The sequence below is a fragment of the Actinomadura chokoriensis genome (assembly GCF_041463665.1).
Classification (GTDB): Bacteria; Actinomycetota; Actinomycetes; order Streptosporangiales; family Streptosporangiaceae; genus Spirillospora; species Spirillospora chokoriensis_A.
In genome coordinates this window covers 1-216,228 of sequence record NZ_JAXCEJ010000012.1, presented here as the reverse complement: position 1 = coordinate 216,228, position 216,228 = coordinate 1, and the positions used below count along the sequence as shown (strand labels likewise).

The 216,228-nt window shown below is 71.7% G+C and carries 186 protein-coding genes, 1 other RNA gene and 2 pseudogenes; 110 read left to right on the top strand and 79 right to left on the bottom strand.

Going from position 1 to position 216,228, the window contains the following annotated elements; translation table 11 throughout:
• On the bottom strand, positions 1–147 hold a 147-nt coding region (locus SM418_RS20260; protein ID WP_371940494.1), incomplete at its 3' end, for a helix-turn-helix domain-containing protein.
• Between the two features lie 97 nt (positions 148–244).
• Positions 245–598, bottom strand: coding sequence for a MerR family transcriptional regulator (locus tag SM418_RS20255; RefSeq protein ID WP_371942473.1), 354 nt, complete (start codon positions 596–598; stop codon positions 245–247).
• Positions 599–766: 168 nt separating this feature from the next.
• Here SM418_RS20255 and ahcY (SM418_RS20250) point away from each other — a divergent pair, with 168 nt between their 5' ends.
• The 3 genes from ahcY (SM418_RS20250) to SM418_RS20240 all read left to right on the top strand — a co-directional run bounded on the left by ahcY (SM418_RS20250) (position 767) and on the right by SM418_RS20240 (position 4,235).
• Positions 767–2,197, top strand: coding sequence for an adenosylhomocysteinase (gene ahcY / locus SM418_RS20250; protein WP_371942474.1), 1,431 nt, complete (start codon positions 767–769; stop codon positions 2,195–2,197).
• A gap of 203 nt (positions 2,198–2,400) precedes the next feature.
• On the top strand, positions 2,401–3,657 hold the full coding sequence (gene ahcY / locus SM418_RS20245; protein ID WP_371942475.1) for an adenosylhomocysteinase: 1,257 nt from the start codon (positions 2,401–2,403) through the stop codon (positions 3,655–3,657).
• Positions 3,657–4,235 (top strand): hypothetical protein, encoded by a 579-nt coding sequence (locus tag SM418_RS20240; protein WP_371942476.1) that lies wholly within the window; start codon positions 3,657–3,659, stop codon positions 4,233–4,235. Before ahcY (SM418_RS20245) ends, SM418_RS20240 begins: the two co-directional genes overlap by 1 nt.
• Positions 4,236–4,247: 12 nt before the next feature.
• Here the strand turns inward: SM418_RS20240 and SM418_RS20235 are convergent, their stop codons facing one another.
• On the bottom strand, positions 4,248–4,727 hold the full coding sequence (locus SM418_RS20235) for a hypothetical protein (protein ID WP_371942477.1): 480 nt from the start codon (positions 4,725–4,727) through the stop codon (positions 4,248–4,250).
• Positions 4,724–5,860, bottom strand: coding sequence for a serine/threonine-protein kinase (locus tag SM418_RS20230; RefSeq protein ID WP_371942478.1), 1,137 nt, complete (start codon positions 5,858–5,860; stop codon positions 4,724–4,726). Before SM418_RS20230 ends, SM418_RS20235 begins: the two co-directional genes overlap by 4 nt.
• Positions 5,861–6,216: 356 nt before the next feature.
• Between SM418_RS20230 and SM418_RS20225 the strand changes: the two genes are divergently transcribed.
• On the top strand, positions 6,217–6,363 hold the full coding sequence (locus tag SM418_RS20225; RefSeq protein WP_371942479.1) for a hypothetical protein: 147 nt from the start codon (positions 6,217–6,219) through the stop codon (positions 6,361–6,363).
• Between the two features lie 44 nt (positions 6,364–6,407).
• Positions 6,408–7,331, top strand: a complete 924-nt coding sequence (locus SM418_RS20220; protein ID WP_371942480.1) for an LppU/SCO3897 family protein — start codon at positions 6,408–6,410, stop codon at positions 7,329–7,331.
• On the opposite strand, the gene SM418_RS20215 is transcribed toward SM418_RS20220, so the two are convergent.
• The 3 genes from SM418_RS20215 to SM418_RS20205 form a co-directional block, all read right to left on the bottom strand.
• Positions 7,328–8,260, bottom strand: a complete 933-nt coding sequence (locus tag SM418_RS20215) for a cellulase family glycosylhydrolase (protein WP_371942481.1) — start codon at positions 8,258–8,260, stop codon at positions 7,328–7,330. The two genes, SM418_RS20220 and SM418_RS20215, sit on opposite strands and share 4 nt — an antisense overlap.
• Positions 8,220–8,738, bottom strand: coding sequence for a cellulase family glycosylhydrolase (locus tag SM418_RS20210; protein ID WP_371942482.1), 519 nt, complete (start codon positions 8,736–8,738; stop codon positions 8,220–8,222). The genes SM418_RS20215 and SM418_RS20210 overlap by 41 nt, the downstream gene beginning before the upstream one ends.
• A 119-nt stretch (positions 8,739–8,857) precedes the next feature.
• The gene (locus tag SM418_RS20205) at positions 8,858–9,916 is read right to left on the bottom strand and encodes an RDD family protein (protein WP_371942483.1); all 1,059 of its coding nucleotides are present in this window, start codon (positions 9,914–9,916) and stop codon (positions 8,858–8,860) included.
• Between the two features lie 71 nt (positions 9,917–9,987).
• On the opposite strand from SM418_RS20205, the gene SM418_RS20200 reads away from it, so the two are divergent.
• Entirely contained in the window at positions 9,988–10,983 is a 996-nt protein-coding gene (locus SM418_RS20200; RefSeq protein WP_371942484.1) for a stage II sporulation protein M, read from the top strand.
• Positions 10,984–10,991: 8 nt separating this feature from the next.
• Here SM418_RS20200 and SM418_RS20195 read toward each other — a convergent pair whose 3' ends face one another.
• Entirely contained in the window at positions 10,992–11,201 is a 210-nt protein-coding gene (locus SM418_RS20195; RefSeq protein WP_371942485.1) for a DUF397 domain-containing protein, read from the bottom strand.
• The gene (locus tag SM418_RS20190) at positions 11,198–12,010 is read right to left on the bottom strand and encodes a helix-turn-helix domain-containing protein (protein WP_371942486.1); all 813 of its coding nucleotides are present in this window, start codon (positions 12,008–12,010) and stop codon (positions 11,198–11,200) included. Before SM418_RS20190 ends, SM418_RS20195 begins: the two co-directional genes overlap by 4 nt.
• Positions 12,011–12,140: 130 nt before the next feature.
• Here SM418_RS20190 and SM418_RS20185 point away from each other — a divergent pair, with 130 nt between their 5' ends.
• The 4 genes from SM418_RS20185 to SM418_RS20170 are packed head-to-tail and all read left to right on the top strand — an operon-like array spanning position 12,141 to position 13,393.
• Positions 12,141–12,503, top strand: a complete 363-nt coding sequence (locus SM418_RS20185; protein ID WP_371942487.1) for an ATP-binding protein — start codon at positions 12,141–12,143, stop codon at positions 12,501–12,503.
• Entirely contained in the window at positions 12,500–12,724 is a 225-nt protein-coding gene (locus SM418_RS20180) for a hypothetical protein (RefSeq protein WP_371942488.1), read from the top strand. The genes SM418_RS20185 and SM418_RS20180 overlap by 4 nt, the downstream gene beginning before the upstream one ends.
• Entirely contained in the window at positions 12,717–12,947 is a 231-nt protein-coding gene (locus tag SM418_RS20175) for a BldC family transcriptional regulator (RefSeq protein WP_371942489.1), read from the top strand. The genes SM418_RS20180 and SM418_RS20175 overlap by 8 nt, the downstream gene beginning before the upstream one ends.
• Positions 12,948–12,997: 50 nt before the next feature.
• Positions 12,998–13,393 carry a hypothetical protein gene (locus tag SM418_RS20170; protein ID WP_371942490.1) on the top strand — a complete coding sequence of 132 codons (396 nt, stop codon included), beginning with the start codon at positions 12,998–13,000 and terminating at the stop codon, positions 13,391–13,393.
• Positions 13,394–13,551: 158 nt separating this feature from the next.
• Here SM418_RS20170 and SM418_RS20165 read toward each other — a convergent pair whose 3' ends face one another.
• From SM418_RS20165 to SM418_RS20140, 6 genes are all read right to left on the bottom strand, one after another.
• Positions 13,552–14,202, bottom strand: a complete 651-nt coding sequence (locus SM418_RS20165) for a 3'-5' exonuclease (RefSeq protein ID WP_371942491.1) — start codon at positions 14,200–14,202, stop codon at positions 13,552–13,554.
• A 283-nt stretch (positions 14,203–14,485) separates the two neighbouring features.
• Positions 14,486–15,778, bottom strand: coding sequence for a DUF58 domain-containing protein (locus SM418_RS20160; protein WP_371942492.1), 1,293 nt, complete (start codon positions 15,776–15,778; stop codon positions 14,486–14,488).
• Positions 15,778–16,746, bottom strand: a complete 969-nt coding sequence (locus SM418_RS20155; RefSeq protein WP_371942649.1) for an AAA family ATPase — start codon at positions 16,744–16,746, stop codon at positions 15,778–15,780. The genes SM418_RS20160 and SM418_RS20155 overlap by 1 nt, the downstream gene beginning before the upstream one ends.
• A 53-nt stretch (positions 16,747–16,799) precedes the next feature.
• Positions 16,800–17,993, bottom strand: coding sequence for a DUF4350 domain-containing protein (locus SM418_RS20150; RefSeq protein WP_371942493.1), 1,194 nt, complete (start codon positions 17,991–17,993; stop codon positions 16,800–16,802).
• Entirely contained in the window at positions 17,987–18,664 is a 678-nt protein-coding gene (locus tag SM418_RS20145) for a DUF4129 domain-containing protein (protein WP_371942494.1), read from the bottom strand. Before SM418_RS20145 ends, SM418_RS20150 begins: the two co-directional genes overlap by 7 nt.
• Entirely contained in the window at positions 18,661–19,758 is a 1,098-nt protein-coding gene (locus tag SM418_RS20140) for a hypothetical protein (RefSeq protein WP_371942495.1), read from the bottom strand. Before SM418_RS20140 ends, SM418_RS20145 begins: the two co-directional genes overlap by 4 nt.
• A gap of 258 nt (positions 19,759–20,016) precedes the next feature.
• Between SM418_RS20140 and mtrA the strand changes: the two genes are divergently transcribed.
• The 7 genes from mtrA to SM418_RS20105 all read left to right on the top strand — a co-directional run bounded on the left by mtrA (position 20,017) and on the right by SM418_RS20105 (position 28,942).
• The gene (mtrA, locus tag SM418_RS20135) at positions 20,017–20,694 is read left to right on the top strand and encodes an MtrAB system response regulator MtrA (protein WP_021598338.1); all 678 of its coding nucleotides are present in this window, start codon (positions 20,017–20,019) and stop codon (positions 20,692–20,694) included.
• 125 nt (positions 20,695–20,819) lie between these two features.
• Positions 20,820–22,457 carry an MtrAB system histidine kinase MtrB gene (mtrB, locus tag SM418_RS20130; RefSeq protein ID WP_371942496.1) on the top strand — a complete coding sequence of 546 codons (1,638 nt, stop codon included), beginning with the start codon at positions 20,820–20,822 and terminating at the stop codon, positions 22,455–22,457.
• On the top strand, positions 22,454–24,250 hold the full coding sequence (locus SM418_RS20125; RefSeq protein ID WP_371942497.1) for an LpqB family beta-propeller domain-containing protein: 1,797 nt from the start codon (positions 22,454–22,456) through the stop codon (positions 24,248–24,250). The genes mtrB and SM418_RS20125 overlap by 4 nt, the downstream gene beginning before the upstream one ends.
• Before the next feature lie 64 nt (positions 24,251–24,314).
• Positions 24,315–24,989 (top strand): ComF family protein, encoded by a 675-nt coding sequence (locus tag SM418_RS20120; protein ID WP_371942498.1) that lies wholly within the window; start codon positions 24,315–24,317, stop codon positions 24,987–24,989.
• A gap of 718 nt (positions 24,990–25,707) precedes the next feature.
• On the top strand, positions 25,708–26,394 hold the full coding sequence (gene hpf, locus SM418_RS20115) for a ribosome hibernation-promoting factor, HPF/YfiA family (RefSeq protein WP_371942499.1): 687 nt from the start codon (positions 25,708–25,710) through the stop codon (positions 26,392–26,394).
• 390 nt (positions 26,395–26,784) lie between these two features.
• Positions 26,785–27,468, top strand: a complete 684-nt coding sequence (locus SM418_RS20110; protein WP_443098382.1) for a response regulator — start codon at positions 26,785–26,787, stop codon at positions 27,466–27,468.
• A gap of 115 nt (positions 27,469–27,583) precedes the next feature.
• Positions 27,584–28,942, top strand: a complete 1,359-nt coding sequence (locus SM418_RS20105; protein WP_371942500.1) for a winged helix-turn-helix domain-containing protein — start codon at positions 27,584–27,586, stop codon at positions 28,940–28,942.
• A 149-nt stretch (positions 28,943–29,091) separates the two neighbouring features.
• On the opposite strand, the gene SM418_RS20100 is transcribed toward SM418_RS20105, so the two are convergent.
• Entirely contained in the window at positions 29,092–29,433 is a 342-nt protein-coding gene (locus SM418_RS20100; protein WP_371942501.1) for an HGxxPAAW family protein, read from the bottom strand.
• 184 nt (positions 29,434–29,617) lie between these two features.
• Between SM418_RS20100 and secA the strand changes: the two genes are divergently transcribed.
• Positions 29,618–32,500: a preprotein translocase subunit SecA gene (gene secA / locus SM418_RS20095; protein ID WP_371942502.1), complete on the top strand. Its 2,883-nt coding sequence runs from the start codon at positions 29,618–29,620 to the stop codon at positions 32,498–32,500.
• A 50-nt stretch (positions 32,501–32,550) separates the two neighbouring features.
• On the opposite strand, the gene SM418_RS20090 is transcribed toward secA, so the two are convergent.
• From SM418_RS20090 to SM418_RS20080, 3 genes are all read right to left on the bottom strand, one after another.
• Positions 32,551–33,018 (bottom strand): Rv3235 family protein, encoded by a 468-nt coding sequence (locus SM418_RS20090; protein ID WP_371942503.1) that lies wholly within the window; start codon positions 33,016–33,018, stop codon positions 32,551–32,553.
• Between the two features lie 191 nt (positions 33,019–33,209).
• A complete protein-coding gene (locus SM418_RS20085; protein ID WP_371942504.1) occupies positions 33,210–34,583 on the bottom strand; it encodes a PTS transporter subunit EIIC in 1,374 nt (457 codons plus the stop codon).
• Between the two features lie 21 nt (positions 34,584–34,604).
• A complete protein-coding gene (locus tag SM418_RS20080; protein WP_371942505.1) occupies positions 34,605–35,345 on the bottom strand; it encodes a GntR family transcriptional regulator in 741 nt (246 codons plus the stop codon).
• Between the two features lie 278 nt (positions 35,346–35,623).
• Here SM418_RS20080 and nagA point away from each other — a divergent pair, with 278 nt between their 5' ends.
• The 7 genes and pseudogenes from nagA (at position 35,624) to ptsP (ending at position 41,281) form a co-directional block, all read left to right on the top strand.
• Positions 35,624–36,784 carry an N-acetylglucosamine-6-phosphate deacetylase gene (gene nagA, locus SM418_RS20075; RefSeq protein ID WP_371942506.1) on the top strand — a complete coding sequence of 387 codons (1,161 nt, stop codon included), beginning with the start codon at positions 35,624–35,626 and terminating at the stop codon, positions 36,782–36,784.
• On the top strand, positions 36,781–37,821 hold the full coding sequence (locus SM418_RS20070; protein ID WP_371942507.1) for an SIS domain-containing protein: 1,041 nt from the start codon (positions 36,781–36,783) through the stop codon (positions 37,819–37,821). The genes nagA and SM418_RS20070 overlap by 4 nt, the downstream gene beginning before the upstream one ends.
• Positions 37,822–37,849: 28 nt before the next feature.
• Positions 37,850–38,083 (top strand): PTS sugar transporter subunit IIB, encoded by a 234-nt coding sequence (locus tag SM418_RS20065; protein ID WP_371942508.1) that lies wholly within the window; start codon positions 37,850–37,852, stop codon positions 38,081–38,083.
• A gap of 68 nt (positions 38,084–38,151) precedes the next feature.
• Positions 38,152–38,601 (top strand): PTS sugar transporter subunit IIA, encoded by a 450-nt coding sequence (locus SM418_RS20060; RefSeq protein ID WP_371942509.1) that lies wholly within the window; start codon positions 38,152–38,154, stop codon positions 38,599–38,601.
• Positions 38,602–38,632: 31 nt separating this feature from the next.
• Positions 38,633–39,181 (top strand): annotated as a pseudogene (locus SM418_RS20055) (HAD family hydrolase); the annotation flags it as partial.
• 141 nt (positions 39,182–39,322) lie between these two features.
• The gene (locus SM418_RS20050) at positions 39,323–39,595 is read left to right on the top strand and encodes an HPr family phosphocarrier protein (protein WP_371942651.1); all 273 of its coding nucleotides are present in this window, start codon (positions 39,323–39,325) and stop codon (positions 39,593–39,595) included.
• A 3-nt stretch (positions 39,596–39,598) separates the two neighbouring features.
• A complete protein-coding gene (gene ptsP / locus SM418_RS20045) occupies positions 39,599–41,281 on the top strand; it encodes a phosphoenolpyruvate--protein phosphotransferase (protein WP_371942510.1) in 1,683 nt (560 codons plus the stop codon).
• Positions 41,282–41,284: 3 nt separating this feature from the next.
• On the opposite strand, the gene SM418_RS20040 is transcribed toward ptsP, so the two are convergent.
• The 3 genes from SM418_RS20040 to SM418_RS20030 all read right to left on the bottom strand — a co-directional run bounded on the left by SM418_RS20040 (position 41,285) and on the right by SM418_RS20030 (position 45,065).
• A complete protein-coding gene (locus SM418_RS20040) occupies positions 41,285–41,782 on the bottom strand; it encodes a hypothetical protein (RefSeq protein ID WP_371942511.1) in 498 nt (165 codons plus the stop codon).
• 129 nt (positions 41,783–41,911) lie between these two features.
• Complete coding sequence (locus tag SM418_RS20035; RefSeq protein WP_371942512.1) at positions 41,912–43,561, bottom strand: glycoside hydrolase family 3 protein; 1,650 nt, start codon at positions 43,559–43,561, stop codon at positions 41,912–41,914.
• 289 nt (positions 43,562–43,850) lie between these two features.
• Positions 43,851–45,065, bottom strand: coding sequence for an N-acetylglucosamine kinase (locus SM418_RS20030; RefSeq protein ID WP_371942652.1), 1,215 nt, complete (start codon positions 45,063–45,065; stop codon positions 43,851–43,853).
• Positions 45,066–45,153: 88 nt separating this feature from the next.
• On the opposite strand from SM418_RS20030, the gene SM418_RS20025 reads away from it, so the two are divergent.
• Both SM418_RS20025 and SM418_RS20020 read left to right on the top strand, forming a co-directional pair.
• Positions 45,154–46,131 (top strand): MurR/RpiR family transcriptional regulator, encoded by a 978-nt coding sequence (locus SM418_RS20025; RefSeq protein WP_371942513.1) that lies wholly within the window; start codon positions 45,154–45,156, stop codon positions 46,129–46,131.
• Positions 46,128–47,024 (top strand): N-acetylmuramic acid 6-phosphate etherase, encoded by an 897-nt coding sequence (locus tag SM418_RS20020; protein WP_371942514.1) that lies wholly within the window; start codon positions 46,128–46,130, stop codon positions 47,022–47,024. The genes SM418_RS20025 and SM418_RS20020 overlap by 4 nt, the downstream gene beginning before the upstream one ends.
• A gap of 248 nt (positions 47,025–47,272) precedes the next feature.
• Here SM418_RS20020 and SM418_RS20015 read toward each other — a convergent pair whose 3' ends face one another.
• A complete protein-coding gene (locus tag SM418_RS20015) occupies positions 47,273–48,469 on the bottom strand; it encodes an acyl-CoA dehydrogenase family protein (RefSeq protein ID WP_371942515.1) in 1,197 nt (398 codons plus the stop codon).
• Positions 48,470–48,529: 60 nt separating this feature from the next.
• Here SM418_RS20015 and SM418_RS20010 point away from each other — a divergent pair, with 60 nt between their 5' ends.
• The 5 genes from SM418_RS20010 to SM418_RS19990 all read left to right on the top strand — a co-directional run bounded on the left by SM418_RS20010 (position 48,530) and on the right by SM418_RS19990 (position 54,491).
• Complete coding sequence (locus SM418_RS20010; protein ID WP_371942516.1) at positions 48,530–49,177, top strand: HAD family hydrolase; 648 nt, start codon at positions 48,530–48,532, stop codon at positions 49,175–49,177.
• 24 nt (positions 49,178–49,201) lie between these two features.
• Positions 49,202–49,768: a DUF6912 family protein gene (locus tag SM418_RS20005; RefSeq protein ID WP_371942517.1), complete on the top strand. Its 567-nt coding sequence runs from the start codon at positions 49,202–49,204 to the stop codon at positions 49,766–49,768.
• Positions 49,769–49,846: 78 nt separating this feature from the next.
• Positions 49,847–51,478, top strand: a complete 1,632-nt coding sequence (gene pruA, locus SM418_RS20000; protein WP_371942518.1) for an L-glutamate gamma-semialdehyde dehydrogenase — start codon at positions 49,847–49,849, stop codon at positions 51,476–51,478.
• Positions 51,479–51,590: 112 nt separating this feature from the next.
• Positions 51,591–52,301 carry an HAD family hydrolase gene (locus SM418_RS19995; protein WP_371942519.1) on the top strand — a complete coding sequence of 237 codons (711 nt, stop codon included), beginning with the start codon at positions 51,591–51,593 and terminating at the stop codon, positions 52,299–52,301.
• Between the two features lie 234 nt (positions 52,302–52,535).
• Complete coding sequence (locus SM418_RS19990) at positions 52,536–54,491, top strand: acetoacetate--CoA ligase (protein ID WP_371942520.1); 1,956 nt, start codon at positions 52,536–52,538, stop codon at positions 54,489–54,491.
• A 3-nt stretch (positions 54,492–54,494) separates the two neighbouring features.
• Here SM418_RS19990 and SM418_RS19985 read toward each other — a convergent pair whose 3' ends face one another.
• Positions 54,495–55,151, bottom strand: a complete 657-nt coding sequence (locus SM418_RS19985) for a Uma2 family endonuclease (protein WP_371942521.1) — start codon at positions 55,149–55,151, stop codon at positions 54,495–54,497.
• 301 nt (positions 55,152–55,452) lie between these two features.
• Between SM418_RS19985 and SM418_RS19980 the strand changes: the two genes are divergently transcribed.
• Both SM418_RS19980 and SM418_RS19975 read left to right on the top strand, forming a co-directional pair.
• Positions 55,453–57,045 carry a serine/threonine-protein kinase gene (locus SM418_RS19980; protein ID WP_371942522.1) on the top strand — a complete coding sequence of 531 codons (1,593 nt, stop codon included), beginning with the start codon at positions 55,453–55,455 and terminating at the stop codon, positions 57,043–57,045.
• 246 nt (positions 57,046–57,291) lie between these two features.
• The gene (locus tag SM418_RS19975; protein ID WP_371942523.1) at positions 57,292–62,133 is read left to right on the top strand and encodes an NAD-glutamate dehydrogenase; all 4,842 of its coding nucleotides are present in this window, start codon (positions 57,292–57,294) and stop codon (positions 62,131–62,133) included.
• 36 nt (positions 62,134–62,169) lie between these two features.
• On the opposite strand, the gene SM418_RS19970 is transcribed toward SM418_RS19975, so the two are convergent.
• From SM418_RS19970 to prfB, 3 genes are all read right to left on the bottom strand, one after another.
• Positions 62,170–63,078: a DUF8094 domain-containing protein gene (locus tag SM418_RS19970; RefSeq protein ID WP_371942524.1), complete on the bottom strand. Its 909-nt coding sequence runs from the start codon at positions 63,076–63,078 to the stop codon at positions 62,170–62,172.
• Between the two features lie 429 nt (positions 63,079–63,507).
• The gene (locus SM418_RS19965) at positions 63,508–64,491 is read right to left on the bottom strand and encodes a DUF8094 domain-containing protein (protein ID WP_371942525.1); all 984 of its coding nucleotides are present in this window, start codon (positions 64,489–64,491) and stop codon (positions 63,508–63,510) included.
• A 107-nt stretch (positions 64,492–64,598) separates the two neighbouring features.
• Positions 64,599–65,711 carry a peptide chain release factor 2 gene (gene prfB / locus SM418_RS19960; protein WP_371942526.1) on the bottom strand — a complete coding sequence of 371 codons (1,113 nt, stop codon included), beginning with the start codon at positions 65,709–65,711 and terminating at the stop codon, positions 64,599–64,601.
• Between the two features lie 167 nt (positions 65,712–65,878).
• Between prfB and SM418_RS19955 the strand changes: the two genes are divergently transcribed.
• Positions 65,879–66,937: a DUF8094 domain-containing protein gene (locus tag SM418_RS19955; RefSeq protein WP_371942527.1), complete on the top strand. Its 1,059-nt coding sequence runs from the start codon at positions 65,879–65,881 to the stop codon at positions 66,935–66,937.
• Between the two features lie 131 nt (positions 66,938–67,068).
• Here the strand turns inward: SM418_RS19955 and SM418_RS19950 are convergent, their stop codons facing one another.
• Complete coding sequence (locus tag SM418_RS19950) at positions 67,069–67,254, bottom strand: hypothetical protein (protein WP_371942528.1); 186 nt, start codon at positions 67,252–67,254, stop codon at positions 67,069–67,071.
• Positions 67,255–67,663: 409 nt separating this feature from the next.
• Between SM418_RS19950 and ftsE the strand changes: the two genes are divergently transcribed.
• The 6 genes from ftsE to ssrA all read left to right on the top strand — a co-directional run bounded on the left by ftsE (position 67,664) and on the right by ssrA (position 73,785).
• The gene (ftsE, locus tag SM418_RS19945) at positions 67,664–68,353 is read left to right on the top strand and encodes a cell division ATP-binding protein FtsE (protein WP_067453578.1); all 690 of its coding nucleotides are present in this window, start codon (positions 67,664–67,666) and stop codon (positions 68,351–68,353) included.
• Between the two features lie 128 nt (positions 68,354–68,481).
• Positions 68,482–69,387 (top strand): permease-like cell division protein FtsX, encoded by a 906-nt coding sequence (gene ftsX, locus SM418_RS19940; RefSeq protein ID WP_371942529.1) that lies wholly within the window; start codon positions 68,482–68,484, stop codon positions 69,385–69,387.
• Positions 69,388–69,479: 92 nt separating this feature from the next.
• Positions 69,480–70,661, top strand: coding sequence for a S41 family peptidase (locus SM418_RS19935; RefSeq protein WP_371942530.1), 1,182 nt, complete (start codon positions 69,480–69,482; stop codon positions 70,659–70,661).
• A 4-nt stretch (positions 70,662–70,665) separates the two neighbouring features.
• Entirely contained in the window at positions 70,666–71,166 is a 501-nt protein-coding gene (gene smpB / locus SM418_RS19930; protein WP_371942531.1) for an SsrA-binding protein SmpB, read from the top strand.
• Positions 71,167–71,175: 9 nt separating this feature from the next.
• Positions 71,176–73,101, top strand: coding sequence for a penicillin-binding transpeptidase domain-containing protein (locus SM418_RS19925; RefSeq protein ID WP_371942532.1), 1,926 nt, complete (start codon positions 71,176–71,178; stop codon positions 73,099–73,101).
• Positions 73,102–73,412: 311 nt separating this feature from the next.
• Positions 73,413–73,785: a transfer-messenger RNA gene (gene ssrA / locus SM418_RS19920) on the top strand.
• Positions 73,786–73,932: 147 nt separating this feature from the next.
• On the opposite strand, the gene SM418_RS19915 is transcribed toward ssrA, so the two are convergent.
• Complete coding sequence (locus SM418_RS19915; RefSeq protein WP_371942533.1) at positions 73,933–74,259, bottom strand: winged helix-turn-helix transcriptional regulator; 327 nt, start codon at positions 74,257–74,259, stop codon at positions 73,933–73,935.
• A 72-nt stretch (positions 74,260–74,331) separates the two neighbouring features.
• On the opposite strand from SM418_RS19915, the gene SM418_RS19910 reads away from it, so the two are divergent.
• The 3 genes from SM418_RS19910 (at position 74,332) to SM418_RS19900 (ending at position 77,874) form a co-directional block, all read left to right on the top strand.
• Positions 74,332–75,183, top strand: coding sequence for an MBL fold metallo-hydrolase (locus SM418_RS19910; protein ID WP_371942534.1), 852 nt, complete (start codon positions 74,332–74,334; stop codon positions 75,181–75,183).
• The gene (locus tag SM418_RS19905) at positions 75,180–76,061 is read left to right on the top strand and encodes an alpha/beta hydrolase (RefSeq protein WP_371942535.1); all 882 of its coding nucleotides are present in this window, start codon (positions 75,180–75,182) and stop codon (positions 76,059–76,061) included. The genes SM418_RS19910 and SM418_RS19905 overlap by 4 nt, the downstream gene beginning before the upstream one ends.
• A 184-nt stretch (positions 76,062–76,245) precedes the next feature.
• On the top strand, positions 76,246–77,874 hold the full coding sequence (locus tag SM418_RS19900; RefSeq protein WP_371942536.1) for a flavin monoamine oxidase family protein: 1,629 nt from the start codon (positions 76,246–76,248) through the stop codon (positions 77,872–77,874).
• Positions 77,875–78,012: 138 nt separating this feature from the next.
• Here SM418_RS19900 and SM418_RS19895 read toward each other — a convergent pair whose 3' ends face one another.
• Positions 78,013–78,609, bottom strand: coding sequence for a TetR/AcrR family transcriptional regulator (locus tag SM418_RS19895; protein WP_371942537.1), 597 nt, complete (start codon positions 78,607–78,609; stop codon positions 78,013–78,015).
• A 183-nt stretch (positions 78,610–78,792) separates the two neighbouring features.
• Between SM418_RS19895 and SM418_RS19890 the strand changes: the two genes are divergently transcribed.
• Positions 78,793–79,590 (top strand): ABC transporter ATP-binding protein, encoded by a 798-nt coding sequence (locus SM418_RS19890; RefSeq protein WP_371942538.1) that lies wholly within the window; start codon positions 78,793–78,795, stop codon positions 79,588–79,590.
• A 5-nt stretch (positions 79,591–79,595) separates the two neighbouring features.
• Positions 79,596–80,945 carry an ABC transporter permease gene (locus SM418_RS19885; RefSeq protein ID WP_371942539.1) on the top strand — a complete coding sequence of 450 codons (1,350 nt, stop codon included), beginning with the start codon at positions 79,596–79,598 and terminating at the stop codon, positions 80,943–80,945.
• Positions 80,946–80,975: 30 nt separating this feature from the next.
• On the opposite strand, the gene SM418_RS19880 is transcribed toward SM418_RS19885, so the two are convergent.
• Entirely contained in the window at positions 80,976–81,464 is a 489-nt protein-coding gene (locus SM418_RS19880; RefSeq protein WP_371966085.1) for a hypothetical protein, read from the bottom strand.
• 385 nt (positions 81,465–81,849) lie between these two features.
• On the opposite strand from SM418_RS19880, the gene SM418_RS19875 reads away from it, so the two are divergent.
• The 3 genes from SM418_RS19875 to SM418_RS19865 all read left to right on the top strand — a co-directional run bounded on the left by SM418_RS19875 (position 81,850) and on the right by SM418_RS19865 (position 84,106).
• On the top strand, positions 81,850–82,278 hold the full coding sequence (locus SM418_RS19875) for a hypothetical protein (RefSeq protein WP_371942541.1): 429 nt from the start codon (positions 81,850–81,852) through the stop codon (positions 82,276–82,278).
• Positions 82,275–82,805 carry a GNAT family N-acetyltransferase gene (locus tag SM418_RS19870; RefSeq protein ID WP_371942542.1) on the top strand — a complete coding sequence of 177 codons (531 nt, stop codon included), beginning with the start codon at positions 82,275–82,277 and terminating at the stop codon, positions 82,803–82,805. The genes SM418_RS19875 and SM418_RS19870 overlap by 4 nt, the downstream gene beginning before the upstream one ends.
• Before the next feature lie 74 nt (positions 82,806–82,879).
• A complete protein-coding gene (locus tag SM418_RS19865) occupies positions 82,880–84,106 on the top strand; it encodes an FxsB family cyclophane-forming radical SAM/SPASM peptide maturase (RefSeq protein WP_371942543.1) in 1,227 nt (408 codons plus the stop codon).
• A 32-nt stretch (positions 84,107–84,138) separates the two neighbouring features.
• Here the strand turns inward: SM418_RS19865 and fxsT (SM418_RS19860) are convergent, their stop codons facing one another.
• Positions 84,139–86,670 (bottom strand): FxSxx-COOH system tetratricopeptide repeat protein, encoded by a 2,532-nt coding sequence (gene fxsT, locus SM418_RS19860; RefSeq protein WP_371942544.1) that lies wholly within the window; start codon positions 86,668–86,670, stop codon positions 84,139–84,141.
• 700 nt (positions 86,671–87,370) lie between these two features.
• Between fxsT (SM418_RS19860) and SM418_RS19855 the strand changes: the two genes are divergently transcribed.
• The 5 genes from SM418_RS19855 to fxsT (SM418_RS19835) all read left to right on the top strand — a co-directional run bounded on the left by SM418_RS19855 (position 87,371) and on the right by fxsT (SM418_RS19835) (position 97,662).
• Entirely contained in the window at positions 87,371–89,026 is a 1,656-nt protein-coding gene (locus tag SM418_RS19855; RefSeq protein WP_371942545.1) for a tetratricopeptide repeat protein, read from the top strand.
• Between the two features lie 378 nt (positions 89,027–89,404).
• A complete protein-coding gene (locus SM418_RS19850) occupies positions 89,405–90,775 on the top strand; it encodes an MFS transporter (protein ID WP_371942546.1) in 1,371 nt (456 codons plus the stop codon).
• Positions 90,776–90,970: 195 nt separating this feature from the next.
• Complete coding sequence (locus SM418_RS19845) at positions 90,971–92,449, top strand: VMAP-C domain-containing protein (protein ID WP_371942547.1); 1,479 nt, start codon at positions 90,971–90,973, stop codon at positions 92,447–92,449.
• Positions 92,450–92,473: 24 nt separating this feature from the next.
• The gene (locus tag SM418_RS19840) at positions 92,474–93,496 is read left to right on the top strand and encodes an AAA family ATPase (protein WP_371942548.1); all 1,023 of its coding nucleotides are present in this window, start codon (positions 92,474–92,476) and stop codon (positions 93,494–93,496) included.
• Entirely contained in the window at positions 93,493–97,662 is a 4,170-nt protein-coding gene (gene fxsT, locus SM418_RS19835) for an FxSxx-COOH system tetratricopeptide repeat protein (protein WP_371942549.1), read from the top strand. The genes SM418_RS19840 and fxsT (SM418_RS19835) overlap by 4 nt, the downstream gene beginning before the upstream one ends.
• 19 nt (positions 97,663–97,681) lie before the next feature.
• Here the strand turns inward: fxsT (SM418_RS19835) and SM418_RS19830 are convergent, their stop codons facing one another.
• Positions 97,682–98,902: an FxsB family cyclophane-forming radical SAM/SPASM peptide maturase gene (locus tag SM418_RS19830; RefSeq protein WP_371942550.1), complete on the bottom strand. Its 1,221-nt coding sequence runs from the start codon at positions 98,900–98,902 to the stop codon at positions 97,682–97,684.
• Positions 98,903–99,464: 562 nt separating this feature from the next.
• Between SM418_RS19830 and SM418_RS19825 the strand changes: the two genes are divergently transcribed.
• On the top strand, positions 99,465–100,466 hold the full coding sequence (locus SM418_RS19825; RefSeq protein ID WP_371942551.1) for an effector-associated domain 2-containing protein: 1,002 nt from the start codon (positions 99,465–99,467) through the stop codon (positions 100,464–100,466).
• Between the two features lie 111 nt (positions 100,467–100,577).
• Here the strand turns inward: SM418_RS19825 and SM418_RS19820 are convergent, their stop codons facing one another.
• The 6 genes from SM418_RS19820 to SM418_RS19795 all read right to left on the bottom strand — a co-directional run bounded on the left by SM418_RS19820 (position 100,578) and on the right by SM418_RS19795 (position 106,594).
• Entirely contained in the window at positions 100,578–100,958 is a 381-nt protein-coding gene (locus tag SM418_RS19820; RefSeq protein WP_371942552.1) for an ankyrin repeat domain-containing protein, read from the bottom strand.
• A gap of 33 nt (positions 100,959–100,991) precedes the next feature.
• A complete protein-coding gene (locus tag SM418_RS19815; protein WP_371942553.1) occupies positions 100,992–102,476 on the bottom strand; it encodes a catalase in 1,485 nt (494 codons plus the stop codon).
• Positions 102,473–102,898, bottom strand: a complete 426-nt coding sequence (locus SM418_RS19810; RefSeq protein WP_371942554.1) for a Fur family transcriptional regulator — start codon at positions 102,896–102,898, stop codon at positions 102,473–102,475. The genes SM418_RS19815 and SM418_RS19810 overlap by 4 nt, the downstream gene beginning before the upstream one ends.
• A gap of 74 nt (positions 102,899–102,972) precedes the next feature.
• Positions 102,973–103,428, bottom strand: coding sequence for a nuclear transport factor 2 family protein (locus SM418_RS19805; RefSeq protein ID WP_371942555.1), 456 nt, complete (start codon positions 103,426–103,428; stop codon positions 102,973–102,975).
• Positions 103,425–104,291: a TIGR03619 family F420-dependent LLM class oxidoreductase gene (locus tag SM418_RS19800; RefSeq protein ID WP_371942556.1), complete on the bottom strand. Its 867-nt coding sequence runs from the start codon at positions 104,289–104,291 to the stop codon at positions 103,425–103,427. Before SM418_RS19800 ends, SM418_RS19805 begins: the two co-directional genes overlap by 4 nt.
• 38 nt (positions 104,292–104,329) lie before the next feature.
• Positions 104,330–106,594, bottom strand: a complete 2,265-nt coding sequence (locus SM418_RS19795) for an LLM class flavin-dependent oxidoreductase (protein ID WP_371942557.1) — start codon at positions 106,592–106,594, stop codon at positions 104,330–104,332.
• Positions 106,595–106,686: 92 nt separating this feature from the next.
• Here SM418_RS19795 and SM418_RS19790 point away from each other — a divergent pair, with 92 nt between their 5' ends.
• The 10 genes and pseudogenes from SM418_RS19790 to SM418_RS19745 form a co-directional block, all read left to right on the top strand.
• Positions 106,687–107,199 carry a MarR family winged helix-turn-helix transcriptional regulator gene (locus SM418_RS19790; protein ID WP_371942558.1) on the top strand — a complete coding sequence of 171 codons (513 nt, stop codon included), beginning with the start codon at positions 106,687–106,689 and terminating at the stop codon, positions 107,197–107,199.
• A gap of 81 nt (positions 107,200–107,280) precedes the next feature.
• Positions 107,281–108,147, top strand: coding sequence for an SDR family NAD(P)-dependent oxidoreductase (locus SM418_RS19785; RefSeq protein ID WP_371942559.1), 867 nt, complete (start codon positions 107,281–107,283; stop codon positions 108,145–108,147).
• Positions 108,148–108,158: 11 nt separating this feature from the next.
• Positions 108,159–109,034 carry an EI24 domain-containing protein gene (locus SM418_RS19780; RefSeq protein ID WP_371942560.1) on the top strand — a complete coding sequence of 292 codons (876 nt, stop codon included), beginning with the start codon at positions 108,159–108,161 and terminating at the stop codon, positions 109,032–109,034.
• Positions 109,035–109,109: 75 nt separating this feature from the next.
• Entirely contained in the window at positions 109,110–110,384 is a 1,275-nt protein-coding gene (locus SM418_RS19775) for a flagellar basal body-associated FliL family protein (RefSeq protein ID WP_371942561.1), read from the top strand.
• 69 nt (positions 110,385–110,453) lie between these two features.
• Positions 110,454–112,580: an acyl-CoA dehydrogenase family protein gene (locus SM418_RS19770; RefSeq protein WP_371942562.1), complete on the top strand. Its 2,127-nt coding sequence runs from the start codon at positions 110,454–110,456 to the stop codon at positions 112,578–112,580.
• Positions 112,581–112,615: 35 nt separating this feature from the next.
• Entirely contained in the window at positions 112,616–114,322 is a 1,707-nt protein-coding gene (locus tag SM418_RS19765; protein WP_371942563.1) for an MmpA family trehalose lipid delivery protein, read from the top strand.
• Positions 114,322–114,453, top strand: coding sequence for a hypothetical protein (locus SM418_RS19760; RefSeq protein WP_281181612.1), 132 nt, complete (start codon positions 114,322–114,324; stop codon positions 114,451–114,453). Before SM418_RS19765 ends, SM418_RS19760 begins: the two co-directional genes overlap by 1 nt.
• Positions 114,454–114,466: 13 nt before the next feature.
• On the top strand, positions 114,467–115,330 hold the full coding sequence (locus tag SM418_RS19755) for a glycosyltransferase (protein WP_371942564.1): 864 nt from the start codon (positions 114,467–114,469) through the stop codon (positions 115,328–115,330).
• The gene (locus SM418_RS19750) at positions 115,327–116,487 is read left to right on the top strand and encodes a glycosyltransferase family 4 protein (protein WP_371942565.1); all 1,161 of its coding nucleotides are present in this window, start codon (positions 115,327–115,329) and stop codon (positions 116,485–116,487) included. The genes SM418_RS19755 and SM418_RS19750 overlap by 4 nt, the downstream gene beginning before the upstream one ends.
• A gap of 199 nt (positions 116,488–116,686) precedes the next feature.
• Positions 116,687–119,887 (top strand): annotated as a pseudogene (locus SM418_RS19745) (alpha-(1->3)-arabinofuranosyltransferase domain-containing protein); the annotation flags it as partial.
• A gap of 1,105 nt (positions 119,888–120,992) precedes the next feature.
• Here the strand turns inward: SM418_RS19745 and SM418_RS19740 are convergent.
• Together SM418_RS19740 and SM418_RS19735 are read right to left on the bottom strand one after the other, a co-directional pair.
• A complete protein-coding gene (locus SM418_RS19740) occupies positions 120,993–122,213 on the bottom strand; it encodes an acyltransferase family protein (RefSeq protein WP_371966084.1) in 1,221 nt (406 codons plus the stop codon).
• Positions 122,210–122,992 carry a class I SAM-dependent methyltransferase gene (locus SM418_RS19735; RefSeq protein WP_371942567.1) on the bottom strand — a complete coding sequence of 261 codons (783 nt, stop codon included), beginning with the start codon at positions 122,990–122,992 and terminating at the stop codon, positions 122,210–122,212. The genes SM418_RS19740 and SM418_RS19735 overlap by 4 nt, the downstream gene beginning before the upstream one ends.
• A 204-nt stretch (positions 122,993–123,196) precedes the next feature.
• Here SM418_RS19735 and pgfA point away from each other — a divergent pair, with 204 nt between their 5' ends.
• On the top strand, positions 123,197–124,363 hold the full coding sequence (gene pgfA, locus SM418_RS19730; RefSeq protein ID WP_371942568.1) for a cell envelope lipid trafficking protein PgfA: 1,167 nt from the start codon (positions 123,197–123,199) through the stop codon (positions 124,361–124,363).
• 265 nt (positions 124,364–124,628) lie between these two features.
• Positions 124,629–125,738 (top strand): NAD(P)H-dependent flavin oxidoreductase, encoded by a 1,110-nt coding sequence (locus SM418_RS19725; RefSeq protein ID WP_371942569.1) that lies wholly within the window; start codon positions 124,629–124,631, stop codon positions 125,736–125,738.
• 92 nt (positions 125,739–125,830) lie between these two features.
• Here SM418_RS19725 and SM418_RS19720 read toward each other — a convergent pair whose 3' ends face one another.
• On the bottom strand, positions 125,831–126,244 hold the full coding sequence (locus tag SM418_RS19720) for a hypothetical protein (protein WP_371942570.1): 414 nt from the start codon (positions 126,242–126,244) through the stop codon (positions 125,831–125,833).
• A gap of 141 nt (positions 126,245–126,385) precedes the next feature.
• The gene (locus tag SM418_RS19715; protein ID WP_371942571.1) at positions 126,386–127,198 is read right to left on the bottom strand and encodes a crotonase/enoyl-CoA hydratase family protein; all 813 of its coding nucleotides are present in this window, start codon (positions 127,196–127,198) and stop codon (positions 126,386–126,388) included.
• A gap of 154 nt (positions 127,199–127,352) precedes the next feature.
• On the opposite strand from SM418_RS19715, the gene SM418_RS19710 reads away from it, so the two are divergent.
• The 7 genes from SM418_RS19710 to SM418_RS19680 all read left to right on the top strand — a co-directional run bounded on the left by SM418_RS19710 (position 127,353) and on the right by SM418_RS19680 (position 135,158).
• Positions 127,353–128,912, top strand: coding sequence for an acyl-CoA synthetase (locus tag SM418_RS19710; protein ID WP_371942572.1), 1,560 nt, complete (start codon positions 127,353–127,355; stop codon positions 128,910–128,912).
• Positions 128,902–129,867 (top strand): Zn-ribbon domain-containing OB-fold protein, encoded by a 966-nt coding sequence (locus SM418_RS19705; RefSeq protein ID WP_371942573.1) that lies wholly within the window; start codon positions 128,902–128,904, stop codon positions 129,865–129,867. Before SM418_RS19710 ends, SM418_RS19705 begins: the two co-directional genes overlap by 11 nt.
• Entirely contained in the window at positions 129,867–130,904 is a 1,038-nt protein-coding gene (locus tag SM418_RS19700) for a thiolase family protein (protein ID WP_371942574.1), read from the top strand. Before SM418_RS19705 ends, SM418_RS19700 begins: the two co-directional genes overlap by 1 nt.
• On the top strand, positions 130,897–132,054 hold the full coding sequence (locus tag SM418_RS19695) for a thiolase family protein (protein WP_371942575.1): 1,158 nt from the start codon (positions 130,897–130,899) through the stop codon (positions 132,052–132,054). Before SM418_RS19700 ends, SM418_RS19695 begins: the two co-directional genes overlap by 8 nt.
• 42 nt (positions 132,055–132,096) lie before the next feature.
• Positions 132,097–133,668 carry an acyl-CoA synthetase gene (locus SM418_RS19690; RefSeq protein ID WP_371942576.1) on the top strand — a complete coding sequence of 524 codons (1,572 nt, stop codon included), beginning with the start codon at positions 132,097–132,099 and terminating at the stop codon, positions 133,666–133,668.
• Positions 133,669–133,905: 237 nt separating this feature from the next.
• Positions 133,906–134,373, top strand: coding sequence for a MarR family winged helix-turn-helix transcriptional regulator (locus SM418_RS19685; protein ID WP_371942577.1), 468 nt, complete (start codon positions 133,906–133,908; stop codon positions 134,371–134,373).
• A gap of 395 nt (positions 134,374–134,768) precedes the next feature.
• The gene (locus SM418_RS19680) at positions 134,769–135,158 is read left to right on the top strand and encodes a DoxX family protein (RefSeq protein WP_371942578.1); all 390 of its coding nucleotides are present in this window, start codon (positions 134,769–134,771) and stop codon (positions 135,156–135,158) included.
• Here SM418_RS19680 and SM418_RS19675 read toward each other — a convergent pair.
• Positions 135,151–136,341 (bottom strand): lipid-transfer protein, encoded by a 1,191-nt coding sequence (locus SM418_RS19675; RefSeq protein ID WP_371942579.1) that lies wholly within the window; start codon positions 136,339–136,341, stop codon positions 135,151–135,153. The genes SM418_RS19680 and SM418_RS19675 overlap by 8 nt on opposite strands.
• Positions 136,338–136,787: a Zn-ribbon domain-containing OB-fold protein gene (locus SM418_RS19670; protein WP_371942580.1), complete on the bottom strand. Its 450-nt coding sequence runs from the start codon at positions 136,785–136,787 to the stop codon at positions 136,338–136,340. Before SM418_RS19670 ends, SM418_RS19675 begins: the two co-directional genes overlap by 4 nt.
• 184 nt (positions 136,788–136,971) lie before the next feature.
• On the opposite strand from SM418_RS19670, the gene SM418_RS19665 reads away from it, so the two are divergent.
• The 3 genes from SM418_RS19665 (at position 136,972) to SM418_RS19655 (ending at position 139,103) form a co-directional block, all read left to right on the top strand.
• On the top strand, positions 136,972–137,739 hold the full coding sequence (locus tag SM418_RS19665) for an SDR family oxidoreductase (RefSeq protein ID WP_371942581.1): 768 nt from the start codon (positions 136,972–136,974) through the stop codon (positions 137,737–137,739).
• Between the two features lie 9 nt (positions 137,740–137,748).
• On the top strand, positions 137,749–138,708 hold the full coding sequence (locus SM418_RS19660; protein WP_371942582.1) for an LLM class F420-dependent oxidoreductase: 960 nt from the start codon (positions 137,749–137,751) through the stop codon (positions 138,706–138,708).
• A gap of 95 nt (positions 138,709–138,803) precedes the next feature.
• Complete coding sequence (locus tag SM418_RS19655; RefSeq protein WP_138641067.1) at positions 138,804–139,103, top strand: Fe-S cluster assembly protein HesB; 300 nt, start codon at positions 138,804–138,806, stop codon at positions 139,101–139,103.
• Between the two features lie 51 nt (positions 139,104–139,154).
• Here SM418_RS19655 and SM418_RS19650 read toward each other — a convergent pair whose 3' ends face one another.
• Together SM418_RS19650 and SM418_RS19645 are read right to left on the bottom strand one after the other, a co-directional pair.
• Entirely contained in the window at positions 139,155–139,355 is a 201-nt protein-coding gene (locus SM418_RS19650; RefSeq protein WP_371942583.1) for a hypothetical protein, read from the bottom strand.
• 51 nt (positions 139,356–139,406) lie between these two features.
• The gene (locus SM418_RS19645; protein WP_371942584.1) at positions 139,407–140,471 is read right to left on the bottom strand and encodes a phosphotransferase family protein; all 1,065 of its coding nucleotides are present in this window, start codon (positions 140,469–140,471) and stop codon (positions 139,407–139,409) included.
• Positions 140,472–140,657: 186 nt separating this feature from the next.
• Here SM418_RS19645 and SM418_RS19640 point away from each other — a divergent pair, with 186 nt between their 5' ends.
• The 6 genes from SM418_RS19640 (at position 140,658) to SM418_RS19615 (ending at position 147,699) form a co-directional block, all read left to right on the top strand.
• On the top strand, positions 140,658–141,308 hold the full coding sequence (locus SM418_RS19640; RefSeq protein WP_371942585.1) for an MBL fold metallo-hydrolase: 651 nt from the start codon (positions 140,658–140,660) through the stop codon (positions 141,306–141,308).
• Positions 141,305–141,979, top strand: coding sequence for an HAD family hydrolase (locus SM418_RS19635; RefSeq protein ID WP_371942586.1), 675 nt, complete (start codon positions 141,305–141,307; stop codon positions 141,977–141,979). Before SM418_RS19640 ends, SM418_RS19635 begins: the two co-directional genes overlap by 4 nt.
• Positions 141,980–142,145: 166 nt before the next feature.
• Positions 142,146–142,349: a PspC domain-containing protein gene (locus tag SM418_RS19630; RefSeq protein ID WP_371942587.1), complete on the top strand. Its 204-nt coding sequence runs from the start codon at positions 142,146–142,148 to the stop codon at positions 142,347–142,349.
• Positions 142,350–142,498: 149 nt separating this feature from the next.
• Positions 142,499–146,161 (top strand): hypothetical protein, encoded by a 3,663-nt coding sequence (locus tag SM418_RS19625; RefSeq protein ID WP_371942588.1) that lies wholly within the window; start codon positions 142,499–142,501, stop codon positions 146,159–146,161.
• 114 nt (positions 146,162–146,275) lie between these two features.
• The gene (locus SM418_RS19620; protein WP_371942589.1) at positions 146,276–147,031 is read left to right on the top strand and encodes a GNAT family N-acetyltransferase; all 756 of its coding nucleotides are present in this window, start codon (positions 146,276–146,278) and stop codon (positions 147,029–147,031) included.
• 116 nt (positions 147,032–147,147) lie between these two features.
• Positions 147,148–147,699, top strand: coding sequence for a hypothetical protein (locus SM418_RS19615; RefSeq protein ID WP_371942590.1), 552 nt, complete (start codon positions 147,148–147,150; stop codon positions 147,697–147,699).
• Here SM418_RS19615 and lysX read toward each other — a convergent pair.
• Positions 147,696–151,001, bottom strand: a complete 3,306-nt coding sequence (gene lysX, locus SM418_RS19610) for a bifunctional lysylphosphatidylglycerol synthetase/lysine--tRNA ligase LysX (RefSeq protein ID WP_371942653.1) — start codon at positions 150,999–151,001, stop codon at positions 147,696–147,698. The genes SM418_RS19615 and lysX overlap by 4 nt on opposite strands.
• Before the next feature lie 185 nt (positions 151,002–151,186).
• Here lysX and SM418_RS19605 point away from each other — a divergent pair, with 185 nt between their 5' ends.
• The 3 genes from SM418_RS19605 to SM418_RS19595 are packed head-to-tail and all read left to right on the top strand — an operon-like array spanning position 151,187 to position 156,405.
• A complete protein-coding gene (locus SM418_RS19605) occupies positions 151,187–153,193 on the top strand; it encodes a serine/threonine-protein kinase (protein WP_371942591.1) in 2,007 nt (668 codons plus the stop codon).
• Positions 153,193–154,908, top strand: a complete 1,716-nt coding sequence (locus SM418_RS19600; RefSeq protein WP_371942592.1) for a serine/threonine-protein kinase — start codon at positions 153,193–153,195, stop codon at positions 154,906–154,908. The genes SM418_RS19605 and SM418_RS19600 overlap by 1 nt, the downstream gene beginning before the upstream one ends.
• A gap of 21 nt (positions 154,909–154,929) precedes the next feature.
• The gene (locus tag SM418_RS19595; RefSeq protein ID WP_371942593.1) at positions 154,930–156,405 is read left to right on the top strand and encodes a serine/threonine-protein kinase; all 1,476 of its coding nucleotides are present in this window, start codon (positions 154,930–154,932) and stop codon (positions 156,403–156,405) included.
• Here the strand turns inward: SM418_RS19595 and SM418_RS19590 are convergent.
• The 8 genes from SM418_RS19590 to SM418_RS19555 form a co-directional block, all read right to left on the bottom strand.
• Positions 156,312–157,436 carry a DUF6114 domain-containing protein gene (locus SM418_RS19590; RefSeq protein ID WP_371942594.1) on the bottom strand — a complete coding sequence of 375 codons (1,125 nt, stop codon included), beginning with the start codon at positions 157,434–157,436 and terminating at the stop codon, positions 156,312–156,314. The genes SM418_RS19595 and SM418_RS19590 overlap by 94 nt on opposite strands.
• 4 nt (positions 157,437–157,440) lie before the next feature.
• Positions 157,441–158,034 carry a DUF6230 family protein gene (locus SM418_RS19585; RefSeq protein WP_371942595.1) on the bottom strand — a complete coding sequence of 198 codons (594 nt, stop codon included), beginning with the start codon at positions 158,032–158,034 and terminating at the stop codon, positions 157,441–157,443.
• A 351-nt stretch (positions 158,035–158,385) separates the two neighbouring features.
• Positions 158,386–158,997, bottom strand: coding sequence for a response regulator (locus SM418_RS19580; protein WP_371942596.1), 612 nt, complete (start codon positions 158,995–158,997; stop codon positions 158,386–158,388).
• 89 nt (positions 158,998–159,086) lie between these two features.
• Complete coding sequence (locus SM418_RS19575) at positions 159,087–159,752, bottom strand: response regulator transcription factor (RefSeq protein WP_371942597.1); 666 nt, start codon at positions 159,750–159,752, stop codon at positions 159,087–159,089.
• A complete protein-coding gene (locus tag SM418_RS19570; protein ID WP_371942598.1) occupies positions 159,749–161,068 on the bottom strand; it encodes a sensor histidine kinase in 1,320 nt (439 codons plus the stop codon). Before SM418_RS19570 ends, SM418_RS19575 begins: the two co-directional genes overlap by 4 nt.
• 92 nt (positions 161,069–161,160) lie before the next feature.
• Positions 161,161–162,054 (bottom strand): cytochrome P450, encoded by an 894-nt coding sequence (locus SM418_RS19565; RefSeq protein WP_371942599.1) that lies wholly within the window; start codon positions 162,052–162,054, stop codon positions 161,161–161,163.
• Between the two features lie 84 nt (positions 162,055–162,138).
• Positions 162,139–162,786 (bottom strand): response regulator, encoded by a 648-nt coding sequence (locus tag SM418_RS19560; protein WP_371942600.1) that lies wholly within the window; start codon positions 162,784–162,786, stop codon positions 162,139–162,141.
• Entirely contained in the window at positions 162,783–163,607 is an 825-nt protein-coding gene (locus SM418_RS19555; RefSeq protein WP_371942601.1) for a sensor histidine kinase, read from the bottom strand. Before SM418_RS19555 ends, SM418_RS19560 begins: the two co-directional genes overlap by 4 nt.
• 258 nt (positions 163,608–163,865) lie before the next feature.
• On the opposite strand from SM418_RS19555, the gene SM418_RS19550 reads away from it, so the two are divergent.
• Entirely contained in the window at positions 163,866–165,431 is a 1,566-nt protein-coding gene (locus SM418_RS19550; RefSeq protein ID WP_371942602.1) for a Rieske 2Fe-2S domain-containing protein, read from the top strand.
• A 123-nt stretch (positions 165,432–165,554) separates the two neighbouring features.
• Entirely contained in the window at positions 165,555–165,707 is a 153-nt protein-coding gene (locus SM418_RS19545) for a hypothetical protein (RefSeq protein ID WP_371942603.1), read from the top strand.
• Here the strand turns inward: SM418_RS19545 and SM418_RS19540 are convergent.
• From SM418_RS19540 to SM418_RS19500, 9 genes are all read right to left on the bottom strand, one after another.
• Positions 165,704–166,624 carry a hypothetical protein gene (locus SM418_RS19540; RefSeq protein WP_371942604.1) on the bottom strand — a complete coding sequence of 307 codons (921 nt, stop codon included), beginning with the start codon at positions 166,622–166,624 and terminating at the stop codon, positions 165,704–165,706. The two genes, SM418_RS19545 and SM418_RS19540, sit on opposite strands and share 4 nt — an antisense overlap.
• A gap of 26 nt (positions 166,625–166,650) precedes the next feature.
• Positions 166,651–167,370, bottom strand: coding sequence for a sugar transferase (locus SM418_RS19535; RefSeq protein WP_371942605.1), 720 nt, complete (start codon positions 167,368–167,370; stop codon positions 166,651–166,653).
• A 2-nt stretch (positions 167,371–167,372) separates the two neighbouring features.
• On the bottom strand, positions 167,373–168,707 hold the full coding sequence (locus SM418_RS19530; RefSeq protein ID WP_371942606.1) for a lipopolysaccharide biosynthesis protein: 1,335 nt from the start codon (positions 168,705–168,707) through the stop codon (positions 167,373–167,375).
• Complete coding sequence (locus SM418_RS19525; protein WP_371942607.1) at positions 168,704–169,984, bottom strand: O-antigen ligase family protein; 1,281 nt, start codon at positions 169,982–169,984, stop codon at positions 168,704–168,706. The genes SM418_RS19530 and SM418_RS19525 overlap by 4 nt, the downstream gene beginning before the upstream one ends.
• Positions 169,981–171,201: a glycosyltransferase gene (locus tag SM418_RS19520; protein WP_371942608.1), complete on the bottom strand. Its 1,221-nt coding sequence runs from the start codon at positions 171,199–171,201 to the stop codon at positions 169,981–169,983. Before SM418_RS19520 ends, SM418_RS19525 begins: the two co-directional genes overlap by 4 nt.
• Before the next feature lie 6 nt (positions 171,202–171,207).
• Positions 171,208–172,374 (bottom strand): SDR family NAD(P)-dependent oxidoreductase, encoded by a 1,167-nt coding sequence (locus SM418_RS19515; protein WP_371942609.1) that lies wholly within the window; start codon positions 172,372–172,374, stop codon positions 171,208–171,210.
• Positions 172,375–172,376: 2 nt separating this feature from the next.
• The gene (locus SM418_RS19510) at positions 172,377–173,522 is read right to left on the bottom strand and encodes a DegT/DnrJ/EryC1/StrS family aminotransferase (RefSeq protein ID WP_371942610.1); all 1,146 of its coding nucleotides are present in this window, start codon (positions 173,520–173,522) and stop codon (positions 172,377–172,379) included.
• A 19-nt stretch (positions 173,523–173,541) separates the two neighbouring features.
• Positions 173,542–174,948, bottom strand: coding sequence for a YveK family protein (locus SM418_RS19505; RefSeq protein WP_371942611.1), 1,407 nt, complete (start codon positions 174,946–174,948; stop codon positions 173,542–173,544).
• A 111-nt stretch (positions 174,949–175,059) separates the two neighbouring features.
• Positions 175,060–175,713 carry a response regulator gene (locus SM418_RS19500; RefSeq protein WP_371942612.1) on the bottom strand — a complete coding sequence of 218 codons (654 nt, stop codon included), beginning with the start codon at positions 175,711–175,713 and terminating at the stop codon, positions 175,060–175,062.
• A gap of 224 nt (positions 175,714–175,937) precedes the next feature.
• Between SM418_RS19500 and galE the strand changes: the two genes are divergently transcribed.
• Positions 175,938–176,942: a UDP-glucose 4-epimerase GalE gene (gene galE / locus SM418_RS19495; RefSeq protein WP_371942613.1), complete on the top strand. Its 1,005-nt coding sequence runs from the start codon at positions 175,938–175,940 to the stop codon at positions 176,940–176,942.
• Positions 176,943–177,067: 125 nt separating this feature from the next.
• On the opposite strand, the gene SM418_RS19490 is transcribed toward galE, so the two are convergent.
• Positions 177,068–177,445 (bottom strand): hypothetical protein, encoded by a 378-nt coding sequence (locus SM418_RS19490; protein ID WP_371942614.1) that lies wholly within the window; start codon positions 177,443–177,445, stop codon positions 177,068–177,070.
• Positions 177,424–177,822 carry an ATP-binding protein gene (locus tag SM418_RS19485; protein ID WP_371942615.1) on the bottom strand — a complete coding sequence of 133 codons (399 nt, stop codon included), beginning with the start codon at positions 177,820–177,822 and terminating at the stop codon, positions 177,424–177,426. Before SM418_RS19485 ends, SM418_RS19490 begins: the two co-directional genes overlap by 22 nt.
• 207 nt (positions 177,823–178,029) lie before the next feature.
• Here SM418_RS19485 and SM418_RS19480 point away from each other — a divergent pair, with 207 nt between their 5' ends.
• Positions 178,030–178,833: a helix-turn-helix domain-containing protein gene (locus tag SM418_RS19480; RefSeq protein WP_371942616.1), complete on the top strand. Its 804-nt coding sequence runs from the start codon at positions 178,030–178,032 to the stop codon at positions 178,831–178,833.
• Positions 178,824–179,009: a DUF397 domain-containing protein gene (locus SM418_RS19475; protein ID WP_371942617.1), complete on the top strand. Its 186-nt coding sequence runs from the start codon at positions 178,824–178,826 to the stop codon at positions 179,007–179,009. Before SM418_RS19480 ends, SM418_RS19475 begins: the two co-directional genes overlap by 10 nt.
• Positions 179,010–179,115: 106 nt before the next feature.
• On the opposite strand, the gene SM418_RS19470 is transcribed toward SM418_RS19475, so the two are convergent.
• Positions 179,116–180,048 carry an NAD-dependent epimerase/dehydratase family protein gene (locus SM418_RS19470; RefSeq protein ID WP_371942618.1) on the bottom strand — a complete coding sequence of 311 codons (933 nt, stop codon included), beginning with the start codon at positions 180,046–180,048 and terminating at the stop codon, positions 179,116–179,118.
• Between the two features lie 192 nt (positions 180,049–180,240).
• Here SM418_RS19470 and SM418_RS19465 point away from each other — a divergent pair, with 192 nt between their 5' ends.
• The 3 genes from SM418_RS19465 to SM418_RS19455 all read left to right on the top strand — a co-directional run bounded on the left by SM418_RS19465 (position 180,241) and on the right by SM418_RS19455 (position 183,634).
• On the top strand, positions 180,241–180,714 hold the full coding sequence (locus tag SM418_RS19465) for a carboxymuconolactone decarboxylase family protein (protein WP_371942619.1): 474 nt from the start codon (positions 180,241–180,243) through the stop codon (positions 180,712–180,714).
• 218 nt (positions 180,715–180,932) lie between these two features.
• Positions 180,933–181,997, top strand: coding sequence for a hypothetical protein (locus tag SM418_RS19460; RefSeq protein ID WP_371942620.1), 1,065 nt, complete (start codon positions 180,933–180,935; stop codon positions 181,995–181,997).
• 116 nt (positions 181,998–182,113) lie between these two features.
• On the top strand, positions 182,114–183,634 hold the full coding sequence (locus SM418_RS19455) for a HEAT repeat domain-containing protein (RefSeq protein WP_371942621.1): 1,521 nt from the start codon (positions 182,114–182,116) through the stop codon (positions 183,632–183,634).
• Between the two features lie 23 nt (positions 183,635–183,657).
• On the opposite strand, the gene SM418_RS19450 is transcribed toward SM418_RS19455, so the two are convergent.
• A complete protein-coding gene (locus tag SM418_RS19450; RefSeq protein WP_371942622.1) occupies positions 183,658–184,821 on the bottom strand; it encodes a cytochrome P450 in 1,164 nt (387 codons plus the stop codon).
• Between the two features lie 221 nt (positions 184,822–185,042).
• Between SM418_RS19450 and SM418_RS19445 the strand changes: the two genes are divergently transcribed.
• The 5 genes from SM418_RS19445 to SM418_RS19425 all read left to right on the top strand — a co-directional run bounded on the left by SM418_RS19445 (position 185,043) and on the right by SM418_RS19425 (position 190,421).
• The gene (locus tag SM418_RS19445; protein ID WP_371942623.1) at positions 185,043–185,654 is read left to right on the top strand and encodes a TetR/AcrR family transcriptional regulator; all 612 of its coding nucleotides are present in this window, start codon (positions 185,043–185,045) and stop codon (positions 185,652–185,654) included.
• Positions 185,655–185,812: 158 nt separating this feature from the next.
• Positions 185,813–187,030: a PucR family transcriptional regulator gene (locus tag SM418_RS19440; protein ID WP_371942624.1), complete on the top strand. Its 1,218-nt coding sequence runs from the start codon at positions 185,813–185,815 to the stop codon at positions 187,028–187,030.
• Between the two features lie 31 nt (positions 187,031–187,061).
• Positions 187,062–187,670, top strand: a complete 609-nt coding sequence (locus SM418_RS19435) for a TetR/AcrR family transcriptional regulator (protein ID WP_371942625.1) — start codon at positions 187,062–187,064, stop codon at positions 187,668–187,670.
• Positions 187,667–189,007: an MFS transporter gene (locus SM418_RS19430; RefSeq protein WP_371942626.1), complete on the top strand. Its 1,341-nt coding sequence runs from the start codon at positions 187,667–187,669 to the stop codon at positions 189,005–189,007. The genes SM418_RS19435 and SM418_RS19430 overlap by 4 nt, the downstream gene beginning before the upstream one ends.
• Positions 188,997–190,421 carry a pyridoxal phosphate-dependent decarboxylase family protein gene (locus SM418_RS19425; protein ID WP_371942627.1) on the top strand — a complete coding sequence of 475 codons (1,425 nt, stop codon included), beginning with the start codon at positions 188,997–188,999 and terminating at the stop codon, positions 190,419–190,421. The genes SM418_RS19430 and SM418_RS19425 overlap by 11 nt, the downstream gene beginning before the upstream one ends.
• Positions 190,422–190,448: 27 nt before the next feature.
• Here the strand turns inward: SM418_RS19425 and SM418_RS19420 are convergent, their stop codons facing one another.
• Positions 190,449–192,869, bottom strand: a complete 2,421-nt coding sequence (locus SM418_RS19420) for a D-alanyl-D-alanine carboxypeptidase family protein (protein WP_371942628.1) — start codon at positions 192,867–192,869, stop codon at positions 190,449–190,451.
• A gap of 539 nt (positions 192,870–193,408) precedes the next feature.
• Here SM418_RS19420 and SM418_RS19415 point away from each other — a divergent pair.
• Positions 193,409–193,828: a CBS domain-containing protein gene (locus SM418_RS19415; protein ID WP_371942629.1), complete on the top strand. Its 420-nt coding sequence runs from the start codon at positions 193,409–193,411 to the stop codon at positions 193,826–193,828.
• Between the two features lie 101 nt (positions 193,829–193,929).
• Here SM418_RS19415 and SM418_RS19410 read toward each other — a convergent pair whose 3' ends face one another.
• Positions 193,930–195,093 carry an aminotransferase class V-fold PLP-dependent enzyme gene (locus SM418_RS19410; protein ID WP_371942630.1) on the bottom strand — a complete coding sequence of 388 codons (1,164 nt, stop codon included), beginning with the start codon at positions 195,091–195,093 and terminating at the stop codon, positions 193,930–193,932.
• A 125-nt stretch (positions 195,094–195,218) separates the two neighbouring features.
• Between SM418_RS19410 and SM418_RS19405 the strand changes: the two genes are divergently transcribed.
• Complete coding sequence (locus SM418_RS19405) at positions 195,219–197,096, top strand: ABC transporter ATP-binding protein (RefSeq protein ID WP_371942631.1); 1,878 nt, start codon at positions 195,219–195,221, stop codon at positions 197,094–197,096.
• 168 nt (positions 197,097–197,264) lie between these two features.
• On the top strand, positions 197,265–197,723 hold the full coding sequence (locus tag SM418_RS19400; protein WP_371942632.1) for a VOC family protein: 459 nt from the start codon (positions 197,265–197,267) through the stop codon (positions 197,721–197,723).
• A gap of 66 nt (positions 197,724–197,789) precedes the next feature.
• On the opposite strand, the gene SM418_RS19395 is transcribed toward SM418_RS19400, so the two are convergent.
• Complete coding sequence (locus SM418_RS19395) at positions 197,790–198,224, bottom strand: SRPBCC family protein (RefSeq protein WP_371942633.1); 435 nt, start codon at positions 198,222–198,224, stop codon at positions 197,790–197,792.
• A complete protein-coding gene (locus tag SM418_RS19390; RefSeq protein WP_371942634.1) occupies positions 198,221–198,532 on the bottom strand; it encodes an ArsR/SmtB family transcription factor in 312 nt (103 codons plus the stop codon). Before SM418_RS19390 ends, SM418_RS19395 begins: the two co-directional genes overlap by 4 nt.
• Before the next feature lie 201 nt (positions 198,533–198,733).
• Between SM418_RS19390 and SM418_RS19385 the strand changes: the two genes are divergently transcribed.
• The 3 genes from SM418_RS19385 to SM418_RS19375 all read left to right on the top strand — a co-directional run bounded on the left by SM418_RS19385 (position 198,734) and on the right by SM418_RS19375 (position 200,540).
• Positions 198,734–199,654: an NADP-dependent oxidoreductase gene (locus SM418_RS19385; protein ID WP_371942635.1), complete on the top strand. Its 921-nt coding sequence runs from the start codon at positions 198,734–198,736 to the stop codon at positions 199,652–199,654.
• A 137-nt stretch (positions 199,655–199,791) separates the two neighbouring features.
• Positions 199,792–199,998 (top strand): hypothetical protein, encoded by a 207-nt coding sequence (locus SM418_RS19380; RefSeq protein ID WP_371966083.1) that lies wholly within the window; start codon positions 199,792–199,794, stop codon positions 199,996–199,998.
• A 56-nt stretch (positions 199,999–200,054) separates the two neighbouring features.
• Positions 200,055–200,540, top strand: a complete 486-nt coding sequence (locus SM418_RS19375; protein WP_371942637.1) for an SRPBCC family protein — start codon at positions 200,055–200,057, stop codon at positions 200,538–200,540.
• Here the strand turns inward: SM418_RS19375 and SM418_RS19370 are convergent.
• The 4 genes from SM418_RS19370 to SM418_RS19355 are packed head-to-tail and all read right to left on the bottom strand — an operon-like array spanning position 200,506 to position 204,391.
• Complete coding sequence (locus SM418_RS19370; RefSeq protein WP_371942638.1) at positions 200,506–201,390, bottom strand: ROK family protein; 885 nt, start codon at positions 201,388–201,390, stop codon at positions 200,506–200,508. The genes SM418_RS19375 and SM418_RS19370 overlap by 35 nt on opposite strands.
• On the bottom strand, positions 201,387–202,202 hold the full coding sequence (locus SM418_RS19365; protein ID WP_371942639.1) for a carbohydrate ABC transporter permease: 816 nt from the start codon (positions 202,200–202,202) through the stop codon (positions 201,387–201,389). Before SM418_RS19365 ends, SM418_RS19370 begins: the two co-directional genes overlap by 4 nt.
• Positions 202,199–203,143: a carbohydrate ABC transporter permease gene (locus SM418_RS19360; protein WP_371942640.1), complete on the bottom strand. Its 945-nt coding sequence runs from the start codon at positions 203,141–203,143 to the stop codon at positions 202,199–202,201. The genes SM418_RS19365 and SM418_RS19360 overlap by 4 nt, the downstream gene beginning before the upstream one ends.
• Positions 203,144–204,391 (bottom strand): extracellular solute-binding protein, encoded by a 1,248-nt coding sequence (locus SM418_RS19355; RefSeq protein ID WP_371942641.1) that lies wholly within the window; start codon positions 204,389–204,391, stop codon positions 203,144–203,146. It lies immediately after the preceding gene.
• Between the two features lie 363 nt (positions 204,392–204,754).
• On the opposite strand from SM418_RS19355, the gene SM418_RS19350 reads away from it, so the two are divergent.
• Both SM418_RS19350 and SM418_RS19345 read left to right on the top strand, forming a co-directional pair.
• Positions 204,755–205,558 (top strand): SRPBCC family protein, encoded by an 804-nt coding sequence (locus SM418_RS19350; protein WP_371942642.1) that lies wholly within the window; start codon positions 204,755–204,757, stop codon positions 205,556–205,558.
• A 12-nt stretch (positions 205,559–205,570) separates the two neighbouring features.
• Positions 205,571–206,761, top strand: coding sequence for an SRPBCC family protein (locus tag SM418_RS19345; protein WP_371942643.1), 1,191 nt, complete (start codon positions 205,571–205,573; stop codon positions 206,759–206,761).
• Positions 206,762–206,779: 18 nt separating this feature from the next.
• On the opposite strand, the gene SM418_RS19340 is transcribed toward SM418_RS19345, so the two are convergent.
• Positions 206,780–209,653, bottom strand: coding sequence for a helix-turn-helix transcriptional regulator (locus SM418_RS19340; RefSeq protein ID WP_371942644.1), 2,874 nt, complete (start codon positions 209,651–209,653; stop codon positions 206,780–206,782).
• 261 nt (positions 209,654–209,914) lie between these two features.
• On the opposite strand from SM418_RS19340, the gene SM418_RS19335 reads away from it, so the two are divergent.
• On the top strand, positions 209,915–211,177 hold the full coding sequence (locus tag SM418_RS19335) for a PucR family transcriptional regulator (RefSeq protein ID WP_371942645.1): 1,263 nt from the start codon (positions 209,915–209,917) through the stop codon (positions 211,175–211,177).
• 5 nt (positions 211,178–211,182) lie between these two features.
• Here the strand turns inward: SM418_RS19335 and bdeA are convergent, their stop codons facing one another.
• A complete protein-coding gene (gene bdeA / locus SM418_RS19330; protein WP_443098383.1) occupies positions 211,183–212,052 on the bottom strand; it encodes a bis(hydroxyethyl) terephthalate hydrolase in 870 nt (289 codons plus the stop codon).
• A gap of 257 nt (positions 212,053–212,309) precedes the next feature.
• Here bdeA and SM418_RS19325 point away from each other — a divergent pair, with 257 nt between their 5' ends.
• Together SM418_RS19325 and SM418_RS19320 are read left to right on the top strand one after the other, a co-directional pair.
• Entirely contained in the window at positions 212,310–213,992 is a 1,683-nt protein-coding gene (locus tag SM418_RS19325; RefSeq protein WP_371942647.1) for a bis-aminopropyl spermidine synthase family protein, read from the top strand.
• A gap of 6 nt (positions 213,993–213,998) precedes the next feature.
• Positions 213,999–216,110, top strand: a complete 2,112-nt coding sequence (locus SM418_RS19320) for a sensor histidine kinase (protein WP_371966082.1) — start codon at positions 213,999–214,001, stop codon at positions 216,108–216,110.
• Positions 216,111–216,228: the final 118 nt, after the last annotated feature.

Sequence of the window (216,228 nt, the reverse complement as noted above, 5' to 3'; positions counted from 1 at the left end):
CCGGTAGGAGTTGTTGCGCCGCACCTCCCGCCACACCGTCGACCGGTGCCGGCCGATCACCTCCGCGATCTGCGGAATCAACCGGCCCTCACCGAACAACACCTCAATCTGCGCACGCTCACCGAGCGTAAGACGACGTCCTGGCACAACAAGATCCTTCCAGAAGGACCTCGTTGCAACAGACACTAGAAACCGCCCGCGCTCATACCAACAACACGCCGCAGGTCAACGCACCCGGTGAACCTCACCGCCGCCGCAAGAGGCGCATTGCCTTCTCTTTCTCGAAATCGAGCGCGCGGGCCGGCGGCGCGGACAGCCGCCCTATGCGTTCGCCCAGTTCCCGCACGTGCGCCTGCACCTGGGGTTCGGCCAGGACGCGCAGCCCGAACGCGAGCTCGGCCGGGCCGATGTCGTAGCGCTTCTCCAGCGCGAGGGCGAGCGCGACGGCCCGGAGTTCGGCCTCGCCGAACCGCCGGTGGCCGTTCCCGCGCCTGTTCAGGGCCGCCTCGCGGGTGACGGGCAGCAGCCCGAGAGCCTCGCGGTAGCGGAGCATGCGGGGCGAGGTGCCGAGCCGCCGGGCGGCCTCCGTGATGCGCATGGGACGATTCTGACAAATTCGTGGTAGAAAGTCGCGCTCGGGCGTGCCTTCCCCCGGTGCCCGCCCGTAGACTCGCGGCGTTGACGCGGCCCCCAGGCCCCCGTCAAGTCCTCGCGTACCGGACCGCACACGCCGACCGCGCGCCATTGACCAAGGGAGCACGAAAGCATGGACTACAAGGTCGCCGACCTGTCGCTGGCCGACTTCGGGCGCCGGGAGATCCGGCTCGCCGAGCACGAGATGCCGGGCCTGATGGCGGTGCGCGAGGAGTACTCCGCCGCCAAGCCGCTGCGCGGCGCCAAGATCATGGGCTCGCTGCACATGACGATCCAGACGGCCGTGCTGATCGAGACGCTGGTCGAGCTCGGCGCCGACGTCCGCTGGGTCTCCTGCAACATCTTCTCCACCCAGGACCACGCCGCCGCCGCGGTCGTCGTCGGCAAGGACGGCGCCGCCGACGACCCGAAGGGCGTCCCGGTGTTCGCCTGGAAGGGCGAGACCCTCGAAGAGTACTGGTGGTGCACCGACCAGGCCCTGCAGTGGCCGGACGGCACCGGCCCGAACATGATCCTGGACGACGGCGGCGACGCGACCCTGCTCGTCCACAAGGGCGCCGAGTACGAGAAGGCCGGCGCCGTGCCGACCGCGGCCGAGGACGACCCGGAGGAGTGGGGCATCATCCTCGACACCCTCCGCCGCACGATCGCCGACAAGCCCGGCCGCTGGACCGAGACCGCCGCCGCGATCAAGGGCGTCACCGAGGAGACCACCACCGGCGTCCACCGCCTCTACGAGATGGCGAAGGCCGGCACGCTCGCGTTCCCGGCGATCAACGTCAACGACTCGGTCACCAAGTCGAAGTTCGACAACAAGTACGGCTGCCGGCACTCGGTGATCGACGGCCTGAACCGCGCCACCGACGTGCTGATCGGCGGCAAGGTGGCCGTCGTCTGCGGCTACGGCGACGTCGGCAAGGGCTGCGCGGACGCGCTGAAGGGCCAGGGCGCCCGCGTCATCATCACCGAGATCGACCCGATCTGCGCCCTCCAGGCCGCGATGGACGGCTTCCAGGTCACCACCCTGGAGGACGTGGTCGACAAGGCCGACATCTTCGTGACGACGACCGGCAACTTCAACATCATCACGGCCGACCACATGGCCCGGATGAAGCACCAGGCGATCGTCTCCAACATCGGCCACTTCGACAACGAGATCGACATGGCCGGTCTCGCGAAGATCGACGGCATCGAGAAGATCGAGATCAAGCCGCAGGTGCACGAGTGGCGCTTCGCCGACGGTCACTCGATCATCGTCCTCGCCGAGGGCCGGCTGATGAACCTCGGCTGCGCCACCGGCCACCCGTCGTTCGTGATGTCCAACTCGTTCACGAACCAGGTCATCGCGCAGATCGAGCTGTTCACCAAGCCCGACGAGTACCCGGTCGGCGTCTACGTCCTGCCCAAGCACCTGGACGAGAAGGTCGCCCGCCTCCACCTCGACGCCCTCGGCGTCAAGCTCACCGAGCTCACCAAGGAGCAGGCCGCCTACATCGGCGTCCACGTGGAAGGCCCCTACAAGCCCGACCACTACCGCTACTAGTCTTATTCGTTTCGGCTGGGCGGCGGGGCGCTGGGGCGCCCCGCCGCCCAGCCAAAACGTGCGATTGCCGCATCGCTCCGTCTCGCCTGGCGGCTCGCTGCGCGATCAGGATCTCGCAGGCTCGATCCTGCCTTCGGGCGCAATCGCGGTGAGGTCGGCGGGGGCTGGGCAGGTGGCTGATGTAGGTGCGCATGAGGGAGCAGATGAGCGATATCGCGGATGGTTCGCTGGCATACGAGGGCGTCAAGCGGATCGAGTGGGCCGACCGGAGCATGCCCGTGCTGCGGCAGATCCGGGAGCGGTTCACCGCGGAGCGTCCGCTGGACGGGCTCAAGGTCGCGGCGTGCATGCACATCACGACCGAGACCGCCGGTCTCATCCGCACGCTCCAGGCAGGCGGGGCGAGCGTCGCCCTGGCGGCGTCCAACCCGCTCTCCACGCAGGACGACACGGCCGCCGCGCTCGTCCACGAGTACGGGGCGGAGGTCTTCGCGCGGGCGGGGACCGACCGCGAGGGGTATTACGCCCACATCCACCAGGCGCTGGAGACCGGCCCCGATCTGGTGCTGGACGATGGCTGCGATCTGGTGAACACGCTCCATATCGACCGCACGGATCTGCTCGGCACCGTCAAGGCGGGGTGCGAGCAGACGACGACCGGTGTCATCCGGCTGCACCAGATGGCGCGTGAGGGCGCGCTGAAGTTCCCCATGGTCGCGGTCAACGACACCGACACGAAGCACATGTTCGACAACCGCTACGGGACCGGCCAATCGACGCTGGACGGAATCGTCCGCGCGACCAATACTCTGCTGGCCGGCAAGACCATCGTCATCGCGGGCTTCGGCTATTGCGGGCGCGGTCTGGCCGAGCGCGCCCGTGGCCTGGGTGCCCGTGTGGTCATCACTGAGATCGATCCCGTGAAGGCGCTGGACGCGGCGTTGCAGGGTTTCGCCGTCCGGCCCATGTCCGCCGCCGCATGGGAAGGCGACGTGTTCATCACCGTCACCGGGAACCGCGACGTCGTGAACGGAGAGCACCTCGCGGTCATGAAGGACGGGGCCATCCTCGCGAATTCCGGGCACTTCGACGTCGAGATCGACGTGCGGGCGCTGAGCGAGATGGCGGTCGAGGTGCATCGGGGAATCCGGCCCCAGACGGACGAGTACGTGATGGCCGACGGCCGGCGCCTCGTCCTGCTCGCCGAGGGCCGGCTGGTCAACCTGGCCGCCGCGGAGGGCCATCCGGCCGCCGTCATGGACATGTCGTTCGCCGACCAGGCCCTCACCTGCGCGTGGCTCGCGCGGTCGCACACGACGCTGTCCCCGGCCGTCCACGAGGTGCCCCAGGAGATCGACACGGAGGTGGCCCGCCTCAAACTGGCGTCGATGTCCATCTCGATCGACCTGCTGACCCCCGAGCAGGAGGACTACCTGCACTCCTGGCGCATCGGCTCCTGATGCCCGCCGGGACGTACCTGCATCTCGGCGAGGGGCTCGCGGAACGCTTCCAGTGCGCGCCCGGCCCCGGCGGATGGCGCTACACGTCCCGGCGGGACGACGGCGTCCGCGTCGATCTGGTCGTGGACGCGCGGTGGCGGCAGATCCGCGTCGAGATCGTCACGCCCGGCTGGCGGCTGCGCGGCGGGGTGACCGGCCCCGAAGTGGCGTGGGTGCGCGCGGGAGGGGAGACCGGCACCGAGCACGGCGAGCGCGCGGCGGGCTTCGTGACCGATTCGCCGGGCTTTCTCGTCGCGATCGCGCATTCGCTGGCGCTGGAGGACGGCGCCCAGACCGAGGTGCGTCTCGTCCAGGTGAGCGGGACGTCCCTTTCCGCGCTGACGACGATGTGGCGCTGGCGTCACGCCGGAACGTCCATCTACGAGACCGAGACCGAACCGCTGCCCGTCTCGGAGTACGAGATCACCGACCTGGCCACGGGCGAGGTGGAGATGCTCCACCTGACGGGTGACGTCGTCCTGGCCGCCCCTGGGATCGAGTTGACCGACCTGGAGTCTCCGCCCAACCTTCTCGGGTGACCGCCGGAGCGGTCAGTCGGCCGGCCCCTGCCAGACCTTCAGGTCGAAGGTAATGTACTGATCGCTGACGGCCTTGATCGTGACGATGCCGAGGAGGCCGGATTCGGTGTAGACGCACCAGACCGTGCCTCTGTCCGGGAGAAAAACGCCCTCCTCTTCGTACTTGGTGTTCTTGTGGCAGGTCGCGTAATCGGCCGATTGCCTACGTTCGATCTCGCCGAACTTGCTGTCGCCTTCGAGGTTGCCGTCACTAAACAGCAGATCACCACCCGCGCCGTCCTCGGCCTTCTGGGGGCGTTCCGGGTTGTCGGTGAAATCGATGAAGTACCCGGTGGTGATGTCGATCCCCTTGTAGCCGGCGATGAATGTGCCGGGTGGCTTCGAGCCGGCATTCCCGCTGGGGGTTGCCGAGACGGACGCCTCGGGGCTCGACGCCGGGGAGGCGGTGTTCGGGGCCTGTGTCTCTGCTGGGGCGGACGACGGCGGCGTCAAGGTCCCGCCGGTGCTTCCCGCCGCATTGCCGCCGTCACCGCCGCCGACCAGCCGGGAGAGACGACGAGGATCGCGAACACCAGGAGAAGCGCCATGACACCGCCCCCCACGAGCAGGAGGGTCCTGTTGTCGCCGCCGCCGGCGCCGCCCGGCCGGGGTGGTGGGTACGGGCCCGCCGCGACGCCGGTGGCCGGTCCGGTGGCGATGGGGCCGGTGCCGAAACCGGTCGAGCCGGGGCCGTTCGGGCCGGGCACCGCTGCGTACGCGCGCAGCGATTCGGTGACCGGTTCGGGCGGCCAGGCGGCGGGTTCCGCCGAGCGCATGCCGGTGAGCTCGTCCAGCAGTTCGCCGTCGCCGGGACGGTTCGCGGGATCCTTGTCGAGGCAGCGCTCGATCAGCGGCCGGAGCGACTCCGGGCAGCCGTCCAGCCGTGGCTCCTCCTGGACGATCCGGAACATGACGGCCTGCGGATCGCCGTCCCCGAAGGGGCTGCGTCCTGTCGCGGCGAAGTAGAGCAGGGACCCGAACGCGAAAATATCGAGGGCGGCGGTGGAGTCGGTGCCGCGCACCTGCTCCGGGGCCATGAACTGGGGCGAACCGATGACGCCGCCCGTCCGGGTGAGCGGGGTGGCGTCCGCGGCGCGGGCGATTCCGAAGTCGATGACGCGGGGGCCGTCGGAGGCCAGCAGCACGTTGGACGGCTTCAGGTCCCGGTGCACGACCCCGGCCCGGTGGACGGCCTGCAGCGCCTCGTCGATGCCCGCGCCGAGGGTGGGCAGCGCCGACAGCGGCAGCGGGCCCGATTCGGCGACGGCTGCCGCGAGGGACGGCCCGGGGATGTGAGCGGTCGCGAGCCAGGGCACGGGGCCGTTCAGGTCGGCGTCGATGACCGGGGCGGTGTAGAGGTTCTGCACGCGCTGGGCGGCCGTGACCTCCTGGGCGAACCGGCGGCGGAACTCCGGGTCGTCCGCGAACTCGGGTCGGACGACCTTGATGGCGAGGTGCCGCCCGCTCTGCGTGCTGCCGAGGAAGACCTGGCCCATCCCCCCGGCGCCGAGCCGGGCGATGATGCGGTAGCCGCCGATCTCGCGGGGATCGCCCTGAGCCGGCGGGTCGTACACCGGGTGTCGCATGCCTGCCTCCGTCGAGATCGGTGATCTTGCAAGGCGTGCAGCAATTGTGTCACTCGATATGTCTTTTCTGCGATTGGCAGATCCCTTTCTGAGAGACTTCCGAATTGTGGTGTGTCCGATATCAGATATTCGGCTTTATATCGGAAAGTGCTTCGAGGGAGGGTCCGAATTCTCCTAGCATCTCGGCGTCCGCCGCGCCGGGCATGTCTTCCTTCCGACTCGCCGCACCTTCGCGTGCCGCTGCTCCAGTTGAGCGAGCCCCTCCCCGTGCCGACGCGCCGCATCGGGCACGACGGGCTCGTCCGCATCGGCGACACGGTCCACCGTCCAGCCCCGACTCCCTCGTGGCCGGGGCGGTGGACGCCTTTGAGCCGTCCCCCGAGCAGAACCTGACCCTCTCCCGGGTGCGGCTGTGCGTCCCACCCGGCGACAGCGGCGGCCCGCTGCTCAACGAGCACGGGGAGGTCGCCGCGAGATCGCCGACTCAGGCGCGGCAGAGGTGAGTATCTCGGTATCTTTGTCCCTCTTCGTGATCAAGGAGGCGGACATGCAGGGGCAGGGACGGGCACCGGACGGGCCGGATCAGCAGGGGGCGCCCGCCCCGCCGCCCGCCCCGCCGCCCGCCAAGAAGCCCTCGCCGCTCGTGTGGGTGGTGGTCGGTCTTGCGGTCGTCTTCTTCGTGGGTGCCACGGGATTCATGCTGATCAAGGGGGGCGGCGGGCTGGACGGGCCGGTGAAGGCCGGCCAGTGCGTCGACACCGGGTTCGGAACGGACGGAGGGAGCCGCGTCCCCGCGAGCATCCGGGTGAGCTGCGACGACTCCTCCGCCAAGGCCAAGGTGCTCAAGATCACCGATGAGCGCGAGGCGTCCGGCTTCACCATCACGTCCCGTTCCGAGCCGGACTGCCCCAGCGGGACGGACGGGGTCGCCAACGTCCGCGGCAAGAAGACCGACGAGAAGTACTACGAGGCGTGCGTCCGCAACCTCAAGAGCCCGCACCCGGGCGACCCCGGCGCGGGCGGCGCGTTCCTGTCCGTCGGCGACTGCGTGAGCAGCGGCTCGATCGGCTTCGGCAAGGAGCAGGCGTGTTCCAAGCCGAACTGGTATGGCAAGATCATCGCGCGTGTCGACACGGAGAAGTCGTGCCCGGCGCAGACGCTGGAGGTCATGAAGCTGCGGTCGTTCAGCGGCAAGGTCGCCCGTCCGGTGCTGTGCCTCGGCCCCGGCGGCGGCGTGCTGGCGGCCGGTGACTGCATCGAGGACCCCTCGTTCAACGTCGGCGACCTGGACAAGGCCGACTGCGGCTCCAGCCAGGCCATCGCCAAGGTGGTGGGCCGGGCCGAGACCCCGCAGAAGTGCCCTGCCGGGGCCACGAACTACATGACCAGCGAGGGCGCCTACCTTCCGGTGCTGTGCCTGAAGAAGCTGCGCCCGACCCTCAACGAGAAGCTCCGCTCCCTTCCCGGTTAAGGCTTGACCGTGACGGTGTGGGACGCCGTGCCGGGGTCGGCCCACACCGAGAGGACGTGGCGGGCGGCGTCCCAGTGCGTCCGCCACGTTCCGCCGGGATCGGTCGAGGTGACCTCGGGGGCGACCGGGAACCAGATCTCCGTGGGGCCGGTCACCCCGGGCTTGTTGCGCCAGGTGACGGTGAGAGCGTCCGAGGCGTAGGAGACCTTGACCAGGGTGCCTGCGATCGCGCGCGGGTAGGGGCGGGCGAGGAGCCCGGCGAAGAGGGTCGGTTGCCCGTTCCCGTCGGTGATGCCGGAGGAGCCCGGGTCATTCGACCAGTACGCCCAGCCGATGCCGAGTTCGTCCGCCATGGAGAGCCAGTCGCCGGTGAACCCGGCCGCGCCGGGGGCGTCCTGCCCCATGCCTCCGACCTCGCCGAGCCACATCGGGGTGTCGAGGCGGCGCGCGGCGGCGGGCATGTTCCTCTTCCAGAGCGCGAACTGCGCCTGGACGAGCATCTTCGTCACACCGTCGTAGGAACCGCCAAGGTCGACCCCACCCGGATAGAAGTGCGGCGCCAGGACGATGCGCGGCCCGCCTGGCCGCGGGTCGTTGATCGTGCCGAGGGACGTTTCCGCTCCCTCGTTGGGGCCGAGGGCCTGCGGTTCGACGAACACCCAGTTGTCGCCGTCCACCTCACGGATCGCGTTGACGATTCCTTGGTAGACCGGCGTCAGGACGGGGCCTTCGAAGAATCCGAACTGCTTCGTCCCGCCGAACGGCTCGTTCATGAGGTCATAACCCAGGACGGCGGGGTCGTCAGCAAAGCGCCGTGCGACGTGCTTCCACATCGCCGTGTAGTGCTGCACCAGCTCCGGATGCTTGCCGGTGTTGTTCCAGAAGTTGTCATAGGCGCGCAGGACGGCGGGTTGCAGATATGTCAGCACCCAGGGGTCCTGCGGGGGTGCAGGCCAGGCCGTCGGTGAAGGTGGCCCAAGCGGGCGCGCCGTTTCCAGAGCCCTTGCAAGCGGCGGGTCCGTAGATGTCCTGGTGCATGTCGAGGATGACGTGCATGCCCTGCTCGCGATACCAGGCCACGCGTTCCGCCACGTCGTCCAGATAGCCGTCGTCGTACTGGCCGGGCTCGGGTTCGACGTTCTTCCACTGGATCAGGTAGCGGACGGAGTTCGTGCCAAGGTCGCGGGCTTCGCGGACGATGTCGTCCCGGCTCACCCAGGGCAACCCGTCCGGGCCCTTCGCGCTGCCGGCCGTGTTGAGCCCGTGCAGGATCAGCGTCCTGCCCTGGTCGTCGGTGATGGTAGGGAGCGGCGCGGCGCCGGCGTGCGCGGGGGACGCCGCGAGGAAGGCGGGGGCCAGCGTGATCGCCGCGAGGGCGATCCGGCCGAGGGCAGTACGGACGCGCATGCCGCCTCCTGAAACCCGAAACTTATTCGGATATTAGAAGGTGCGCGGAGCCCGGGGAAGCCACAGAACTGCACAACGAACGCGCCGAACCACGTCCGCGATTGCCAAACCGCCGCCCGTCAGCGACCCGGCGGGTACGGGCCCTGCTGCGGATATGGACCCTGTTGCGGGTACTGCCCCTGCTGCGGGTACGGGCCCGCAGGCGGAGCGGGTGCGTTCAGGACGTTCTGGTACGGCCCGGCGCCGTAGTCGGCGGGCGGCAGGAACCGCGGCTGCCCCGGCGCGGGGGCGCTGAACGGCGGCGGCGCCGGCGGCCCCGGCCGGACGGGCCCGGTCATCGGCGGCCCGGCCATCGCCGTCGCGGGCGCCGGAACGGGAGCGGGCTGCCCGAAGGCGGGCAGGCCGAGGCGGCGCATCCGCCGTGCCCAGCGCTCGGCGAGCCGCTTCTCCTCGCGGTGCCGGCGTTCGGCGAGCACCGCCGACAGCAGGATCTCCGGCCGCACCCCCGGCGGCGGAGGCGGGCTGATCACCTCGACGACCTGCGCGGCGATGCGCTGGCCCAGCGAGTCCCGCACCTGCGGCAGCAGTTCCCAGAAGCGTGACAGGTACTGCCGGGCCGTCATCGCCAGCTCGTCCGACAGCAGCGAGATCTCCAGCGTCCGGGCCCACCAGGCGAGCTGCGGCGGCATCACCGCGACCGGGCCGAACAGCACCGACGCCGGGGCGCGCTCCTGAATGACGATCGTCCCGGCGAACAGGTCGCCGAGCCGCTTGCCGCGCCGGTTGCAGAACGAGGTGATCAGCGCGGGTGAGCCGTAGAACGTCCAGAACTCGATGAACCCGGCCAGCGCCCGCACGAGGGCCTGCCGGAACCGGATCGGCCCGCCGTCGTCGCCGACGACGCGGAGCCCGACGGCCATCTTGCCGAGCGTCCGGCCCCGCAGCAGCGTTTCGGACAGGCACGGGTAGCCGACCAGGACGGCCACGGTGCTGAGCAGCGTCAGCCCGACCGTCCACGCGTCGTCCGCGACGAGCGACGTCATCGCCGTGACGTAGACGACCAGGTAGAGCGCCACCCCCTGGAAGAGCAGGTCGAGCAGGAAGGCGCAGCCACGGCTGGCCAGCCGCGCGACGCGGATGTCGAGCGCGACGGCCTCGCCGGTGACGAGTTCGGCCATGTCCTGCTCCTCCAATGTCGGGGGTTGGTCCATTTTGCCGGTTCGGTAAGCCGACACGTTAGTCTCGCCGGGTGGACGTCGACGCCTACGTGGCCGCACACAACGCCGAGTGGCTGCGCCTGGAGCAACTCATCAACCGCGGTCGCCGGCTGACCGGCGCGGAAGCGGACGAGCTGGTCGAGCTGTACCAGCGGACGGCGACGCACCTGTCCGTCGTCCGGTCCAGCTCGCCCGACCCGCAGCTGGTGGGCCGGCTGTCGTCGCTCGTGGCGCGCGGCAGGGCGACGGTGGCGGGCGCCCAGGCCCCGCTCTGGCGCGACGTCACCCGCTTCGCGACGGTGTCGTTCCCGGCGGCGGCGTACCGGATGAAGTGGTGGTGGCTCGGCAACGCCGTCCTCGGCAACCTGCTCGCCCTCGCCCTCGCGATCTGGATCGTGCACAGCCCGGAGGCGCAGGCGAGCATCGGCACGCCGGAGGAGATCCGCGAACTGGTCGACCACGACTTCGCGAACTACTACACCGAGCATTCGGCGTCGTCGTTCGCGTTCCAGGTCTGGGTGAACAACGCCTGGGTGTCGGCGGTCGCGCTCATCTTCGGGATCCTGCTCGGCATCCCGACCGTGTTCGTCCTGCTGATGAACCAGCTCAACCTCGGGGTGATCGGCGGCCTGATGTTCGCCAACGGCAAGGGCGACATCTTCTTCGGGCTGATCCTCCCGCACGGCCTGCTGGAGCTCACCGCCGTGTACCTGGCCGTCGCCGGCGGCCTGAAACTCGGCTGGACGATCGTGGACCCGGGCCCGCGCCGCCGCGGCCAGGCCCTCGCCGAGGAGGGACGCGCCGCCGTCAGCATCGCCATCGGGCTCATCGCGGTGCTGCTCGTGTCCGGCCTGATCGAGGGCTTCGTGACCGGCTGGGTGCACATCACCTGGCTGCGCATCGGGATCGGCGTCGCCGCGGAGGTCGCGTTCCTCAGCTACGTGATCGTCCTCGGCCGCCGCGCCACCCGCCAGGGCGAGACCGGCGACGCCGACCTCCGCCCCGACCTGGCCCCCGTGGCGGGCTGACCCATCACTCAAAGGCGTCCTGCGGTGTTGGACGGCGCGTCCAGGTCCCCCGCCTTGACGTTGCGCACGAGGCTCCGGAAGGTCTCCCTCGAGAGCGCGAACACCGGCCCGTACGGGTCCTTGCTGTCCCGCACTCCGATGTTTCCTGGACGCTGTGCAACCTCCACGCATTGGCCGCCGGACGTGTTGCTACGCGACGCCTTGCGCCAAACGATCATCGGTAGGTCTCCATAGCTCTTTCGAGGATGGCCCGGGTTGAGCCGATTCCTTCCGCCGTGTCGCTGATGCGGTCGTACCTTACTGCGTACTTCTGGACGTCCCCCGGGTCGGTGACGAGTCGTCCGCGTTCCGGCGCGTCTGCGAAAGCGACATCCCTATCATCCACCGTCATCACGCAGAACGAGCCGTCAAGACCGACATGAGCGCCCGAACCTCGCTCCAGAACGCGCAGGTTGACGTGGGGCAGGTCCGCGACCGTGAGTAGGTGACTGATCTGCTCACGCATCACGTTGGCGCTTCCCACGGGCTGAGCGAGCACGGCCCAACTCAAGATGACGGTCAGACGCGGCGGGTTGGGCTGCCCGAACACGGCTTCCTGCCGAGCAAGCCTCGTCTTCACGGCCCGTTCCACGTCGTCGACCATTCCCGAAGAAAGCGCCGCCCGCGCGTAGTCCTCGGTCTGGAAGAGCCCCGGGACCAGGAGCGCTTCCCACATGCGGTGACGTGTCGCCCGTGCCTCGTGCCACGTCAGCCCGGTGAACCAGTCGCCGTCATCGGACGCTTCGGCCCAGCGTACGAGCCGCGCGAACGGGATCAGGGGTTTCCAAAGCTCGTCCAGCCGCTCCGCGTACTTGATCGACAGATGAATGGATGCGTTCTCGACTCGGGAAACATAGGAACGGTGGCATCCGAGGTTGGTGGCGAGCGCTTGACCGGTCGATCCGGACAATTTACGGAGTCGCAGCACCTCAAGGGCTATGAAGTGCCAGATAGAACGGTCCGGGTCTAGTTCGTTACGCAGTGACACGGAAACCTCCGGGGGTTACTGAGGTTCGCGAACGTAGAAAAGATATCTCGCGGCGGCTCATCCTGTGTGGCGTACGGCACAGATGTTCAGCCGAGGCGCCGGGGATGCCGCCCCGGGAGCGGAGTATCAGATGATCGCGTTCAAACCGGATATCGAGAAGATCAAAGTGGCGCGGGATCACGTCGCCGCCATCGCCGCCGACTGGCCGGTGGACGAGTACCTGGTGCGGGTCGTGGCCTCGGAGTTGATCACCAACGCGGTCCGGCACGCGGTGACGGACGAGGTTCGGGTGGACGCCCGTTCGGACGGCCGCGTCTGCGTGGTGGAGGTCTGGGACGGCGACGGCACGCTTCCGGTGGTGTGCCGTCCCGGCCCGGACGCGGTGGGCGGCCGGGGGCTGGTGATCGTCGGGGAGCTCGTCACGCGGTGGGGCGCGGTTCGCGATGACCGGGAGGGCGGCAAGACCGTCTTCGCGGAGTGGACCGTCCCGTGAACTCGTCCGAACAGATCGCCGCCGATTCGCTGTACCAACGCGCTGTCCTGCGGGTGTACGGCCCGTGGCTCTCCTCGGACGTGCCGCCCGACCCGGAACGCCGCCGGGCACTGGCGCGGGTCCGGCACGCGCGGCTGGTCCTGGCCATGCGCGGCACGCCTCTTCCTCCGGACCCGCCCGCCGAAGTCAGGTTCAACCAGACGGGAACCCCCGATGAATAGAGGCAAGCGGTCGGCCGACAGGCTGACGATCATCCACGGCTGGGACTTCGGACCCGGTCAACTCCTGAGCCCCGGTGACGTGGCCACGATGTTCCGTGTCGACCCCAAGACCGTCACACGCTGGGCCGGCGACGGCAGGCTCGTCTGCATCCGGACCCTCGGAGGCGTCCGGCGCTTCAGCCGCCAGCAGATCGAGCACCTCATGTACGGCGGTGGCGCATGATGACGTCCGGCACCCCGGCCCGCGGTGCCAGGACGAAGGGGGCGTTCGAGATGGCACTGGCCGTGGGCCGCGAGGCCGGACGCAGCCGGTTCGTGCTGGACTTGCGGACTCGTATGGGCCATCGCACGGCGATGCGGAGACTGGAACTGCTGCGGGTCGCGCTGGGGCCGAAAGGCTGGCGGTGCGTGGGGCTCTATGACAGGCCGGAGTTCCGGTGGTTCCCCGTGCCGCTTTTGTGGGTGTACGCCAGTGGGCCGGTCCGCGACGTGGGGGCCGTGGTGCGGGCGAGGGCGCTGCCCGGCGGGACCTGGGGGTACTTCGAGGCCGGCGACGAACGCGGGGGCTTCGTGTGGCCCTGCGAGGACACCAAGGCGGCAGCCGACGCACTGGACCTGCTGCTCAAACACCGCCTGTTCCCCGGCAACGAGCGGTGCGGGCTGCGGTGACCGGCACCGCCTCGGTCACGGGCTCGGTTTGTGATCGTTTCGACCATGGCCACTCACTCCTTCGCCGAAGCGAAGAAGGTCATCATGTTCCGGGTTGTCGCGCGGCCCAATGGCCAGGGCCGGTGAGCTGCATGGAGCCGAAGCCGATGCGGTTCAAGCTAGAAGAGAGTTGGAGCTTCATCCTTGCCCCCTCCCGAGTTCTGGCCTCGCAGCTTTTCGAGCGCCACGGCCTTCGTGGCGAGCAGTACGAACAGCCGTGCGGCGACCAGCGCGTCATACGTCGCACGGTGAGGGCTGAGACCTTCCGGCAGGCCCTCGGCCAGCTTGAACGCCTCAACCAAGGACCCGAGCTTGTAGCTCATCTGGTTGGGCACCAGCCGCTTCGCCAGCTTCAGCGTGTCGAAAACCTCGGGGCACTCCCACTCGCCGAGGTGGCGCTGAAGCACGCCGACATCCACATGCGCGTTGTGGGCGACGAGAGCCGGGGAGTTCAGGGAATGGAGCACCTGACCGCTGATCGCCGCGAACGACGGAGCGTCGTCCACGTCGTTGTTCGTGAGGCCATGGATGCGGGTAGCGAAGTACTCGATCGGACGGGGCGGCTTGACCAGCCAACTCATCGGCTCCCTGATGACGCCGCCGACGATCGGCACAGCGGCCAACTCCACCAGGTCGGGCGGCTGTTGGCCGTTGCCCTCCACGTCCACCACCACGTACCTGAGGTTCGTCCAGTCAGCCATCTTGCCTGCCGTCCTTCCATCCGATGTCCGCCCGACCATGCCGCCGGTCGTGGTGGGGATGACGAACATCGTGTACCTGGAACCCGAGTGCATGTTGGAGGTAGTAGCGCGGCTGCTCCTCGGCGAGTCCGGACACGACAGCCGCCCGCTCCGTGATGTTCACGACAACCAGGCCGCGTGCCTCCGTCGGCCCCTGGGGCGGAGTTACCTCCCGGGCGCATTCTCGCGGGTCAGGCGCTCGTGGACACCTCTCCAGCGAGATCGTTTAGCGTGCTCCGCTACGAGCTGCCGATGGGGCGAACGGATCCTGCGCTCCTGCAGCATCGACGTGGTCCACCAGATGGTCTGCGAATCAAAGGCGTCCGGCGGCCTTGAGGGCGAGGTAGGCGTCGGCGAGGGCGGGGGCGATCTCGTCCGGCGGGGCGTCCACGACCTCGACGCCGTGGCCGCGCAGCTCGGCGGTGAGGCGGCGGCGCTCGGCGCGGGCGCGCTCGGCGGCGGCCGCGTCGTACACGGCCGCGAGGTCGCCGCGCCCGGCCGCCATCTCGCCGACGCGCGGATCCGACACCGCCGCGATCATCACCAGGTGGCGGGCGGTGAGCTGCGGCAGCAGCGGCAGCAGCCCCTCCTCCAGCGCGGCCGTGTTCAGGTCGGTCAGCAGGACGACCAGGCACCGCTGGCGCACGCGCGCCATCAGCGTCGACACCATCCCGGCGGCGTCGCATTCGAGCAGCTCGGGCTCCAGCGGCGCCATGGCGTGCACCATCGCGGGCAGCAGGTCCGTCCGGGACGCGCCCTCCACGCGGGCGCGGACGCGCCGGTCGTAGGCGAGCAGGTCGACGCGGTCGCCGGCGCGGGACGCGAGCGCGCCGAGGAGCAGCGCCGCGTCCATCGAGCAGTCCAGCCGTGGGATGTCGCCGACGCGGCCGGCGGACGTGCGGCCGGTGTCGAGCACCAGGTAGATGCGGCGGTCGCGTTCGGGCCGCCACGTCCGCACCACCACGTCGCCGCGCCGGGCGGTGGCGCGCCAGTCGATGGACCGGACGTCGTCGCCGTCGACGTACTCGCGCAGCGAGTCGAACTCGGTGCCCTGCCCGCGGATCAGCGCCACGTGCGCGCCGGTCAGCTCCCGCAGCCGCGCCAGCTTCGCCGGAAGGTGGCGGCGGGACGGGAACGCCGGCAGGGCCCGCACCGTCCAGGGCGCGGCGCGCGACAGCTGCCGCGCGGCCAGCCCGAGCGGCCCCACCGACCGGACGGCGACCGTGACGGCCTTCCGGTCGCCGCGCCGCGTCGGCGTCAGCGTCATCTCGACGCGGCGGCGCTCACCGGCGGGCACGTCGACCTGGACCGTGCGGGGCGCGGCGCCCGCGCTGGGCGGCCACACGTCCCGCAGGCGGGCCTTGAGGCGCCGCCGGCCCTGGTTCTCCACGATCAGCGACACCCGCGCCGTCTCGCCGAGGCGCACGTTGGTGTCGCCCGCGCGGTGGAAGCGCAGCGCCCGCACGTTGCCGGCGAGGACGAGGTCGGCGACGACGCCGAGCAGCAGGACGCCCCACACCGCGAGCAGCGCCCACCAGCTCGGCGCGAACAGCGGGACGAGCGCGCCGAGCAGGGCCAGCAGCCCCAGGCGCCCGGTCAGCGCCATCAGCGCGGGGCGGGGACGTGGGCGAGGATGCCCTCCAGCACGCCGTCCGCGGTGGCGCCCTCCAGCTCCGCCTCGGGACGCAGCTGGACGCGGTGCCGCAGCGTCGGCCTGGCCAGCGCCTTCACGTCGTCCGGCGTGACGTAGTCGCGGCCCGACAGCCACGCCCACGCGCGGGACGTCGCCAGCAGCGCCGTCGCACCGCGCGGGGACACGCCGAGCTGGAGCGACGGGGACTGCCGGGTCGCCCGGCACAGGTCCACGACGTAGGCGGCGACCTTGGGATCGAGGTGGACGGTCCTGACGGCGGCCTGGCCGGCGGCGAGTTCGCGCGCGCCGGCGACCGCCTTCACCTCCGACAGGTCACGCGGGTCGAACCCGGCCGCGTGCCGCTGGATCATGGCGATCTCCTCGTCCCGCGTGGGGACGGGCACCGTCAGCTTGACGAGGAACCGGTCGAGCTGGGCTTCGGGCAGGGGATAGGTGCCCTCGTACTCGATCGGGTTCTGGGTCGCGCACACCACGAACGGGTCGGGCAGAGCGCGCGCGGAGCCCTCCACCGAAACCTGGCGCTCCTCCATGGCCTCCAGAAGGGACGCCTGCGTCTTCGGTGGCGTCCGGTTGATCTCGTCCGCCAGCAGGAGGTTGGTGAAGACGGGACCTTCGCGGAAGTCGAACTCCGCCGTCCGGTTGTCGTACACCAGCGACCCGGTCACGTCACCGGGCATCAGGTCGGGGGTGAACTGGACGCGCTTGAAATCGAGGTCGAGGGCCCTCGACAGCGTCTTGATGAGCAGCGTCTTGGCCGTACCGGGGACGCCCTCAAGCAGCACATGACCGCGGCACAGCAGCGCGATGACGAGGCCGGTCACCACGGAGTCCTGACCGACGACCGTCTTGGCGACCTCACCGCGCAGCGCCGTGAGCGCCGCGCGAGCCGTCTCGGCCTGCCGCCGGGCCTCCTCCGACAGGGCCCCGGACCCCGCGTCGTCGGGTACGTCGTCCTCGAGCTCTACAGGGGTGTTCAAGACTGCCGTACCTGCCTTTCCAGGTCATCAAGGACGCCCGTCAGGGCGATGAGCCCGGCGTCGTCCAAGGGTTCAGGACCGTACAGAGCCGCCCCGACGTACGTCTCGTCGTAGGGCGTGCGGCGGGCGACCGCGGTGACGATCTCCTGCACGGCGGAGGGATCCTGCGCGCTGCCGCGGGGCAGCCCGAGGAGCGGGACGAGCCGTTCGCGGGCGCCGGAGCGCAGCGCGTCGGAGGCGCGGTCGCGGGCGCGCCCGGCCCGGTAGAGGCGGGCGCGGCCCTCGACCGTCTCGGCGGACCGGACGACGACGGGCAGCGCCTCCGCCACGACGGGGCCGAGGCGGCGGGCCCGCCACAGCGCCACCAGCAGCACCGCGACGAGGAGTTCGAGGAAGAACAGCTTCACGCCGAGCGGCAGGAGATCGCCGAGCGAGGTCTGCCCGGCGCCCTCGCCCGACGCCGGCAGGTCCGGGACGAGCCACACCGTCGCGCCGCCGGGGCCCGCCAGGTTCATGGCCAGCGCCGCGTTGCCCTCCTCGGTGAGCCGCCCGTTCGTCAGCGGCGCGGCCGACCCCAGCACGGTGACCGTGCTCGAACCCTTCTGCACCTGGACGACCCTGGCGCCGCCGGACTCGGTCTGGTAGCACGCGACCCCCTGGCCGGTGATCTCGTAGGTCTCCGACTCGTGGAACGCGACCGTCCCGGCGAGGGACGCGGCCGGGAGGGCGCAGCCCGGCGCGGCGGTCTCCTCGAAGCTCGGGCCGCTGCGGCGCACCTGCGGGGCCAGAACGTTCAGCGCGTACGCCGTCGGCCGGACGAGGAGCATGTCGACCTGCGTGCCGCTCAGCATCCGCAGGTCGTCCTCGCTGAGCCGCTCGGTGCGCGTCACCACGAGGACGTTGTTGGACCGGCTCGCGATGAGGGCGTCCTGCATCCTCCGCGTGACGATCACCCCGGTGCCGTGCTGCCGCAGGATCTCCGCGAGCGCCCGGGAGCCGTCCTGCTTCGGCGACTCCGGGTCCAGCGCCTCCGGCGGCGTCGACGGGCGCAGCGCCGCCAGGATCACCGCGATGACGGCCATCGCGAGGAGCACCGCGACCACGCCGCGCGCCGACCGCCAGCGGCGGCCCGCGACCTGCCGCGCGGACGGCTCCGCCGGCCCGCTCTCGGGCGGGGCCTGGGTCACCACCGCGGGCCCCCTTCCTCGCCGGCCCCGGCCAGGCTGAGGTCGTCGCTCTCCAGCGGCTTCGGCTTCGTGGCCCGCAGCCGCTCGTCCAGTTCCCTCATCCGCGCGTACCCCTCGGCGGTGCCCGGGCGGTCGCCGTACCAGACGTCGTCGAAGATCGCGACGCCCGCCGCCAGCTCGCCGGCCAGTTCCGGCACGGCCCCGCCCGCCTCCGCCGCCAGTTCGTCCGCGGTGCGTCCCGGACGCGCCGCCAGCACCGCCCGCTCCTCCAGGTCGCGGGCTATCGCGCGGAGCCGCTCGCGGATCGCGTCGGCCCACTGCCCGGCCGCCGCGTGCCGCTCCGCCGCGTCCCGGTGGTCGAGCGCGGTGGACGGCCGGTCGTCCAGCAGCGGGTCTGTGCGGGAGCGCGGGTTGCGTCGGCCCCACATCAGCCACACCACCAGCCCGACCGCGACGAGCGCGACCACGACGATGATCGCGATGGACGTCCAGCCGCCGCCGCTGCCCTGCGACTGCGGGTTCGGCGCCTGGTTGAACAGCTGCTGCAGCCACTCGGTGAACTCGTTCCACCAGCGCTCCAGCCAGGACGGCTCGTCGCGCCGGTAGATCTGCTTCTCCAGCTCGCGGCGGGCCAGCTCGCGGGCCTCGTCGCGGCCGATCGGATCGAGGATCACGGGTTCGCTCCCGTCCGCGGATGCGCCGGCACCGGATCGGTCCGCCACAGGTCGATGAACCCGTCGCCGCGGGCGGCCCCTGCGCCGGCGTCTCCGGCGCGGGCGTCTCCGGCGTCCTCGCCGCCCGTGATCGCCGCGGCGGACCGTCCCCTGATGCGCAGATCCAGGTCGAAGCCCTCGCGGCGCATCCGCCGGTCCATGTAGAGGAGGGCGATCACGCCCGCGTCGAACGGCAGCACCACCGACCAGCTCACGATGCGGCCGGCCGTGTCCACCGCGAGCGCGCCCATCGTCGCCCCGCTGCCGGACGAGTCGCCGAAGAAGATCAGCTGGACGAGCATGAACGGGATGCGGAGCGCGAAGAAGCCCATGAACACGGTCACGACCAGGGCCAGCAGGAGCGCCCCGCAGGTCCGGAACCACCGGCCCTTCGAGAGCGTGACGGCCCGGCGCAGCGCGCCCGTCACCGTCTGCCGCTCCAGGACGACCGCCGGGACGGCCTGGACGAACAGGATGTACAGCCACACCATCAGGGCGATGCCGAGCGGGAAACCGATGATCCCGGCGAGCACCCCGAGCGCCGGGTGCGCGTCGACGGCGATCAGCGCGAAGAACGGGAGGACCGGCAGCAGCAGCGCGCCCAGCGAGATCCCCATGACGGCGGCGGCGGTCCCGGCCAGCCGTCCGAGCCTCGGCCGCGCGTCGCGCCACGCCTGCCGCGGCGCCATCGGCATCCCCACCAGCTCACGGCCCAGGATCGGCGCCACCAGCCCCGACATGAGCAGGATCCCGTAGGCCGACAGCACCAGCCCCAGCACCGTCAGCGTGAGCTGCGCGCCGAGCGACTCCATCAGGACGTCCGGGGTGACCTCGTCGCGGGCCTCGTCGCCGATGAAGAAGTACGCGGTGACCGAGCTCGTCACCTGGATCACCGTGCTGATGGCCACCGCGAGGCCCAGCGTGGTGCGCGGCCGGCGCCGGATCCCGGCGATCGCGCCGTCCAGCATCTCCGAGATGGACATGGGACGGAACGGGACGCCCCGCACCACATCGGTGGCGTCGGCGTCGTCGTCCCAGCCGTCCGGTCCCGGCATTCTCGGCTCCCTGCGGTCCCTGCGGATTCCTGCGGTCTTGAGCGGGGGTCAGGTCATCCTGTCACGGGTGGGATGTCAACCTTGCGCTGGTTTCGGGAGTCACCACTACGAATCCGAGCCGCCCACCGGATGCGGGGGAGCCATGTACGACGCAAACGCGGGTAACCTTGCACGCCAAGGTATATCTCTCCCTGGCAAGGTGGCGCCGGAGCATCGCACCCCACTCCACCGAACCCCGACTTTGTGACGATGAGGGCCATGAGAGGACGTGTACTGGTCGTCGACGACGATCTCGCGCTCGCCGAGATGCTCGGCATCGTGCTGAGGGGCGAGGGCTTCGAGCCCTCGTTCGTGCACGACGGCGACAAGGCGCTCGAGGCGTTCCGGGAGACCCGGCCCGACCTCGTGCTGCTCGACCTGATGCTGCCGGGGGCCGACGGCATCGACGTGTGCCGCCAGATCCGCGCCGAGTCCGGCGTGCCGATCGTGATGCTGACCGCCAAGAGCGACACCGTGGACGTCGTCCTCGGCCTGGAGTCGGGCGCCGACGACTACATCGTCAAGCCCTTCAAGCCCAAGGAACTGGTGGCCCGCGTGCGGGCCCGGCTGCGCCGCACCGACGAGCCCGCCCCCGAGACCCTGCAGATCGGCGACATCACCATCGACGTCGCCGGGCACTCGGTCAAGCGCGGCGACCGGCACATCCCGCTGACCCCGCTGGAGTTCGACCTGCTCGTCGCACTCGCCCGCAAGCCCCGGCAGGTGTTCACCCGCGAGGTGCTGCTGGAGCAGGTGTGGGGCTACCGGCACGCCGCCGACACCCGGCTGGTCAACGTGCACGTCCAGCGGCTCCGCGCCAAGATCGAAAAGGACCCTGAACGTCCCGAGATCGTCGTCACCGTGCGCGGTGTCGGCTACAAGGCGGGGCCCGCCTGAGCCCCGCCGCTCCCTCCCTCGACCCGGCACCGCGCCCTCCCCGGCACAGCGCCCAGTTCCCCGTGTGACACGCCGATGAACGTCCAGTACCCGTGCGGACCCGCCCACCGCGTCGCGATCTCCTCATGAAGGCTGACCTGAGGAGGGCGAAGCGGTTCGTCCGGCGCGGCCTGGGAGCGGCGCGGCGCTCCGTCGCCGGCGCCGTCGGCGCCGCCTACCTGCGCTGGCGCCGGTCGATCCAGGTGCGCGTCGTCACGTCCACGCTGTTCATCTCCGCGATCGTGGTGGCGATCCTGGGCGCGTTCCTGATGCAGCAGGTGTCGTCGGCGCTCATGGACGGCAAGGTCAAGGCGGCACGCCTCCAACTGGACGACGGCCTGGCGCAGGTCCAGCGCGACCTGGGCAACTCCGCCGGGGACGGCAGCAGGCTCAACTCGACCATCGACCGCCTGAAGTCGCGTAGCGGCCCGTCCGGGCTCTACGAGGTCTACATCCGCGACACCAACGAGCAGTACTTCGACGGCTACACGACCAACGAGCTGCGGCCGGAGAGCGTCCCCAAGCGGCTCCGCGAGGAACTGAAGACCGCGCCCGCGGGTTCGCGCGCCTACACCTACGGCAGGCTCTCCTACCTCGGGGGCGCGCCGGACGAACGCGGCCTCATCGTCGGCGGCCGGACAGGTCAGTTCGAGCTGTACTACCTGTTCCCGCTGACGCAGGAACAGCAGACCCTCACCAACGTGAGCCGCTCCCTAGCCGGAGTGGGCATCGTCCTGGTGCTGCTCTTGGCCGCGATCGCCTCCCTCGTCACGCGGCAGGTCGTCATACCGGTACGGCTCGCCGCCCAAGGCGCGCAGAGACTCGCCGCAGGGCGCCTGGAAGAGCGCATGAGGGTCCGCGGCGAGGACGACCTGGCGCGCCTCGCCCGCTCCTTCAACGACATGGCCGCGAACCTCCAGGAGAAGATCGGCGAGCTGGAGGACCTCTCGCAGGTCCAGCGGCAGTTCGTCTCCGACGTCTCGCACGAGCTGCGCACGCCCCTGACCACCATCAGGATCGCCGCCGACATGCTCTACGAGTACCGCGAGACCTTCGACGACCCCGCCGTCGGACGGTCCGCCGAGCTGCTGCAGAGCCAGTTGGAGCGGTTCGAGTCGCTGCTCGCCGACCTGCTGGAGATCAGCCGGCACGACGCGGGCGCGGCGACGCTGGACGCCGAGTCCCTCGACATGCGCGACCTCGTGCTGCGCGTCGTCGGCGACATCCAGGGCCTCGCCGAACGCAAGGGCAGCAAGGTCGTCCTGCAGTTGCCCGGCGAACCGTGCATGGCCGAGGTCGACCGGCGCCGCGTCGAACGCATCCTGCGCAACCTCCTCGTCAACGCCGTCGAGCACGGCGAGGGCGAGGACATCGTCATCTCCGTCGCCGCCGACCGCGACGCCGTCGCCGTCGCCGTGCGCGACCACGGGGTCGGCCTCAAACCGGGGGAGGGGCAGATGGTCTTCGACCGCTTCTGGCGCGCCGACCCGGCCCGCGCCCGCACCACCGGCGGCACCGGGCTCGGCCTGTCGATCTCCCGCGAGGACGCCCAGCTCCACGGCGGCTGGCTGCAGGCGTGGGGCGAGCCCGCCGCGGGCTCCCAGTTCCGCCTGTCGCTGCCCCGCGTCGCCGGAGCCGAGCTCCGGGGATCGCCGCTGCCGCTCGTCCCGCCGGGGGCCGGAGACGCGCGCCCGCTCTTCGCGGAACTGGAGGCCGGCGAATGAGCGCCTGCACCGGGACCCGGCGCATCGCCGGCCTGCTGACGCTGGCCGTCCTCGTCTTCGGCGGCGCCGGATGCGCGAGCGTGCCGAGCGGCGGGCAGGTCATCAGCGGCAAACCCGCCGAACGCGCCGAACGCGTCGACGACCCCTACGTCCGGCTGATCCCGGTCAAACCGCGGCCCGACTGGGGGCCCGCCGAGATCGTCTCCGGGTTCCTCGCCGCGTCCGGCAGCTTCGACGACGGCCACAAGGTCGCCAAGATGTACCTGAACGGGCAGACCTCCTGGAACCCCGGGCTGCGCCCGTCGGTGACCGTCCTCGCGAGCCGCGTCACCGACCCGCACGTGATCAAGTCGTCCGGGAACCAGGCGACCGTCCGGATCACCGGCGAGGAAGTCGGCACCATCACCGCCGACGGCCAGTACACCGCGTCCCCGAAGAGCCTCGACACCACCTTCCAGCTCGCCAAGACCCCGCAGGGCGTCTGGCGCATCACCGGCCTGCCCGGCGACGAGAAGTCCGGCCTCCTGCTCACCAAGGACGACGTCGAGCGCGCCATGCGCACCGTCAACCTGTTCTTCTTCGCGCCCGACCGGCAGACCCTCGTCCCGAACGGGGTCTTCCTGCCGGTCGCCAACCGGCGGTCGCTGCCGACGCAGCTCGTCCAGGCGCTGCTCGCCGGGCCGACGTCCTGGCTCGCGGGCGCCGTCGACAGCGCGTTCCCCGAGGGCACCCGGCTGCGCCGCACCGTCCAGATCGACAAGGAGGTCGCGACCGTCGACCTCACCAAGGAGGCCGCCGGCGGCGACATCGAACGGATGTCGGCCCAGCTCAGCTGGACGATGCGGCAGCTGTCGGAGATCAAGCAGTGGCGGCTGCGGATCGACGGGGAGACCGTCGTCCCCGACGGCATGGACGCAACCCAGCCCATGAACGGGTGGGAGGAGAACTCGCCCGACGGCCAGCTTCCGCACGACGGCGCCCACCAGAACGCCTACGTGACCGGCCCGTCGGGCTTCCTCGGCAGCCTGGAGGGCGACCGCGCCCAGCCCGTCGTGACCGGCCCGGCGGGGCGCCTGTCCCGTCCCGCCGTCGCCCCCGGCTACCAGGAGTTCGCCGGCCTCAGCAGCGACGGGACCCAGATGCTCGTCGCCGCGCCGGTCACCGGCTCGCCCGCCTCCCGGGTCCTGCTCACCGCGCACGAGGGGGCCCGTTTCACGGCCCCGTACTGGAGCCACGACGGCACCCTGTGGGTCGTGGAGAGCAAGAAGGACGAGTCGTGGCTGTGGGTGCGCCGCCCCGGCAAGGCGCCCGCCCGCGCCGCCCACTGGGGCCTCGGCGGCCGCGAGGTGCTCGCCTTCCGCGTCGCCCGCGACGGCGTCCGCGCCGCCGTGATCGCCCGCATCGACGGCCGCCCGCAGGTGCAGCTCGGCCGCATCGCCCACGACCCCGACGGCTCCCTCGACGTCGGCTCCTTCCTCCCGGTGAGCTCCGAGCTCCAGGACGCCGTCGACCTCGCCTGGCGCGACTACGGCACCTTCGCCGTTCTCGGCCGCGCCAAGCGCGACTCGCAGACCCTCCCGTTCCTGATGCCGATCAGCGGCAGCGCCATCACGTCCCTGGGCGTCGGCTCCCTGGGCGAGCCCCGCACGATCGCGGCCGCGCCCGGCGCCCCGATCCTCATCGGCACCCGGTCGTCCGGCAAGGACCAGATCTGCCGCCAGCGCGCCCCGAGCAACTCCTACAGCCCCTGGATCTGCCCCACCCCCGCCAAGGACCCCAGCTACCCCCGCTGACGGAGTTGTCCACAGGTTGGGGAGTGCGGGACGGGGACGGGCGCGGGGCGGCATCGTCGGGCGCGTGGGATTCTTCGATGACTTGATCGATCTGCTGCTGCCCGAGCGGTGCGCGGGGTGCGGGCGGGAGCCGGTGCTGCTCTGCTCCGCCTGCCTGAAACCCCTGCGCGAGTCCGCACGGCCCGTCAGGCTCGCGCCGGCCGGTCTCCCTTCCCCTTGGACGGTCGCCGCCTACGAGGGGCCCCTCCGCGCGATCCTGGCCGCCTACAAGGAACGTGGCCGGACGGCCCTGGCCGTTCCCTTAGGCGAAGCCCTGGCAACGGCCGTCCAAGCCGCCCTCACGCCCGGCCCCGACCCGCCGGCGGCGGTGGTGGCGGTGTGGGTGCCTTCGGGGCGGAAGGCCGTGCGGCGGCGCGGGCATGATCCGTTGCGGGGCCTGGCCGAGGTCGCGGTGCGGCGGCTGCGGGCGGACGGCGTGCCGGTGACCATGGCGGACGCCCTGCGGCAGCGGGGCGGTGTGGCCGACCAGGCCGGGCTCACGGCCGTTCAGCGCGCCGCCAACCTGCACGGCGCCGTCGAGGTGCGGGCCCACGTCGCCGGGAGCCGGGTCGTGCTGGTGGACGACGTGGTCACGACGGGCGCCTCGCTGGCCGAGGCCGCACGAGCCCTGCACGCCGCCGGTGCGGACGTCACCGGCGCGGCCGCCATCGCGGCGACTCCGCGCCGCCGCCCCCGGTGACCGGTCGAGAAAGTCGGGCAATGGTGACTTTCTTCACTTTTCATCGGGCGGGCGGCAGTTAGCTACGTTGCGTAGCTGGACGGTGTCCGGCTTGTCGGACTTGAGGGGGTGTCTGGGGTTATTCAGGTCACACCGAGTCATGCGAGGGGGAGAGATTTCCCAAACTCACCTCACGGTCAGTACCAGCTGACCTGCGCGGGTGCCAGGCGGCGGGAACGCCGGGCACGGCGGCGTTCACGGCAGGTGACGAGGGTCCGGGAGATGCCGGGGAAGCCGGCTGCGGCGGGCGCCGATGACGGTCCGTGAGTTTTTCCTCAGCCCACCCTCCTGACATTCGACGCGTAAGGGGTTAGCGTTCCTGACATGGCACCCGCCCGGGTCCGTGGTTGCGCTGGATCGCAGTGCTCGTCAGGAGCACGGCAGACGATCCGGCTAGCCGATGCCAGGCGCAGGCGAAACGGCCCACGTAAGGCGACTTCTCGTCGACCGATCACGGTGCGCCTTAGAGGTAAGTCCTGCCCCATCGAGGGATCCGACATCCCCCGAACCGGGAGAAGGGCAGTAGTGGCGAGAGCGCCGCGAGCCCCTCAGCAGGCGGATGTGGGGACGAAGACCAGGTCGGCCGGGCGGGTGCGACCCACCGTCCTGTGGTGCCCGTCCGGGACCGGCAGGGTCCCGGGAAGGGCGACAAGCGCAACCGGGAGAAGGGGGGTCCCGCGTGAACATCACCGTGAGGGGCCGGCACACCGAGATCAACGACAGGTTCCGTCGGCACGTCGACGGCAAACTGGCCAAGATCGAACGGCTTGACCAGAAGGTCATCCGCGTGGATGTGGAGGTGTCCGAGGAACGAAACCCGCGCCTTGCCGACCAGCGCGAACGAGTGGAGCTGACGATCCGCTCCCGCGGCCCGGTGGTCCGGGCCGAGGCGGCCGCCGACGACCGGTACGGCGCCCTCGACCTCGCGCTCGACAAGCTGGAGTCGCGGTTGCGCCGCGACTCCGAACGGCGCAAGGGCCACGGCCTCAAGAGCCACGGCAAGGGCCGCGCCAAGCTCGCGACGATGGAGACGCTCCCCGAGGCGCTCCCCGAACCCGTCCCCGAACAACCCGCGGAGGCCGCCGCCGAGCCTGCCGAACCGGCCGAGGCGGAGGTCGGCGCCGAGACCGAACCCATCTCCCAGGACGAGAACCTCGTGCCGATCCCCATGGACGGCGACGGCCCCCTCATCGTCCGCGAGAAGTTCCACCAGGCCGAGCCGATGGGCATCGAGCAGGCTCTGTTCGAGATGGAACTCGTCGGCCACGACTTTTTCCTGTACCGGGACAAGGCCACCGGGCACCCCTCGGTCGTATACCGGAGAAGAGGCTGGGACTACGGCGTCATCAGGCTTGTCGAAGAGTGAACCCGCCCGCCCGGCGCCGGCCGCCGGAACCGGGCCCGGTGATGCGGCGGACGCGTCACGTCACCTCCCGAACCATGTCATGATCTGAAAAGGCGCATCAGCCGATCCACGGACGCGGCGCGTCCCGGGAACCTTCCCGGGGCGCGCGGCGGTTGATCGGGAGACACCCCGGTCCGAAATCCCCCGGGCGCGTCCCCGGACCCCGTAAGTTCCCGAGGACGACCCGATGGACGACAACCTTCCGGTAGTTCCAGATCGCTGAATAGTGAAGGGGGGAAGCGGCGTCTCCTCCACGCCGCGACTCTGGTGAGCGAGAACCCCGAGACTCGCGACGCCGCGGCGGTGCCCCGTCAGGCCGGCGCCGGCGCCGCCCCCGCCGGCCGGGAGGCGGTGCCGCAGGGCGGGGCGGCCGACCCCATCCGCGTGCTCATCGTCGACGACCATGCCCTGTTCCGCAGGGGCCTGGAGATGGTCCTCCAAGGCGAGGACGACATCGAGGTCATCGGCGAGGGCGGCGACGGGCACGAGGCCGTCGAGATGGCCGGCGACCTGCTGCCCGACGTCGTCCTGATGGACATCCGGATGCCGCGCCGCAGCGGCATCGAGGCGTGCACCGCCATCAAGGACGCCGCGCCCAGCGCCAAGATCGTCATGCTGACCATCAGCGACGAGGAGGAGGACCTCTTCGAGGCGATCAAGGCGGGGGCCAGCGGCTACCTGCTCAAGGAGATCTCCATCGACGAGGTCCCGCAGGCCGTCCGTGCGGTGTACGGCGGCCAGTCGCTGATCAGCCCGTCGATGGCGTCCAAGCTCATCACCGAGTTCGCCGCGCTGGCCAAGAGCAGCGAGGAGCGGACGCAGCAGGTCCCCGCGCCGCGCCTCACCGACCGCGAGATGGAGGTGCTGCGGCTCGTCGCCCGCGGCCTCGGCAACCGGGAGATCGCCCGCGAGCTGTTCATCTCCGAGAACACGGTGAAGAACCACGTCCGCAACATCCTGGAGAAGCTCCAGCTCCACTCCCGCATGGAGGCCGTGGTCTACGCCGTCCGCGAGAAGCTCCTGGAGATCACCTGACCGCCGGCTTCCGGCCCGTCCCTCCCGGACGCCTCCGCGCATGCCCGCCCGGCCCGCGGGGCGCGGTGAGACCGGTAATCCGGTTTTGTCGGTGTCGTGTCGTAGCATCGCGGGCGTGGTAGAGGCAGCAGGACCCGGCACGGGCACATCGGGTACGGGCACATCGGGTACAGGCACATCCGGCACGGGCGTATCCGGCACAGGTGTATCCGGCGGGGTCGAGCTCGGCGCGGACGAGGCGCGGCGGCTCCAGCTTCGCGCCCAGGGCTTCCTGGGCGCACGTCCGAAGGGCGGGGTCCCGGCGATGCTGGAGCGGCTCGGCGCCGTCCAGCTCGACACGATCTCGGTCCTGGCGCGGTCCCACGAGCTGGTTCCCTACGCCCGCCTCGGCCCGGTGAGGCGAGGCGACATCGAGACCGCCTACTGGGGCGACGGTTCGCGAACCAGGGGCGCCCCCGGCGAAGGCGGCGGGCAGAGTCCTAACGGGCATGCTCCGGGTTCGCGGGGCGCGGCCCAGTATCCGGCGTTCGAGTACTGGGCGCACGCCGCGTCCGTGATTCCCATGGCCGACTGGCCGCTCTTCGCGTTCCGCCGGCGCGCGTACCTGCGGCGCGGGTGGCGCTGGCACAAGGTGCCGGAGGGCGTCTGCGACCAGGTCCGGGCCCGCCTGAAGGCGGACGGCCCGCTGACCACCAAGGAGCTCGGCGGCGCCAAGGCGAGCGCCGAATGGTGGGACTGGAGCGACCACAAGATCGGCATCGAGTGGCTGCTGGACGTCGGCGAGGTCGTCTGCGTCGAGCGGGTCGGCTGGCGCCGCGTCTACGACCTCGCGGAGCGTGCCGTCCCGTCCGAACTGCTCGCGCAGGACCCGGACGACGACGCCTGCCTGACCGCGCTGATCGCCCGGGCCGGACGCGCGCTGGGCGTGGCCACCCGCGGTGACCTCGCCGACTACTACCGGGTCAAGAAGGACCAGGTCGACCGGGTGATCGAGGCGACCGGGCTCGTCCCCGCCCGGGTCGCCGGCTGGTCCCAGCCCGCCTGGGCCGACCCCGCGGCGCTGTCCGCCCCGCCGAGGGGCCGGCACGCCACCACCCTGCTCTCGCCGTTCGACTCCCTCGTCTGGGATCGCGCCCGCTCGTCCCGCGTCTTCGGCTTCGACCACCGCCTGGAGGCGTACGTCCCGAAGGACAAGCGCGTCCACGGATACTTCGCGATGCCGCTGCTCGCCGGCGGCCGCCTCGTCGGACGGGTCGACCCGGCCCGCGAGGGCCGCACCCTCATCGCCCGCCAGGCGTCCCTGGAACCCTGGGCGACCCGCACCGCCGCCCGCACCGAAACCTCGGCGGCGGCCCTCGCCACCGCGCTCTGGCGCGCCGCAGCCTGGGTCGGCTGCGACGACGTCCGTGTGGAACGCACCCCGCTGCCACGGGCCCTGATCGACTCCGCCCTGGACGCCGCCACCCCGGTCTGACCGATCTTGGACGGGCCGTAGCGGCGTCGCTCGCGGGCGTCCACCGACCGGAATGGGTGCAGGCGGTGGGGCGTTGAGAAGGGAGAGGATCCGTACATATGCGAAGTGGCCGGCCCCGTGAGGAGACCGGCCACCATCGGGGGAACGGGTCAGCCGTGGGGGGTTTCCTGGGTGTCGGTCGCGACCGGCGTACGGAGGACCTCGCCCTGGTCGCCGCCGCGGCGCTTGGACGTGCGCGAGCCGAACAGGGAGTAGTCGACGATCTCGGGGATCACGCGGGGTGCGTCCACCACGACGTCCGAGAAGAGGTGGACCATCCAGCTGACGAGGAAACCGGCCACGATGACGCCGGCGCCGATCCAGAACATGATCCAGGACGGACCGAGGCAGAGCGCGACGCCGCCGATGACGAAGCCGATGAAGATGACGGTGACGGCGATCCACGAACTCGGCCGTCCGGCGTGCGAACCCTCTGCGGACCCTTTGGACATTGCGCCTCCCCTCCTGTGAGGTGTGAGGGATCCTCTCCGGGAGTCGGAAAATCAAACGGAAGCCGCTGTGGATTGCGCTGCGGAGTGACCTAGACCATTCTGGGTCTCGCCTACGATGGCATCGTACGTGTGGTGTGCGTGCCGCCCGGAGCGGTGAACCACGATCTGCAAGGAGCCTTCGAGAGTGCCGCCAGTCATCGACAAGATCCTTCGTGCGGGCGAGGGACGAACCCTGCGCAAGCTCAAGAAGCTCGCGGATCAGGTCAACTCGATCGAGGAGGACTTCCTCGAGATGAGCGACGCCGAGTTGCGCGAGCTGACCGACAAGTACCGGGAGCGCATCGCCGACGGCGAGTCCCTGGAGGACCTGCTGCCCGAGGCGTTCGCGACCGCGCGCGAGGCCGCCAAGCGCGTCCTCGGCCAGCGCCACTACGACGTCCAGGTGATGGGCGGCGCGGCGCTGCACCTGGGGAACATCGCCGAGATGAAGACGGGTGAGGGCAAGACCCTGACCTGCGTGCTCCCCGCCTACCTGAACGCGCTGTCCGGCGACGGCGTCCACGTGGTCACCGTCAACGACTACCTGGCCAAGCGCGACGCCGAGTGGATGGGCCGCGTCCACCAGTTCCTCGGTCTCGAGGTCGGCGTCATCCTCCCGCAGATGACCCCGGACGAGCGCCGCGCGGCCTACAACTGCGACATCACCTACGGGACGAACAACGAGTTCGGGTTCGACTACCTGCGCGACAACATGGCGTGGAGCCTGGAGGAGTGCGTCCAGCGCGGCCACAACTTCGCGATCGTGGACGAGGTCGACTCGATCCTCATCGACGAGGCCCGCACGCCCCTGATCATCTCGGGTCCGGCGGAGCAGAACTCCAAGTGGTACTCGGAGTTCGCCAAGATCGTCCCGCGGCTGAAGCGCGCCGAGCTGGTCAGCACCGCCGGTCAGGTCGACGAGTACGGCCCCGGCGACTACGAGGTGAACGAGAAGAAGCGCACCGTCGGCATCACCGAGTCCGGCGTCGAGAAGGTCGAGGACTGGCTCGGCATCGACAACCTGTACGACTCGGTGAACACGCCGCTGGTGAGCTTCCTCAACAACGCGCTGAAGGCCAAGGAGCTGTACAAGCGCGACAAGGACTACGTCGTCATGAACGGCGAGGTCCTGATCGTGGACGAGTTCACCGGACGCATCCTGCACGGCCGCCGCTACAACGAGGGCATGCACCAGGCCATCGAGGCCAAAGAGGGCGTGGCGATCAAGGACGAGAACCAGACGCTCGCCACGATCACCCTGCAGAACTACTTCCGCCTCTACGGCAAGCTGTCCGGCATGACCGGCACCGCCGAGACCGAGGCGGCGGAGTTCAACAAGACCTACAAGATCGGTGTCGTGCCGATCCCGACGAACAAGCCGATGATCCGCGACGACGTCGCGGACGTGGTCTACAAGACCGAGCAGGCCAAGTTCGAGGCCGTCGTCGACGACATCGCCGAGCGGCACGAGAAGGGCCAGCCGGTCCTGGTCGGCACGACGTCGGTGGAGAAGTCCGAGAAGCTGAGCAAGATGCTCAAGCGGCGCGGCATCCCGCACCAGGTGCTGAACGCCAAGCACCACGAGCAGGAGTCGGCGATCGTCGCGGAGGCGGGCCGCAAGGGCGGCGTCACCGTCGCGACGAACATGGCGGGCCGCGGCACCGACATCATGCTCGGCGGCAACCCCGACTTCCGCGCCGACCTCGAGCTGCACCAGCGCGGCCTGAACCCGCTGGAGACGCCCGAGGAGTACGAGGAGGCCTGGCCGGAGGCGCTGGAGAAGGCCAAGGAGGCCGTGAAGGGCGAGCACGAGGAGGTCGTCGACGTCGGCGGCCTGTACGTCCTCGCCACCGAGCGGCACGAGTCGCGGCGCATCGACAACCAGCTGCGCGGACGGTCCGGCCGGCAGGGCGACCCGGGCGAGTCCCGGTTCTACCTGTCGCTGGAGGACGACCTGATGCGGCTGTTCAACTCGGCCCGCGTCGAGTCGATCATGACCCGGCTGAACATCCCGGACGACGTGCCGATCGAGTCCAAGATCGTCAGCAATGCGATCAAGTCGGCGCAGAGCCAGGTCGAGCAGCAGAACTTCGAGATGCGCAAGAACGTCTTGAAGTACGACGAGGTCCTGAACCGGCAGCGCAAAGTCATCTACGCCGAGCGCCGCAAGGTGCTGGAAGGCCAGGACCTGCACGAGCAGATCCGCGGCATGATCGACGAGGTCGTCGCGGGCTATGTCGCGGGCGCCACCGGCGAGGGCTTCGCCGAGGAGTGGGACCTCGACAAGCTGTGGAAGGCGTTCAAGCAGCTCTACCCGGTCTCGATCACGGTGGACGAGCTGGTCGAGGAGGTCGACGGCGACATCTCCGGGCTGGACGCCGAGACCCTCGCCGAGAAGCTCCGCGACGACGCCCAGGCGGCCTACGACAAGCGCGAGGAGGAGCTCGGCTCGGAGGTCATGCGCGAGCTGGAGCGCCGCGTCATCCTCTCGGTGCTCGACCGCAAGTGGCGCGAGCACCTCTACGAGATGGACTACCTCCAGGAGGGCATCGGCCTGCGGGCCATGGCGCAGCGCGACCCGCTGGTGGAGTACCAGCGCGAGGGCTACGACATGTTCAACGCCATGCTCGACGGCATCAAGGAGGAGTCGGTCGGCTACCTGTTCAACCTCGAGGTCGAGGTCGAGGAGCAGCCGGAGGCCCCCACCGTCGGCGCCGCGCCCGTCTCGGTCGCCAAGTCCGCCCCCGCGGTGGAGGCGGGCGCCGAGGAGGACGAGGGCGCCGTCGCCGGCGACGTGGAGGAGGCCGACGAGGTCCCCGCCATCAAGGCGAAGGGGCTGGAGAAGCCGTCCCGTCCGAAGAAGCTGGAGTACTCGGCCCCGACCGTCGACGGTGAGGGCGGCGTCGAGCTGCACAGCGAGGAGACCGAGGACGAGTACGCGGGCGTGAACCGCAACGACCCGTGCCCCTGCGGCTCGGGCAAGAAGTTCAAGCGCTGCCACGGCGACCCGCGCAACAAGAGCAAGTAGGACGCGCGCGAAGCGGCCTCCCGGTGGGCCCGGGAGGCCGTTTCCGCATGTCAGGGGGCGGTCGTCTCCAGGGCGGTGCAGCGCCACCGCCCCCGCGCGTGCTCGAGCCGAAGGGCCAGCGCGTGGACGCGTCCGGCCACGACCACCACGGCGACGGCCTCCGCCACCGCGGGCGACGGCCGCTGCACCCTGCTGGACAGCACCTTCGGCGGGACGACCCGTCTCCCGCGCGTTCCCACGCCCCCGTGCGAGGCGACCACCCGGCATACCGCGGGGACGGCCACGAGCGAGAGCTGATGCGCCGGTCGCGTCCCCGCCAGCACCTCGACGACGAGCCGCACGGCCGCCCCGGCGACCGCCCGCACCTCGGCCTCCACCCCGTCCCCGGGCCGCACGACCCGCAGCCCCGGCCCCCGCACCGGTACCGCGACGGGCCGGAGCGCCAGCGCCCCCTGAGTGGCGGGCGGACGGTACCGAACGATCCGGACCGCCTCGCGCGTGCTCGTACGTCGGCGCATGAAAACCTCCTGAGTCGTTTAGAGACAGGAGTCGCGCGGCTCGCAGGAAATACATTCTGACCACATACGGCCGCCGCCGTAACAGCCCCGTCAAGCCACCCCTCTTCGGAAGCGCGGCCGGTAGGTCGGCGGACCCCGTGGAGGGAGCGCCGCGACAGGGTGCGGGACGTCGCGGCGCTCCGGGAGGAGCGTCAGCCGCCCGCGGGGGAGTCCTGTGGTTCGGCGGTGCCCTTGCGGTCGCGCCTCCTCTTCTCGCCGCCGGCGAGTTCGGGGCTGGCGGCCGGGTCGGCGGCGGTCGACTCCTCGCCCTCGGGCTCCCGGCCCGGGGTCGCGAAGTTGAACCTCGTGATCAGGAATCTGAAGATGAAGTAGTAGAGGAAGAAGTACAGGACGCCCATGCCGAGGATCAGCAGGAGCCCCGACGTGTTCTCCTTGCGGGCGTTCAGCAGCAGGTCGATGAGCCCGGCGGAGAAGCCGAAGCCGAGCTTGGCGCCGGCGGCCTCCAGGACGGCCATCGAGATGCCGGTGAGGACGACGTGCACCCCGTACAGGACGGGCGCGACGAACATGAACGCGAACTCGATCGGCTCGGTGACGCCGGTGACGAACGCGGTGAGCGCGGCGGAGATCATGATGCCGCCGACCGCGGGCCGCCGGTGCTTGGGCGCGGCGTGCCAGATGGCCAGCGCGGCGCCGGGCAGGCCGAACATCAGCACGGGGAAGAACCCGGCGAGGAAGCCGCCCGCGCTGGGGTCGCCGGCCAGGTAGCGGTTGATCTCGCCGTGGACGGCGCCGTCCGGGCCGTCGTAGGTGCCGAACACGAACCAGATCAGCGAGTTCGGGATGTGGTGCAGGCCGAAGGGCAGCAGCAGCCGGTTGACGACGCCGTAGACGCCGGCGCCGGCCGCGCCCGCCCCGGTGATCCACTCGCCGAAGTCGGTGAGCCAGCTGCCGAGGAACGGCCAGACGAAGCCGATCGCGATGCCGAGCGCGAGCCCGGCGAGGGCGGTGACGATCGGCACGAACCGGCGGCCGCCGAAGAACGCCAGCCACGTCGGCAGCTTGATCCGGTAGTACCGCTGGTAGAGCAGCGCGGCGATGACGCCCATCAGGATGCCGCCGAGGACGTCCGTCGGGTTCTTGGCCCCCCAGTCGATGACCTGCGCCTGCGCCCCGTCCGCCACCTTGGTGATCAGGACGTTGCCCTTGAGCTCCTCGGTGTGCGAGAACATGATCTTGGAGACCCGGTCGAAGACCAGGTAGCCGACCACGGCGGCGAGCGCGGTGGAGCCGTCGGACTTCTTGGCGAAGCCGATCGCCACGCCGACGGCGAACAGCAGCGGCAGGGCGGCGAACAGCGCGTTGCCGGCCTCGCCGACGATCTCGGCGACGCGGTCCCAGCCGAGGCCGTCGGCGCCGAGCATGTCGGCCTGGCCGAAGCGCAGCAGCAGGGCGGCGGCGGGCAGCACCGCGATCGGCAGCATGAGGCTGCGGCCGATCCGCTGCAGCACCGCGAGGGTGCTGGACCCTCGGCGCGGTGCGGAGTCCACTGTTGTCGCGGTCATCGCGAGGCTCCTCCTAGGGGTTCAGGAACGCGGCGGGGGGTTCCCTAGCGCCGTGTGGATCTGGTATCGGTCCGCCCTGTAGGTCGACACGCCCAGCTCGGCGCACACTCCCGCGGTGTACGAGCGGCGTTGCAGCAGCAGCACGGCACTGCCCCGGGCGATCTGCAGGTGCCTGGCGTCCGTGGCGTCGGCCAGGCTGGCGTCGATGGTCTGGTCGCCCGCGTCGAAGACCAGCCCGTACACCGCTTCGAGGACGCCGTAGAGGGAGCGGTCCGCGAGCCGGCGGTCGAGCAGGTCGGGTGCGAGGGAGGCCAGGATGTGCGCGCGCTCCAGGGCCATGGGCTCCCCGTCGGCGGTGCGCAGGCGTTCGATGACGTGGATCCCGGTGCCGGTTTCGACCCCGAAGATCCGGGCGAGCCGCGCGTCGGCCGGGACGGTCCGGCGGTCGAGGTCGATCGCGCCCGGCCGCAACCCGCGGGCCAGCATGTCCTCGGTGAAGGAGACGAGCCGCAGCGGCATCTCGATCTTCGGACGGGCGACGAACGTGCCCTTCCCGGGGACGCGGTAGAGCCGCCCCTCGGAGACGAGCTGGTCGACGCCCTGCCGGACGGTCATGCGGGACAGCTCGTACCGGACGCACAGCTCGCGCTCCGACGGGATCGGGGCGTCGACGGGCAGTTCCGCGCTCTCGATGAGGTCGAGGAGGATGGCGCGGAGCTGGAAGTACTTCGGTACCGGACTGCGCGGATCGATGCTGGTCACGGGGGTCCTCGATGGCCGGGGGGCCGGATCGACGGGGGCCGGGGTTTCGGCGGGGTGGACTGGCGGGCGAGGTGGAAGCTGTTCGATTCGGTTCGTACTGGTCTAGGCCGGACTAGACCACAGGATCGAAAGGCATGTCAATGACGACCGGGTTCCGCCTCGCATCTTCATCTCTCTCCGATTCGTGGAGTATGGTGCGTACCGGTCTAGTCCGGACTAGACCAGTTGGAGCCCGGAGGAAACGACCGCGATCGATCGCGTCACAGAGAGCGCGCACCATGGCATCACCACTGATCTCGGCCGACCGCATGATCATCACCCCCGCGGGCAGTCCTACCCGCGTCGTCTCCCCTGGATACGTCCGGGTGGTGGACGGAGTCATCGCCGAGGCCGGCGAGGGACGTCCGGCAGGGAAGCCCGACGTCGTCCTCACCGGTGGCCTGCTCGCTCCCGGCCTGATCGATCTTCAGGTCAACGGTTTCTTCGGCCACGACATGGTGGACGCCGGCGAGCCCGCCTGGCACACCGTCGTCTCCCGCCTCCCCGAGACCGGAGTGACCGCGTTCCTCCCCACGTTCATCACCGCGCCGGTCGCGACCCAGGCCGCGGCCCTCCGGCGCACCCGCGACCTCCTGCCGAACCTGCCGGACGGCACGCGCGTCCTCGGCGTCCACCTCGAGGGTCCGTTCCTGTCCGAGAAGCGCAAGGGCGCGCACAACGCCGCCCACCTGACCGACCCGGTGCCCGGCGCGATCGAGACCCTGCTGGAGACCGGCCTCGTCAAACTCGTCACCCTGGCGCCCGAACGCGACGGAGCGCTCGAGGCGATCCGCACCCTGACCGGGGCCGGCGTGCTGGTCAGCGTCGGGCACAGCGACGCCACCGCCGACCAGGTCGAGGCCGCGGCGGACGCCGGCGCCCGCATGGTCACCCACATCTTCAACGCGCAGACCGGCATCGGCCACCGCGATCCGGGCGTCGCCGTGCAGGCGCTCATCGACGGGCGGCTCCACCCCGGTCTCATCCTCGACTTGCACCATGTGGCGGCCAAGGTGGCGCGGCTCGTGTTCCGGGCGGCACCGGGACGGGTCGTGCTCGTCACCGACGCGGCCTCGTCCGCCGGGATGCCGCCGGGCATCTACGACCTCGGCGGCGAGCCCATCACGATGCCCGAGCAGGGCCCGCCGCTGCGCGCCGACGGCACCATCGCCGGCTCCGGCCTCCGGCTGGACGAGGCGGTCGGCAACGCGATCGGCCTCGGCCTCGACCCGGCCGCCGCGGTGGACGCCGCGACCCGGATTCCGGCCGACCTCATCGGACGTTCCGACCTCGGCCGTATCACGCCCGGCGCAGCCGCCGACCTCGTCTGGCTCGGGCCGGACCACCGGGCGCGTACCACGTGGGTCAACGGGCAGAAACTCTTCGAAGGGGGATCATGACCAGTCAGATGCGCGCCGAGATCGGTGAGCAGCCGGACGCGCTCCGCAGGACGATCGACGCGCTCCTCCCGCGCATCCCCGACATCGCGGCGCTCGCGCGCGAGACCCGGCAGGTGCTGTTCATCGCGCGCGGATCGTCCGACAACGCGGCGGTGTACGGCCGCTACCTGGTGGAGGCGCACGCCGGCCGGCTGGCGACCCTCGCGGCGCCGTCCGTCGCCACCGCCTACCGGCGCAGGCTGGACCTGGACGGCGTGCTCGCGGTGGCGATCAGCCAGTCCGGCCGGACCGAGGAGATCGTCGAGACCCTCGACTGGGCGAAGGACTGCGGCGCCCGGACGGTCGCGGTCACCAACGGCGCCGGGTCACCGCTGGCCGAGGCCGCCGAGATCGCGCTGGTCACGCGGGCGGGCGAGGAGATCGCGGTCCCGGCCACCAAGACCTACACGACGCAGCTCGCCGCGCTGTCGGTGTTCGGCCTCGGCCTCGGCGCCGACGTCGCGGTGGACGACCTGCGGCGCGTCCCCGACGAGGTCGCCCGGATGATCGCGCTGACCGAGGCGTCGCCCGCGCTGCCCGAGATTGTCGAGGCCCTGGCGAAGGTGCCGGGCGCGGTGGTGTCCGGGCGCGGCATCGCGTTCGGCACCGCCCTGGAGCTGGCGCTGAAGATCAAGGAGGCGTGCTACCTGCACGCCATGGGCCTGTCGTACGCGGACCTGCTGCACGGCCCGATCGCCGTCGTGGACGACCAGACCCCCGCGCTGCTGGTCGCCGCCGACTCCGGGCCGACGCTGACCGGTACCGTCGCGCTGGCCAGGCGGGTCGAGGGCGCCGGCGCCCGCGCCTACGGCGTCGGCGGCGGCGCGCAGCTGGCGGCGGCGTGCTCGGCCGCGCTGCCCGGTCCGGGCCTGCCCGAATGGGTGGCGCCGCTCGGCCTCATCGTCCCCGGCCAGATCATGGTCGAGAACCTGGCCCGCAGACTGGGCGTCGACCCCGACGTCCCCCGCGGGCTCAACAAGGTCACCCAGACCGACTGACCCGACCCCCGAGCGAGAGAAGAGAGACATGGACAAGGCCGAGGCGATCATCGCGGCGCTGGGCGGCGCCGGCAACATCATCGAGATCGAGCCGTGCGCGACCCGGCTGCGCACCGAGGTCTCCGACGCCGCCAAGGTCGACGAGGCGGGGCTGAAGAAGGCGGGCGCGTACGGCGTCATGCGCAGCGGCACCGTCGTGCAGGTCGTCGTGGGGCCCGAGGCCGACACCATCGCCAGCGACATCGAGGACATCCTCGACTGACCCGTCCACGAGACCGACCCTCCACGAGACTGAGCCCCGTCCACGAGACCAAGGGAAGGCCCCCTCTGATGACCCGAGTACTGTCCCCGGTCACCGGCCGGGTCGTCGGCCTCGCCGGCGTCCCGGACCCGGTCTTCGCCCAGGCCATGGTGGGCCCGGGCACCGCGGTCGACCCCGTGCGGGGCCCCGGCCACGCCATCGCCCCCGTCGCCGGGAAGCTCGTCAAGCTGCATCCGCACGCCTACGTGGTGGTGGACGCGGAGGGCCACGGCGTCCTCGTCCACCTCGGCGTCGACACCGTCAAGCTGAAGGGCGAGGGATTCGACCTGCTCGCCGCCGAGGGCGACGAGGTCACCGCCGGCCAGCCGGTCGTCGGCTGGAACCCGGCGGTGATCGAGGCGGGCGGACGCTCCCCGGTCTGCGCGGTGGTCGCGCTGGACGCGGGCGGCGACGCCCTGTCCGACGTGGCCGAGTCGGGCGAGGTGACGTCGGGGGACGAGCTCTTCACATGGAAGTGAGCACGGGCAAGTGAGCACGGGAAGTGAGCGCATGGCGGTGATCGGACTCGGCGCGGCGGTGTTCGACCTCGACGGCACCCTGATCGACACCGAGCCGCGCAACCGGGTGATGTGGTCCCGGCTGTTCGACGCGCACGGCGTCCCCTGGGACGACGCACTGATCGCCTCGTTCGCGGGGCGGCGCGGGCTGGAGGTGCTCGGCGACCTCGCGCACCTGTTCCCCGGCCGGACGGCCGAGGAGCTGTTCGAGCAGGTGGTCTCCTACGAGCTGATGCCGGGGATGCCGGCGGCCGTGCCCGTCCCCGGCGCCGTCGGGCTCGTCCGTTCGCTGGCGGACGCGGGCGTGCCGCTCGCGGTGGTGACCTCCGGCCAGCGCCCGTACGCCGAGCGGCTGCTGGACGGGCTGGGCGTCCGCGACCTGCTCGACCTCGTGGTGACCGCCGGGGACGTCGCCACCGGCAAGCCGCATCCGGAGGGCTACCTGGCCGCCGTGCGCGACCTGGACGTCCCGCCGGAGGAGGCGGTCGGGTTCGAGGACGCCCCGGCGGGCGTCGCGGCCGTGAAGTCCGCGGGTATGACCTGCGTGGGCGTCGGCACCACGCAGCCGGCGGGGGCGCTCGCCGCGGCCGACCACGTGGTGGCCGATTTTCAGGAAGTGAACCTCGTCCCGGGCCCCGCCCTGCGGGTGCCGGGCCCGGGACAGAACCGACGGGAGCGTGCGGTGACCGAGCGCAAGGTCAAGATCGAGTCCAGGGTGGGGCTGCACGCGCGGCCGGCCGCGCTGTTCGTCCAGGCCGCGGCCAAGGCCCCGATGGACGTGACGGTGGCCAAGCGCGGCGGCGCCCCGGTGAACGCCAAGAGCATCCTCGCGGTGCTGGGGCTGGACGCGCGGCACGGCGAGGAGATCGTCCTGTCCGCGGACGGCGACGGCGCCGACGAACTGCTCGACGGCCTGGAGAGGCTGCTGTCCATGCCGGAGCCTGAGGGGGCCTGAGCGGTGCCGGAGGTACTGCGGGGCGCGGGCGTCAGCCCGGGAGTCGGCGCCGGGCCGGTGCGGAGCATCGCCGGGGCCGTCCCCGAGCCGCCCGCGGGTGACCGGCACGGCGGCGACGCCGGCGCCGAACGCGACACGGCGCTGGCCGCGCTGGAGGCCGTCGCCGCCGACCTGGAGGAGCGCGGGGAGCGCGCCGCCGCGGCCGGCAACACCGACGGCCGGGACGTGCTCGGCGCGCAGGCGCTGATGGCCCGCGACCCCGGTCTCGCCGACGGCGTCCGCGCCAGGGTCGGCGAGGGCGTGCCGGCCGCCCGCGCGGTGTTCGAGGCGTTCGGCGTCTACCGGGAGATGCTCGCCGGGGCGGGCGAGTACCTGGCCGCCCGGGTCACCGACCTGGACGACGTCCGCGACCGGGCGGTCGCGCGGCTGCTCGGCCTGCCGATGCCGGGCGTCCCGGAGTCGGACGAGCCGTTCGTGCTCGTCGCCCGCGATCTCGCGCCGGCGGACACGGCCGTCCTCGACCCGGCACGCGTCGTCGCGTTCGTGACCGAGGAGGGCGGCCCGACCAGCCACACCGCGATCATCGCCCGGACGATGGGCGTGCCCGCCGTCGTGGCGCTGCCGGGCGCGACGTCGCTCGCCGACGGGACCCGCGTCCTCGTCGACGGCGCCGCCGGGACGGTGCGCGTCGACCCGTCCGAGGAGGACGTGCGCGCGGCGCGCGAGGGCGCCGCGGCCCGCGCGTCCCTGCTGGCGGAGTTCACCGGGCCGGGCGCCACCGCCGACGGCCGCGCGATCCCGCTGCTGGCGAACATCGGCGGCCCGAAGGACCTGGAGGCGGCGGTCGCGAACGGCGCCGAGGGCGTCGGCCTGTACCGCACCGAGTTCCTGTTCCTGGACCGCGCGACCCCGCCGTCCGGCGCGGAGCAGGAGGAGGCGTACCGGAAGGTGCTGGAGGCGTTCCCGGCGGGCCGCGTGGTCGTCCGGACGCTCGACGCCGGCGCCGACAAGCCGCTCGCGTTCCTGCCCGCGCCCGGCGAGGAGCCGAACCCGGCGCTCGGCGAGCGCGGCCTGCGGATGTCGCTGCGGCACCCGGACGTGTTGTCGGCGCAGCTGGCCGCGCTCGCCCGCGCCGCCGCCGGCCTGACCGTGAAGCTGCAGGTCATGGCGCCGATGGTGACGGACGCGGGCGAGGCCGCCTGGTTCGCGCGGCAGTGCCGGGACGCGGGCGTCGAGCACCCCGGCGTCATGGTGGAGGTGCCCGCCGCCGCGCTCCGCGCCCGCGACCTCGCGCGGGAGGTGGAGTTCTTCAGCATCGGCACGAACGACCTGACCCAGTACGCGTGCGCGGCCGACCGGCAGCTCGGCGGCCTCGCCCGCCTCCAGGATCCGTGGCAGCCCGCCGTCCTCGACCTGGTCGCCCCGGCGGCGGGCGCGGGGGTCCCGTGCGGCGTCTGCGGTGAGGCGGCCGGTGACCCGGCGCTGGCGTGCGTGCTGGTCGGCCTCGGGGTGACGTCGCTGTCGATGAGCGCCCCGTCCCTGCCGCTGGTGCGGGCCGCCCTCGCGCGGCACACGCTGGAGCAGTGCAGGCAGGCCGCGGAGGCCGCCCGCGGTTCCCGCACGGCCGAGCAGGCCCGCGAGGAGGCCCGCGCGCATCTCCCCGGGCTGCCCGATCTGGGGCTGTGACGGTCAGGCCGTGATCTGCCAGTAGGCGCCGGACCTGCTGAGGGTGAAGCTCGCCGTGAGGAGACCGCCCGGACGGGCGGGCTCGCCCTTCCAGTCCAGGTCCTCGAATCGGACGAGGTAGTCGCCGTTGCCCGGCCCCGGCTCGCAGACCGGCACGGTGACGCCGCGCAGCGCCAGGACGTCCTGCGGGCGCAGCCTCGCGCGGGCCTGCGCGAACCCGGCGCGGCACGCGGCGGGCCCGCCGAAGACCTCCCGCTGGTAGGCGGGCGTCAGGTAGGCGCAGACCCGGGCGTTCCCCGCCGCGACGCCGCGCAGGTACTTGTAGAGCGCCAGCCGCGCCGGGAAGCTCTCCTTCGCCGACACCGTCCCCGTCGTGTCGACCAGCTGCGAGTCGCCGGGCTCCGGGGTGAGCGGCGGCATCGTGACCTTGTCCTGCCCGCCGCAGGCGCCCAGCAGCGGTAGCACGACCAGGACGGCGGCGAGGAACGGACGGACGGCCACGGGGACCTCCCTGGGGGAAGAAGGCGGCCCGATCCTCCCAGGGAAGCGGCGTCCGCGTCCATCGCGCGGCCCGCGCCAGGCAAACCGATACGAAGACCCGATACGGGCAACCGTCTACCGACGCCCCGGTTATCGATAGCCCAGGCCGTAGCCGGCCGGGCGCCCGCCCGCCGGCACGGGGAGCCTGCCCGTCGGCTTCACCGCTCCGCTCAGCACCCCGGCGAGGGCGTCGACCGAGACCGCGCCGGCGGAGTAGGTGGCGAGCGCCGCCGCCGCGCCGCCCGCCGCGTCGAGGTCGTAGGGGCGGCCGAGCGCCGCGACGACGACCGGTTTCGGGCCGAGCGCCCGGACCCGGGACGCGGTCGCCTGGCCCGCGTTCACGGTGGTCAGCACGGTGACGTCCGCGGAGCCGCGGGGGACGGTCGTGACGCCGTGGCGGCGGAGCGCCGCCTGGAGCCGGTCGGCGGCCGGCCCGGACACCGCGACCTTCCTGCCCTTGAGCGGCAGCAGGCCGCCCTTGTTGCCGACGAGGGTGACCGCGTGCTCGGCGACCTGCCGTGCCGCGGCCCGGTGCGCGGGGGTGCCGACCGCCGCCGCGGCCTTGGCCGGGTCGGCGGCCGTCCCCTGGAACAGCCCGCGCCGCTGCTTGAGCCGCAGGATCCGGGTGACCGACTCGTCCAGCCGCTTCTCGGTGATCTTCCCGGACCGGACGGCCCCCACCACCGCCCGGTAGGCGCGCGGCAGGCTCGGCGGCATCAGCAGCTGGTCGGCGCCCGCGTTGATCGCCCGGACCGGGACGGTCGCGTCGCCGTACTTCTCCCGCACGCCCGCCATCAGCAGCGAGTCGGTCGTGATGACGCCCTGGTAGCCGAGGTTCTCGCGCAGCAGCCCGGTGAGGACGGTCTTCGACAGCGTCGACGGATCGCCCGACCGGTCGAGCTTCGGGACGACGATGTGCGCGGTCATGATGACGTCCACGCCCGCCGCGATCGCCGCCCGGAACGGGGGCGCGTCCAGCCGCTGCCAGGTCCCCGGCGCGTGCTTGATCACCGGGAGGCCGGTGTGGCTGTCGACGGCGGTGTCGCCGTGCCCGGGGAAGTGCTTGGCGGTGGCGGCGACCCCGGCGTCCTGGTAGCCGCCGACCGCGCCCGCCACCATCGTGGAGGCGAGCGCCGGGTCGGACCCGAACGAGCGCAGCCCGATCACCGGGTTGTGCTGGTTCACGTTGACGTCGGCGTCCGGCGCGTAGTCGAGGTTGATGCCGACCGCGCGCAGCTCGGTGCCGGTGACGCGGGCGGCGGCGCGGGCGTCCGCCGGGTTCCGGGTCGCGCCGAGCGCCATGTTGCCGGGGAACCGGGTGACGAACGGGGTGCGCGACACGAGGCCCTGCTCCTCGTCCACGCCGAGCAGCAGCGGGATCTTCGAGGCCCGCTGCAGCGCGTTCGACTGCGCGGCCGTCCGGGCCGGGGAGCCGAAGTTCTGCGGGAAGTAGATCAGCCCGCCGACGTGGTACTCGCGGATCTTCGCGAGGGCGTCGGCGCGGCCGGCGAACGTGGGCACGAACAGCTGCCCGACCTTCTCCTGGACGCTCATCTTCGCGACGCGGGCGGCGATCCACGCGTCCGGCGCCGCCGTGGACGCGCCCGGCGAACCGGACGGCGCGCCGGACCCGGCCGGCGGCGTCCGCCCGCCCTCGCCGCTTCCGCCGCCACCGCAGCCCGCGGCCCCGCCGACCAGCAGGGCCGCCGCCGCGAGCGCGACGGGACGTGAAGCACGCACTGACCAGGCCCCCCGACGTGGTCTCGGTTCCTCGGTCGCATCGAACGCCCGCGACGGTAGCCGCTCCCCGCCGCGCTGTCGACTCGATCTCACCTGGCGGCGCTGACGCCACTCTGGCCACAGTCCGATCGCGATGGACCCCGGACTCGCAGGCTTGTCGCGGATCTTGCGGGGTCCATCGCGATGAACTGGACGGCCACGGTGCCGTCGGCTGCGATGATCGGCCGGCCGGGTCGGGGGGAGCAGCCGGGCCGGGGCCGGGAGGTTTTCCGCCGTGCGGGCGGGCGGCTCAGCCGGGCAGGGGGTGGCCGAGGCGGCGCAGCGCCATCCCGGCCGCGCCGACGGCTCCGTCGCCGGCGGAGCGCGGCGCCTCGGCGAAGCGGTCGCGCAGCCCGGTGCGGACGGCCTCGGCGACGGGGCCTTCGCGGAGCACCGAGCCGTGCATGACGACCGGTACGCGGGGGTCGGACAGGGCCGGGCGCACCGCGTCGACGTCGCGCAGCAGCCACTGCGCGGCCTCCTCGGTGATGCGCCTGGCCACGGGATCGCCGGCGGCCGCGGCGGCGGCGACCACCGGGCCGAGCCGGCCGAGGGCCGCGGGCGGGCGGCCGTACACCTCCTTGATGATCGCCTGGGCGAGCCGCGGGTTGGGCGGGGCCCCGGACGGCTCGGGGTGTCCCGGCGGGCCGGGGGCCACCGGGTGTCCCGGCGGCCCCAGGGAGCCGGGCGGGCCGGTATGCCCCGCGTGGCCGGGCGGGCCGGGCGGCCCGGCGCCGGGTTGCGGACGGGGGACAGGCGGGGGACAGGGGGCGCCGAGCAGCACGGCGGTGCCCGTCCCGCCCCCGCCGGAGGCGAGCGAGGCGCCCGGGGACGGCGACGGGGCGCCGGCCATGGCCAGCGTCCTCGGGCGCAGGGGTCTTCGCCGTTCCGAGTCGATCTCCGCGACCACGGTGGCGCCGAGCAGCGCCCGGGGGACCGAATCGGTGAGCAGCGTCGGGGAGCCGCGGCCGTCGTAGGCGGCGAGCGCCGCCCGGACGGCCTCCTTCCCGAGCCAGACCGCCGAACCCTCGTCCCCGACGAGCCAGCCGTAGCCGTCCGCGCGCTGCACGATCGTCCCGTCGCTGATGACCGCCGCGCCGGCGCCCGTGCCGGAGAACACCACGATGCCCTTGGGCTCGCTGGTTCCGGCGGCGAACGCCACCGCGATGTCGGTCACCACCGCGGGCGAGCCGCGCAGGCCGACGGCCTGCCAGGCCTGCCGCGCCGCCGTGACGGCGGCGGGCCGCCCGGCGGAGCCGGCACCGGCGATGCCGAACACGCCGGTGAGGATGTGGGTTCGGTCCAGGTCTCCGAGCGCCTCCCGCAGGGCGGTGGTCAGCGCCCCCGCGGTGTCGCCTCCGGAGTTGGGGTTGGCCCCTGGGCCGGTGCCGGAACCGGCCAGGGCTCCCCCTAGCGTCAGCACGACGCAGCGGGTCTTCGTGCCACCCGCGTCGATACCGACCACGTAAGGACCGGCCAAATGGGTCAACACATGGCGACCGTAGCCTTTTCTACCGTTGACGAGACATCCTGCGCGTAAGAAAATTTCCTCCATGAGGAAACCCATCGGCCCCGATCAGGGCCCCGAGCGGGGGATCACGGGGGAGCACGGCCCGCCACCGGAAACGGCGGTGCCCGGCAGGGACGCCACACCGCTGAGCACCGTGGTGCGGGTCCGCTCGCTGCTCCCCTCGCTGCCCCCCGCCGAACGACGAGTCGCGCAACGCGTCATCGACGATCCCGAAGGGGTCGCCAACTCCACCATCACCGAACTCGCACAGAACTGCGGCACGTCCGAGACCACCGTCATCCGGTTCTGCCGCGCCATCGGGTTCCACGGGTACCCGGAACTGCGGCTGACCCTCGCCACCGAGGCGGGACGGGCGCAGAGCGCCACCGGCGGACGGGTCATCGGCAGCGACATCAGCCCCGACGACTCCCTCGAACAGATCGTCGAGAAGGTGACCTTCGCCGATGCCCGGGCCGTCGAGGAGACCGCCTCGCAACTCGACATCAAGATGCTCGAACAGGTCGTGGACGCCGTCGTCGCGGCCAACCGGGTCGACGTCTACGGCGTCGGCGCCAGCGCGTTCGTCGCGGCCGACTTCCAGCAGAAGCTGCACCGCATCGGCCGGGTCTGCTCGGCGTGGGCGGACGCGCACATCATGCTCACCAGCGCCGCCGTCCTCGGCAACGGCGACGTGGCGATCGGCATCTCGCACACCGGCGCGACGGTGGAGACCATCGACGCGCTGGAGGTCGCGAAGACCAGGGGCGCCAGGACCGTGGCGCTCACCAACTTCCCGAAATCCCCGATAGCGGAGGTGGCCGACCTGATCCTGACGACGGCCGCGCGGGAGACGACCTTCCGCTCCGGCGCCACGGCCAGCCGGCTGGCGCAGCTCACGGTGGTGGACTGCCTCTTCGTCGGAGTGGCGCAGCGCACCTACGGGCCGACCCGCAAGGCCCTGGAAGCCACGTTCGAGGCGGTCCGCGGACGGACCGTGCGACCCGACCGGAGGCGTCGGTGATCGATTGCGAGCTCCCCACGGAGGGCCGGAACCCCCGGACCCTCGACGTCGACACGCTGCCGACCATGGAGGTGCTACGCCTGATCAACTCCGAGGACGCGACCGTGCCGACGGTCGTGGCCGCCGTCCTGCCCGAGGTCGCCCGGCTGGTGGACCTGGCCGTCGACTCGCTGCGCGGGGGCGGCCGGGTGCACTACTTCGGCGCCGGCACCTCCGGCCGGCTCGCGGTGATCGACGCCGCCGAGCTGCCGCCGACGTTCGGCATCTGGGGCCGCGTGGTCGCCCACCACGCGGGCGGGCCGGGCGCGCTGTCCCAGGCGATCTCCGACGTCGAGGACGACGTCGACCTCGGCCGCCGGGACGCCCGCGACGTCCGGCCGGGTGACATCGCCATCGGCATCGCGGCGAGCGGGCGCACCCCGTACGTGGTGGGGGCGCTGCGCGCCGCCGCCGCGTCCGGGGCGCGCACGGCGCTGATCAGCTGCAACCCGCACACCCCGTACGGGGACGAGGTGGAGGTGCACATCGGCCTCGCCACCGGACCCGAGGTGATCAGCGGGTCCACCCGGATGAAGGCGGGCACGGCGACCAAGCTCGTGCTCAACTCGTTCTCCACCACGCTGATGATCAGGATGGGGCGCACCTACTCCAACCTGATGGTCAGCGTGAACGCGCTGAACTCCAAGCTGCGCGAGCGGCTGGTGCGCATCCTCACCGAGGCGACGGGCATGGACGCCCGCACCTGCGAGAACGCGCTCACCGAGGCCGGCGGGAACACCCGCGTCGCGCTGGTCTCGCTGCTCGGCGAGGTGCCCGCGGCGCGGGCGACGACGGTGCTGGAGGAGGCGGACGGCGGCGTCCGCGAGGCGCTGCAACGGCTCCGCTCGGCCTGACGGCCCGACCGGCTCGCGGGCCCGCCGACCCGGGCCTCGCGCGCGGGGGGGACGGGGACGGGGAAGACGGGGCGACGAGAGCAGCGGGGTGAGTACGGACCGGGGACCGTCCGGCGTGGGGGCCGGCGGACCGGGGGAGACGGACCGGCGGGGGAGACGCCGGCCGACCGGGCGGTCCGTGATCATGCGATCGTCCCCGCACCGATCGCATGATCACGGACGCCTGCCCGCACTGCGCGTCGCCGGGCTCAGCTCTCGTAGCGGCGCAGTTCCTGGCGGGCGATGGTGCGCACGTGCACCTCGTCCGGGCCGTCGAAGATCCGCATGGCGCGGACCCAGGCGTACATCGCGGCGAGCGGCGTGTCGTCGGACACCCCGGCGCCGCCGTGCACCTGGATCGCGCGGTCGAGCACGTCGTGGGTGATGCGCGGCACGATCACCTTGATCGCGGCGATCTCGGACCGGGCGCCCTTCGACCCGTGCCGGTCGATCAGCCACGCGGTCTTTAGGGTGAGCAGCCGCGCCTGCTCGATGGCCATCCGCGACTCGGCGATCTGCTGCCGGACCACGCCCTGCTTCGCCAGCGGGCCGCCGAACGCGACCCGGTCGACGGCGCGGCGGCACATCAGCTCCAGCGCCCGCTCCGCCATGCCGAGCGCCCGCATGGCGTGGTGGATGCGGCCGGGCCCGAGCCGCGCCTGCGCGATCATGAAGCCGTCGCCCTCGCCGGCGATCAGGTTGGACACCGGGACCCGGACGTCCTCGAACAGGATCTCCGAGTGGCCGTGCTGGTCCTGGTAGCCGAAGACCGGCAGATGCCGGACGATCTTCAGGCCCGGGGTGTCGCGCGGGACGAGCACCTGCGACTGCTGCCGGTGGACGGGCCCGTCCGGGTCCGTCTTGCCCATCACGATGAAGATCTTGCAGCGCTCGTCGGCGGCGCCGGTGATGAACCACTTGCGGCCGTTGATCACGTACTCGTCGCCGTCCCGGACGATCGAGGTCGTGATGTTGGTGGCGTCGGAGCTCGCCACCTCGGGCTCGGTCATCGCGAACGCGCTGCGGATCTCGCCGTTCAGCAGCGGGTCGAGCCACCGGCGCTTCTGCTCGTCCGTCCCGAACATGTGCAGGACTTCCATGTTCCCGGTGTCGGGCGCGGCGCAGTTGACCGCCTCCGGCGCGAGGTCGGGGGAGCGTCCGGTCAGCTCGGCGAGCGTCGCGTACTCCAGGTTCGTCAGCCCGGACACGTCCGGCAGGAACAGGTTCCACAGGCCGCGCCCGCGCGCCTCGGCCTTCAGCTCCTCGACGACCGGCGGCAGCGCGTGCGGGTCGTTCTCGGCCCGCCACGCCGCGTACACGGGCTCCGCCGGGTAGACGAACCCGTCCATGAACTCCTGGAGGCGTTCCTTGTAGTCGCGTGCCTTCGGGCTGAGTTCGAAGTCCATGGCGGCATTCTGGCAGAACGGGATTCGGTCAACGGGGGCGGGATCGCCTACCATCGGGCCGTGCCCTCGCAGCGACCCGTCAAAGCCGTCATCACCGACTGGGGCGGCGTGCTCACGTCCCCCCTCGCCGACGCCATCGCCGTCTGGCTCACCGCCGACCGCATCGACGCCGAGCAGTACAGGAACGTCATGCGCGCCTGGGTGAAGCAGGCCTACGACGGCGCCGGGACGAACCCCATCCACGGGCTGGAGGACGGTTCCCTCTCGGTGGCGGAGTTCGAGCGCCTCCTCGCCGCCGAGCTGCTCACCGTCGACGGCGGCCCGGTCGAGGCGGCGGGGCTCATCGCCCGGATGTTCGGGGCGTTCAGCCCGGTCGAGCCGATGTACGCCGCGCTCCGCGCGGCCCGCGCCGCCGGGGCCCGCACCGCGCTGCTGTCCAACTCGTGGGGCAACGACTACCCGCGCGACCTGTTCGCCGACCTCTTCGACGCCGTCGTGATCTCCGCCGAGGTCGGGATGCGCAAGCCCGACGAGCGGATCTTCCGGCACGCCCTGGACCTGCTCGGCCTGGACGCCGCCGAATGCGTCTTCATCGATGACATCGAGCACAACATCCGCGCCGCCGAGGCGCTCGGCATCCGCGGCATCCACCACACCGATCCCGACACCACCATCGCCGAACTGCGCGACCTGGACCTCCTGGCCTGACGTTCTGGCAGACTGCTCACCGTCATGCGCGTCTACCTGCCGTCCACGCTCACGCTCCTCGCCGGCGTCCACGCCGCGCGGGAGATCGGCCCCGCGCCGCTCGCCGCCCACGCCGTCACGCCCGCGCTCCGCGAGTGGTACGCGGGCGGCGACCTGGAGGAGCTCGAGTACGCGGCGATGTCGGCCGCCGCCCGCGCCTCGCTCCGCCTCCTCGCCGCCGACCCGTCCGCTCCGCGCCGCCGGGTCGTGCTGGCCGCCGAGATGCCCGACGACGCGGTCACCTGGGCCGGCGGCGACGCCGCTCCCGCCGTTCGAGGGGGGATGAACCCGCACGTCTCCGGAAACGCCTTCGGCGCCGGGAACGGCAACGGCGACCGTGCCCTGGTCGAGCTGTCCGCCGCCGTCCCGTGGAAGAGGATCGCCTCCGGCCACGTCGACGACCCGGACGCCGTCCCCGACATCACCGCCGCCGTGGACGCCCTCCCCGCCGCCGACGCCGGCGACGAGGACGCCCGCTTCACCGTGGACGGCGCCGAAGGCCACGAACTCCTCTGGTACGCCACCCAGGAACTCCCCCACCTGCTCGACTGAACCCGGTCTTTCGCCCGCCCGTCGGCGGGTAGGTCCCCGGCATATCGACAAAGCCGTCGGATCGCAGGGAGCCGTCAGATGGACGCCGTCACCCACGTGCCGGTACCGGTGAACGAGCCGGTGAAGGGCTACGCGCCGGGCAGCGCCGAGCGCGCCGCGCTGGAAGCCCGCATCAAGGAGCTCGGCGGGACGCAGACCGAGCTGGCGATGACGATCGCCGGCGAGCACCGCATGGGGGCGGGCACGCCGATCGACGTCGTGGAGCCGCACGACCACGCGCACGTCCTCGGCCGGATGGGCGACGCCACCGAGGCGGACGTGACCGAGGCCGTCGTCGCCGCGCAGGAGGCCGCGCCCGCGTGGCGGGCCATGGCCTTCGAGGACCGCGCCGCGATCTTCCTGCGCGCCGCCGAGCTGCTCGCGGGGCCGTGGCGGGCCACGCTGAACGCCGCCACGATCCTCGGCCAGTCCAAGTCCGTGCAGCAGGCCGAGATCGACGCCGCCTGCGAGCTGATCGACTTCTGGCGGTTCAACGCCGGGTACGCCCAGCAGATCCACGAGCAGCAGCCGCTGTCGCCGCCGGGCGTGTGGAACCGGCTGGAGTACCGGCCGCTGGAGGGGTTCGTCCTCGCCATCACCCCGTTCAACTTCAGCGCGATCGCCGGGAACCTGCCGACCGCGCCCGCGCTGATGGGCAACGTCGTCGTGTGGAAGCCGTCGCCGACCCAGCAGCTCGCCGCGCACTTCACGATGCGCCTCCTGGAGGCCGCCGGCCTGCCGCCCGGCGTGATCAACATGGTGACCGGCAACGGCCGCGCCGTCTCGAACGTGGCGCTGCGCCACCCGGGCCTCGCCGGCCTGCACTTCACCGGCTCGGTCGCCACCTTCCAGAACCTCTGGCGCGCCATCGGCGAGAACATCGCGGGCTACAAGGGCTACCCGCGCATCGTCGGCGAGACCGGCGGCAAGGACTTCGTCGTCGCCCACCCGTCCGCCGACCCGGCCGTGCTGAAGACGGCCCTCGTCCGCGGCGCGTTCGAGTACCAGGGCCAGAAGTGCTCCGCCGCGTCCCGCGCCTACGTCCCGCGCTCCGTCTGGGACCGCGTGCGGGACGAGTTCTGCGCCGAGACCGAGTCGCTCACCATGGGCGACGTCGCCGACGACCTGTCCACCTTCATGGGCGCGGTGATCGACGACCGCGCGTTCGCCAAGCACCGCGCGGCGATCGAACGCGCCCGCGGCATCGACTCCATGGAGATCCTGGCCGGCGGCGAGCTGGACGACTCGCGCGGCTACTTCGTCCGCCCCACGATCCTGGAGTCCACCGACCCGACCGACGAGATCTTCACCCGCGAGTACTTCGGCCCGATCCTCGGCGTGCACGTCTACGACGACGGCGACTACGACACCGTCCTCACCCAGATGGAGAGCGTGAGCGAGTACGGCCTCACCGGCGCGATCATCGCCGACGACCGCGCCGCCGTCGCCGAGGCGACCCGCAGGCTCCGCTTCGCCGCCGGCAACTTCTACATCAACGACAAGCCGACCGGCTCCATCGTCGGCCAGCAGCCCTTCGGCGGCGCCCGCGCCTCCGGCACCAACGACAAGGCCGGCTCCGTCTTCAACCTCACCCGCTGGACGAGCGCCCGGTCCATCAAGGAGACGTTCGTCCCGCCGACCGATCACCGGTACCCGCACATGGGGCCGTAGCCCGGCGGACGGTTGCGGTGGGGGCGCGCAGGCCCGACGATAAGGTCGCTGACCGCCGCGGGCGCCGGTAACGGCGCCCGCCCACGCTCCTCCGACCGCGCATGGGAACGGGATGTCGACGCTGAACCGTCTGGTGCTGTGGAACATCGATAACACGCTGGTCGACGTCGGGCGGATCACCCGGGACGCCTACGCCGAGGCGTTCCAGCGGACCATCGGACGGCCGCTCGTCCGGCTCCCGCCGACCCCCGGCCGCACCGAGTCCGAGATCATCTTCGAGACGCTCGCGTTCAACGACGTCGTCACCACCGACGACCACCTGCCCGCGTTCTTCGACGCGCTCGCGGAGGCGTTCGCGTCCCGCCGCGCCGACCTGCGCAAGCACGGCCGGGTGCTGGCCGGCGCCGGGGAGGCCGTCGAGGCGCTCGCCCACGTCCCCGGCGTCGTCCAGTCCGTGCTGACCGGCTCCATCCAGCCGAACGCCATGCTGAAGGTGACCGAGCTGGGACTCGCCGGACGCCTGGACCTGGACGCGGGCGGCTACGAGAACGGCGTCTACAGCAAGGCCGCCCTCCTCGAACTCGCCCGCAGCCGCGCCGGCGAACGGCGGGGCGCGGCCTACCCCGATTCCGCGACCGTCTACATCGCCGACTCGCCCCGCGACGTCCAGGCCGCCCACATCGCCGGGTCCCCGATCATCGCCGTCGCCACCGGCAGCGCCACCGAGGCCGAACTCCGCGCCGCCGGCGCCGAGACCGTCCTCGCGACCCTCGCCGACACCGACGCCGTGGTGACCGCCGTGGCCGACCTGACCCGCCTCTGACCTCTCACCGGCGAGTCACCGGCGAGTCATCGGCGAGGCGGGCAGTGTGGACGCCGAGGACCATCCGGAGGCAAAGTGTGTGCTGTGCCTGGATTGTTCTCGGCGGGCCGCTGACCTGGGATGGAGCGGGGCTCGCACGGGTAGGCGCGGGCGGATCGGGCAGGTTGCGCGGTGTGCGCGGCCGGGCCGATATTGGGATGGTCGCGTGCTGTCGCGCGGCGGGGAGGGAGAGAGATGGCCGGTGAGGTTTCCGAGGGTTCGGTGCTGTGGGAGCCGTCGGAGGAGGTCGTCGCCGCCGCGCGGGTGACCGGTTTCGTTCACTGGCTGTGGGAGCGGGGCGTCCGCGCGGAGACCTACGACGACCTCTGGCGCTGGTCCGTCACGGAGGTCGACGCGTTCTGGGACGCGATCTGGTCGTACTTCCAGGTCGTCGGCGAGCGCGGCGACGGTCCCGTCCGGTCGGGCGGGCCCACGCCGGTGGACGGCCTGGAGTGGTTCCCCGGCGCGACGCTCAACTACGCCGCCAACGCGCTGCGGCGGGCCGAGGAGACGCCTGACGAGACCGCGGTGATCTTCCGGTCGGAGGCGGGCGGGCACCGGGTGCTGACGTACCGGGAACTGGCGCTGCACGTCGCGGAGGTCCGCGCGGGCCTGGCCGACCTGGGCGTCGGCAAGGGAGACCGGGTCGCGGCCTACATCCCGAACATCCCCGAGGCGCTGATCTGCTTCCTGGCGACGGCGTCGCTCGGCGCGATCTGGTCGTCCTGTTCACCTGACTTCGGGTCGTCCTCGGTGATCGACCGGTTCGCGCAGATCGAGCCGAAGGTCCTCATCGCCGTGGACGGCTATGCCTACAACGGCAAGCGGTTCGACCGCCGGGAGGTCGTCAAGGAGATCGAGGCCGCACTGCCGAGCCTGGCCGCCACGGTCCTGATCCCCTACCTCGACCCCGCCGTGACGCCCGACGGGCTCCGGGTGGGCATGCACTACGGCGAACTGCCCCGTCCCGGCCGCGACACGCTGGAGTTCGAGGCCGTCCCCTTCGACCACCCGCTGTGGGTCGTCTACTCGTCCGGCACGACGGGCCTGCCCAAGCCGATCGTGCACGGGCACGGCGGCGTGGTGCTCGAACACCTCAAGGCCCTGTCCTTCCACCAGGACCTCGGCCCCGAGGACGTGTTCTTCTGGTTCACCACCACCGGCTGGATGATGTGGAACTACCTCATCAGCGGCCTCCTGGTGGGCTCCACCGTCGTCATGTACGACGGCGCCCCGCTCGACCTGTGGTCGCTGGCCGCCGACAACGGCGTCACCTACATGGGCGTCGGCGCGCCCTACATCATGGCGTCGGCCAAGGAGGGCAGCCGCCCCGGGCAGGACTTCGACCTGTCCGGCCTGCGCGGCATCGGCTCCACCGGCTCGCCGCTCCCGCCCGAGGGCTTCACGTGGGTGTACGAGGCCGTCGGCAAGGACCTGCTGCTCGGCTCCTTCTCCGGCGGCACCGACATCTGCACCGGCTTCGTCGGCCCCTCCCCGCTGCTGCCGCTGCGCGCCGGCGTCATCCAGTGCCGCGGCCTCGGCGCCAAGATCGAGGCGTTCGGCGAGGACGGCGAGCCGGTCGTGGGCGAGGTCGGCGAACTGGTCCTCACCGAGCCCATGCCGTCCATGCCGGTGTTCTTCTGGGACGACGAGAGCGGCGACCGCTACCGCGACTCCTACTTCGACATGTACCCCGGCGTGTGGCGGCACGGCGACTGGATCAAGATCCTGCCGGACGGCGGCTGCGTCATCTACGGACGCTCCGACTCCACCCTCAACCGCGGCGGCATCCGGATGGGCACCTCCGACTTCTACCGCGTCGTCGAGGCGTTCGACGAGATCACCGACAGCCTCGTCATCGACACCGGCCGGCTCGGCGAGGAGGGCCGGCTGCTCCTCTACGTCCAGCTCGCCGAGGGCGCGTCCCTCACCGACGAGCTGGTGCAGAACCTGCGGAAGGAGATCCGTTCCGCGCTGTCGCCCCGGCACGTCCCGGACGAGATCACCGCCGTCCCCGGCATCCCGCGCACGCTGTCCGGCAAGAAGCTGGAGGTCCCCGTCCGCAAGATCCTCCAGGGCACCCCGGTCGACAAGGCGGCCAACCGCGACTCCATGGCGAACCCGGAGGTCCTCTCCCACTTCACCCCGTAACGTTCACTCCGTCCAGGGCTTCCAGCGCTCGGTGTCGATCTCGAAACCGAGCGGCTCCGGAAGCTTGATGATCTCGCCGAACTTCCAGGTGTGGAGCGGCTCGTACGTTCCCGCCTGGACGTCCGGCCCGCCGTAGAGCGTGACGCCGGGCATGCGGGGGTCGCGGTCGACGAGCAGGTAGAAGGGGATCCCCGACTTGGCGTAGGCGCTCCACTTGGTACCGGGCGCCTGCACAAGCCGTGGGGGCCGGTCGTAGCCCGCATTGGTCGGTGAGGTGATCTCAACGACCGCCTCTACTTCGGGTGGCAGCACCTGCCTGCGGTCCTCATCGTCGACCTGCTCGGCGACCTGCTTGTCCATGATGATGAGGTCGGGGATGCACCCGTCCTTGACGGGCACTAGATTGAGCTCGTTCGTCTGCACGAACTCCCAACGGAAGCCGGGGTCGGCCACAGTCGCCACGGACATGGCGTGGCCAATGGCCTTGGCGACGCGATTGTGGCGAAAGGCGGGAGCGGGTGACACGACGATCTCTCCTCCGATGACCTCGACCCGGGTGCCGTCGTCGCGGAGGTGGAGTTCGTCTTCGAGTTCTCCCCGTACCCACAGTGCGTAGGGGGTATCGGACAGCGTGTGGTATCTGGCGACTGCGACACCCATGACACTGTGCTCCCTCTTGGCAACGGATGGTGACATCGTACGGGTGAGATGACCCAAGGGTATCGAGAACGCCGGACCGCGGCCCTTCGCGGGGAGCCGTTTCGTCTCGCTTGTGTGACGCCAGGCCCGGCGGGTTCGCTGAGGGAGAAGGGGCCGCATTAAAGTGGTCCATCGGTCAGATCGCGCCCTAAGGTCGCAGGATCGGGTCAACTTCCCTCGGGTCTCGGGCGTCACACAGTCGGAGGGTGATCCGGGCCCGTGACCATGCGGCCCGTCGATCAAGAGAGGGACGGTTCCACTCATGGAGGTTGGGGCGCTGCGGTCCGGTGACCCGGATCGGCTGGGTTCGTACGCCCTGATCGGCCGGGTGGGCGAGGGCGGCCAGGGCACGGTGTTCCTCGGTGCGGCCGAGGACGGCCGGCAGGTCGCGATCAAACTGCTGCACGCCGAACTGACGTCCGACGACAAGGCGCGCGCCCGGTTCCTGCGGGAACTGGAGGTCGCCAAGCGGGTCGCGCCGTTCTGCACGGCCCAGGTGATCGACGCCGACGCGACCGGCGACCGGCCCTACATCGTCAGCGAGTACGTGCGCGGTCCGTCGCTGAACCAGCAGGTCCTGGAGGACGGCCCGCTCGCCGGCGCCGCGCTGGACCGGCTCGCGGTCGGCACCGCGACGGCCCTCGCCGCGATCCACCAGGCGAAGATCGTGCACCGCGACTTCAAGCCGCACAACGTGCTGATCGGCCCGGACGGCCCGCGCGTCATCGACTTCGGCGTCGCCCGCGCGATCAGCGCCGGCACCACGCTGACCAGCCGGGTGATCGGCACCCCGTCCTACATGGCGCCCGAGCAGATCAGCGGCGACGAGGTCGGCACGCCCGCGGACGTGTTCTGCTGGGCGGCCACGCTGGTGTTCGCGGCGACCGGGGAGCCCCCCTTCGGGCAGGACACCATCCCCGCCGTGATCAACCGGATCCTGCACGAGGAGCCCGCCCTCGGCGACCTCGACGGCGGGCTGCGCGAGCTCGTCCTCGACTGCCTGGAGAAGGACCCGGAGCTGCGGCCCGGCGCCCGGCAGGTGCTGATGCGGCTGCTCGGGCACGAGGAGGCCGCGAACCCGGGGCGTCCCGCGGCCCGGTCCGGCGCCCCCGACGAGACCGCGATGCTCGCCGCCGGGTCCGTGCGGGCCGCCGAGGCCGACGACGACGTGTTCGACCCCGACCCGGTGTTCGGCGACGACCCCGTCTTCGAGGACGACGCCGACCACGACGGCGTCTTCCGCGACCCGGAGGCGCCCGCGGCGGCGGCCGCCTTCCACGGAGTGGACGAGCCGGGCCGCATCGGCGCGGTCGACGACGAGTACGAGGAGGCGCCCGCCCCCGCCGGATGGGCCGCCGACAGCACGCTGCCCCCCGACCTCGTCGTGGTCGGCGAGCGCGGCGGGCTGCGGAACAGGCTCGCCGGTTCCGGACGTTCCGCCGCGCTGGCCGGGGCCGCCGCGCTGTTCGTCGCGATCGTGGTGATCTCCTCCGTTCTCATGCTCGGCGGCGAGAAGGGCAAGGCCGGGCAGAAGGTCAGCGACCCGAGCGCACCGCCCGCGCCGAGCGGCGTCGCGCCGAGCACGGCGCCGCCGGCGACGCACCGGACCGAGCAGCAGACGACGTCCCCGTCCTACACGCAGAGCCCGACGGGAAGCACCTCGCCGTCCGGCACCCCGACGCCGTCCGGCAGCCCCACGCCGTCGGACACGCCGGACAGGCCGACGCCCACCAGGTCGACGCCCAAGCCGGGGACGACGCCGCCCGAGACCCCGACGGCGACCCCGCCGGACCCCTCCGAACCGCCGACCGATCCCGGGACCGGCAGCGGCACCGACGTCCAGCCGGGCGGTTGACCGGCCGCGCCCGGGCCGGCCGAGCCGGCGCGCCGAAGGCGTTCCGGCGGCGTCCGCGCGTGTCGCGGCCCCGTGGCGGCCCGGTCTCCGGCGATCACGGTGAGTCACGCCGGACGGCCTGGCAGGGTGGCATAGGCCACGTTGACCTTGCTGCAGAGCCGGTCGGCTTTGCGGCGATTCCTGGCTACGCTCGTGCAGTGAGCGGCGCCACAACGAGGTGGCGAAGGGTCTCAAGGGGAGTTGTTGATGAGCGGCATGCTCGATCAAGCGAAGGACGACCTGCTCCGGCGGGCCGCCGAGACGTGCGCGCAGCGCCCGGGGGCGCGCGGCGGTGACGTCGCGGAGGTCTTCGACTACCTTCGCCTCTACTACCGGCAGGTCGCCCACGAGGACCTGATCGCGCGGGACCCGGCCGACGTCTGCGGCCCGGCGATGGCGCACCGGTCGCTCGGCGAGGAGCGCCCGCAGGGGCGCGCGAAGGTGCGCGTCTTCACGCCGACGCTGGAAGAGTACGGCTGGGACCCGGGCCACACCGTCGTGCAGGTCGTGACCGACGACATGCCGTTCCTGGTCGACTCGGTGACGACGGAGCTGAACCGGCACCAGCTGACCACGCACCTGATCGTCCATCCGCTGCTCGGCGTCGACCGCGACGTCGCGGGCCACCTGAAGGCGTTCCGCCACAAGCTCGACAGCGACACCGACGTCGACGAGTCGTGGATCCACGTCGAGGTCGACCGCACCAGCGACCGGGCCGTCCTGGACGCGCTGGAGAGCGACCTCGTGCGCGTCCTGCAGGACGTCCGGGTCGCCTTCGAGGACGAGACCAAGATGCGGGCCCGCGCCGACGAGATCGCCGCCGCGATCCAGGAGCGCCGGCCCCCGCTGCCGGACAAGGAGCTCGCCGACGGCGTCGAGCTGCTCGAATGGCTGGTCGACGGGCATTTCACCTTCCTCGGCTACCGCGACTACACGCTGACCGACGGCGACACCGCGCTGCGGCCCGAGCCGGGCACGGGCCTCGGCATCCTGCGCAGCGACAAGCGCGAGTCCGACAGCTTCGCCGCGCTGCCGCCGGAGGTCCGCGAGCTCGCGACGGAGAAGCGCCTCCTGGTGCTCACGAAGGCGAACTCGCGCTCCACCGTCCACCGGCCCCTGTACCTCGACTACATCGGGGTGAAGAAGTTCGACGAGTCGGGCGAGGTCATCGGCGAGCGCCGCTTCCTCGGCCTGTTCACGCACGTCGCCTACAGCGAGTCGATCGCGCACGTCCCCGTGCTGAAGCGCAAGCTGGACGAGGTGCTGGAGCTCGCCGGGTTCACCTCCGACAGCTACGACGGCCAGGACCTCATCGAGGTCCTGGAGAGCTACCCGCGCGACGAGCTGTTCCAGATCTCGGTGGACGACCTGCTGAGGATCTCCCTCGGCGTGCTGCGGCTGCGCGAGCGCCGCCAGCTGAAGCTGTTCCTCCGCAAGGACCTGTACGGGCGCTTCATGTCGTGCATGGTCTACCTGCCGCGCGACCGCTACACCACCAAGGTCCGGCTGCGCATCCAGGACCTGCTCAAGCAGGCGTTCGCGGGCGTCAGCGTCGACTACAGCGCGAACGTGACCGAGTCGCTGCTGGCGCGGCTGCACGTGGTCGTCCGCGGCGAGCGCGGCCGTCCGCTGCCGGACGTGGACGTCGCCGAGCTCGAGGAACGACTCGCGGGCGCCACCCGCTCTTGGGAGGACGACCTCGCCGACGCGGTCATCGAGCAGTGCGGCGAGGAGCGGTCCGGAACCCTCGGCCGCGCGTTCGGGGAGGCGTTCCCGGAGGGCTACAAGGCCGACTTCCCGGCCCGCACCGCCGTCGCGGACCTGCGCCGCCTCGACGACCTCGTCGAGGACGGCGCCACCTCGATCAACCTGTACGAGCCGTACAGCGCCGAACCCGGCGAGCGGCGGCTGAAGATCTACCGGCTGGGCGAGCCGATCTCGCTGTCCCGGGTGCTGCCGCTGCTGCAGAACATGGGCGTCGAGGTCATCGACGAGCGGCCGTACGAGATCCGCACGTCCGACGGCCGCCGGTTCTGGATCTACGACCTGGGCCTGCGGTACGTCCCGCCGGCGGACGTCCCGGAGGAGGCCATCAAGGACCTCTTCCAGGACGCGTTCACGGCGCTGTGGCGCGGCGAGATCGAGAACGACGGGTTCAACGCGCTCGTCCTGCACGTCGGGCTGAACTGGCGCGAGGCGATGATCCTGCGCGCCTACGCCCTGTACCTGCGGCAGACCGGCACGACGTTCTCCAAGCGGTACGTGGAGCAGGTGCTGCTGCGCAACGCGTCCATCACCCGGCTGATGGTCCGGCTGTGGGAGAGCCGCCTCGACCCGTCCCTGCAGGGCGGAGAGGAGGAGCGCAGCGCCGGCATCACCGAGGAGCTCCACGGCAAGCTGGACGAGGTCGCCAGCCTCGACGAGGACCGCATCCTCCGCGCCTACCTGTCGCTCGTCCAGGCGACGCTGCGCACGAACCACTACCAGGGCAAGCCGTACCTGGCGATGAAGTTCGACCCGGAGCGCATCCCCGACCTGCCGCAGCCGAAGCCCATGTACGAGATCTTCGTGTACTCGCCGAAGGTCGAGGGCGTCCACCTGCGGTTCGGGTCGGTGGCGCGCGGCGGCCTGCGCTGGTCGGACCGGCGCGAGGACTTCCGCACCGAGATCCTCGGCCTGGTGAAGGCGCAGGCCGTGAAGAACACCGTCATCGTCCCGGCGGGCGCGAAGGGCGGCTTCGTCGGCAAGCAGCTCCCCGACCCCTCGCTCGACCGCGAAGCGTGGCAGAAGGCCGGCATCGCCTGCTACAAGGACTTCATCTCCGGCCTGCTCGACCTGACCGACAACCTCGTGGACGGCAAGGTCGTGCCGCCGCCGAACGTCGTCCGGCACGACGGCGACGACACCTACCTGGTCGTCGCGGCCGACAAGGGCACGGCGACGTTCTCCGACATCGCCAACGGCGTCGCCGGCGACTACGGGTTCTGGCTCGGCGACGCGTTCGCGTCCGGCGGGTCCGTCGGCTACGACCACAAGGCGATGGGCATCACCGCCCGCGGCGCCTGGGAGTCGGTCAAGTACCACTTCCGCGCGCTGGGCAAGGACGTCCAGAACGAGGACTTCACCGTCGTCGGCGTCGGCGACATGTCCGGGGACGTGTTCGGCAACGGGATGCTGCTGTCGGAGCACATCCGGCTCGTCGCGGCGTTCGACCACCGGCACATCTTCATCGACCCCGCCCCGGACGCGGCCGCCTCGTTCGCCGAGCGCCGCCGCCTGTTCGAGCTGCCGCGCAGCAGCTGGGCCGACTACGACGCCTCGCTGATCTCCAAGGGCGGCGGGGTCTTCCCGCGCACCGTCAAGTCGATCCAGATCACCCCGCAGATGCGGTCCGCGCTCGGCATCGCGGACGGGCTGAAGACGCTCACCCCGTTCGAGCTGATCCGGGCCGTCCTCAAGGCGCCCGCCGACCTGCTGTGGAACGGCGGAATCGGCACCTACGTCAAGTCGTCGGCGGAGAACAACGCCGAGGTCGGCGACAAGGCCAACGACCCGGTCCGGGTGGACGGCGCCGACCTGCGCTGCAAGGTCATCGGTGAGGGCGGCAACCTCGGCGTGACCCAGCTCGGCCGCATCGAGTTCGCGCGCGGCGGCGGCATCGTCAACACCGACTTCATCGACAACTCCGCCGGCGTCGACACCTCCGACCACGAGGTCAACATCAAGATCCTGCTCGACCAGGTCGTGCGGGACGGCGAGCTGACCGGCAAGCAGCGCGACGGCCTGCTGTACGAGATGACCGGCGAGGTCGGGCGGCTCGTCCTGCGCGACAACTACGCGCAGAACGTGGTGCTCGCCGCGGCCCGCGCGCAGGCGCCGGCGATGCTGCACGTCCACGGCCGGTACATGCGCAAGCTGGAACGCGACGGCCGGCTGAAGCGGCGCCTGGAGTTCCTGCCGGGCGAGAAGGCGCTCGCGGAGCGGCGGCAGGCCGGGCACGGGCTCACCGGCCCCGAGTTCTCCGTCCTGCTCGCCTACACCAAGCTCGCGCTGGACGCCGAGATCGTCGCCTCCGACCTGCCCGACGACCCGTACCTGGAGTCGTGGCTCGTCGACTACTTCCCGACCGCGCTGCGCGAGCGGTTCCGCGACTACATGGACCGGCACCCCCTGCGCCGCGAGATCATCACCACGGCCGTGGTGAACGACGTGGTCAACGCGAGCGGCTCCACGTTCGTGTTCCGCATGAACGAGGAGACGGGCGCGTCGTCGTCCGACATCGCCCGCGCCTACCTCGTCGCCCGCGACGTGTTCGAGATGCCGCGGTTCTGGCAGGCCGTGGAGAGCCTCTCCCACCAGGTGGAGGAGTCCACGCAGATCGCGATGCGGCTGGAGGCGCGCAAGCTGACCGAGCGCGCCGCCCGCTGGCTGCTGCACAACCGGCGGCCGCCGTTCGACATCCGGGAGAGCGTCGACTTCTTCAGCGGCGGCGCGGAAACGCTCGGCGCGCACGTGTCCAAGCTGCTCGTCGGCCTGGACCTCGCCGCCTACGAGCAGCGCCGCGACGGCTTCGCCGAACTGGGCGTCCCGGAAGAGCTGGCCGAGCAGTGCGCCGCGTTCGTCCCCGCCTACTCCACCTTCGACGTGGTCGGCGTCGCGCACGACACCGGGCGCCCGGTGGAGGAGGTCGCCGAGGTCTACTTCGACCTCGCCGACAGGCTCCAGCTGTCGCGGCTCCGGGAACGCATCATCGCCCTGCCGCGCGACGACAAGTGGCGGTCGATGGCGCGCTCCGCGCTCCGCGACGACCTGTACGCGGCGCATTCGGCCCTCACCCGCGACGTCCTGATCACCAGCGAGCCCGGCGCCCAGCCCGAGGAACGCATGATCCACTGGACGGAGAAGAACAGGCCGGCCGTCCGGCGCGCCCAGCAGACGCTGAGCGAGATCTGGGAGAGCGACAGCTTCGACCTGGCGACCCTCTCGGTGGCCCTGGGCGCGATCCGCACCCTGGTGACCGCCAGCTCCCTGCCGTCCAGCGAAGCGTGAGACCGGGTGGCGTCCGTCCCGTTCCCGGGGCGGGCGCTACGCGCTTTCAGCGGACGCGAGGGAGACGGACTCGCCCAGCACACGGCCCTTGCCGGACGGCGGCGCGTACCCGATGACCAGCCACTGCCACGTCACACGCAGCCTGTCGCCCGGCTTGTCGTCGTTCTTGGCCAGGTAGTCGCCGACCTCGCGGGGGAGGGTGTCCTCCCTGCCGCCGGCCAGGGTCCGCTCCTGTTTCAGCCCGTACCAGACCAGCGAGCCGCCGTCGCTCGTGCGCAGCGCGTAGGACGCCCCCGGTCCGGACGCGAACTCTCCAGGCCCGGCCTTCCAGTCACCGATCCTCTTCGCACGGGCGCTCCGGGAGTAGGCGTCGGGCACCAGAGTGCTCTCGTCGCCGCTCCCCATGTACTTCGCATGAGCTGCGGGCAATCCGCGATCGGACGCCGCCCTCGCGTAACCCTGCGGATCGTAGGCGAGCTGCGGCGGCTTGCCCTGGAATGTGAGCCAGTGCGCCGCACGCCAGTCGTCCGGCTTCCCCGTCTTCACGAATACGCCGAGGACCTGCTGCTCCTTGCCGCCCGACCGCTCCAGCGCCGCGACGCCGAACCACTTGGGGAACCCGTCCAGCCGTGGAACGTAGAAGACCGGATTCATCAGGGAGATCTCCGCCGACTCGGGCAGCCTGCCGTAGGTGCGGACGCGGGCGCTGACCGGTGCCTCCAGCGAGCCCGTCACGGTGTCGCGCCACTGCCGTTCGTCACCGGACGTGATCCCCTTGTTGTGCCGCCCCGTCCACGCCTCAAGGATCTTGAGGGACTCCTCGGCCGTGACGGCGGGCTTGCCGCTCGGCTCCTTGGAACCGGCCCCGGCGGCCGGACCGGACTCCGAGCACCCGGCCACCGCGAGCAGCAGCGCGGCCAGGCCCACGTGAAGCGCACGACGCACAACCCACCTCGGGCGGACGATCGGTCAGGCTTGCCCGCGACAGTGTAGAACTTTCCGGGCCACGCGACCCCAGCCACGCCGAAACCACACCCGTGGCGAACGCCCCGAACCATGCCGCCCGCTAGGGCACCCACCCCAGCCACCGCCGAAACCACGCACTGACCGAAAGGTGCACGTCCGTAAGCCCGGCGATGCGGGGACCCGCCGCGTTGCGATCGCGTGCGAAGCCAGGTTCGAGCCTCCGAGAACCTGATCGCGCAGCGAGCCGCTAGGCGAGTCGGATGCGATGCAGCGATCGCCGCTTTGCCCGTTGAAGGAAGGCCCTCCAGCGCCTGACGCTGAGGGCAATGCGATAAAACGCCCGTCGGATGCCGGGTCGGTCCTGCTGCAGCGGTCAGAAGAGCGGGACCGCCCGGCACCCGACGGAACTCAGGAGCCGTGGGCGGCTATGGCCTTGCGGTACATGCCGTTGACCGTGGCGCGGCCCTTGGGCGGAACGGTGGCGAGGTACTGGACGAGGACGGTCGTGTCCAGGCGCGTCCTGGCGGCGCTGGCCGGGGCGAGCCCGACAAGGTCCCCGCTTACCGCCAACCTGCCCCGTTTCGTGGCGGAGTACGCCTCATTCTGCTTCAGGACATACCAGACGAGCGCCCCGCGGTCCTTGGTGCGCAGCGCGTAGACCTTGTACGGCGCGGGGGAGAACCGCGATGACAGCGTCACCCCGCGTCCGGCCAGGGTGCGCTCGCCCTGCTTCAGCGCCTTGTAGGTCTCGCTGGTCTTCGCCCCGTCGGCCAGCACCGAGGCGCCGCCCGCGCGGGGTCCGTCCGTGAGCAGCGCGGCGTGCGCCTGCGCCAGCTTCCCGGGCGGGACGGCGAGGTCCTTCGCGTGGGGGTCGACCGGCGTGGCGAACCCGTCCCGGTCGAGGGCCACCTTGTTCAGTGCCTGTTCCGACGGGTACGGGTCGGCCGTCAGCAGCCACGGCGCCCCCTCGCCGGCCTGCGTGAACAGCAGCGCGTGCCGCAGCGTCCGGTCGCCCTTGCCCGTGGCGGTGTCGGCCGCGAACCAGCGCGGGTAGCCGGTCAGCCGCGGGACGTAGAACGTGGTGGCGGCGAAGGCCAGGTTCGGCGGACGCTGCCGGACGGCTCGCCCGAGCTTCAGCGCGGCCGTGTCCATCGACAGTTGAGGGTCGGCCTCGATCGCGCGCAGCGCCCTGCCGTCGAGGCCCCGCCCCGCCCGGTTCGCCGTCGCGGCGTAGGAGGCGAGCACCTGCTGCGCCTGCGCCTTGGTCAGCGCGGGCGCCCCCCTGGGTTTGGCGGCCTCGGCGGACGACCCGCCGGAACAGCCTGCGGTCAGCGCGGCGGCGAGCAGGCAGCCGGTCAGCGGGACGAGCGGGACTTGAGTGCGTGCGGCCATGAGGCCCCCCGAATGGCGACGGTGATCCGAACCACACGTCATCCTCGCAGAGTGACCGCACAGTCACTCTATGAATGCGAAAGTCCGTCCGAAGAGCGGGCGCGGGATCAGGCCGCCGCCTCCTGCTGGCGCATCCAGCGGATCTCGGCCTCGATGAAGTCGTCGAGGTCGCCGTCCAGCACCGCCGTGGGGTTGCCCGCCTCGACGCCGGTGCGCAGGTCCTTGACGATCTGGTACGGGTGCAGCACGTAGTTGCGGATCTGCGTGCCCCAGCTGCCGGGGTCGACGCCGCGGATCTTGGCCATCTCCTCGGCCTCCTCCTGGCGCTTGCGCTCCAGGAGCTTGGCCTGCAGGACGTTCATGGCCGTGGCCTTGTTCTGCAGCTGGCTGCGCTCGTTCTGGCAGGACACGACGATGCCGGTCGGGAGGTGGGTGATCCGCACCGCCGAGTCGGTCGTGTTGACGCCCTGGCCGCCCGGCCCGGACGACCGGTACACGTCGACCCGCAGGTCGTTCTCGTCGATGTCGACGTGGTCGCTCTGCTCCACCACGGGGACGACGTCCAGGCCCGCGAACGACGTCTGCCGGCGGCCCTGGTTGTCGAACGGGGAGATCCGGACCAGCCGGTGCGTGCCGTGCTCGCCGCGCAGCGTCCCGTAGGCGTAGGGGGCCTTCACCGCGAACGTGGTCGACTTGATCCCGGCCTCTTCGGCGTAGGACGTCTCGTAGATCTCCGTCGGGTAGCCGTGCCGCTCGGCCCAGCGCAGGTACATCCGCTGGAGCTGCTCGGCCCAGTCGGCCGCGTCCACGCCGCCGGCCTGCGCGTTGATCGTGACCAGCGCCTCCCGTGCGTCGTACTCGCCCGACATGAGCGTACGCACTTCCATCTGCTGGACGGCCTTGTGCAGCGCCGCGAGCTCCTCGTCGGCCTCCGCGCGCGTGTCGGCGTCGTCCATCTCGCCGGCCAGCTCGTACAGGGTGGCGGCGTCGTCGAGCCGCTGCCGGAGGCTCTCCACCCGGCCCAGTTCGCTCTCCAGGTGCGACAGGCGCCGCGTCACCGACTGGGCGCGCTCCTGGTCGCTCCACAGGTCGGGGTCGGCGGACTGCTCGCGCAGGTCGGCGATGTCGCGGCGCATGGCGTCGAGGTCCAGCACCTGCTCGATGCTGGTCAGCGTTGCGCCGAGCTCCTTGAGCTGCTCTTCGGGTTCGATGCCTGCCACGGTCCGAGCTTATCGCCGTCCGGTACTGCTAATCGCGCCCGTGTCACCGCGTACCGCGCCGCGGCGAAGGCTGGTCGTTCAGTCAATATCATGTGGATGGCAGAATCACGGGCCGAGGAGGCCGGCCGACGACGGCCGGCCCGGAGTTCGGTCCGGGGGACGGGTCTTTGCACAGGTTCCTGCGGGTGATCGCGGCCGTGGTGCCGCTCACCCTGGCGCTCGCGGCCGCGGCCTGCGCCGAGGGCAAGACGGAGGCGCGGCCGGCCGTCAGCGTGCCCGAGACGGCCCCGCCGGCGCCGGTGCCGCTGACCCCGCAGGTCGCGGAGCAGGCGTTCCGCACCTATGTCATCGACGAGGACGTGGCCCGCGCCGCCGTCGACGAGCGGCTCGCGCTGGCCTGGACGTCCGACGGCCAGGCCCAGCTCACCGCGGCCGAGTTCCGCAAGGCGGCCTACGACGGCGACCCGGTCCGGCGCTTCACCTACGGCAAGCCCCGGCTGTACGTGCCGAAGCTGAAGGACGCCGCCTACCCGCAGTGGTTCATGGTGTCGGTCGAACGGTCCGTCCTGGGCAAGCCCAAGAGCGAGCACAGGTTGCTGATGACGTTCGTGCTGCGCGGGCCGTCCGATCGCTGGAGGCTCACGCATGCGACCCTCCTGCAGAAGAAGGTCAAGGAGCCGAAGGTCGCGATCGACGACGACGGGTACGCGGAGGCGCTGAGCACCGACGACACCTCCGTCCTGATCCGTCCCCGCGACGTCGGCGGGATCCAGGCGACGGTCGCCGCGGAGGGCGGCGGCAGCGTGGCCGCCAAGGTGATGAAGGCCAACGCCGTGACGACCGGTTTCTACCGGGACGCCAGGCGCGAGAAGAAGAAGGCGAAGAAGAAGGACCTGACGCTCCAGGTCGTCTACACCGCGACGCCGTTCCCCTACTTCGGGCTGCGGACGGAGAACGGCGGCGGGCTGGTCGTCTACTCGCTGTTCCGCAACACGGCGCTCGTCGCCAAGGACCCGGACACCCCCAAGCCGGAGATCCCCGACGACGCCGAGCACCTCCTGGACGGGACGGTCGAGGGCAACGAGGTCGACACCACCTCGACCCTGCACTTCGCCGCCTTCGACCCGCCGAAGGCCAAGAAGGGCAAGCCGCAGCAGAAGGCGTACGTGGTCGCCGACGACGGCTCGATCACGAAGGCCGCCACACCGCCGATCAAGAAGCCCTAGCCGGTCGAGGCGCGGCCGGCGCGGCGGTGTCGGCCGTAGGGGAAGCTCAGTCGTTGCGCCTGGTCAGCCGCGGGGCGGGATCAGCCGCGCAGGGTGAGCCGCAGGGCAGGGGCAGCCGCGGGGCGGGGGCATCAGCCGTAGACGCGCCGCAGGACGAGGGCGACGAACAGCAGGGCGACCAGGGCCGCCAGGACGAGCGCGGGCGGGATGGACGGGCCGTGCCGGTGCAGCTCCGACCGGGCCTCCTGGCAGGTGGGGCAGCGCCCTTCCACCACCGGGTTCGAGCACCGGGCGCAGATGAGATGTTCGCAGCTCATGTCGTGGGCCCCAATCTCCGAGAGCGGCACGCGCACCCATGCGGGGAAGCGTCCGCTTCTTCGGTGTCCGTCCACTTATTAGCTATCTTTCCCGTCATCCAGCGTAGCCGGACTGTATGGTCGTTCCGGCAAGTCTGGGAGCTAGACGGTAGGAAACGGCCGGACGTCGGGAGACGGATTACATGGTACTGATCGGACAGAACACACCGATCGGACTGAGTGGTGCCCCCGGCCGTCCGTACCGCGCCGACCGGGACGAGGTGGTTCCCGGTCCCCTCTACACTGCTCGAAGGCTCCGCGTCCCACCCGGTCGTGAAGCCGGGCGGCGCAGGCAAGTGCTCACGGACCCGTCCGTGGCCGCGGGCCGGGCCGCTCCCCAACCCCTACAGCGAACCGCCGTGATGCAGCCGTGATCCATTTCGACAACGTCACCAAGGTCTACCCGAGCCAGAACCGGCCCGCCCTGCAGCATGTGAACGTCGCCATCGAGAAGGGCGAGTTCCTGTTCCTGGTGGGTCCGTCCGGCTCCGGCAAGTCGACCTTCCTGCGCCTCGTCCTGAAGGAGGAGCGTCCTTCCCAGGGTCACGTGCACGTGGCGGGCAAGGACCTGAGCAGGCTCAGCAACTGGAAGGTGCCGCACCTGCGCCGCAGGATCGGCTGCGTCTTCCAGGACTTCCGCCTCCTGCCCAACAAGAACGTCTTCGAGAACGTCGCGTTCGCCCTCGAGGTGATCGGCAAGCCGCGGCGCTTCATCGGCAAGGTCGTCCCCGAGGTCATCGACCTCGTCGGCCTGGAGGGCAAGGCCCACCGGATGCCGGACGAGCTGTCCGGCGGCGAGCAGCAGCGCGTCGCGATCGCGCGGGCGTTCGTCAACCGGCCGATGATCCTGCTGGCCGACGAGCCCACGGGGAACATCGACCCCGCCACCTCGATCGGCATCATGAAGGTGCTGGACCGCATCAACCGGACCGGCACCACCGTCGTCATGGCCACCCACGATGCCGCTATCGTCGACGCGTTCCGAAAGCGCGTCGTCGAACTGGAGGACGGCCGCGTCGTCCGCGACCAGTCCCGCGGCGTGTACGGCCAGGCGTACTGACCATCTGAACCAACGATTCCCGCCGGGGCGTACGACAGCCGGAAGGCGGGGACCGCCCGCTTCGGGCCGCGTTCCCTCATGAGGCCGCCCGGCTCCGGGCGGCAACAGGCGATCAAGGACAGCGAGGCATGCGCGTACAGTTCGTTCTCCAGGAGATCTGGATCGGTCTCCGCAGGAACATGACGATGACGATCTCCCTCGTCATCACCGTCGCCATCGCCATGGCGCTCTTCGGCACCGGGCTGCTCCTGCGGCAGCAGGTCGACGCGTCCAAGAGCTACTGGTACGACAAGATCGAGGTCTCGATCTTCCTGTGCGCCAAGACGAGCTCCAACCCCAGCTGCCAGAAGCAGGACGTCACCGACCAGCAGCGGCAGACGCTCAAGGCGAGCCTCGAGAAGATGCCGCAGGTCTCCAACGTCGAGTACGAGAACAAGCAGCAGGCGTACGACCGGTTCAAGGACCGCTTCTCCGGTTCGCCCGGCTTCGTGGAGAGCACCCGTGAGGGCGACATCCCCGACTCGTTCCGGGTCAAGCTGAGGAACCCGGAGGAGTACAAGGCGGTCGCGCAGCAGATGCTCGGCCAGCCCGGCGTCGACACGGTCATCAACGAGCAGGAGATCCTGAAGCGGTTCTTCCGGATCCTGAACGGCCTGCAGGTGGCGGCGCTGACGATCGCGCTGATCCAGGTGATCGCGGCGGTGATGCTGGTCGGCAACACCGTCCGGCTGTCGGCGTTCAACCGGCGCCGTGAGACCGGCATCATGCGGCTGGTCGGCGCGTCCAACACCTACATCCAGATGCCGTTCATCCTGGAGGGCGCCATCGCCGGCCTGATCGGCGGGTTGTTCTCCTCGATCCTGCTGGTGTTCAGCAAGAAACTGCTGGTCGACAGATTGGCGGGGGACGTCCAGCTCGTCAGCCAGCTCGGCTGGAGCACGGTGCTGGCCGTCATGGTCCTGTCGATCTGCTTCGGCGTCCTGCTCTGTGCCGTCGCGTCGTTCCTGACGTTGCGCCGATACCTGAAGATCTGACGTCGTGCCCGGATCCGGGGCAAGTCCCGGATCCGGCCCGTCCGGCCGCCCTACACTTGCCGCATGGTCCGGCCCGTGTCGCTTCTGAGCCCGTGCCGCCGCTGAGGAGGCGGCGGGGGCGGGCGCTGCGCGGGGTGGCCCTCGCGGCGGCGCTCGTCTGTGCCTACGGCGCCGGTGTCGTGAGCGGCTCCGGCTCGCAGCGGCACGCGGCGGTCGCGGGCGGCGGGTCCGTCCTGGACGAGGCCGCCGCGCAGATCGGCCGCCGGGCCGCCGAGCCCGTCGGGCGCGGCGAACTCGACCGCGCCGCCATCGAGGGCATGCTGCGCGGTCTCGGCGACAGGTGGGCGCACTACTACCCGGCCACCGAGTACGACGACGTCGAGGGACGCCTGACCGGCCGCTACAGCGGCGTCGGGCTGTGGCTCGGCTCGGGTGCCGACGGCCGCGTGGTGGCCGCCAGCGTCCAGCCCGGCACCCCCGCCGCGAGCGCCGGCGTGCGGGCCGGCGACGTCGTCACGGCCGTCGGGGACGCGCCCGTGGACGGCTGGGACATCTCGCGTGTGGCGCGGTCCCTGCGCGGACGTCCCGGCGAAGCCGTCGAACTAACCGTGGAACGCGGCCGTCGAACAGAGCGGTTCCATCTCGTCCGCACACCGGTCCCTGGAGGAAACGTCACCGTGACCGATCTTCCAGAGCACGCGCGCCTCATCCGCGTCGGCGCCTTCACGAGCGGGACGGGACGGGACGTCCGCGCCGCCGTGACCGGGCCGTCGCCGTCCGGCCGTCCCACCGGCGGCGTCCTGCTCGACCTGCGCGGCAACCCCGGCGGACTGCTGGACGAGGCGGTCGAGACGGCGTCGGCGTTCCTGCCCGGCGGCCCCGTCGTGACCTACGAGCCGCGCGGCAGGCCCGTCCAGCGGCGCACCGTCGGCACGCCCGGCGACGCCGAGACCCCGGTCGTGGTGCTCGTCGACGCCGGCACCGCGAGCGCCGCGGAGATCGTCGCGGGCTCCCTGCGCGACCGCGACCGCGCGGTGATCGTAGGATCGCGTACATATGGGAAGGGCTCGGTCCAGGAACCGATCGAGCTCGCCGACGGGTCGGTCATCGAGCTGACCGTCGGTCGCTACCGCACCCCGGGCGGCCGTAACCTCGACGGTGTCGGGATCGAGCCCGACGTGGCGGTGTCCGCCGACCGTCCGCCGGGCGAGGCCGAGCGGCGCGCCCGGACGGTACTGCGGGGCCTGCACGCGACGATGCCGGACAAGGACTGATGAAGTGGCACGGGACACCGGGCGCAAGAAAGACAAGAAGGACACCGGGCGCCAGCTCATCGCCCAGAACAAGCGAGCCCGCTACGACTACCACATCGACGACACGTGGGAGGCGGGCATGGTGCTGATGGGCACCGAGGTGAAGGCGCTGCGCGCCGGGCGCGCGTCCCTCGTCGACGGCTACGCCCACGTGATGGACGGCGAGGTGTGGCTGGAGCACGTCCACATCCCCGAGTACACGCAGGGCACCTGGACCAACCACGCGCCGCGCCGCCGCCGCAAGCTGCTGCTGCACAGGCGCGAGATCAAGAAGATCATCGACAGGTCGGCGGAGCCGGGCTGGACGCTGATCCCGCTCGCCCTGTACTTCAAGGACGGGAAGGCCAAGGTCGAGATCGGTCTCGCCCGTGGTAAGAAGTCCTACGACAAGCGCCAGGCCATCGCCAAGCGGGAAGCCGACCGCGAGATGCAGAAGGCGGCGGCGGCGCGGTTCAGGAGACGGTGAAGGGTGCCGATGAAGAACCCAGGCCGGCGGCGGGGACCGCGCCGGATTCCGCTGCGGCCGTTCGTGCTGGGCGGCGGCGCCCTGACGATGTGCGGCCTGCTCGTCGCGACCATGATGCCGGGCGCCCGGGCCGAGCCGTCCGCGATGCCCGCCGTCCGCGACTTCCTGATCGCCTGGCAGGTCGGCAACTACGAGGCCGCGGCCCGCCAGACGGTCGGCGCCGACAAGGAGCAGGTCGCCGACGCCCTGAGCCGCGTCCGCCAGCAGCTCGACGCCGCGGCGCTGCGGCTGTCCCTCGGCACCGAGGTGCAGGGCAGCGGCGTCGACCAGATCGTCAAGAAGGGCGACGAGGCCGACGCGCGCTTCACCGTCAAGATCGACCTCGGCGAGAACGGCCAGCCGTGGCAGTACCCCGGCCTCATGCACCTGCGGCGCACCGGCGGCAAGTGGAAGGTCGTCTGGAACCCGTCCATCATCAACACCAAGCTGAAGCAGGGCCAGCGGCTCGCCGTGGTCACCGAGGTGCCGAAGCGCGCCCCGATCACCGACACGCAGGGCCGCCCCGTGCTGCGCGAGGTCGGCGCCTACAACGTCGGCGTGTTCCCTGGCCAGCTCGCCGACCCGGAGAAGACCCTCGACCAGCTCGCCGAGCGGGCCAAGATGGACGGCGGCCGCCGGCTCGACGCCGAACGCCTCCTCGGCCGCGTCCGCTCCGCCCCGCCGCAGGCGTTCCTGCCGCTGCTGACCCTCCAGGTCCCCGCGCACAACGCGCTCATCCGGCGGCTCAACACCATTCCGGGCCTCCGGTTCGAGGAGACCAAGGCGCTGATCGCGCCCGCGTACGCGCCCGAGCTCGTCGGCCATCTCGGCCCCGCCACCGCCGACCGGCTCCAGCAGGTCGGCGCCCCCTACCAGCCGGGCGACACGATCGGCGTGAGCGGTGTCCAGCTGCTCCAGCAGCGCCGCCTCGCCGGCACGCCTACCGTCCGGGTCGTCGCGCAGGACGAGTCCGGCAAGAACACCGAGGAACTGCGGTCCTGGGAGGGCCAGCAGCCGGAACAGGTCCAGACCACCCTCGATCCCGGCTACCAGGCGCGCTCGGACTTCGCACTCCAGGGGCTGCCGTACGCGGCGTCCATGGTGGTGGTCCGGCCGAGCACCGGTGAGGTGCTGGCCGTGTCCAACCGCGGGACGAACGGCGAGAACCGCGCGTTCGAGGGCCACTACCCGCCCGGGCTGACGTTCGGGATCGTGTCCGCGGAGGCCCTGTTCTCCCAGGCCAAGCTGAACCAGTCCACGGAGACCTCCTGCCCGGCCAGCGTCGCCGTCGGCGGCAAGACCTTCACCAACAGGGCCCGCGGCGACACCACCCTCGCGAACGCGTTCGCCGCGTCCTGCAAGACGAGCCTCGCGCAGCTCAGCGGCAAGCTGGACGCGCAGACCCTCGTCCAGGAGGCGGGGCAGTTCGGCATCGGCAAGAACTGGGGGCTGTCCGTACCCGCGTTCACCGGCTCCGTGCCGACCCCGGCCAACGACGGTGAGAAGGCCGCCGCCATGGTCGGCGAAGGCAAGGTCGAGATGAGCCCCCTCGGCATGGCCCTCGTCGCCGCCGCCGCGCAGAACGGCACCTGGAAGCCCCCGTACGTCCTCAAGGACGTCCAGCAGACGGTCCAGGCGCCGGCGCCTCAGAACCTCCAGTCCGAAGCGATCGTCAGCCTCAAGCGCGTCCTCAGCCGCAACGCCACCCACGGCAACGCGCGCGGCGCCCGCGTCTCCGGCGACGTCGTCGGCGTCGCCGCCCTCGCCACCTCCGGCAATGGCAAGACCGTCTCCTGGTTCGTCGGCTCCAGCGGCGACCGCGCCTTCGCCATCGCCGTCGAAGGCACCGTCAACACCGCCCAGATCGCCGCCAGGTTCCTCACCGGCCGCCCCTGATCCGGCTTTGAGATCTCTTTACGGGCGGGACGCAACCATCCCGCCGCGCCCGGGCGTCATTACGGGTGACTGAGAAACCGCTCGGGGGGTTGCGGACTCAGTCACCGTGATGAGACCAGAGCCTCGTCTCGGGGGAGGCTCTGCCGTCCGGACCGGCCCGACCCTGCCGGTCGACCCCGGTGGGCGTGACACGTCTCGCGCCCACCGGGGTTCACGTGTGCCCGGCGGGGAATCACATTGCCCGCGCACGCGTTAACCTAGTAACGTCGTCGTGCGGACGTCCCCGGATGGCCGCTTTGACAACTCAACATGGGGGTGACCGGCTTCGACTTCGGTCGTTCGAGCCAGGGGAAGCGGGTCGAGGGTTGCTGTCGTGACCTCGTAAATCCTGTGACAGCAAACCAATAACTGCCAACAAGAAGCAGTCCGAGTTCGCCCTCGCCGCCTGAGCGAGGAGTGAACTCTGTCAGCCCGGGAGCGTCTCCGAACCGGGGTCTGGCATCGTAAGGAGACTCCACCTACCGACCCGGTCGCGGAGCCGGTAGGGACACCGAACAGCGACTGAGCCCGTCGGCGACACGCCTGCGTGAGCGCCGGGGCTGAGAAAACGCCAAGCAGGCTGCACCCGGAGAAGCCCTGGCCCTTCACCGAAGGACGCGGGTTCGATTCCCGCCACCTCCACTTGTCATGACAGGCACGGCCCGACCGGAACCCTCCGGTCGGGCCGTGCCTGTTCGCTCGCGTCTGCGGATCCTGGTCGCCTGCCTGGTGCCGCCCATGGCTGGGGCCGCTTCTTCAGCCGATTGCCGGGTGCCGCGGTCGTGTGAGGCACTAGGCGTGCTCCAGTGCCCAGGCGCAGATCGCGGACAGCGGCTCCTGCAGGGTTTTGCCGAGTGCGGTCAGGGTGTACTCGACATGCTGTGGGGCGGTTTTCTTGAGCACCCGTCGTTCGACCAGCCCGTCGCTTTCCATGCTCCTCAAGGTCTCGGTCAGCACCTTCTGGGTGATGCCGGGTAGTTTGCGGCGCAGCTCGGCGTGCCGCTGCGGTCCGGCGAGCAGCGCGTAGATCAGCAGTACCCGCCACTTGGCGGCCATTCGCTCCAGCGCCTGCCGGGTCGCGCAGCTTTCTTCCAGGACGTCGGGTATCACCAGTGCCATGGTTTCTCCTCTGGAAGGGCACCTTAAAGTGCCTTCTGCCGGTCCGGGTTCGGGGTGTTTAGTGTCCCGGTCATGACAGAGCTTAGGGTCCACACGTACACGGCGGCAGAGCCCGGGATCTTCGTCAACAGCTACCTGCTCGAGACGGCGGACGGCGTGGTGCTCGTCGATGCCGGGCTGCTGGTGTCGGACGCGCGGGCGCTGGCCGCGCGGCTCGGGGCGCTGCGCAAGCCACTGCTCGCGGCGTTCGTGACGCATCCCCACCCGGACCACTACAACGGGCTGCCGCACCTGGCCGGCGACGATGTTCCGGTCTATGCGACGGCGGCGGTCGCCGAGACGATCGAGCGGACCGCGGTCGCCAAGCGCGAGCAGTGGCGGCCCACCTACGGCGCGGAGTGGCCGGACCGGTTCCGCGTGCCGGACCGGCCACTGCAGGGCGGCGGAGCCGTGGAGGTCGCCGGGCTGCGGATCCACGTGCACGACCTCGGCGGCGCCGAAAGCCACGCCGACTCCTACCTCCTGGTGGAGGCCGGCGAGAAGCGGCACGCCTTCATCGGCGACCTGGCCTTCGACGGTGTGCACTCCTACACGGCGGACGGACTTTCCGGCGCGTGGCTGGACGTGCTCGATCGGCTGGTGGACGAGCTGGCCGGGGTGCCGCTGTTCCCGGGGCACGGCGCCCCCGGCGACACGGGCCTTCTGACCCGGCAGCGGCAGTACCTGCTGATGTATCGGGAAGCGGTGGGGCGTGTGGCCGTGGGCGCGCCGAGTCTGAGCGAGGCGCAGAAGCTGGAGCTGACGCAGACCATGACGCGTTTCCTGCCGGATGCCCCTCTTGGCTGGCTGGTCGCTTTGGGCGCGGACGCCGTCGCCGCCGAGCTCGCCGCCTCTTCGTCATCCAACACCCGGGAGGGCTCATGACCACGGTGAGAACCGAGCGAATCACCTTCGGCAGCGATGGCGTCGAACTGGTCGGCGAGCTCCGGCTTCCGAAGTCGGACGGTACGCTACCCGCCGTCGCGTTCACCGGCCCGTTCACCGGGGTGAAAGACCAGGTCATCGGCACCTACGCCGAACGACTCGCTCAGGCCGGGCTGGTCACGCTCACCTTCGACCACCGTGGTTTCGGGGAAAGCGGCGGACGCCGTCAGCATGAGGACAGCCAAGGGAAACTGGCCGATCTGAGGGCCGCCGTCGGCGTGCTGGCCGGTCGACCCGAGGTGAACTCGACCCAGATCGGCGTGGTCGGCGTCTGCCTCGGCGGCGGTTATGCGGTACGAGCCGCCGCCACGGACCCCCGTGTCAAGGCGGTGGCAGGCATCGCGGGCGCCTACAACAGCCCGTCCCGGATCGTCCAGACGATGGGCGTCGACGCCTACCGGTCCGCGCTCGGCGGCTTCCTGGACCGGTACGAGGAGTACCTTCCCGCCGTGGCGCCCGACGGCGCCGAGGCCGCGATGGCAGGCGACGAGCCGTACGCCTACTACGGCACCGCCCGGTCTGCCTCGCCGCACTGGCGCAACGAAGTGACAACAGGATCGCTCCACTCCCTGATGACCTTCGACGCCCTCGGCGCGGCCGACCTCCTGGCCGCCACTCCGCTCCTCATCGTCCACGGGAAGACCGACGACTACTGCTCGCCCGAGCTGGCTCGAGAGTTCTACGAACGCAAGCCGGGGGACAAGGAGATCCTCTGGCTGGACGCCGACCGGCACATCGACCTCTATGACGTGGAATCGCACGTCACCCAGGCCGCCCAGGCGACCGCCGACTTCCTGCACCGCAACCTCACGCCCTGACGGGAGACGCGACCACATCGACCGCACCCACGGCCCAACCGGAACGCGTCCGTTCCGGTTGGGCCGTTCGCGTCTGCGGGCCGCATGACACGTGAAGTTCACGGGGGAGCACCCTGTCCGAAACGTCCCAAAATGAAGATCGTCGGCGCAGCTAAAGAACGATCTTCATGTGGGGTGATGCGCCTTGGCAGAGATCCAGCGGACGCAGGACGGGCAGTCGCGCAGGAGCTTCCTGCGCGCGGTGGGGCTGACGGGCGGCGCGGGCACGATGTTCGCGGCCATGGGAGCGCTCGGGCTCGCACCGGCGGAGGCCGCCGCGGCCACCCCGCCCTTCCGGCCCCCGAGCCCCGCCGACTTCCATCTCACCGGGCGCGGGGCCGCCAGCGTCGTCATCCTCGGCGGCGGCATAGCCGGTCTCGTCTCGGCCTACGAACTCGGGAAGGCCGGGTACCGCTGCACGATCCTGGAGCCTCGAGCCATGACGGGCGGCCGCAACTTCACGGTGCGCGGCGGTACCGAGCAGACCGACGTCCTCGGCAACAAGCAGGTCGCCCGTTTCGGCGAAGGCCAGTACCTCAACGCCGGTCCCGCAAGGCTCGCCCAATGGATGGTCACGCTCGACTACTGCAGGGAACTCGGCGTCCCGATCGAGGTGTTCACCAACGCCAACGCCGACGCTTACATCTACAACGAGTCCCGTGGCATGAAACCCGGGCACCCCATGCGGTACCGGACGGCCAAGGCGGACGTCTACGGGTACGTCAGCGAACTGCTCGCCAAGGCCGCCGGCAGCGGCGCCCTGGACTCCGACCTGACCGACGACGACCGCTCCGCTCTCCTGTCCTTCCTGGAGGACTGGGGCCAGATAGGCGGCAAGTCCGACGGCTTCGCCTACAAGGGCGGCGCCAACCGGGGCTTCGACGCCTATCCCGGCGCGGCGGGTCAACCCGGCACACCGCTGGGAGCCGTCCCCGACGTCTCGGATGTCTTCGCGTCCGCCGTCGGACGCTACTTCTCCTTCGAGTTCGAGTACGACCAGGCGATGCTGATGTTCCAGCCGGTCGGCGGCATGGACCAGATCCCGAGGGCTCTGACGCGCGCCATCGGCCCCGGCAAGGTCAAGCTGGGCTGCGGCGCCTCCCGGCTCACGCAGCGGCCGGACGGCGTGACCGTCCACTACACCGACGCCGCGGGCCGCGAGACGACCTTGGACGCCGACTACTGCATCGCCGCGATGCCCCCGCACCTGCTGGCCGCACTTCCGCACAACCTCGGCGGCGACGTCCAGGCGGCCCTGCGGGCCATCACCCCCGCCTCCGCGAGCAAGATCGGACTGGAGTACCGCAGCCGCTGGTGGGAGACCGACCACCGCATCTACGGCGGCATCACCGAAACCGACCTCGACCTCGCCCACGTATGGCACCCCTCGCACGGCTTCCACGGCAGGCGGGGCGTCATCGTCGGCTACTACAACTACGGCGAGACCGCGGACAAGTACGGCAAGATGGCCCCGCGGCAGCGGGAGGAGCGCGCCGTCGCCCTCGGCGAACGCATCTACGGCCCCAAGTACCGGACCGAACTCGCCTCGTCCTTCTCCCAGTCCTGGCGCTACATCCCGCATATCGAGGGCGCCTGGCACAACCTCCCCGGCTGGAGTCCCGACGCCCCCGTCCTCAAGCCGCTGACCGCGCCCGTCGGCCGCGTCCTCTACGCGGGGGACTGGCTTTCCTACATGGACGCCTGGCAGCACGGCGCCATCCTCTCCGCCCGCCAGGCCGTCACCGCTCTCCACACGCGCGCCCTGACCCACTGACCCGAGGGTTGCCCGTTGACTCAGGCCGGGCCACCGTGACGTCCCCGCTTCGGGAGGTACTCCGGACGCTTGCCCTCACCCCCGAACAGAAGGAAGCGCGCTGGTTGCGCGCCAGCTGTCACCACCCGCGGCTCCTGATCACCGTGTCGTGGTGGTGTCGCCCTTGTCGGGTCTCGGGCTCATTCCGGCGAAGACGGCGTGGAGGACGCGGTCGATGTAGGTGTCGGTCATCGGTTGCTGCGTGATCAGCAGTCTGAAGTACAGGGGGCCCGAGAGGATCTCCATCGCCAGGTCCAGGTCGAAGTCTGGGTCGAGTTGGCCTTGGTCTCTGGCGGCCCTGAGGCGGGCCAGGGTGTCGGCGGTCTGCGGCTCGATGAAGCGCTGGTTGAGAGCGGCGGCGACCTGGGGATCGTGCTGGGCCTCGCCGATGAGGTCCTGGTACAGCGGTCCCCAGGGAGGACGGCCCAGCAGGTCGGCGGCTCTGGTCATCACCTCGCGCAGGTCGGCGACGATGTCGCCGGTGTCGCGGTGGGCCAGGCCGTGCTGGTCGAGGGTGAGGACGGCGTCCAGGAACAGCAGCCCTCGCGACGGCCAGCGGCGGTAGACGGTGTGCTTGCCGACGCCGGCGCGGGCCGCGACCGCCTCGATGCTGAGTTTGGCGAAGCCGACCTCCTGGGCCAGGGCGAGGGCGGCCCGCATGATGGCTTCGGTCCGGTCGGCGCGTCGGTCGGTCATGCCGGCAACATTACAGCACGGCACGTGCCGTGTTGACATAGCGAGCATCCTCGTCCCATGCTGGCATCGCCAAGTATCGACACGGTCCGTGCCGTGCCGTTGTCGCTCTCGCAGAGTCGACAAGGCAGCCGCCGCTCGTTCAGGGCGGGGGCAGGGCGGCCGCCACCATGCGAAGGAGCACGAATGTTCGAGTACGAACCGGTCACCGACACGCTCGGTTCCGCCGGCCATGCACTGCGTCTGGACATGGTCACCAAGCACTACCGATCGCCGGGCGGCACGGTGCAGGCGCTCAACGGTGTCTCGCTGGCCCTGGAGGACGGGACGTTCACCGCCGTCATGGGCCCGTCCGGCTCGGGCAAGAGCACGCTGCTGCAATGCGCCGCCGGGCTCGACAGCCCCACCTCCGGCCGGGTGGTGGTGGACGGTCTGGAGATGAGCGGCGGCACCGAGGCGCAGTTGACCAGGTTCCGCCGCGGGCGGATCGGCTTCGTCTTCCAGCACTTCAACCTGCTGCCCACGCTGACGGTGCTGCAGAACGCCACGCTGCAGCTGCGGTTGGCCGGCAAGCGCATCGACCGCGCCCACGCGGTGCAGGTGCTGACGCGCGTCGGGCTCACCGAGCGGCTGGACCACCTGCCCGCGCAGCTGTCGGGAGGTCAGCAGCAGCGGGTGGCGATCGCCCGGGCGCTGATCACGAGCCCGCGCGTGATGTTCGCCGACGAGCCGACCGGTGCGCTGGACACTCGCGGCGCGCGCGATGTTCTGGCGCTGCTGCAGGAGGCGGTGCGCATCGACGGCCGGACTCTGGTGATGGTGACCCACGACCCTGTCGCCGCAGCCCACGCTGACCAGGTCCTGTTCCTGGCCGACGGCCGGCTCGTCGGCCGGCTGGCCGATCCGACCGCCGCGGCGGTGGCCGACACCATGACCCGGCTCACCGACCAGGTCGCCGGCGGCCGCGTCAACGAAGGGGTGTGAGGACGGTGTTCTGGTTGGCTCGCGCCTCGCTGCGGCACCGCGCCGGGGCCTTCACTGGCAGTTTCCTGGTGCTGTTGTTCGGTGCGACGATGGTGATGTCGTTCGCCTCGATGCTCGACACCGGCCGCGGCACCGGGGTCGACGCGACCAGCTCCGAGACGCTGACGACCATGGGAAGCGTGGTCGGCGGCTGGGGCATGTGCCTGGTGGCGTTCGCGGCGGCCTCCACCCTCGGGCTGTCGGTCAGGCAACGCGCGGCCGAAACGGCCCTGCTCAAGAGCGCCGGTGCCACCCCGGCGCAGATCGTGCGGATGATCGCCGGAGAGGCGGCGCTGGTCTCCGCCGCCGCGGCGGCGGCCGCGGTGGCCCCCTCCTACCTGCTGGGCCGCGCCCTACTGGGCCTGTTGGCGGACACCGGCCAGGTCAGCGGCAGTGTCGCCTTCGCCTTCGGGACGATCGCACTGCTGGTCGGGTTCGGCGTCACCGTGGGCTCGGCGATGATCGCCGCACTGTGGACCGCCCGCCAGGCCACCCGGGTGAACGTCGCGGCGTCGCTGGCCGAGACCGGTTCCGGCCGCATGACCTGGAAGCGCGTCGTTCCTGCGGTGGTGCTCCTGGTCGGCGGCGTGTACCTGGGGGTGCTGACCGTCACCGCGCTGCGCGACAAGGGCCCGGACGCGATGCCGGTCGCCGGGCAGGCATCCATTCTGGCCTCCATGGGGCTGGCCCTCCTCGCCCCGGGCCTCGTCCGCGCCGCCACCGCCGTCACCGGCCGCCTTCTGCGCGGCCACGGCGCGGCCGGCCACCTGACGGTTCAGCACCTGCGGCGGCGCACGGGGCAGGCCGCCGGTGCGCTGATGCCGATCATCCTGTTCACCGGCATCGGCACCGGCATCCTGTACCTGCAGCTCATCGAGAACCGCGCCGTCGCGGCCTCGGGCTACCTGCGCAGCAACGAGCAGCAGAATATCCAGACGCTCAACCTCGTCGTCATCGGCATGATCGTCGTGTTCGCCTGCATCATGCTGATCAACACGCTGGTGGCCTCGACCACCTTCCGCCGGCGCGAATTCGCCCAGCTGCGGCTCGCCGGCGCCACCCCGGGCCAGGTACTGCGGATGGTCCGCACCGAGAGCCTGCTGATCGTGGCGACCGGCACCGTCCTCGGCGTCCTGGCCGGCTCGACCACCGTGCTGCCCTACAGCGTCGTCCGCACCGACCGGTGGATGCCCGACCTACCGGTCTGGGTCCTGCTCGCCATCATCGCCCTCGCGGTGACCGCCACGCTGGGCGCCGCACTGGGAACCGCGCGCCGGATGCTGCGCACCCCGGCCGTCGAGGCCGTGGCGCCCTGACCGTGGTCAGACCGCGACCCGGCCGCCGTTTCAGCCGCTGACGTAGGTGATGATCATTGGGAGCAGCGGACCGCCCCCTGAGGCCGGTGCGCCCAGGAACTTGAGGATCCCCTGGACACGCATGGAAGCCGCAGGGCAGCCTCCTGCGCCGGCCGGGTCCCTGGGCACGACCTGGTCGATCCGCACCTGGGTGCTCAGATCGGCGTCCGGGCGGGCGGGGTTGGTGATGTTGAAGAGGTCGCCGCGCAACTCACCCTTGAACGTGCAGAGATGGGTGTAGTTCTCCAGCCACAAATTCACCTTGAACCCGGGAATGACGTATTCGCCGTCCCGGCCGCCGATGTGGGCGCTGTCGAAGGGGATCGATCCCCCCGACCACGGCGTTTGCGCGGAGACCGTCGTCGGGATCGGCGCGCCGTTCACGTCGGTACCCGAGCACTCGTCGTCGGCGAAGCCGCGGATGGAGGCGAAGTTGGTGACGAGGTTCTTCGCGATGTACGCGATGGTGTTCGTCGCCATCGACACATCCTCGCAGGTGAAGCTCCCCCACTCCTCGGGGGTGATCGTAAGCGGGGTGAGTTGTACGAGGTAGAGCGGCCCGATGTACGGGTTGAACCCACCGCCCGGGGCGAGGGCGCGGACCATGGAGGGACCGGCTGCGTGCGCGGGAGCGGCGGTGCCGGTGAGTCCGGCGGTCAGCAGGAGGCCGGCGGCGAGGGAACGCCGAAGACGGGACATGGGCGGCTCCCTGAAATGGGGGTGGTGCCGTCAAGATAAGCCGGTCCCCGGCCCTTCACAAGAGAGAAATACGCAAACCAGATCCCGACCGGCATATGGCAGGCTTCACCGTGATCGATCGGCCGGGCCTCGCCCTCATGAGCCGCAGGGAAAGGTGAGTGGCCACATGCTGATCAACGATGGGGACCGTACACGGGCCGGGTACATCGCCGGTCTGCGGATGCTGGCCGACCTGCTGGAGGCCCATCCGGACATCCCGCACTACCGGCACGGGGCGATCAGTTTCGCGTTGGACGGCACCACCTCTGAAGCGTTCGCGATGATCGACCGGGCCGCTGCCGTGCTCGCGTCCGCCGAGATCGAGTTCGAGCGCCGCGATGACGATACCGCGCGAGCGATCGAGTTCGTGCTGGCCGGGCTCCGCTACGAGTTCTCCCGCATGTACGACAGCGCATGGGAGGACTACCAGGCCCAAAGGGCCCAGTGCGAAGAAACGGTCGCCGTGCGAGGGCGAGGAGGCCGCGGTCGGCGAGTTGGACGTGGCTTTTGGAAGCCTGCTTCCTGGTGGCGGGGATGGCGTAGATTTCGCGGGTGAGCGTGGATTTGGCAGTGGGCACCCGGGTGGTCGTGCGGCGGGTGCGGGCTGACGACGAGGCGCGGTTCGTCGCATTGGCGAAGGAGAGCGCCGCGTTTCATCGCCCCTGGGTCGTGCTGCCCACGTCCCCGGAGTTGTTCGCGGCATATCTCGCGCGGTTCGACCAGGTCGCCGCGGTGGGAATGGTGATCTGCCTGCGGGACGGCGGGGACCTCGTCGGGACCGTCAACATCAACGGGATCGTGCGTGGTTGCTACCAGCGCGGCATGATCGGTTACGCGGCCTTCCTGCCTCATGCGGGACGGGGATATGTGGCCGAAGGCGTCGGGCTTGCGGTCGGGTACGCCTTCGAGGAACTGGGCCTCCATCGCGTGGAGGCCGATATCCAGCCGGGGAATTCCGCGTCCGTGAGGCTCGTCCAGCGGCTCGGATTCCGCAGGGAGGGATTCTCGCCCGCGTTCATCAAGATCGGCGGGGTGTGGCGGGACCACGAGCGCTGGGCCCGCACGGCCGATCATGTTTATTGATCTTGTAAAGCAGACATATCAGTACGAAATAGAAGCGCAGCGCCGTGTCTTGATCTCACTTGGGGGGTCAGCAGGTGGGCGTCCGCAGCGGCGAGCCCGGCATGGAGTGGCCGGACGCGTTGGACGTTCGCGCCCTCCTGGAGGACGGCTGGCGGCCCACGCCGATCCGCGACTTCATCCTCAAAGTGCACAGCAGATGCAACCTTTCCTGCGACTACTGCTACATGTACGAGATGGCCGACCAGGGCTGGCGCAGGCAGCCGCGGCGGATGTCGCGGCAGGTCCTCGAATGGGCGGCGCAGCGCATCGGCGAGCATGCCAGGACGAACCTGTTATCCGAGGTTCAGGTCGTCCTGCACGGCGGGGAACCGCTGCTGGCGGGCGCCGAGCATCTGCGGCACGCGATCGAGGCCATTCTCGCCGCGTGCGAGCCGGACGTGCGCGTGGGTTTCAGTGTGCAGACCAACGGCGTGCTGCTCGATGAGGTCTTCCTGGACTTGTTCGCCGAGCACGGCGTCGCGGTGGGCGTCAGCCTGGACGGTGACGAGGAGGGCCACGACAGGCACCGGCGGCGCGCCGACGGCCGCGGCAGCTATCACGCCGTGCGGGACGGGCTGGAGCGGCTCACCGGGACGCGGTACCGGCAACTGTTCGGCGGCCTGCTCAGCACGATCGAGCTGCGCAACGACCCGATCGTCACCTACGAGTCGCTGCTGGCCTTCGGGCCGCCCGAGATGGACTTCCTGCTGCCGCACGGGAACTGGGACACGCCCCCTCCGGGACGTCCGCCGGACGAGTCGACGCCCTACGGGGACTGGCTGATCGCCATCTTCGACCGCTGGTACGCCGTGGAGGCCGGTCATGTGCGCATCCGGCTGTTCAGCGAGATCATCCGGCTGCTGTTCGGCCGGATGTCGGCCAGCGAGGCCGTCGGTTTGTCCCCGGTGGCCGTGGTCGTGGTGGAGACGAACGGCGAGATCGAGCAGGTCGACTCGCTGAAGTCCGCCTACGCGGGGGCCGCGGGGACCCGGCTGCACGTGTCCCGCGACCCGTTCGACACCGTGCTGTCGCTGCCGTCCGTCGCCGCGCGGCAGATCGGCAAGCGGGCGCTGTCGGCGCAGTGCCTGGCCTGCCCGGCGCACGAGGTCTGCGGCGCCGGTCTCTACCCGCACCGGTACCGGTCGGGCACCGGCTTCCGCAACCCGTCGGTCTACTGCCGCGACCTGCTCAAGCTGATCACCCACATCCGCGAAGTGGTCAGCCGGGAGCTGGCCGCCGAGCCCGTGGCGACGGTGGGCTGAGCTCCTCTCGATCGGCGGGCGACCGAAGTCGGCTAGATCGGCGGCGGGTCGAAGTCGGCGTCCAGGCGGCGTCCTTCCAGGAAGACCCGGGCGTCGGGGTGGTCGAGCGTGAGGCCGCGCCGGTACCGCTCCTCGGTGTCGGCGTACAGTGCTTCGGCCTCCTTGTCCCGGCCGAGGGCCCGCAGGTCCGCGACGGTGTTCGCGGCGGCCGACAAGGTCAGCGGGTGGTTCTCGCCGAGCAGCGCGCGGAGCCGCCGCAGGCTGCCGGAGCAGAGCCGGTAGGCCGACTCCGTCTCGCCGAGCCCGGCCAGGTCGCTGGCCAGGTTGATGGCGACGGTGAGCGAGTAGTGGTGGTCGCGGCCCAGCTTCAGTTCCAGCCCCGCCAGCGCGTCCTCGTTGGTCTTCCTCGCCACCCCCGGGTCCCCGATGATCCGTTGCAGGACGGCCAGGTTTCCCGCGCAGGCGTGGTTGTAGGGGTGCTCGGCGAGATAGACGCGCGGATAACGGCGGACCGTGTCCTCCGCGAGCACCAGCGCCTCCTGGAACTGGGCGGTCGTCCGCCGGATGTTCGCCAGGCAGGTGGCGGCGGCCAGGGTGTCCGGATGGTCGAGCCCGTAGATCCGCACGTAGCGCTGATGGATGTCCTCGGCGAGTTCGAGCGCCCGGCCATAGTCGCCGGCCCTGCGCCAGGCGGTGGACAGGTCCTTGCCGGCGCGCAGCGTCCAGGCGTGCTCGGGACCCAGCTGCTCCAGCCCGTAGGCGTAGGCGTCCTCGCCGAGATCGCAGGCCTCGGCATAGTCACCGCTGAGTCGCACGGTTCGCGCCAGCCCGGTGTAGATGTTCAGGTAGGACGCGGGGTCGGCCGACTGGCTGTCTTGAGCATGGATCTCGCGGAGCGTCTGTTCGAGGAGGGTCCGGGCTCCCCGGTAATCGCTTCTGAGCCCATAGTCGAGCGCGACGCTGTTGATGGCGCGCCAGGTGCTCCAGTCTTGGTCACCGAACTTCGCCTTGTAGCGTCTGAGCGCGTTCTGGTCGATCTCGAAGGCCCGCTGGAAATCGCCGCTCGCCCGCAGATCGGCGGCGCGGCCGCGCAGCGCGCGCAGCGTCGTCATATGGTCGGGCGGAAGGGCCTTCTCGATCGTCTCGAGCGTCTGCGTGCTGCGGTCGGCGGCGTCCCGGTACTGGCCGAGCTCGCGGAGAAGGTTGCCCAGATTCACATGGAGCGTCAGGACGTCCTCGTGGTCTGCGCCGGAAGTCGTGGTCCACTCCTGGATGAACGACTCCACGAAGTTCTGGGCCGAGGGGTAGTCGGCGGAGGAGTACAGATAAGTGATCATGTTGAGCGCCAGTTGGCGCACGGCGGGGTTCTGGCATTGCGCGACCCCGGCCGGCCCGAAGTGCCCCAGCGCGTTGAGATAGATGTTCCAGTTGTTCGCCTTGTTCGGGTCTGGCGGGGTGTAGCCGGCGAGTAGCAGGTGGACCTCGTGGCGGAGGCGGTCCTGCTCCGCCGCCGGAAGCTCGTCGCGGACGAGCGCTTGGATCAGCCGGTGCACCTGGATCGTCCGGGCGGGGAGGTCGAGCCTGGCGAGGGCGAATCGGCCGAGCTCGCCGATGGCCCGGCCCAACCGGATCGGGTCCGCCAGGAGGCTCGACAACTGGGGGCTCAACCCGGGGACCACCTTGCTGAAGGCGTCTCGCGGGATCGGCTCCGGACCGAAGAACGCGCAGTACCGCAACAGGACCAGCGCCTCGGGGAGTTTCTCCTCGAGGCTCGCGACCGAAAGCCCCCAAGCGGCCGTCATCGAGGCGGGGTACTCGGTCGGCTTCCCATGGGAGAGCAACTGGCTCGTGCGTTGCGCCAGCAGTTCCAGATACTCCGAAACCGCGATGCCGGTCTCGGCGTGCAGCGCGCCCGCCTGCTCCAGCGCGAGCGGCAGGTCACCGAGTTCTTCCGCGAGCCGGTTCGCGTCCTTCGGAGTGATTCCCCTCGGCACCCGCTTGGTGAGGAACTCCACGCTCTCCTCACGGGTGAAGACGTCGATCTGGACGGGGTCGACGATGCCCGCCCAGCGGTGGTTCCGCGAGGTGATCAGGACGTGCCCGGGCCCCTGCGGCAGGATGTCGATCAGTTCCTCGGGCTCGTCGGCGTTGTCGAAGATCAGCAGCCAGTCGGTGTAGGGCTCGCCGCGGCGCAGCGCGTCCAGGACGGCGTTGGCCGCGTCCTCGACACCGCTCACGGACGCGGAGGGGAGGCCGAGGGGCTGGGCCAGGCTGGCGAGCGAGGACCGGATCAGGACGGGCTGATCCGCCGGGATCCACCAGACGAGGTCGTAGCCGGAGCGGTAGCGGTAGGCGTACTCCACCGCCATCTGGGTCTTGCCCACGCCACCGAGACCGTGCAACGCGTGCGGCACGACCGCCGTGACCCGGTTGGCCAGGCCGTCGTGCAGCCGCGTCAGCAGATCCGTGCGGCCGGTGAAGTTCTTGTTCCGGGGAGGAACCTTGCCCCAGACCTGCGGAATGCGTTCTGTGATGGGCGACGGGTCCGGTTGTGAACTGATCACTCGATCCCCTTGCGTCACGCTGGAGCCTGTGGAGCAAGCTGTGTCACGTAGTCGTCAAGCAATTGCATCAACCAAGACAGTATATTGATGTCGGCGATTTAGATATGTGTCAGGTGACACGGACGCGGTGCCTTGTTCTGGTCGGGCGCCGTTCCCGGTTTCGGAGTGCCCGAATCGACGCCGTATTTTCATGCCTGGCACCCCGGCCCGCTTTCTGAAATCATGGGCGGTGGCCGCTTTCGTCGCGGCATGACAGGGCGCACCGGTGATGCCGCAGTGCGCCGACATCAGGGAGAGGCCGATGTCGAACTCCTTCGTAATGTCCCCCGACGACGTCTGGTCCGACATCGCCTCGGCCGAGAGTCCGGGCCTCCGGCGGCTGCGGAGGGAACTGGCCAGGCCCAGTTCCCCGGGCAGATTCGATAACAAGTGCGAGCACCTCTGCGACCAGGAGTGCGAGCACGAACCGGCCGTCTGGATGCAAGTCCCGGCAACAGTGTGACGATGGCGCCCAGGCTGGACGCGAGGAAGATCGCCGCACGATCCCGTGCCGGATAACGGTCGACCGGCTCGCACTTTTGGGTTCGGTGCCGGAATGCGTGGCCGTAATGCGGGGTCCGTTTCGATCGGCCATCGGCTACGCTCGAATGAGCCGGTCGGCGCCATCTCGCAAACGGGTGCCCGCTCATTGGACGGAACGATGATCGCGCAGTCTCCCTACGGCTCACCAGACGCGTTCCCGGGCGGGCGCGCGTTCGACGAGTCGAATCGGGAGGACTTCCACGGCAGGAGTGCCGAGACGCACCTGGTCGCCTCGATGTGGGAGGCGAACCGCCTCGTCGTGCTGCACGGCAAAGCGGGCATCGGCAAGACATCGTTGCTGTGTGCGGGCGTCATCCCGACGCTGCAGGCCACGGGGGCCCACGTCCTGCCGGTGGCGCACATCGCGCATCGGCCGTCCTTTCCCGTGGCAGCGCTGTCCGAGCACAATGTCTTCCGGCTCGCCGTGCTGGCCTCCTGGTACGACCGTGCGTCACCGGTCCACATCTCCGAGGTGACGATCGGGTCCTTCCTGCGCAAGCAGCGCCGCATTGACCGTTTCGGCCACCGGCTTCCCATGCTGGCCGCCATCGACGGGGTGGAGGCGCTGCTGCGAACGTCCGGACGCCATGGGGAGCACCTCCGGGCCTTCCTGGACGAGTTGGCGGCCGCCATGAAGGAGATGCCCGACCTGCGTCTACTGCTCGTGGTGCGGGACGACATGGTCGGCGAGGCGGTGGACCTCGCCGGCCGTCTCGGCCAGGCGCCGCCGTCCATTTGCTCGCTCGGGCCGCTGACTCCGGACGCGGCGCGCAGAGCCGTCGAGGAGCCGCTCAAGCGCGCTGGACGTCCAGGCGCGGCAGTGGCCGGAGCGCTGGTCGAGGATCTCCGGACCGTACGCATGGCGGGCGCGGTCCAGCGCACCGGGCAGGTCGAGCCCGTGCTGCTGCAGTTGGTGTGCGCACGCCTCTGGGAGGAGTTGTCGGGTGACACCGAGATCGGCGCGGGACGGCTGCGCGCCGAGGTGAACCGGGTGCTGAGGGATTTCTGCGCGCACAGCCTGGCCACGATCGCCGCCGACCAGAGCATGCCGCCGGCGACCCTCTTCTCCTGGTTCCGCACCGTGTTCGGAGGGCCTGGCGGGCGCGCCGGCGTCCCCGCGGCCCGGGCATGCGAGGACGTGCCCCAAGCAGTCGTCGAAGCGGTGCAGGACGCCCATCTCATCCGCGCCCGGATCCGGGACGGCGAGCGCTACTTCGAGTTGCAGCACCCGAGGCTCATCGAACCGGTGGAGGAGCTCCGGGAGAACGCCGTGCCCATCCGCCGGCCGGGGCCGTCGGCGCGGCTGCGGCAGGCGCGGCAAGCACTGTCGGACGGCGATCCCGAACTTGCGCGTCGCCATGCGGAGGCCGCCACGCGGGCCTGCGGCGCGGGCGACCTCCGGGCGCTCGCCGACGCGACGACCTTCCTCGGCGACATCGCCTACGAGCGCGGGGACGCCGAGCGGGCCATCGCCCACTATCGGGACGCTGCGGCGATCTTCGAGGCCGTACCGGACAGCGCAGCGGTCGGCTGGCTGCTGACCGGAATCGGCCGGATCCTGCTGGCGAGCGATCCCGGTAAGGCCGTGCGGCAGCTCCAGGCGGCGGCGGGCCGGCTCCCGCACGAACTGTCGATCCAGACGGCCCTCGGGCAGGCGCTCTGGCGGTCCGGCCGGACGCGTGCGGCTCGCGCGGTGTTCGAGGACGTTCTCGGCCGTGACAGCACCAACCGGGAAGCGCTCACCGCCAAGCGCGCCCTGTCCAGCATTGCGTAGATAATGCCGCTTCACGATTTACTAGCCGAATGTTCCATAGTGAGGGTTGTTGTCGTTTGTGTAGCGGACGGCGACACCTAGCATTGATCTCCTTCTTCGTCCTGTTTGGCCAGGGGAGATGGCATTCGGGACAGCTGTGTCCAGCCTGTTTCCTGCCCGTTATCCCGCGACCAGATAATGACGGCTGCTAGCATCCTTTCGCAGACACGCTCGCGTGTCTGCGAAAGGATGCTGACCGGCTTTTTGGCGACTCCTGATGGAATTTTTGTACCGTGTGTGACCTGGTGTCCCATTTTGCTGGGCACTTGGTTGGTGAACAGTCATGCTCGAAGAGTGCTGGGCTGGTGACCACGGTACGAAATTAGGAGAAGTCGGAAGGTGACCGCCACTCCATCGGAGTTGAGCCCCGGGGACGGTGGAGGAACGACCGGGGGCAATGGCCAGGAGAACGAATCCTGGCGTCGTGATTTCCGGCTGCTGCTGAGCGGATCGGCGCTTTCCCAACTGGGCACGCTTGGTGCCGCGGCAGCCAATCCGCTGCTGGCGCTGGCGTTGACGGACTCGCCGATCGTGGCGGGCTGGGTGGCCGCCGCGGGCACGCTGCCGGGGCTGTTCCTGCACGTGCCCGTCGGGTTACTCGTCGACCGCTATAACCGGCGGCGGATCATGCTGTTCAGCCAGCTTTTCCGGATGGTTACCTCGATCCTGCTGGTCATCGGGCTGTGCAGCGTCGCCGATCCCTGGCCGCTGCTCGTCCTGGCGGCGGTCATCGACGGCTCGTGCGCGGTGTTCTTCCGGATCGCCGAGCTCGCCGCGGTGCGCTATGTGGTACCGGACGGTGAGGCCGAGAGCGCGATGGGCAAGAGCGAAGCCCGGCACCATCTGGCACTGGTGCTCGGCCGGCCCGTCGGCGGGATGCTCTTCACCGTCGGACGCGCCCTCCCGTACGCACTGGACGCGCTGACGTCCCTGATCTCCGTCATCTCCCTGCTGCTGTTGAAGACCAAGATCTTTCAGTCGTCCCAGACGGCGGAGGACAAGTCTCCGGCAAAGTCGAAACGGTTGATGCTGGCCTCCTCAAAGGAGGGATTTCGGCGCATATATCACGATAAGTTTCTCTTTGTTTCGCTTGTTTCCTGCGCGGTGGCGAACATCGGTTTCCAGGTGGTCATCCTGTTACTGGTGGTCGAGGCCGAGCGCCAGCACTTCTCCGGATCGCTCATCGGTGCGATGCTCGCGACGTCCGGATTCTGCGGTTTCTTTGGCGCGATCAGTGCTCCTGGGGCGGTCCGGCGGCTCACGCCCGTGAAGACCGTAAAATACTGCGTTACGCTCTGGCTTCCCTTTCTGGCGATCGTCGCCATCACCGCCAATCCGCTGATCGGCATGTGCGCCTGGGGAGCGTGTAGCTTCATGGGGGCCTACATCAACGTCGCTCTGGCAGTACACCAGAGCAGGGTCATTCCCAGCGACGTGCTCGGCAGGGTGGAAGGCGTCAGCCAGTTCCTCACGACTGGCGCGGTGACGTTGGGGGCCTTTGCCGGAGGCTACATCATCACCATCTTCGGGTCTCGGCTCACGGCCACCCTCGTGGCCCTCGCGTTCTTGGGAATCGTGATCGCGGTTCTTCTGCTGGTTCGGAATCCGCACCGTCCTCCTGTGGAGGCCCCGATGAGGGAGAATACACCGGAAGCGGAGGAAAGGGTGCCGATCGGCAGCACGACGGTACCGGTCGGCGGGGACGCATAGCCACCGGCATCACGGTCTTCCCAAGCATCATGGCGTAGGCCGAACTATGTGAGATGACACATTCCGGTCGTCCTATTCCGGACGCCCCCAGTGGGTACGACATCATCCACTCGGCGCATGCCGTGGAAGGTACGCTTCCTCCGTCGAACTTGGCCGGAGTTCACTTCGGCCATCCTTCGGTCGGAGGCGGAGCGTTTGATCACGTCGCTGAACGTCGATGATCAGCATCGGCTCGTCGAGGCGATCCGTCGCGTCGACGCGATGAGCGTCCAGCGGGAGCGGGCCGTCCATGTGCAGGCACTGGAGCGCGATCTCGGGCACCGACTGCACTACGTGCACCACGACAAGGAAATGCTCGACGTGTGGGCGCTGGTCGACGCCCTGCTCAACTATCCGGGCGCGGCGCACGCGCTCGTGCGGATCCTGCGGACGTTCTATCCGAACAGCCTGTCAGTGCGGGCGCTCGGTGAGCTGGTCGCCGAACTGCTCCCCGAACCCTGGCTCGACCAGACCGAACGGCGCGAACTGCACGAGCTGATCACTTCGCTGGAGCGGACGGACCCGAGCCTGACCCATCTCGGCAGGTTCCCGATGCTCTACCGGCGGGCGGTCGGACCGGCCTGGCCGGAGCTCGACCGCGAGATCCGCAGCCTGCACGACGTCGTCGCCCTGCTGGAGGAGATGCCCGACGGGCGCGACGAGACCCCGCCCCTTCTGGTGTTCGTGAACGACCTGGCCGACTACGCGGGCTATCCGACGGCGGCCGCCTTCCGCGACTGGGTGCGCCGCCAGGTCGCGGCGCTGGGCCTGGACGGCGCCATCGTCCCGCCGGACCGGGTTCCGGCGGTGACGCGCGGCGAACCGGAACCGTCCGAGAACTACCTGGTCATCGAGTGCGCGCCGGACGCGCTGGAGGAGGACCGCTACCTGGTCACCGCGTGGCTCCAGGTGGGCCGCGAACCGGGCAGCCAGTTGCGGTGCGGCGACGAGGCGCTGCCGCTCAGCCGGATCCCCGAGTTGCTCGAACGGCTGCTCACCGCGGAGAGTTCGGTGATCGGCCGGCCCGGCCCCGACCTCACGATCGAGTTCATCCTGCCCCGCGACCTGCTGGACGCGCCGATCGAGCAGTCCATGATCGACATCGCGGGGGTCGAGCACCGCATCGGCATCCGGCATCCCGTGGTGGTGCGCAGCCTCGACCGGATGCGGATGGCCGCCATCCACCACGAGTGGCGGCACAAATGGGAGTGGCTGGCGGGCCACTCGGTCGACGCCCCGGTCTGCCTGGTCACCCGGCCGGGCGAGCAGGGCAAGGAGGAGCTGTTCTCCAGACTGTCCGGGGCGTCCACGGCCGTCGTGGCGCTCGCCTTCCCGCCGTGGGGCGGTGCGAGCGACGAGACGGACGAGCACTGGGTCGGGCTGGTCGCCGGCATCCCCGTCATCGCCTGGTGCCGGGACGGGCGCGACCCCGCCCAGTTCGCCAGGGAGGTCAAGGAACTGCTGGCGTCGGACCTGATGAAGCTGCCGCGCCGGACGATGGAACTTCGCCGGCAGGCCCTGTCGAGCGGCTCCGCCGGTGCCGGATCCGGCCATCTCGGGCTGCACCTGACGCTTCTGTTCGATGATGCCGACCGAATCCCCGAGCCGTACGTGCGGCTCAGACCACCCGCGTAGCACCGTCACCCCGGGAAGGCGTCCATGACGACAGAACCAGAGACCAGTGGCCTCGACGGTGACTGGCGCATCTACCGGGGCGACAGCAGACCGCACGAGCGGGTGCGGCGGCTCCCGCCGCCACCGCCGTGGCGGCGGTTCAGCCCGGAGGACGCGGCCGCCGGACGCCGGCAGCGGGACCTGCAGCAGGCGATCTCCTACCGGCCGGACGAATCGGTCGTCGACCGGGTCAACGCGGCCATCCTCCTGCGGCGCCCGTTACTGGTGACGGGCAAGCCCGGATCGGGCAAGTCCACCCTCGCCTACAACGTCGCCTACGAACTCGGGCTCGGTTCGGTCCTGTACTGGTCGATCACCAGCAACACCGAACTGCGGACCGGGCTCTACGACTACGACGCGATCGGCCGGCTGCACGAGACCAGCCTGCGGGGCACGGGCGGACAGGCGGACACGGCCGAGCCGCCGGACATCGGCCGCTACATCCGGCTCGGCCCGCTCGGCACCGCGCTCCTGCCCGGAGACCTGCCCCGCGTCCTGCTCATCGACGAGCTGGACAAGAGCAACATCGACCTGCCGAACGACCTGCTCAACGTCTTCGAGGAGGGCCGGTTCAGCATCCTGGAGCTGCAGCGGCTGCCCGAGGAGCAGTCGCGCATCAACGTGATGACCGCCGACGGCGGCCCGCGCGTGCCGATCGACCGCGGCGAGGTGCGGTGCGGGAACTTCCCCATCGTCATCATCACCAGCAACGGGGAGCGCGAGTTCCCGCCCGCGTTCCTGCGCCGATGCGTCCGGCTGGTGATCGAGCCGCCCGACCGGGACCGGCTCGCGGAGATCATCGAGGCGCATCTCGGCGCGGACGCCAGGGCGGCGAGCGACCCGCTCATCGAGGACTTCCTCGCCCGCCGCGCCGACGGGGCGCTCGCCACCGACCAGCTCCTCAACGCCGTCTACCTCGCGACGTCCGGGAGCAGGCCGCCCGAGACCAAGCTGCAGGAGATCCTCGACACGGTGCTCCGCCCCATCGAGAGGCCCGGCGCGGGATGATCGGGCAGCTCGTCGAGGCCCTGCGGGCGCTCGACCCGCAGCCCACGGCCGAGGAGCTGGCGGACGCGCTGTGGCTCGCCGACTGGTTCCGGACGCGGGAGGGCCCGACCCATCTGGCGGCGGGCGGCGAGGGCGAGCCGGACGACGCGCCCGCCGGGCCGGCGCCGCCGCCCGTCCCTCCGCCGGAGCCGTCCGCCCCGCCCGAGCACGAGCCGGCGCCGCCGCGGGCGGTGGAGGCGGGGCTGTACCTGGCCGGGCAGGACGTGCCGGCCACCGCGTTCCCCGTCCGCATGCCCGCCATGCCGGCCATCTCGCGGACGCTGCCGCTGTCGCGTGCCCTGCGGCCGCTGCGGGCGACCGTGCCGTCACCGACCCGCAGGCATCTGGACGAGGCGGCGACCGCGCAGCGCATCGCCGAGACCGGCGTGTGCGAGCCCGTCATGGTGCCGGCGCTGGAACGGCGGCACGATCTCGCGCTGGTCGCGGACGTCGGCCCGTCGATGGTCGTGTGGCGGCAGACGGTCGACGAGCTGAGGCTGCTGCTGCAGCAGCTCGGCGCGTTCCGCGACATGCGGACGTGGTACCTGGACACCGGTGCGCGCAGGCTGTCCCTGCGCACCGGCTCGGCCTTCGGCGTCGGGGCCGAGCGCGATCCGGACGAGCTGGTCGACCCGACGCGCCGACGCCTCGTCCTGGTCGTCAGCGACTGCATCGGCTCGGCCTGGCAGGACGGCCGGGCCGCCGAGCTGCTCGACCGGTGGGGCCGCGCCGGCGCCGTCGCGATCGTCCAGCCGCTGCCGCAGCGGCTGTGGTGGCGGACCGCCGCGGCGATCGAACCGGTGCGGTTCGGCGCGTCCGGGCCGGCGGTGGCCAACGAGGCGCTGACCGTGGCGCGGGCGACGCCGCGGCTGCTCGACGACGGTCCCCAGGGCATAGCGATCCCGGTGGTCGAGCTGAGCGAGCGCTGGCTGCGGTCGTGGGCGGGCATGGTCGCCCGCGGCGGCCGGGACGTCATGGGCGCCGCCGTGTTCACCGGCCGGGCGGTGGCGGCCCCGCCGCCCGCCGATGCCGTCGAGGACGCCGTCTCGCCGGAGATGCGGGTCAAGCAGTTCCGGGCGTCCTCCTCGCCTGCGGCGTTCAAGCTCGCCACGTTCCTCGCGGCGGCCCCGCTGAGGCTGCCCGTCATGCGCCTCGTGCAGCGGGCGATGCTGCCGGACTCCACGTCGGCCGACCTGGCCGAGGTCTTCCTCAGCGGCCTGCTGCGGATGGTCGGCCGTCCGTCCGGCGGCGGCGAGGAGGAGATCGCCTACGAGTTCCACGACGGAGTCCGGGAGATCCTGCTCCAGGGGCTGCGCAGGCGCGAGGTGTTCCAGGTGCTGCGCGCGGTGTGGGGCGTCGTCCGCGATCGCATCGGCTCGTCCCTGGACTTCCCGGCACTGCTCGCCGCGGTGCGCCGGGGCGAGGCGCAGCTCCCGCCGGAACTGCCGTTCGCGCAGGTGGCGGCCCAGGCGCTGGTGGGCCTCGGCGGGCCGTACCGCCGGCTGGCGAAGCAGCTGGCGGGCGGGGCCGGGCCCGAGGCGCCGCCCGACACCGGCTTCGGGCACGCGGACGCCGGGCCGGCGTCCGCCACGATGAGGGAGGTGCCGGCGCGCGCCGAGCCCGCCCCGGTGCCGTGCCGGTGGCTGCCGGGCCGCAACGAGGACTTCGTCGGACGCGACCGCCTGCTCACCTCGGTCCGGGAGGCGTTGCGCGGCGGCATGGCGGCGCTCCTGCCGCGGTCGGAGTTCGCCATCGGCGGAGAGGGCAAGTCCAATCTCGCGGTGGAGTACGCCTACCGCCACGCCGATGACTACGACCTGGTGTGGTGGATTCCGGCCGAGCAGACGACGTCGGCGCGGGCGGCGCTCGCGGTGCTGGCACGCCGGCTCGACATGCCGATGAGCGACGACATCAAGGAGACGGTCGACGACGTCCTGCGGGCGCTGCGCGACGGCCGGCCCTACGGACGATGGCTGTTGATCTACGACAACGCGCAGGACCCCGACCAGGTCGTCCCGCTGATCCCCGCGGCGTTCGACGCGCCCGGGCAGGGCCTCGGGCCCGGCCGCCACGTGCTGGTGACCTCACGCGACCGGAGCTGGGAGCGGCACGCGTCCGCGGTGGACGTCGACGTCTTCGAACGGCCGGAGAGCATCGCGCTGCTCCGCCGGCTGGTGCCGCGCCTGTCGGAGGCCGAGGCCGACATGCTCTCCGAACGCGTCGGCGACCTTCCCCTGGCCGTCCACCAGGCCGCGGCGTGGCAGGCCGTCACCGACGGCACCGTGGAGGACTACCTGCGGCTGTTCGACCGGCGCCTCACCGACATCGCCTCGGCGGCCCCGTCCGGCGACGATCTGCCGGTGTCGCTGGCGGCCGGGGTGAGCCTGAACCTCGATCTGCTCCAGGACGAGGACCCGGTCGCCTGGGCGCTGCTGGAGCTGTGGGCCGTCTTCGGCCCGGAACCGGTGTCCTGCCGGCTCCTCGCGGCGGGCGGATCGGCGGCACTGCCCGCCGAGCTGGCGGCGCTGCTGGCCGACGAGACGCGGCTGCGGGACGCGATGCGCGCGATAGCGCGGTTCTCCCTCGCCCGGTTCGACGACGAGTCGGCCACCCTCCAGATCCACCGGCTCGTCCGGGCCATCCTCAACGACCGGCTCGGCGAGGACGGGCGGCGCCGGGTCCAGGGACACGTCCACGCGATGCTGGCCGCGGCGACCCCGGACGAGGAGCCGGAGGTGGAGTCGACGTGGGAGCGCCGTTCCGAGATCACCCCGCATGTCGTTCCGTCCGGGGTGTTCGAGGCGGGTGCCGCCGAGATCCGCCTGGTGGGCATCGACCAGGCGAAGTACCTGTACCAGTCGGGCGAGTACGAGGGCAGCCGGCGGCTGGCGGAGACCGCGCTCCACCAGTGGCTTGAGCGGTACGGGCCGGACGACGAGGCGGTGCTGGACATCTCCCGCGTCCTTGCGAACGCCCTGCGCGGCCTCGGCGACAACCGGGCGGCCGCCGACCTCAGCGAGGACAACCTGGCCCGGACGCAGCGCAAGTTCGGCGCCGACAACGTGCACACGCTCCTGGCCGCCACCGGATACGGCGCGGACCTGCGTTTCCGGGGCGAGTTCCGCAGGGCCTACAACGTCGACCTCGACGCCTGGCGCCGCATGCGCCAGTTGTACGGGGACGGTGCGTCCAACACCCAGCTCGCTGCCACCAATCTCGCCGTCGACCTGCGAATCCTGGGCGGATTCCAGGAGGCCTACGACATCGACCTGGAGGTCTGGCGCAGGCAGACCGAACCCGGCCAGGCATACCGGCAGCGGTTCCGTATCACCCATCATCTGGCGCGCGACATGCACGCGCTGGGGCTGTACGACGAGGCCTTCGCGATGCAGGCGGAAAGTCTGGCCGACCTGCAGCCCGTCCTCGGCCCCGGGCATTCGATGGTCCTGCAGGCCAAGATGAGCCACGCGGGCACGCTGCGGAAGCTCGGGCGGTTCCAGGGGGCGCACCGCCTGGCCGCCGAGACGTTCGCCGTCAATGTCCGGCGGTTCGGCGAGGAGCATCCGAACACGCTGGCGAGCAGGGTCTGCCTGGCGCTCGCCACGAGTGCGATCGGACGGCCCGCCCAGGCGCTGGTGCTGATCGACGAGGCACTGGACGGCTATCGCCGGGTGATGGGGGAGGAGCACCCGTTCGTGCACGTCTGCGCCGTCGACAGGGCGGTCGTGCTGCGGCGGCTGGCGGACGTGTACGCGGCGCAGGAGACCGACCAGGCCGCGCTGTCGCACCTCAAGGCCGGGATTCTCGGGGCGAATCACTACTACGCGCTGTGTGCCACCGTGGGGCTCGCCAACGATTACTACCGGCTCGGTGAGTTGGACGCCGCCGTCCGGCTGCTGCAGGACGTCTCGGAGAAACTGATCGCGTCTCTCGGCGAGCGGCACCACTACTCGCTCGCCGTCACGCTCAACCTGGAGCGCGCCCGAGCCGCCATGGGCGGCGGCGAGCGCGACGTCGGCCCCGTCCTGGCCCGGTTGGCGCGGGTGCTCGGCCGCGACCATCCGGAGGTGCGCGCCGCCGAACGCGGCGAGTTGCTCGAATGCGACATCGAGCCCACCGCCCTGTGAGGCCCGCGCTCTCGGCGGGTCAGCGGCTCCCGGCGGGCTGGGCGAGGGCGAGGTCGTGCCGGACGGTCCGGCCGATGTGCCCGATCAGCTTGATCAGGTCCGGGCAGTAGACCGACGGGTTCAGATAGCCGCGCCCTTCCCGGTACCGGTGCGCGTAGGCGCCGCCGCCGCAGACGTCGCGCACGGCACACGTCCCGCATGTGGCGGGGAGCGCCGCGCGGCCGATCTGCCGCGCGACCACGCCGGGATGCCACAGCGCGTCCTCGAAGCGATGATCGAAGACGGTGAGTCCGGTCTCGGGCGCCCCGGAGTAGGAGGTCTTCAGCGAGTCGACCTGCTGGAGCGTCCCGTCGGTGTCGACGACGAGCATGGCCACCGGGGACAGGCCGACGTTCTCGCTCCGGCTCTGCCCGCCGAGCAGCACGTTGATGATCTCCTCGAACAGCCGGACGCCGGTCTCCTTGCGCGGTGCGCGGTACCACCGGTCGAACACCGCGATGAGCCACTCGGCGTAGGGTGTGCCGCCGCCGTCGACGGGGCGGCGGGGCGGCGGGGCCGTCCAGGTTCCGTGCGGAAGCAGGAAGTCGACGCGGGGCGGCCGCGTCTCCAGCAGGGCTTCGTACGTCCGGATCGGATCGTTGTCGAGGTCCACCGTGCACAGCAGCCCCCGGTAGAGCCTCCGGTGCGAGCCCGCGAGCCGATTCAGGCCGCGCATGGCGTCGGCGTGGCTGCCGCGCCCGTTGGCGCGGAGCCGGTGCCGGTCGTGCCCGGCGCGGTCGCCGTCGAGGCTGACCGATACCCCCACATCGTGCTCGTCGAGCATCGCCAGCATCGCGTCGGTGAGCAGCACCCCGTTCGTCTGCGTGCTCACCTCAAGGTCACACGACGGCGGGACGGCGGCGCGGAACCGGGCGACGGCCGCGGCGATGGCGCCCTTGCCGGCCAGCAGCGGTTCGCCCCCGTGGAGGACGATCGTCACGTTGGCGAGGGCATGGTCTCGGGCGTGCTCGGCGACCCTTGCCGCCGTCGCGTCGAGCACCTCGGGCAGCATCGCGCTCGGCCGCGCTCGCCACGTCTGGTCCGCGCCCTCGTAGACGTAGCAGTAATCGCAGGCCAGATTGCAGCGGCCGTGAATCTTGAGCACGAACTCCGAGAACGGCACGGGCCGCCATCCGCCCGCCTGGAGCGCAGGAATGTCGAGGCCGTTAAGCGGCCATTCGGCGGATTCGGCCCCGTGCATCACATGCGGTTGTCAAAGACCGCTCGGACTGGCCGGGGGTCACGGCGCTCGGTGCCGGCGCGCACGACGGCTTCGCTCAGGACCGTTCCGGTGGGGGGTTCCGCGGCGTCCAACTCGTCGAGGGTGGGAGGCGTCCAGGGGAAGGCGCCCGCGACGTCGCTGGATTCTGATGCGCTGCCATGAGTGACCAGCACGGCCGTCTCCCCCTCTTGTCCCGCGTAACGGAAATGCGTCGCGCTCCCTCGGTGGGTTCAGGGGCATCAGCCTAGTCGCGACGCGACGATCATATGGACCCAAGGCTCTCCTGTGCGTGGATCCGCAAAATGACTCGCCGTGGATTTGCTCGCGGCGGCATGCCGGGCGGCGGGTCTTCGGCGGTGGACGGTGCGGCGCGTTGCCGATACCTGTTCTGGTGGCGACCATTCCCTCGCGGCCTCCTGCCGGTCGCCGCATCTGCGGGGCATGACGGGATGGGTGGAGTGTGACGGTTGACGCACTTTTGTTGCGGGGGTCGGCCGAGGGTTGCACAGTGGGATCGGCAGCGAACATCGGTGAGGTGCCCGTGACGGAGACCATGCGCCCGGCCCCGGGAGGATGGCGGCCGGGGGGAATGTGCTCGTTCCTCGTCTGCGACATCGCCGGCTTCAGTGACGCCTCCCGCGTCGATCCGGTGCGGGTCCGGGTGCGGAAGGCGATGTACGACGGGCTCGACCGGAGCCTGGCGGAGGCCGGGCTCCGGCTGGACGACTGCTATCACGAGGACCGCGGGGACGGGGTGATGGTCGTCCTACCGCCCGACGTCAGGACGGAGTTGCTGCTGACGGCGGTGGTCGGCCGGCTGCGCGCCGAAGTGCGGCATCACAACGAGGCCGCGAGCGAGCCCGCGCGGATGCGCCTGCGGGTCGCCGTCAACGTCGGCGAGGCCGAGTCGGACGGGCGCGGCATCGTCAGCACGGCGCTCACGCACGCGTTCCGGCTGCTGGACGCGGCGCCGCTGAAGGAGGCGGTGGCCGCGGCCGAGACCGGGATCGCGCTGATCGTCTCGCGGCGGGTGTACGACGACGTGGTGCGCCACGGCCGGGGGCTCGTCGATCCGGGCGACTACTACCGGGTCAGGGTCCAGGTGAAGGAGACCTCCGACGACGCGTGGGTCATGGTGCCGGGGGGACGGCCCGTCCGCCGGGCCGGGGCGGTTCCCGCGGTGCCCGGATGGGAGAGCGCGCCCGAGCCGTCGGCCGACACCCCGCTGCCGGACATCCCGCTGCCGGACATGTTCCGCATCGTGGACGGCCTGCTGGAGATCCCCCGGCTCCGCGCCGAGCGCGGACGCGACCAGGTCGTCGCGGCGCTGTCGCTGGAGATCGCCGGGGTCGTGCCCCGGTCGGCGGAGGCGCGCGCCGACCTGTTCGCCATCGTCCGGACGTGCCTCGACTATTCGGGCGGGTTGCGGCAGCTCCTGCAGGCGGTCCAGGGGTTCGTGGGCGAGTCGATGGCGGTGCGCCGGCTGGAGCAGACGATCGCCCGGTCGCTCCTGCCACCGCCGGACGACGCCTGGCCGCGGTGACGTCTGGCTGTGGTGACGTCTGGCCGCGGTGACGGCACTAGCGTCGGCATGGACATGCGAAGAGGCCGCCTCCGCCGGTGAAGGCGGAGGCGGCCTCTCCTGCCGCGTGGGTCAGCCGGCCAGGAGGTGGGTCCTGCCGAACAGGTCGGCGGCGGCCCGTGCGGTCGGGGTGCCCGCGTCCAGGTCGGCGCCCGCCTCGCGGAGGACGGCGACGACCTCGTCCGCACCCTTGAACAGGGCGCCGGCGATGGGGGACTGGTCGCGGTCGTTGCGCAGGTCCGGGTCGGCGCCGCGGTCGAGGAGGGCGCGGACCGTCCCGGCGTGGCCGTGGTAGGCCGCGAGCATGAGCAGGGTGTTCCCGGACGCGTCCGCAGCGTCGACCGGCAGGCCGTGGTCGACGAACTCCGCCAGCTGGCGGGTGTCGCCGTCGCGCGCCAGATCCAGCGCGATCGCCACGACGCGGTCGGTCTGCTCCCGGGTCAGTGCGCTCATGGTTCCCTCCCTTTCAGCCGGTACCCGCCGTGCTCAGCGTCCGGCCGCGAGTGCCTCGATCGCCTTGCGGACGCCCTCGCCGTAGGCGGGGTCGGCCTGGGTGCAGTTGGCGATGTGCCGCTCGACGGTCGGCTGGGAGGCTCCGTCGATCGCCCGCGCGGTGTTCTCGAAGAGCACCTGCTGCTGCTCGGGCGACATGTTGCGGAACAGGATGCCGGGCTGCTCGAAGTAGTTGTCGTCGTCCTCCCGGAAGTCGAACCGGTCGGCGACCGCGCCGACGGCCTGGCTCGGCTCGCGGTAGGCGGGCTGCTCCTGCCAGCGGCCATAGGAGTTCGGCTCGATGCCCGGCGTGGCGCCCTGGTTGCCGTCGACGCGCATGGCGCCGTCGCGGTGGTAGGAGTTGACCGGGCTCTTCGGCGCGTTCACCGGGATCTGGTGGTGGTTCACGCCGAGGCGGTACCGCTGCGCGTCACCGTAGGAGAACAGCCGGCCCTGCAGCATCTTGTCGGGCGAGTAGCCGATGCCGGGGACGACGTTCGCCGGGGTGAACGCGGCCTGCTCGACGTCCGCGAAGTAGTTGGCGGGGTTGCGGTTCAGCTCCCACTCGCCGACCTCGATCAGCGGGTAGTCCTTCTTCGACCAGACCTTGGTGAGGTCGAAGGGGTGGTAGCGGTAGGTGTCCGCCTCCGCCTCCGGCATGATCTGGACGTACAGCTTCCACTTCGGGAAGTCGCCGCTCTCGATGGAGTCGAAGAGGTCGCGCTGGTGGGACTCGCGGTCCCGGCCGATCAGCTCCGCGGCCTCGGCGTCGGTGAGGTTCTTGATGCCCTGCTGGGTGCGGTGGTGGAACTTCACCCAGAACCGCTCGCCCTCGGCGTTGACGAAGCTGTAGGTGTGGGAGCCGAAGCCGTGCATGTGGCGGTAGGACGCCGGGATGCCGCGGTCGGACATCACGATCGTGACCTGGTGCAGCGCCTCGGGGAGGTTCGTCCAGAAGTCCCAGTTGTTCTCCGGGTCGCGCATGTTGGTGCGCGGGTCGCGCTTCACGGCGTGGTTGAGGTCGGGGAACTTCAGCGGGTCGCGGAAGAAGAACACCGGGGTGTTGTTGCCGACGAGGTCCCAGTTGCCCTCCTCGGTGTAGAACTTCAGCGCGAAGCCGCGGATGTCGCGCTCGGCGTCGGCCGCGCCGCGCTCGCCGGCGACGGTGGAGAAGCGCGCGAACATCTCGGTCTGCTTGCCGACCTCGGAGAAGATCTTGGCGCTGGTGTACCGGGTGATGTCGTTGGTCACCGTGAACGTGCCGAAGGCGCCCGAGCCCTTCGCGTGCATCCGGCGCTCCGGGATGACCTCGCGGTCGAAGTGCGCCAGCTTCTCCAGGAACCACACGTCCTGCAGGAGCATCGGACCGCGGGGCCCGGCGGTCACCGAGTTCTGGTTGTCGGGCACCGGCGCGCCCGCGACGGTGGTCAGCGGCTTCTGGTTGTTCTCAGGCACGGTTCGCTCCTCTTCGGTTCTCATGTGCGGGTCGCGAGACAGTCAGGGCAGGTGCCCCAGAACGTCGCTTCGGTGGCGTCGAGCGCGAATCCTCGCGGGTCCTGGACGTCGAGGCACCGGGCCTCACCGGCCACGGCCCTGACATCGGCGATGGCTCCGCAGGCGCGGCACACCAGGTGGTGGTGGTCGTCGCCCGTGCGGGTCTCGAACCGGGCCGGCGAGCCGGCCGGTTCGATGCGCCGGACGAGGCCGGCCTCGGTGAGCGCGCGCAGCACGTCGTAGACCGCCTGGGTCGAGACCGAGCCCAGTTCCCGCCGGGCGGCCGTCGCGACGGAGTCGGCGTCGCAGTGGGGATTCGCCGTGACGGCCGCAAGCACGGCGACCCGCTGGCGGGTCACCCGCAGGTCCGCTCCCCGCAGGAGGGCGGCGGCGTCGATGGTCGGCATGAGCTGGAGCTAACCAGCTTTTCTGGAATCAGTCAAATAAACGATGAGTTCAGAACTTGGTCGCTCTCCGGAAGTCAGGACCGGGCGATGGTGGCCATCGCCCGGTCGGGCTCCCAATGCGCGCGCAGGGACCGGATCAGGCCCTCCTCGTTCACCGTGTAGATCAGGACGCAGTCGATCGTCATCGTGGAGCCGTCCGGCATGGTGGTGGTGATCGTGGCGACGTTCGCGCAGCAGGGGCCGTTGGCGAAGGAGTCGGCGATGGTGAAACGGAAGCCGGCGATGGTGGAGATGAAGTTGTCCCAGAAGGCGCTGATGGCGTCGGTGCCCCGATGGCCGTCACCCGAGGGGTCCAGGAAGGACGGGCCCACTGGGTCTTCGACCAGGGCGTCAGGGGCGAAGAGCGCCAGCCATGCGTCTTTGCGGCCCCCGATGACGGCCGCCATGGACGCGAGGGCGGCGCGGCGTGCCGGGTGGTCGGCGTCGGGGGCGTTCCACGCGATGGCTTCTGTAACGTGTTCTTGTTTCATGGTCCCACCTTCGCGATGACCGTCTCGGCGAAGCGTTCGAGGTTCTCGATCTTCTTGTCCAGGGGTTCGGTGTCGGGCCCCTTGGCGTAGGGCATCCGGAAGCCGACGATCACGTCCGTGACGCCCTTGTCCTCCAGGCGCTTCACGCCGTCGGGCGTGTACGCGTCCATGGAGATGACGTGGACCTCGAACGGGTCGCCGGCCTTGCCCTCCTGCTTCCGGATGTTGTCCAGCCTGGTCAGGAGGTCGTCGAGGTCGTCGCCGCCCGCGTGCATCCAGCCGTCCCCGCGGACGACCGCGCGCCGCAGCGCCGGCTCGGAGTGCCCGCCGACGAGGATCGGGAAGGGACGGGCGGGGGTGATCTTGATCGCGGGGAGGTCGAAGTGCTCGCCGTGGAACTCGAAGTAGTCGCCGGTGCTGAGGCCGCGCAGGATGTCGATCGCCTCGTCCATCCGCCTGCCGCGCTTCTCCCACGGCACCCCCATCACCTGGAAGTCCTCCGGCCACGGGCTGAGGCCGACGCCCAGGCCGAGCCGCCCGCCGGTCATGCAGGCGATGGACGCCGCCTGCTTCGCCACCAGAACGGGCGGGCGGATCGGGAGCTTGAGGACGAACGGCGTGAAGCGCAGCCTGGTGGTCACCGCGCCCAGGGCCGCGATGAGGATGAACGTCTCGATGAAGGGCTTGTCCTCAAGGAACTCCCTGTTGCCGTCCGCGGTGTAGGGGTAGGTCGAGTCCGACTCCCGGGGATAGACCACGGAGTCGGCGACCGACATGCTGGTGTAGCCCGCCTCCTCGGCGGCTTTGGCCAGCGGCACGTAGAACGACGGATCGGTCATCGCCTCGGCGTAGGTGAACCTCATACCCGGATACTAGAACCCGTTCTAGTCCCGTGCCAGGGTCAGTGGTCGGCGGGTGGGATGGGGAAGTTGCCGTTGAAGACGTTGGCGGGGTCGTAGGCGCGCTTGACGCGGCGGAGGCGGTCGAGGTTCGCGGCGAAGGCGTCGTGGAGGCGTTCGGGGCGGGTGTCGGTGTCCAGGGAGAGGTAGAGGCCGTCGGTGTGCGGGGCGACCAGGGCGTCCCAGGCCGTGTCGAGGGCCGGTTGGGCGGCGCCCATGGCGCTGAGCAGGAAGTTCTGGTGGCGGTGCGGGTAGGCGGTGGCGTCCGGTGGCAGATCGTGCGCGGCGCCGCCGGTGGCGCGGATCTGGGTGAAGTACGACGCCCCCGATCGGGCGAGCGCCGCGTAGGCGTCGGCGGTCTCGGCGTCGAGGCGGGTCACCAGGCCCGAGCGGACGGACGGGCTCCCGCCGCCGGTGTAAGGGGCGTCCCCTTCCTGGATGACACCGGCGTACGGCATGAGGTAGCCCCGGTGGTCCAGGACGGGACCGGCCTCGGCGAGGCGTTCCAGTTCGCGGACGGCGGCGTCGGTGTCGGAACCGGCGTAGACGCTCATGAGGTGGGCGGTGGCGGGCTGCCCGGCGCGGGCGCCCCCCAGGATGAGGAAGCTGGTCAGCTCGCGGGGCGCGGCCTCGACTGCGGAGCCCCAGCGCTGGAGCAGGCCGGAGGTGTCACTCGCGTCGAGCGTCAGCTGGGAGAAGACGACGTCGCCGAGTTCCATCGCCTCGACCTCGACCCAGGTGACGACGCCGAGGTTGCCGCCGGCGCCGCGCAGGCCCCAGAACAGGTCGGGGTTCTCCTCGGGGGAGGCGCGCAGGATCCGGCCGTCCGCCGTGACGACCTCGGCGGCGACGACATGGTCGACGGTGAGGCCGTAGGCGCGGCCGAGCAGGCCGATCCCGCCGGTGGTGGCGAGGCCGCCCACGCCGACGCCGCCGTAGTCGCCCGAGCTGATCGCCCAGCCTCGGGGGGCGAGGGCGCGGGCGACCTGGCCCCAGCGGGCCCCCGCGCCGAGCCGGACGCGGCGGGTGGCCGGGTCGACGACCTCGACGGTGTCGAGCGCGCCGAGGTCGAGCACGATGCCGCCGTCGTTGGTGGAGCGCCCGCTGATGCCGTGGCGGCCTGACCGGATGCCGAGCGGCACGTCCTGCGTCCGGGCGTAGGCGAGGCCGTCGACGATCTGGCCCGGGTTCGCGGGACGCAGGATCAGGCCGGGCGATCCGGCGCGCAGGTAGTTGTGGCGCAGCGAGCCGAAGGCGGCGTCGCCGGGTTCGACGGCGCGGGACGCCAGGCTCGCCGGGACCCGCTCGTAGTCGATCCCGTCGCGGCGGCGGGCGAGGACGGCGCGCTCGCGCCGGGCGGCGGCGGGGAGGGTGCCCGACGTTCCGCGCTCGCGGGCGACGGCCTCGCGGACGGCCGGGGCGATCTCCTCGCCGAACGTGCGGAGGTCCTCGGGGTCGTCGGAGGCGAGGATGAACGTGCCGATGCCGTCGTCGAGGGCGAGGGCCGCAAGCTCCTCCGCCCACTGGTCGGCGGGGCCGTGCAGCGGGCCGTCCGAGACGGCGGAGATCCGGCCGGCGATGTTGAGCAGGCGGCGGATCCGGGCGGGATCGCGTCCGGCCTCCCCGGCCGCCTCGTCGATGATCGTGTTGCCGGTCTTGAGGTCGCCGTCCCGCAGGTAGCTCAGGGACGGCAGCCATCCGTCGGCCCGGCGGGCGATCAGCCGCTGGAGCCGCGGCTTGTACGCGCCGACCCAGATCGGGATGTCGTGCGCGGGCGCCGGGCCGCGCTTGGCCCCGGCGACCCGGTGGTGCGCGCCGTCGACCTTGAGGACGGCGCGCTCGCCGGCGTCCCAGATCCCGCGGATGATCTCGATGGCCTCGCCTAGCGCGGTCACCGACTCGCCGGGTGTCAGGCGGTCGCCGCCCATCGCGGCGATCGCGTCCCAGAAGCCGCCGGCGCCGATGCCGAGGGCGAACCGGCCGCCGGACAGCAGGTCGAGGGACGCCGCGGCGCGGGCCAGCACCGCCGGAGGCCGCAGCGGGACGTTCAGGACGTTGCCCGAGACCGTGACCCGCTCGGTGGAGGCCGCGACCCAGGACATGAGCGTCCAGGTGTCCAGGAAGGCGGGCTGGTAGGGGTGGTCCTGGAAGGTCACGAGGTCCAGTCCGGCGGCCTCGGACTCCTGCGCCAGCCGGACCGGGCCCTGCGGATCGCGGTTGTCCGGGGTCAGGAACGCCCCGAAAGTCAGGTCATGGCCGTAGTCCACGGTCCGGCTCCTCGCTGAGAAATCATCTGTTCGGCAGACTGTATTGGAAGCAACACGTCTGATGGGCAGAAGATTCCGGTTACCCTGGATCCATGGGCATCGACCAGGCAGCCCCAGAAGACCAGGCAGCCGCGGAGAGCCGTCTCCTCCTCGGCTGGTCGCTCACCGTCCTCCTGCGCGAGTGGACCGCCCGTGTCGAAGCGGTCGCGGAGGCTCTGCCGCAGGGCGTGCGCGGCTACCAGGTGCTCTCCGCGGTCGTCCACGACGCACCGCCCACGCAGGCCCACCTCGCCGGCCGGCTGGGCATCGACCGCACCGTCATGACCTACCTGCTCGACGCCTTCGAGGGGTGCGGCCTCCTGGAGCGCCGGCCCGACCCGGCCGACCGCCGCAACCGGCGCGTCGTCCCGACCGACAAGGGCCGCACCGTCCTCGCCGACCTCGACGCCCGCGTCTGCGAGGCCGAGGCCGATCTCCTGTCCACGCTGCCGCCGGCCGACCGCGACGTCCTGCTCGTCCTGCTGGAACGCGCCGCCTCGGCCAACGACTCCACCGCCGACCGCTGCGTCTCCACCGCCCGCTCCCTCCCCGGCGGCGCCCGCTGACGTCGGCCCTCCCGCGGCGTCCGGCGGATGAGGGCCGGACGTCCCTTGCCGTGCGGGTGGACGGGGTGGTTCGGTGAGGGGATGGCGAAGATCGCGGTGGTGACCGGCGGGACGTCCGGGATCGGGAAGGAGATCGCCCGGGGACTGGCGCGGGCGGGCTACCTGGTGGCGATCGTCTGCCGGAACGAGCTGCGGGCCGCCGCGACGGTGGACGAGCTGGCGCGGGACGTGCCGGGCGCGCAGGTCGAGACGTTCCTCGGGGACCTGTCGGTGCAACTGGACGTCCGGCGGGTCGCGGCGTCGCTGGAGGAGCGGTTCGACCGGCTGGACGTGCTGGTCGACAACGCGGGCGTGCACCTGCTGCGGGCCAAGGTCAGCGCGGACGGGTACGACCGCATGATCGCGACGAACCATCTGGGGCCGTTCCTGCTGACGAACCTGCTGCTGGGGCTGCTGGAGAAGGGCGCGCCGTCGCGGGTGGTGGTCGTCGCGTCGGAGGCGCACCGGCAGGCCGACCGGTTCGAGGTCGAGCGGCTGGCGGAGCCCGGGTTCTACGGGCCGGCGGGGGCGGCGCGCGTCTACGGACGGTCCAAGCTGCTCAACATCCTGTTCGCGCAGGAACTCGCGCGGCGGATGGAGGGCAGCGGGGTCACGGTGAACGCGATGTGCCCGGGCGCCGTGGCGACCGGATTGTTCAGGGAGGTGCCCGGCGCCGGACGGGTCGGCGCGCTCCTGGCGCGCACCCCGTTCATGCGGACGTCGGCGCAGGGGGCGCGGATGGCGCTGCGGCTCGCTTTGGACGAGGAGTTCGAGGGGCGGAGCGGCGGTTTCCACAGTTCGACGCCGGGCGCCGGGCTGCTGCCGAAGGCGGGTCCGCTGAAGAATCCGGGCCTGCAACGGGCGATTTGGGAGCATTCAGCCCACCTCGTGGGTTTGCCCGCACTATAGGGTCTACGTGCGTGAGCCAACCGCACGTCCCGAACCCGTCGCGCGTCCCGAACCCGCCGCAGGCCCCCCGAATGCCCGCGCCGCCACCCGCGAAGCCGTCCGCGGTCAAGGATCTGTTCGGCGGCGCCCGGTACCTGCTGCGCGGCATGGGGTGGATGGCGCGGCATCCGGCGCAGTGGCTGTTCGGCCTGATCCCCGCGCTGATCGTGCTGATCGTGTACGCGGCGGCGCTGGTCTTCCTGGCGCTCCAGATCGACGACCTGGCCGGGTGGGTGACGGGGTTCGCCGACGGCTGGTCGGACGGGGCCCGGACGTCCGCGCGGGTCGTCGCCGGCATCGCCCTGTACGGGTCGGCGCTGTTCCTGGCGATCACCACGTTCACCGCGGTGACGCTGCTGGTGGGGGACCCGTTCTACGAGGCCATCGCGGTCCGGGTGGAGGAGTCGCAGGGCGGCGCGCCGCCGGAGCCGGACGTCCCGCTGCTCGTCCAGATCGGGCGGGCGATCAAGGACACGCTGATCATCGGGGCCATCGTGCTGGCGTTCACGGTCGTGTTCTTCGCGTGCGGGTTCCTGCCCGTGGTGGGGCAGACGGTCGTCCCGGTGGTGGCGGCGCTCGTGTCGGGCTACTTCCTGGCGGGCGAGCTGACCTCGATCGCGCTGGAACGGCGCGGGATCCTGCGCAAGGAGCGGTTCGCGCGGATGAAGGCGCACCGGCCGCTGGTGGTCGGGTTCGGCGCCGCGACTTTTGTGGTGTTCCTCATCCCGCTGGGCGTGGTGCTCGCCATGCCGGGCGCGGTGGCGGGCGCCACCCTGATGGCGCGGGAACGCCTGGCGGACGATCCGCTGGTCGCAGCGGGTGAGGGCGGTACGACAAGGCATCACTGAGGCGATAGAAAGATGTGTCCTGAGCGTGATTGCGCGCGGGATGGCCACTCCTGATCTTGGCGTAACGTGTGCCGCATGTCCGATCAGGGGGAGCGCGGTGTGCGCTGGACCGATATGAGCGAGCCGCCGGACGAGTCCCGGCGGGCGTCCGGCGCCGAGGGTGCGACCGGACCGCAGGCGGTCTTCCCCGAGCCCAAGGTTCCCGAGGTGTTCATGCCCGCCCCGACCGGCCCCGCCGACCCGCCCGGCCCCGCCGACTCCGACGAGGACGCGCCGTCCCATGACGTGTGGGGCAGGGTCGAGGGCCCCCCGTCCAAGGAGGCCGACGACCGCGACGCCGACGACGTCAAGGTCGCGCCCGTCGCCCCCGAGGAGGACGCGCCCCAGTGGGAGGGGTCGCTCTTCGACGAGGGAGGAGCGGGCGACTCCGACTCCGACTCTGAGTCCAACTACGTTCCGGCCGTCCCCACCGGGTCGGGGCAGCCCGCCAAGCCGGGCAAGCCGAGCAGCGGCAACTGGCAGATGCCGGAGTGGATGGCGGACGAGGAGTCCGCCGATGCCAAGCTCGGCGGCTCGCCGAAGCCGTCCCGGGACGTGCTGGAGGGGGGCCGCGGCCGGTCCCGGCTGATGCTCTTCGGCGGGGTCGGGCTGCTGGTGGTCGCGCTGCTCGCGGCCGGCGCCGTCTACTTCATGAAGTCCGGCGACGACGAGCCCGCGGCGCCGTCCGGCAACGCCGACCAGCGGGCGGCGGCGGAGGAGTCCCAGGCGGCGCAGGTCAAGCTGCCGCCGGACAAGCCGCTCGCGAAGTTCCGCGGCACGCCGAGCCGGATGCTCGGGATGGTGAACGACGCCCATTCCGGGCTGGCCTACCCGCGTTTCGCGGCGCCCTGGCAGGTGCCGACGAAGAAGAACAAGCTGGGCACGTCGGGATGGTCCGGGCAGCAGATCATGGTGACGGAGCGGCTCCCCCAGCAGCTCTGGTACGGCCAGCTGCTGACCGGCACGTTGCATCCGAGCCTGCTGAGCGCCTACGAGGGCCCGAAGAGCGTGAAGAACGTCGCGGCCCTGGTCGCGCAGGGGTACGAGGCGCAGTACTACGCGTTCCCGCATAAGGCGGCGCCGCTGGCGTCGCAGGCGCTGACCGTGGGCGGGCACCAGGGCTGGCTGATCGCCTCGTACCTGACCTACCAGCGGGACGGGGTGCGGGCGACCGGCGAGATCGTCGCGACCGGCGTGATCGACACGGGCCGCCCGACCCCCGCGGTGGTGTTCGCGTCGATGCCGAACACGCACAAGCAGCGGTGGCCGGACCTGCACGAGTTCCTCGCCCACCTGAAGATCGCGTCCTGACCGGACCGCGCCCTGACAACCGAATGACGTTCTAATAGGCTGTGGCCACGTCCGAGGAAAGGTGTGGCCATGGCGATCGGGTTGACGGAGGAGCACGAGGCGCTGGCGGCGTCGGTGCGCGGGTTCGCGGAGCGGAACATCACCCCGCGAACCGCGCGGGACGCGGACGCCGGATTCTGGCCCGCGCTCGCCGCCCAGGGGCTCCCCGGCCTGCACCTGCCCGAGGACGCCGGCGGGCAGGGCTTCGGCATCCTGGAGCAGGCCGTCGCGCTCGAGGAGCTCGGCCGGGTGCTCGCCCCGGGCCCGTACACCCCGACCGTGCTGGCGTCCGCGATCCTGCACGCTTGCGGAGCCGACGTCTCCGGCTTGGCGGACGGATCCCGAACCGCCGCGGTTGCGCTGTCCGGCAGCCTGGACGTGGACGGCTCGACGGTCTCGGGCGCGGTGCAGCCCGTGCTGGGTGCCCCGCTTGCCGACGTGTTCGTCCTTCCGGCCGGCGACCGCTGGGTCGTCCTAGACCGGGCGGATGTGACCGTAGGGGATCTGGAGTCACTCGACATCACGCGTCCCGTTGGGTCGGTCACCGTGGACGGCGTGACCGTCGACCGCTTCTACGACCGGGTGGACGCGCACGCCCTCGCAACCGTTCTGCTGGGTGCGGAGGCTTGCGGCGTGGCGGGACGGGCCCTGGACGACGCCGTCGCCTATGCCAAGCTCCGCGAGCAGTTCGGCCGTCCGATCGGCCAGTTCCAGGGCGTCAAGCACAAGTGCGCCCGGATGCTCATCGCGGTCGAGCGTGCCAGGGCCGCCGTGTGGGACGCCGCGCGCGCTCTGGACGAGCCAGAAGAACAGCGTGCCTACGCCGTCGGGGTAGCAGCGGTGCTGGCCGCCGACGCCGCGGTCACCTGCGCTGAGGGCAACATCCAGGTTCATGGAGGCATCGGCTACACCTACGAGCACGATGCCCACCTCATCTACCGGCGGGCCATGACGGTCCGCGCGCTCTTGGGGCGGGCCAGCAAGCACAGGGCCGATGTCGCCGCGCTCGCGGTGCAGGGCGTCCGGCGGCCGATGAGCATCGAACTGCCCGAGGACGCCGAGCCGGTCCGCGCGGAGATCCGCGCCCGCGTCGCCGAACTGGCCTCGATGGAGTTCCTCGAGCAGCGGGCCGCGATGGCGGAGGGCGGCTGGGTGACGCCGCACCTGCCCGAGCCGTGGGGACGGGGCGCCGGGCCGCTGGAGCAGATCGTGATCCAGCAGGAGCTGAAGGCGGCGAAGGTGCGCCCGGTGCCGCTGATGATCGCGGGGTGGGTCGTCCCGTCGCTGGTCCAGTACAGGACGCCCGAGCAGCAGGAGCGGTTCCTGCCGCCGACGCTGCGCGGCGAGATCATCTGGTGCCAGCTGTTCTCCGAGCCGGGCGCGGGCTCGGACCTCGCCGGGCTGCGCACCCGCGCCGAGCGCGTCGAGGGCGGCTGGAAGATCACCGGCCAGAAGATCTGGACGTCCCTCGCCCGCGAGTCGCAGTGGGGCATCTGCATCGCCCGCACCGACCCCGACCGCCGCAAGCACGACGGCATCACCTACTTCCTCGTGGACATGACGTCGCCCGGCATCGAGATCCGCCCGCTGCGCGAATGCACCGGCGAGGCGGTCTTCAACGAGGTGTTCCTGGACGGCGTGTTCGTCCCGGACGACCTCGTCGTCGGCCCGGTCAACGCCGGCTGGCGCGTCGCGCGCACCACCCTCGCCAACGAGCGCGTCGGCCTGACCAGCAGCTTCCAGCTCGGCGGCAACGTGCCCAAGCTGCTCGACCTCACCGCCGGGCTCGGCCTGGACGGCGACCCGGTCGTCCGCGACGGCATCGGAAACCTGGTCTGCGACGAGCACTCGTTCAACCTGCTCGGCCTCCGCGCCACCCTGAAGCAGCTTTCGGGGACGGACCCGGGCGCGACGGCGAACGTCCGGAAACTCGTGGCGATGGAGCATGGCCAGCAGGTCACCGAGTTCGGGTTCACCCTCCTCGGCGAGGACGGCGCGCTGACCGGCGGCCGGAAGGCCGACCTGCGCGCCCGCTGGACCTTCTACCTTCTCGCGTCCCGCGCGATGACCATCGGCGGGGGGACTACGGAGGTCAACCTCAACGTGATCGGCGAGCGCATCCTGGGGCTGCCGCGGGACCCTGAACCGGTGGGGTAGGGCCCAGACCGGCATGAGGTAGCGTCCAGGCTCACATGGGGGAGCGGACGCGGCACCTGGTGGCCGCACTGACCGGGCTGGGGCTCGGGCTTGCGGCACTCGGGCCGGGGCTCGCACCCGGGTTCGTGCTGTCGTACGACATGGTGTTCGTGCCCGATCCCGCGTTCACGGACCTGACGTTCGGGATGACCGGGATCGTGCCCAGGCACGTCCCGAGCGACGCGTTCGTCACCGCGCTCGCGGCCGTCGTCCCGGCGGACATCGTGCAGAAGCTCGTGCTGCTGGCGGTCTTCGTCATGGCGAGCACGTCGGCGGCGTCGCTGGTGCCGTCCCGCCGCCTCCTGCCGCGCCTCGCCGCCGGGGTCTGCTACGCCTGGAACCCGTTCGTCGCCGAACGGCTCCTCCTCGGCCAGTGGGCGCTGCTGCTCGGCTACGCGGCCCTGCCCTGGGTGGTGGCCGCCGCCGCCCGCGTGGACGAGCCCGGCGGCGGCCGGCGCCTCGTCCGCACCCTGCTCCCCGCCGCCGTCGGTGGTTTCGCCGCCCTGACCGTCACCGGAATCACCGCCCTCGCCGTCGCCCTGACGACCGGCCGCGCCCGTGGCCGCGCTGGTCTCCAGGTCGTCGCGGCGGTGGTGTTGCTGAGTCTGCCGTGGCTCGTGCCCGGGGCGCTGCGGCCGGCGGGGCTACCGGGGGACGGCGCGGCCGTCGATCTGTTCGCGTCCAGGGCGGACACGCCGTTCGGGACGCTCGGGAGCCTGCTCCTGCTCGGCGGCGTGTGGAACGGCGAGACGGTTCCGAGAGGCTACGGGGCGCCGGTGACGGCCACGGTCTGGTTGCTCGTGGTGGTCATCGCGCTCATCGCCTACTGGAAGTGGGGCAGGCAGCCCGTTTGGTGGCGCGGCGCGGCCGTCGCGGCGGTGGTCGGCTTCGTGATCGCGGCGCTGGGAGCGGTCGCCGCGCCCGTCCTCGAAGCGCTCATCGGCCTCTGGCCGGGGTTCGCCGTGCTGCGGGACGGGCAGCAGTACGTCGCGCCGCTCGCCGTGGTGATCGCGGTGGGGGTCGGCGTGGCCGCCGACCGGGCCGCCGAGGCGAGATGGCCGGGAGTGGCCGCGGCGGCGACGGCAGTGCCGGTGTTCCTCCTGCCGACCCTGGCGTGGGGCGCGGCGGGCGAGTTGCGGGCCGTCCAGTATCCGGACGGCTGGGCGCGCGCGCGGCAGATCATTGACCGCGACCCTGAGCAGGGCGACGTGCTGGTTCTGCCGTGGGCGTCGTACCGGAGTTACGCCTGGAACCACGGTCGTCGTGTGCTCGACCCACTGCCCCGCTACCTGCATCGGCGCGTCATCGTGGACGACGCCGTCATCGTGGACGGCACGACCGTCCCGCAGGAGGATCCGAGGGCCGTCCGGCTCACGCCGATCGCGAAGAGCGGGGCTCCGCCCGCCGCGGCGCTGCGTGACGAGGGAATACGTTATGTCGTGGTCGACGCGGAGACCGGCGCGATCCGGCCGTCCGGGGCGGCGGTCGAGGTCATGAGAAGCGCTGACCTCGTCGTCTACCGGATCGATGGGGTCGCGGAGGTGGCCGGGGAGCGAGTGCCGGCGGCGCCCGTGGCGGCCGCCTGGGGCATCGTGAGTCTGGTCGTTATCTGGTCAATTCTGGCCCCAGGCACTACTCTGAGCCTTCCATTACTCGGCAGTACCAAGGCTCGCAGCCCCCAGCATCGACGAAGGACCCCCTGATGCGCATCGCCATCGCCGCAGTGGTCGGCGTTCTGCTCGCCGCTGGAGCGTCGTTCGGCACGGTCCAACTCGTGAACGCCTCCCAGCAGGACCCGGTCATCAAGCCGCTGTACAACTACGGCTCCCGGTGACGTGTAGGCCCTGATGGGGACCTGGCGTGACGGCCCCGCCCTCCTGGAGATCGTCGTTCCCGCCTACAACGAGGCCGAGCGGCTTCCGGCGGGGCTGGCCGCGCTGTGCGACAAGCTCGCAGCCCTTCCGCTGCGGGCGGAGGTCATCGTCGTCGACAACGCCAGCACCGACGGGACGGCCGGGATCGCCCGGTCGTTCGAGGGTCCGGTGCCGGTGCGGCTGGTCCGCTGCGAACGCCGGGGCAAGGGAGCGGCGGTCCGGGCCGGGCTGCTCGAGTCGCGGGCCCCGTACGTGGGGTTCATGGACGCCGATATGGCAACAGACCTCGCTGCGCTGGACGAAGCCATCGTCCTGCTGCGCGAGGGCCGCCCGGTCGTGGTCGGGTCAAGGCGCCACGGTCGGTCGGTCGTCCAGGGATACGCGCTGCCGGTCAGGCGGCTCGGCGCCATCACGTTCAACCGGATCGTCCGCGACCTCGTGGGCGGCATCCAGGACACCCAGTGCGGTTTCAAGTTCTTCGACGGGCCGCTGGTGCGGGCCGCCGCGGAGGAGTTGCGCACGACGGGTTTCTCGTTCGATGTTGAGCTGCTGGCCCACTGCGTGCGGCGGGGAGCGTCCGTGACGGCCATTCCGGTGGTCTGGCGTGACCGTCCCGGCTCGACGTTCTCGGTGAGGCGTCACTCGTTGCAGTGCATGCTGGACCTGGCGCGCATCCGCGCGCGCGTCGGCTTCCGTATGCCCGCCGCCCCGGCAACGCCGGTCACTCCCGTGGTGCCCATCCGGACGATCCTCGCCGAGTCGAAGCTCAGCGAGCCGCATGCGGTGCCGATCTCCATCCCCGAGCAGGCGTCGACGCCGAGCGCCAAGTCGGGATGAGCGCGGTTCTGCGGCTGGCGGTCGTCAACTGGCGGGATCCCTGGCATCCCGCCGCCGGCGGTGCCGAACGCTACGCCTGGGAGCTGGCGCGCAGGTTCGCCGGTCAAGGGGACCGCGTCCACTACGTGACGTGCAGGGCCCCCGGGCAGAAACGCAGGGAACGGGTCGAGGACGTGGAGTTCGTGCGTCTCGGCGGCCGGTTCACCGTCTACCCGCTCGTCCTGCTGTGGATGCTGGGGAACCGTCGCCGCTTCGACGCGGTCATCGACTGCCAGAACGGCATCCCGTTCTTCACTCCGTGGGTGCTGCCTCGCCGCGTACGGGTGTTCTGCGTCATCCACCATGTGCACGACGCCCAATTCAGCCTGTACTTCCCCAGATGGCTGGCCTGGCTCGGGCAAGTGCTTGAGGGCCCCGTGAGCCGCTGGACGTATCGGCGACATGCGTTCGTCGTCGTTTCGCCGTCCACGTTGCGCGCCGTGAGGGAACGGCTGGGCTGGACGGGGACGGTCCATGTCGTCCACAACGGGTCGTCAGTCGCCGAACCTGATGGTGTGGTCTCGGAACCCGCCGGCGAGCCGGACCTGGTGTGCGTGACCCGGCTCGTCCCGCACAAGCGCCTCAACCTGCTTTTGGACCTCGCTCAAAGCCTCGCCGAAACCCGGCCTGGGCTGAAGCTCCACATCGTGGGGGACGGCCCTGAAGCGCCCGCGCTGGAAGCCGCAATCAACGCGCGTGGCTTGGACGGCGTCGTCATCGCCCACGGCTACGTCCCCGAGAACGTCAAGGCGACCCTCGTCGCCCGTGCCGACCTGCACCTCAGCACGTCCCAGGGCGAAGGGTGGGGGCTGAGCGTGATCGAGGCCGCGGCGCTGGGCGTCCCGACCGTCGCGCACGACGTGGACGGCCTGCGCGACGCCGTCCGCGACGGGATCACCGGATGGCTCGTCCACCAGGGCGATGACCAGGCCGGAGTCGTCGAGCGCGCCCTCAAGGAGCTGGACGATCCCACGCGGCGCGATCAGATGGCCACGGAATGTCAGAGGTGGGCGGCAGGCTTCGACTGGGCGCGCACCGCCGACCGGATGCGCGAGCTGATCGGCACCGCCGTCCGCGAGGCGGGCGGCCGCCGGTACGGTGGCGGGCACCCTGGCTGACGTCCCGGGAGAACGCGCGCTCCCGGGAGGACGCAGGTCCCCGGCAGAACACGGAGCCACCGGAGAAGACGGAGCCACCGGAGAAGACGGAGCCACCGGAGAAGACGGAGCCACCGGAGAAGACGGAGCCACCGGAGAAGACGGAGCCACCGGAGAACACGGAGTCACCAGAGGAAACGGAGAGGGGCGGAGGGCGAGCATGGCCGTGGGAGAGGCGAATCCGCCCCGCGCCGGCGCGTCCCGCGGGCCCGCCCCGGGCGACGGGACGGGCGGCCCGGACGCCGCCGCGCGGCTGCGGGAGCGGCTGCGCGCCGTGGCGTGCTGCCTGGCGCTGACCGCGATCGCGTTCGGCACCCGGCCCGGCGCGATCCTCGCCGACACCAAGATCGACATGGCGGTGAACCCGCTCGGCTTCCTCGGCCGCGCCCTCCACCTGTGGGACCCCGAGCAGTTCGGCCAGCTGCAGAACCAGGCCGTCGGCTACCTGTTCCCGATGGGCCCGTTCTTCGCGCTCGGCGACGTACTCGGGATGCCCGCGTGGATCACCCAGCGGTTCTGGCTGGCGCTGCTGATGTGCCTGGCCTTCGCCGGGACGTGGCGGCTGGCCGGGCGGCTCGGCATCGGCGGGACCGGGCAGGGCGGCCGCGGCCAGGGCACCCGCATGTTCGCCGCGATGGCGTATGCGCTCGCCCCGAACGGGCTGGCCACGCTCGGCCAGATCTCCTCGGAGTACCTGCCGGTCGCGATGCTGCCGTGGATCGTCCTGCCGCTGGTCACCGCGGCCTCCGGCGAGGGCGGGCGGCTGAAGGCCGCGGCCCGGTCCGGGCTCGCGATCGCCTGCTGCGGCGGGATCAACGCGACCGCGACCGTCGCCGTCCTCGTCGTCCCGTTCATGTACGTCGTGACGCGGCCGCGCGGGTCGCTGCGCGTCCGGATGCTCGCGTGGTGGTCGGCCGCCGCGGGCGCCGCGACCGCGTGGTGGCTCGCCCCGCTGCTGCTCACCGGCACGTACGGGTTCTCCTGGCTGACCTACACCGAGAAGGCCGATACGACGACCGGGCCGACCGGCCTGATCAACGTGCTGCGCGGCGCGGAACGCTGGGTCAACTACCTGATCGTCGACGGCCAGGTCTGGTGGCCGGTCGGGCACGGCCTCTCGCTCAGCCCGGTCCCGATCATCTGCACGGGCGTCGTCGCGGCGCTCGGCCTGGCCGGGCTGCTCGGCCGGCTGCTCCCGGAGCGGACGTTCCTGCTGCTCACCCTGCTGGCCGGGCTCGCGATCGTGTCGATGGGCCACATCAGCGACATCCCGGGCCCGTTCGCCGCCCAGCTCCGCGACCTGCTGGACGGCCCGCTCGCACCGCTGCGCAACCTGCACAAGTTCGACGCGGTCGTCCGGCTGCCGCTCGCGCTCGGCCTCGCCCACCTGCTCGCCGCCGCCGGCGGGCGCCTCCACGACGCGCGCACCGCACGGGACGGCCGGGTGCGCGGCCTGAGCGACGGCGGCCCGGCGTTCGGCCTGACGCTCCGGTCGCTGGTCAGCCTGCCGGTCGCCGCCGCCGTCGCGCTCGGCGGCATCGGCCTCACCGCGATCTCGCACGGCCTGTCCGGGCCCGGCGAGTTCAAGGAGGTGCCGAGGTACTGGCGGGACGCCGCGTCGTGGATCAACGCGCGGGCCGGCCAGCAGGGCGTGCTCGCCGTCCCCGGGGCGCCGTTCGGCGAGTACCTGTGGGGCCGTCCGATGGACGACATCGTCCAGCCGCTGCTGACGGCGCGGTGGGGCGTCCGGCAGCTCGTCCCGGCCGGGTCGCCCGGCTACACGCGGGCGCTGGACGCCATCGACCAGCAGGTGCGCTCCGGGCAGGGCTCGCCGGGGCTGAGCGACTTCCTCGGCCGGATGGGCGTCCGGTACGTCCTGGTCCGCAATGACCTGCGGCGGGAGACGCTGCGCGGCGCCTGGCCCGCCCGCCTCCACCAGGCCCTGGACGATTCGCCCGGCATGCACCGGGTCGCCGCGTTCGGCCCGCCCGTGGGCGGCGGCAACGACGACGCGGTGACGGCCGTCGACCAGGCGTACCCGCCGCTGGAGGTCTACGAGGTCGAGGGCGCCGCCGACGTCGTGAACCTGGCCGACGCGACCCGGCCCGTCCGCGTGTACGGCGGGCCGGAGTCGCTGCTCGCCATGGCCGACGACGAGGCGCTGCCGGACGGGCCCGTCCTGCTGGACGACGACGCCTCCGACCTGGCGGGCACCTCCGTCGTGACCGACTCGCCCCGGCTGCTGCGCCGCAACTTCGGCGAGCTGCACCAGACGTCGGAGACCCTGCCGGCCGCCCGCCGGGGAGAGGCCGTCGACGTCCTGGACAAGGGCTGGATGCGCTACACGACCCAGGCCGTCTACGGCGGCGGGGTCCGCGGCGTCACGGCGTCCACGTCGGCGGCCGGTGACGACGCGATCCCGCAGGCGCGCAAGCCCGAGGCGACCCCGTACGCCGCGTTCGACGGCAACCGGCTGACGGCCTGGGAGACGGGCGGCTGGAAAGGGCCGTCCGGGCAGTGGCTCCGCGTCGACTTCGACCGGGCCCGCGATGTCGGCGACCTGACCGCCACGTTCGTGCAGAACGACGCCTTCGGTCCGGCGGTCTCGCGGGTCGCCGTCGAGACCGAGAACGGCACGCTCGAGCAGGACGTGCGGAAGAGCGCGAACCCGCAGGCGCTCCGCGCGCCGGACGGGCCGACCCGCTGGCTGCGGCTGCGCATCACCGCGCTCGCCTCGAAGCCGATCGTCCCCGCGTTCGCGCGCGCGGCGGTCGCCGAGGTGTCGATCGGCGGGGTGACGCCGACCCGCACGTACACGATGCCCGCACCCGGCGGGATCGACGGCCCGGCGACGTACGTGATGAGCCGGGCGCCGGGTGCGACCAGCGAATGCGTCAAGGGCAGCGTGCGGTGGGTGTGCTCACCGTCCCTCGCGTCCGGTGACGAGGAGGGCTCGGGCTTCGACCGGACGTTCACCTCGGCGGTCACCGGCAAGGCGCCCGTCACGGGGACGGCCGTCCTCACCGACCAGAATCTCGTCGACCGGTACACCGCCGTGCACGGCCAGCCGCTCGTCGCGGCCAGCTCGACGAGGTCCGGCCACCCGGCGGACCAGGCCAGATCGGGCTTCGACGGCGACCCGGCGACGTCCTGGATCGCGGGGGAGAAGGACGCGGAGCCCACGTACACCGTCCAGTGGAAGGGCCGCAAGCGGGTGTCCACGGTGACGGTCACCCGGCCGGCCGGCGCGGCGGGCCCGGTCCGGCTGCGGGTCGAGGGCGCGAACGGCCAGAGCCGGGAGGGCCTGTCGGACGCGGCGGGCAGACTGTCGTTCGCGCCGATGACCACCGACCGGCTGACGATCACCTTCTTCCGGGACGGCCGGACCCAGCCCGTGCAGCTCGCCGAGTTGACCGTCCCCGGCGTGAAGCCGTTCCCGGACGTGCGCACCTACCCGCTGGAACTCCCGTGCGGATTCGGCCCGAAGCTCCAGGTGGGCGCGGACCGGTCCGGCGCTTCCCAGCCCGGCGTGGGCCAGGGCGGCGGCCGGGCGGGCAAGAAGCAGGCCGGGGTCGTTCAGACGAAGGCGACCGGGACGCTCGGCGACCTGCTCGCCGGCCGCCCGCTCCGGTTCGCCGCGTGCAAGCAGGCCGTGCTCACCGAGGGCCGGAACCATCTGGCGTCCGTGCCGTTCGACACCTACCGGCTCGACACGGTGACGGTCGGGGCCAAGCCGGGGCCAGACGCCGCCGCCCGGCCGCCGCAGCAGGTCAAGGTCGTCAGCTGGGGCTCCAGCTCCCGCACGGTGGAGGTGGACGCCGGTGCCGCCTCGTTCCTCACCGTGAACGAGAACTTCAACGCCGGCTGGCGCGCGACCGCCGGCGGCGCCGTTCTGCGGGCCGTCCGCCTGGACGGGTGGAAGCAGGGCTGGCTCGTCCCCGCGGGCACCGCCGGCGCCGTCGAGCTGACCTACACGCCCGACCGGGCCCAGCGGATCGCCGTCGTCACCGGCCTCAACCTGCTCCTCGTCCTGCTGATCGCCGCGGTCTGGCCGGGCCGGTCCGGCGGCCGGCGCCGCCCCGATCCGCGCGCCATGGTCGCCGGGACGGGCTGGCCGGCGTGGGCGGCGATCGGGCTCGCCGCCGCGCTCGGCGGCTGGATCGCCGGGGCCCCCGGCGTCGCCGTCACCCTCGGCGTCGCGGCCCTGTGCGGCTGGGCCCGCACCCGCCGCTCCGCCGTCCTGCGCGCGATCGCCTCCCCGTGGACGATCGCGATCGCCATGCTCGCCGGCACCGGCTGCCTCGCCGCCGCGATGTGGCTGGACCTGCTCGGCAACCCGTCCGCCCCGTCCGGTCCGGTCGGCGACATCGCGCCCCAGCTGCTGGGCCTCGTCGTCGTCGGGCGGATCGCGGCCGAGCTGTGGCGGCCCAGACCGTCCGGCGGCGGCTCCGGCGGGCCGATCCCGCTCAGCTGGACGGCACCCGCGCCGGGGCCGGGCGGGCCCGGTCCCGGCGCCGGGCCAGCCGCTGGACCGGCAGCTCCACCAGGTAGTGGCTCAGGGCCCCCGCTGCGATGGACGCCGCAGCCATCAGCGGAAGATCCGTCGCGACGTCCCCCCGGAAACCCCGGTCCGTCACGTCGTACCAGGAGACGATGATCAGGAGCTGCCACAGGAACACGCCGTAGGAGATCCGGCCGAGGAACCGCATCACCGGGTTGGCGAGGATCGCGCCGAGCGCGGGCTGCCCGGCCGGGGCCAGCGCGACCGGCGCCACCAGCGCCGCCGCGCACAGCCCGAACACGACGAGGTGGAGGGTGGACGTCCAGAAGGCGTCGGGTGTCTGGAGGCTGAGCGGGCCCGCCGCGGGCGTCGCCGCGACGACGTACAGCATCGCCGCCGCGGCCCAGCACGCGCCCCAGGAGTCGGACACGGCCCGGCACAGCGCCGCGACCGGGCGCCGCTCGTCCAGCCGCGCCCACACCGTCACCACCGCGAGCGCCATCCCGATCGCGAACCACACGAAGTACCGCGGAAGCCACAGTCCCATCTGTGAGTGCCGTTCCGGGACGAACATGGCGGCCGTCCAGGGGAGCGACAGTGACGCGTACACGCCGATGCCGATCAGCAGCCGCCTGGCCCGGACGCCGACGTCGTGGGTCCGGACCCGGCGCGCGTACCAGGTGAGGATTGCCGCGGTGAACGGCAGCGTGACGTACCAGCCGACCTCGACGACGAGGCTCCAGAACTGCCCGAGATGCGCCGGCCCGAGATCGCCGTTCCACCACGGGTCGGGCAGGTACGTCTGCGTGAGGGTGAGCAGCGAAACCCACGTGACGGGGTCGCCGACATGGTCTCGCCCTGCCGTGACCATGTAGACGACGATCACGGCCCAGTAGGCGGGCATGATGCGGAACACCCGCTTGCGCAGGTACTCGATCGTGCGCGGGGCGGCGCGCCCGTCCAGGGCCGCCGCCGCCCACGGCCGGTAGAGCAGCAGGCCCGACAGCGTGAAGAAGATGGGCACGCCGACCTGCCCGCCGTTGAACAGCCACCGCGGGCCGTCCGGGTTGGTGATCGAACCCGCCGCGCTGGCGACGTGGAAGACGAGGACGGCGAGCGCCGCCACCGCCCGCAGCCCGTCGAGGGTGTCCTGATGGCCGGAGACCTGCGGTGGCGCCGGTCTCACGGGTCCTTCTTCCGCAGGACGAGGACGAGGTTCCAGGTGGCGATCTCCCGCAGGCCCGGGACGCGGACGATCCCCTCCGCCCAGCGCGGATGGTAGCGCGGCAACGCGTCCAGAACGTTGACGTCGTCGCGTCCACGCGCCCATGCCAGCGCCGACGACACCGACACGGCGTGCAGGTTGAGGCCGTACCGGTTCTTAGGCGGACGCCCGGTCCGGCGCTCGTACCAGCGGGCGGCGCGGTCGCCGCCGAAGTAGTGCCAGGGCGAGGTCTCGTGCCCGCCCCAAGGCGACAGCCAGTTGGTGAACGACAGGAAGACCGTCCCGCCGGGGCGCGTCACCCGGACCATCTCGTCGGCCATCCGCCACGGCTCCGGCACGTGCTCCAGGACGTTGGACGAGAAGCAGACGTCGGCGGACGCCGCCCGGAACGGCAGCGCCAGCGCACTGGCGACGAGCTGGTTCGACTCGGGGACGCCGTGCGCGGTCAGCTCACCGAGGTCATGGTCGATCCCGGTACACCGGGCCCCCGCGTCGGCCAGCGCGCGCGCAAAGAACCCGAAGCCGGTACCCACGTCTATGACGCGGGCGCCCTCCAGGTCGGTGTACGAACTGAGCTGCGCGACAGTGTCACGTGCCATCAGGTCATAGAAGTACTCCGGCTCGCTCCGCTCGCGCCGGAACGCGCTCAACAACCGCACCGACCGCGCCAACGTCGCGCAGTGCCGGGGAACGAGCACCCGCCCGGGCGCCGCTGATTGACCATGTGCCGCCGAGGTCAAGGACCACCTCACTTGCCGGGATGCCGAAGTAACGCGGAGCTTACCGGCCGGTACGGCCCCGCGGCAGCCACTCCGCCCCAGTTCACGCGGGGGTTCGCGCCTCTCCTGCCGGTCGTCCGGGTTTCGGCGGTCCTGTATGGTAACCGGACATGCCGGACACGGCCTCTCGGCCGTTGACCTCGCCGGCAGCCCCCGGAGGTGTTCATGCGGCGACCGGTCGGCCTGGTCCTGATCGGCCTCGGTGCCTTCTTCCTCACGCTCGCGCCGCTGGTCCGCTTCTACGTGGCCGACCAGGTGGTGGTCGCGCCGCTGAACCGCTACCAGGTGTCGCTCCTGGAGTCGAAGAACGCCACGTACTTCGACCAGGCGGAGCTGAAGACGAAGACCGGCGTGACGCTGCTGGCCAAGAACACCGTCCGCGGTGACGTCCGCGCCAACGAGGGCGACGACGACATCGCGGTCTGGGACTCCACGACCAACATCTACGACCAGGCCAAGCCGGACAAGCCCATCCAGATCCAGGGCTTCCGCATCGCCTTCGACCGCAGGACGGCCGTGCTGGTCAACTGCTGCGGCGTCAACGTCGACGGTGACAACGCCGTCCGGATGTCGGGTTACGGGCTGCTGTTCCCGCTCGCGGGCGTGCAGAAGCGCGACTACCCGTTCTTCGACATGACGACCAAGCAGGCCGCTCCGATGGTGTTCGGCGAGGTCGAGAAGGTCCACGGGCTCACGACGTACCGGTTCACCCAGACGATCCCGCTGACGAAGACCGCGGCGCTCGACACCAAGCTGCCCGCCAAGATGCTGGGCCTGCCCGAGGACGCGGGCAACCAGAAGGTGGACCGTTACACCGAGGCGTACAACACCGTCTGGGTCGACCCGCGCACCGGCATCCCGGTGAAGCACCGCAAGAACATCCGCAGCACCGTCCAGACGGCGGACGGCAAGGGCAGGATGATCGTCGCCCAGGCCGACCTGATCAGCGTCGACCAGGACCAGAAGGCCATGGTCGACCTGGCCAACAGCACCGCGCTGCGGATCGACATGGTGCGCAGCTACATCCCGGCGGGCTCCATCTTCCTCGGCCTGATCCTCATCTTCGTCGGCGGCTTCCTCGGGCTGGCCCGCCGCGAGCCGCCGCCCATCGAGGCCCCGCGCCGCCCCGACGGCAAGTTCGGCGACATGTCCCCGCCGAGCCCGCCGGGCCCGCCGAGCCCGTCGACCGCGCAGGCCCCGGCCGGCTCTTCGGCGCCCGCGCCCCCGCCCGGCGCCGCACCGCCGGCCGCGCCCTCTCCGCCCGCACGCCGCTCACCCCCCGGCAGCCAACGCCAGCAGCGCAAGGCGGCGGGCCCCTCCAAACGCCGCTGACCCCTCCGGGGCCGGTCGCCGTGGCCGCCGCGCTCCGCGGAAGTTCTGCTGATACGTGTTCTAGTCCGGCCGTCCGCCTGCCCGTGCCAGGTCGGCGCCCGGGGCTCGCGTGCGGTCGCGGCCGGCTGTTCTTACCTCTGTGACGATGGGGGCGGCGCATCACGGGTGGACGGTGCCGGTGCGCGATGGGACGCGCGGTGGCCGTGCCGACTTTTGTAAGTAGAACCTGTTGCAGTTTTGCGGGTGCGCGCTTAGGGTCGTGGCTGTGCGGACACGAGTCACCGAACTATTCGGCATCGAGTACCCGATCTTTGCGTTCAGTCACTGCCGCGACGTCGTCGCGGCCGTGAGCCGCGCCGGCGGCATGGGCGTCCTCGGCGCCCTGCATTTCACCCCCGAGGAACTTGAGCTGGAGCTCAAGTGGATCGACGAGCATGTCGGCGGGAAACCCTACGGCGTGGACGTGGTCATGCCCGCCAAGTACGAGGGCGCCGACCTGGGCGACGCCGAGGAGCTGCTCGGCAGGCTGCAGGGCATGATCCCGGCCGAGAACCGGAAGTTCCTGGAGGACCTGCTCGCCGAGCACGGCGTCGAGCCGTCCACCGAGACGGCGACCAAGGCGCTGCTCGGCTGGACGGACCAGACGGCCCGGCCGCAGGTCGAGGTCGCGCTGAAGCACCCGATCGCGCTGCTCGCCAACGCGCTCGGGCCGCCCCCGGCCGACGTCGTCGAGCAGGCCCACGAGCACGGCGTGAAGGTCGCGGGGCTCGCGTCCAACGCGCGGCACGCCCGCAAGCAGGTCGACGTGGGCGTGGACATCATCGTCGCGCAGGGCACCGAGGCCGGCGGCCACACCGGCGACGTGTCGACGATGGTGCTGATCCCCGAGGTCGTGGACGCCGTCGGCCAGGACACCATCGTGCTGGCGGCGGGCGGCATCGGCCGGGGCCGGCAGATGGCCGCGGGCATGGCGCTCGGCGCGGACGGCGTGTGGACGGGCTCCATCTGGCTGACCGTCGACGAGGCCGACACCCCCGAGCGGGCGCTGCCGAAGCTGCTCAACGCCACGTCCCGCGACACCGTCCGGTCCCGGGCCTGGACGGGCAAGCCCGCGCGCTTCCTCAAGACCGCGTGGACCGAGGCGTGGGAGGGCGAGAAGTCCCCCGGCTACCTGCCGATGCCGCTGCAGTTCATGCTGATCGCGGACGCCCTGCCGCGCATCCAGCGTTCGGGCGACGGCGAGCTGGTGACCTTCCCGGTCGGCCAGATCGTCGGTTCGATGAACCAGGTCAAGCCGGCCGCCCAGGTCGTCTACGACCTGATCGAGGAGTACGTGGAGTCCATCGAGCGCCTCAACACCATCACCGAGGCCTGACGACCCGCCGCGAAGAGGCCCTGGCCGGCGCCGTCCCCCAAGTCGCCGGCCGGGGCCTCGTCGCGCTATGGCGCGGTACCGGTGCCGCCCGCTCAGAACCGCGTCATCCAGGACAGGGCGCGGGCGAGGACGTAGTAGACGACCCCGGCGATCGTCCAGTTGATGTAGAGCTGCTCCTTGGGGTCGTTCCGCGTGAAGGCGTCCTGGAACGGCGTGGCGAGCCACCGGCCCGCGTCGAGCGTGGCGTCCACCAGGGTGTTGGCCGGGTTCGCCTCGCCCCAGGTCAGCAGCATCCCGAGCGCCAGGATCGCGGCGGCGGCCCAGCCCGCCGCCATGATCATCATGCTGATCGGGTTGGGCCTGCTGCGCCGCCACCGCGACGGCTTCCGCTCGACCACCACGGTCTTCGTGGCGTCGTCCGCCTCCGTGCGTCGCGGCCACAGCCGCCGCTGGGGCGTCTCCTCCGTCGTCGTACTGCGCTGCCTACGTCCTAGGTGCAAGGCCATGGCTCGCTCAGTCCTTCCGTGGTTCGCTTCGCCCCAAGCGATGCCACGGAAGGGATCCCGCAAAACGCGGGCCGATTTACGGGCGCCCGATAATGCGCATACCGGGCGTCTCCCGCCGACTCGTCCTGGCCGGAAAGGGGGCTATTTGCCGTGGTAGACGGCGGGACGCTTCTGCGCGAAGGCGCGGGAGCCCTCCTTGGCGTCCTCCGAGCCGATGACGGGCCAGCCGATCTCGTCGGAGATCTTGAGGGCCTCCTCCTCCGGCAGATGCTGGGTCTCGCGGTAGGTGCGCAGGATCCCCTGGACGGCGAGCGGGCCGCACTCGGCGATCTGGTCGGCGAGTTCGCGGGCGGCGGCGAGGGCCTGGCCGTCCGGGACGACCTTGTTGATCAGGCCCATGTCCAGGGCCTCCTGCGGAGTGACCGAGCGGGCGGTGAGCAGGATGTCCATCGCGTGGGCGTAGCCGATCTGGCGGGGCAGCCGGATCGCGGAGCCGCCCATCGGGAACAGGCCGCGCTTCGCCTCGTACAGGCCGAGCGTCGCGCCCTCGGCGACCACCCGCAGGTCGGTGCCGACGAGCAGTTCGGTCCCGCCGGCGACCGCGAAGCCCTCGATGGCGCAGATGAGCGGCTTGGTCGGCTGGCCTTCGCGTAGCAGGCCCTTCCAGTGGAAATTCGGGATCTGCGCCATCCGCTCCTGGACGCGCGGGTCCGAGGGCTGCTGCCCCATGGCCTTCAGGTCGGCGCCGGCGCAGAAGGTCCCGTCGGCTCCGGTGAGGATGCCGACCCGCACCTCGGGGGTGTCGGACATGTAGGCCCAGGCGTCGGCGAGGCCGACCAGCATGGACGAGCTGAGCGCGTTGCGCGCCTCGGGCCGGTTCATCGTGACGATGACGACGTGGCCGTCGCGCTCGACGATGCAGTGCTCGGTGCTGATCGGCAGCCGTTCCGCCATGATTCCTCCAGCTCAGATGTCAAACGAGAACAGATTCTAGTTAAGCACCTGCCCTACCGGTAGGGGTTGAACTCCAAAACGAGAACGTGATCTACTTTCCTCGCCGAGTGCCGCCGTGTGACGGTGCTCACCGTGATCACTTAGGGGAGTTCCGATGGGGTCATTGGGCTTTTGGCGGTTGGCGCAGGCCGATCCCGAGTGGATCGCGTGCGTCGATCCGGACGGGACGCAGCACGCGGCGGGCGACCTGCTGGCCCGCTCGAACCGGCTCGTCCACGGGCTGCGCGCGCTGGGGCTGGAGAAGGGCGACGGCATCTGCGGGCTCGTCCCGAACGGTGTCGACGGCCTCGTGCTGTACCTGGCGGCGCTGCAGGCCGGCTGGTACTACACGCCGATCAACTGGCACCTGACCGGGCCGGAGATCGGCTACATCGTCGCCGACAGCGAGGCCAAGGCGTTCATCGTCCACGAGCGGTACGCCGCGGAGGGCGTGCGCGCGGCGGAGGAGATCGAGCCGCACCGCCGGTTCGCGCTCGGGGACGTCGAGGGCTTCCGCCCGTTCGCGGAACTGGTCGAGGGTCAGCCCGACACCCTCCCGGACGACCGCAGCAACGGCGCGACCATGCACTACACGTCCGGGACGACCGGGCAGCCGAAGGGCGTCAAGCGTGCGCTGATGGGGATCGATCCCGATGACAGCGCCGAGCTGATGACGTTCCTTCTCGGGCTGTTCGGCATCCCGCCGGGACGTCCGGCCGGGGGCGAGCACCAGGCGCATCTGATCACCTCACCGAACTACCACACGGCCGTCACCCAGTTCGGCGGCACCGCCCTGCAGATGGGCCACACGCTCGTCTACATGGACAAGTGGGACGCCGAAGACACTCTGAGAGTGATCCAAGAACACCGCGTGAGCAATACCCACATGGTCCCGACGCACTTCAAGCGGCTGCTGGCGCTGCCCGAGGACGTCCGGTCCCGCTACGACGTGTCGAGCATGAAGTGGGCGATCCACGCGGCGGCGCCGTGCCCGGTGCCGATCAAGCAGCAGATGCTCGACTGGTGGGGCGACTGCATCTGGGAGTACTACGCGGCCACCGAGGGCGGCGGGACGATCGCGAGCCCGGCCGACTGGCGCGCCCACCCCGGCACGGTCGGCAACGCGTGGCCGATCAGCGAGCTGCTCATCGTGGACGACGACGGCGAGCCCGTCCCGACCGGGACCCACGGCACGATCTACATGAAGATGGCCGGCGTCGAGTTCGAGTACAAGGGCGACAAGGAGAAGACGGAGAAGAACCGGCTCAAGGACTTCTTCACCGTCGGGGACATCGGCTACCTCACCGAGGACGGGTTCCTGTTCCTGTCCGACCGCAAGGCCGACATGATCATCTCGGGCGGCGCGAACATCTACCCGGCCGAGATCGAGAACGAGATCATCCTGCATCCGAAGGTCACGGACGTGGCCGTGTTCGGCATCCCGGACGAGGAGTGGGGCGAGCAGATCAAGGCCGTCGTCGAGGCCGCCGAGGGCACCGAAGCCGGCCCGGACCTCGCCGCCGAGATCCTCGCGTCGCTGGAGGGCCGGCTCGCCAAGATGAAGTGGCCGAAGAGCATCGACTTCATCGAGACGATGCCGCGCGAGCCCAACGGCAAGCTCCTCAAGCGCAAGCTGCGGGACCCGTACTGGAAGGACCGCGACAGTGCCATCTAGCACGGCATCTAACCCGGGGCCCGCCGAGACTCCGCAGCCCAACCACGTCATCGGGTTCCCCGGCGGCTACACCCGCTCGGTCGGCCCGGTGATCGGGCGGTTCCTGAGCGAGCTGCGCGACGGCCGTCTGGTCGGCGTCCGCACGGCGGGCGGCAGGGTGCTCGTCCCGCCAGCGGAGTGCGACCCCGAGACCGGCGAGGACGTCACCGGTGAGTTCGTCGAGGTCGGCCCGGTGGGAACCGTCACGACATGGTCGTGGGTGCCGCGCCCGGCCAAGGAGCACCCGTTCGACCGGCCGTTCGCGTGGGCGCTGGTCCGCCCGGACGGCGCCGACACCGCGCTGCTGCACGCCCTCGACCTCGGCGTCTTCGAGGAGGGCGCGAAGCCGCCGAGGTTCCTGAAGACCGGGATGCGGGTGCGGCCGAAGTACCGCGCGGAGCGGACCGGGACGATCAACGACATCGAGTGCTTCCTGCCCGAGGTCACGATGATCAACCCGCAGGCCGGCCTGGAGTACCGGCTGAAGGGCGGGCGGGCGCTCGGCCGGTTCCTGGAGGGGATCGCCGAGGGCCGGATCATCGGGCACCGCTGCCCGGTGTGCGAGAAGGTCATCGTGCCGATGCGGGGATTCTGCCCGCGCGACGGCGTGGCCACGTCCGAGGAGGTGGAGCTGCCCGACACCGGCACCGTCACCACCTTCGCGGTCAACAACATCCCCGACCCGCGCGCCCCCGAGGTGCCGTTCGTGTCCGGTTACGTCCTGCTGGACGGCGCCGGCCTGACGATGCTGACGCTCGTCGCCGGCATCCCGGCCGACCAGGTGCGGATGGGCATGCGGGTGAGGGCGGCGTGGCGGCCCCGCGAGGAGTGGGACCGGTCGATGGCCAACATCAAGTGGTTCGAGCCCATCGACGAGCCCGACGTCCCCTTCGAAGAGATCAAGGACTTCATGTGATGCGTGATGTCGCCGTCGTCGCGTTCACCCAGAGCCGGCACGTCTCCGAGGACCAGGGGATCGCGGAGACCGAGATCGTCCTGCCGGTGATCACCGAGATCAAGGAGCGGACGGGGCTGTCCCGGTTCGGCTTCACCTGCTCGGGCTCGTGCGACTACCTGCAGGGCGCTCCGTTCGCCTTCGTGTCCGCGCTCGACACGCTCGGCGCGTGGCCGCCGATCTCCGAGAGCCACGTCGAGATGGACGGCGCGTGGGCGCTGTACGAGGCGTGGGTGAAGCTGCAGATCGGCCAGATCGACACCGCGCTGGTGTACGGGTTCGGCAAGTCGTCCCAGGGCGACCTTCGCGCGATCATGGGCCAGCAGCTCGACCCGTACCACCTGGCTCCGCTGGGCGTCGACCAGGTGTCGATGGCCGCCATGCAGGCCCGGGCTTACATGGACAAGTCGGGGGTCAAGGAGGACGACCTGCGCGCGGTGGCAGCGCGGTCCCGGGCGTCCGGCCGCGACAACCCGTTCGCGCTGCACCTGCCGGACCCCGAAGGTGACGACTACGACGTGGCCCCGCTGCGCCCTTACGACGTGGCGCCCGTCACCGACGGAGCGGCGGCGATCGTCCTCGCGGCCGGCGACACGGCGCGGGAGCTGTGCGAGCGTCCCGCGTGGATCACCGGCATCGACCACCGCACCGAGCCGCACGCGCTGGGCGTGCGCGACCTGACCCGGTCGGAGTCCGCCCGCATCGCAGGGGACAAGGCCGGTGCGGCCGGGGTCGAGGTCGCTGAGCTGCACGCGCAGTTCAGCCACGAGGAGCTGATCCTGCGCGAGGCGCTCGGCCTGGGCGACGGCGTGACGGTCAACCCGTCCGGCGGGGCGCTGTCGGCGAACCCGGTGATGGCGGCGGGCCTCATCCGGATCGGCGAGGCCGCGTCCCGCATCCACGACGGGACGGCGTCCCGGACGCTCGGGCACGCCGCGTCCGGCCCCTGCCTCCAGCAGAACCTCGTCTGCGTCATGTCGGGAGAGAACGATGGCTAACCGTTGCGCGATCATCGGCGTCGGGCAGACCGAGTACAAGACCAAGCGGCTGGACGTGTCGATGGCGGGCCTGCTCCGCGAGGCGGCCCGGCGCGCCCTCGACGACGCCGGGCTGACCTGGAAGGACATCGACGCCGTCGTCGTCGGCAAGGCGCCCGACCTGTTCGAGGGCGTGGTGATGCCGGAGCTCTTCCTGGCGGACGCGCTCGGCGCGACCGGCAAGCCGCTGCTGCGGGTGCACACGGCCGGCTCGGTCGGCGGGTCCACGGCGATCGTCGCGGCGAACCTGATCCAGTCGGGGGTGCACGAGCGGGTCCTCACCCTCGCGTGGGAGAAGCAGTCGGAGTCGAACGCGACGTGGGCGCTGACGGTGAACGGGCCGTTCACGACGTCCCTGGTCGTCGGCGCGGGCGGCTACTTCGCCCCGCACATCCGCGCCTACATGCGGCGGTCCGGCGCGCCCGACCACATCGGGACGCTCGTCGCGGTCAAGGACCGGCAGAACGCGCTGAAGAACCCGTACGCGCACCTGAAGATCCCCGGCATCTCCCGCGAGATGGTCGAGTCGACGCCGATGCTGTGGGAGCCGATCCGCTACCTGGAGACGTGCCCGTCCTCGGACGGCGCGTGCGCGATGGTGCTGGCCTCGGAGGACGCGGCCAAGAAGGCCCCGGCTCCGCCCGCCTGGGTGCACGGCACGTCGATGCGCTCGGAGCCGATGCAGTTCGCGGGCCGCGACAGCGTCAGCCCGCAGGGCGGCAAGGACGCGGCGGCGGACGTGTACCGGCAGGCCGGCATCACCGACCCGCGCAGCGAACTCGACTGCGCCGAGGTGTACGTCCCGTTCTCCTGGTACGAGCCGATGTGGCTGGAGAACCTCGGGTTCTGCGGCGACAACGAGGGCTGGAAACTCACCGAGGCGGGCGCGACGGCGCTGGACGGCGACATCCCGTGGAACGCCTCCGGCGGCGTGCTGTCGTCCAACCCGATCGGCGCGTCCGGGATGATCCGGTTCGCGGAGGCGGCGCTGCAGGTGCGCGGCCAGGCGGGCGACCACCAGGTGGACGGCGCGCGCCGCGCGCTCGGCCACGCCTACGGCGGCGGCGCCCAGTTCTTCGCGATGTGGATCGTCGGCAGCGACAAACCCTGATTCTCTCACTCAAAGGCGCGATCACCCCCCGGAGGCGCTCCGATGGAGTACAACCACGCTGACCTGTTCGAGGGAGTCGCGGACGTGATCGGGGACCGTGTCGCCCTGATCTGCGGCGATCAGCGGCTCACGTTCGCCGATCTGGACGAGCACGCGAACCGGCTCGCGCACCATCTGCAGGACGCGGGCGTCGAGCCGGGCCAGCATGTCGCCGTCCAGCTCTACAACGGTGTCGAGTACGCGGCGGCGCTGCTGGCCCTGCTGAAGATCCGGGCCGTGCCGATCAACGTCAACTACCGGTACGTGGAGAGCGAGCTGCTCTACGTGTACCGGGACTCCGACAGCGTCGCACTGCTGTACGACGTGGAGTTCGAGGACCGGGTCGCCGCGACCGTCCCGGAGGCGCCCAAGCTGAAGCATTTCGTCGCGGTGGGCGGCGCGCCGTCCATCCCGGGCGCGGTCGCCTACGACGACGCGGTGAAGGACGCCGGCGGCACGCGCGCCGGCTTCCCGGCCCGGTCCAAGGACGACCTCTACATCATCTACACCGGCGGGACGACCGGGATGCCCAAGGGCGTCATGTGGTCGACAGAGGAGATCATCTTCGCGTTCTGGAACCCGACGGTGCCGCGTCCGTCCAAGCCCGAGGACATCGTGGAGAACGCGCGGAGCGGCGGCCCCCTGACCATGATGCCGATCGCGCCGCTGATGCACGGCGCCGCGCAGGTGGCCACGTGGATCGCCTGGTTCATGGGCGCGACGCTCGTCTACACGCGCAAGTTCGACGCGGCCGACGTGTGGGCGACGATCGAGCGGGAGAAGGTCAACTCCGTGACGATCACCGGGGACGCGATGGCGATCCCGATGGCGGACGAGCTGGCGCGCGGGAGCTACGACACGTCCTCGCTGGTGGCCTACGTGTCCACGGGCGCGATCTTCACCGGGACGGTCCGGGAGCGCATCCAGGGGCTGCTCCCGAACACGATGATCCTCGACCGGTTCGGGTCGACCGAGTCGGGCTCGACGGCCGAGGCGGTCGCAGGCTCGACGCCGGAGAAGGGCCTGCGGTTCGCCCCGGACGTGGAGAACGTCACCGTCCTGGACGACGCGCTCCAGCCCGTCAAGCCGGGGTCGGGCGTCGTCGGCCAGGTCGCCCGCACCGGGCACATCGCGCTGGGCTACTACAACGACCCGGAGAAGACGGCGAAGACGTTCCCCGTGGTGGACGGCAAGCGCTGGCTGCTCACCGGCGACATCGCCACCGTCGAGGAGGACGGGTCGATCGCCGTGTACGGGCGCGGCTCGCAGGCCATCAACACCGGCGGCGAGAAGGTCTTCCCGGAGGAGGTCGAGGCCGTGCTGAAGGGGCACCCGGCCGTGTACGACGCGGTCGTGACCGGTATCCCGGACGAGCGCTGGGGGAACCGCGTCGCGGCGGTGATCCAGCCGTCCGGGGACGCGCCGTCCTCCGAGGATCTGGACGCGCACTGCCGCCGGGAGCTGTCGGGCTACAAGGTGCCGCGCGTCTACGCGTTCGTCGCCGAGATGAAGCGCTCGCCCGCGGGCAAGGCCGACTACCGGTGGGCCAAGCAGATCGCGGAGGACGTGCCGTAGGCGCGACGCGCGGTAGCCGGGACACGGTAGAGGTCGGCCCCGAACCTTCGTGGGATTCGGGGCCAGGAGCGGACCTCTGTTAGTGGTCCTAACAAAAGCCATGATAGGGGTGACCTGGGAGTGCTCTGATCGCCGGACCCTGAGTCGTGAGCCACATGGCGCGCCCTGCCGGGTGGTTCTGTCCGGATCCGGCCACTAGGCTCTCTCTCATCGGGAGACGCTGAGGAAGAGGTGGGCGTGTCGACCCCGGACCGCGCGCGGTTGGCCGAGATACAGCGGGAGATGCAGCGCAGCACCATGTTCACCGTGCTGCTGCACCATTCCACCGCGAGCAAGGCGGGGCTGAACGTCACCGACGCGCAGTGCGTGAACGCACTGAAGCTGGACGGGCCGCAGACCCCCGGGCAGCTCGCGCAGCTCATGGGCATCACCACCGGCGGCGCGATCACCGCCGTCATCGACCGGCTGGAGCGGGCGGGATACGTCAAGCGCACCCGCGACCCCGATGACCGCCGCCGCGTGATCGTCGAACTGGTCCCGGAGAACGTCGCCGAGTTCGCCCGCTACTTCGAGCCGATCTCCCACGCGTTCCACGAGCGCCTCGGCGCCTACAGCGACGAGGATCTGGCCGTCCTGCTGCGCTGGCTCCGCGAGAACAACGAGGCGATGCCCGGGGTCATCGAGGAGATCCGCGAGCTGCCCTAGCCACGCCCCGCCGGGCCGGCTGCGGAGCGGTGCCTCTCCCCGGTCACATCTCCGCGGGTCACGTCTCCGCGGGTCACGTCGGTTCCGGGACGGCCCCCGCCAGTCCCGGAACCGAGCGCACCGGGTCCGGAGACGGCCGCGGCGGTCCCCCCGGCCGCGGCGACCGTCCCCGGAGTCTTGTGCTCGGACGGCATCACGATCCCGCGGGATTTTGGACTGACCGGTAACTTCAATCTAGCCGTCCCGAAATCCGTCCGAACCCGCCGAGACGGTGACATCTGACACGTGACCGCTACGCCCCAGGTCACACGGATTTCTACGGTGACCTCGGTCACAATGCCGGGTTTCGGATGGCCGCTATTGGACGGCTCGTCCGATGTGTCAGACTTCGGGCCATGACCGACTCGTCGCGCGCATCCCGGCGGCTGGCCGCCCTCATGGCCGGCATGGGCACCCTGCACATGATCGCCCCGAAGCCGTTCGACGCGATCATTCCCGAGTCGCTGCCCGGCCGCGCGCGGACCTGGACCTACCTCAGCGGCGCCGCCGAGCTCGGCTGCGCCGCCGCGGTCGCCCACCCGCGCTCGCGCAGGGCGGGCGCGCTCGCGACGGCGGCGCTGATGGCGGCGGTCTTCCCGGCCAACGTCAAGATGGCGCACGACTGGCGCCGCCGCCCGCTGCCGCTGCGCGCCGCCGCCTACGGCCGGCTCCCGCTCCAGGTCCCGATGATCGCCTGGGCCCTGCGCGTCGCCCGCGAGGCAGGCGGGCGCGGCGCCGCTACCTGACCGTGATGACGGCGGAGCCGTGCCCGAACAGGCCCTGGTTCACGGCGATGCCGGCCCGCGCGCCCTCGACCTGGCGGCCCTCGGCGCGGCCGCGCAGCTGCCAGGTCAGCTCGCACACCTGCGCGATCGCCTGGGCCGGGATCGCCTCGCCGAAGGAGGCGAGGCCGCCGCTCGGGTTGACCGGGATACGGCCGCCGAGCGTCGTGGCGCCGGACCGGAGCAGTTCCTCGGCGCCGCCCGGCTCGCACAGCCCGATGTCCTCGTACCAGTCGAGTTCGAGGGCGGTGGACAGGTCGTACACCTCGGCGAGCGACAGGTCCTCGGGGCCGAGGCCGGCCTCCTCGTAGGCGGCGTGCGCGATCGCGGAGCGGAACGGGCGGTCCGGGACGGCGGCGGTCATCGCCGAGTCCGTCGCGAAGTCCGGCAGGTCCAGGACGGTCTTCGGGAAGGTCGGCGTCACCGTCGAGATCGCCGGGATGCGGACCGGGTCCGCGACGCCGTGCCGCCGCGCGAACTCCATCGACGTCAGCACGAGGGCGGCGCCGCCGTCGCTGGTCGCGCAGATGTCCAGCAGCCGCAGCGGGTCGGCGACCACGGCGGACTCGCGGACGTCCTCCGGCGTCACCTCCTTGCGGTACCGGGCGTTCGGGTTGGCGAGACCGTGCCGCGCGTTCTTCACCTTGACGGCGGCGAAGTCGTCGAGCGTGGCGCCGTACATGGCCATCCGGCGGCGCGCGTACAGCGCGAAGTAGATGGGGTTGGTCGCGCCCAGGAGGCGGAACCGCAGCCAGTCGGGGTCGTCCGGCCGGTCGCCCCCGACGGGCTTGAAGAAGCCCTTCGGCGCGGCGTCGGCGCCCACGACCAGCGCGACGTCGCACAGGCCCGCGAGGATCTGCGCGCGCGCCGTGTTGATGGCCTGCGCTCCAGAGGCGCATGCCGCGTAGCAGCTCGACACCCGCGCGCCCGACCAGCCGAGCGCCTGCGCGAACGTGGCGCCCGCGATGAACCCCGGGTACCCGTTGCGGATGGTGTCGGCCCCCGACACGTACTGGACGTCCGTCCACGACAGCCCGGCGTCGGCGAGCGCCTCCCGCGCGGCCGCGAGCCCGTACTCGACGAAGTTGCGCCCCCACTTGCCCCAGGGGTGCATGCCCGCCCCGAGAACGGCGATATCGCGCGTCATCGCACTGGCCTCCACATCCAGACGGTGTATGCGGCTTCGTCGTCCTCGTAGAGGACGCCTTCGGTCAGCTCGACCTCCATGCCGACCTCCAGGTCGTCAACGGTGTGGCCGGGTGCGACCTGGCCGAGGACGACCATGCGCTCGGTTTCGAGTTCGACGGCGGCGACCGTGTAGGGGACGAAGGGGTCCGGGGAGACGTACGGGGGCGGCGGCTTGTAGCGCGAGTCGGCGTACGACCAGATGCGCCCGCGTCCGGAGAGGGCGTACGGCTCCAGTTCCGAGCCGTCCTTCGGCCCCGTGCAGCGGGGGTTGCGGCACGCAAGCTCGTTGCGCGGGAAGTACGGCGTTCCGCACGACGAGCAGCGGGTACCCAGCAGCCGGACGTCGCCGTCCGCGGTGGTGAACCAGCCCTCGACGGCCGGACGACGCTCCTTGGTCGTGGTCACGCGGCCCCTCCTCAGGTCATCCCGGCGCAGCGTAACAACCAAACGATCGTTAGAAAGAATGCGCGTCCGGTGAGCGGGACCGAACGCCGGGCCCAGCTAACTGACTCGTCAGTCACTTCGGTACAGTAAACCGAGTCGGATTCTGCCCACCGCCCACAGGGGCGAGCGAGTAGGGAGCGCGCGGATGCGGACTGGTCTTGAGGGAAGGACGGCCCTGGTCACCGGGGCGTCCCGGGGCATCGGGAAGGCGATCGCGGCCGCGTTCGCCGCCGAGGGCGCCAACGTGGTGCTGTCGTCCCGCAAGCAGGAGTCGCTCGACGAGGTCGCCAAGGAGATCGGCGCGGCGAACCCGGGTGTGGGCGTGCTCGCCAAGGCGGCGCATGTTGGCCACGCCGACGAGGCCGCCGCCTGTGTGGACGCGGCCGTCGCCGAGTTCGGCGGCCTCGACATCCTCGTCAACAACGCCGGGACGAACCCCTACTACGGGCCGATGGCCGACATCGAGCCCGCCGCCGCCGCGAAGACCGTCGAGGTCAACCAGTTCGCGATCGTCCAGTGGACGCAGCTCGCGCTCCGGGCCTCGCTCGCCGAGCGCGGCGGCTCCGTCGTCAACATCGCCTCCGTCGGCGGGATGATCACCGAGCACGGCATCGGCTACTACAACGCCACCAAGGCCGCGGTGATCCACCTCAGCCGGCAGTTCGCGATGGAGCTCGCGCCCAGGGTGCGGGTGAACTGCATCGCGCCGGGCCTGGTCAAGACGCACCTCGCCCGCGCCCTGTGGGAGCCGAACGAGGCGGAGATCAGCCGGCACACGCCGCTCGGCCGCCTCGGCGAGCCCGAGGACATCGCGAACGCCGCCGTGTTCCTCGCGGGCGACGCCTCGTCCTGGATGACCGGCCAGACCATGGTCGTGGACGGCGGCGCCACCATCCGCGCCTCGATCGCCTGAGGGGCGCGCATGTCACGCTGGGGACTGACCATTCCGCTGACCGGCGTCCCGCTGGGCGAGCACCGGGAGATCCTCGCCGAGCTGTCCGGGCTCGGCTACACCGACGCCTGGTCCGCCGAGACGAACGGCACCGACGCGTTCACCCCGCTGGCGCTCGCCTCCCAGTGGGCCCCCGAGCTGCGCCTCGGCCCCGCGATCGTCCCGGTGTACACGCGCGGGCCGGCGCTGCTGGCCCAGCACGCCGCCACCCTCGCGGGCCTCGCGCCCGGCCGGTTCGTGCTCGGCATCGGCACCTCCTCCGACACGATCGTGCAGCGCTGGAACGGGATCCCGTTCGACGAGCCGTACAAGCGCGTCCGCGACACCCTGCGCTTCCTCCGCAAGGCGCTCGCGGGGGAGAAGGTGAAGCAGGAGTACGACACCTTCGAGGTCAAGGGCTTCAAGCTGGACAACGCGCCCGCGGAGCCCCCGCCGATCGTCCTCGCGGCGCTGCGTCCCGGCATGCTGCGGCTCGCCGCGCGAGAGGCCGACGGCGCGATCACCAACTGGCTGGCGCCGAAGGACGTGCGGACCGTCCGCGGCGAGCTGGGCGACGGGCCCGAGCTGATCGCGCGGCTGTTCGTCTGCCCGACCGGCGACGCCGAGGAGGCGCGCGCGATCGGCCGCTGGATGATCGCCGCGTACATGACGGTCCCCGTCTACCGGGCGTTCCACGAGTGGCTCGGACGCGGCGAGGCGCTGCGCCCGATGAACGAGGCGTGGGCGGCGGGCGACCGCAAGAAGGCCCTGGAGGTCATCCCGGACGAGGTCGTCGACGACCTGATCGTGCACGGGTCGCCCGAGGAGTGCCGCGCCCGCGTCCGCGAGTACGTGGACAACGGTCTCACCACGCCCGTCCTCGCGGTCGTCCCCGGCGGCGGCCTCTCCCCGGCGGAGGCGGTGCGGGCGCTCGCTCCGAACGCGGGCTGAAACCCTCCGATCACGTCTCGATGTTTGCCCGCGCGGCGACGGGGGAGGGTGGGGCAGATCCGAAACGAGAACGACAGAGACGTGAGGAGCTGATCGTGCTCACGCTGACCAGCGGTGCCGTCCAGGTCATTCGTACCGTGACCGCGAACCCGGAGCTTCCGCCGGAGACCGGCATCCGCATCGAGTCCGGGCTCGACGGCTCGGACGCCCTGCGGCTCTCGGTCGCCCCCGCGCCCGAGGCCGGTGACCAGGTCGTCGAGGAGGAGGGCGCCAAGGTGTACCTGGAGCCCACGGTCGCCGAGATGCTGGACGACAAGACGCTCGACGCGCAGGTCGACCCCCAGGGCGACGTCGCGTTCACCATCGCGGAGGGGACCGAGGGAACCCCCACCTGACGTGAGGGACGGGTCCCGGGGCCCCGCGCGGGCGCTCCGGGGGCCGTTCCGTCAGCGCATCGCCTTGACCACGGCGATCACGGCGAACAGGAACGCCACCGTGGTGAGGACCATGAAGGCGGCGATCACCGCGCAGGCCAGGCCGCGCGGCTGGTCGCGCCAGGTTCCGTAGCGTTCGCGCACCTGCCGGTCCAGTTCTTCCCGGGACGGCCGTCCAGCGTCCGGGGGGTCGGGCGAAGGCGGGTTCGTCACGCCCGCCAGTCTTTCAGATCGTTTTCTCCATCGGCGAAGGACGAACGGGCCTCACCGGCCCTCGCCGAGGATGCGGGCGAGCAGCTGCGTGCAGTTGTTGTTGTAGGGGAAGTCGGCGGTCTCCTCGATCCAGCCGAAGTCGATCATCGCCTGCCCGATCCGGGCCATGATCACCGAGAACTTGAAGCCGGACAGGATCTCGTAGTACGCCATGTTCCGCACCGGGCGGCCGAGCAGCTCCTCGTACCGGGCGACGGTCTCGGGATAGGACGGGAAGCCGTCCAGCCGTGCCGCGCCGACGCCCTCGCAGTGGTGGCGGTCGATGAACATGAACCAGGCGAGGTCCTCCTCGGGGGCGCCGAGCGCCGCGGTCTCCCAGTCGAGGACGGCCGCGGGCACGCCCTCCTGGAAGATCACGTTGCCGATGCGGGCGTCGCCCCACAGCGCGACCGGCTCGTCCGGCTCCTCGGGACGGTTGGCCTTCAGCCATTCCAGGGCCCTGAGCGCCGTCTCCTGCGGCCCCTCGTAGGCCCAGTGCAGGTAGTGCTCGTAGTAGTTGAGCCGCTGCTCGAGGCCGGGCGCGCCCCAGCGCGGCTGGTCGAGGAAGCCGAGCCCGAGGTTCCGGACGTCCTGCCGGTGCAGGTCCGCGATGATCTCCAGCGTGGACCACCACATCGCGGCCCGCTCCCCGGGCGGGACCTCGGTCACCCAGCCGTCCATGTGGTAGGGCGGCATGTCGGTCGGGACGCGGCCGTCCACGCGTCCCATCACGAAGAATTCGGCGCCGAGCACGTCCGGGGACGGCTCGTACCAGCGGATCGGCGGCACCGGGACGGCCGTCCGCTCGTCCAGGATCCGCATCAGCCGGTACTGCTCCTCGAACCGGGGCTCGGGGAAGATCTGGTACTTCGCGGGGGCGACCCGCGCGACGAAGGGCTCCCGCCGGGTCGCGCCGCCGTCGTCCCACTCGGCCTCGAACATGAGGGTCTCGTTGGAGAAACCGCTGGTCTGCGGGGTCTCCACGGTGGGGATCCGCGCGCCGGGCAGGTGCCGGCCGAGCCAGCCCGTCAGCGCCTGCCTGGTGATCTCGGGATCGCGTTGGTCGGGAACGGGCATCGCCGCCTCCTTGCGCCGGATGGCACCCAAAGTAGAACGTGTTCTATCAACGTGCCGGGGACCGGTCAATGGTCCGGGCCCGTCGGCAGGCTGGGCGACGGGCGGGCACTGGGCCGGAAAAGGGGCCGGGAGCGTCGCGGGACGGTCGGCGAGCCCGGCTTTCTCCCCGCGTGGCACCATGGCCGCATGCGTCTAACGAAGCTCGGGCACGCCTGCGTCCAGATCACCGAGGACGACCGGACGATCGTGATCGACCCCGGCGCGTTCAGCGAGGCGTCCGGCGCGCTGGCCACCGCCGACGCGGTCCTGATCACCCACGAGCACTTCGACCACTTCGACGCCGACGCGCTCCGCGCCGCGATGGCCGAGCGTCCCGGGCTTGAGGTCTGGACGTCCCGCGTGGTGGCCGAGAACCTCGCCGACCTCGGCGGACGCGTCCACCAGGTCGGCCACGGCGACGCCGTCACCATCGCCGGGTTCGACGTCCACGTCTACGGCGAGGACCACGAGATCCTCCGCCCGGACGTGCCCCCCATCCCGAACACCGGCTTCCTCGTGAACGGCGAGGTCTTCCACCCGGGCGACGCCCTCACCGTCCCGTCCGAGCCCGTCCCGACGCTCTGCCTGCCCGGCAACGCGCCCTGGATGAAGATCCCGGAGCTGTTCGAGTACACGCGCGCGGTCGCCCCCGAGCGCGCCTTCGTCATCCACGACGGCCTGCTGAACGACATCGGCCTCAAGGTGATGGAGACCGCCGTCACCAACGCGGGCAAGGAACTCGGCAAGGAGTTCCGCCGCCTCGTCCCCGGCACCTCGGTAGACCTGGCCGCCAAGTGAACGAGGTCCTCACCCCGCCGCGCATCCAGGCGGTGTTCTTCGACATCGGCGAGACGCTCGTCAACGAGGCGGAGATCTACGGGCGCTGGGCCGACTGGCTGGGCGTGCCGAGGCACACCTTTCTCAGCAAGCTGGGCGCCGTGCTCGCGCAGGGCGGCGACCACATGGACCTCTTCGAGTACTTCCGCCCGGGCTTCGACCTCGCGGACGAGGAGCGGCGCCGCGCCGAGGCGGGCGTGCCGAACGGGTTCGGGCCTGACGACCTGTATCCGGACGCGCGGGCGTGCCTGTCCGGGCTGCGCGACCAGGGGCTCTACGTCGGGATCGCGGGCAACCAGCCGGTCGAGGCGGCGGCGCAGATGGCGGCGCTCGGGCTGGACGCGGACGTCGTCGGCATCTCGGAGGTGTGGGGCATCAGCAAGCCGTCCTACGAGTTCTTCGAGCGCTGCGCCCAGCTCGCGGACACGCTGCCCGACCGCGTCCTGTACGTGGGGGACCGGATCGACAACGACGTCCGTCCCGCCCTGGAGTACGGGATGCGGGTGGCGTTCCTGCGGCGCGGCCCGTGGGGGCACATCCAGGAGGACGACGACGCGCTCAGCAAATGCCTGTTCGTCCTGGACGACCTGGTCGGCCTGCCGAAACTCGTCGCCGAGTACAACGCCCCCTAGCCCGCCTTGAGGCCCTTAGGGGACGTCCCCTAATCCCTGAGTATGGCGCCGGAACGGGACGAACGACGGATGCCGGGTGCCCTGCTCGCTTCGTAGCGTTGAGAACGTGGCCGGGAAAAATGCCCGGCTTTGTTCAACGTCCGACGAATCGGGGAGAGAAGGACTCATGAACGGCCTCTACCGTCCGCGTGACGATCGGATGATCGCGGGTGTCTGCGCCGGCCTGGCCCGCAGGTTCGGCATGACCCCGGGGACCGTCCGCGTGCTTTTCCTGCTGTCGTGCCTGCTGCCGGGCCCGCAGTTCGTCGTCTACCTGGTCCTGTGGGTCATGATGCCGAACGAGGACCGCTACATGGCGGGCGCCCGGTAGCTCAAGATCATTGGTACCGCTCGACCGGGCCCGCCCTTGGGTGTTAGATCGGGGCACCAGCATCGGACCCCTTCCGCCGTGCGGCCGCCGAGGCGGCAACCGCCGGGGATGAAGGGGGCCGTCCGGCCGTGGGAAGTGGAGGAGCCGCGGTGCCCGAGGAGGCGCGCGAGGCCGAGCACGCGGCGAGGCTGCTCGCCTTCCTGCGCGACCTGGCGCGGGCCCGGCGGCGCCCGTCCCGCGACCTCGCCGACCACGACCACGTCCACTGGCTGGCCGGGCTGCCCGGCGACGTCTACGTCGAGGCGGACGCCGGGCCGGGCGACGTGCTGTTCAGCGTCCCGGTCATCCCGCTCACGCCGCCCGTCGTGCTGGAGGAGTTCGACGGCTGGCTCGCGCTCCGCAACTGGTACCGCATCCTCCGCGACCTGTCCGACCAGGAGGTCGTGCTGGCGACGGGCCTGCTGTCCTGGCGCCCGGCGGTCCACGACCACCTGCTGAGCACGCCCGTCCGGATCGTGGTGGACGACCGGACGGAGCGCATCGACGTCGTCCTCGCCGGGCACACGACCCTGCGCGACCGGGAGCTGCTGTCCGGGCATCCCGGCTTCCGGCCCGCGGGCTGGGTCGCGGACGCCGTCCAGGCCGGGCAGGGTTTCGGCCTGAACGCATCGGTCGGGGACGTCCTCCGGAAATGGTGCCAGGTGGCCCTCACCGGCCCCGCCGACTACCGCGAGGACTGGACGCCCGACACCGACGCCGCCTCGCCCGCGCCGCGCATCCGGCTCGCGCCCGCCCTGGTCGTCCGGCCGCCGGGCCGCGCCGCCATCGCCGACCATCACGCGAGGCTGCTCAGCATGCTGCCGCACGGCGTCCCGGACGGGCTGTCCCGGCTCGTGGCGCCGTCCGGGAAGCCGCAGGTCATGCACATTCCTGAGCGCGCGCCGGAGACCGTCCCGGATCTGCTCACCGGGCTGCTCGCGCGCGGCCACCGGGTGCTCGTCGCCACGTCCGGGCCCGCCGCCTCCGCCGCGCTCCGCTCCGCCCTCCCCCGCGGCGTCGCCGAGCTCGCCGCGACCGACCCGGCCACCGGAGCCCGCGTCGCGGGCGCGATCCGCGAGGCCGAGCCCGACGTCGCGGCGGCGACCGGACGCGAGGAGGCCGCCGCGCGGCGGGTCGCCGAACTCACCGAACGCCTCAACGACGAACCAGACGAGCCCCCGGCGGACCGCCGGGCGGAAGCCCCCGAACTGTCGTGGATGCCCGTCCGGCCGGACATGCCGCCGACGCCGCCGATCTCCCGCTCCGAGGCCGCCGAACTCGTCGTCCTCCTCGCCGAGGAGAGCCCCGAACGCAAGGCCCGCACCGCCCAGCGCGACGTCGACCCGGGTGCGCTGCCGAGCGCCGCCTACGTCAGCACCCTGATAGAAGCGGAACTCGCCGCCGCCGAACGCGCCGAACGCGCCAGGACGGAACTGTCCGAGCACCTGCGCGACAGCGACGTCACCCTCCTCGCCCGCCTGGACGCCGACGCGTCCGCCGTCGCCGCCGCGCTCCGCGACCTCGGGCTGGACGGCCACCCGGGCGGCTGGAACCCCGCCGACCTGGCCGTCCGCGCGTTCAGCGACGCCCTCGCCGAACGCCGTCCGCTCATCTGGTCCCGCGTCGTGGAGATGGCCCCCCGCGCCCAGTGGGCCGAACGCGCCATCGCCGAACTCGGCGGCCACACCATCGCCCTGCCCGCCGACGCCGACCTGCGCGGCCTCGCCGCGTCCGCCCAGGACCTGCGCGCCCACCTCGCGGGCGGCGGCTCCCTCAAACGCGGGCCGCTCCGCTCGGCCGCGCAGCGCCAGGCCGAAGCGCTCCTCGCCACCGTCACCGTGGACGGCGCCGCCCCCACCACGCCCGAACTCCTCGACCTCGTCCACACCGACCTCATGGTGCGGATCACCTGCCGCGAACTCCAGTACGTATGGGAGGCCGCCGGCATCTCCTTCCCGGCCGACCTCCCGCCCGCCGAACGCATCGCCCGGTTCGTCCGCGCCCACGCCCGCCTCGCCCGCGTCCGCGACGCCATGCCCGCCGTCGACTCGACGCGCCGGCTCCTCGAACGGAACCGCTTCGGCGTCCCGCTCGGCCACCCCGTCCAGTGGCACGCCTACGCCACCGCCCTCCGCAACGCCATCGAAGGCCTCGGCGTCACCCGCGCCACCGCCGACCTCGACGCCCTCCGCGACTCGATCGGCCCCGTGGACGCCGACGACCCTCCCGAGCTCGCCGCCGCGGTCGCCGCCATCGACGCCCGCGACGCCGCCGCCTACGGCCGCGCTCTCGGCGGCCTCGCCGAGGCGCGCCACGAACGCTCCCTGCAGGTCCGCTGCGGGGAGCTCCTCGCCCGCGTCCGCGCCGTCCACCCCGACCTCGCCAACCTCCTGATCGCCACCGACGGCGACGAGGCCTGGCACACCCGCACCCGCCGCTGGGACGACGCCTGGGCCTGGGCGAGGGCCGCCGCCACCGCCCCGCCCCCCGTCGCCGACCGGACCCGCGCCGACCTGGCCGCCGCCGAAGAGGAGCTCCGCGCCGCGCGCACCGCCCTCACCGTCGCCCGCGCCTGGACGGCCGCCGTGGCCCTCGCCGACGTCCCCGCCTGGATCCTCCCGCTCTGGCGCATCCCGGACGTCCTTCCGCCCGCCCCCAGCTCCTTCGACGTCGTCATCGTCGACGGCGAACACGAGGCCGGCGCCGAAGCCCTCTACATTCTGTGGCTGGCCCCCCGAGCCATCCTGGTGGGCCAGGCCGGCCCGGACCTCCCCCCTCCCGAAGGCCCGCCCCCCACGACCCGCCTCCCGTCCCACCTCCACGAGGCGATAACTCCCACGACCCCGCTCTTCGCCGCCCTGACCGCCTCGCGCCGCGAGCAGCCCGCCCAAGCGCCCGGCCCTCCCGCACGGGAGGAGCGGGCAGAACACGGCCCCCGCGCGACGACACCGGACGGCAACCAGGCGACGACGCCGGACGGCGACCAGACGCACCCGGACCGGGCACCGCAACACCGTCCGAGCGCTCCACCCCGCCCTCCGGGCACCCCGAACGAGCAGCCGGGCCGCGCGCCCCGGTCGCCGGCGGGCGCGGGACCGGCCGCGCCGCAGCGCCCGGGTCCGGGGGCCGCGCAGGAGTGGGACTGGGGAACGCGGCCCGCCCACCCCGGTCGGCGGCGCCCTCCGGAGCAGGGGGCGGGGCCCGCCAACGTTCCGCCGCGCAGGCTGGACGCCCCGCGACTCGACCCTCGCGCGGGCGGGCCGCCTCCGCCGCAGGGTGCGCGCGGACCGGCGGGGCCGCCGCCCCGGCGGCTCGACGCGGCGGGCCGGGAGGAGCCGGAGGCGCCTCGCCCCGATGTCCCGCCCAAGCGGCCGGAGGCGGCAGGGCAGGATCCGCGCGGCCGCGAGACCGAACGGCGGCCGCCCCCCGCGCCGCCCCCCGCGCCTCCCGCCGCACCGCCTGCCGCGCCGCCGGACGTTCCCGCCCTCTGGGGGAAGCCCGGCGCCAGGGCGGAGCCGCCGGCTCCCGCGGAGCAGCCCGCGGGGAACGCGCAGGTCCGGCGCGGGCAGTCGATTGTCGGCTACAAGCGTCCCGAGCTGGTGGAGATAGTCGGGCACATCGCCGAGCGGGAGCCGGACCTCACCGACGAGCAGATCGTCGAGCTGGTCACCCGCCTCCTCGGCTGCCCCGAGGACGAGGCCCTCCTCGTCGGCGCCCGGCTCCGCTACGCGGTGGAGGTTTACCGGGAGCAGTCGCATGGCACGGATACTTGACGGGCCGGACGCCGAACCGGGACGCCGTGAAACGGCAACTGCTCCGAAAAGGCTCCGGCATGTCCGCCTCCACCTGATGGATCGGTAACTGTCCGATTCCATTGAAGGGAGCATGTGCTGTCCGTCATGGAGAACTCAGGACTGGTGAAAGCCCTTCAGGAAAGGGCGGCGCGCGGCCAACCGGCGGAGCATGTCGAGGACGTCGACGGATGGTGGCTTCGCCTCGCCCCGCACTGTTCCTGGTGGGTGGAAACGGTGCTGCCACATGGCAATGCGCGGCCGGGCGAGTTGGCGGCCAGGGTCGTCGAAACGGAGAAGTTCTATGCCGCGCATGGCACCACCCCCCGCTTTCAGGTGACCCCGCGCGCGTGCCCGGAAGAACTCGACGCGGTCCTCGAAAAGCGCGGGTATCGGCGGCACGGTTCGGTGTCGTTGCAGGTCGCGCCGACCGACCGCGTCCGGCGGCAGGCAGGAGGGTTGCAGGTCCGGCTGGAGGAGCGTCCGACGCGGGCGTGGTTCGAGACCTGGCAGGCGGTGAACGGCGATTCCCGTGCCGAATGGGACATGCTCGCCCGGGTGGACCTGCCGTCCACCTATGCCTCGGCGCTGATCGGCGACGAAGTCGTCGCAGTCGGACGCGCGGTGGCCGACACGGGATGCGCGGGCGTTTTCAGCATGGCGACCCTGCCGAGGGCGCGCGGAAAAGGCGCCGCCCGCACTGTGCTGACCGCACTCGCCGGCTGGGCCGCCGCGAACAAGGCCGCCCGCATGTACCTCCAGGTCGAGCGCGACAACGGCCCGGCGCGGCGGCTTTACGAGGGGACGGGTTTCACCGAGATATGCAGCTACCACTACCGCGACGCCACCTGAACTCCCCGGCACTGCCGGCCTCCGCAGCCGGGCTGGAGGCGGTCGCCGAACTCGCCTCCTTGGTGGTCTCCTCGAATTCGGACACCAATGTCAGTGGATGTCTGTACAAATGTCATGTGACGGAGTGGGACGAGGGGGCGCTGGCACGATTGCGAGCCGCCGCTCACACGGGGGACGGCGATGCCGGTGTGCTCCGGGGACGTCCGCTCAAGCCGGTGCTCCAGTACGCCGGCGACGTGCTCCTCACCGCACTGGCCAACGGCGAAGCCATTGCGGAGCTCGCCCGCGACTGCATGAATGACCTGCTCGAACGCGGCCTACCGGGGGACGCCGAACTGGCCGCCGAACTCGCCGCCGCCCTCGGTGCGTGCCCTGCGGAACCACTGGAACCGCTCCCGGTCGACCTCGGGGCCGTGGCGGCGGCCATGGACGAAGGCGACCACATCCTCGACCTGGAGCGCGGCGACGTCCTGACGGGCGATGAGCTGACCGGGGATGTGCTGAGCGAGGACGAGCTGACCGGGGAGGGCGACGGGCTCTGCGGCTTCGAGCGCTGCTGGGCGCCGATCCCGCCCGCCGCCCTGCCGCAGGGGGAGGACGCCCGGCGGGGATTCGCACGCAGGTGGCTCGCCGAGGAGGGGTACCGGCCCGTCCCGCGACGCCTCTAGGAACCGGGCCGCACCAGCGGGAACGGGATCGTCTCGCGGATGCTGCGGCCCGTCAGGGTGATCAGCAGCCGGTCGATGCCCATGCCCATGCCCCCGGCGGGCGGCATGGCGTACTCCAGGGCGCGCAGGAAGTCCTCGTCCAGCTCCATGGCCTCCAGGTCGCCGCCGGCCGCCCGCAGCGACTGCTCGGTCAGCCGCCGCCGCTGCAGGATCGGGTCGATCAGCTCGGAGTAGGCGGTGCCGAGTTCGAGGCCGAAGACGATGAGGTCCCATTTCTCGGCCAGCCGCGGGTCCGACCGGTGCGGACGGGTCAGCGGCGACGTCTCGGCCGGGTAGTCGCGGACGAACGTCGGCGCCGCCAGGTGCTCCTCGACGAGGGCCTCGAACAGCTCCTGGACGATCTTGCCCTGCCCCCACTGCGGGTCGAAGTTCAGCCCGCGCCGCTCGGCGAGCGCCCGCACGGCGGCGGGCGGCGTGTCGGGCGTGATCTCCTCGCCGAGGGCCTTCGACACCGACTCGTAGACGGTGATCTCCTGCCAGGGCTCGGCGAGGTCGTACTCGACGCCGTCCCGCACGACCACGGTGGTGCCGAGGGCCGCGCCGGCGGCGTCGACGACCAGGGAGCGGGTCAGCGTCGCCATCGTGTCGTAGTCGCCGTACGGCTCGTACGCCTCCAGCATCGTGAACTCGGGGTTGTGCTTCTGCGAGACGCCCTCGTTGCGGAAGTTGCGGTTCAGCTCGAAGACGCGCCCGACGCCGCCGACCAGGAGGCGCTTCAGGTAGAGCTCGGGCGCGATCCGCAGGTAGAGCTGCATGTTGTAGGCGTTGATGCGGGTGGTGAACGGCCGCGCGGCGGCGCCGCCGTGGACGGGCTGCAGCATCGGCGTCTCGACTTCGAGGTAGCCGAGGGCGCGCAGCCGGTCGCGGACGGCGGCGATGGCGTCGCCGCGCATCCGCAGCATCCGGCGGGACTCGTCGTTCACGATGAAGTCGACGTACCGCTGCCGGACGCGGGCCTCCGGGTCCGACAGGCCGGAGCTCTTGTTCGGCAGGGGGCGCAGGCATTTCGCGGCGAGCGTCCACGACGAGGCGAGCACCGACAGCTCCCCGCGCCGGGACGTGACGACCTCGCCGCGCACCCCGACCTGGTCGCCGAGGTCGATCAGCGCCTTCCAGTCGCGCAGGGAGTCGTCGCCGAGCGCGTCGGCGGTCAGCATGACCTGCAGGTCGGCGCTCTCGTCCCGCAGCGTGACGAAGATCAGCCGGCCGTGCTCGCGGGCCAGCACGACCCGTCCCGCGATCGCCGCCCGGACCCCGGTGCGCGAGTCGGGCGCGAGCGAGCCGAAGCGCGCGCGGATGTCGGCGGCGAAGTCGGTGCGCTCGCAGCTCAGCGCGTAGGGCTCCATCCCGGCGGCGCGGATCTGGTCGAGCTTGGCGTGCCGCACCCGCTCCTGCTCCGACAGCCGCCGCTGCGGGGCCCGGGCCGCGTCCGCCGCCTCCTCGATATCCCGGATCTTGTCGACGAGGTCCGTGGACGGGACCATCGCGGCGGCCCGGTCCAGCTTCGGGCGGTTGAGGCTCGGCAGGAACCCTTCGGCCCGCGCGTAGGCGAGGCCCAGCCGGACGAGGTGCCGGCCCTGCGTGTAGCAGATGAAGCGGGGACGCCAGTGCGGCAGGTACTTGGCGTTCGACAGGTACAGCGATTCGAGCTGCCAGAACCTCGACGCGAACGAGAGGAACCTGTAGTAGAGCCGCGCGACGGGCCCGGCGCCTATCTGCGAGCCCCGCTCGAACGCCGACCGCAGCATCGCGAAGTTCAGCGAGAGCTGCTGCGCGCCGACCGCGGCGGCCTTCTCCGCCAGCTTGGCGACCATGTACTCGTTGAGGCCGTTCTCGGCGAGCCGGTCGCGGCGCATCAGGTCGAGCGACAGCCCGGCCCGCCCCCACGGGACGAAGCTGAGCAGGCCGCGCAGCTCCCCGTGCGCGTCGAACGCCTCGACCATGACGCAGCGTCCGTCGGTGGGGTCGCCGAGGCGGCCGAGGGCCATGGAGAAGCCGCGTTCGGTCTCCTCGCCGCGCCAGGCGTCCGCGCTGCGGATGAGCTTGGCCATCTCCCAGCCGGGGATCTGCGAGTGGCGCCGGATCCGGATCGTGTACCCGGCCCGCTCGACCCGCCGGACGGCCTGCCGGACCTGCCGCATCTCGCGCCCGTCGAGGTTGAAGTCGGTGAGGTCGACGATGGCCTCGTCGCCGAGTTCGAGCGCGTCGAACCCGTGCCGCCGGTAGATGTGGGCGGCGCGCTCGCCGACGCTGACGGCGCCGGGGATCCACGCGTGGGCGCGGCATTCCTCCAGCCATGCCTCGATCGCCTGGTCCCAGGACTCGGGGTCGCCGAGCGGGTCGCCGCTGGCCAGGGAGACCGACCCTTCGACCCGGTAGGCGATGGCCGCCTTACCGTTCGGTGCGACCATGACGTCCTTGTCGCGGCGGAGCGCGAAGTAGCCGAGCGAGTCCTGGTCGCCGTACTCGGCGAGCAGGGCGCGTGCCGCCAGCTCCTCGCCGGGGGACAGGACGGGGTCGCGCCGTCCCGGCTTGAACAGCGCCCAGAACGTGACGATCAGCAGGCCGGTGCCGAGGACCCACAGGATCGCGTCCACCCAGAAGGGCACGGAGACGTCGATGGGCTTGCCGGTGACGCGCGGCCCGAGGACGGTCTGGGAGATGGCGTAGAGCGGGTGCGTCCAGAAGTCGCCGTTGCGGTTGCGGTCGGTGAGGGTGACCAGGAACGTGCCGATTCCGCCGGTCACGACGAGGAGGCTGGTGAAGACGAACGTGGCGAGCCGGCGGTTGGCGCGGTCGGGGAGCGTGGTGAACTGCCCGCGCGCGGCGATGAGCAGGCCGAGGACGGCGAGGTAGACGCCGGCGGTGACGATCAGACCGACGGGGGTGGGGATGTCGGGGTTGACCAGCGTGGTGAGGACGGCGGTGACGCCGAGCGCGGTGGGCAGGCAGAAGATCAGGACGAGCATCCGCCAGGCCGCCTTCTTGCGCCGCCGGACGCCCATCGACAGCAGGATCCAGAGCATCCCGATGGGGACGCTGGGGAACCAGCCGAGGTAGCCGATCCAGCGCAGCGCCCAGACTTCGGCTATCTCGAGGATGAGACCATAGGAGACCCACGCGAGCAGAGACAGGATCCCGGAGAGTCGGGTGTACCAGAAGAAGATCGTCGGCGCGGCCTGGATGAGCCGTCCCCACTCGCCCCGCAGACCGCCTGCGCCGTGCGAGTCCTTCTCCGTCATGGTCCCCCAGTCGCCGGGCGCTGTGGCTCTCTTCTTCTTACCGGGTGTCTCGTCCATCGCGCTCTCGTCAGCGGGTGCTCGTCCGGTGGCGAACCTCGGGGTGGTGCCGGACGTCGTACGGGTAGGGGGATGTGGCTTGCAAGCTCGGTCCAAGGTTGTCAGCAAAAGTCGATATGGTCGCGGATATGCCAAATGAACCCACCGGTGAGCGGTTGCTCGCCCGCCGCTACCGCCTGGTGACCCAGGTCGGCCGGGGCGGCATGGGGACGGTCTGGCAGGCGCACGATGAGGTCCTCGGTCGTGACGTTGCGGTGAAGGAGGTCATCCTCCCGCATGGTCTCACCGATGAGGAACGCGCCGTGCACCATAAGCGCACGTTCCGTGAGGCCCGTACCGCGGCGCGGCTCGGCCATCCCGGCGTCGTCACCGTCTACGACGTCGTCGAGGAGGACGACCGGCCCTGGATCATCATGGAGCTGATCAAGGCCCGCTCCCTGGACCAGGTGATCAAGCAGGACGGCCCGCTGGAGCCGCGCCGGTCCGCCGAGATCGGCCGGCAGATGCTGGCCGCGCTGCACGCCGCGCACGGCGCCGGCGTCCTGCACCGCGACGTCAAGCCCAGCAACGTGCTGATCACCGGCACGGGGCGGATGGGCGAGCGGGCGGTGCTCACCGACTTCGGCATCGCGACCGCGGCCGGCGACGCGACGCTGACCCAGACCGGCCTGGTGATGGGCTCGCCCGCCTACATCGCCCCCGAGCGCGCCCGGGGCCGCGTCGCCGGCCCGGCGTCCGACCTGTGGTCGCTCGGCGTCACGCTGTACGCGATGCTGCACGGCAGGTCGCCGTTCGAGCGGCCCGAGCCGATGGCCGCGCTGGTCGCGGTGATCTCCGAGGAGCCCGATCCGCCGGACAAGGGCGGCCGGCTCGTCCCGGTCATCGAGGGGCTGCTGCGCAAGAACCCCGACCAGCGGATGGACGCGATCGAGGCGGGCGCGCTGCTGGACGAGATCGTCCGGCAGGAGACCGTCGACACCCAGCGCACGATGGCCGTCGAGTTCTCCATGGACGAACTGCCCGGCCCCCAGACCACCGCCCGCGACTCCTCCTATCGGTCGCGGCCGTACGCGGAGGCGTACGCCGAGCCGTATCCGGAGACGTACGCGCCCGACCAGCCGCTCCCGGAGGAGATGGAGTCCTCCGGCGGCCGGCCGGACGTCGCCGACCCCGCCGCGGCCGCGCCGTCCGCTGAGGCGCCCCCCGAGGCCGCTCCCGACGCGCGCCCCGACCAGCTGACCAGCCTCGACCTGCCGTCCGGCATCGCGGGGCCGGGCAAGGCCGGGACGACCGCCGCGGAGGACCCGGGCGAGACCACGCCCGACTCGGACCGGGTCAGTTCGTGGCGTTCCGGGCCGCGCACCCAGCCCGCAGGCTCCCTCGCGTCCGAGCGGGGGCGGCCGGAGCAGGGGCCGCCCCGGTCCTCCACGCACTTCCCGCCGACGACGCACCCGGTCGCGCGCCCGGCGCCGGCCGGCAACCGGAACGTGCTGATCGTCGCGGCGGTCGTGCTGGTCATCATCGTGGTCGTCGCCGGCATCGCCCTTGCCAGCGGCGACGACGGCAAGGAGGGCCGCAAGACCGGGGCCACCACGCCGCCGGGCGGCGCCGCGACCCCGTCCACGCCCGCGACCCCGAGCGGCTCGCCGAGCGCCTCGCAGGGCAGCGGCGGGCTGCCCGCCGGGTTCACCATGCACAAGGACTCCAGCGGCTACTCCGTGCCCGTCCCGAAGAGCTGGAGCGGGCCCGAGCACAAGCAGGGCGGCGACTACTTCTACTCGCCCGACCGCAGGGCCTACCTCCAGATCGACCAGACCGACGATCCGGGCGACAGCGCGATCGGCGACTGGCGGCGGCAGGAGCGTGGCGGCGCGGGCTTCCCCGGCTACAAGCAGATCAGGATCGCGCCGACCGGCGATCACCCGCCCGTCCCCGACACCGGCGACGGCGACGACTCCGCCGACTGGGAGTTCACCTTCGACGGCGATGGAGGCCGGGTTCACATCCTCAACCGGGGCTTCGTGACGAAGGGGCACGGCTACGCGCTCCTCCTGCGCGCCCCCGACGCCGACTGGGACAAGGTGTACGCCGACCTGCAGCCGGTCTACCGGTTCTTCAAGCCCGCGGACGACTGATGGACGGGCGCCTCCTCGCCGGTCGGTACCGGCTCGAATCCGTGGTCGGACGCGGCGGGATGGGCACGGTGTGGCGCGCCCGCGACGAGACCCTTCACCGCGATGTCGCGGTGAAGGAGGTCCTGCTGCCCGCGGGGCTGAGCGACGCGGAGCGGGAGAACCGGCACCGCCGCACGCTGCGCGAGGCCCGCGCGTCGGCGCGGCTGAACCATCCGGGCGTCGTGACCGTACACGACGTCGTGGACGAGGACGACCGGCCATGGATCGTCATGGAGCTGGTGCCGGCCCGGTCCCTCCAGGACATCGTGGACGAGGACGGGCCGCTGCCGCCCCGCCGCGTCGCGGCGATCGGGCGGCAGATCGCGGGTGCACTGCGGGCGGCGCACGCGATCGGCATCCTGCACCGCGACGTCAAACCCGCGAACGTGCTGGTCGCGGACGGCGACCGGGCCGTCCTCACCGACTTCGGCATCGCGCAGCTGGCGGGCGACGCCACCCTCACCGGCACCGGGCTGCTCATCGGCTCGCCGGCGTACATGTCGCCGGAGCGGGTGAACGGCGACCCGGCGGTCCCCGGGTCCGACCTGTGGGCGCTCGGCGCCACCCTCTACGCGGCGACCGAGGGCAAGGCGCCGCACCACCGCAGCGACGCGATGGCCGTCCTCGCGGCCGTGATGACGCAGGACGTCCCGCCGCCGGCGAACGCGGGGCCGCTCGCGCCCGTCCTCACCGCGCTGCTGGAGCGCGACCCGGCCCGGCGGCTCAGCGGGGACCGGGCGGAGGAGGCGCTCAAGGCGGTCGCGGACGGCCACGCCGCGCACGTCGCCGCCGGTCACCCGACGGCCGTGGACGGATCGGCCACGCAGAACGCCCCTCGGCAGCCGCTCGTCCCGGCGCCCGCCCCGGGCATGACCGAGACGTTCCCGGCAGGGCCGGGGCAGCAGCACTGGACGCCCGGCCACACGCAGACCGGCACCATGCATCCCGGCCACACGCAGGCCGGTCACCCACAGCACGGGTACGCGCAGACCGGTCACCCGCAGCCTTCGCCGGAGCCGAAACGATCGACGGTCCTGCCGATCCTCGGGGGCGTCGTCGTGGCGGCGACGATCCTGGCGGTCGCCGGGGGCGTCCTCTGGATGAACCGATCGTCCCCGGACGGGACGCACACCACGCAGCCGCCCACGATCGTCGCGAAGCAGTCGGGGCCCGCCGCCCAGACCACCTCGCCCAGCCGGTCCGCGTCCCCGGCGGTTCCCAGCGCGACGCCCCTCCCGGCCGGGCTGACCCTGGCGTCCGGCCCCGGATACTCCATCGGCGTCCCGCGCGGATGGCGGCGCTCGGTACAAGGCAACAGCGTCATCTGGACCGACCCCGCGTCCAGCGCCTACGTGCAGGTCGACCAGACGATCTGGTCCGGCGACCCCTACGAGCACTGGGTAACCTGGGAGCGAGAGGCCATCCGCGACGGCAAGCTCGCGAACTTCCAGCGGGCCGGGGAGATCACCCGCACGATGGTCGCCGGGCGACCGGCCGCCGACATCGAGTTCACCTGGACGCGCGGTGCGGGCCTCACGCGGGCCCGCGACCGGGGCGTGATCGTCAACGGTCGGCCGTACGCCATCGTGGTGGCCGTTCCCGCGTCCCAGTGGAACGCGCGAGAGCCGCTCGTGAAGAATGTGCTCGACACGTTCCGTCCCTCTGGGGTGGGATGACCGACGGGGGGCTCTTCCGACATGGCACAGGCACGTCTGCTCGGTAACCGCTACCGGCTCGACTCGGTGGTCGGGCGGGGCGGCATGGGCACCGTGTGGCGCGCCCTCGACGTCATGCTCGACCGCGAGGTCGCGGTCAAGGAGGTCGTGTTCCCGCCGGGGCTGAACGACGACGAGCGCGCCGTCCTGTACGAGCGGACGTTCCGGGAGGCGCGGGCGTCGGCGCGGCTGAACCACTCCGGGGTCGTGACCGTCCACGACGTGGTGCAGGAGTCCGACCGGCCCTGGATCGTGATGGAGCTGGTCCTCGCCCCGTCCCTGCAGGACGTCATCGAACGCGGCCCGCTCGAACACCGCCGGGTCGCCGACATCGGCCTGCAGATGCTCGGTGCGCTCCGGCACGCCCACGAGAAGGGCATCCTGCACCGCGACGTCAAGCCCAGCAACGTGCTGATCACCGACTCCGGCCGGGTGGTCCTCACCGACTTCGGCATCGCCCAGGTGGAGGGCGACGCGACGCTCACGCAGACGGGCCTCGTCATGGGGTCGCCCGCCTACATCCCGCCCGAGCGGGCGCAGGGCGAGCGGGCGGTGCCGGCGTCCGACCTGTGGGCGCTCGGCGCGACCCTGTACGCGGCGGTCGAGGGCCGGTCCCCCTACGAGCGGTCGGACGCGATGTCCTCGCTGCAGGCCGCGCTGTCCGAGCCGGTCCCGCCGCCGCGGAACGCGGGGCCGCTCGCCCGGGTGCTGGACGGCCTGCTCGCCCGCGAGCCGGTGCGCCGGATGACGGCGGCGCAGGCGCAGCCGCTGCTGACCCGGGTCGCGACGCTGCCGCCGCCCCAGCCGCCCGCGCAGCCGCCGCCGCGTTCCCCGGGGAGCCGGACGGTCATGGACGAGCCGTCCGCGCGCCGTCCGCCCGCAGCCCGCCCCGACGACGCGGCCGAGACCATCATGGACCCGTCCGATTTCGGCCCGGTGACCCGCCGCGACCCGCGCGGCCCGCGCGACCTTGAGCCGGTGACCCGGCGCGACCCCGCTGATCCCGCCCCGGTGACCCGCCGCGATCCGGGCGGCTTCCCGCAGCGCGACGTCTCGCATCGCCCGCCGCCCGTCGGTCCCGGCCAGGACCGCGAGGCGCGGACGCTGCTGGAGACCGAGTGGGCGCCGCCGCCCTCCCGGCAGGACACCCCGCCGCCCTCTCCGCGGGACACCCCGCCCCCGTCGAGTCCGCCGTGGGACCAGCCGATGCAGTACTCCGACTGGCAGCGTCCGCAGCCGCCGCCCGCCGCTCCCGGCCGGGAGCACCGCAGGACGGTGCTGGTCGTCACGATCGCGGTGATCCTCGTCGTGGCGGCGGTGCTGCTCGGCGCGTTCATCCTGCGCGGCAAGCTGAACTCGGGCGCTCAGGCCGCCCCGGTGATCCCGAGACCGGTGAGCTGCGCCCCGTCCGCGGTGACGGCGGGCTGCTCGGACACCACGTCCGTCATCACCATGTAGGGCAGCGTCAGCGGCGGCGGCTGCTCCGGCGTGAACGTCAGCGGGATCCCCAGCAGTTTGGACGACATCTTCGTCGTGTACATGACGACGTCGCCGGTCAGCGTGAGGGTGGGCGTTCGTATCCGCGCTGTGGCCCCGCCGTGGCCGGACGTCTGGTTGACGTTCTTCAGGACGGCCTTGGACATGCTGAACTTCAGCGCCTTGACCGTCCCGGCCGCCGAGTGCAGGGACGCGACGCCGTCATAGCTGAGCCCGGACATCGTCAGCGAGTCGGCCCGGAGCGTCCCGGAGTCGGTGTAAACGCGGGTCGTCGCGGCGGCTGCCTTGCCCTTGTCGAGGCACGCCGGATCCTTGCTGGACCGAATCTGCTGGAGGAGCTTGCGAGCCTCGTCCTGGGACAGCCCGCTGCCGTTCGCGGGGACGTCCGGGCAGGCCGGCGCCGACGTCGTGGCACTGGCACTGGCACTGGCAGTGGGTGTGGGAGTGGGGGTCGGCGTGGCGCTCGTGGACGGCGTGGGCGTGACGGCCGGAGTGGGCGAGGTCGTCGGCGATCCCGTGGGGGACGGCGTGGGCGACGGGTTGAGCAGGTGGACGCCCATCAGGGCGGGCAGCGCGATGGCGGTCAGGCGCCCGCCGCGCTGCGCGGCGTGCGCGCCCGGCCTGCCGCGTTCCCGGGGCTGCCGCACCGGGGACCAGGCGAAGCCGAGTGCGCCGCCGACCACGCCGAGCAGCAGGCCCACGAAGAACCCGCCGAAGTTGGACGTGAGGAACGACGCCAGCGACAGCAGCACGGCGAGGATGCCGTAGAAGCTGCGCTGCGCGGGCTGGACCCACATCAGCATGCCGGCGGTGACGAGCAGCGCGCCGATCAGCCAGCTCGCCACCCCGGCCAGGCCCTGGTGGACGACGAGCGGCATCGGCGCGAGCGGGATCGCGATCAGCTCCAGTCCGCCGAGGACGGCGAACACGCCTCCCCAGAAGGGGCGTGTCCGCCGCCAGCGGCGGAATCCGTGCGGTTCGGCGGAGTTCATGGCCTCAGAAGCACTCGTCGCCGAGCTTCATGCTGAGGTCGCTCAGCTTGAACGTCCCGGCGGTGGTGGCCCAGGCGACCTGCCTGACGTTGGTCAGCTCGATCCTGGACGCCTGCTGGCCGAACATGCCGGCGGTGCCCTGGGCCCCCTTCGGGCCCTTGTCGAGCGTGCCGGCGTCCCGGCCGATCTCGATGTTGGAGAACTTCGCGTCGGCGTTGAGCTGCTCGACGTCGAGGACGAGGTCGGTGGCCTTGACGGGCTTGGAGCCCGTCCCGGCGGTCAGCCGCAGCGTGAACGGGCCGACCTTCACCGACTGGCACATGTTGCGGATCTCCGCGGACTTGATGCCGGAGACCTGCACCGGGTGCTTCGCGCCGTCCTTGCTCGCGTCGATCCCGCCGTACTGGACGAAGCCCGTGCCGGTGAGGGAGTCGGCGCTGACCTTGAAGCTGCTGCCGGAGACGGCGAACGAGGAGGCGATCGCGCCCTGCGCGGTCATGAAGGCGAGGGCGCCGGCGCCGATGGCCGCGGGGGCGGCGATGGCGGCGAACCGCTTCCAGCGGACGCGTCCGACGGCGGGCTCGGGGGAGTCGTTCATGGGGGTGTGCTCCTGGGGGTGTCTAGGGCCGCGACGGGCCCGGCGTCACCGGTCGATCTCGTGACGGTGAGTGCAAGTTACTCCCAAGTACTTACTTGCGGCAAGCTCGATCAAGGAGTCGGGGAGTCAGGGACCGGAGCGGCTACCTGCGAAGTCTTTTGAACCCGATGTCAATAGGATCGGCAAGGTCAACCTCTACCAACTACCAAGCGTGATCGTCACGGGCCATAGATCCCCGACCGCACGGGCCGAAGGTCCCGAAAGGGGGCGCGGTGCGGCGGCAGGCGTCGGAGCCCTGACGGCAGACGTCGCGGACCCGGCGCGACAGGGGTCAGGTGCCGGTCGCCGGGGTCAGTCTCCGGCGGAGAAGGCGTCCAGAGTGCGGCGCAGCTCGCCGACGTGCCCGTCGAGATCGTCGGCGGGCTCGCCGGAGCGCAGCCGGGCGACGGCGTCCTCGACCTTCGCGAGCCGCTCGTCGAGCGCCGCCAGGAGCCGCTCGCACCCCGCCCGGGCGTTCTCGGCGTCGTCCCCGCCGAGCGTGCGCCGCAGCAGCCGGGCCTGCTGCCCGAGCTGGACGGTGCGCCGGTGCAGGTCGACGAACACCGACACCTTCGCGCGCAGCAGCCATGGGTCGAACGGCTTGGTGAGGAAGTCGGCGGCGCCCGCCGCGTAGCCCCGGTACGCCTCCTTGCCGGCCGCGCCGCAGGCGGTGAGGAAGATGATCGGGATGTCCCGGGCGCGCGGCAGGGACCTGATGTGCTCCGCGGTCTCGAAACCATCCATCTCCGGCATGACGACGTCCAGCAGGATCAGCGCGAAGTCGTCGTTCTCCAGCTCCTTCAGCGCCGCCCGACCGGAGGTGACGGGCACGAAGTCCATCGGCAGCGTGCCGAGCACGGCCGCGAGCGCGGTCAGGTTCTCCTCGCGGTCATCGACGGCCATGATCCTCGTGTCGTTCGGCACCGGACTCCTCAACGTCATGTTGGCTGCACCGGCCAAGCCTGGCACGTCATCACGGACGGCAACAGCGAATCGCCGCAGAGTAAAGACTTCTATGGCAGCCAGCCGGGTTTCACCAGCCCCGACTCGTAGGCGTACACGACCAGCTGCGCGCGGTCGCGGGCGCCGAGCTTCACCATCGTCCGGCTGACGTGCGTCTTCGCGGTGGCCGGGCTCACCACGAGCCGGGCCGCGATCTCCTCGTTGGACAGCCCCTCGCCGACGAGCGCCATGACCTCCCGCTCCCGGTCGGTGAGGGCGTTCAGCCGCGGCGAGGGCGCGGGCTCCTTGGCCCGCGCGGCGAACTCGGCGATCAGCCGCCGGGTCACGCTCGGCGACAGCAGCGCGTCGCCGCCCGCGACCGCGCGGACGGCGTGGATCAGCTCCACCGGCTCGGTGTCCTTCACCAGGAACCCGCTCGCGCCGCCGCGCAGCGCCTCGAACACGTACTCGTCCAGCTCGAACGTGGTCAGGATCACGATCTTCACGCCGTCCAGCCGCTCGTCGGAGGCGATCCGGCGGGTGGCGGCGAGACCGTCCAGGCCGGGCATGCGGATGTCCATCAGGATGACGTCGGGACGCAGCCGCCGCGCCTGCGCCACCGCCTCCTCGCCGTCGCCCGCCTCGCCGACGACCTCGATGTCGGACTGCGCGTCCAGCAGCGCCCGGAACCCGGCCCGGACGAGCACCTGGTCGTCCGCCAGCATGACCTTGATCACTGCGCGTCCCCTCCGTCGGGCCCGGCGTCCTCGGACCTCTCCACGGCGCTCTCCACGGTCAGGGGCAGTGCCGCCCGCACCCGGAACCCGCCGCCCGGACGCGGCCCGGCGTCGAACGTCCCGCCGAGCGCGGCGGCCCGCTCGCGCATCCCGCGCAGGCCGCTGCCGCCCGGCCGGTCGTCCAGCAGGGGCGCCCCCCGCCCGTCGTCCTCGACTCGCACCACGATCTCGTGCTCACCGTAGGCGATGCCGACCCGCGCCGTCACCGGCCCCGGACCGGCATGGCGGGTCACGTTCGTCAGCGACTCCTGGACGATCCGGAACGCGGCGAGGTCGGTGCCCGCGTGCAGGCGCCGCCGCTCCCCGGTGATCTCGGCCTCGACCGCCAGCCCGGCGTTGCGCGCGCGGTCCAGCAGATCGTCCAGCCGGTCGAGGCCCGCGGTCGGGGCGCGCGGCGCGGTCTCGCCCTGCGACCGCAGCGCGCCGATCACCCCGCGCATCTCGGTGAGCGCCTCCTTGCTCGCATCCTTGATCGCCGCGAGCGCCGTCCGCGCCTGCTCGGGGTTCTGGTCGATCAGATGGAGCGCCACCCCCGCCTGCACGTTGATCATCGAGATGTTGTGGGCGAGCACGTCGTGCAGCTCGCGGGCCATCCGCAGCCGCTCCTCGCTGGCCTGCCGGCGCTTCTCCTCGGCGCGGATCCGCGCGGTCTCGGCGGCCCGCTGCGCCCGCATCCGGATGAGTTCCCCGCTGACCAGCACCACCAGCGCCCAGCCGACGACGAAGCTCGACCCGCCGAGCGTCGGCTCCTGCACCGGGAACGGCCCGTCCTGCCCGCGCTCGGCGGCGGGCACGCCGATCAGCGCCGTGAGGCCGAAGAACGCCGCGAGCCCGATTCCCGTCCCGGCCCACGTCACGAGCCGGTGCCCGGCCACGATCGCGGCCATCATCGCGACGGCGAGCGCGAGCGGCGCCGGCCCGTAGGTGTAGGCGCGAAGGAAGTACACCGCGGTGACCGCCGCCGTGGCGCACACCGTGAACACGGGATGGCGCCGTCGCAGTAGCAGCAGGGCAGGCCCGCCCAGAAGCAGCGCGAACCCGAGTGCGTCGAGATCGGTGTGCCCGATCCCGGCCGGGCCGCCGTCCCCGTGCTCCCACGGCGGGCCGCCGGACGACCCGCCGCCCGCCGCCTCACCGCGCTGCGCGCCGAGCGATCCGACGACCTGGATGAAGGCGACCAGGATCGGGACGACCCAGACCGGCCACGTGCCGGGCCGCGGCCAGTGCGCCCGGACCTGCGCCGATGAGCTGCTCATGCCTGCACGGTAGGTCATCGAGGCCGGACCGCACGTCGGCCCCGGGGAGTGCGCGCCGCTACTCCTGCGGAGGTACCCGCGGCCGGCCGCGTTCAGTGCGCCGTCCAGCGGACGGGCAGGTGGGCGAACCCGCGGCGGGCGCTGGAGCGGAGCGGCACCGGCTCGGCCGCCAGCCGCGGCAGCCCGGGACGTTCGAGCAGCGCCACCAGCATCGCGCGCAGGTGCACGCGGGCCAGCCGCGCGCCGATGCAGGCGCGGTACCCGAACCCGAAGCACAGGTGCGGACGGCCGGGCTGGAGGAACCGTTCCGGGACGAACCGTCCCGGGTCCGGGAAGACCTCGTCGTCGTGGTTCGCGGAGACGAGCCACAGCATCACGTGCTCACCGGCCAGCAGCGGCACGTCGCCGACGGTCGTCCCGCGCTGGACGGTCCGCCGGACCTGGAGGACGGGCGTCCACCAGCGCAGCATCTCCTCGACGGTGCTGTCGACGAGCCTCTCGTCGGCCCGCTCCTCCCGCAGCCGGACGTACTCGGCGGGATGGCGCAGCAGCGCGTACAGGCCGCCCGCGAGGGTGTTCCGCAACGTTTCGGGCAGGTCGTGGGCAACGTCGCCGACGAAGTCGACCGCGTCCTGGGACGGGATGCGGGCGAGCATGGCCCGCGCCGGAGGATCCATGTCGATGAGGGCCGTCTCGTTGGGAGCGGCTCCTTCCGCAGGAGCGTCCGCCCCGCTCACGCGGCCGTGCAGGGGGTCGTCCACCTGCGGGCTGAACAGCTCGGGATGCACGAGGGCGTGGTGGACGTCGGCGTAGCGCAGCACCGCCCAGGCGCCGGGACGGTCCGCCGTGCCCCCGTCCAGCCACACCACGGGCGTCCGCGAACGGAGCCGTTCGAGCCGGTCATGGGGGACCCCGCGGGCGTAGGTGTCCGCGCGGCCGAGGGCCCCGGCGTCGAAGACGGGTGACGCGTCTCGCCGTTGGGGCATGGGAACCTCCTCCGAGGCAGACGCTAACGCGTCCCGGCCGAACCCTGAAGGCCGGATTCGGCCGTCCCGCACACGTATCGCTCGTCAGCCCGCCAGCCACTCACCGGTCTCGACGCTCACCAGGCCGTGCCGGGCCGCCTCGATCACGGCCTCCCGCTGCGAGTGCACGCCCAGCTTGGACAGCACGCTCTGCACATGGCTGCGCGCCGTGCTGCGCGTCACCCCCATCGCCTTGGCCAGCGCCTGCGTGGACTCGCCGCGCGCCAGCCGCGTCAGCACCTCCCGCTCGCGCGGCGTGAGGAACCGCGCGACCTTCTGCGCGCGGCTGCGCGGCCGGGCTCCGCCGCGCAGCGCCGCCTGGTCGACGACGACCTCGCCGTCCGCGACGCGGCGCAGCACGCTGAGGACGTCGCCGGCCTGCTGGCCCTTGTGCGCGAACCCCCGCACGCCCGCCGCGACGCCCGCGTCGAGGACCGGCTGCTCCAGGAAACCGGTCAGCACGACGAACTTCGTGTGCGGCGACGCGGCGCGCAACCGCGGCATCCAGTCGAGCGCGGTGCCGGACGGGAACTGGAGGTCGATCAGGCAGGCGTCGGGCTGCCTGGCGTGCAGCACCGGCAGCGCCTCGGCGGGGGAGTAGACCACCCCCACGACGCTGTGCCCGGCGTCCGTGAGGACCAGCGACAGCGAGTCGGCGAAGACCGCGTGGTCGTCGCAGATGACCATTCTCATGGATGGGGCCGCCAGTCGTCGGCGCCCGCGTCGGCGCGGACGCCCCCGGGCGGGCCGGTGTCCGGCGGCGGCGCCGCCGGCAGCAGCATCCGGACCCGCGCCCCGCCCATCTCGCAGGTGCGGATCTCCAGGCTGCCGCCGTATCCGGAGATGAGGTCGTGGACGATGCCGAGCCCCAGCGACGCGAGACCGGGCCGGGCGTGCCCGCGCGCCGGACGGCCGGACCGCCCGCCCCGGTCGGCGCCGAATCCCGGGCCGTCGTCGTCGACCTGGATGACGATCCAGCCCTGGTCGGCCTCGACGCGCACGTCCACCCGGCCCTCCGCGACGCGGCACGCGTTGTCCAGGACGTTGCGGACCGCGCGCCACAGCGCGACCGGGTCCATGTGGGCCCACGCCTCGCGGCCGGTGAAGCACACCTCGTGCGGGGTGGCGAGCCGCATGCCGGTGACGACCTCGGCGGTCAGGTCGTCCACCCGGAGCCGCTCCGGGCCGGGCAGGGGGCGGCCGTCGCCGTCGTCCTCGTCGAGCCGGCGCAGCAGGTGGTCGAGCCACCTGGTCTCGCCGAGCAGCTGGTCGATGCGGGCCCGGCTGGTGTCGCCGACGTCCTCGGCGACGACGACGGCCGAGGCCAGCATGATGATCGTGCCGAGTTCGTGCCGGATGTCGTGGCGGAGCCGGCGCCGCCACAGCACCTGCTCGCCGCGCCCGGACGCCGCCGGCAGCTCCCGCTCGGCCGCGCGGCCGCCGTCCCGCGCGCCCGCGAGCGTCCCCACGCGCGCGGCGTCCGCCGGCGAGGACCGAGCCTGCCCGTTGTCCATGAAGACCCCCGTCCGCTATTCCAGCACCACATCGACGGTCGCCCGTGCGCGCGGCACATGTCCAGTCAATTGACCGCAACAGACCCGTGCCTGTCCAGAAGTGGACATGAAGAAGGCGGCCGTAAACTCTGTGCTTTGTCGGAGCGTCTCAGTCAGGATTGTCAGTTCTGCCGCCGGCATTTCTTTCATGCCGGTGGCGTAGCCGCTTTGCGCATTCCGGCGGGTGTGTCCGCGGGCGTCCGGAGAGACAGTCTGCTCATGCCGAAGGTCACATTTCTCGGACATGCGGGGGTGGCGGTGGACGCCGCGGCGTTCCACCTGCTCGCGGACCCGTGGCTCGCTCCAGCGGGGGCCTTTCTCGGAGCCTGGCACCAGTATCCGAGAAACGATCATCTGGATCTCGCCCCGGTGCTCGACGCGGACTGGGTCGCCGTCTCGCACGAGCATCTAGATCATTTCGATCCGTGGGTCATCGAGCGCCTTCCGGCGCGGACCCGAATCCTCATTCCGTGTTATCCCGGACCCGCCTTCCGGGAACGCATCACGGCCGCCGCGGGTGGCCGCCAGGTAATCGAGATCGAGCCGTGGGAGAAATTCCCCCTTGACAATCGCGGGTCCTGGATCACGGTGATTCCGGAACTGTCGCCGATGTGCCACGATGCCGCCTTTCTCATCGTCGCCGACGGCCGCGGGATCCTGCATTGCAACGACGCCCGGCTCACCGCCGCGCAGGCCCGCCGCGCCAAGCACCTCGCGGGCGGCCGGCTCGACCTGATGGCCCTGCAGGCGTCCGGGGCGTCCTGGCACCCGATCTGCTACCAGTACCCGGACGCGGAGATGGCCGAGGTCTCCATGGCCAAGCGGATCTCCAAGCTCCGCGCGACGCAGCGGCTCGTCCGGCAGACCGAGCCGGAGCTGGCCGTCCCGTTCGCGGGGCCGCCGTGCTTCCTGGACGCCGAGGTCGACCACCTCAACTGGGTGCTCGCCCAGGCGGACGGCGCGTTCTGCGACCCGGAGGTCGCCACCGAGTGGCTGCGCGAGCACCTGCCGGCGCAGCGCTGGGACTACTTCAAACCCGGCGACGCCGTCGACCTCGACACCGGCGAGGTCACCCGCGACCCGGTCTCGGCGCGGTTCTCCTTCGCCGACGCCGGCCGCGAGACCTACCTCAAGCGCTACGCCGCCGACCGCGCGTCCGCCATCGCGGGCGTCATGGCGGAGTACCCGGAGCCGGGGCCCGACCTGTTCGACCGCTTCAAGGCCCACTTCACCTTCCTCGGCGGCCTCAGCGACTACTTCCTCCGGCGGATCGCGATGATCGTCCGGTTCGAGATCACCGGGCCGAACGGCGGCGTCTGGGACGTCGACTTCTCCCCGGACGGCCTCGCGGTGTCGGAGGCGTCCCCGGGCGTCCGCCCGCACTACCGGATCTCCACCGCGGGACGCTGGCTGGACGGCGTCCTCACCGGCCGGATGGCCTGGGAGGACCTCCTCATCTCGTTCCGCCTCGGCCTCTACCGCGACCCCGACGTCTACAACGACCACCTGGTGGGCCTGCTCAAGCACGCCAACGCGCCCGCCCTGCGGGCCGTCGAGGTCTACGAGACCGGACGGGACGAGTCCGAGCGCATCACCGTCGGCTGCGACGGAGACCGCTACGACATCCCCCGCTACTGCCCGCACGCCGGCGAGGACCTCTCCGTCGGCGCCGTCGTGAGCGACGGGCGGATCCACTGCCTCGCCCACAACTTCGCCTTCGACCTCGCCACCGGCGAATGCCTGAACGCCCGGGCCGCCAACCTGACCAGCAAGAGGGTGAGCTGAGCCGGCCCAGGGGGGCGACCCCCTGGGCCGCGCGTCCGGCGTGACCCCGCGTACCGTCCGGGCGGTAGATCATCTTGTGTTAGGTTCGACCTGCGTTTCTGGGGGTTTGAAGGGGTGCGGGGCTTGGACCGCAAGAAGCTCGGCCTGCTGGCCGTCGCGTTCGTTCTGCTCGTCGGAGTGATGGAGGTCCTGGCCCTGAAGGTCGGGTCCCTGGACTTCCCGGTGCCGACCGCCTCGCAGCATCCGGCCGTCGCCGAAGATCCGGGCGGAAGCTAGCTCGCCGTGTTGCGGGCTCGCATGAGGCTCTGCAGGTCGGGGTGGTCGCCGCCGGTCGCGTCGGACAGGGTGGGGCAGGCCCACCGGTCCTGGCGGCCCCAGGAGTAGGAGATCTCCAGGGGCGGGCGGGGCGCCAGCCGGTCCCAGCGGGCGAGGATCCTGCGGAACTGGTCCTGCGTCGGCAGCCAGTACTTCCGGTCGCCGCTGGAGCAGCTCTGCCCGAACGTCTGCAGGACGGGCGCGACCTTGGTGCGGGGGATGCCGGCGGCGTCGGCCATCCGGACCATCCGGTCGATCGCCCCGATGTCGCAGTGCTCGCGCGTCGTGGACGAGCCCTTGCACGGGTACGGGTCGAGGCCGACCAGGTCGACGCCGACGCGTTTCGGGGCGAGGGGCCTCATCGGCCAGTCGGTCAGCGAGATGAACGAGATCTGGTCCGGCGCGTTGGCCCTGATGTACTCGGCGCGGCGGCGGATCTCGCCCGCGACGCCGGGGCAGTCGCCGGGGTTCGGCTCGTCCGACAGGTACCAGCCGTAAACCCTGCGGTCGCGCCCGAACCGCTGGACGGCCTGCCTGAACGCGTCCCAGTCGAGTTCGAAGTCGTCGCAGGTGAAGTTGCCGACCCACAGCATCGCCTGCATCCCGGCGGGGACGCCGGCGACGAGCGAGGCGTCCGCCTTGACGTCCACCAGGTCGTAGCCGAGCGCTCGCAGCCGCGGGTAGTCGGCGGGCTGGGTGTTCAGCGCGATGCGGCGCGTCCGGTGGGGTTGCGCGGCGGGCGATCCCGGCGAGGCGAGCGGGCCCTCGTAGGGTTCGTAGCGGGACGTCCTGTGCTGCACGTAGAAGAGGAACCCGGCCACCAGGACGACCGCGGCGGCGACGGCCGAGAGCTTGACGCGGGTGTCCCGGATGTCCATGCGCTGCTCCCCGAGGCGGCGGCGTGTCAGGCGGCGGAGCCGGGCTCCTCCGCGGGGCGGACGGGCTTGTCGGCTCCGGCGACGTCCAGCCGCAGCGGCGGGATCGGGATGCCGAGGATGTGCTTGACCGTGTCCCACAGCGCGCCGAACGTGGCGCGCATGGACGGTTCGCGCAGGTAGACGGCGTCCACCGCGACCCGCGCCGGGACGATCCGCTCGATGTAGTTGACGAGGTCGACCTCCTCGCCCGGCCCGAGCACGTCGAAGTCGCGGAACCGGACCTCCGAGACGCCCGTCAGTCCGGGCCGGTGGTCGAAGATCCACCGGCACTTCGCGTCGTAGTGGACGGCGAGGTCGTAGGTCTCCGGGCGCGGCCCCACGAGCGTCATCTGGCCGCGCAGTACGTTGACCAGCTGCGGCAGCTCGTCCAGCGACCACTGCCGCAGGAGCTTGCCGACCCTGGTGAGGCGCGGGTCGCAGTTGGCTGTGACGGTGAGGCCGCCGACGCCCTGCCGCATCGTCCGGAACTTGTACATGGTGAACGGCCGGCCGCCCTGCCCGACCCGCGTCTGCCGGAACACGCCCGGCCCGGGGCTGGACATCCGCACCAGCGCGTAGATGAGCAGCAGCGGGACGCTGAGGAGCAGCAGCCCGGTGACCGCGCCCACGACGTCCAGCACGCGGCGCGGCCCGGAGGGGCCGACGCCGTCGGACGGGTCGACGGGACGGCTTGCGAGCTCGGACATGGTCACCCCTTCTGTTCGGGTGCGGGGGCTCTGCGTTCGGGTGCGGGAGCTCCGGGCGTGGAGTTCTTGACGTGCTGGAACCAGACCAGCAGCGCGGCCGTGGTGGCGACGAAGGAGACGGACGTGGCGACGGCGGCGCCGACCGCGCCGTGCGCGGGGATCAGGATCGCGCCGAGGACGACGACGACCACGAGCCCGATGCCCTGCCCGGTGGACGCGGCGCCGGGCCGTCCGACCCCGTACAGGCAGGCCATGACGAGCCCGGTCACGCCGAACGTGACGACGCCGGCGAGCCGGATGTAGGTGGGCGCGACCGCGTCGTCGAACACGTCCCCGAAGATCCACGGCAGCGCGGTCCCGGCGATGAGCGCGAGCGGCAGCGCGGCCAGCGCCGATACCCCCAGCGCGGGCAGGATCAGGCGGGACGTCCGTCTCGTCGCGGTCTCCCGGTCCTCCTTCGCGAAGTCGGGGTAGAGGACGTAGTTGACGGCGAGCCCCGGCAGCTGCACCAACTCGGCGAACTTGCTGGCGACCGTGTAGACGCCGAGGACCTTCGGGCCGGCGAGCGCGCCGAGCAGCGCCATGTCGAAGCGGAGCTGCAGCAGGTCGATGAGCTGCCCGAGGTAGCCGCGGAACCCGTACCCGGCGATGGAGCGGCCGAGCCGCCGGTCGGCGCGTCCCCACCCGGCGAAGAACCCGCGCCGCGCGAGCCGCCGGGCGATCCACGCGGCGGCGGCGACGTCGGCGAGCACCAGCCCGGTGATCAGCGCGCCGGGCCCGTACCAGCCGGTGAGGATCACCAGGTAGATCGGCAGGAACACGAACTCCTCGACGGCGATGGCGAGGCTCGCTCCGGGCTGGTCGTCGGTCCCCTGGAGGAGGCCCTTGCCGACCGACACGAAGCCCTGCGTGAAGGACGGCGCGGCGGCGGCGATCGTGACCCAGAGCCCGAACGACTTGAAGAACACCAGGAAGATGAGCGGGCTGAGCGCGAGCCACCCGATCCCGGAGATCGTCGCGCCGATCACGGTCAGCCACGCCAGGGTGGGCCGCACCCGGCTCTGGTCGTAGTCGGAGCGCGCGAGGAAGAACGGCGCCGCGCCCGGCAGCCCGGCGCTCGACAGCTGGCACAGCAGCCCCGGCAGGATCCGGACGAGCGTGAACGCGCCGACGAGCTTCGGCCCGCCGATCCGCGCGACGAGGATCGTGGCGACGCCGAGGGAGGCGAGCGCGCCGATCCGTCCCGCCATGTTCCCGGCGACGAGCGCGAGCAGCCGCCGCCGGAGCCGGGACTCCCGCGCGGGCGCGACGACGGCCGGAGACTGCGTGTCGGTCATGCCGCCCGCCTCCTTCCGAACAGATCGAGGGCGGCGATGAGCCCGAAGAACGCCCAGCCGTGGCGGTAGTGGAGGGTCTCGTAGAACAGGCCGGAGACGAGGAAGACGGCGACGAGCGCGCCGAACAGTTCGGGGCGGGGGACGAGCCGCGCGTACTCGCCGGTCAGCGCGCCGCGGCGGGCGATCCGCACGCAGCTCAGCAGCAGGACGAACACCAGCGTGATGAGCGCGGCGCCCCCGAGGAAGCCGCGTTCCAGGACGGCGGCGACGTAGTCGTTGTGCGCCTCCCGCACGTACGTCTCCTGCCGCACCAGCATCTGCTTCTCGGTCTGGCCGGGCCCGATGCCCCACGGATGCGTCTGGTCGTCGATCATCTGGAGGGTGGTGGCGAGGACGGTGCTGCGCGAGTTGGTGCTCTCCCCGGTCGTCCGCCCGATGGAGTCGCGCAGGATCGGGGACGCCTGGCTCGCCCGGTCCAGGAACGGCTGGACGTTCACCGCCGAGACGAGCGCGACGCCGCCCCCGCCCACGAACACCGCCAGCGCGCCGACCGCGACGGCGTGGTGCGCCTTGCCCTCGCGGAACAGCCGGAACAGGTAGCCGAGCAGGAGCGCGACGCACAATGCGAGCAGCCCGCCGTTCGAGCCGGTCAGGATCTCGGCGGTGAGCAGGACCCCGCAGACCGTCCACCGCTTCCCTGCGGTCTCCGGGAAGCGGCTCGCGCGCGCGATGAAGAAGATGCAGATGAACCAGTTGGACGCGTAGTTCGCGTCGCCGAACGTGAACATCGCGCGCTCGCCGTCGATCTGCTTGCCCGACAGCGCCTCGATCCCGAGCACGAAACCGACGATCATGACGAGGGCGTAGCACGTGCCGACCCAGACGAAGGCGCGCAGCGCCACCCGCAGCAGGGACGGGTCGCGCCCGAAGTTGGCGAGGCTGACCGCCCACAGCAGCACGAACAGGTCCTTGACGAGGGTGAGCGCGCCCGCCTCGTTGACGATGGCCGCGATGCCGCCCGCGATGATCGTCATCAGGGTCGGGATGAGGAACGGCCACCGGATCGGCAGCCGCCGCGTGCCCGCCCACAGCAGCATCGTCGCGGTGACGCCGACGAGCGCGAGGTCGGGCAGCCCGGTGTTGCCCGGCCCCGGCGGCAGCCCGGCCGGCATCAGCAACGGCAGCGAGGCGATGCCCGCGACGAGCATCACCGGCGGCAGCCGCGTCCCCCTCTTCAGGGGCGCCGGCGCGGGCGGGGCCTCGATCGTCGCGGTCATGGGCGCGTGGAACTCCCTCGGTAGGTCTCGTCGAGGACGGTCCCGAGGTGCGCCGGCGAGAACCATTCGCCGACGCGGGCGCGGGCGCGCTCGGCCATCCGCGTCGCGGCGGACGGGTCGTCCAGCAGCGCCGACACCGCGCCGGCGAGCCCCGCCGGGTCCTCCGGCCGCACGAGCATGCCCGTCTCGCCCGCGAGGACGAGATCCTGGTTGGACGGGACGGCCGTCGCGACCAGCGGGATCCCCGCCCCGATCGCCTCGACCAGCACGCACGGGAGCCCCTCCCACCGGCTCGCCATCGCCATCACGTCGAACGCGGGCAGCACGTCGGCGACGTCGTCGCGGTGCCCGAGCCAGCGCATCCGCTCCACGATGCCGAGCCCCGCGGTGAGCGCCTCCAGCTCGTCCGCCATCGGGCCGCCGCCGACCCACAGCCCGAACACGTCGTCCGGCAGCCGCGCGATCGCGCGGGCGAAGATCTCCGGGCCCTTCTGGAACGTCAGCCGCCCGATCGACCCGACGACCTTCACGCCGAGCGGCAGGTCGAGGCGGCGGCGGGCCTGCGCGCGGGTGCCGGGCGCGGCGGCGTAGGCGTCCACGTCCACGGCCGGCCACGACAGCCGCACCCGCTCCGGCGTCGTCAACCCGAGCCGCAGCGCCGTCGTGACCGTTTCCGACCCGATCGCGAGGAACGCGTCGGTGCGCTTGGCCGCGATCCGTTCGAGCCTTATATAGAGGCGTCGCCGCGGCCACGACTGGAACTCGTTGAACGGGAACCCGTGCCAGGTGTGCACGATGCGCGGCACGCCCGCGCGGGCGGCCGCGACCCGTCCGATCACGCCGCCCTTCGCGCTGTGCGTGTGGACGACGTCGTACCGTCCCTCCGCCAGCACCCGGGTCAGCGTGCGCAGCGCGGCCAGGTCGTCGCGCGGCGAGATCTGCGGCACCAGCGGCCCCACCTGGACGATCTCCATCCCGGCGGCGTGCGCGGCGGGAGTGAGGTCACCGGCGGCGGCGTTGGCGACGGCATCGCCCCCGTAGAGGACGCTGTTTCCCGTGGACGCTGCCGTGCTGTCCATGCCGACGCCGCCGGTGACGATCGCGCGCTCGTAGTCGCCGTCCGGGAGGGCCAGCGCGCCGTTCAGCGCGACCTGGCCGGCCCCGCCGTTGAAGCGGGTGATCACCGTGGCGACTCTGAGCTTCCTCGTGCTGGTCATGACACCTCACAGGCCGGGCGGGTCGGGGCTGCACCCCGCGCCGCAGAGGCAGGCCGGGCCGGGCGGCGGGGCCTCGACGGGCTCCGGGCGCCGGACCGGGTGGTACTCGGGGAGCAGCCGGCGCAGCAGCAGCCGCACCGCGTCGTCGTCGCGCGCCCCGGCCGCCGACTCCAGCTCGTCCAGCAGCTGGGGGAGCCCCGCGGGCGGCGCGGCGGGACGGGTCGCCCAGATCTTCGGGTGCGCGGTGCGGATCCGCCGCTCGGAGTCGGCGAACGCCTTCTCCGCGAGCTTCTCGCCTGACCCGAGCCCGCTGAACCGGATCGTCACCTCCGGCAGCCGCAGCTGCTCGGCGTACCGGTGCACGAGGTCGACGACCGGGACGGGGCGGCCCATGTCGAGGACGAACGTCTCCGCCTCCTCCGCCATCGCCGCCGCCTCGATCAGCAGGCCGGCCGCCTCCGCCACCGTCATGAAGTGGCGGGCCACCTCGGGATGGGTGATCGTGACGACCTCGCCGGAGGAGATCCGGTGCGCGAGCAGGCTCAGCAGCGGGCCCGCCTCGCCGATCACGTTGCCGACGCGGACGGCCGCGAAGCACGTCGGGCCGGGCGTCGCCGTCCGCAGCAGCAGCTCCCCGAGCCGCATCGTCGCGCCGAACACCGACGTCGGGTCGGCGGCCTTGTCGGACGAGACGAACACGAGCCGCTCCACCCCGTGCCGCACCGCCGCGTCGATCACGTGCCGGGTGCCGAGGACGTTGTGCGCGACGCCCCGGCACGGGTCCCGCTCGACCTCCGCCAGCTCGTTGCGTCCGGCGGTGTGGAACAGCAGGTCGGGCCGGGCCTCCCTGATGACCCGGTCGACCCGCTGCTCGTCGCGCACGTCCGCCTCGGCGAGCGCGACGCCCTCCAGATCGTGGCCGAGGTTCGCCAGGCCGCCGCCGTCGCGGTCGAGCAGGCACAGCGCGGCCGGTTCCAGCCGCCGGACCTGCTGGCACAGCGCCCGCCCGACCGTCCCGCACGCCCCGGTGACCAGCACCCGCCGGCCGCGGACGAGCCGCCGCCCGCGATGCCGCGCCATGACCACCTCGTCGCGCCCCATCAGCAGGGCGAGCGGGCTGACCGGGACCGGCGCGGGGGCCCCGGTACTGCGGCGCGGCAGGAACCTTCGCACGGTCAGCCCCGGGTCCGCAGGGCCCCGGCGAGTGCGGACACGACGCGCTCCAGGCCGTCGTCCGTCAGCCCCGGATACAGCGGCAGCGACAGCAGCTCCTCGCCGACCCGGTCGGTCACCGGCACCTGCGCGCACTCCCGCGCACCCAGGATCTCCTGGTACGCCGTCATCTGGTTCGCCGGGATGAAGTGCACGGACGTCGCGACGCCGGCCGCCTCCAGCTCGGCGCTGATCGCGTCCCGGTCCTGGACGCGGACCTGGTAGAGGTGCCAGGCGTGCTGGATCCCGTCCAGGCTCCGCTGGGGGAGGACGAGACCGGGCAGGTCGCGCAGCGCCTCGTCGTAGCGGGCGACGATCTCGGCGCGCCGCTCCTGCCAGCCCGGCAGCGCCGCGAGCTGCGCCCGCCCGATCGCCGCCTGCACGTCGGTCATGTTGGCCTTCAGCCCGACCGTCTTCACGTCGTACCGCCAGCTGCCGCCCGGCAGGTAGCGCTTCCAGGAATCCTTGCTCATCCCGTGCATCCGCATCGCGCGGATCCGGTCGGCGAACTCCTGGTCGCTGGAGGCCACCGCGCCGCCCTCGCCGATCGGCAGGTTCTTCGTCGCGTAGAAGGAGAAGCACGCCGCGAACGACTCCGAGCCGACCTTCCTGCCGTCGCGCGCCGCGCCGGGGCCGTGCGCCGCGTCCTCGACGACCCTCGTCCGGTCGAGGCCCGCCGCGTCGGCGAGCGCCGCCACGTCCACCGGGTAACCGCCCTGGTTCTGGACGATCATCGCCGCGGGGGTCGTCCGGCGCGCCGCCGCCCTGACCGTCCCGGGGCTCGGCACGAGCGTGTCCTCGTCGATGTCGACCAGCACCGGGACGTGCCCCGCGTGCAGGATCGCGTTGATCGCGCCGCAGAACGTCAGGGTCGGCGTCAGCACCGCCGAACCGGGCGGCAGGTCGAGCGCGCGCAGGCACAGCTCCAGCGCGGTCGTGCACGAGGCCACCGCGACGACGTGCGCGGCGCCCAGGTAGTCGGCGAAATCCTGCTCGAACGCGGCCGTCTGCGGCCCCGTCGTGATCCAGCCCGAGTCGAGCACCTTGACGACCGCGTCGGACACCTCATCCGACACCGACGGAATCGCGAACGGAACGGACGAACTCATCTGGCTACCCCCTGCTCTCTCAGGACCTGGAGATCTTCCGGGACGCGGCGACGACGCCGAGCAGCGGCCAGCCGGACGCGGCGACCAGATCGCGGACCGTCTCCAGCCCCGCCACCCGCGTCACCGGACCGACCAGCACGACCACGCCGACCTCCTCGTCCGAACCCGGATCGATGTCCTCGAACGCGTGCACATGGCAGAGCCGGCGCACCGGGACCGGCTGGGTGATCTCCGAGGGGGACACCTCGGACTTCTTCGTCAGCACGGTGGTGCCGCCCCCGGCGCGGACCACCGACGTGCTCTTCTTCCCGTGCGGGCCGCTGCTGTTGGACGACGGGCCGCCGCCGTTCGGCGACGGGCCGCCGTCGCCGGGGCCGTCCTCGCGGGGCTCGTCCTCGCGGGGCTCGTCCGTGTGGGGCTCGTTGTGTCCCGGCCTGGCCGTGACGACCTTCGTGTCGTCCCCGTACACCGCGGACGCGACCGACGACACCAGGTCCGCCGGCAGCGGGCCCGGTGCGCCGACCAGCGCGACCCGCCCGACGCCCTCCTTCTTCGCGGCGAGCCGGATCCGCCGCCCGAGGTCGGTGAGCTGCCCCGGCCCCCGGTCGGCCCAGCCGAGCAGCGGCACCCCGAGCCGCCGCGCGACCCGGCGCTGCCCCGGGATGGTGGGACGGACCATCTCCGTCACCACCGCGATCAGGATCCCGCCGATCAGCCCGACCAGGCCCGCGATCGACGCCATCATGACCACCGGGTTCGTCCGCGGAGCCAGCACCGCCGGCTGCACCACCGACGCCGTCCCCGCCGTGGAGAGCTGCGTCTGCAGGTCCGAGCGGTTCGACCGCAGGTCGGTCAGCTCCGCCTGCACCCGCTCCCGCTCGTTCGCCGCGCCGATGTCGGGGTTCGGCTGCGCGCCCGCCCGCCGCGACAGCGGCCCGAGCCTGCGCTCCAGCTCCCGGACGCGCTTGTCGATCCCGTCCATCTGCTGCTTGATCGAGCCCTGGTTGGACGCGTTGATCTCGTGGACGACCGCGGCGCCGACCGCGTCCGCGAGGCGCCGCGCCACCTGCGGGTCGGCGTCCTTCACCGACAGCTCGACGATCGTGGACGTCCCGAGCCCGGTCACCTCGATCGCCTTCGCCACCTTCGCCGCCCGGCGGTCCAGCCCCTGCTTGCGCAGCACCCCGTTCAGCAGGTTCTCGCTGGTCGCGAACGCCTTCACCTGGCTGACCACGATGGACACGCCCGCGTCCCCGGGCGCCGCGTCGGTGGCCCGGCTGCTGGCCTGCAGCCGCGACTTCGCGACCGCGGGCGGCTCCTGCCCGCTCATCACCAGGCCCACGAGCACCAGCGGGACCACCGTCATGACCAGCAGAAGCGCCCAGTAGCTGCGAACCACCCGCGCCGCGACCTCGTCGATCTCCACGATCTTCCCTCCGGCTTCGTCACGGCGAGCGTAAGAAGGGGCTTCAGCGGAGCAATCGCCCAAAAGACGACCCCGGACTACGCCGTTTGCAGGGGGCGCCGCGCGGGACGGTCAGCCGCCGGGCCGCATGCCGGCGCGCATCGCGAGCGTGATCGCCTCCAGCGCCGAGTGCAGCCCGAGCTTCGCCAGCAGGTTCTGCGTGTGCGTGCGGACGGTGTTCGCCGACAGCCCCAGCCGCTCGGCGATCTCCGCGCGGCCGAGGCCGTCCACCATGCACTGCAGGACCTCGCGCTCCCGCGGCGTCAGCTCCGCCAGCAGCGCCCCGCTCGGCTCCCCGCCGTCCCGCGTCAGCCTGCGCAGCACCTCGCCCAGCGCGTCCGGCGGGATCCACCCGCCCTGCCGCGCCGCCGACCGGATCACCCGCGCGACCAGCTCGGCGCTCTCGGTCTTCTCCAGCCACCCCACCGCGCCCCGCCGGACGGCCCGCACCATCGCGTCCAGGTCGCTCATCGCGGTCAGCACGACGACGCGGACGTCCGGATGCTCCTCGCGGATCCGGTCCAGGACGTCCAGCCCGTTCTCGGCGCCGAGCGTCATGTCGAGGACGAGCACCCGGGGGCGCTCGGTGGCGGCCAGCGCGAGTGCGCGCCGCACGTCGGCGGCGATCGGCAGGATCACCAGATCGGGTTCGCGTCCCAGCCGGGCCGCGAGAGCCTCGGCGAACAGCGCGTGATCGTCCACGATGAGGACGCGGATCGGTTCCATCCACCGACCATGACGGCTCCGCGCGCCCGGCGGATCCTGCAAACGCTGTACTCGTTCCGGACGTCCCGCGCGCGGAGGTCGCGGGCGCGGACGTCACCCGGGGGCGGCCGGTTCACCCGCGTCCGGACCCGGTCACCTTGCGTGCGGGACATTGACCGTCCGCGACCGCCTGCGGATCCTGTGCGTGTCATTCAAGGGGACGCACTGGCCTGCAGGGGATGCCAATGAAAGTGCTGATCACCGGAGGCGCCGGGTTCATCGGCAGCACGATCGCCTCCGCCTTCGCCGAGCGCGGCGTCACGCCCGTCGTGCTCGACAGCCTGGTCACGGGCAGGTCCGAGTTCGCCGCCGGCAAGATCTTCTACCAGGGCGACATCGGCGACGGCGACCTGGTCGACGAGATCTTCCGCGACCACCCCGACATCATCGCGACCGTCCACTGCGCCGCGCTGATCGTGGTGCCCGACTCCATGACGGACCCGCTGCGCTACTACCGCGTCAACCTCTCCAGGACCCTCGACCTCGCCGGCCATCTCGTGCGCAACGGCTGCGACCGGATGATCTTCGCGTCCACCGCCGGGATGTATCGTCCCGAACCCGACCTGTCGGTCTCCGAGACGTCCTTCCTCGAACCGCAGAACCCCTACACCCGCTCGAAGATGATGGCGGAGCTGCTGCTCCAGGACTTCTGCCGGGCCTACGACCTCCGCGTCATCTCCCTGCGCTACCTGAACCCGATCGGCGCCGACCCGCGCCTGCGCACCGGCCTGCAGAACAGCAAACCGACCCACGCTCTCGGCAAGATGATCGAGTGCTATACCCTCGGCGTCCCCTTCAAGATCACCGGTGTGGACTGGGAGACCCGCGACGGCACCGCGATCCGCGACTACATCCACGTCTGGGACATCGCCCGGGCCTTCTACGAGGCCGCCACCCGCTTCGACTCCATCGTCCCGCCCGCCGGCGACCACCCCCGATACGAGGTCATCAACCTCGGCACGGGCGACGGCACCACCGTCCGCGAACTGGTCGAAGCCTTCCGCGAGGTCGTCGGCGACGCCTTCCGCGCCGAGGACGCCCCGGCCCGCCCCGGCGACGTGGTCGGCGCCTACGTGGACCCGGCCAAGGCCTGGGACCTCCTCGCCTGGAAGCCCGAATACACCATCGAAGACGCCATTCGCCACTCCCTCCAATGGGCCGAACGCCGCCGCGACCTGGACGTCGCCTGACCCCTCCAGCTTCGCCTCCGCTCGCGTTGACCTGCGGCATGTCGTTGTTATGAAGCGCTTCATAACAACGACATGCCGCAACTCAACGCAGGAACGAAGCAAGGCATCAGCGCCCAGACGACCTGCTACCAGGTGGACGGGAACATGCGGTGCTTGAGGAGCGCGTCCACCTGCTCGGCGGCGTGCTCGATGCCGCCGCACGGGGAGAGGTGGCCGTGCCGTCCGCGCCCGGCCTCGTAGTAGGCCCAGCCGCCGCCGGGTGTGGCGTGGACGTTCACCGCGACGCGGACGTGGTCGTCGGGGCTGAACGCGAAGACCCACAGGACCGGCGGGCGGGTGGGGAACTCGTCGGCTTGGTAGAGCTTGACGTGCCGGTAGCCCTTGGAGTGGACGGCGACGGCGAGTAGGTCGAGGTTGCGGATTGCCGTGGTGCGGCCCAGGCGGGTCCGCCACCGCAGCAGGTGGCGGCCCGCTTGAAAGGTCAGCGGGTGCAGCGGGCCCATGTGATCTTGCCTTCCTCATTGAGAGGGCGGACGCCCCAGTCGTGGACGAGTTCGGATATCAGCAGCAGGCCGCGCCCGCTTTCGGCGTCGCCTTCCTCGCTCTGGACGACGGGGAGGGCGGTGCTCTCATCCCAGACCTCTATGACGGTGAGCGGTTCGCGGACGTCCGGGAAGACGCGGACGATGATGTGCCCGACCCCGACGTGCTTGTAGCTGTTGGTCACCAGCTCGGTGACCACGAGTCGGCCGACGAAGTCGTCGGCGTGCCCGAGTTCGCGGAACCGGTCGCTGAGGTAGCGGCGCGCTTTCGCGGGCGCCTCGTCGGACGGATCGAGGACGAGCGGCGCCACCTCGGGCGCGAGCATGACTGCTGGCATTGGAGAGCCCCTCCAGCCTGGACGGAGGCTGATCTCGAACGGGGCCAACCTTCCAAACTGGGAGAACCCGCCGCTATCACCCTGTGTTATCGAACGAACACCATCAGGCCATACGGCGACGTACGCTCTCAGGAGACTTCGAGAACACCCACAAGCGGGTTGCATTCGTTAGCCCTCGGGTTGCCTCCTTGCGAAGAGGAGATCGTCATGGCCTCAACCATCGAGAACCGCAGGCGCACTCCGGAGCTGCGGTCGTTCGGTGCCGTAGTGAGGAGGTTGCGTGAGGCGGCCGGACTCAAGCAGGTCGAACTGGCCGCCGTGGTGAACGTCTCTCGCGCTTACATCGGCCACGTCGAACTCGGCAAGACTCGATGCCGATTGGACTTTGCCAAGCGTCTTGACGATGCGCTGCGTGCCGACGGCGAGATCATCACGGCGTGGAACAAGCTCCTGGAATCGATCAAGTCTGTCAAGTACGCCGCCTACTTCGTCAATTTTCCAAAGGCCGAGTCGACGGCCGCCCTGATCCGCGTCTACGAGACGCACATCGTCAACGGCTTGTTCCAGACAGAGGCGTACGCCAAAGTACTCATTAAAGATCCAGATATTCTCAATACGCGGATTAACAGACAGAGGCAGGTCATGAGCGCCCCTGCTCCGAGGATATTCGTAGTCCTTGAGGAGAGTATCGTCCATCGGCAGGTCGGAACGCGAGAGGTCATGCGTGAACAACTTGAGTATCTGCTGGAGTTGTCTGAGCGGCCCGGTATCCGGCTTCAGGTGCTTCCAACCATCTACGTAGAGGATGCGCGAGCCGCCTTCGCCATCGCCACCCAGGCAGACCGCAGCGACGCCGCATACCTCGTAACTGGGACAGGAGGGGTGACCAGCGCAGACCCGGACGATCTTGCCAACCTGCACGAGAGGTTCGCTACTCTTCAGGCGGAAGCGCTCAATGTGAGGGACACCCGAGCCCTGATCAGAAGGGTGATTGACGAAAAATGGACCTGAGTAACGCAGTGTGGCGCAAGGCTTCACGAAGCACGGCCGAGGGTGACAACTGTGTCGAGATTGCCGGGACTTCCCAGGCGGTGGCGTTCCGTGACAGCAAGGATCCCGATGGCCCCAAGCTCATCATCGGCCCCAGTGAGTTTCGGCGCTTTGTCGGCGTTCTCAAGCACTCTTAGCTTCCTGTGAAGAGGGTCGCCGTCCGCGACGCATCTTCGTGGAATACGGCGACCTTGAGGCGGCCCCGCGCGCTCGTTGAGGTGGCCGAGCGCGCGGAGTGCTCGCTTATGCCAATTCCTCTCTGAAGCCTTGGCGCCAGGAGGGGTGGCGCAGTTCCCAGCCGAGTTCGCGCTTGGCCTTGGCGTTGGAGAAGCCGCGTCCCTCGGTCATCATCATCACCGCCGCGTCCCCGGCCAGCGGCCGGGCCAGCCAGGTGGGGACCCGCATCGGACGCTTCGCCCCCGCGCACTCGGCGAGGTAGGGCAGCCACTCGGCGGCGGGGGCCGGTTCGTCGTCGACGATGTTGAACACGCCGCGGGCCTTCTGCTCGATGGCGAGGACGGTGGCGCTCGCCGCGTCGTCCAGGTGCACCCACGAGCAGTAGCCGGGACCGCCGCCGACGACGGGGAACTGCCGCTTGCGCACGGGTTCGACCAGGGCATCGTTGGCGCCCGGCCCGTAGAACCAGCCATAGCGCAGGACCGCGCCACCGGTCCTGACGACCGAGTCCTCGACATGACGGATCGCCTTCATGCCGGGCTCCGCCGGCGTCCCCGTCATCGGGTCGACCGGGTCCTCCTCGGTCTTCACCCAGTCGCCCTCCCGGATGCCGTTCCACGCGCCGTAGCTCTGCGCGACGAAATGCGGGACGCCGGTCGCCTCGGCGGCGGACAGCAAGTTGTCCGTGCCCTCGATACGCAACCGATTGGTACCGGCGAACCACCGGTCCATGTGCTTCATATCGGCCTTGCCTGCATGCGCCACCGAGATCGCGGTCATCTGGTGGACGATCACGTCCGGCCGGGCGGCGGCCACCGCTTCGCCGACCGACGCCGCGTCGAGGCCGTCCATCACGACGCCCTCGGCCCCCAGCTTCTCCGCAAGGCCGAGCTTGGCCGCGCTCGTCGCCGTGGCCGTCACCTGGTGGCCGCGCTTCACCAGTTGCGGCACCAGCCGCTGCCCCAGGACACCTGTCCCACCTGCCACGAATACTCGCATGTCCATCACCTTCCTGGTCAGGGTCTGCCTCTACGGGATGGGACGAAACGGCCGGGGCGTCTGTGACACGGCAGGCAACGGGGTGCGCGCGCCGTGCGGGACGAGGCGCGGGTCACATTCCAGCGATGTCACAGTCCGCGGTGCCGTCCAGTCATCAGGGGTGTAACTGCCAACAACGGTGAGGAGAGCACGATGGAAGCGCGGATGAACCTCTTCGCAAGCCCGGTCATGGGCAAGGTGCTGAAGCATCTCGTCGCGGCGGGCAACGCCGTCCCGGACTCGTTGCTGCCGCTCGCGACGCAGGAACTCGTGAGGCTCCGCGTCAGCCAGATCAACGGCTGCGCCTTCTGCGTCGACATGCACACCAAGGAGGCCGCGCACGCCGGGGAGACCGCCACCCGCCTCAACCTGGTCGCGGCCTGGCGGGAGGCCACGGTCTTCACCGAGGCCGAGCGCGCCGCCCTGGAACTGGCGGAGGAGGGAACCCGCATCGCCGACGCGGCCGGCGGCGTCCCCGACGAGGTGTGGGCGAACGCCGCCAAGCACTACGACGAGGAGCAGCTCGCCGCACTGGTGTGCGGCATCGCCGTCATGAACGCCTTCAACCGTGCGAACGTCATGACCCAGCAACCCGCTGGCGATTACCAGCCCGGCCAGTTCGGATAGCGGGGGCGCCCCGGGGCCGCGCCTGGACGACGTCCCCGACGGCGTGCGGCGGCCCCGGGGCAATACAGGCTATTTCGTTTATGTCGAATATGTCCTATATAATCCCGGAGATTGTGAAGCGAAAAGGGTAGGATAAAAGTTCGATCGACCGGGCGCGCATCACGGTTCTCGATAAGCTTGTCCTTTCTCCGGCGGGGACGGACTGGCTTTGGAGACCCATGGACGAGGTGGCGTCGGCGATAAGGCGCGGGCTGCTATGGCTCGAACGTGATCAGGAACGGGACGGCCACTGGTCGGACTCCGAGGGCCTTTCCCGCCTGTCCGCCACGGCGCACGCGGTGCGGGCCTTCGTCGCCTGCGGTTTCGAGACCGATCACAACGTGGTCCGGCGCGCCGTCGCGTGGCTCATGCGTCCGGAAGTGGCCGCCGGGACCAGCCACTACTTCTGGCGGCTCGGTCCCCTGTCGGAGCTCTACCGTTCCGGTGTCCCCGAGTCGCTGATCGAGCACGACCTCAGAGTCCTCCGAACGGCGATCGAGGACGGCGTACGGCTGGACCGGCGGCTCAACTACCCCGCCTTCCTTCTCGATTGCCTGGCCAACCTGGATCAGGGGGCCGACCGCGACGAGCGATATGTCGACCAGTTGCGGGATCTGCTGGCGATGGGGGAAGTCGACATCACTCCAGGGATATGGGCTTATGTCGCCCTGGAGCGGGTCGGCGCCGTCGAGGGGGCGTCGCTGGATCTGGAGAAGGTCGCCCGTTCCCTCCGGGAGAGCAACGGCTGCTACCACCTCAACGGTTCGGTGGCCGAGACGAGCTATTTCGTATTGAACTGCGCGCGGTCCGACGTGCTCAGCGCCGATCCGGAGCTGTTGCCGGTCCTCGATGGCGCGGCGCGCTGGCTGATATCCCGGCAGATCACGCGCACCGGGAGCTGGCCCACCGAGCAGCCCCTCTACAACGGCTCTCCGCAGGCCCCCGCGTACTACACGGCACTGGCCTGCCGGGCGCTGTCGGCCTACCTGCAGCGGTACCGGCCACGGTCGCTCGCGCAGACCGCCCTGCCGGACTGGAGTTTCCGGCGGCGGGTAACGATGATCACCAGGTACGCGTCCGCGACGATTCTGGGCTGCCTCACCATGACCGCGGCCGGTCTGTTCCTCCCCTCCGGGGGCGCGGGACGGCTCGTCACCACCTCCGGCATCATGGGCACGGCACTCAGCGCCATCGCCTTCTTCTGGGAGGCACGCGACAGATTCGGTCGCCACGGCCACCGGTGATCCCGCGTCGGGAGTCGGCCACAGGCCGGCCCGACATCGGGTGATGCGACCACCGGTGTCATCGGATCGGTCGTGTGAGGCGTCCCCTTCAGCGTGGACCGGCTGCGGGGGTGGTCATGATCGCGGGGCATCAGGTCGCCTTCTTCGCGCGGGAGTTGGACTCGCCCGACCCTGAGCGTCGCGCCGCCGCGGCGAAGGGGCTCAGCAGGGTTCCCGGGCATGTCGCCGAGTTGGCCGCTCTCCTCACGGACGCGTCGCCGCAGGTGCGGGCCGCGGCCGCCCTGGGGCTCGGACGGCAGGGGGAGGCCGTACCGGTCGAGCCGCTCGTGGCGTTGTGCTCCGACCCCGATGCCGAGGTACGGCGGCGTGCGATCAACACGTTGGTCCGGCTGGGCGCGACCGGGCCCGCGCTGACCGCGGCGTTCCTCCAGCGGGTCGGGGACGCCGAGTTGCGGAACCGGACAGTGGTGCTCCAGTGGCTGCTGCGGTTCGAGGTGCCGGTACCCGCCGAGGAACTGATGCCGTTGCTCGGCCACCGCGACGTCCTGATCTGGGCGAGAGCGAGGGACATGCTGCGGCTGCTGCCGGAGGCGGACGCCCTCTTCGCCGACCTGGTGCGGACCGGTTCCGCCGAGATGCGCCGCCGCGCGCTGGACATGCTGGGCGTACCGCAGGCCGGCGTCCCCGGCCTGCGCTTTCGCGCCGGGGACGCGGCGCGCGAGGAGGCATGGCGGCGGATGTGGGAGCCCGAGCCGCGGGTCGTCCCGGCGCTGCTGGCCACCCTGGAGGACGAGACGGAGCCGTGGGCGCGCACGATCCTTTTTCGCGCGCTGGCCGCGCATCGGGCCCCCGAGGTCGTGGGGCCGGCCTCCGCCTGGCTGGACGACGCCGACTGCGGGCCCCACGCGGCGGCGGCGCTGGGCAGTGCCGGGACGGCCGAGGCGGTCGAGCTTCTGCGCCGGCTCGCCTCCGGACGGCGGGATGCCGCGCTGCGCGGTGCGGCCGCTCGGGCGCTGGGCGAGGCCCCCGGCCTCGCCGTGGCGGAGACGCTGTTCGGCCTGCTCGACGACCCGTCCGAGCCGGTTCGCCTGGGCGCGGTCGACGGACTGGGCGCCTTCTTCGGGCGAACCGGCGACTCCCTGCTCCAGCGGCTGGAACGGTGGCGCGCCGGACGCGTCACCGGGGTTGCGTCCCCGCCCGCCGAGGACGAGGTACGCGAGCTGTCACGCCGGTCGGCCGACCGGCTGGTGCGCATGCTCTGCGGTGACGCGGAGAACGCCCACATCTACGGGAACGCGCTGTATCACTTCCCGGAAGTGCGGCCGATGCTGCCGGCGCTGCTGGAAAACCGCGAGGGGCTCGTGCGTTCCGCCGCGCTGTACCTCGCCGAGCGGTTCGGCGACATCGACTTCGCGGGCAGGCTGCGGCTTCTGGACGATCCCGATTGGCGCGTGCGCGAGCGTGTGGCAGCGACCTTCGACCGCCTGACCAGCGAGCAGGCGCTCACGCAGGCCGAGCGGGACGCGCTGCGCCCCCGCCTCGAACGCGCACAGGACGACCCGGCCCACTACGTCCGCGTCCACACGGCCAAAGCGCTCGCACGCCTCGACCAGGACGACCGCCGACCTCGTGCATGAATGCGCCGCCGACCGGCCGGTTATCAGCGCGGGGTCAAGGTCACCGGGAACTCGGTCACGCCTCGGACGAAGGCGTTGGGCAGGATTCGCGGGCCTTTCTCGTCAGCCCATTCCGCAGCCGCCACCCGGGCGATGAATTCCTCGAAGAAGATCTGGAGTTCCAGGCGGGCCAGGGAGGCGCCCAGGCAGAAATGCGGGCCGAGCCCGAACGCGATGTGGTCGCCCGGACGGCGCGTCACGTCGAAGACGTCCGGGTCGGCGAAGACCGACTCGTCGCGGTTGGCGGAGCCGTACATGAGGAGGATCTGCTCGCCCGCCGGAATCTTCACCCCCGCGATCTCGGCGTCGCTCGCGGCGACCCTGCACATGTTGAGGATCGGCGTCGTCCAGCGGACGAATTCCTCGACGGCGTCCGGGATCAGGGACGGGTCGTCGCGCAGTTTCCGCCATTCGGCGGGGTTCCGGATCAAGGCGTCCAACGCGGTGGCTATCACGGTCCGCGTTGTTTCCGCGCCGCCGACCAGCAGGAGGAGGGCCTCGTGGGCGAGGTGCTCGTCGTCATAGGCGGGCTGGCCGGGTCCCGTGTTCGACCAGATGGACAGGAGGTCGTCGGTGGGGCAGGCGCGCCGGTCCTTGGCCGTTTCCAGGACGGCGAGCGCGTACTCCCCGGCGGCGATCGTCGCGTCGTCGGTGATGTAGCGCTCGCCTCCACCTGCGATGACGGCCGTCGCCGACCAGTGGACGAGCTGCGGCCACGCGTCCTCGGGGAAGCCCAGCAGCCAGCCGATGACCCGGGCGGGCAGGGGAGCGGCCAGACCGGGGACGGCGTCGACGGTGCCCGCCTCCAGAGCCGTGGTGATGCAGTCGACGGCCGTGGCGCGGATCCGGTCGGCGTACCGGGAGACGCCCCTCGGCGTGAAGCGCTGGTAGACCATGCGGCGCCGGTGCGCGTGCTCCGGGTCGTCCTGCCCGATCATGGACGGGTCGGCGGGCAGTTGCGGGCGATACCCGCCGGAGTTCGTCCAGACGCGGGGGTTGCGTTCGACGGCGAACACGTCGGCGTGCCGGGAAACGCCCCACAGGCCGTTCACCTCGTCGTGGTAGACGGGGGCCTCGGCGCGTAGCCGCGCGTAGACGGACCAGGGGTCGGTGGCGTACATCTCGCCGTCGAGAAGGTCGATGTCCATGGCTCGCTCCTCGGGAAAGCACGTCGGACAAGGGGGTTCGCGGGGTGTGCGGCAGCGCCCGGACAATCGGAGACGCAAATCTAGACTAACGTCTCACCCAAGCAAGTGCTAGGTCTATCGTGACCGGCGCCGCGCGGGCGGTAAAGGGGAGGCGACCCCGGGTGCGCGCGTTCGGGGGCAATGTACGGAAGAATGGGGGGCGGCCACAGCGAGGAGGCGTTTTGAGCGGCGATGTGCGGTTCACCGTGACGCGGACGCTGAGCAAGGACCAGCAGGCGCGACGGGAACGGCTGATCGACTCGGCGAGAGGGCTCGCGCTGGAGGGCGGTTACGCGGCCGTCACCATGCACGACGTGGCGGACCGGGCCGGCGTCGCCCGCGCGACCGTCTACCGCTACTTCGCCACCAAGGATCATCTGCTCACCGAGGTCGCGGCGGCCTGGGCGCACCACGTCACCGACGACATCGACGCGCTCGCGGTCGGCGACACCCAGCTCGAACGGCTCACCGCGCTGCTCGAACGCATCGTGTACGTCGCGGCGCAGGAGCCCACGTTGACGTCCGCGATCATCCAGGCCGTCACCTCGGACGACTCCAGCGTGGACGACGCCCGCACCGTGCTGTTCCAGTACCTGCGCGACCGGCTCTCGGCGGCGATCGGCGACCCGGTGCCCGAGCGGGAGGACGTCGAACTCGTCCTCGGGCACATCCTGCTCGCCGGGCTGATCAGCCTCGCGTCGCTGCGGCAGCCCGTCGAGGACGTCGCCACCTTGGTCCGGACGGGCGGCCGACTGGTGCTGGCCGGCGCGCTGTCCGCCGCCACTCCCGGCTGACGCCCCCGGCTGACGTTGGCCGCCGCGGTGTTCACCTGGGCGTGGGCCCGGCGCGCCTGAGTTGTCAGTCAACTTATAAGTGCGTGACCGCAATGCGTCTCCGGTGTTGCAGCCCGCCCGCCCCCGCGTCGGTAGCTTCCCAGGCGGGAGGTGCGAACGTGACCACGACGCTTGGCGAGCGCTCGCCGCTGAAGCCCTGGACCGGTGTGCCGAGCGAGCTGTCCGGTATGTTCCGGCCCCATCTGGACGCCCTCGCCGAGGAGATGATCGAGGAGATCCTCGCCGCCGTCCCCGCGGCCGCCCGCCCGCAGGACGAGGAGTCCGCGCGGCTCGTCCGGCTCGCCGTCGAGGGCGCGCTCCACCAGTTCGTCGACCTGATCGCGGACCCGGACAGCCCGTGGGAGCCGGTCGCCGCCCTCTACCGGGAGATCGGCCGGGCCGAGGCCCGCGAGGGCCGCAGCCTGGACATCCTGCAGACCTCGCTGCGGCTCGGCGCGCGGATCGCGTGGCGGCGGCTCGCGTCCGAGTCCGAGCAGTGCGACATCTCCCGCCGAACCCTCGCCGGCATCGCCGAGGCGATCTTCGCGTTCCTGGACGAGATCGCCCGCGCCGCCACCGAGGGCTACACCGAGGCCCGCGCGCAGGAGGCCGGCGAGTTGGAGCACCGCCGCCGGCTGCTGGACCTGCTGCTCGCCGAGCCGCCCGCCGCCGCGCAGGCCGTCGCCGACCTCGCCCGGCTCGCGCAGTGGCGCGTGCCCCGCACGGTCGCCGCGGTCGTCCTGCACGAGCGGGGCCGGCAGCCGCCCTCGCACCCGTCCCTGCCGCCCGACGTGCTCGCCGACGTCAACCGCCGCGAACCCCGCCTGCTCGTCCCCGACCCGGAGGGCCCCGGGCGCGGCCGGATGCTGGAGTCGGCGCTGCACGACTGGGTCGCCGCGCTGGGCCCGACGGTCCGCACCGAGGACGCGGCCAAGTCGCTGCGCTGGGCCCGCGAGGCGCTGCCGCTCGCGCGCCGCGGCGTCCTGCCGTCCGACCGGCTGATCCGCTGCGCCGACCACATGCCGGCGCTCGTCGTGTTCAAGGACGAGGAACTGGTGCGGGCGGTCGCCGACCTGCGGCTCGCGCCGCTGAAGAGCGTCCGGCCCCGGCATCGCGAGCGGCTGATGCGGACGCTGCTGTCCTGCCTGCAGAACGGGTTCAACGCCACCGAGGTCGCGAACCGGCTGCACGTGCACCCGCAGACCGTCCGGTACCGGCTGCACCAGCTGGAGGAGCTGTTCGGCGAGCGGTTGTACGACCCGGAGGCGCGGCTGGAGACGGAGATGGCGCTGACCGTCTGGCTCACCGATCCCGCAGGCGTTCAATCAATCGATTGACTGGGAGGATACTGGCGGGTAGGTTGTGCGCATGGCCAGCAGCGACTCCGGTCGGGAGCGAATCCTGGACGCCGCGACCCGGTTGTTCTCCGCTCTCGGCTACGACGGCACCTCCACCCGGATGATCGCCGAGGCGGCCGGGCTCAACGTCGCCACCGTCGCCTACCACGTCGGCGGCAAGCGCGACCTGTACCTCGCCGTGATGGAACGTGCCCACGAGACCGAACGCGCGGCGCTGGAGGCGGCGTTCGCCACCTACACCCCCGACGTCAAGGGCCTCCTCGACATCGTCGACGCCTACGCCGACTTCTGCCTGTCGCGCCCGGAGATCCCGGCGCTGTGGATGCACCGCTGGCTGTCGGACGCCACGGACGTCGCCCACCTCGAAGAGCAGTACGTCCGGCCGCTGATGCAGATGGTCACCGACGCCGCCCGCAAGATCGTCCCCGCCGACGTCGACGTCGAATACGTCGTGTGGACGGTCATCTGGGCCACGCACGGGTTCGGGTGCGGCGGCGTCCTGGACGCCGACGGCAACCGCGCCGGCGTGAACGACCCGCAGGCCGTGGCGCGGTTCCGCCGCAACATTCGCCGGATCGTCGCCCTGGCGATCGGCGCCCCCGAGCAGGCAATGGGATGACGACCGCGCTGCCCCGGCGGCGGCTCCTCGGCTACGGCATCGGCTCGGTCGGCACGGGCGTGTTCTCCGCCGTCCCCGGCCTGCTGCTCCTGTACTACCTGACCGATGTCCTCGGTGTGTCGGCGGCGATCGCCGGGGCCGTCCTCGTCGTGCCCAAGGCGTGGGACGTACTGCTCAACCCGATCGTCGGCGCCGCCAGCGACCGCGAGGCCGTCCGGACCGGCCGCCGCACCCGGCTGCTGCTGGCCGGCGCCGTCACGCTGCCGTTCCTGTTCGCCGCGATGTTCGCCGTTCCGGCCGACTCCCCGGGGGTCGCCGCCGTCTGGGCCGGGATCGCGTTCCTGCTGGCCGCGAGCGCGTTCGCGTGTTTCCAGGTGCCGTACGTGGCGCTGCCCGCCGAGATCTCCGCCGACCCGTCCGAGCGGGGCCGCGCGATGGCCTGGCGCGTCGTCTGCCTGACGCTCGGCATCCTCGTCGCGGGCGGCGTCGCCCCCGCGCTCACCGACGCCGCCGGGGGCGGCCGCGCCGGATACGCGCTGATGGGCGCAGTGATCGGGCTCGCCATGGGCGCCGCGATGGTCGCGAGCACGCTGGCGAACCGGTGGATCCCGTCCCGTCCCGGGCCGCGCCCGCTGGGGCTGGTCGCCGCGCTGCGCACCGCGCGCGGCAACCGGCCGTTCTTCATGCTGCTCGGAACCTACGTCTCGCACACCCTCGCCGTCGCGATCATGCTGGCGGGCGCCCCCTACGTCGCGACGTACCGGCTGGACGAGTACGGGCTCACCTCGGCGATGTTCGTCTGCATGGTCGGGCCGAGCGCCTTCGCGGTGCCGCTGTGGCACCGGCTGTCGCGCAGGTACGGGCCGGTCGACTGCTACGTGGTGGCGCTGGTGCTGTTCGCCGCGGCGGCCGTCGCGCTGTTTCCGCTGATCACGTCCACCGCGGGCGTGCTGGCGTTCAGCGCCCTCATCGGCGTCTGCTACGCGGCCGTCCAGTTGCTGCCGCTGTCACTGCTGCCGGAGACCGTCCACGCCGACACCGGACGGACGGGACACGCGCAGTCCGGGGCCTTCACCGGGCTGTGGACGGCCGCCGAAACAGGCGCGATGGCCCTCGGGCCGGGAATCTTCGCGCTGATCCTCGCCGTCTCGTCGTTCAGTTCGTCCGATCTCGATACCCCGGTCGTCCAGCCGGGCTCGGCGCTGACCGGGATGACCGCCGGATTCACCTTCGTTCCGGCGCTGCTCCTGCTGCTCAGCGTGCCCCTGCTGCTGGGCTACCGCCGGCTCGCCGCCCGCCACCTTCGCCCCGAGGAAACACACGAACATGCAGTCTGAGCACCTCCCCGAGGCGGGCCGTCCGGCCGCCGAGCTGCTTGCCGAACTCGCCCGGCTCCGGGACGCGGACCTGCCCGTGCGCGGCGGCCAGGTCACCGCCTACGTCTACGACACCGGACGCGAGGCCGTGCACGACCTCGCCGCCGCCGCCTTCCTCGAGATGCTGGAGGTCAACTGCCTCGACCCGACCGCGTTCCCCAGCATCGTCGCGCTGGAACGCCGGATCGTCGGGTTCGTCGCGGACAAGCTCGGCGGCGGCTCCGGTGTCTTCACCAGCGGCGGCACCGAGTCGATCATGCTGGCGGTGAAGGCCGCACGGGACGCCCACCCGGTCGAGGGACGGCCCCAGATCGTCCTGCCGACCACCGCGCACCCCGCCTTCCACAAGGCCGCGCACTACCTCGGCCTGGAGGTCGTGCACGTGCCGGTGGACGCCGCGTACCGTGCCGACCCCGCCGCGACGGCCGCCGCGCTGACGCCCCGCACGGCGCTCGTCGTCGCCTCCGCCCCGTCCTACCCCCACGGGGTCATGGACCCGATCCCGGAGATCGCCTCGATCGCGGCCGCCGCCGGGGTCCCGTGCCATGTGGACGCGTGCGTCGGCGGCTGGGTCCTGCCGTGGCTGCGCGACGCCGGACGCGACGTCCCGCCGTTCGACCTGTCCGTGCCCGGCGTGACGTCCATCTCCTGCGACCTGCACAAGTACGGGTACGCGCCGAAGGGCGCCTCGGTCGTCCTGTTCGCGGACGAGTCGCACCGCAGGCGCGCCTACTTCGCGTCCGCGGAATGGCCCGGGTACACCGTCATCAACGCGACCGTCCAGAGCAGCAAGAGCGCCGGGCCGCTCGGCGCCGCCTGGGCGACGCTCAACGCGGTCGGCGCGCAGGGCTACCGCGACCTCGCCGAGAACGCCATGAAGTCGGCGGAACGCCTGATCAGCGGCGTCGCGTCCATCCCCGGCCTGCGCGTGCTCGGCGAACCCGTCGCACCGCTCGTCGCCGTCGCGTCCAGCGACCCCGCACTGGACGTGTTCGTGATCGCCGACGAGGCCAGGCGGCGCGGCTGGTTCTTCCAGCCGCAGCTCTCCTACCAGGGCATCCCGCCGAACCTGCACTTCACGGTGACCGGCGTCAGCGACGTGGACGCGCTCCTCGACGCGCTCGCCGCCGCCGCCCGTGCCGCCCGAACCGCCGGCCCGCCCGACGTCCCGTCCGAACTGGTCGACGCCCTCGCCGGCCTGGACCTCGACAGCCTCGACGACGCCGGCTTCGCCGGGCTGCTCGCCTCCGTCGGCGTCGACCTCGCGGGCGGCGGCGAACCCGAGATGGCCGTGGTCAACGCCATCCTGAACGCGCTGCCGCCCGAGACCCGCGAGGCCCTGCTGATCCGCTTCCTGTCGGCCCTGTACGCCTGAGCTCCAGCGCTTGCAGGGCCCGTACGCCTAGCCGAGCCGGATGAGGCGCTTCAGGTAGGACGGCTCGTCCAGCGTGCTGCCGAGTCGCAGCGGGACGGTCGCGGCGCCGGCCGTCACGGCGCCGACCCGCTCCCCGCCGCCGCCCGTGTGGGGCGGGTCGCCCGTGACCCCGACCGCCACGGTCAGCCCGGGCCAGCCGACCACGGTCACCGGTGACGCGGCACGCAACGGAGTCGTCCCGCCGAGGCCGTCGTCGACCCGCGCGACCAGCGCCCCCTTCGGCGCCAGCGTCACCGCGGTCAGCGCGCCCTCGGCCGAGGCGACGAGCCGTCCCGCCGCGTTCACGGCGTCCGCCGCGCTCGGCGTCCGCTGCCCCATCACCGCGCCGATGATCAGCGTCTGCACGCCCCCGACGCTCTTGCGCGCCGCGAACACGAAGTTGCCGCCGGCCGCGTCCGTGTAGCCGGTCTTGCCGCCGACGACGCCGTGCTGACCCAGCAGGAAGTTGCCGCCCTCCCGCGCCGCGCCGCCGTCGTCCGGCACGTAGGCCCGGTTGTTCACGATCTCCGCGAAGGACGGGACGTGCATCGCGGCCTTCAGCAGCTTGACCTGGTCGGCCGCCGTGCTCACGGTGCCGGAGTCGTAACCGCTCGGATCGGTGTAGCGCGTGCCGGTCATCCCGAGTTCCGCGGCGGCCGCGTTCATCTTCGCCACGAACGCCTGCTCGGTCCCCGCGTCCCACCGCGCCAGCTCGTGCGCGACGTCGTTCGCCGAGATGATCATCAGCGCTTCGAGGGCCTTGCGCTGCGTCAGCCTCTGGTACGCGGTGACGCCGAGCAGCGACTCCCCCCGCTTCTTGCGCGCCGGGATCTGCGCCGCCGCCTGCGGCGACACCGTCAGCACCGGCCCCGGCGCACCGGACTTCAGCGGATGCTCGCGGAGATACACGAACGCCGTCATCACCTTCGCGACGCTCGCGGTGGGGGTCGGCGCCGCCCCGCCCGACGAGCCCATCGTCCCGAGGCCGTCCACATGAACGACCGCCTGCCCCGCCGTGGGCCACGACAACGCGGGCGCCTGCCCCGGGAACGTGTGACCGGACGCCAGGGCCAACTTGATCGTCGGCTCCGGCACGGGCCTGACGAGCTGGCCGGCGACGACCCCGACGACCAGCACCAGCGCCGCCACGAGCACGATCAGCCCGCGCCGCCGCCCCCTGCCCTTCTCCGCGACCTTCCCGGACTCGCCGGATCCTCCGGACTCCCCGGGCATCGTGGGCATTGCGGGCGTCGCGGGCGCCGGCTGTGCCGTCCCGCCGTCCCAGGGAACACTCCACTGGCCCGACGACCGGGCCGTCGGATGCTCCCCGGGCCCCTGGACGACCGGCAGCCGCTCGACCCGCGTGACCGCGGCGTTCCGCGACGGCTCCTCCCGCGCATCGTGCCCGGGCCGATCCCGCACCGGCGCCCCCGCAGCCGAACCCTGCGGACCACCGGCCTCCTGCCCGCCGCTTCTCTCTGGCGGGCTGACGAACCAGGACCCGCCCTGCGGCGGACGCTGCTGCACATGCTCGCCCCGCGAAGAAGCCTGCTGGACGCCCGGCCCTGTGGCTTCGTCGCGTCCCTCTTGCGTCGGAGCGTCTGTGGGGGCGGTGGGCGGTGATGCGGGCCGCGCGGGCCGGGGCTGCGCCTGCTGCGTGCCCTGCCCCGCGGTTTCGTTCTGGCCCTTCTGGGGCGAAGCTTCGGCGGGTGCGGGACGCTGTGGCCGGTGTCGCGGGGGCGCAGGCCGGGCTGGTTCGGCCCGTGTGTCCGAGGTATCGTCGTCGGGACGGTTCTGTGGAGGCCCCGCGGGGGAGGTCTGGCGTGGCTGGTCTCGTGGGGGTGCGGGCGGAGGCGGGGCGGTGCGGCTGATCGAGCTGTCGTCGTCGTTGGGCCCGCCTGTGGGTGGGGCCTTCTTCGGCGGGCTCGGGCGAGGCGTGGGCTGTGTCGGGGCGGTGCTTGAGGTCGGCGGGACATCCGTGGACGCGACACCGCCTGGCTCGCCTGGTTCGCCTGGCTGGGCCGGTTCGGTCGGTGTGCTTTCGGACGTCTCGTCTTCCGGACGGTCCCGGGGCTCCTCGGGCGGCGCGGCGGCCGGGAGGTCCTCGCCCTGCGCGGCTTCCTCGCCCTGCGCGGCTTCGTCACCCGGGTCGGCGTGTTCCTCGGACCTGCCGGGTTCCTCCGACGCGGCGGGTTCCTCGAACTTGGCGGGTTCCTCGGACGGGAACTGGACGTACCAGGTGGTCTTGGGGACGGACGGCTCGTCCTCGGCGGGCCGGCGGACGGCTATGTCCGGACGGGTCAGGTTGACCTTCGCGGGGACGCGGAACTCGGCGGTCGCCGTGCGGGAGGCGTCGTGTTCGTCCTCGTTGCCGGACGTGTCCGGTTCCCGCTCGGCCTCGTCGTCCACGTCCTGACCCTCCTCGACTCGAGCCTCGACAGGCAGGCGGAGCGGTCCCCCCGACAACCCCGTGCACAGTGAAGGATGCGCAGTTTAGCGGGAAGGTTCGCGCCGATCCGCGTCCGACGCCGCCGTGTCCGGAACCCGGACGGGACGTTGCGGAGATACATCGCTGACAACGTCCCCGCACAGCAGCAGTTCATGGCGGCGCTCGCGCAGGAGGCCAGGGCGCGGATGACCGGGAACCCCGCGCGGTTCGCGAGGTTCCTCACCGCGATGGCCGGGTCGGTCGAGACGGTCACGCGGCTGGGCGTCGCCGAACTGCAGGCGCTCGCCCGGAGTTTCGGGAGGGCGGATCGGTCGAGTTCGACACGGTTCCGGTGCGTCCGGCGAAACGGGATCCGAACCGCCTGGAGTGGGATCCGGCCGGGGCGGAGCGGATGTTCGCCGCCTTCAGGACGCCATGAGTGATCCCGTTCCTGCCGGGTAGGGCCTGCTCATCCCGGGCCGCCAGAACCGATCCGCGAGGCTCAAGGAGTGAGCAGTCTATGGCCAGGAAGATCCGCGAAATCATGACCGGCTCGCCGACGTCGGTGTCGCCGGAGCTCGACCTCGTGACGGTGGCGCGGGCGATGCGCGACGAGGACATCGGCGCCGTGCTGGTCGCCGACGGCGACGACCTCAAGGGCGTCGTCACGGACCGTGACCTGGTCGTGCGCGGGCTCGCAGCCGGCGGTGACCCGGCCCAGGCGAAGATCGGCGGCATCGCCAGCCGCGTCACCGCGACCGTCGGCCCGGACGACACACTGGACAAGGCCGCGCAGATCATGCGCGAGCGGTCGGTGCGGCGGCTCCCGGTCATGGAGGACGGGCGTCCGGTGGGCATCGTGTCCATCGGCGACCTCGCGATGGAGAAGGACTCCATGTCGGCGCTCGCGGACATCAGCGCCGCCCGCGGCAACAGGTGACCCCGGAAAAGGGCGGGTGACTGGAGAACAGGCCCGGCCCGCTTCACCGTGGGCGCGTCCGGAGGCCGCTACCGGTGCCCATCCTCCGGCCCTGGGCGCGCTCACCTCTCAGGAAGGACGGACAGGAGCCGCTCCAGTTCCTCTTCGGTGTTGTAGTAGTGCACGGAGGCCCGCACGGCCGCCGAAGGCGCCCCCAAGTCATATCCGTGTGAGAGCGGGTTCGTCACGTTGACGTTGATGTCCCGTTCCCTCGCGGCGGCCTGGATGGCGGCGGGGTCGTGACCGTCCACGCTGAACGTGACGATGCCGGAGGGCCGCGGGCCCTTGTCGAGGACGGTGACACCGGGGCGGGCGGCCAGTTCCTCCCGCAGCTTGGCCGCGAGCCCGATCACGCGAGTCTCGATGTCCGTCATGCCCAGGTCGGCCGCATAGGCGGCGGCGACGCCCAGCCCGATCTGGCCGGCGACATATCGTTCCCACGTTTCGAAGCGCTGGGCGTCATCGCGCATCTCGAAGCTGTTCGGTACATGCCAGGTGGCGGCCTGCAGATCCAGGAACGGCGGGACGAGGGTCCGCAGGATGTCGCGACGCACATACAGGAAACCCGTCCCGCGCGGGCCGCGCAGGTACTTGCGTCCGGTCCCCGAGAGCATGTCGCAGCCGATCTCGCCTACGTCGATGGCGAGCTGGCCGACAGACTGGCATGCGTCCAAGAGGTAGAGCACGCCGTGCTGGCGGCACAGCCGTCCGACCCCTGCGGCAGGGGTGATGAGCCCGTTGTGCGTGGGAATGTGGTTGAGCGACACCAGGCGGACATCGCCTTTGACGAGTTCGGCCTCCAGTGCGTCCAATGAGAGCGTGCCGTCGGCCTCGTCCGGGATGGCGTCGACCTTCACGCCCTTGGCCGCCGCCACCTGCTGGTAGGCGATCGCGCTGCTGGAGTATTCGGTGGTCGTCGTCAGTATGCGGTCGCCTTCCGCGAAGGGGATCGAGTAGAACGCCATGTCCCATGCCCGGGTGGCGTTCTCCACGTAGGCGATTTCGTCTGCGTGCGCGCCGATGAGCCTCGCCACGGCGTCATAGAAGTGCTGGACGGCCGCCTCGTTCCGCTCTGCGGCCTCGTACCCGCCGATCGTCGACTCCAGTGCGAAATGTTCGTTGACCGCCTCGATGACCGGACGGGGAGGCAGCGCCGCACCGGCGTTGTTGAGATGGGCCACCTTCGCGCAGCCGGGGGTGTCGGTCCGGAGCCTCTCGATGTCCACAGGTGCGCATCCCTTCGAGAAATGTCGTAGGCCCGCGCGATGCTGGGGCGCGGTAACGGGTTGACCTCAACCTTCCTTGAGGTCCCATGCTTGCTGTTCCAGCCTAACGATCACCAGGGGGCCTCATGGACATGGAAGTCACGGCGTGGATGTCGCTGCACCACGCCACGCACGCGCGGGACAGCAGGCCGTTCTCCAAGGCGACGCTGCGCCGGATCGGCGGATTCGCCCGCCCGCACAGACGGCCGCTGGCCGCCTTCCTCTTCCTCAGCGTGGTGCTGGCGGTCATCGCGGTCGCGACGCCCGTCCTCGCCGGCTGGGTCGTCAACGCCGTCGTCGACCACTCCTCGACGTCCACCGTCGTGTGGCTGGCCGTGCTCATCGCGGTCCTCGCGGTCGCCGAGGGCGGTCTCGGCCTCGGCAACCGGCTGCTGTCCGCGCGCATCGGCGAAGGGCTGATCCTCGACCTGCGCACCGCCGTGTTCGACCACGTCCAGCGCATGCCCGTCGCGTTCTTCACCCGGACCCGCACCGGCGCCCTGGTCAGCCGCCTCAACAACGACGTGATCGGCGCCCAGCGCGCCTTCAGCGACACCCTCTCCGGCGTGGTCAGCAACATGGTCACGGTGCTGCTGACCTTCGCCGTGATGGTCCGCATCTCCTGGCAGATCACCCTGCTCGCCCTGCTCCTGCTGCCCGTCTTCGTCCTCCCGGCCCGCCGCATGGGCACCCGCCTGGCGCGCCTCGAACGCGAGGCCGCCGCGCACGACGCCGCGATGAGCACCCAGATGACCGAACGCTTCTCCGCGCCCGGCGCGACCCTGGTGAAGCTGTTCGGGCGCCCGTCCCGCGAATCGGCCGAGTTCGCCGCCCGGGCCCGCCGCGTCCGCGACATCGGCGTCCGCACCGCGATGGTGCAGCACGTCTTCATCACGGCGCTCACCATGGTCTCCGCCCTGGCCCTGGCCCTCGTCTACGGGCTCGGCGGCTTCCTGTCCCTGCGCGGCCACCTCGACGCCGGCGCCGTCGTCGCCCTCGCCCTCCTGCTCACCCGCCTCTACGCGCCGCTGACCGCCCTCGCCAGCTCCCGCGTCGAGGTGATGAGCGCCCTCGTCAGCTTCGAGCGCGTCTTCGAGATCCTCGACCTGGAACCGCTCGTCGCCGAGAGGCCCGACCCCCGCGCCCTCCCGGACGGCCCCGTCTCGGTCGAGTTCGAGAACGTCCGCTTCGCCTACCCGTCCGCCGACAAGGTCTCCCTCGCCTCCCTCGAAGAGGTCGCCACCCTCGACACCCGCGGCGGCGTCGACGTCCTGCACGACGTCTCCTTCCGCGCCGAACCCGGCCAGATGATCGCCCTGGTGGGCTCGTCCGGCGCGGGCAAGTCGACGATCGCCCAACTCCTCCCGCGCCTCTACGACGTCGACTCCGGCGCCGTCCGGCTGGGCGGCGTGGACGTCCGCGACCTGCCCTTCCAGACGATCCGCGAGACGCTCGGCATGGTCACGCAGGACGGTCACCTGTTCCACGAGTCGATCCGCGAGAACCTCCTGCTGGCCCGCGAGGAGGCCACCGACGACGAGCTGTGGGACGTCCTGCGCCGCGCCCGCCTCGACGCCCTCATCGAGAGCCTGCCGGACGGCCTCGAGACCATCGTCGGCGAGCGCGGCTACCGCCTCTCCGGCGGCGAGCGCCAGCGCCTCACCATCGCCCGCCTGCTCCTCGCCCGCCAGCGCGTCGTCATCCTGGACGAGGCCACCGCCCATCTCGACTCCACCTCCGAGGCCGCCGTCCAGGAGGCCCTGGCCGAAGCCCTCGACGGCCGCACCGCCATAGTCATCGCCCACCGCCTGAGCACCATCCGGGCCGCCGACCGCATCCTGGTCATCGAGGAGGGCCGGATCATCGAACAGGGGACCCACGACGACCTGCTGGCCGCCGGCGGCCGCTACGCGGACCTCTACAACACCCAGTTCGCCAACGACCCGCTGGAACCGGTCGCCTGACCCGCCGACCCGACCACGCCCCCCGACCCGCGGCCGGCGGGTTGGGGGGTGAAGCCGAGGGCAGGAGTGGCGTGAACGGAATCGCCGACCTGCGACGGGGGCACTCCGGGATGTCCTCGACCTGGAGGGCGAGCTCACCGGCACCCGCGCGGACCTGGGGGGACGGACATGGTGGATCGAGATCAATTGCCGGCGCCCGAGCGGGGACTGGTGCTGACGCATTTCCTCACCGTGCGGGACGTGGCGCGTTCTCGCACGTTCTACGCGGACGTCTTCGGCGGCGAAGTCGTCCTGGAGGAGAATCCGGCCATCGTGAAGGTCGCCAACACATGGATCATCATGAACCCCGGGGGCGGTCCCACTCCGGACAAGCCCGACGTCACGCTGTCGCCCCCGGAACCCGGCGACCCGGTCTCCACCTTCATGAACGTCCGCGTGGCCGACATCGCCGCGTTCCACGCGGAGGCCACCGCACTGGGCGCCGAGTTCCTGACCGAGCCGATCGACCGCAAGGCCGAGCTGCGCTGCTACATGCGCGACCCGGACGGCTATCTCATCGAGATCGGCCAGGCCACAGGCATGGTGAAGGGCGTCTACGCCGACCCGCCCGCCGGTCGCTCCACCTGACCGCCCCGCGCCCACCACGACACGATGTGCCCCGGGGACGCGAGCGGTCGTTGGCCGGGGACGTGATCAGGTGACTTCGGTGAGGACGTTCTGGAGGGCGCGGACGACGCCGGTGCGCCAGCCGCTCCCCATGCCTCGGAAGGCGTAGGCGTTGACGGGGTCGTCCAGATCGAAGCCCGCGTGTTCGATGAACAGCCGGGTGCCGTCGCCTTCCGGGACGAGCCGCCAGGTGACCGTGGTGTCGAGGCCGCCGCCGCCCCAGGTGATCCGCAGCAGGCGTTCCTCGTCGAGGTCGACGACCTGGCACTGGATCGTCCCGTCGAAGTCGACGTTCGGGATCGGCTTGGTGGCGAACGTGAAGCGGTGCCCGACGACGGGCTTGAAATCGTTCGGCATCAACCAGCGGGCCAGCAACTCAGGCTCGGTGAGCGCCCGCCACACCCTGGTCGGCGGGTGCGGTAGGAACTCCTCCACCTCGATCGACGCGTTTTCACTGCTCATGCCGTGCCGTCCTCCTCGTCCAGCAGTTCACGCAGACTGGCGAGCTTCTCCCGCCAGAACCGTTCGTACGGGGTCAACCACTCCGACAGTTCCCGCAGGGGCGCGGGCTCCAGCCGGTAGATGCGCTGCCGGCCGTGGCGCTGTTCGGTGACGAGCCCCGCGTCCCGCAGCACCTTCAGGTGTTCCGACACGCTCGGGCGGCTCATCGTGAAGTGCGCGGCGAGGTCGTTCACCGGGCGCGGGCCGTCCAGCAGGAGTGCGGTGAGCTCCCGGCGGACGGGGCTGGCCAGCGCGGCGAAGACGTCCACGGTCACCCTCCGGCCAGGCCGTTGCCTGCGGAGAAGGTCTTCGCGGCGTACAGGTCGGGGCCGGGGACGGCCGGCCCCCGCGGGTGTGTGAGGTCCATGTGCTCGACAATAGGTAGGTGTTCTCCTACTTGTCAAGCGTAGGCATATCCCTACGTGTTACTGGATGCGTTTAGCGTGTGGGCGGGGAGGCAGGAGGGTGGGATGCGTGCCGTCAGCTATGACTCTTATGCCTCTGACAACTCGCGACTGGAGGTCGGGGACGTCCCCGACCCGAAGGTCGGCCCCGGCCAGGTGCTGATCGAGGTGCGCGCCGCCGGGGTCAACCCCGTGGACTGGAAGGTCATGGCCGGTGGCCTCGACGGGATGATGGACGCGATGTTCCCCGTCGTCCCCGGCTGGGACGTCGCCGGGGTCGTCCGCGCGCTCGGCCCCGACACACCCGACTTCGCCCCGGGCGACGAGGTCATGTCGTACGCCCGCAAGGACGTCGTCGGCGCCGGGACGTTCGCGCAGTACGTCGCGGTCTCGGCGGACGACGTGGCGCGCAAGCCCCAGTCCCTCGGCTGGACCGAGGCGGGCGGGCTGCCGCTCGCCGGCATGACCGCGCAGCGCGCCCTGGACCGGCTGGAGATCGGCAAGGGCGACGTCCTGCTCGTCCACGCGGCGTCCGGCGGAGTCGGAGGCTTCGCCGTGCAGATCGCACGCGACCGCGGCGCCCGCGTCATCGGCACGGCCTCCGTGAAGAACCACGACTACCTGCGGGAACTCGGCGCCGAACCGGTCGCCTACGGGGAGGGTCTGGCCGAGCGCGTCCGCGACCTGGCGCCCGGCGGGGTGACCGCCGTCGCTGACTTCGTGGGCGGCCAGCTGGACACCACCCTCGCCGTCCTCGCCACCGGCGGCCGGCACGTGTCCGTCGCCGACAACACCGTGGACGAGCACGGCGGCCACTGGATCTGGGTCCGACCGGACGGGGCGAAGCTCGCCGACCTGGCGCGTCTCGTCGACCGTGGCGCGCTCGAGGTCGAGGTGGCCGGCACGTTCGCCCTGGAGGAGACGGGTGCGGCCTTCGACGCCAGCCGAAGCGGCCACACGCGCGGCAAACTCGTCATCACGCCTTGAACATGAGGTAGCCGGGTTCTGGGATTACGGTTGCCGGGCGGCACGGATTCCCCATCGTGCGGAATCCGTGCCGGGCGGCGCGGATTCCGCACGATGGGGAACTGGTCGGCGCCGTTATCCGTCGTACCCCAGAGGTGATGACGATGCCCGGAAACGCCCCCCTGCCAAGCCGCTTCTTCGTTCCAGTCGTCATTTTCGGCGTGTTCATCGCCGCTCAGGCCGTCATATGGACCATTCACCTGGTCCTGGTCGGTGACTGGCTGAGAGCGATCTGCTTCTCCTTGGGGGTACCCGTCGGGGGCGCGCTGAGCTACGCGGGCGCCAAGCGGCTCATGAGGAAATGAGGGACGCCAGCGACGCTCTCCGCCGACTCGTGGAAGACGCGTCGTAGGGTGGGCGCATGTATTCGACGCGAATCTCCCGCCACGTGCGAGCGCAGCCTTCGGTCATCTACCGGGCGCTTCTCGATCCGGACGCCATCGCGAAGTGGCGGGTGCCGGTGGGGATGAGCGCTCACGTGCACGAGTTCGACGGACGCGAGGGCGGCTCGTTCCGCGTTTCGCTCACCTATGACGCGCCGACCGGCGCCGGAAAGTCGGCGCCGCGCACCGACACCTACCACGGCCATTTCGCGAAGCTCGTGCCCGACGAGCAGGTGGTCGAGATCACCGAGTTCGAGACAGCCGATCCCGCCCTCCAGGGCAGCATGACGATGACCACGACGCTCACCGAAGTGGACGGGGGCACCGACGTCCGCATCGTGCACGAGGGCATTCCCGACAGCATCCCCGTCGCGGACAACGAGACCGGCACCCGGATGGCACTGGACAACCTGGCCGAACTGGTCGAGGCTAACGCTGCTGCAAAGCGCGCTGGGCGAGGATAATCGCGCCTTTCACGGCGGCTTGGGCGTTCAGTTCGGACGGCAGCAGGCGGGGTGCGGCGCGGAATTTCAGGCGGTCTGCCAAAAGGCATTGCAGCGGGGTCAGGAGTGCATCGCCGGCCTGGGCCAGGCCGCCGCCGATGACCAGGAGGGACGGGTCCAGGAGGAGGGTCGTCGCCGCCAGGCCGTCCGCGAGGGTGTCCAGGGCGTCCGACCATACCTGTGCCGCCCGATCGTCGCCTTTTCCGGCCCGGGCTATCACTTCTTCCGCTGGGATAGGGGTGCCGTAGCGGCGGGAGATGGCGGCGGCCGAAGCGTAGGTTTCCAGGCAACCCTTGTTGCCGCAGACGCAGTCTTCGCCGTTCGGTCGTACGACGACGTGGCCTATTTCGCCGCTCCAGCCGAGAGCGCCGGGGTAAGGGGCGCCGTTCACGATGAGGGCGGCGGCTATGCCCGTGCCTATGGCCATGAAGACGAAGTCGGCGGTACCGCGACCCGCGCCCAGAATAGCCTCGGCGAGGCCGCCCGTGCGCACGTCGTGGCCTATCGCCACGGGAATGCGAAGGCGTTCATGCGCCAGGTGAAGGATCGGGACGTCTCGCCAGCCCAGGTTCACCGAATGGACGGCGGTGCCCGTCGACTCGTCCACCGTCCCCGGCAGGGCCATGCCGGCGGCCTCGGCGGGGGAGTCGAGCGACGCGGCGCGGGACGAGAGGTGGGCGGCGAAGTCCAGGACGCCGCCCACCGGGTCGATCCGGTCGGTGGGCCATGATTCCGACGCCAGTACCGCCGGACCGTCGACGATGGTCGCCTTCATGGAGGTCCCGCCCACGTCCAGGCCGATCAGGCTCATTTGACCGAGCCCGCCGTGAGGCCGCCGATCAGGTAGCGCTCGATGAAGACGAACAGGATGACGACCGGGACGATCGCGATCAGCGACGCGGCGAAAAGGTACTGCCAGTGCGCCTGGTACTGGGTCACGAACGACGGGATACCGACCGTCAGCGGGTGGCGGTTCGGGGACGCCGTGACCGTCAGGGCCACGATGTACTCGTTCCACGCGGCGATGAACGTGTAGACGATCGCGGTGACGACCCCGGGCATGGAAATGGGGAGGGTGACGCGGGTCAGGGCGCCCAGGCGGCCCGCGCCGTCCAGGAAGGCGGCCTCTTCCAGTTCTTTCGGGATGCTGGAGAAGTAGCCGTGCAGGATCCAGATGCTGAACGGCAGGTTGAAGGCGGCGTTCACCAGGATGAGCGCCAGCAGGGTGTCGGTCAGGTTAAGCGCGACCATTTCCCGGTAGATGCCGATGACCAGGGCGGTCGGTGCGAACATCTGCGTGACCAGGACGAGGAGCAGGAACAGGCCGCGGCCCCGGAAACGGTTTCGGGCGGTGTAGTACGCGGCAGGGAGCGCGCAGGCGAGGGTGACCAGTGTGGCGACGGCCGCGACGATGAGGGAGACCTGCAGATACGTCCAGATGGGGGCGGCCGACCAGACGTCGACGAAGTTCGACCACGTCCAGTGGGACGGCAGGTAGGCGCCCGGTGATCTCGTCAGTTCGCGTTCCGGTTTGAGCGCGGTGAAGAACATCTGCAGGTACGGGACCAGGAACGCCAGCGCGACGAGCCAGGCCACGCCCGCCAGGACGATACGGCGCGTCATCGGATCTCCTCACGCCAGCGGGCGGCCCGCAGGTACAGCAGCACCATCACGAGTATCAGCACGAAGTTGACGACCGCCATCGCACCGGACTCGCCGACGTTCTGGTCGAAGAAGGCGAGTTTGTACATGAACGTGGTGGTCGTGTCGGTCTTGTGGCCGGGGCCGCCGCCGGTCATCGCCCAGATGATCGGGAAGCTGTTGAAAACATTGATCACGTTGATGATCGAGGCGATCAGCACGGCGGGGCGCAGCAGCGGCAGCGTGATGCCGAAATAGGTGCGGAACGGGCCGGCGCCGTCCACCCGGGCGGCCTCGTACACGTCGGAAGGGATCGTCTGCAGCCCGGCGAGGATCACGAACGACGTGAACGGCAGCGACACGAACACCGCGACCCACATCATCCACAGCATCGCCTCCCCCGGGTGGGCCAGCCAGTTCACCGGCTCGTCGATCACGTGCAGGTCGAGCAGCACGCGGTTGACGAGACCGGAGTAGTTGTCCAGCATCCACCTCCAGATCAGCGCCGTCATCAGCACCGATGCCGCCCACGGGACGATCACGGCCCAGCGGACGACGCGGCGGCCGGGGAAGCGGGCGTTCAGCAGCTGGCCGAGCGCGAGGGACAGCACCATCGTGACGATCACAATGCCGCCGACCCACAGCAGCGTCCGCAGCACGACGGGGATCAGGTCGTCCTCGCCGATCAGGTCGGTGTAGTTGCCGCCGCCGCGGTAGCCGAGCGTGACGCCGGACGAGGTGATCTTCTGCAGCGACGTCCGGACCATCTCGATCACCGGCCACAGCACCACGACCGCGATGAGGGCGAGCGACGGGCCGAGCCACAGCAGCGGGGTCAGCGCGCGCCCGAGCCGCCGGACGGGGGAGGGGCGGGGGGCCGGGGAGGTGACGGCCCCCCGCCCCTTGGACGTGAGGTCCTGCACTCAGCCGGCCTTCTCGGCGGTTTCCTGGATCTTGTCCAGGACCTTCTTCGGGTCCTCGTTCGCGACGGAGTTGCCGAGGTTCTGCTTCACCGCGCCGGCGACGGCGGACCAGGCCGGGTTGGAGGTGGGAGCGAACTTGCACGTGGGGAGCGCGTCCACGAACTGCTTCATGTACGGGTCGGCGCTGAGCGCGTCACCGGCCGACTTCGTCACCGGGAGGAAGCCCTCGGTGGTGAGGAACTTGGAGGTGTTCTCCTTCTTGTAGAAGAAGTCGAGGAACTTCTTGACGGCCTCCTTGTTCTTGCCGTCGTCCTTCTTGAACGCGGCGAGGACGTCCATGACGCCGAGCGTGTTGTGCTCGGCTCCGCTCTTGCTCGGCAGCGGCGCGACGTCGAAGTTCAGGTTCTTGTCCACCGGGTCGATGAATCCTGCCTTGGTGAACGGCCCGCCGATCGCCATGCCGACCTTGCCCTGCGCGAACTGGTTGAACACCGTCTTGCGGTCGGTGGTCTCCGGGTTCGGCTGGGTCAGCCCGGACTTGTTGAGGTCCTTGAGGAAGCCCAGCGTGTCGACGTTGGCCTTCTGGTTGATCGCCCATTTCCCGGTGGCGTCGACCCAGCCGCCGCCGTTGTTCATCGCCCACGAGTAGAACTCGGCCTGCGACTCCTCGGGGCCGAGCGGCAGCCCGTACCCGATCGAGCCCGCCTTCTTGATCTTCTGCGCGTCGGCCTTCACCTCGGCCCAGGTGGCGGGCGGTTCGCTGATGCCGGCCTTCTTGAACAGGTCCTTGTTGTAGAAGAGGAGGCGGGCGCTGGAGATGAACGGGAGGCCGTACTGGGTGCCGTTGTACTGCGCCTGCTGGACGAAGGTCGGGGTGAAGTCGCTGAGGGTGGAGGGCGACACGACATCGGACGCCTGGTAGATGAGGCCGTCCCGCGCGAAGTCGGAGAACGCGTTGTAGTTGAGAATGTCGGGGACCTGCTTGGTCTGGACGTAGGTCTTGACCTTGGTGTCCATCTGGCTCCAGTCGACCATCTCCAGGTTGACCTTGTAACCGGAGTTCGCGGCCTCGAAGTCCTTGATCAGAGCGTCCCAGTAGGGCTTGGTGTTGTCGTCGTAAATCGCGGCGACGAACTTGATGGTCTTGCCGTCGGAGTCCCCGCCGGATGAGCTGCCCTTGCCGCAGCCGCTGACGCCGAGTGCCACGGTCAGGCCCGCGGCGACGACTCCCATGAGGTGCCGTTTCATCTGTCCCCGCCTCTCCGGGTTTCGCGCGTGCAAAATAGTGCTCGGTGGCAATGTCCAGCGAGCACAATCGCGCGTGGTGGGGACGAAGATAAACACCGGTCCGTACCAGTTCAAGAGGCGTATTGAGCACGAGTCATAACCGTGACCCGGCGCCGGGGGGCCGCCGCCGTGGTCCGGTGGCCACGCTGGGCTGGTCTGGTCGGCCCGACGGCAACGTCCGGCCGTTCGCTCTGAGCGGACCGCCCCGCATTCTGACGCGGTCCTCGCCACCGGACTCCCCGTCCGCTGGCCTGCGTCCTGTTTTGCCCGCTCTTGACCGGGTAACCCGGCGCCGTATCCGACTGGACACGAGGTGAACAGAACATGAAACTCCGGACCGGCACGGCCGCCGGCGCGGCCCTCGGCACGGCCGCGGGCGCCGGCGGCGTCGTGGCCGCACTGTCGGCCCGGCGCCTCGGCCGCCGCGTCCTGGATCGCATCGAACGGCGGCTGGAGCGCGAGACCCGCCGCCTGGTCGCGAAGGCCGAGCAGGCGGGCCCGCTCGGGAAGGCCGCACTGGCCGGGATCAAGGCGCTGCGGGACGGCAAGTCCCCGTTCCGCGCGCTGCTGAGCTTCGGCTGGACGGCCCTGAAGGAGACGCTCGCCCGCATCTTCGGGCGTGGACGGAGGGGGAGGACGACCAACATCGTCGAACAGATCGACGTGGGTGCGCCGCGCCGCCTCGTCTACGACCAGTGGACGCGGTTCCAGGACTACCCGTCCTTCATGAAGAAGGTCATCAGCGTCGACCAGACGTCCGAGGAGAAGCTGAGCTGGAAGGCGAAGATCTTCTGGTCCAGCCGGACATGGGAGTCGACGATCACCGAGCAGGTCCCCGACGAGCACATCGTGTGGCGCTCCAAGGGGCCGAAGGGCCACGTGGACGGGGCCGTCAGCTTCCACGAGCTGGCCCCGAACCTGACCCGCGTCCTGCTCGTCCTGGAGTACCACCCCGCCGGTCTCTTCGAGCGGACCGGCAACCTGTGGCGCGCGCAGGGCCGCAGGGCCCGTCTCGAACTCAAGCACTTCCGCCGTCACGTGATGACGCGGGCGCTCGTCCGGCCCGACGAGGTCGAAGGCTGGCGCGGCGAGATCCGCGGCGGCGAGATCGTCACAACCCCCAAGTGAGGTAGGCACACCATGGCACGAGGAAGCCTGATGGGCCGGGCGCCCATCGGACAGATAACAAAGCGTCTCCCTGGCGGGCGCCGCAGCCGCGTCCCCGACCTCGGCAGGCTCTCCAAGAACCTCCCGAAGGGCCTGCCGGGCGGGCGGGCCGTCGGCACGGCGGGCGGCGTCCTGCTCGGTGCGGGCGCGGCCGTCGCGGCGAGCCGGGCGCTCACCAAGCGCGGCGGCGAGCAGAACGAGCAGAACGAGCAGAACGAGCAGAACGAGCAGAACCAGCAGAACGAGCGGAACGCGCAGGACGAGCAGAAGCAGCAGAACGCGTCCGGCACGGAGGAGAAGGCGCAGTCGAAGGCCCCCGCGAAGGGAGAGACGATGAAGCAGGACGAGCAGGCCGACGAGAAGAGCGACGGCAAGGGCGTGCTCGGGCGGCTCAAGGACACCGTCGGCGGCGTCCTCCCCGGCGGCAAGGGCAAGGACGGCGGCAAGGGCGGCAAGGGCGGCGGCGGCAAGAAGGTGAAGGTCACCAACATCGTCGAGCACATCGACGTGGGTGCGCCGCGCCGCCTCGTCTACGACCAGTGGACGCAGTTCCAGGACTACCCGTCCTTCATGAAGAAGGTCATCAGCGTCGACCAGGCCGACGAGACCAAGCTGAACTGGAAGGCGAAGATCTTCTGGTCCGCGCGGACGTGGGAGTCCACGATCGTCGAGCAGGTCCCGGACGAGCACGTCGTGTGGCGCTCGAAGGGCCCGAAGGGCCACGTGGACGGGACGGTCAGCTTCCATGAGCTGTCCCCGAACCTGACCCGCGTCCTGGTCGTCCTCGAATACCACCCGCAGGGCTTCATGGAGCGCACCGGAAACCTGTGGCGCGCGCAGGGCCGCCGGGCGCGCCTCGAACTCAAGCACTTCCGGCGCTACGTGATGACGCAGTCGCTCACCCGCGCCGACGAGATCGAGGGCTGGCGCGGCGAGATCCGCGACAGCGAGGTCGTCCGGACGCACGAGGAGGCCATGGAGGACGAGGAGAAGTCCGGCAAGACTGAGAACTCCGGCAAGACTGAGAAGTCCGAGAAGGCGGAGAGCTCGGACAAGACGGAGAACTCCAAGTCGTCCGGCACCTCCGCCAAGAACAGCAAGAGCACCAGGACGACGGCCTCCAAGAACGCCAAGGAGCGCGAGGAAGAGTACGAGGAGGTCTGACTCCCGTGCGGCCGCGGCTCAGCGGATGAGGCGGGCCAGCTCGACGCGCGACCGGATCCCGAGCCGGGTGAAGACGTTGCGGAGATGATGGTCGATCGTCCGCGGGCTGAGCAGCAGGCGCGCCGCGATCTCCCGGTTGGTGGCGCCCTCGGCGACCATCCGGGCGATGTGCGCCTGCTGCGCGGTGAGCTCGCCGAAACCGTCCGCCCCGCGTGCCGCCGCGGCGCCGGGGCCCCGCGCGGCGCCCGTCCCCACTCCCCGCTCGGGGGCGGGCGGCGGCGCGAGCGGGGGCGGCGGCGCGACGGTCTCACCGGCGGCGCGCAGTTCCGCGCGGGCCTGCGCGCTCCACGGCACGGCGCCGTAGCGCTCGAAGATCCGCAGCGCGGCGCGCAGGTGCTCGCGGGCGGCGCGGGGCCGGCGGCCGCGCCGCAGGCGGTGCCCGAACAGCAGTTCCGTGCGGGCGAGGTCGAACACGGCGCCGGCCGCCTCGTGCAGCCGGAGCGCCTCGGTGAAGTGCTCCTCCGCGTCGGCGTCGCAACCGGCGAGGAGGGCGCGGCAGCGGCGGCTGAGCGCGTCCCGCCCGGGGGCCGGGCCCGTCCCGGACGCCGCGGAGGCCGCGCCGATCCCGTCGGTCCAGCCGCGGAATCGCGCGTAGGCGTCGGCGGCCCGGTCGTGGTCGCCGGCCCGCACCAGCGCTTCGACCAGGTGCGGGACGGCGAACAGCCGCGCCGGGAGATGGGCGAGCCCGCAGCCGCCGGGCAGCCGCAGCCGCGCGGCGGCGTCGGCGGGACGGTCCGCGGCGAGGTCCAGGCAGGCGGGCGCCCACGAGCCGAACGCGGCGGCCCGGGTGAGGCCGCGCCGGTCGGCGGCGCCGGTGAGCGGCTCCAGGTGCGCCGCCGCGGCGTCGGCGTCGCCGTTGAACGCGGCGGTGAGCGCGAGCGTGGCGAGCTGCTCGGCGGCGTGGCCGTGCAGCCGGGTCGCGCGGGCGAGGCGGAGCCCGTCGTGGCAGGCGGCGATGGGCGCGGGCGGATGCCCGAGGAGCGCCTCGCACCGTCCGGCGACCAGCAGCGCGTACGACTCGATGGGCGCGTTGCCGAGCCGCCGCGCGGACGCGACCGCCTCGGCCGCGAGGGCGCGGGTGCGCGGCCCGTCGCCGAGCGCGAACGCGGCGAGCGCCGCCCACACCCGGGCGGCCGGGTCGGCGACGTCCGCGCCGAGCCGGACGGCGGTGCCGAGCCGGTGCGCCGCCTCCCGGTGCCGTCCGCGGACCATGGCCGCCATGCCGCCGAGGTGGGCGAGCATCAGCCGGCGGCGCGCGCCCCCGGCGGGCGGCAGGGACGCGGCCCGGTCGGCGATCTCCAGGTAGCCGTGGGTGTCGCCGGACGCGTCGGCGGCCTCGGAGGCCCACATGAGCGCGTCCAGCGCCGCGTCCGCGTCGGACCCGGCGAGCCGTTCGGCGGCGTCCCGCAGCACGGGGACCGCCGTGGCCGGGGACCCCGCCGCCACCTCGATCTGGCCGCGCAGCAGGGCGGCGCGGGCGGCGGCCGTCCCGTCGCAGGTCGGGGGGCGGACCTGCCGCAGCATGGCGCGCGCCCGCCGGGACCGGCCGCCCGCCCAGGCGTCCCCGGCCGCGGCCAGGTACCGGTCGGTCCGGACGCCGTGGTCGACGGTGAGCGTCGCGGCGCGCTGCCAGACCCGCCACGAGTCGGCGTACCGGCCCGCCCGCTGGGACGCCGCCGCCGCGCCCGCCAGCTCGGCGGCGAGCCGGTCATCGGGTTCGCCGGCGACGGCGGCGAGATGCCAGAGCCGCCGGGGCCGCTGCCAATCCTGGACGAGGACGTCGGCGAGCAGAGCGTGCGCGTCCTGCCGTTCCTCGCGTGTCGCGTCCGCCCACAGCGAGGACCGGACGAGCTGGTCGCGCACCGCGACGCCGTCCCCCTCGAACCGCAGCAGCCCGGACTCGCGGGCCGCGTCGAGGTCGGCCGCGCCGATGCCGTCCACCCGGGCGGCCCGCGCCATGGTCGCGGCGCCGAGCCATTCCTCGGCCACCGCCATCAGGACGAGCCGCCGCGCGCCGGCCGGAAGCCGCAGGCGGCGGCGGTGGCAGAGGGCGCGCAGCGAGCTGCCGGGAGGGAGCGCGCGCGGCGGCGGCGCCGCTCCGGACAGCTGCCCGGACGTCAGCGCGGCGGCGAGCTGCCGGATCGCGAGGGGCCGCCCGCACGCCAGGTCGACGATCTCCTCGGTGAGGTCGCCGTCCCCGCCGCCGGCCAGGCCGCCGGCGGCGTCCAGCGCGTCCCGCAGCACCCGCCGGCTCGCCTCCTCGCCGAGCGGCCCGAGCCGCAGCCGCGCGATCCCCGCGAGCCCGCCGGGGTCCGCGTCCTCCCGGTCGTCGCGCGTGGCGAACAGCACCGCGACCGGCTCGCCCTGGACGCGGCGCGCCGCGAACGCCAGCGCCTCCAGCGAGCCGCGGTCGAGCCACTGGACGTCGTCCGCCCAGCACAGCACGGGTCCGTTGCGCGCGGCGAGGCTCAGCAACTCGCACACCGCCGTGGAGAGGACGAACCGCTCGGCGCTCGGCGCCCCTTCCATGATCGTGCCGAGTGCGTCGCGGTGCGCGGGCGGCAGTTGCGCGGTCTCGGCGGCGAGGGGCCGCAGCAGCCGGTGCAGCCCCGCGTACGGGACGCCGGTCTCGCCGGGGACGCCGGTGGTGCCGATCGTCCGGAAGGCGGGCCCGGCCGCGCGGACGGCGGCCTCCAGCAGCGCCGTCCGGCCGACGCCGGCGTCCCCGGCGACGGTCAGCGCGCCGCCGTGCCCGCCGCGGGCCCGGTCGAGCATCACCTCGATGGCCCGTAGCTCGCGTCGGCGTCCGTGCAGGGGCATGGGGTGGGTCATGCCGGTCCCTCCTCAGCGGGGAACTGACCTCGGCCTGGCGCCGTAGGGGGCTCCTCTATTGGACGGGGTCTCAAAAGCGAAGGGGTCCATAGGTGAGCACGAGCACCCGCCGGCGGTCCAGAGGGGCCTCCCGTTTCGTGGCCACGGCGCAATCCGGACCGGCCGTGATTGTGAGCCCGCACAGTCTGGCCGCCGCGACATGGCCCGTACGTGCCCTTGATGGCACGATGAGGCCCCCGCGTTGTGCTGGAGGTGCCCCCGATGACGGGAGGACGACCCGACCTGGCAGGCCAGGTGGACGCCGACCGGACGATCATGCGCAAGGCGGTGCTGCGGCTCTCGGACCGGCTGCCCGACCTCGCCGACCGCCTCACCGCGGAGATCCTGTCCGGCGACGACAGCGGCCGCGACGACGCGTTCCGCCACGACGTGTGGGAGATGTGCCACACGGGTCTCGGGCACGGCTTCGAGACGATCCTCGACCCGCGCCGCGGCCGCGCCGACCTCGACTGGGCGCGCCGGCTCGGGCAGCGCCGGGCGCACCAGGGGCAGCCGCTCGACCAGCTGCTGCGCTCCTACCGGCTCGCCGGACGGGTGTTCTGGGAGGCGGTCGTCGAGGTCGTGGGCCGGCACGACCCGGAGAACGTCCCGGCGCTGATCCGGCAGGCGACCCGCACCTGGGACACGATCGACCAGCAGTCCGGCGCCGCCGCGGCCGCCTACCACCGCACCGAGCTGGCGCTGGCGCGCCGCTCCGAGGAGCGCGTCCAGGCGATCGTGGACGCGCTGCTGGACGGGCAGGGCGCCGACGGCGGGCTGCTCGCGACGGCCACGTCCGTCCTCGGCCTGCCGGTGACCGGGCGGTACGCCGTCGTCATGCTGGGCGCAGAGTGCGGGTTCGGGGACGGCGTGGACCGGCGTCCCGGCGACACCGGCGGCATGCGGTTCATCTGGCGGCTGCGCACCGACGCCCAGGTGGCGCTCGTCGCGCTCGGCGGCGCCGAACTCGACGACCTGGTCGCCGCCGTCCGCCCCTACGCGCGCTCGCACGCCGGGGTCAGCCCGGTCGTCGGCTCGCTCGCCGAGCTGGGCGGCGCCCGCTGGTTCGCCGAGCTGGCGCTGCGGACGTGCCGCGGCCCCGGCAACCAGATCGCCCGGCTGGACCGGCGGCTCCCCGACGCGCTCGTCCTGTCCCAGCCGCGCCTCGCCGGACGGCTCGGCCATGTCGCGCTCGGCGGCCTCGGCGACGTCGACCCGGGGTTCCGCGACGTCCTGCTGACGACGCTGGAGACGTGGCTGGCGTGCGACGGCTCCGCGGCCCGCGCGGCGGACCGGCTGTTCTGCCACCGCAACACCGTCCTCAACCGGCTCCGCAAGATCGAGCAGCTGACCGGGCGGACGCTCACCCGCCCCGGCGACCTCGTCGAGCTGGCCCTCGCGCTGAGCGCGCTGCGGCTGCACGGCCCGGAGCACGGCGCCGGAGGGCCGCCCGTGCTGGGAGGCAGCGGGCGGCCCGGTCGGTGAGGGGGCTAGGAGTTCGGGCAGGTGTCCCGGTACTCGGAGATGTTCAGGTCCCGGCTCGGGGCGGGGCACAGGAACTGGTCGTAGCGGGTGTCGTTGTCGATGTACCGCTTGAGCCAGGAGATGCTGTACTTCGCGATCGTCGTGTTCGCGATGTTCGGCGCGAAGTGGCTGGCGCCGGCCAGCTCCAGGTACGCCTTCTCCGACGCCGCCGGGATGCTCGTGTAGAACGGCTGGGAGTGCGTGGCGACCGGCGCGACCGTGTCCGCCTGCGCCCCGATGATCATGGTGGGGACGGTCACGCCCGAGAAGTTCTTCTGCAGGTCCCACGGGGTCAGCGGGATCGCGGCCTGCAGTTGCGGGCGGTCCTGCGCGGCCTCCAGCGTGCCGCCGCCGCCCATCGAGTGGCCCATCACGCCGAGCCGGGCCGTGTCGATCCGGGTCCGGACGCTGCTGCGCTGCGTGAGGTAGTCGAGCGCGGCCTCCAGTTGCCGGGCCCGGCTGTCGGGCTGGTCCAGCCGGGTGTTGGTGTCGATCGTGAAGATCACGAAGCCCTGCGAGGCGAGCCGCGGGCCGAGCCAGGCCATGCTGCTCTGGTCGGCGGTGAAGCCGGGCGCGACCGCGACCGCGCCGAACGTCCCCTCGGCGGTGCTGGTCGGGTAGTAGATCGTCCCGCCGCCGAAGCCGGTGACGCTCAGCGACGACACGCTCGTCTCGGACGTCGCGAACGGGCCGCGCAGCGCCTCGATGCTCTGCTCGGTCGGGGCGGGGCCCCGCTCGTAGGGGTTGTCGGCCGCCCGCGCGGCGGCCTGCGGGACGGCGAGCGCGCCGGCGGTCAGCGCCGCGGCGAGCAGCGTTTTCGCGGCGTTTCCGGGGATGAGGTGCACGTCGTTTCGCTCCTGTTCGGGGGGAGGAGCCGGGAGCCGGCTCCCGGAACGGGGCGGAGCCGGCGGGCCGGCCCCTGGATGCGCACATTCTCGGCACGCGGCCGGTCCCCGGACATCGGTGAAATCGCCGGTCATCCCGGGGCGACGGCCCTGACCAGGGGGCGGGGCGCGCGGCGCGCGGACCGTAGGATCGGGTCTCGCGAACGTCCCAGCCCGGGGGTTCCAGCCGAGCGGAGCAGGCCCGATACATGACGAATGCCGATCAGCAGGAGACGCCGCTGGAGGCAGTCCGCGCACTGCGGGCCGACTTCGGGATCGACGCCCCGCGCATCGACCAGGTCGGCCGCCTGCTGGCCGGCGGGGAGTTCCGGACGATCGAGGAGGTCGTCTCCCTGACCGGAACCTCGCGGCGGACGGTCGAGGCGGTCTTCCGAGCCCTGGAGACCGACCTCGAATCGTCCGGAGACGCGAAACGCGTCACGGCACGAAAGGCCGCCGAATACAGCGGTGTCTTCGGCGAGCGGGAGCCGTTCGGCGTCCGGGACCCGTGGACGGAGTCGGCGCGCCGCGCCCCGGCGGCGATCGCCGCGATGGCCGGGCTGATCGAGGCGGCGCCGCCGCCGGTGCAGGCGCTCGACCACGTGCCCGCCACTGCCGAGACCGTGGTCAAGCGGGCCCGGTTCATGCTCGACGGCTTCGACCTGACCGGCGCGCACGTGCTGTTCGTCGGCGACCACGACCTGACCTCGCTCGGCCTTTTCCTCGCCGGAGGCGCCCCCGGCCTGCGGGCGAGCGTCGTGGACGTCGACGAGCGGCTGCTGGAGTTCGTCGACGCCGAGGCGGCGCGGCGCGGCTGGGACGTGCGCTGCCACTTCGCCGACCTGCGGCTCGGGCTGCCCGCCGCGCTGCGGGAGTCCTGCGAGCTGGTGTTCACCGACCCGCCGTACACGCCGGAGGGCGTCCGGCTCTTCGTCGCCCGCGGCCTGCAAGGGCTGCGCGACCATCGCAACGGCCGCGTCCTGCTGGCCTACGGGTTCGGTGAGCGGCAGCCGGCGCTCGGGCTCGCCGTCCAGAAGGCGCTCAACCCGCTCCATCTCGCCTACGAGGCGATGCTCCCGGCGTTCAACCGGTACGTGGGCGCGCAGGCCGTCGGCAGCGCGGCGGCGCTGTACGTCCTGCGCCCCACGCGGCGCACGGCCGGTGCGGCCAGGGCCGTCGCGGACGATCCCCAGACGGCCGTTTACACACACGGCGTCCAATCGGTGGAGACGGCCGGCGGCCTGGACGCCGGGGCCGCGGCCCGGATCCTCGAACTCGGCGCGCCCGCCGGGGACAAGACGCTGCTCGTCGGCGACGACTGGCCTGCGGACGCCCCCGGCCGCCGGATCGCGCTGCCCGCCTACCTGAGCGCGCCGCTGCCCCGCAACCTGCAAGACCACGGCACGGCGCTGGTCAACCTGTACCCGGGCTTCGGTTCGTCGGCCGTGCGGGCACTGCTCGCTGCGAATGCGCCCCGCGTCGGCCTCGTCTGCCGCAACGACCTTCCCTTTCTCAGGGACGCCGAGGGGCAGCGGGAATTCGCCCGTCGCATCGGGCCCAAGTACCGGATCGCCAAGCTGCTTCGCGGTACCCCCGGCCCCGGCATGGCTCTGGTCCTCGCCGAGAAGGCCGAGCCCGGCGGGGACGCCGACCGCGTCCTCGGATACATGTACGCGCGTGCCCACGGCAAACTCGGCAACGCCTGGCGTGAAGGGCTCATCGCGCTGCGAAAGGCCGTCGGCCAGACCCTCACCAAGGCCGAAAGCCGCAGCATCATCGCGGCGTCCGCCAGCCGTCCCGAATTGCTGGAACGCTCGCTGATGGAGATCCCCCTGCACTTGTTCGCCGTCATCGAGCGCGACGTCCAGCGCTCGGTCGAGTCCCGGAAGTGAAAGCGGTTGGCTGACGCGGTGCCGGGCCCTCGGGCCGCGCGAATCGTCGTGGGCCTGGTGATGGCCTCGTTCGCCGGCGTGTACGTGCTGGCGGCGCCATCGAGGACCGAGGGCGCCGCGCGCATCGCCGCCGCGGTCGCGCTGGCGGCGGCGGTCCTGGCGGCGCAGCTCGTCTGGGTCGTCCCGCGCCTGGAGAGGTGGCGCGGCTACCGGATCGTCCTCGCGCAGGGGGCCGCCGCGTACGCGGCCGTGCTGGCCTTCGGGACGTCGGTGGGGATCCTCGGGTTCGTCGCCGGGTCGCTGCTGCTGGCCGGGGCCTGGCCGGTCGCCGCCGGGGTCGTCGGGAGCGCCGCGCTCATCGACGCCCTCCGGGACGGGACGAGCGCCGACGTCACCATCACCTGCCTGCTCATCGGCCTGGTGGTGTACGGGCTGGTGCGGCTCGCGGACCGGGTGGAGGACGCGGCGGCGGCCCGGCTGCCGCTCACCCTGGCGGCGGCCGGGCGGGAGCGGCTGCGGATCGCGGCGGAGCTGAACCGGGGCCTCGGCGACGGCCTCGCCGCGATCTCGGCGGGCAGCAGGCGCGCGGTCGGGCGGCCCGCGGAGATCGGTGACGTGCTGGCGGTGGCCCGCAGATCGCTGAACGACGCGCGGGCCGCGGCGGCGGACTTCCGGAGCATGTCGCTGGCGCCGGAGGTGACCGCGGCTCGGGCGCTGCTCGGGGCGGCGGGCGTCGAGTCCGCGGTGCTCGGCGGGCACCGGGAGCCGCTCGGTCCGGCCGGGGCGCTGCTGGCGACGGTGCTGCGGGAGGCGGTCACGGACGTGGTCCGCGCGGGGACGGCGCGCGTCTGCGTGATCGAGACGTCCGAGAGCGACGGCCTGGTCAGGCTGCGGGTGGTCAACGACGGGGTCCGCACGGCCGAGCGGGGCGCGGACGGGCTCGCGGAGGCGGCGGAGCGCGTCCGTGCCGCGGGCGGCGCGTTCGCCACGGGCCTCGGGGACGACGGCCGGTTCGTGGTGGAGGCGTGCGTCGCGGCCGGCGACCGCGCGGTGAGCCTTCCCGACCGGACGGCGTACCGGCTCTCGCTGGCCCTGCTGGCGGCGGTGCTGGCCGGTTTCTCCGTCAAGGGCCTCCTGCCGGTCCCGTGGGGCCCGCGGTGGGCGGCCGCCGCGGCGGTGCTGCTGCTCGTCTCGGTGGTGCAGCTGATCTGGGCCAGGGGAGGGCGTCCACGCTGGTGGCCGCCTGTCCTGGCCGTGCTGAGCTTCGCGCCCGTCCCCGTGTTCGGGACGGCGTGGCTCGGGCTCGCCGGGTTCCTCGCCGGGACGTTCCTCGTCGGGCTGCCGGTACGGGCCGCGGTTCCGCTGGTCGCGGCGTCCATGGCCGGAGTCGGGGGAGGGGCGGTGCTGCTCGGCCTCGGTCCGGCGGCCGTCGTCAACTACGTGGTCAGCACGCTGGTGACGGGCCTGGTCGTGTACGGGCTCGTCCGGCTGGCGAGGCTGGTGCGGGATCTGCAGGCCGCCGGGGAGGAGCTGGCCAGGGCGGCGACCGTCCAGGAGCGGCTGCGGGCGGCACGGGACCTGCACGACCTGCTCGGGCACAGCCTGGCGGCGATCCTGCTCAAGTGCGAGCTGGCGAGGCGGCTGGCCGACGTGGACGCCGGACGGGCCGGGAAGGAACTGGCCGAGGTCGTCGAGATGGCGGACCAGGCCCGCGCGGACCTGCGCACCGCGACCGGCGGCGACGCCGAACTGTCCCTGGACGGGGAGGTGGCGTCGGCGCGGTCCGTGCTCACGGCGGCGGGCGTCGACGTCGAGACCGAACTGGGGCACCCGGCCCTGGAGGGCCCCGTCTCGGCGGTGCTCGGCACGGTGCTGCGGGAGGCCGTGACCAACGTGCTGCGCCACAGCACCGCCACGCGCTGCCGCATCGTGACCGGGCTGGACGGTGCCGCCGTCCACCTGATCGTGGAGAACGACGGGCTGGACCCGGACGCGTCCCGGACCGCTCCGGGCGCGGGCATCGGGAACCTGACCACGCGGCTGGCCGCGTCCAGCGGGACGCTCAGCGCACGCCCCGACGGGGCGGGCCGCTTCCGCCTGGAGGCCAGGATCGGCTAGTGCGGTGTCCACGAACGTCGACCGGGTCGCCTACCTCGTTGACTTGCGGCGTGTCGTTGCCTCCGACGCGGCGATGTCAAGCGGCTGTTGCAACGAGGTACTCGTTGAGTGTTTGGGC

Bases quoted from the DNA above. Each gene is read 5' to 3' on its own strand.
- SM418_RS20255 (WP_371942473.1), bottom strand. From the start codon at position 598: ATGCGCATCACGGAGGCCGCCCGGCGGCTCGGCACCTCGCCCCGCATG.
- ahcY (WP_371942474.1), top strand. From the start codon at position 767: ATGGACTACAAGGTCGCCGACCTGTCGCTGGCCGACTTCGGGCGCCGG.
- ahcY (WP_371942475.1), top strand. From the start codon at position 2,401: ATGAGCGATATCGCGGATGGTTCGCTGGCATACGAGGGCGTCAAGCGG.
- SM418_RS20240 (WP_371942476.1), top strand. From the start codon at position 3,657: ATGCCCGCCGGGACGTACCTGCATCTCGGCGAGGGGCTCGCGGAACGC.
- SM418_RS20230 (WP_371942478.1), bottom strand. From the start codon at position 5,860: ATGCGACACCCGGTGTACGACCCGCCGGCTCAGGGCGATCCCCGCGAG.
- SM418_RS20220 (WP_371942480.1), top strand. From the start codon at position 6,408: ATGCAGGGGCAGGGACGGGCACCGGACGGGCCGGATCAGCAGGGGGCG.
- SM418_RS20210 (WP_371942482.1), bottom strand. From the start codon at position 8,738: ATGCGCGTCCGTACTGCCCTCGGCCGGATCGCCCTCGCGGCGATCACG.
- SM418_RS20205 (WP_371942483.1), bottom strand. From the start codon at position 9,916: ATGGCCGAACTCGTCACCGGCGAGGCCGTCGCGCTCGACATCCGCGTC.
- SM418_RS20195 (WP_371942485.1), bottom strand. From the start codon at position 11,201: ATGATCGTTTGGCGCAAGGCGTCGCGTAGCAACACGTCCGGCGGCCAA.
- SM418_RS20185 (WP_371942487.1), top strand. From the start codon at position 12,141: ATGATCGCGTTCAAACCGGATATCGAGAAGATCAAAGTGGCGCGGGAT.
- SM418_RS20175 (WP_371942489.1), top strand. From the start codon at position 12,717: ATGAATAGAGGCAAGCGGTCGGCCGACAGGCTGACGATCATCCACGGC.
- SM418_RS20170 (WP_371942490.1), top strand. From the start codon at position 12,998: ATGGCACTGGCCGTGGGCCGCGAGGCCGGACGCAGCCGGTTCGTGCTG.
- SM418_RS20165 (WP_371942491.1), bottom strand. From the start codon at position 14,202: ATGTTCGTCATCCCCACCACGACCGGCGGCATGGTCGGGCGGACATCG.
- SM418_RS20160 (WP_371942492.1), bottom strand. From the start codon at position 15,778: ATGGCGCTGACCGGGCGCCTGGGGCTGCTGGCCCTGCTCGGCGCGCTC.
- SM418_RS20140 (WP_371942495.1), bottom strand. From the start codon at position 19,758: ATGCCGGGACCGGACGGCTGGGACGACGACGCCGACGCCACCGATGTG.
- mtrA (WP_021598338.1), top strand. From the start codon at position 20,017: ATGAGAGGACGTGTACTGGTCGTCGACGACGATCTCGCGCTCGCCGAG.
- mtrB (WP_371942496.1), top strand. From the start codon at position 20,820: ATGAAGGCTGACCTGAGGAGGGCGAAGCGGTTCGTCCGGCGCGGCCTG.
- SM418_RS20125 (WP_371942497.1), top strand. From the start codon at position 22,454: ATGAGCGCCTGCACCGGGACCCGGCGCATCGCCGGCCTGCTGACGCTG.
- SM418_RS20100 (WP_371942501.1), bottom strand. From the start codon at position 29,433: ATGTCCAAAGGGTCCGCAGAGGGTTCGCACGCCGGACGGCCGAGTTCG.
- SM418_RS20090 (WP_371942503.1), bottom strand. From the start codon at position 33,018: ATGCGCCGACGTACGAGCACGCGCGAGGCGGTCCGGATCGTTCGGTAC.
- SM418_RS20085 (WP_371942504.1), bottom strand. From the start codon at position 34,583: ATGACCGCGACAACAGTGGACTCCGCACCGCGCCGAGGGTCCAGCACC.
- nagA (WP_371942506.1), top strand. From the start codon at position 35,624: ATGGCATCACCACTGATCTCGGCCGACCGCATGATCATCACCCCCGCG.
- SM418_RS20070 (WP_371942507.1), top strand. From the start codon at position 36,781: ATGACCAGTCAGATGCGCGCCGAGATCGGTGAGCAGCCGGACGCGCTC.
- SM418_RS20065 (WP_371942508.1), top strand. From the start codon at position 37,850: ATGGACAAGGCCGAGGCGATCATCGCGGCGCTGGGCGGCGCCGGCAAC.
- SM418_RS20060 (WP_371942509.1), top strand. From the start codon at position 38,152: ATGACCCGAGTACTGTCCCCGGTCACCGGCCGGGTCGTCGGCCTCGCC.
- SM418_RS20025 (WP_371942513.1), top strand. From the start codon at position 45,154: ATGAGGAAACCCATCGGCCCCGATCAGGGCCCCGAGCGGGGGATCACG.
- SM418_RS20015 (WP_371942515.1), bottom strand. From the start codon at position 48,469: ATGGACTTCGAACTCAGCCCGAAGGCACGCGACTACAAGGAACGCCTC.
- SM418_RS20005 (WP_371942517.1), top strand. From the start codon at position 49,202: ATGCGCGTCTACCTGCCGTCCACGCTCACGCTCCTCGCCGGCGTCCAC.
- pruA (WP_371942518.1), top strand. From the start codon at position 49,847: ATGGACGCCGTCACCCACGTGCCGGTACCGGTGAACGAGCCGGTGAAG.
- SM418_RS19995 (WP_371942519.1), top strand. From the start codon at position 51,591: ATGTCGACGCTGAACCGTCTGGTGCTGTGGAACATCGATAACACGCTG.
- SM418_RS19990 (WP_371942520.1), top strand. From the start codon at position 52,536: ATGGCCGGTGAGGTTTCCGAGGGTTCGGTGCTGTGGGAGCCGTCGGAG.
- SM418_RS19985 (WP_371942521.1), bottom strand. From the start codon at position 55,151: ATGGGTGTCGCAGTCGCCAGATACCACACGCTGTCCGATACCCCCTAC.
- SM418_RS19980 (WP_371942522.1), top strand. From the start codon at position 55,453: ATGGAGGTTGGGGCGCTGCGGTCCGGTGACCCGGATCGGCTGGGTTCG.
- SM418_RS19975 (WP_371942523.1), top strand. From the start codon at position 57,292: ATGAGCGGCATGCTCGATCAAGCGAAGGACGACCTGCTCCGGCGGGCC.
- SM418_RS19965 (WP_371942525.1), bottom strand. From the start codon at position 64,491: ATGGCCGCACGCACTCAAGTCCCGCTCGTCCCGCTGACCGGCTGCCTG.
- SM418_RS19950 (WP_371942528.1), bottom strand. From the start codon at position 67,254: ATGAGCTGCGAACATCTCATCTGCGCCCGGTGCTCGAACCCGGTGGTG.
- ftsX (WP_371942529.1), top strand. From the start codon at position 68,482: ATGCGCGTACAGTTCGTTCTCCAGGAGATCTGGATCGGTCTCCGCAGG.
- SM418_RS19925 (WP_371942532.1), top strand. From the start codon at position 71,176: ATGAAGAACCCAGGCCGGCGGCGGGGACCGCGCCGGATTCCGCTGCGG.
- SM418_RS19915 (WP_371942533.1), bottom strand. From the start codon at position 74,259: ATGGCACTGGTGATACCCGACGTCCTGGAAGAAAGCTGCGCGACCCGG.
- SM418_RS19910 (WP_371942534.1), top strand. From the start codon at position 74,332: ATGACAGAGCTTAGGGTCCACACGTACACGGCGGCAGAGCCCGGGATC.
- SM418_RS19905 (WP_371942535.1), top strand. From the start codon at position 75,180: ATGACCACGGTGAGAACCGAGCGAATCACCTTCGGCAGCGATGGCGTC.
- SM418_RS19895 (WP_371942537.1), bottom strand. From the start codon at position 78,609: ATGACCGACCGACGCGCCGACCGGACCGAAGCCATCATGCGGGCCGCC.
- SM418_RS19890 (WP_371942538.1), top strand. From the start codon at position 78,793: ATGTTCGAGTACGAACCGGTCACCGACACGCTCGGTTCCGCCGGCCAT.
- SM418_RS19880 (WP_371966085.1), bottom strand. From the start codon at position 81,464: ATGGCGACGAACACCATCGCGTACATCGCGAAGAACCTCGTCACCAAC.
- SM418_RS19875 (WP_371942541.1), top strand. From the start codon at position 81,850: ATGCTGATCAACGATGGGGACCGTACACGGGCCGGGTACATCGCCGGT.
- SM418_RS19855 (WP_371942545.1), top strand. From the start codon at position 87,371: ATGATCGCGCAGTCTCCCTACGGCTCACCAGACGCGTTCCCGGGCGGG.
- SM418_RS19840 (WP_371942548.1), top strand. From the start codon at position 92,474: ATGACGACAGAACCAGAGACCAGTGGCCTCGACGGTGACTGGCGCATC.
- fxsT (WP_371942549.1), top strand. From the start codon at position 93,493: ATGATCGGGCAGCTCGTCGAGGCCCTGCGGGCGCTCGACCCGCAGCCC.
- SM418_RS19830 (WP_371942550.1), bottom strand. From the start codon at position 98,902: ATGCACGGGGCCGAATCCGCCGAATGGCCGCTTAACGGCCTCGACATT.
- SM418_RS19820 (WP_371942552.1), bottom strand. From the start codon at position 100,958: ATGAGCGCACTGACCCGGGAGCAGACCGACCGCGTCGTGGCGATCGCG.
- SM418_RS19815 (WP_371942553.1), bottom strand. From the start codon at position 102,476: ATGAGAACCGAAGAGGAGCGAACCGTGCCTGAGAACAACCAGAAGCCG.
- SM418_RS19810 (WP_371942554.1), bottom strand. From the start codon at position 102,898: ATGCCGACCATCGACGCCGCCGCCCTCCTGCGGGGAGCGGACCTGCGG.
- SM418_RS19805 (WP_371942555.1), bottom strand. From the start codon at position 103,428: ATGAAACAAGAACACGTTACAGAAGCCATCGCGTGGAACGCCCCCGAC.
- SM418_RS19800 (WP_371942556.1), bottom strand. From the start codon at position 104,291: ATGAGGTTCACCTACGCCGAGGCGATGACCGATCCGTCGTTCTACGTG.
- SM418_RS19790 (WP_371942558.1), top strand. From the start codon at position 106,687: ATGGGCATCGACCAGGCAGCCCCAGAAGACCAGGCAGCCGCGGAGAGC.
- SM418_RS19785 (WP_371942559.1), top strand. From the start codon at position 107,281: ATGGCGAAGATCGCGGTGGTGACCGGCGGGACGTCCGGGATCGGGAAG.
- SM418_RS19775 (WP_371942561.1), top strand. From the start codon at position 109,110: ATGTCCGATCAGGGGGAGCGCGGTGTGCGCTGGACCGATATGAGCGAG.
- SM418_RS19770 (WP_371942562.1), top strand. From the start codon at position 110,454: ATGGCGATCGGGTTGACGGAGGAGCACGAGGCGCTGGCGGCGTCGGTG.
- SM418_RS19765 (WP_371942563.1), top strand. From the start codon at position 112,616: ATGGGGGAGCGGACGCGGCACCTGGTGGCCGCACTGACCGGGCTGGGG.
- SM418_RS19760 (WP_281181612.1), top strand. From the start codon at position 114,322: ATGCGCATCGCCATCGCCGCAGTGGTCGGCGTTCTGCTCGCCGCTGGA.
- SM418_RS19755 (WP_371942564.1), top strand. From the start codon at position 114,467: ATGGGGACCTGGCGTGACGGCCCCGCCCTCCTGGAGATCGTCGTTCCC.
- SM418_RS19750 (WP_371942565.1), top strand. From the start codon at position 115,327: ATGAGCGCGGTTCTGCGGCTGGCGGTCGTCAACTGGCGGGATCCCTGG.
- pgfA (WP_371942568.1), top strand. From the start codon at position 123,197: ATGCGGCGACCGGTCGGCCTGGTCCTGATCGGCCTCGGTGCCTTCTTC.
- SM418_RS19720 (WP_371942570.1), bottom strand. From the start codon at position 126,244: ATGGCCTTGCACCTAGGACGTAGGCAGCGCAGTACGACGACGGAGGAG.
- SM418_RS19715 (WP_371942571.1), bottom strand. From the start codon at position 127,198: ATGGCGGAACGGCTGCCGATCAGCACCGAGCACTGCATCGTCGAGCGC.
- SM418_RS19710 (WP_371942572.1), top strand. From the start codon at position 127,353: ATGGGGTCATTGGGCTTTTGGCGGTTGGCGCAGGCCGATCCCGAGTGG.
- SM418_RS19700 (WP_371942574.1), top strand. From the start codon at position 129,867: ATGCGTGATGTCGCCGTCGTCGCGTTCACCCAGAGCCGGCACGTCTCC.
- SM418_RS19695 (WP_371942575.1), top strand. From the start codon at position 130,897: ATGGCTAACCGTTGCGCGATCATCGGCGTCGGGCAGACCGAGTACAAG.
- SM418_RS19690 (WP_371942576.1), top strand. From the start codon at position 132,097: ATGGAGTACAACCACGCTGACCTGTTCGAGGGAGTCGCGGACGTGATC.
- SM418_RS19680 (WP_371942578.1), top strand. From the start codon at position 134,769: ATGACCGACTCGTCGCGCGCATCCCGGCGGCTGGCCGCCCTCATGGCC.
- SM418_RS19675 (WP_371942579.1), bottom strand. From the start codon at position 136,341: ATGACGCGCGATATCGCCGTTCTCGGGGCGGGCATGCACCCCTGGGGC.
- SM418_RS19665 (WP_371942581.1), top strand. From the start codon at position 136,972: ATGCGGACTGGTCTTGAGGGAAGGACGGCCCTGGTCACCGGGGCGTCC.
- SM418_RS19660 (WP_371942582.1), top strand. From the start codon at position 137,749: ATGTCACGCTGGGGACTGACCATTCCGCTGACCGGCGTCCCGCTGGGC.
- SM418_RS19645 (WP_371942584.1), bottom strand. From the start codon at position 140,471: ATGCCCGTTCCCGACCAACGCGATCCCGAGATCACCAGGCAGGCGCTG.
- SM418_RS19640 (WP_371942585.1), top strand. From the start codon at position 140,658: ATGCGTCTAACGAAGCTCGGGCACGCCTGCGTCCAGATCACCGAGGAC.
- SM418_RS19630 (WP_371942587.1), top strand. From the start codon at position 142,146: ATGAACGGCCTCTACCGTCCGCGTGACGATCGGATGATCGCGGGTGTC.
- lysX (WP_371942653.1), bottom strand. From the start codon at position 151,001: ATGACGGAGAAGGACTCGCACGGCGCAGGCGGTCTGCGGGGCGAGTGG.
- SM418_RS19605 (WP_371942591.1), top strand. From the start codon at position 151,187: ATGCCAAATGAACCCACCGGTGAGCGGTTGCTCGCCCGCCGCTACCGC.
- SM418_RS19600 (WP_371942592.1), top strand. From the start codon at position 153,193: ATGGACGGGCGCCTCCTCGCCGGTCGGTACCGGCTCGAATCCGTGGTC.
- SM418_RS19595 (WP_371942593.1), top strand. From the start codon at position 154,930: ATGGCACAGGCACGTCTGCTCGGTAACCGCTACCGGCTCGACTCGGTG.
- SM418_RS19590 (WP_371942594.1), bottom strand. From the start codon at position 157,436: ATGAACTCCGCCGAACCGCACGGATTCCGCCGCTGGCGGCGGACACGC.
- SM418_RS19585 (WP_371942595.1), bottom strand. From the start codon at position 158,034: ATGAACGACTCCCCCGAGCCCGCCGTCGGACGCGTCCGCTGGAAGCGG.
- SM418_RS19570 (WP_371942598.1), bottom strand. From the start codon at position 161,068: ATGAGCAGCTCATCGGCGCAGGTCCGGGCGCACTGGCCGCGGCCCGGC.
- SM418_RS19565 (WP_371942599.1), bottom strand. From the start codon at position 162,054: ATGCCCCAACGGCGAGACGCGTCACCCGTCTTCGACGCCGGGGCCCTC.
- SM418_RS19560 (WP_371942600.1), bottom strand. From the start codon at position 162,786: ATGAGAATGGTCATCTGCGACGACCACGCGGTCTTCGCCGACTCGCTG.
- SM418_RS19555 (WP_371942601.1), bottom strand. From the start codon at position 163,607: ATGGACAACGGGCAGGCTCGGTCCTCGCCGGCGGACGCCGCGCGCGTG.
- SM418_RS19550 (WP_371942602.1), top strand. From the start codon at position 163,866: ATGCCGAAGGTCACATTTCTCGGACATGCGGGGGTGGCGGTGGACGCC.
- SM418_RS19540 (WP_371942604.1), bottom strand. From the start codon at position 166,624: ATGGACATCCGGGACACCCGCGTCAAGCTCTCGGCCGTCGCCGCCGCG.
- SM418_RS19535 (WP_371942605.1), bottom strand. From the start codon at position 167,370: ATGTCCGAGCTCGCAAGCCGTCCCGTCGACCCGTCCGACGGCGTCGGC.
- SM418_RS19530 (WP_371942606.1), bottom strand. From the start codon at position 168,707: ATGACCGACACGCAGTCTCCGGCCGTCGTCGCGCCCGCGCGGGAGTCC.
- SM418_RS19525 (WP_371942607.1), bottom strand. From the start codon at position 169,984: ATGACCGCGACGATCGAGGCCCCGCCCGCGCCGGCGCCCCTGAAGAGG.
- SM418_RS19520 (WP_371942608.1), bottom strand. From the start codon at position 171,201: ATGACCAGCACGAGGAAGCTCAGAGTCGCCACGGTGATCACCCGCTTC.
- SM418_RS19510 (WP_371942610.1), bottom strand. From the start codon at position 173,522: ATGAGTTCGTCCGTTCCGTTCGCGATTCCGTCGGTGTCGGATGAGGTG.
- SM418_RS19500 (WP_371942612.1), bottom strand. From the start codon at position 175,713: ATGGAACCGATCCGCGTCCTCATCGTGGACGATCACGCGCTGTTCGCC.
- galE (WP_371942613.1), top strand. From the start codon at position 175,938: ATGAAAGTGCTGATCACCGGAGGCGCCGGGTTCATCGGCAGCACGATC.
- SM418_RS19490 (WP_371942614.1), bottom strand. From the start codon at position 177,445: ATGGGCCCGCTGCACCCGCTGACCTTTCAAGCGGGCCGCCACCTGCTG.
- SM418_RS19485 (WP_371942615.1), bottom strand. From the start codon at position 177,822: ATGCCAGCAGTCATGCTCGCGCCCGAGGTGGCGCCGCTCGTCCTCGAT.
- SM418_RS19480 (WP_371942616.1), top strand. From the start codon at position 178,030: ATGGCCTCAACCATCGAGAACCGCAGGCGCACTCCGGAGCTGCGGTCG.
- SM418_RS19475 (WP_371942617.1), top strand. From the start codon at position 178,824: ATGGACCTGAGTAACGCAGTGTGGCGCAAGGCTTCACGAAGCACGGCC.
- SM418_RS19470 (WP_371942618.1), bottom strand. From the start codon at position 180,048: ATGCGAGTATTCGTGGCAGGTGGGACAGGTGTCCTGGGGCAGCGGCTG.
- SM418_RS19465 (WP_371942619.1), top strand. From the start codon at position 180,241: ATGGAAGCGCGGATGAACCTCTTCGCAAGCCCGGTCATGGGCAAGGTG.
- SM418_RS19460 (WP_371942620.1), top strand. From the start codon at position 180,933: ATGGACGAGGTGGCGTCGGCGATAAGGCGCGGGCTGCTATGGCTCGAA.
- SM418_RS19455 (WP_371942621.1), top strand. From the start codon at position 182,114: ATGATCGCGGGGCATCAGGTCGCCTTCTTCGCGCGGGAGTTGGACTCG.
- SM418_RS19450 (WP_371942622.1), bottom strand. From the start codon at position 184,821: ATGGACATCGACCTTCTCGACGGCGAGATGTACGCCACCGACCCCTGG.
- SM418_RS19435 (WP_371942625.1), top strand. From the start codon at position 187,062: ATGGCCAGCAGCGACTCCGGTCGGGAGCGAATCCTGGACGCCGCGACC.
- SM418_RS19430 (WP_371942626.1), top strand. From the start codon at position 187,667: ATGACGACCGCGCTGCCCCGGCGGCGGCTCCTCGGCTACGGCATCGGC.
- SM418_RS19425 (WP_371942627.1), top strand. From the start codon at position 188,997: ATGCAGTCTGAGCACCTCCCCGAGGCGGGCCGTCCGGCCGCCGAGCTG.
- SM418_RS19415 (WP_371942629.1), top strand. From the start codon at position 193,409: ATGGCCAGGAAGATCCGCGAAATCATGACCGGCTCGCCGACGTCGGTG.
- SM418_RS19405 (WP_371942631.1), top strand. From the start codon at position 195,219: ATGGACATGGAAGTCACGGCGTGGATGTCGCTGCACCACGCCACGCAC.
- SM418_RS19400 (WP_371942632.1), top strand. From the start codon at position 197,265: ATGGTGGATCGAGATCAATTGCCGGCGCCCGAGCGGGGACTGGTGCTG.
- SM418_RS19395 (WP_371942633.1), bottom strand. From the start codon at position 198,224: ATGAGCAGTGAAAACGCGTCGATCGAGGTGGAGGAGTTCCTACCGCAC.
- SM418_RS19385 (WP_371942635.1), top strand. From the start codon at position 198,734: ATGCGTGCCGTCAGCTATGACTCTTATGCCTCTGACAACTCGCGACTG.
- SM418_RS19380 (WP_371966083.1), top strand. From the start codon at position 199,792: ATGACGATGCCCGGAAACGCCCCCCTGCCAAGCCGCTTCTTCGTTCCA.
- SM418_RS19375 (WP_371942637.1), top strand. From the start codon at position 200,055: ATGTATTCGACGCGAATCTCCCGCCACGTGCGAGCGCAGCCTTCGGTC.
- SM418_RS19370 (WP_371942638.1), bottom strand. From the start codon at position 201,390: ATGAGCCTGATCGGCCTGGACGTGGGCGGGACCTCCATGAAGGCGACC.
- SM418_RS19365 (WP_371942639.1), bottom strand. From the start codon at position 202,202: ATGACGCGCCGTATCGTCCTGGCGGGCGTGGCCTGGCTCGTCGCGCTG.
- SM418_RS19355 (WP_371942641.1), bottom strand. From the start codon at position 204,391: ATGAAACGGCACCTCATGGGAGTCGTCGCCGCGGGCCTGACCGTGGCA.
- SM418_RS19350 (WP_371942642.1), top strand. From the start codon at position 204,755: ATGAAACTCCGGACCGGCACGGCCGCCGGCGCGGCCCTCGGCACGGCC.
- SM418_RS19345 (WP_371942643.1), top strand. From the start codon at position 205,571: ATGGCACGAGGAAGCCTGATGGGCCGGGCGCCCATCGGACAGATAACA.
- SM418_RS19340 (WP_371942644.1), bottom strand. From the start codon at position 209,653: ATGACCCACCCCATGCCCCTGCACGGACGCCGACGCGAGCTACGGGCC.
- SM418_RS19335 (WP_371942645.1), top strand. From the start codon at position 209,915: ATGACGGGAGGACGACCCGACCTGGCAGGCCAGGTGGACGCCGACCGG.
- SM418_RS19325 (WP_371942647.1), top strand. From the start codon at position 212,310: ATGACGAATGCCGATCAGCAGGAGACGCCGCTGGAGGCAGTCCGCGCA.